Annotated in this window: 169 protein-coding genes, 5 tRNA genes, 3 rRNA genes, 4 pseudogenes and 1 riboswitch (2 of these 182 running past the window's edge); of the genes and pseudogenes, 116 read left to right on the top strand and 65 right to left on the bottom strand. The window is 67.9% G+C overall.

The window, feature by feature from the left end; all coding sequences use genetic code 11:
* Positions 1–1198, bottom strand: the 5' portion of a protein-coding gene (locus ACNUDN_RS19685) for an ABC transporter substrate-binding protein (RefSeq protein WP_419123454.1). Its footprint begins 413 nt before the window's first position; the window shows 1198 of its 1611 coding nt (coding positions 1–1198); the start codon lies at positions 1196–1198; the stop codon falls past the left edge of the window.
* A gap of 19 nt (positions 1199–1217) precedes the next feature.
* A riboswitch (cobalamin riboswitch) is annotated at positions 1218–1360 on the bottom strand.
* 27 nt (positions 1361–1387) lie between these two features.
* Here ACNUDN_RS19685 and cysD point away from each other — a divergent pair.
* The 5 genes and pseudogenes from cysD to ACNUDN_RS19660 all read left to right on the top strand — a co-directional run bounded on the left by cysD (position 1388) and on the right by ACNUDN_RS19660 (position 6095).
* A pseudogene (gene cysD / locus ACNUDN_RS19680) lies at positions 1388–2360 on the top strand (sulfate adenylyltransferase subunit CysD).
* Positions 2360–4207 (top strand): adenylyl-sulfate kinase, encoded by a 1848-nt coding sequence (gene cysC, locus ACNUDN_RS19675; RefSeq protein ID WP_419123453.1) that lies wholly within the window; start codon positions 2360–2362, stop codon positions 4205–4207. Before cysD ends, cysC begins: the two are co-directional and overlap by 1 nt.
* Positions 4204–4956, top strand: coding sequence for a 3'(2'),5'-bisphosphate nucleotidase CysQ (locus tag ACNUDN_RS19670; protein ID WP_419123452.1), 753 nt, complete (start codon positions 4204–4206; stop codon positions 4954–4956). Before cysC ends, ACNUDN_RS19670 begins: the two co-directional genes overlap by 4 nt.
* Before the next feature lie 35 nt (positions 4957–4991).
* A complete protein-coding gene (locus tag ACNUDN_RS19665; RefSeq protein ID WP_419123451.1) occupies positions 4992–5591 on the top strand; it encodes a cysteine hydrolase family protein in 600 nt (199 codons plus the stop codon).
* A 27-nt stretch (positions 5592–5618) separates the two neighbouring features.
* On the top strand, positions 5619–6095 hold the full coding sequence (locus ACNUDN_RS19660) for an Rrf2 family transcriptional regulator (protein ID WP_419123450.1): 477 nt from the start codon (positions 5619–5621) through the stop codon (positions 6093–6095).
* 47 nt (positions 6096–6142) lie between these two features.
* Here ACNUDN_RS19660 and ACNUDN_RS19655 read toward each other — a convergent pair.
* Positions 6143–6394: pseudogene (locus ACNUDN_RS19655) on the bottom strand (VOC family protein); the annotation flags it as partial.
* A gap of 73 nt (positions 6395–6467) precedes the next feature.
* On the opposite strand from ACNUDN_RS19655, the gene ACNUDN_RS19650 reads away from it, so the two are divergent.
* Together ACNUDN_RS19650 and ACNUDN_RS19645 are read left to right on the top strand one after the other, a co-directional pair.
* Positions 6468–7490, top strand: a complete 1023-nt coding sequence (locus tag ACNUDN_RS19650) for a nitronate monooxygenase (RefSeq protein ID WP_419123449.1) — start codon at positions 6468–6470, stop codon at positions 7488–7490.
* Positions 7490–8863 (top strand): flavin monoamine oxidase family protein, encoded by a 1374-nt coding sequence (locus ACNUDN_RS19645; protein WP_419123448.1) that lies wholly within the window; start codon positions 7490–7492, stop codon positions 8861–8863. The genes ACNUDN_RS19650 and ACNUDN_RS19645 overlap by 1 nt, the downstream gene beginning before the upstream one ends.
* Before the next feature lie 23 nt (positions 8864–8886).
* Here ACNUDN_RS19645 and ACNUDN_RS19640 read toward each other — a convergent pair whose 3' ends face one another.
* From ACNUDN_RS19640 to ACNUDN_RS19630, 3 genes are read right to left on the bottom strand one after another with little or no spacing between them, the layout of a single operon-like run.
* Positions 8887–9771: a DUF4097 family beta strand repeat-containing protein gene (locus tag ACNUDN_RS19640; RefSeq protein WP_419123447.1), complete on the bottom strand. Its 885-nt coding sequence runs from the start codon at positions 9769–9771 to the stop codon at positions 8887–8889.
* A gap of 18 nt (positions 9772–9789) precedes the next feature.
* Complete coding sequence (locus tag ACNUDN_RS19635; RefSeq protein WP_419123446.1) at positions 9790–10428, bottom strand: response regulator; 639 nt, start codon at positions 10426–10428, stop codon at positions 9790–9792.
* Positions 10416–11750, bottom strand: coding sequence for a sensor histidine kinase (locus ACNUDN_RS19630; protein ID WP_419123445.1), 1335 nt, complete (start codon positions 11748–11750; stop codon positions 10416–10418). The genes ACNUDN_RS19635 and ACNUDN_RS19630 overlap by 13 nt, the downstream gene beginning before the upstream one ends.
* Before the next feature lie 168 nt (positions 11751–11918).
* Here ACNUDN_RS19630 and ACNUDN_RS19625 point away from each other — a divergent pair, with 168 nt between their 5' ends.
* The 5 genes from ACNUDN_RS19625 to ACNUDN_RS19605 all read left to right on the top strand — a co-directional run bounded on the left by ACNUDN_RS19625 (position 11919) and on the right by ACNUDN_RS19605 (position 16726).
* The gene (locus ACNUDN_RS19625; protein ID WP_419123444.1) at positions 11919–13055 is read left to right on the top strand and encodes a TDT family transporter; all 1137 of its coding nucleotides are present in this window, start codon (positions 11919–11921) and stop codon (positions 13053–13055) included.
* A 78-nt stretch (positions 13056–13133) separates the two neighbouring features.
* Positions 13134–14015: an LLM class flavin-dependent oxidoreductase gene (locus tag ACNUDN_RS19620; protein WP_419125226.1), complete on the top strand. Its 882-nt coding sequence runs from the start codon at positions 13134–13136 to the stop codon at positions 14013–14015.
* 22 nt (positions 14016–14037) lie between these two features.
* Complete coding sequence (locus ACNUDN_RS19615) at positions 14038–14712, top strand: DUF899 domain-containing protein (protein ID WP_419123443.1); 675 nt, start codon at positions 14038–14040, stop codon at positions 14710–14712.
* Between the two features lie 54 nt (positions 14713–14766).
* On the top strand, positions 14767–15381 hold the full coding sequence (locus tag ACNUDN_RS19610) for a TetR/AcrR family transcriptional regulator (protein ID WP_419123442.1): 615 nt from the start codon (positions 14767–14769) through the stop codon (positions 15379–15381).
* Positions 15382–15400: 19 nt separating this feature from the next.
* On the top strand, positions 15401–16726 hold the full coding sequence (locus ACNUDN_RS19605) for a hypothetical protein (protein ID WP_431960450.1): 1326 nt from the start codon (positions 15401–15403) through the stop codon (positions 16724–16726).
* Between the two features lie 21 nt (positions 16727–16747).
* Here ACNUDN_RS19605 and ACNUDN_RS19600 read toward each other — a convergent pair whose 3' ends face one another.
* The 4 genes from ACNUDN_RS19600 to ACNUDN_RS19585 all read right to left on the bottom strand — a co-directional run bounded on the left by ACNUDN_RS19600 (position 16748) and on the right by ACNUDN_RS19585 (position 20242).
* Positions 16748–16975: a hypothetical protein gene (locus tag ACNUDN_RS19600; protein ID WP_419123440.1), complete on the bottom strand. Its 228-nt coding sequence runs from the start codon at positions 16973–16975 to the stop codon at positions 16748–16750.
* A 100-nt stretch (positions 16976–17075) separates the two neighbouring features.
* A complete protein-coding gene (locus ACNUDN_RS19595) occupies positions 17076–18182 on the bottom strand; it encodes an acyl-CoA dehydrogenase family protein (protein WP_419123439.1) in 1107 nt (368 codons plus the stop codon).
* A gap of 15 nt (positions 18183–18197) precedes the next feature.
* Positions 18198–19355: an acyl-CoA dehydrogenase family protein gene (locus ACNUDN_RS19590; RefSeq protein WP_419123438.1), complete on the bottom strand. Its 1158-nt coding sequence runs from the start codon at positions 19353–19355 to the stop codon at positions 18198–18200.
* 80 nt (positions 19356–19435) lie between these two features.
* Positions 19436–20242: a DUF1460 domain-containing protein gene (locus ACNUDN_RS19585; RefSeq protein ID WP_419123437.1), complete on the bottom strand. Its 807-nt coding sequence runs from the start codon at positions 20240–20242 to the stop codon at positions 19436–19438.
* 122 nt (positions 20243–20364) lie between these two features.
* Here ACNUDN_RS19585 and ACNUDN_RS19580 point away from each other — a divergent pair, with 122 nt between their 5' ends.
* Positions 20365–21309: a lytic transglycosylase domain-containing protein gene (locus tag ACNUDN_RS19580; protein WP_419123436.1), complete on the top strand. Its 945-nt coding sequence runs from the start codon at positions 20365–20367 to the stop codon at positions 21307–21309.
* A 48-nt stretch (positions 21310–21357) separates the two neighbouring features.
* On the opposite strand, the gene ACNUDN_RS19575 is transcribed toward ACNUDN_RS19580, so the two are convergent.
* Positions 21358–21702 carry a hypothetical protein gene (locus ACNUDN_RS19575; RefSeq protein ID WP_419123435.1) on the bottom strand — a complete coding sequence of 115 codons (345 nt, stop codon included), beginning with the start codon at positions 21700–21702 and terminating at the stop codon, positions 21358–21360.
* A 168-nt stretch (positions 21703–21870) separates the two neighbouring features.
* On the opposite strand from ACNUDN_RS19575, the gene ACNUDN_RS19570 reads away from it, so the two are divergent.
* The 4 genes from ACNUDN_RS19570 to ACNUDN_RS19555 all read left to right on the top strand — a co-directional run bounded on the left by ACNUDN_RS19570 (position 21871) and on the right by ACNUDN_RS19555 (position 24161).
* Entirely contained in the window at positions 21871–22365 is a 495-nt protein-coding gene (locus tag ACNUDN_RS19570; RefSeq protein ID WP_419123434.1) for a hypothetical protein, read from the top strand.
* Positions 22366–22453: 88 nt separating this feature from the next.
* Positions 22454–22744 (top strand): hypothetical protein, encoded by a 291-nt coding sequence (locus ACNUDN_RS19565; protein WP_419123433.1) that lies wholly within the window; start codon positions 22454–22456, stop codon positions 22742–22744.
* Positions 22745–22803: 59 nt separating this feature from the next.
* On the top strand, positions 22804–23436 hold the full coding sequence (locus ACNUDN_RS19560; RefSeq protein ID WP_419123432.1) for a GIY-YIG nuclease family protein: 633 nt from the start codon (positions 22804–22806) through the stop codon (positions 23434–23436).
* Between the two features lie 62 nt (positions 23437–23498).
* Positions 23499–24161, top strand: a complete 663-nt coding sequence (locus ACNUDN_RS19555; protein WP_419123431.1) for a pyridoxamine 5'-phosphate oxidase family protein — start codon at positions 23499–23501, stop codon at positions 24159–24161.
* Positions 24162–24191: 30 nt separating this feature from the next.
* Here ACNUDN_RS19555 and ACNUDN_RS19550 read toward each other — a convergent pair.
* Positions 24192–24264: transfer RNA gene (locus tag ACNUDN_RS19550), tRNA-Arg, on the bottom strand.
* Between the two features lie 101 nt (positions 24265–24365).
* Between ACNUDN_RS19550 and argS the strand changes: the two genes are divergently transcribed.
* The 6 genes from argS to rho all read left to right on the top strand — a co-directional run bounded on the left by argS (position 24366) and on the right by rho (position 33158).
* Complete coding sequence (gene argS, locus ACNUDN_RS19545; RefSeq protein WP_419123430.1) at positions 24366–26018, top strand: arginine--tRNA ligase; 1653 nt, start codon at positions 24366–24368, stop codon at positions 26016–26018.
* A gap of 89 nt (positions 26019–26107) precedes the next feature.
* Positions 26108–27445 (top strand): diaminopimelate decarboxylase, encoded by a 1338-nt coding sequence (gene lysA, locus ACNUDN_RS19540; protein WP_419125225.1) that lies wholly within the window; start codon positions 26108–26110, stop codon positions 27443–27445.
* Positions 27442–28758: a homoserine dehydrogenase gene (locus ACNUDN_RS19535; protein WP_419123429.1), complete on the top strand. Its 1317-nt coding sequence runs from the start codon at positions 27442–27444 to the stop codon at positions 28756–28758. The genes lysA and ACNUDN_RS19535 overlap by 4 nt, the downstream gene beginning before the upstream one ends.
* Positions 28755–29834 carry a threonine synthase gene (thrC, locus tag ACNUDN_RS19530; RefSeq protein WP_419123428.1) on the top strand — a complete coding sequence of 360 codons (1080 nt, stop codon included), beginning with the start codon at positions 28755–28757 and terminating at the stop codon, positions 29832–29834. The genes ACNUDN_RS19535 and thrC overlap by 4 nt, the downstream gene beginning before the upstream one ends.
* A 10-nt stretch (positions 29835–29844) precedes the next feature.
* Positions 29845–30789, top strand: coding sequence for a homoserine kinase (gene thrB, locus ACNUDN_RS19525; RefSeq protein ID WP_419123427.1), 945 nt, complete (start codon positions 29845–29847; stop codon positions 30787–30789).
* A gap of 296 nt (positions 30790–31085) precedes the next feature.
* The gene (rho, locus tag ACNUDN_RS19520) at positions 31086–33158 is read left to right on the top strand and encodes a transcription termination factor Rho (RefSeq protein ID WP_419123426.1); all 2073 of its coding nucleotides are present in this window, start codon (positions 31086–31088) and stop codon (positions 33156–33158) included.
* 47 nt (positions 33159–33205) lie between these two features.
* Here the strand turns inward: rho and ACNUDN_RS19515 are convergent, their stop codons facing one another.
* On the bottom strand, positions 33206–33640 hold the full coding sequence (locus ACNUDN_RS19515; RefSeq protein ID WP_419123425.1) for a MarR family winged helix-turn-helix transcriptional regulator: 435 nt from the start codon (positions 33638–33640) through the stop codon (positions 33206–33208).
* 68 nt (positions 33641–33708) lie between these two features.
* On the opposite strand from ACNUDN_RS19515, the gene ACNUDN_RS19510 reads away from it, so the two are divergent.
* Positions 33709–34308 carry a maleylpyruvate isomerase family mycothiol-dependent enzyme gene (locus ACNUDN_RS19510; protein WP_419123424.1) on the top strand — a complete coding sequence of 200 codons (600 nt, stop codon included), beginning with the start codon at positions 33709–33711 and terminating at the stop codon, positions 34306–34308.
* A gap of 1 nt (position 34309) precedes the next feature.
* Here the strand turns inward: ACNUDN_RS19510 and ACNUDN_RS19505 are convergent, their stop codons facing one another.
* A complete protein-coding gene (locus tag ACNUDN_RS19505; protein ID WP_419123423.1) occupies positions 34310–34951 on the bottom strand; it encodes a TetR/AcrR family transcriptional regulator in 642 nt (213 codons plus the stop codon).
* 109 nt (positions 34952–35060) lie between these two features.
* Here ACNUDN_RS19505 and fadD1 point away from each other — a divergent pair, with 109 nt between their 5' ends.
* The 16 genes from fadD1 (at position 35061) to ACNUDN_RS19425 (ending at position 49736) form a co-directional block, all read left to right on the top strand.
* Entirely contained in the window at positions 35061–36650 is a 1590-nt protein-coding gene (gene fadD1 / locus ACNUDN_RS19500) for a fatty-acid--CoA ligase FadD1 (RefSeq protein WP_419125224.1), read from the top strand.
* Positions 36651–36811: 161 nt separating this feature from the next.
* Positions 36812–37051, top strand: a complete 240-nt coding sequence (gene rpmE / locus ACNUDN_RS19495; RefSeq protein ID WP_419123422.1) for a 50S ribosomal protein L31 — start codon at positions 36812–36814, stop codon at positions 37049–37051.
* A gap of 87 nt (positions 37052–37138) precedes the next feature.
* A complete protein-coding gene (prfA, locus tag ACNUDN_RS19490; RefSeq protein ID WP_419123421.1) occupies positions 37139–38212 on the top strand; it encodes a peptide chain release factor 1 in 1074 nt (357 codons plus the stop codon).
* Between the two features lie 23 nt (positions 38213–38235).
* The gene (prmC, locus tag ACNUDN_RS19485) at positions 38236–39063 is read left to right on the top strand and encodes a peptide chain release factor N(5)-glutamine methyltransferase (protein WP_419125223.1); all 828 of its coding nucleotides are present in this window, start codon (positions 38236–38238) and stop codon (positions 39061–39063) included.
* Positions 39064–39108: 45 nt separating this feature from the next.
* Positions 39109–39771: an L-threonylcarbamoyladenylate synthase gene (locus ACNUDN_RS19480; protein ID WP_419123420.1), complete on the top strand. Its 663-nt coding sequence runs from the start codon at positions 39109–39111 to the stop codon at positions 39769–39771.
* A gap of 10 nt (positions 39772–39781) precedes the next feature.
* Complete coding sequence (locus ACNUDN_RS19475; RefSeq protein ID WP_419123419.1) at positions 39782–40999, top strand: glycosyltransferase family 4 protein; 1218 nt, start codon at positions 39782–39784, stop codon at positions 40997–40999.
* Between the two features lie 269 nt (positions 41000–41268).
* Positions 41269–41760: an ATP synthase subunit I gene (locus ACNUDN_RS19470; RefSeq protein WP_419123418.1), complete on the top strand. Its 492-nt coding sequence runs from the start codon at positions 41269–41271 to the stop codon at positions 41758–41760.
* Positions 41761–41782: 22 nt separating this feature from the next.
* On the top strand, positions 41783–42535 hold the full coding sequence (gene atpB / locus ACNUDN_RS19465) for a F0F1 ATP synthase subunit A (protein ID WP_419123417.1): 753 nt from the start codon (positions 41783–41785) through the stop codon (positions 42533–42535).
* A 101-nt stretch (positions 42536–42636) separates the two neighbouring features.
* Positions 42637–42882, top strand: a complete 246-nt coding sequence (locus tag ACNUDN_RS19460) for a F0F1 ATP synthase subunit C (RefSeq protein WP_126332965.1) — start codon at positions 42637–42639, stop codon at positions 42880–42882.
* Between the two features lie 9 nt (positions 42883–42891).
* Complete coding sequence (locus ACNUDN_RS19455; protein WP_419123416.1) at positions 42892–43407, top strand: F0F1 ATP synthase subunit B; 516 nt, start codon at positions 42892–42894, stop codon at positions 43405–43407.
* Positions 43407–44744, top strand: a complete 1338-nt coding sequence (locus ACNUDN_RS19450) for a F0F1 ATP synthase subunit B/delta (RefSeq protein ID WP_419123415.1) — start codon at positions 43407–43409, stop codon at positions 44742–44744. The genes ACNUDN_RS19455 and ACNUDN_RS19450 overlap by 1 nt, the downstream gene beginning before the upstream one ends.
* Before the next feature lie 51 nt (positions 44745–44795).
* Positions 44796–46442, top strand: coding sequence for a F0F1 ATP synthase subunit alpha (gene atpA / locus ACNUDN_RS19445; RefSeq protein ID WP_419123414.1), 1647 nt, complete (start codon positions 44796–44798; stop codon positions 46440–46442).
* A gap of 38 nt (positions 46443–46480) precedes the next feature.
* Positions 46481–47410 (top strand): F0F1 ATP synthase subunit gamma, encoded by a 930-nt coding sequence (locus tag ACNUDN_RS19440; protein ID WP_419123413.1) that lies wholly within the window; start codon positions 46481–46483, stop codon positions 47408–47410.
* Between the two features lie 40 nt (positions 47411–47450).
* Positions 47451–48878 (top strand): F0F1 ATP synthase subunit beta, encoded by a 1428-nt coding sequence (gene atpD / locus ACNUDN_RS19435; protein WP_419123412.1) that lies wholly within the window; start codon positions 47451–47453, stop codon positions 48876–48878.
* A gap of 39 nt (positions 48879–48917) precedes the next feature.
* Positions 48918–49283, top strand: coding sequence for a F0F1 ATP synthase subunit epsilon (locus tag ACNUDN_RS19430; RefSeq protein ID WP_419123411.1), 366 nt, complete (start codon positions 48918–48920; stop codon positions 49281–49283).
* A 6-nt stretch (positions 49284–49289) separates the two neighbouring features.
* Positions 49290–49736 carry a DUF2550 domain-containing protein gene (locus ACNUDN_RS19425; RefSeq protein WP_419123410.1) on the top strand — a complete coding sequence of 149 codons (447 nt, stop codon included), beginning with the start codon at positions 49290–49292 and terminating at the stop codon, positions 49734–49736.
* On the opposite strand, the gene ACNUDN_RS19420 is transcribed toward ACNUDN_RS19425, so the two are convergent.
* A complete protein-coding gene (locus tag ACNUDN_RS19420; RefSeq protein ID WP_419123409.1) occupies positions 49730–50305 on the bottom strand; it encodes a cob(I)yrinic acid a,c-diamide adenosyltransferase in 576 nt (191 codons plus the stop codon). The two genes, ACNUDN_RS19425 and ACNUDN_RS19420, sit on opposite strands and share 7 nt — an antisense overlap.
* 82 nt (positions 50306–50387) lie before the next feature.
* Between ACNUDN_RS19420 and murA the strand changes: the two genes are divergently transcribed.
* The 4 genes from murA (at position 50388) to rrf (ending at position 57274) form a co-directional block, all read left to right on the top strand.
* Positions 50388–51641 carry a UDP-N-acetylglucosamine 1-carboxyvinyltransferase gene (gene murA / locus ACNUDN_RS19415; protein ID WP_419123408.1) on the top strand — a complete coding sequence of 418 codons (1254 nt, stop codon included), beginning with the start codon at positions 50388–50390 and terminating at the stop codon, positions 51639–51641.
* A gap of 353 nt (positions 51642–51994) precedes the next feature.
* Positions 51995–53516: ribosomal RNA gene (locus tag ACNUDN_RS19410) — 16S ribosomal RNA — on the top strand.
* Between the two features lie 399 nt (positions 53517–53915).
* Positions 53916–57039: ribosomal RNA gene (locus ACNUDN_RS19405) — 23S ribosomal RNA — on the top strand.
* 121 nt (positions 57040–57160) lie between these two features.
* Positions 57161–57274: ribosomal RNA gene (gene rrf / locus ACNUDN_RS19400) — 5S ribosomal RNA — on the top strand.
* Together the 16S, 23S and 5S rRNA genes form the textbook arrangement of a ribosomal RNA operon.
* Before the next feature lie 112 nt (positions 57275–57386).
* On the opposite strand, the gene ACNUDN_RS19395 is transcribed toward rrf, so the two are convergent.
* Both ACNUDN_RS19395 and ACNUDN_RS19390 read right to left on the bottom strand, forming a co-directional pair.
* Positions 57387–57896: a methylated-DNA--[protein]-cysteine S-methyltransferase gene (locus tag ACNUDN_RS19395; protein ID WP_419123407.1), complete on the bottom strand. Its 510-nt coding sequence runs from the start codon at positions 57894–57896 to the stop codon at positions 57387–57389.
* The gene (locus tag ACNUDN_RS19390) at positions 57896–59386 is read right to left on the bottom strand and encodes an AlkA N-terminal domain-containing protein (protein WP_419123406.1); all 1491 of its coding nucleotides are present in this window, start codon (positions 59384–59386) and stop codon (positions 57896–57898) included. The genes ACNUDN_RS19395 and ACNUDN_RS19390 overlap by 1 nt, the downstream gene beginning before the upstream one ends.
* 200 nt (positions 59387–59586) lie before the next feature.
* Between ACNUDN_RS19390 and glsA the strand changes: the two genes are divergently transcribed.
* The gene (gene glsA / locus ACNUDN_RS19385; protein ID WP_419123405.1) at positions 59587–60882 is read left to right on the top strand and encodes a glutaminase A; all 1296 of its coding nucleotides are present in this window, start codon (positions 59587–59589) and stop codon (positions 60880–60882) included.
* Positions 60883–60888: 6 nt separating this feature from the next.
* Here the strand turns inward: glsA and ACNUDN_RS19380 are convergent, their stop codons facing one another.
* The 5 genes from ACNUDN_RS19380 to ACNUDN_RS19360 all read right to left on the bottom strand — a co-directional run bounded on the left by ACNUDN_RS19380 (position 60889) and on the right by ACNUDN_RS19360 (position 68299).
* A complete protein-coding gene (locus ACNUDN_RS19380) occupies positions 60889–61821 on the bottom strand; it encodes a LysR family transcriptional regulator (RefSeq protein WP_419123404.1) in 933 nt (310 codons plus the stop codon).
* A gap of 33 nt (positions 61822–61854) precedes the next feature.
* A complete protein-coding gene (locus ACNUDN_RS19375) occupies positions 61855–64188 on the bottom strand; it encodes a CaiB/BaiF CoA-transferase family protein (RefSeq protein ID WP_419123403.1) in 2334 nt (777 codons plus the stop codon).
* Between the two features lie 71 nt (positions 64189–64259).
* On the bottom strand, positions 64260–65453 hold the full coding sequence (locus ACNUDN_RS19370) for an acyl-CoA dehydrogenase family protein (RefSeq protein ID WP_419123402.1): 1194 nt from the start codon (positions 65451–65453) through the stop codon (positions 64260–64262).
* A gap of 1 nt (position 65454) precedes the next feature.
* Complete coding sequence (locus ACNUDN_RS19365) at positions 65455–66561, bottom strand: acyl-CoA dehydrogenase family protein (protein ID WP_419123401.1); 1107 nt, start codon at positions 66559–66561, stop codon at positions 65455–65457.
* Positions 66562–66685: 124 nt separating this feature from the next.
* The gene (locus ACNUDN_RS19360) at positions 66686–68299 is read right to left on the bottom strand and encodes an adenylate/guanylate cyclase domain-containing protein (protein ID WP_419123400.1); all 1614 of its coding nucleotides are present in this window, start codon (positions 68297–68299) and stop codon (positions 66686–66688) included.
* A 45-nt stretch (positions 68300–68344) separates the two neighbouring features.
* Here ACNUDN_RS19360 and nucS point away from each other — a divergent pair, with 45 nt between their 5' ends.
* Together nucS and ACNUDN_RS19350 are read left to right on the top strand one after the other, a co-directional pair.
* The gene (nucS, locus tag ACNUDN_RS19355; protein ID WP_419123399.1) at positions 68345–69016 is read left to right on the top strand and encodes an endonuclease NucS; all 672 of its coding nucleotides are present in this window, start codon (positions 68345–68347) and stop codon (positions 69014–69016) included.
* Complete coding sequence (locus ACNUDN_RS19350; protein WP_419123398.1) at positions 69016–69321, top strand: Rv1322 family protein; 306 nt, start codon at positions 69016–69018, stop codon at positions 69319–69321. Before nucS ends, ACNUDN_RS19350 begins: the two co-directional genes overlap by 1 nt.
* Positions 69322–69362: 41 nt before the next feature.
* On the opposite strand, the gene mce is transcribed toward ACNUDN_RS19350, so the two are convergent.
* Entirely contained in the window at positions 69363–69857 is a 495-nt protein-coding gene (mce, locus tag ACNUDN_RS19345; protein WP_419123397.1) for a methylmalonyl-CoA epimerase, read from the bottom strand.
* 92 nt (positions 69858–69949) lie between these two features.
* Here mce and ACNUDN_RS19340 point away from each other — a divergent pair, with 92 nt between their 5' ends.
* From ACNUDN_RS19340 to ACNUDN_RS19330, 3 genes are all read left to right on the top strand, one after another.
* Entirely contained in the window at positions 69950–71143 is a 1194-nt protein-coding gene (locus ACNUDN_RS19340; RefSeq protein ID WP_419123396.1) for an acetyl-CoA C-acetyltransferase, read from the top strand.
* A 62-nt stretch (positions 71144–71205) separates the two neighbouring features.
* Positions 71206–71589 carry a DUF3817 domain-containing protein gene (locus tag ACNUDN_RS19335; protein WP_419123395.1) on the top strand — a complete coding sequence of 128 codons (384 nt, stop codon included), beginning with the start codon at positions 71206–71208 and terminating at the stop codon, positions 71587–71589.
* Positions 71590–71602: 13 nt separating this feature from the next.
* Complete coding sequence (locus ACNUDN_RS19330; protein WP_431960432.1) at positions 71603–72496, top strand: tetratricopeptide repeat protein; 894 nt, start codon at positions 71603–71605, stop codon at positions 72494–72496.
* Here ACNUDN_RS19330 and glgB read toward each other — a convergent pair.
* A complete protein-coding gene (glgB, locus tag ACNUDN_RS19325) occupies positions 72493–74718 on the bottom strand; it encodes a 1,4-alpha-glucan branching protein GlgB (protein WP_419123393.1) in 2226 nt (741 codons plus the stop codon). The two genes, ACNUDN_RS19330 and glgB, sit on opposite strands and share 4 nt — an antisense overlap.
* A gap of 4 nt (positions 74719–74722) precedes the next feature.
* Positions 74723–76813: an alpha-1,4-glucan--maltose-1-phosphate maltosyltransferase gene (locus ACNUDN_RS19320; RefSeq protein WP_419123392.1), complete on the bottom strand. Its 2091-nt coding sequence runs from the start codon at positions 76811–76813 to the stop codon at positions 74723–74725.
* Positions 76814–77035: 222 nt separating this feature from the next.
* Between ACNUDN_RS19320 and ACNUDN_RS19315 the strand changes: the two genes are divergently transcribed.
* Entirely contained in the window at positions 77036–79666 is a 2631-nt protein-coding gene (locus ACNUDN_RS19315) for a glycosyltransferase family 1 protein (protein WP_419123391.1), read from the top strand.
* A gap of 15 nt (positions 79667–79681) precedes the next feature.
* Here the strand turns inward: ACNUDN_RS19315 and ACNUDN_RS19310 are convergent, their stop codons facing one another.
* The 3 genes from ACNUDN_RS19310 to ACNUDN_RS19300 all read right to left on the bottom strand — a co-directional run bounded on the left by ACNUDN_RS19310 (position 79682) and on the right by ACNUDN_RS19300 (position 84625).
* Positions 79682–81139, bottom strand: coding sequence for a neutral zinc metallopeptidase (locus ACNUDN_RS19310; protein WP_419123390.1), 1458 nt, complete (start codon positions 81137–81139; stop codon positions 79682–79684).
* 136 nt (positions 81140–81275) lie between these two features.
* Positions 81276–83273 (bottom strand): ATP-dependent DNA helicase, encoded by a 1998-nt coding sequence (locus tag ACNUDN_RS19305; RefSeq protein ID WP_419123389.1) that lies wholly within the window; start codon positions 83271–83273, stop codon positions 81276–81278.
* Positions 83274–83278: 5 nt separating this feature from the next.
* Positions 83279–84625: a nicotinate phosphoribosyltransferase gene (locus ACNUDN_RS19300; RefSeq protein ID WP_419123388.1), complete on the bottom strand. Its 1347-nt coding sequence runs from the start codon at positions 84623–84625 to the stop codon at positions 83279–83281.
* Between the two features lie 53 nt (positions 84626–84678).
* Between ACNUDN_RS19300 and clpS the strand changes: the two genes are divergently transcribed.
* The 11 genes from clpS (at position 84679) to ACNUDN_RS19245 (ending at position 92250) form a co-directional block, all read left to right on the top strand.
* Complete coding sequence (gene clpS, locus ACNUDN_RS19295) at positions 84679–84981, top strand: ATP-dependent Clp protease adapter ClpS (RefSeq protein ID WP_419123387.1); 303 nt, start codon at positions 84679–84681, stop codon at positions 84979–84981.
* A 7-nt stretch (positions 84982–84988) separates the two neighbouring features.
* Positions 84989–85576 carry an oxidative stress transcriptional regulator AosR gene (gene aosR / locus ACNUDN_RS19290; RefSeq protein WP_419123386.1) on the top strand — a complete coding sequence of 196 codons (588 nt, stop codon included), beginning with the start codon at positions 84989–84991 and terminating at the stop codon, positions 85574–85576.
* Positions 85573–86595 (top strand): P1 family peptidase, encoded by a 1023-nt coding sequence (locus ACNUDN_RS19285; RefSeq protein ID WP_419123385.1) that lies wholly within the window; start codon positions 85573–85575, stop codon positions 86593–86595. The genes aosR and ACNUDN_RS19285 overlap by 4 nt, the downstream gene beginning before the upstream one ends.
* Positions 86567–87022, top strand: coding sequence for a M67 family metallopeptidase (locus ACNUDN_RS19280; protein WP_419123384.1), 456 nt, complete (start codon positions 86567–86569; stop codon positions 87020–87022). Before ACNUDN_RS19285 ends, ACNUDN_RS19280 begins: the two co-directional genes overlap by 29 nt.
* A gap of 128 nt (positions 87023–87150) precedes the next feature.
* Positions 87151–87432, top strand: coding sequence for a MoaD/ThiS family protein (locus ACNUDN_RS19275; protein ID WP_419123383.1), 282 nt, complete (start codon positions 87151–87153; stop codon positions 87430–87432).
* A gap of 10 nt (positions 87433–87442) precedes the next feature.
* Positions 87443–88417, top strand: coding sequence for a cysteine synthase (locus ACNUDN_RS19270; protein WP_419123382.1), 975 nt, complete (start codon positions 87443–87445; stop codon positions 88415–88417).
* Positions 88408–89091, top strand: a complete 684-nt coding sequence (locus ACNUDN_RS19265) for a rhomboid family intramembrane serine protease (RefSeq protein WP_419123381.1) — start codon at positions 88408–88410, stop codon at positions 89089–89091. Before ACNUDN_RS19270 ends, ACNUDN_RS19265 begins: the two co-directional genes overlap by 10 nt.
* Before the next feature lie 30 nt (positions 89092–89121).
* On the top strand, positions 89122–89958 hold the full coding sequence (gene murI, locus ACNUDN_RS19260; protein WP_419123380.1) for a glutamate racemase: 837 nt from the start codon (positions 89122–89124) through the stop codon (positions 89956–89958).
* A 58-nt stretch (positions 89959–90016) separates the two neighbouring features.
* Positions 90017–90790, top strand: coding sequence for a cyclic nucleotide-degrading phosphodiesterase (locus ACNUDN_RS19255; protein WP_419123379.1), 774 nt, complete (start codon positions 90017–90019; stop codon positions 90788–90790).
* 59 nt (positions 90791–90849) lie between these two features.
* Positions 90850–91632, top strand: coding sequence for a ribonuclease PH (gene rph / locus ACNUDN_RS19250; RefSeq protein ID WP_419123378.1), 783 nt, complete (start codon positions 90850–90852; stop codon positions 91630–91632).
* A gap of 3 nt (positions 91633–91635) precedes the next feature.
* The gene (locus ACNUDN_RS19245; protein ID WP_419123377.1) at positions 91636–92250 is read left to right on the top strand and encodes a non-canonical purine NTP pyrophosphatase; all 615 of its coding nucleotides are present in this window, start codon (positions 91636–91638) and stop codon (positions 92248–92250) included.
* On the opposite strand, the gene ACNUDN_RS19240 is transcribed toward ACNUDN_RS19245, so the two are convergent.
* Genes ACNUDN_RS19240 through ACNUDN_RS19230 form a run of 3 tightly spaced genes read right to left on the bottom strand, consistent with a single transcriptional unit; the run spans position 92132 to position 94092 of the window.
* Positions 92132–93343 (bottom strand): acyltransferase family protein, encoded by a 1212-nt coding sequence (locus tag ACNUDN_RS19240; protein ID WP_419123376.1) that lies wholly within the window; start codon positions 93341–93343, stop codon positions 92132–92134. The two genes, ACNUDN_RS19245 and ACNUDN_RS19240, sit on opposite strands and share 119 nt — an antisense overlap.
* Positions 93344–93352: 9 nt before the next feature.
* Positions 93353–93703: a DUF3817 domain-containing protein gene (locus ACNUDN_RS19235; protein WP_419123375.1), complete on the bottom strand. Its 351-nt coding sequence runs from the start codon at positions 93701–93703 to the stop codon at positions 93353–93355.
* Positions 93700–94092 (bottom strand): hypothetical protein, encoded by a 393-nt coding sequence (locus tag ACNUDN_RS19230; RefSeq protein ID WP_419123374.1) that lies wholly within the window; start codon positions 94090–94092, stop codon positions 93700–93702. The genes ACNUDN_RS19235 and ACNUDN_RS19230 overlap by 4 nt, the downstream gene beginning before the upstream one ends.
* A gap of 119 nt (positions 94093–94211) precedes the next feature.
* Between ACNUDN_RS19230 and ACNUDN_RS19225 the strand changes: the two genes are divergently transcribed.
* Positions 94212–94294: transfer RNA gene (locus ACNUDN_RS19225), tRNA-Leu, on the top strand.
* 74 nt (positions 94295–94368) lie between these two features.
* Here the strand turns inward: ACNUDN_RS19225 and ACNUDN_RS19220 are convergent.
* Positions 94369–94620 (bottom strand): hypothetical protein, encoded by a 252-nt coding sequence (locus ACNUDN_RS19220; RefSeq protein WP_419123373.1) that lies wholly within the window; start codon positions 94618–94620, stop codon positions 94369–94371.
* Between the two features lie 214 nt (positions 94621–94834).
* On the opposite strand from ACNUDN_RS19220, the gene ACNUDN_RS19215 reads away from it, so the two are divergent.
* The gene (locus ACNUDN_RS19215; RefSeq protein ID WP_419123372.1) at positions 94835–95707 is read left to right on the top strand and encodes an alpha/beta fold hydrolase; all 873 of its coding nucleotides are present in this window, start codon (positions 94835–94837) and stop codon (positions 95705–95707) included.
* A 92-nt stretch (positions 95708–95799) separates the two neighbouring features.
* Here ACNUDN_RS19215 and ACNUDN_RS19210 read toward each other — a convergent pair whose 3' ends face one another.
* Positions 95800–96072, bottom strand: a complete 273-nt coding sequence (locus ACNUDN_RS19210; RefSeq protein WP_419123371.1) for a WhiB family transcriptional regulator — start codon at positions 96070–96072, stop codon at positions 95800–95802.
* Between the two features lie 229 nt (positions 96073–96301).
* Between ACNUDN_RS19210 and ACNUDN_RS19205 the strand changes: the two genes are divergently transcribed.
* Complete coding sequence (locus tag ACNUDN_RS19205; protein WP_419123370.1) at positions 96302–96934, top strand: TetR/AcrR family transcriptional regulator; 633 nt, start codon at positions 96302–96304, stop codon at positions 96932–96934.
* A gap of 77 nt (positions 96935–97011) precedes the next feature.
* Here the strand turns inward: ACNUDN_RS19205 and ACNUDN_RS19200 are convergent, their stop codons facing one another.
* From ACNUDN_RS19200 to ACNUDN_RS19190, 3 genes are read right to left on the bottom strand one after another with little or no spacing between them, the layout of a single operon-like run.
* Positions 97012–98832 (bottom strand): sulfatase-like hydrolase/transferase, encoded by a 1821-nt coding sequence (locus ACNUDN_RS19200; RefSeq protein ID WP_419123369.1) that lies wholly within the window; start codon positions 98830–98832, stop codon positions 97012–97014.
* Complete coding sequence (locus tag ACNUDN_RS19195) at positions 98829–99317, bottom strand: SRPBCC family protein (protein ID WP_419123368.1); 489 nt, start codon at positions 99315–99317, stop codon at positions 98829–98831. The genes ACNUDN_RS19200 and ACNUDN_RS19195 overlap by 4 nt, the downstream gene beginning before the upstream one ends.
* Positions 99318–99354: 37 nt before the next feature.
* On the bottom strand, positions 99355–99930 hold the full coding sequence (locus ACNUDN_RS19190) for a TetR/AcrR family transcriptional regulator (RefSeq protein ID WP_419123367.1): 576 nt from the start codon (positions 99928–99930) through the stop codon (positions 99355–99357).
* Positions 99931–100038: 108 nt separating this feature from the next.
* Between ACNUDN_RS19190 and ACNUDN_RS19185 the strand changes: the two genes are divergently transcribed.
* Genes ACNUDN_RS19185 through ACNUDN_RS19170 form a run of 4 tightly spaced genes read left to right on the top strand, consistent with a single transcriptional unit; the run spans position 100039 to position 104961 of the window.
* The gene (locus tag ACNUDN_RS19185; protein WP_419123366.1) at positions 100039–101055 is read left to right on the top strand and encodes an NAD-dependent epimerase/dehydratase family protein; all 1017 of its coding nucleotides are present in this window, start codon (positions 100039–100041) and stop codon (positions 101053–101055) included.
* Positions 101052–103274: an acyl-CoA dehydrogenase family protein gene (locus ACNUDN_RS19180; protein WP_419123365.1), complete on the top strand. Its 2223-nt coding sequence runs from the start codon at positions 101052–101054 to the stop codon at positions 103272–103274. Before ACNUDN_RS19185 ends, ACNUDN_RS19180 begins: the two co-directional genes overlap by 4 nt.
* A gap of 33 nt (positions 103275–103307) precedes the next feature.
* Entirely contained in the window at positions 103308–104540 is a 1233-nt protein-coding gene (locus tag ACNUDN_RS19175; protein ID WP_419123364.1) for a thiolase family protein, read from the top strand.
* Between the two features lies 1 nt (position 104541).
* Entirely contained in the window at positions 104542–104961 is a 420-nt protein-coding gene (locus ACNUDN_RS19170; RefSeq protein WP_419123363.1) for a Zn-ribbon domain-containing OB-fold protein, read from the top strand.
* 92 nt (positions 104962–105053) lie between these two features.
* On the opposite strand, the gene ACNUDN_RS19165 is transcribed toward ACNUDN_RS19170, so the two are convergent.
* Positions 105054–106001, bottom strand: coding sequence for a helix-turn-helix transcriptional regulator (locus tag ACNUDN_RS19165; RefSeq protein ID WP_419123362.1), 948 nt, complete (start codon positions 105999–106001; stop codon positions 105054–105056).
* Positions 106002–106030: 29 nt separating this feature from the next.
* Between ACNUDN_RS19165 and ACNUDN_RS19160 the strand changes: the two genes are divergently transcribed.
* Positions 106031–106828: an SDR family NAD(P)-dependent oxidoreductase gene (locus ACNUDN_RS19160; RefSeq protein WP_419123361.1), complete on the top strand. Its 798-nt coding sequence runs from the start codon at positions 106031–106033 to the stop codon at positions 106826–106828.
* Between the two features lie 84 nt (positions 106829–106912).
* Here ACNUDN_RS19160 and ACNUDN_RS19155 read toward each other — a convergent pair whose 3' ends face one another.
* Positions 106913–108391: an adenylate/guanylate cyclase domain-containing protein gene (locus tag ACNUDN_RS19155; RefSeq protein ID WP_419123360.1), complete on the bottom strand. Its 1479-nt coding sequence runs from the start codon at positions 108389–108391 to the stop codon at positions 106913–106915.
* 131 nt (positions 108392–108522) lie between these two features.
* Between ACNUDN_RS19155 and ACNUDN_RS19150 the strand changes: the two genes are divergently transcribed.
* Together ACNUDN_RS19150 and ACNUDN_RS19145 are read left to right on the top strand one after the other, a co-directional pair.
* Complete coding sequence (locus ACNUDN_RS19150) at positions 108523–109329, top strand: lysophospholipid acyltransferase family protein (RefSeq protein WP_419123359.1); 807 nt, start codon at positions 108523–108525, stop codon at positions 109327–109329.
* A 121-nt stretch (positions 109330–109450) separates the two neighbouring features.
* Positions 109451–110623 (top strand): thiolase family protein, encoded by a 1173-nt coding sequence (locus ACNUDN_RS19145; protein WP_419123358.1) that lies wholly within the window; start codon positions 109451–109453, stop codon positions 110621–110623.
* Between the two features lie 30 nt (positions 110624–110653).
* Here the strand turns inward: ACNUDN_RS19145 and ACNUDN_RS19140 are convergent, their stop codons facing one another.
* Positions 110654–111952: an acyl-CoA dehydrogenase family protein gene (locus ACNUDN_RS19140; protein WP_419123357.1), complete on the bottom strand. Its 1299-nt coding sequence runs from the start codon at positions 111950–111952 to the stop codon at positions 110654–110656.
* Positions 111953–112106: 154 nt separating this feature from the next.
* Here ACNUDN_RS19140 and ACNUDN_RS19135 point away from each other — a divergent pair, with 154 nt between their 5' ends.
* The 3 genes from ACNUDN_RS19135 to ACNUDN_RS19125 all read left to right on the top strand — a co-directional run bounded on the left by ACNUDN_RS19135 (position 112107) and on the right by ACNUDN_RS19125 (position 113794).
* Complete coding sequence (locus ACNUDN_RS19135) at positions 112107–112337, top strand: hypothetical protein (protein ID WP_419123356.1); 231 nt, start codon at positions 112107–112109, stop codon at positions 112335–112337.
* Positions 112338–112502: 165 nt separating this feature from the next.
* On the top strand, positions 112503–113105 hold the full coding sequence (locus ACNUDN_RS19130; protein ID WP_419123355.1) for a TetR/AcrR family transcriptional regulator: 603 nt from the start codon (positions 112503–112505) through the stop codon (positions 113103–113105).
* Positions 113106–113116: 11 nt separating this feature from the next.
* Complete coding sequence (locus tag ACNUDN_RS19125; RefSeq protein WP_419123354.1) at positions 113117–113794, top strand: IspD/TarI family cytidylyltransferase; 678 nt, start codon at positions 113117–113119, stop codon at positions 113792–113794.
* Here ACNUDN_RS19125 and ACNUDN_RS19120 read toward each other — a convergent pair.
* Together ACNUDN_RS19120 and ACNUDN_RS19115 are read right to left on the bottom strand one after the other, a co-directional pair.
* Complete coding sequence (locus tag ACNUDN_RS19120) at positions 113763–114479, bottom strand: IspD/TarI family cytidylyltransferase (protein ID WP_419123353.1); 717 nt, start codon at positions 114477–114479, stop codon at positions 113763–113765. The genes ACNUDN_RS19125 and ACNUDN_RS19120 overlap by 32 nt on opposite strands.
* Positions 114480–114542: 63 nt before the next feature.
* Positions 114543–115799 (bottom strand): MFS transporter, encoded by a 1257-nt coding sequence (locus tag ACNUDN_RS19115; protein WP_419123352.1) that lies wholly within the window; start codon positions 115797–115799, stop codon positions 114543–114545.
* A gap of 336 nt (positions 115800–116135) precedes the next feature.
* Between ACNUDN_RS19115 and ACNUDN_RS19110 the strand changes: the two genes are divergently transcribed.
* The 6 genes from ACNUDN_RS19110 (at position 116136) to ACNUDN_RS19085 (ending at position 131004) form a co-directional block, all read left to right on the top strand.
* Entirely contained in the window at positions 116136–116891 is a 756-nt protein-coding gene (locus ACNUDN_RS19110) for a MerR family transcriptional regulator (RefSeq protein ID WP_419123351.1), read from the top strand.
* A gap of 583 nt (positions 116892–117474) precedes the next feature.
* A complete protein-coding gene (locus ACNUDN_RS19105) occupies positions 117475–126753 on the top strand; it encodes a fatty acid synthase subunit beta domain-containing protein (RefSeq protein ID WP_419123350.1) in 9279 nt (3092 codons plus the stop codon).
* Positions 126754–126775: 22 nt separating this feature from the next.
* Positions 126776–127168: a holo-ACP synthase AcpS gene (acpS, locus tag ACNUDN_RS19100; protein ID WP_179964069.1), complete on the top strand. Its 393-nt coding sequence runs from the start codon at positions 126776–126778 to the stop codon at positions 127166–127168.
* A 198-nt stretch (positions 127169–127366) separates the two neighbouring features.
* A complete protein-coding gene (locus ACNUDN_RS19095; protein ID WP_419123349.1) occupies positions 127367–128200 on the top strand; it encodes a formate/nitrite transporter family protein in 834 nt (277 codons plus the stop codon).
* Positions 128201–128209: 9 nt separating this feature from the next.
* The gene (locus ACNUDN_RS19090; protein WP_419123348.1) at positions 128210–129553 is read left to right on the top strand and encodes a dipeptidase; all 1344 of its coding nucleotides are present in this window, start codon (positions 128210–128212) and stop codon (positions 129551–129553) included.
* A 59-nt stretch (positions 129554–129612) separates the two neighbouring features.
* On the top strand, positions 129613–131004 hold the full coding sequence (locus tag ACNUDN_RS19085) for an MBL fold metallo-hydrolase RNA specificity domain-containing protein (protein WP_419123347.1): 1392 nt from the start codon (positions 129613–129615) through the stop codon (positions 131002–131004).
* 6 nt (positions 131005–131010) lie between these two features.
* Here ACNUDN_RS19085 and bcp read toward each other — a convergent pair whose 3' ends face one another.
* A complete protein-coding gene (gene bcp / locus ACNUDN_RS19080) occupies positions 131011–131484 on the bottom strand; it encodes a thioredoxin-dependent thiol peroxidase (RefSeq protein WP_419123346.1) in 474 nt (157 codons plus the stop codon).
* A 144-nt stretch (positions 131485–131628) separates the two neighbouring features.
* Here bcp and ACNUDN_RS19075 point away from each other — a divergent pair, with 144 nt between their 5' ends.
* On the top strand, positions 131629–131856 hold the full coding sequence (locus ACNUDN_RS19075) for a DUF3618 domain-containing protein (protein ID WP_419125222.1): 228 nt from the start codon (positions 131629–131631) through the stop codon (positions 131854–131856).
* Positions 131857–131867: 11 nt separating this feature from the next.
* On the opposite strand, the gene ACNUDN_RS19070 is transcribed toward ACNUDN_RS19075, so the two are convergent.
* Positions 131868–132080, bottom strand: a complete 213-nt coding sequence (locus ACNUDN_RS19070; RefSeq protein ID WP_419123345.1) for a hypothetical protein — start codon at positions 132078–132080, stop codon at positions 131868–131870.
* 315 nt (positions 132081–132395) lie between these two features.
* On the opposite strand from ACNUDN_RS19070, the gene ACNUDN_RS19065 reads away from it, so the two are divergent.
* Positions 132396–132755, top strand: coding sequence for a hypothetical protein (locus ACNUDN_RS19065; protein ID WP_419123344.1), 360 nt, complete (start codon positions 132396–132398; stop codon positions 132753–132755).
* 104 nt (positions 132756–132859) lie between these two features.
* Here ACNUDN_RS19065 and ACNUDN_RS19060 read toward each other — a convergent pair.
* Positions 132860–132932: transfer RNA gene (locus ACNUDN_RS19060), tRNA-Lys, on the bottom strand.
* A gap of 160 nt (positions 132933–133092) precedes the next feature.
* On the opposite strand from ACNUDN_RS19060, the gene ACNUDN_RS19055 reads away from it, so the two are divergent.
* Complete coding sequence (locus ACNUDN_RS19055; RefSeq protein ID WP_419123343.1) at positions 133093–134313, top strand: L,D-transpeptidase; 1221 nt, start codon at positions 133093–133095, stop codon at positions 134311–134313.
* Positions 134314–134535: 222 nt separating this feature from the next.
* Here ACNUDN_RS19055 and ACNUDN_RS19050 read toward each other — a convergent pair.
* Together ACNUDN_RS19050 and orn are read right to left on the bottom strand one after the other, a co-directional pair.
* Positions 134536–134608 (bottom strand) — tRNA-His (locus ACNUDN_RS19050).
* A gap of 27 nt (positions 134609–134635) precedes the next feature.
* Positions 134636–135271 carry an oligoribonuclease gene (orn, locus tag ACNUDN_RS19045; protein WP_419123342.1) on the bottom strand — a complete coding sequence of 212 codons (636 nt, stop codon included), beginning with the start codon at positions 135269–135271 and terminating at the stop codon, positions 134636–134638.
* Positions 135272–135353: 82 nt separating this feature from the next.
* On the opposite strand from orn, the gene ACNUDN_RS19040 reads away from it, so the two are divergent.
* Positions 135354–136958 (top strand): helicase HerA-like domain-containing protein, encoded by a 1605-nt coding sequence (locus tag ACNUDN_RS19040; RefSeq protein WP_419123341.1) that lies wholly within the window; start codon positions 135354–135356, stop codon positions 136956–136958.
* A gap of 7 nt (positions 136959–136965) precedes the next feature.
* On the opposite strand, the gene cmrA is transcribed toward ACNUDN_RS19040, so the two are convergent.
* Positions 136966–137772, bottom strand: coding sequence for a mycolate reductase (cmrA, locus tag ACNUDN_RS19035; protein WP_419123340.1), 807 nt, complete (start codon positions 137770–137772; stop codon positions 136966–136968).
* Between the two features lie 25 nt (positions 137773–137797).
* Here cmrA and ACNUDN_RS19030 point away from each other — a divergent pair, with 25 nt between their 5' ends.
* Positions 137798–139129: an MFS transporter gene (locus ACNUDN_RS19030; protein WP_419123339.1), complete on the top strand. Its 1332-nt coding sequence runs from the start codon at positions 137798–137800 to the stop codon at positions 139127–139129.
* Here the strand turns inward: ACNUDN_RS19030 and ACNUDN_RS19025 are convergent, their stop codons facing one another.
* Positions 139130–139930, bottom strand: coding sequence for an MmpS family transport accessory protein (locus ACNUDN_RS19025; protein ID WP_419123338.1), 801 nt, complete (start codon positions 139928–139930; stop codon positions 139130–139132).
* A 139-nt stretch (positions 139931–140069) separates the two neighbouring features.
* Here ACNUDN_RS19025 and ACNUDN_RS19020 point away from each other — a divergent pair, with 139 nt between their 5' ends.
* The gene (locus tag ACNUDN_RS19020) at positions 140070–141896 is read left to right on the top strand and encodes an alpha/beta hydrolase family protein (protein ID WP_419125221.1); all 1827 of its coding nucleotides are present in this window, start codon (positions 140070–140072) and stop codon (positions 141894–141896) included.
* A gap of 86 nt (positions 141897–141982) precedes the next feature.
* On the opposite strand, the gene ACNUDN_RS19015 is transcribed toward ACNUDN_RS19020, so the two are convergent.
* A protein-coding gene (locus tag ACNUDN_RS19015) for an IS3 family transposase (RefSeq protein WP_419120833.1) occupies positions 141983–143211 on the bottom strand; the annotation gives its coding sequence in 2 pieces (ribosomal slippage) (positions 141983–142899 and positions 142899–143211; 1230 coding nt in all).
* 117 nt (positions 143212–143328) lie between these two features.
* Between ACNUDN_RS19015 and ACNUDN_RS19010 the strand changes: the two genes are divergently transcribed.
* The gene (locus ACNUDN_RS19010) at positions 143329–143532 is read left to right on the top strand and encodes a hypothetical protein (RefSeq protein WP_419123337.1); all 204 of its coding nucleotides are present in this window, start codon (positions 143329–143331) and stop codon (positions 143530–143532) included.
* A gap of 49 nt (positions 143533–143581) precedes the next feature.
* Complete coding sequence (locus ACNUDN_RS19005) at positions 143582–143737, top strand: hypothetical protein (RefSeq protein ID WP_419123336.1); 156 nt, start codon at positions 143582–143584, stop codon at positions 143735–143737.
* A gap of 4 nt (positions 143738–143741) precedes the next feature.
* On the opposite strand, the gene ACNUDN_RS19000 is transcribed toward ACNUDN_RS19005, so the two are convergent.
* A complete protein-coding gene (locus ACNUDN_RS19000) occupies positions 143742–144389 on the bottom strand; it encodes an SACE_7040 family transcriptional regulator (protein ID WP_419123335.1) in 648 nt (215 codons plus the stop codon).
* 92 nt (positions 144390–144481) lie between these two features.
* Between ACNUDN_RS19000 and ACNUDN_RS18995 the strand changes: the two genes are divergently transcribed.
* From ACNUDN_RS18995 to ACNUDN_RS18975, 5 genes are all read left to right on the top strand, one after another.
* Complete coding sequence (locus ACNUDN_RS18995) at positions 144482–146032, top strand: carboxyl transferase domain-containing protein (RefSeq protein ID WP_419123334.1); 1551 nt, start codon at positions 144482–144484, stop codon at positions 146030–146032.
* 126 nt (positions 146033–146158) lie between these two features.
* On the top strand, positions 146159–148144 hold the full coding sequence (locus tag ACNUDN_RS18990; RefSeq protein ID WP_419123333.1) for an acetyl/propionyl/methylcrotonyl-CoA carboxylase subunit alpha: 1986 nt from the start codon (positions 146159–146161) through the stop codon (positions 148142–148144).
* A complete protein-coding gene (locus ACNUDN_RS18985) occupies positions 148141–149301 on the top strand; it encodes an acyl-CoA dehydrogenase family protein (protein WP_419123332.1) in 1161 nt (386 codons plus the stop codon). Before ACNUDN_RS18990 ends, ACNUDN_RS18985 begins: the two co-directional genes overlap by 4 nt.
* Positions 149298–149828 (top strand): MaoC family dehydratase, encoded by a 531-nt coding sequence (locus tag ACNUDN_RS18980; RefSeq protein ID WP_419123331.1) that lies wholly within the window; start codon positions 149298–149300, stop codon positions 149826–149828. The genes ACNUDN_RS18985 and ACNUDN_RS18980 overlap by 4 nt, the downstream gene beginning before the upstream one ends.
* The gene (locus ACNUDN_RS18975; RefSeq protein ID WP_419123330.1) at positions 149825–150652 is read left to right on the top strand and encodes an HpcH/HpaI aldolase/citrate lyase family protein; all 828 of its coding nucleotides are present in this window, start codon (positions 149825–149827) and stop codon (positions 150650–150652) included. Before ACNUDN_RS18980 ends, ACNUDN_RS18975 begins: the two co-directional genes overlap by 4 nt.
* A gap of 45 nt (positions 150653–150697) precedes the next feature.
* On the opposite strand, the gene ACNUDN_RS18970 is transcribed toward ACNUDN_RS18975, so the two are convergent.
* On the bottom strand, positions 150698–151684 hold the full coding sequence (locus ACNUDN_RS18970) for an acyl-CoA dehydrogenase family protein (protein ID WP_419123329.1): 987 nt from the start codon (positions 151682–151684) through the stop codon (positions 150698–150700).
* Between the two features lie 80 nt (positions 151685–151764).
* On the opposite strand from ACNUDN_RS18970, the gene ACNUDN_RS18965 reads away from it, so the two are divergent.
* Positions 151765–152847 carry an acyl-CoA dehydrogenase family protein gene (locus ACNUDN_RS18965; RefSeq protein WP_419125220.1) on the top strand — a complete coding sequence of 361 codons (1083 nt, stop codon included), beginning with the start codon at positions 151765–151767 and terminating at the stop codon, positions 152845–152847.
* Between the two features lie 8 nt (positions 152848–152855).
* On the opposite strand, the gene ACNUDN_RS18960 is transcribed toward ACNUDN_RS18965, so the two are convergent.
* Both ACNUDN_RS18960 and ACNUDN_RS18955 read right to left on the bottom strand, forming a co-directional pair.
* The gene (locus ACNUDN_RS18960; RefSeq protein WP_419123328.1) at positions 152856–153698 is read right to left on the bottom strand and encodes an IclR family transcriptional regulator; all 843 of its coding nucleotides are present in this window, start codon (positions 153696–153698) and stop codon (positions 152856–152858) included.
* A 121-nt stretch (positions 153699–153819) separates the two neighbouring features.
* The gene (locus ACNUDN_RS18955; protein ID WP_419123327.1) at positions 153820–155316 is read right to left on the bottom strand and encodes a histidine phosphatase family protein; all 1497 of its coding nucleotides are present in this window, start codon (positions 155314–155316) and stop codon (positions 153820–153822) included.
* A gap of 328 nt (positions 155317–155644) precedes the next feature.
* Between ACNUDN_RS18955 and pdhA the strand changes: the two genes are divergently transcribed.
* Genes pdhA through ACNUDN_RS18940 form a run of 3 tightly spaced genes read left to right on the top strand, consistent with a single transcriptional unit; the run spans position 155645 to position 158980 of the window.
* A complete protein-coding gene (pdhA, locus tag ACNUDN_RS18950) occupies positions 155645–156730 on the top strand; it encodes a pyruvate dehydrogenase (acetyl-transferring) E1 component subunit alpha (protein ID WP_419123326.1) in 1086 nt (361 codons plus the stop codon).
* A gap of 1 nt (position 156731) precedes the next feature.
* Positions 156732–157778 carry an alpha-ketoacid dehydrogenase subunit beta gene (locus ACNUDN_RS18945; protein ID WP_419123325.1) on the top strand — a complete coding sequence of 349 codons (1047 nt, stop codon included), beginning with the start codon at positions 156732–156734 and terminating at the stop codon, positions 157776–157778.
* Positions 157775–158980 (top strand): dihydrolipoamide acetyltransferase family protein, encoded by a 1206-nt coding sequence (locus tag ACNUDN_RS18940; protein WP_419123324.1) that lies wholly within the window; start codon positions 157775–157777, stop codon positions 158978–158980. Before ACNUDN_RS18945 ends, ACNUDN_RS18940 begins: the two co-directional genes overlap by 4 nt.
* A gap of 2 nt (positions 158981–158982) precedes the next feature.
* Here the strand turns inward: ACNUDN_RS18940 and ACNUDN_RS18935 are convergent, their stop codons facing one another.
* The 3 genes from ACNUDN_RS18935 to ACNUDN_RS18925 all read right to left on the bottom strand — a co-directional run bounded on the left by ACNUDN_RS18935 (position 158983) and on the right by ACNUDN_RS18925 (position 161258).
* Positions 158983–159735, bottom strand: a complete 753-nt coding sequence (locus ACNUDN_RS18935; protein ID WP_419123323.1) for an enoyl-CoA hydratase — start codon at positions 159733–159735, stop codon at positions 158983–158985.
* A gap of 13 nt (positions 159736–159748) precedes the next feature.
* A complete protein-coding gene (locus ACNUDN_RS18930; RefSeq protein ID WP_419123322.1) occupies positions 159749–160501 on the bottom strand; it encodes an acyl-[acyl-carrier-protein] thioesterase in 753 nt (250 codons plus the stop codon).
* A 127-nt stretch (positions 160502–160628) separates the two neighbouring features.
* Positions 160629–161258, bottom strand: coding sequence for a class I SAM-dependent methyltransferase (locus ACNUDN_RS18925; protein ID WP_419125219.1), 630 nt, complete (start codon positions 161256–161258; stop codon positions 160629–160631).
* 103 nt (positions 161259–161361) lie between these two features.
* Here ACNUDN_RS18925 and ACNUDN_RS18920 point away from each other — a divergent pair, with 103 nt between their 5' ends.
* The gene (locus ACNUDN_RS18920; RefSeq protein WP_419123321.1) at positions 161362–163083 is read left to right on the top strand and encodes an AMP-binding protein; all 1722 of its coding nucleotides are present in this window, start codon (positions 161362–161364) and stop codon (positions 163081–163083) included.
* On the opposite strand, the pseudogene ACNUDN_RS18915 reads toward ACNUDN_RS18920, so the two are convergent.
* The 6 genes and pseudogenes from ACNUDN_RS18915 to ACNUDN_RS18890 form a co-directional block, all read right to left on the bottom strand.
* Positions 163065–165284: pseudogene (locus tag ACNUDN_RS18915) on the bottom strand (class I SAM-dependent methyltransferase); the annotation flags it as partial. The gene ACNUDN_RS18920 and the pseudogene ACNUDN_RS18915 sit on opposite strands and share 19 nt — an antisense overlap.
* A 213-nt stretch (positions 165285–165497) precedes the next feature.
* A pseudogene (locus tag ACNUDN_RS18910) lies at positions 165498–194395 on the bottom strand (amino acid adenylation domain-containing protein); the annotation flags it as partial.
* Positions 194392–200685 (bottom strand): sulfolipid-1 biosynthesis phthioceranic/hydroxyphthioceranic acid synthase, encoded by a 6294-nt coding sequence (gene pks2 / locus ACNUDN_RS18905; RefSeq protein ID WP_431960403.1) that lies wholly within the window; start codon positions 200683–200685, stop codon positions 194392–194394. The pseudogene ACNUDN_RS18910 and the gene pks2, both read right to left, overlap by 4 nt.
* 199 nt (positions 200686–200884) lie before the next feature.
* Positions 200885–201106 (bottom strand): MbtH family protein, encoded by a 222-nt coding sequence (locus ACNUDN_RS18900; RefSeq protein ID WP_419123318.1) that lies wholly within the window; start codon positions 201104–201106, stop codon positions 200885–200887.
* 523 nt (positions 201107–201629) lie between these two features.
* Positions 201630–202448, bottom strand: a complete 819-nt coding sequence (locus ACNUDN_RS18895) for a class I SAM-dependent methyltransferase (protein ID WP_419123317.1) — start codon at positions 202446–202448, stop codon at positions 201630–201632.
* Between the two features lie 14 nt (positions 202449–202462).
* Entirely contained in the window at positions 202463–205525 is a 3063-nt protein-coding gene (locus tag ACNUDN_RS18890) for an MMPL/RND family transporter (protein WP_419123316.1), read from the bottom strand.
* Between the two features lie 412 nt (positions 205526–205937).
* Between ACNUDN_RS18890 and ACNUDN_RS18885 the strand changes: the two genes are divergently transcribed.
* Positions 205938–206441: a DUF2505 domain-containing protein gene (locus tag ACNUDN_RS18885; RefSeq protein WP_419123315.1), complete on the top strand. Its 504-nt coding sequence runs from the start codon at positions 205938–205940 to the stop codon at positions 206439–206441.
* A gap of 3 nt (positions 206442–206444) precedes the next feature.
* Here the strand turns inward: ACNUDN_RS18885 and ACNUDN_RS18880 are convergent, their stop codons facing one another.
* The gene (locus ACNUDN_RS18880; RefSeq protein WP_419123314.1) at positions 206445–207956 is read right to left on the bottom strand and encodes a PE-PPE domain-containing protein; all 1512 of its coding nucleotides are present in this window, start codon (positions 207954–207956) and stop codon (positions 206445–206447) included.
* 195 nt (positions 207957–208151) lie between these two features.
* Positions 208152–208565, bottom strand: a complete 414-nt coding sequence (locus tag ACNUDN_RS18875; RefSeq protein ID WP_419123313.1) for a nuclear transport factor 2 family protein — start codon at positions 208563–208565, stop codon at positions 208152–208154.
* An 88-nt stretch (positions 208566–208653) separates the two neighbouring features.
* Between ACNUDN_RS18875 and ACNUDN_RS18870 the strand changes: the two genes are divergently transcribed.
* Entirely contained in the window at positions 208654–209439 is a 786-nt protein-coding gene (locus tag ACNUDN_RS18870) for a TetR/AcrR family transcriptional regulator (protein WP_419123312.1), read from the top strand.
* Positions 209440–209493: 54 nt separating this feature from the next.
* Positions 209494–210330, top strand: coding sequence for an alpha/beta fold hydrolase (locus tag ACNUDN_RS18865; protein WP_419123311.1), 837 nt, complete (start codon positions 209494–209496; stop codon positions 210328–210330).
* A gap of 22 nt (positions 210331–210352) precedes the next feature.
* On the opposite strand, the gene ACNUDN_RS18860 is transcribed toward ACNUDN_RS18865, so the two are convergent.
* A tRNA-Arg gene (locus ACNUDN_RS18860) sits at positions 210353–210429 on the bottom strand.
* A gap of 98 nt (positions 210430–210527) precedes the next feature.
* On the opposite strand from ACNUDN_RS18860, the gene ACNUDN_RS18855 reads away from it, so the two are divergent.
* The 9 genes from ACNUDN_RS18855 to ACNUDN_RS18815 all read left to right on the top strand — a co-directional run bounded on the left by ACNUDN_RS18855 (position 210528) and on the right by ACNUDN_RS18815 (position 226895).
* Positions 210528–212036 carry a wax ester/triacylglycerol synthase family O-acyltransferase gene (locus ACNUDN_RS18855; RefSeq protein WP_419123310.1) on the top strand — a complete coding sequence of 503 codons (1509 nt, stop codon included), beginning with the start codon at positions 210528–210530 and terminating at the stop codon, positions 212034–212036.
* Between the two features lie 26 nt (positions 212037–212062).
* Entirely contained in the window at positions 212063–213688 is a 1626-nt protein-coding gene (locus tag ACNUDN_RS18850) for an HAD-IB family hydrolase (protein WP_419125218.1), read from the top strand.
* Positions 213685–216063: a glycerol-3-phosphate 1-O-acyltransferase gene (locus ACNUDN_RS18845; protein WP_419123309.1), complete on the top strand. Its 2379-nt coding sequence runs from the start codon at positions 213685–213687 to the stop codon at positions 216061–216063. The genes ACNUDN_RS18850 and ACNUDN_RS18845 overlap by 4 nt, the downstream gene beginning before the upstream one ends.
* A gap of 31 nt (positions 216064–216094) precedes the next feature.
* Positions 216095–218113, top strand: a complete 2019-nt coding sequence (locus tag ACNUDN_RS18840) for a bifunctional copper resistance protein CopD/cytochrome c oxidase assembly protein (RefSeq protein WP_419123308.1) — start codon at positions 216095–216097, stop codon at positions 218111–218113.
* 335 nt (positions 218114–218448) lie between these two features.
* Positions 218449–219006, top strand: a complete 558-nt coding sequence (locus ACNUDN_RS18835) for a single-stranded DNA-binding protein (protein ID WP_419123307.1) — start codon at positions 218449–218451, stop codon at positions 219004–219006.
* Between the two features lie 109 nt (positions 219007–219115).
* On the top strand, positions 219116–220789 hold the full coding sequence (gene ettA / locus ACNUDN_RS18830) for an energy-dependent translational throttle protein EttA (protein WP_419123306.1): 1674 nt from the start codon (positions 219116–219118) through the stop codon (positions 220787–220789).
* Between the two features lie 111 nt (positions 220790–220900).
* Positions 220901–225793, top strand: a complete 4893-nt coding sequence (locus ACNUDN_RS18825; protein ID WP_419123305.1) for an NAD-glutamate dehydrogenase — start codon at positions 220901–220903, stop codon at positions 225791–225793.
* Positions 225790–226209 (top strand): acyl-CoA thioesterase, encoded by a 420-nt coding sequence (locus ACNUDN_RS18820; protein WP_419123304.1) that lies wholly within the window; start codon positions 225790–225792, stop codon positions 226207–226209. The genes ACNUDN_RS18825 and ACNUDN_RS18820 overlap by 4 nt, the downstream gene beginning before the upstream one ends.
* The gene (locus ACNUDN_RS18815; protein WP_419123303.1) at positions 226206–226895 is read left to right on the top strand and encodes a DUF8185 domain-containing protein; all 690 of its coding nucleotides are present in this window, start codon (positions 226206–226208) and stop codon (positions 226893–226895) included. The genes ACNUDN_RS18820 and ACNUDN_RS18815 overlap by 4 nt, the downstream gene beginning before the upstream one ends.
* A gap of 45 nt (positions 226896–226940) precedes the next feature.
* On the opposite strand, the gene ACNUDN_RS18810 is transcribed toward ACNUDN_RS18815, so the two are convergent.
* Positions 226941–227342 (bottom strand): globin, encoded by a 402-nt coding sequence (locus tag ACNUDN_RS18810; RefSeq protein WP_419123302.1) that lies wholly within the window; start codon positions 227340–227342, stop codon positions 226941–226943.
* 266 nt (positions 227343–227608) lie between these two features.
* Here ACNUDN_RS18810 and ACNUDN_RS18805 point away from each other — a divergent pair, with 266 nt between their 5' ends.
* The 5 genes from ACNUDN_RS18805 to ACNUDN_RS18785 all read left to right on the top strand — a co-directional run.
* Positions 227609–228286 (top strand): HNH endonuclease, encoded by a 678-nt coding sequence (locus ACNUDN_RS18805; RefSeq protein ID WP_419123301.1) that lies wholly within the window; start codon positions 227609–227611, stop codon positions 228284–228286.
* Positions 228287–228311: 25 nt separating this feature from the next.
* Positions 228312–228545 (top strand): aa3-type cytochrome oxidase subunit CtaJ, encoded by a 234-nt coding sequence (ctaJ, locus tag ACNUDN_RS18800; protein WP_419123300.1) that lies wholly within the window; start codon positions 228312–228314, stop codon positions 228543–228545.
* Entirely contained in the window at positions 228532–229008 is a 477-nt protein-coding gene (locus ACNUDN_RS18795; protein WP_419123299.1) for a DUF5130 domain-containing protein, read from the top strand. Before ctaJ ends, ACNUDN_RS18795 begins: the two co-directional genes overlap by 14 nt.
* A 143-nt stretch (positions 229009–229151) precedes the next feature.
* On the top strand, positions 229152–230279 hold the full coding sequence (locus ACNUDN_RS18790) for an EspA/EspE family type VII secretion system effector (protein WP_419123298.1): 1128 nt from the start codon (positions 229152–229154) through the stop codon (positions 230277–230279).
* Positions 230276–230686 carry the 5' portion of a hypothetical protein gene (locus ACNUDN_RS18785; protein ID WP_419123297.1) on the top strand. The gene runs 57 nt beyond the window's last position, so only the first 411 of its 468 coding nucleotides appear in the window; the start codon lies at positions 230276–230278; the stop codon falls past the right edge of the window. The genes ACNUDN_RS18790 and ACNUDN_RS18785 overlap by 4 nt, the downstream gene beginning before the upstream one ends.

Here is a 230686-nt window from a genome sequence, read left to right as displayed (position 1 = left end):
CGAACAGGGTGGCCGATTCCAGCTGGCCCGGGCTGACGTCTGCGGTGTGCAGGGTGACGGTCAGATTCTCGTGCCCGGCTTCACGTAGCAGGGTGCGCGCCCGGTCCGGATCATAGGAGCGTTGCGGCAGCCCGTCGTGGTAGAACGGAGCCCCCTTGCCGTAGAGGTCGTTGCCCTGTTCGGCGAAACCGTAGAACACCGAATCCACCATCGCCTGGCGGTCGACGGACAACCGCATCGCCTCACGCACCCGGGGGTCATCGAATGGTGGTGTGTCGACCCGCATCTGGAAAGCCGACATCACACCGGCCGGAGGCGTGACGAGATAGACGTCGGGTTGCTCGCGCAGCGCGTTGCCCTGCATCGGCGCCAGTTCGTAGACGACGTCGGCCTCACCGGACAGGAAGGCGTTCAGACGTGGCTCGGTCGCGGCGATCTGCAGGATCTCGACGGCGTCGAGATTCGGTGCACCGTCCCAGTGCCGGTCGTTGCGGACCAGCCGGGTCCGGTCACCCGGTGACCACGACTCCAGGGCGAACGGGCCGGTGCCGACGGGCAGCGTCGTCGCGTCGAAATCGTCGGTGCCTTCCTTGATCACGTAGACGTACCAGCCGGCGAGTACGGATCCGAAGTCGGCGAGCGGCTCGTTCATCGCGACGACCACCGAGTGCTCGCCGTCGGTCCTGGTGGCCGGCAGGTCCACCATGGACAGGTCGCCGGCCGATGGCTTGTCGGCATCGAGCATCCGTTCCAGACTCCACATCACGTCGCGCGCCGTCAGCGGGCTGCCGTCGCTGAACTCCACACCCCGCCGGACATGCAGCCGCCATTCGGTGCCGTCGACGTTCGGTTCCAGCGATTCCGCCAGCCGGTAACGCAGCGTGAGGTCGTTGTTGTACTCGACCAGGTGGTCCCAGACGTTCTTGGACAGTGCGCCGCCCGCCGAGTGGGGCGCGACATGCGGATCGAGGACGTCGGCGCTTGCCGAGGTGCCTGCGAACACCGTGCGCAGGGTGCCGCCGCGCCGCGGCGCGTCCGAGGTCGGGTGCCCGGCGGGTGCGACGGTGCCGCAGCCGGCCGACAGCAGGGGAGCGCCGAGGGCAAGCAGTCCGACACCGCCCGCGCCGAGCAGAAACCGTCGCCGATCGACCCTGCGATGGCCGTGCGAGACAGAATTCGAGCCGGGAAGAATATTCACTTTGTACGTCCATCCTCGTGGGGGTTCGAAAATCCGCGCAGGCGATCTGGCTCCCCGTCGCGCGTGCGCGCATCGGGTCACAGTTGCGGGACAGCCCCGGATTCACACCGGTGTTCCCCTGCGTCGGACGACGGCAATCTAACACCGAACGTTGACAGTTGGGTCAGTCGTCGGGCACCATTTCGGGTTATGACCATAAATATGGTCAAATCTACCAACTTTACGAGGAATGATGACCGCGACCGATGAGCTCACGCAGAATGCGGGGCGATACGAGCTGAGTCACCTCCGTGCGCTGGAGGCCGAGGCGATCCACATCATCAGGGAGGTGGCTGCGGAGTTCGAGCGGCCCGTACTGCTGTTCTCCGGCGGTAAGGACTCCATCGTGATGCTGCACCTGGCCATCAAGGCGTTCCGGCCGGGACGGCTGCCCTTCCCGGTGATGCACGTCGACACCGGCCACAACTTCGAAGAGGTGCTGCAGGCCCGCGATGAACTCGTCGCCGAGTCCGGGGTGCGCCTGGTGGTGGCCAAGGTGCAGGACGACATCGACGCCGGCCGGGTGGTCGAGACCATTCCCTCGCGCAACCCCATGCAGACGTTCACCCTGCTGAGGGCGATCCGGGAGAACAAGTTCGACGCGGCGTTCGGCGGTGCCCGGCGCGACGAGGAGAAGGCCCGGGCCAAGGAGCGGGTGTTCAGCTTCCGCGACGAGTTCGGGCAGTGGGACCCGAAGAACCAGCGGCCCGAATTGTGGAACCTCTACAACGGCAGGCACCGCAAGGGCGAGCACATCCGTGCATTCCCGCTGTCGAACTGGACCGAGTTCGACATCTGGTCCTACATCGGCGCCGAGAAGATCACGCTGCCGTCGATCTATTACGCGCATCAGCGCAAGGTCTTCGAGCGGGACGGCATGTTGTTGGCGGTGCACAAGTTCCTGCAGCCGCGCAAGGAGGAGCCGATCATCGAGAAGACGGTCCGGTTCCGCACCGTGGGCGATGTGACGTGCACCGGTTGTGTGGAGTCCACCGCGGCGACGGTGTCAGAGGTCATCGCCGAGACCGCGATCTCGCGGCTGACCGAGCGTGGCGCCACCCGCGCCGACGATCGGATCTCCGAGGCGGGCATGGAAGACCGCAAACGTGAGGGGTATTTCTGATGACCACATTGCTGCGCATCGCGACCGCGGGCTCGGTCGACGACGGCAAGTCCACGCTGATCGGGCGCCTGCTCTTCGACTCCAAGGCGGTGATGGAAGACCAGCTCGCCGCGGTCGAGCGCACCTCCAAGGAGCGCGGGCACGACTACACCGACCTGGCGTTGGTCACCGACGGTCTGCGGGCCGAACGGGAACAGGGCATCACCATCGACGTGGCCTACCGCTACTTCGCAACCGCCAAGCGGAAATTCATCATCGCCGACACGCCCGGCCACATCCAGTACACGCGCAACATGGTCACCGGCACCTCGACCGCGCAGCTGGCCATCGTGTTGGTCGATGCCCGGCACGGTCTGCTCGAGCAGTCACGGCGTCATGCGTTCCTGGCTTCGCTGCTCGGTATCCAGCACATCGTCCTCGCGGTCAACAAGATGGACCTCATCGACTGGGACCGAGAGCAGTTCGAGAAGATCCGCGACGATTTCCACGATTTCGCCGCGCGCCTGGACGTCCACGACGTCACGACGATCCCGCTGTCGGCCCTCAACGGCGACAACGTGGTGTCCAAGTCCGCCGCCACTCCGTGGTACGAGGGACCCTCGTTGCTCGCCCACCTCGAAGAGGTCTACATCGCCGGCGACCGCAACCTCGTCGACGTCCGGTTCCCGGTGCAGTATGTGATCCGGCCGCAGACCCGCGAACACGCCGACCATCGCAGTTATGCCGGTACGGTCGCCAGCGGCGTGATGCGCCCGGGTGACGAGGTCGTGGTCCTGCCCACCGGCATCACCTCCCGCATCACCGAGATCGAGGGGCCCGGCGGTCCTGTCTCCGAGGCGTTCCCGCCGATGGCGGTGTCGATCAGCCTGGCCGACGACATCGACATCTCGCGCGGTGACATGATCGCCCGGCCGAACAATCAGCCCCGGGTCGACCAGGACTTCGATGCCACCGTCTGCTGGATGGCCGACGGGTCGGCGCTCGAACCCGGCCGCGACTACGTCATCAAGCACACCACCCGGACCACACGGGTGAAGGTCACCGGCCTGGACTACCGCCTCGACGTCAACACCCTGCACCGGGACAAGACCGCGACAGCGCTGAAAATCAATGAGCTGGGCCGGGTTTCGCTGCGCAGTCAGGTGCCGTTGCTGCTCGACGAGTACGGCCGTAACGCGGCGACCGGGTCCTTCATCCTGATCGACCCGAACACCAACGGCACGGTCGCCGCGGGGATGATCCTGCCGTTCGTCTCGGCACGGACCTCCAGCCCGAACACGGTGCGCCACGAATCGCTGTGCAAGTCCGAGGACCGGCTGACCAAGGGGCGGACCGTGTGGTTCACCGGGCTGTCGGGCTCGGGTAAGTCCTCGGTGGCGATGCTGGTCGAGCAGAAGCTGCTCGAAAAGGGAGTTCCCGCTTACGTTCTCGACGGTGACAACTTGAGGCACGGCCTCAACGCCGACCTGGGCTTCTCGATGGCCGACCGGGCCGAGAATCAGCGCAGGCTGGCGCACGTCGCGGCGATCCTCGCCGACTCCGGTCAGGTGGTGCTGGTGCCCGCGATCAGTCCGCTCGCCGAGCACCGGGAGTTGGCCCGCAGGGTGGCCAATGAGCAGGGGCTCGATTTCTTCGAGGTCTTCTGTGACACACCACTGGAGGATTGCGAGCGCCGCGATCCGAAGGGGTTGTACGCCAAGGCGCGTGCCGGCGAGATCACCCATTTCACCGGTATCGACAGCCCCTATCAGCGGCCGAAGAACCCGGACCTGAGGCTGACCCCGGACCGGACGCCCGACGAGCACGCGGACGCGGTGATCGCCCTGATCGAGGGCCGGGCCACGTGAACGACCACGAACTGGCGGCGCGGCTGGCGACCGAGGCGGGCGCGCTGCTGCTCGATGTGCGCGCCGAGTTCGCCGATGCGTCGACAGCGGAACGCAAGTCCGCCGGGGACACCCGCTCGCACGATTTCCTGCTGGCGGCGCTGACCGCCGAGCGGCCCGACGATGTGGTCCTCTCCGAAGAGGGCCCGGCCGAAGACACCGAGCCGGCGCGGCTGTCGGCCTCTCGCGTATGGATCGTCGACCCCCTCGACGGGACCCGGGAGTTCTCCGAAGCGGGCCGCACCGATTGGGCTGTGCACGTTGCGCTGTGGGAGCGCACCGGCAGCGGAGGAGAACTCGTCGCCGGCGCGGTCGCGCTTCCCGCGCAGGGGATCACGCTGGCGACACCGACAGTGGTCGCACCTCCGGCGGGGCCGGACGCGCCACGGGTGGTCGTCTCGCGGACCCGCCCGCCCGCGATCGCGTTGCAGGTCAAGGAGGCGCTCTCGGGCACCCTGGTCGAAATGGGTTCGGCCGGAGCCAAGGTCGCGTCCGTCGTCCAGGGGCTCTCGGACGTCTACGTGCACGCCGGTGGACAGTACGAATGGGATTCGGCGGCACCGGTCGCCGTCGCCCGCGCGGCGGGTCTGCACACCTCACGCATCGACGGCTCACCGCTGGTCTACAACCAGCGGGACTGCCGGTTGCCCGACCTGATCGTGTGCCGGCCTGAGCTGGCGGAGGCGGTGCTGGCGGTCACCGCGGGCTGACCCCGTCCCGGCGGGCGGCACAGTAGGCTGCGGGGATGTCAGAACTTCACACCCTGCGCGGGTTGGCGGGTCTACCGCTGGCACCGGTGAGCCTCGCCGATTCGGCCCTGGTCCTGATCGACTGCCAGAACACCTACACCCGGGGCGTGATGGAACTCGACGGTGTGCAGGCGGCGCTCGACGAGGTGGCGACGCTACTGGACCGGGCGCGCACCGCCGGGGTTGCGGTGATCCACATCCAGCACGACGACGGGGCCGATTCGCTCTACGACATCACCGGGGAGAGCGGTGCGATCGTCGACAGGGTGGCTCCGCGTGACGGCGAGGCCGTCGTCGTCAAGCACTATCCGAACTCGTTCGTGCAGACCGACCTCGACGAGCGGCTCAAGGCGGTCAACGCGTCGAACCTGGTGTTGGCCGGGTTCATGACGCACATGTGCGTGAACTCGACTGCCCGCGGCGCGTTCAACCTCGGCTACGCGCCGACGGTGGTTGCGGCCGCGACGGCGACCCGCGCGCTGCCCGGCGTCGGCGGGCAGGACGTGCCCGCCGCGGCCGTGCAGTCCGCCAGCCTGGCCGCGGTGGCCGACCTGTTCGCCGTGGTGGTGCCGGGCGCTCAGGACATCCCCGACTGACCGGGACGGGCGGGCTAGGGTAGCCCCATGCGGATGTCGGCCAAGGCGGAGTACGCCGTCCGGGCCATGGTCCAACTCGCCACGGCCGAGACCGGAGCACTCGTCAAAACCGACGATCTGGCCAAGGCTCAGGGGATACCGCCGCAGTTCCTCGTCGACATCCTCTCCGATCTGCGCACCGACCGGCTGGTCCGCAGCCACCGCGGCCGCGAGGGGGGCTACGAGCTCGCCCGGCCCGCGGCCGACATCAGCATCGCCGACGTGCTGCGCTGCATCGACGGCCCGCTGGCCAGCGTCCGCGATATCGGGCTCGGTGATCTGCCCTACTCCGGACCGACGGCCGCGCTGACCGACGTGTGGCGGGCGCTGCGGGCCAGCATGCGCTCGGTGCTGGAAGAGACCAGCCTGTCCGATGTCGCTTCCGGTGACCTGCCCGGCCACGTCCGATTGCTGGCCGATGCCTATCGCACACAGGAGGGCGCTCGCGGTCATTCGGTGGGTTGACCACCCTTCCCCCGCGGTCGCCGGAGTCGAGATACTTCGCGGCCGGCTCAGCCACCAGACCCGTACGGGCGGGTGAGGATCTCCAGGTAGTGGCCGCCGGGATCCTGGAAGTAGACACCCCGGCCACCGTCGTTGTGGTTGATCTCACCCGGGTGCGCGCCTCTGGGGTCGGCCCAGTGCTCCAGGCCCCGATCGCGGATGCGGCCGTAGATCGCGTCGAACTCGTCCTCGGAGACCAGGAACGCGTAGTGCTGCGGATGGATCTCCTGGTCTTCGCCGACCTCGGCGTAGTCGAGACTGGTGTCGCCGACGGCCGGGTTCGGGGATCAGGTTCGGGGATCAACGGAGCGCCGATCGTGGTACGAACAGCAGGTGAGCTTCGACGTCCGGGACCTGGCCGCGCCGGTGCTCGTCGCCCCGATGGCAGGTGGGCCCTCGACACCCGAGCTCGCCGCGGCAGCCACGAACGCCGGTGGACTGGGTTTCGTGGCCGCCGGTTACCTGACGGCTGAAGTGTTCGCCGAACGCGTGCAGGCTGCACAGCGCCTCACCGCCGGTCCACTCGGGGTGAATCTCTTTGTGCCGCAGGCCAGTGCCGGCAGGCCCGAAGCGGTGGCGGCCTACGCGGGTGTGCTGGCGGCCGAAGTCGACCGCTATGGGGCCGAGCTCGGCGACCCTCGATTCGACGACGACCACTGGACCGCCAAGCTCGAGGTGGTGCTGGACCTGAGGCCGGCGCTGGCGTCCTTCACGTTCGGGCTGCCCAGCGTCGAGGAGCGGCGCCGCCTCACCGGAGCCGGGATCACCACGGCGGCGACGGTGACCACTGCTGCCGAAGCGCGACTGGCCGCCGAGTGTGGCGTCGACATCCTGGTGGCGCAGGGCCCGGCGGCGGGCGGTCACCGCGGTACTTTCGACCCGACCGCGAGGCCCTCCGAGCAGCCGTTGGACGAACTGTTGGCCGCGGTCACCGCCGAGCACGCGATCCCCGTCGTCGCGGCGGGCGGCTTGATGAGCGCCGCCGACATCCGCGGGGTCCGGCAGGCGGGCGCGGCCGCCGCGCAGCTGGGCACCGCATTCCTGCTTGCCGACGAGGCGGGCAGCAGCCCGGTGCACCGGGCTGCGCTGACTGATCCACAGTTCGTCGAAACGGCGGTCACCAGAGCATTCTCCGGGCGGTACGCGCGGGGACTGCGCAACCGGTTCATCGTCGAGCACGAAGCGGATGCGCCGTTCGGCTACCCCGAGGTGCACTACCTGACCAGCCCGCTGCGCGCCGCGGCGGTACGGGCCGGAGACCCGCAGGCGGTGAACATCTGGGCCGGCACCGGATTCCGGCAGGCGCGGTCCGGATCGGTGGCCGACATCGTCGATATGTTGACCGGCGGCGGCTGATGGCGACGCTGACCCGGCGACGTTTCTCGCTGGGTCTGGGGGTGGGCCTGAGCGTGGGTCTGGGGGTGGGCCTGAGCACTGTAGCGGCGTCGCCCCTGCTCGGTGCGTGCCGCGGCGCCCGAGACTCGCCCGGCGACTACGTGGTGGTGGTCGGGGCGGGCATGGCGGGGCTCGCCGCCGCCCGCCGCCTGGCCGACGCCGGGCTGCCGGTCACCGTGGTCGAGGCCCGCTCCCGCATCGGCGGTCGGACGTGGACCGATATGTCGCTGGGGGTGCCGGTCGACCTCGGCGCAGCGTGGATCCACGGCGCGCAGGGCAACCCGCTGACCGAACTGGCCGAACAGGTGGGCGCGCGTACCGTGGAAACGGACTTCGACGACGTGACGGTGCTCGACGACGGAAGGTCGGCCGACACCGCGGCCGTCGAAGAGATTTCGGTGGCATTCACGGCAATCATGGACGCCGTCGACGGCATGACTTCCGACGCCGCCCCGGACGCCTCAGTGGCCGACGGTCTCGCGGCGGCGGGAGTGCAGCTGCGGCACCCGCTCATGCAGTGGATGGTGGCGAGCGCGATCAGCGCCGAGTACGCGGCCGACCCGCAAGACCTGGCGCTGCGCTGGTTCGGCCACGAAGGACAGTTCGACGGGCCCGACCTGATCCTGCCGGGCGGCTACCGACAGCTGACCGACCACCTCGCAGCGGATCTGGACATTCGGCTGGACACCGAAGTCACCCGGATCGCCCATGATGGTGCCGGTGTCACCGTCGAGACGGAAGAGCAGGTGTTCGACGCCGACCGGGTGATCGTCACGGTGCCGCTGGGTGTGCTCAAGGCCGACACCATCGTGTTCGATCCGCCACTGCCCGACACCAAGAGGGCGGCGGTCGCCCGACTCGGCTTCGGACTGCTCGACAAGGTCGTGTTGCGCTTCGACGAACCGTTCTGGGCGCAGCGCCACGGCATTCGTACGGACATGCTGGGCCTCGCCGGGCGGGACCAGCCCGCCTCCGACCTCGTCAACGGACTGCGGTTCACCGATGTGCCGCTGCTCATCGGTCTGCGTGGTGGGGCGAACGCTGCGGCCCGCGAAGCCGATTCGGACCAAGAGACGATCGACGGGCTGGTGGCCGCGCTGGGTGCTCCCGCCCCTGCGGGCGCCGTCGTCACCCGGTGGGCGGCCGATCGACATGCCCGCGGGTCCTACAGCTACCTGGCTGTCGGCTCCGGTCCTGACGACCAGGACGCGCTGGCCGCTCCGGTGACCGACCGGCTTCTGTTCGCCGGCGAGGCGACCCACCCCGAGTTCTTCGCCACCGTGCACGGCGCCTACCTGAGCGGGTTGCGGGAAGCCGACCGGATTCTGTCCTGATCCCCACCGCGCGATCGCCGGTGTCAGCGCTCGTCGACGACGACCACATCGCCGGTCGTGGCCCGCGCGGTGATCACCGCCGCGGCACTGTCGCGGTCGCGGGTCTGCGGCACTCGCACCACCGTCGTTGCGTGTTCGACTCCGGTCGTCGCGTCCACGAAGTAGGGCCCGGGCGGTGGCAGCGAGATCACCACGTCACCGTCCTGGGTCTCGGCCTCCACGATCGGGGGCACCTCGGCGAAGCCGACGCTGATGTCCCCGGTGTCGGTGGTCGCCCGGAAATCCTGGGACACCGCGATCGGCTCCCGGGTCGTGACGTCACCGTGCTGGTTGATGATCTGGACACGCCGTGCCGAACCGCTGAGGACCACTGCTCCGTCCACGGTGCGCGCGTTGAGCTCGTCTAGGTCAGCCTGGGCGAAGACCACACCCGTCTGCTGCTGCGTGGTCACGCTCAGCCGCCGGGCCACCTCCGGCGGCAACACCAGCGTGATCTCGCCGGCCCGACCCCACTGCAGGAATTCCGAGGGCTCGGCGTTGATGGTGACCTGGGCCGTCGTTCCATCGGCGTTGACAGCCAACGGATCCGCCCCTGCCCGGACCGAGTTGATCATGCGCATGTCCACCCGCGGCTCACGGGACTGGCGGTCGGTGGTGATGCGCACCGCCACCGGGACCGAGCCGGTGTCGATCACCACCGAGGTCAGGGTGCTCGGCAGGGTCGTCGAGTCCTTGACGACCCGGAAGGAGCTGACACCCCATGCCGCGGTCACCGACGCCGCGACGACCGCGACGATGAGCGCGCCGGCGGCAAGAATGAGCAGCACCCGGATCGTGGTGCGTCCGCCCGGTGACAGCGCCGGGGGCGGCGGCTGGTGTGACGGCGGCGGGGCGAGGGTGGTTGTCATGGAAATCCTTCCAGGGCTTCAGGATTCGAGGTACCGCAGGACGGCGAGAACGCGGCGGTTCTCATCGGGGGCGAGGTTCAACTTGGTGAAGATCGACGCGATGTGCTTCTCCGCCGAGCCCACCGACATGTGCAGCGCCGCCGCAATCGCGGAATTGGTCTTACCTTCGGCCATCAGCTGCAGCACCTCGCGTTCGCGAGGTGTCAACGCATCCAGGGCGTTTCGCCGGTGCGAGCGGACCAGGATCTGAGAGACGACCTCGGGGTCGAGCACCGTTCCGCCGGATCCCACCACCTCGACGGCGTCGAGGAATGCGGGCACATCGGCGACCCGGTCCTTGAGCAGATACCCGAACCCACGGGTGTCCGAGGCGATCAGGTCGGCGGCGTAGCGCTCCTCGACGTAGTGGGACAGCACCAGCACCGGAGACTCCGGGTTCTGCCGGCGCAGCAGGGCGGCCGCCCGGATGCCCTCGTCGGTGAACGTGGGCGGCATGCGGACGTCGAGGATGGCCAGGTCCGGCTGCTCGTCGTTGACCAGACGGAGCAGATTGGTCGCATCCGGGACGCCCGCGACCACCTGATGTCCGGCGTCGGTGAGGATCCGCTCGATCCCAGCGCGCAGCAGGGCCGAATCCTCGGCGATCACGATCCGCATGGCAGCACCGCGGAGATGATCGTGGGACCGGTGGCCGGGCTGGACACCGACAGTGTGCCCCGGGCGGCGCGCACCCGTTCGTCGAGTCCGCGTAAGCCGGTGGCTTCGGAAGCGCGGTCGCCGTCGACGATCTGGGCTCCGCCGCACCCGTCGTCGAACACCGTGACATGCAACTGGTCGGTGGTCTCGTCGAGGCGGACGGTGACGGCGGCGTGGGAGGCGGCGGCGTGCCGGCTGACGTTGGTCAGTGCTTCGGCGACGACGAAGTAGGCGCACGCCTCGACTTCGTCGGGCAACCGGCGCGGCAGATGCACGCTGAGCGTGGTCGGGACGCCGGAGTTCACCGCCCGCTGCACCACCGACGACAGCGCGGCATCCAGTCCCCGGTCGGACAGGATGGTCGGGGCGATCCCGCGAACGACGTTGCGTAACTCCACGAGCGCGCTCTTGGCGTCGTCGTGCGCCTCGGCGATCAGCGCTTTGGCGGCCGGCAGATCGCTGTCGAGTTTGGTCTGGGCCAGACCGATCGTCATCGCCAAAGACACCAACCGAGGCTGCACACTGTCGTGCAGATCCCGTTCGATGCGGTGCCGCTCGGTCTGCGCCGAGGTGACCGCACCGGCCCTGGCGTCGGCGAGCGCACTGACCTGGTGCTGCAGTGCGGCGGTCGGGGACGGGGGCAGCAACCAGCGATCGATCATGGCGTCGAGCATGGGGGCGAACACCACCAGCGCCACCGCGGCCGCCAGGGCGAGCACCGCCAGCAACCAGGCCACCGGCGTGGGCAGGAACGACAGTCCGGCCTCGGGGTCGCTGTTGCCGACGGCGGTCGCGGCGGCAGGCGCCAGGAAGGCGAACACGGTAAGCCCCACGGCCAAGCCGGTGACCAGGGCGTCGTAGGTCATCCGGAGGTAGTGGTGGGCCACCGCCTTCCAGAACCGGGCGCCGCTGACGTCCAACCACAGCTGGTGGGCCCACCGCTGGAAGCCGCTGTGGGGCGACAGGCGCCGGGGCGGGACAGGGATACCCATGCCGAACACCGCTTCGCTGCGGACCCGCTCGATGTGGTCCACACCGCGCATCAGGTAGATGAACACCACGCCGGCCACCAGGAAACCGATGATGCTGGGTATCGATGAGATGGCGATCACCAGAATCACCAGCGGGATCCAGAACCACACCACGGCAAGGGCGCCGCCGGTGAGCAGCGATGCGCTGGCGGCGACGCCGAGCGCTCTGTGGCGCGCCGGTGCGGCGGTGGGGTCGTGGCTGTTCACCGGAACGCGGTCGGTGACGGCGTCGGTGTCGGTGACTGCGGTCATGTCTTCAACCTAGGGACCGGCACGCCGCGGCGACACAGCGTTTTCCGGAGAGTCCTCCGGGGGAAAACCACCCCCGGAGTCACCCCACGCGGTGCGTGCCGGGCGGGCAGCGGCTCGACACGCCCGCCGCGCGTGGTCGCAAGCGGTCACGGTGACCATACTGAGCGCATGAGCGACCCGGTGCCCGCGATGCGGCCCACGATGCTGGGCTATCTCGGGCCGAACTGGTTCGCCTCGGTGATGGGTACCGGCATCGTCGCCAACGCCGGAGCATCGCTACCCGTGCACGTCCCGGGGCTGCGTTCGTTCGCATTGGTGGTGTGGGTGATCTCGGCGCTGTGGATGGTGATCCTGATCCTTGCGATGACGGCGCACTGGGCCCGCAACCCCGTGGTCGCGCGCAGTCATGTCCGTAACCCGCAGATGGCCCACTTCTACGGCGCGGCGCCGATGGCCCTGCTGACGGTGGCATCGGGTGCGCTGCTCATCGGGAGGGACCTGATCGGTGACCGGGTCGCGGTGGACCTGGCCTGGGTGCTGTGGACGGCCGGCACCCTCGGCGGGCTGTTCACCGCGATGAGCATCCCGTACCTGATGTTCACCCAGTACCGGGTCGAACCCGATGCGGCCTTCGGTGGCTGGCTGATGCCGGTGGTGCCGCCGATGGTGGCGGCGGCGACCGGCAGCCTGCTCATCCCACACATGGCCGACGGCGCCGGCAGGGCCACCATGCTGTACGGCTGTTACGCGATGTTCGGGCTGTCGCTGGTGGCCTCGTTCATCATCATCACGATGGTGTGGAGCCGGCTGGCGCACTTCGGCACCTCGGGAACCGCGCGGGTGCCGACGCTGTGGATTGTGCTGGGCCCTCTCGGTCAATCGATCACCGTCGCAGGGCTGCTCGGTACCGACGCGGCACTGGCCGTCGACCGGCGGCTGGCCGACGGCATGGCCGTCTTCGCCGTGATCTACGGCGTCCCGGTGTGGGGGTTCGCGGTGCTGTGGATCGCTCTCGCCACCGCCCTGACCGTCCGCACCCTGCGCCGGGGGATGCCGTTCGCGCTGACCTGGTGGAGCCTGACCTTCCCGGTGGGCACGTTCGTCACCGGCACGACGCAACTGGCGCTGCACACCGGTCTCACCGCGTTCCGCTACGCCGCGGCGGTCGCGTTCGTCGGGTTGCTGTGTACGTGGTTGCTGGTGGCGGTGCGCACGGTGCGCGGTGGGCTGCGGGGTGCGCTGTTCACCCCGCCCGGCGCGGACCCGGTCCGGGCCGTCAAGGATCCGCCGGCCACCTCGGGGTGACGCACCACCGACGCCGCCGCCACCTCCCGTGGCGCTGCGCGCTGTGGCGCGTGCCAGAATCGCGACGTGCATATCGGGATGACGATGCCGGTGATGGAACCCGATCTCGACCGTGCGACGTTGAAGTCGTGGGCGCAGCTCGTCGACGGTGGCCCGTTCTCGTCGTTGTGCTGGGGTGAACGGATCGCCTTCGACAACCCGGAGAGCCTGACCCTGCTGGGTGCGTTGGCGGCCTGGACGGATCGGGTGCGGTTGGTGACGACCGTGGTCATCCCACAGCTGCACGACCCGGTGATGCTCGCCAAACAGCTCGCCACCGGCGACATGTTGTGCGGTGGGCGGCTGACCGTCGGTATCGGCGTGGGCGGGCGGCACGAGGACTACCGCGCCGTGGGCGCAGATCCCGCGACGCAGACCATGCGCCAGATGGCCGAGCGGGTCGCGGTGATGCAGCGGGTGTGGGCCGGCGAGAAGATCACCGACTCGACGCTGCCGGTGGGTCCGCCGCCGGTGCAGCCCGGCGGGCCGGTGTTGCAGGTCGGCACCCTGGGGCCCAAGACAGTGCGAAGCGCGGCCGGCTGGGCCGCCGGGGTCGCTGGCACCACGCTGGATCTCGACGCCGTCAAACAGGGTGAGCTGTTCGACGTGGCGCGGGACGCCTGGCAACAGGCCGGCAAGGACGCCCCGCATCTCGCGACATCGTTCTGGTTCGCCATCGGAGAGGGCGAGGAGGCCCGCGCCCAAGTGCACCGGCATCTGCTGCGGTACATGAACTGGATCCCCGCGGAGTTCGTCGACGCGATGGCCCCGACCACCGGATTCGCCGGCACAGTCGACGAATTACGCGCCGTGCTGGCGCGTTTCGCCGACATCGGCACCGATGAAGTGCACCTGATCCCGACCAGTTCGGACATCGACCAGGTGCGCCGGGTGGCCGAGGTGATCGCCGACTTTTCCTGAGGTGCGATGGCAAGCTCGTGGTATGGAGACCGTCGAAGCCTTGCCGCCGATCGTGTCGCGCGCTGAGTGGGAACAGGCGCGCGCCGAACTGCTCGTCCGGGAGAAAGAACTGTTCCGCCTCAAGGATGCGGTCAGCGCGGCGCGCCGTCGACTGCCGATGGTGCTGATCGACACGCCCTACCTGTTCGACACCGAGGCGGGCCCGCTGACGCTGCTGGATCTCTTCGACGGGCGACGCCAGCTCATCATGCAGCACTTCATGTTCGGATCCGACTGGGACGAGGGGTGTTCGGGGTGTTCGATGATGGCCGACCACATCGGCCCGCTGTCGCATCTGCATGCCAAAGACACCTCGCTGGTGCTGGTGTCGCGCGCACCGGTGGGCAGCCTGGTCGCGTTCAAAGACCGGATGGGCTGGGATCTGCCGTGGGTGTCGTCGGGTCGAAGCTCTTTCAACGAGGACTTCCACACCACGGTCGACGGCCAGGAACGCCACTCGATCAGCGTGTTCCTGCGCGACGGAGACCGGGTGTTCCACACCTGGCAGACCTTCGACCGCGGTGAGGAACCGTTCATGATGGTGTTCGACCTGCTCGATCTCACCCCGTACGGGCGCCAGGAGTCCTGGGAGGACTCACCACTGGGGTGGCCGCAACAACCCCCGTACGAGTGGATGCGGCTGCACGACGCGTACTGACGTCACACTCTAGCTACGGTTGCGTAGCTACGAGAGCGTTGCTAGCGTGTCGTGATGCGCAGATCGGCGGATGACCTTCGGGCGGTGTGCCGAGCAGCGGTTCTCGCCGAAGTGGAGCACGCCGGGGTGGCGGGCCTCACCGTCGAAGGGGTCGCACGCCGAGCGAGCGTCGCGAAAACGTCGATCTACCGGCACTGGCGCACGGTCGACGATCTGCTCCTGGAGGCTCTCGCCGAGGTATATCCGGTGGAGGTCCCCACCCCGGGCGGTGGCGACCTGCGCGCCGATCTGCTGCGCTCGCTCGAGCTACTCGCCGACTGGTTGACCGGTCCCACCGCGGTCGTCGTCGCCGCGATCCTGACCGAGCGGGGTCGCCGCCCCGACCTGGTCGACGGCCTCTACCGGCGGGTCTTCGAGACACACGGCGGTCGGTTCACCCGCACCGTGATGGACCACTACGCGGAACTGGGGGAGATCGACGCCCGGTTGGTCACCCCGGTGGTCGCCGACATCGGCGAGGCGCTGGTGATCAAACACCAGATCGACACCGGCACCATCCCCGACGCCGCCGCCCGGGCCGACATCGTCGACCAGGCCATCCTTCCCGCCCTCGGAGCAGGGCCGCCCGTCGATCCCCGAGAGGTCCGTGATGATTCCGGTAAGCGTTGACTGGCAAGCGATCACCGCCGTGTCGAGGACCACGCTGACGACCCATCTGTGGACCGCACCGCCCCTGTCGCGCGGCTCGGTACTGCACGACAGGGTTTTCGATGCGCTGCGGGCCCTCGACGCCGATCTGGTGCGCTTCCTGCCCTGGTTCTCGCATCCGCGGATCTCGGTGCCCGCGCTGTCGCCGCCCGCCGACGGCCGCACCTCATGGAACTTCGAGCGTCTCGATCCGTTCGTCGCCGACTTCATGGCCGCCACCAACGGGCGGCCGGTGGTGGCCAACTTTGCCACCATCCCGGCATGGATGTTCACCACCCCGGTGGCCGTCCCCGACGATCCCGACCAGATCGTCTGGGACTACGAGCAGTGCGGCGAGTTACGTGACCCGACCTGCCAGGAGGTCGCCGACTATTTTTATCGTCTCGCCAGTTGGTACATCGCCGGTGGCTTCACCGACGAGGCGGGGCGCCGACACGAATCGGGTCACCGGTACCGGTTCGCCTACTGGGAAGTGTTGTGCGAACCCGATCTGCGGGGACTGACCCCGCAGATGTACACCCGCCTGTTCGACGCCGTGGTGCAACGGCTCCGGCCGCTCGACCCACAGATGAAGTTCATCGGGCTCTCGCTGACCCATCAGCACCATGACCCGGAGTACTTTTGGCACTTCCTCGATCACGCGCAGCACCGCGACCACCTGGCACCCGACGCGGTGTCCTACCACTTCTACGCCCATCCAGAGATCGTCAATCCGTTCTCACCCGAGGGTAATCCGCCCTTTTCGCATTGGCGGGACACCTTTTTCGCACAGGCCGACGGGTTCGTCGACCGGGTGCGCTACATCGAGTCGATCCGGCGGCGCGTGGCGCCGGACACGAAGACGTTCATCAACGAGGTGGGCACATTCACGCCGGCGCCGATGGATCCGGCACCCGACATCCCCGCCGAATACTGGTCGCTCAGTGCGGCCGTGCAGACCTACCTGTGGTCGGAGCTGGTCACCCTCGGCGTCGACCTCGTGGGGATCGCCGAGTTCATGGACTATCCGGGCATGATTCCCGGCGTCACCCTGGTCGACTGGGACAGTGGCGAACCCAACGCTCGATACCGGGCGCTGCAGCTGTTGCTTCGCCATTTCGGTCCCGGTGACACACTGGTACGGACCGGCGTCGGGCAGCCCCGGCAACCGGATCCGCGCGTGTACGCACAAGGGTTCATCACCCCCGGTGGTATACGAAAGCTGCTGCTGATCAACAAGACCGACGGGTCGGTCGAGGTAGGCCTGCCGCACCGCAGCGAGGCGGTGACCCTACCCGGCTATGACATCGTGGTGGTGGAAAGCTGATCGGCCGCGATCGGTCTGACGTCAGTCGAGCCACTTCCATGGCTTGTCCCAATGGCCGGGCGGAACCCCGACCCACTGCCCGATGTGCCCCGGCGGAACGTTGACGACGTGGCCGATATGTCCTGGTGGGGGTGGCTTGGGGAGCCACGGATCGGGATGGGCTCCGGCGGTGCCGGCGCCCAGAGCCAGCGAGCCTGCAGCGAGACCGCCGGTAGTCACGGCGGTGACGATGAGTTTCTTCAGCCGCATCGTGCACTCCTCACCTGTTCGGTTGCTCGTGTGCGGTGTATACCCAGTATGTCGAACGCGCAGTCGCGGGCGTTAACGCGCCGAGCTGATCGGCGAGGACTCAGACCGAGACGACCCCGTAGTCACCGAGCCGCCCGATCAGCTGATGCAGCTGGTCCTGCGCGGAACCCAGGGTGTGGTCGATCGCGGTCAGCCGCGCGGCGTAATGGCTCACCGGATACTCGGCCGTGACACCGATACCGCCGTGCAGCTGGATGGCCTCCTGGGCGATGTGGCGCCCGGAACGGCCGATCTGCAGCTTGGCGCGCGCGGCGATGCCCGGATCGAGGTTGCCGTCGGCCACCGACATCGCGGCATAGAACGTCATGCTGCGGGCCAGCTCCAGCGAGACATACATGTCGGCGGCGCGCTGCGTCAGCGTCTGGAACTTGCTCAGGGGCACGCCGAATTGCTTGCGCTGCGTGAGGTATTCGCTGGTCAGCCGCAGCGCTTCCTCCATCGCGCCGAGCGCTTCGGCGCACAATCCCGATGAGATCCGCACCAGCGCCCGCGAGATGGCCTCAGAGGCTTCCACCGCCTCGCCCAACGGCTCTGCCGCGGTCGCGTCGAAGTCGATCTGAGCGGCACGCTGACCGTCGAAGGTGCGGTAGGAGTTGCGCTGCGCGGTGGACGCGTCGACCAGGAACAGGCCGGTGCCACCGTCCGGTAATGCCGCGCTGACCACCAGCGTGTCGGCGGCATCCCCGGCCAGCACGGGGTTTTTGCTGCCGCGCAGGGTCCACGAATCTCCGTCGCGGGAGGCCGCCGTGGTGACCTTCGCGGTGGGCAGGCGCATCCCGGACTCCACATGTGCCAGCGCCAGCAGCCGTTCGCCGGCGGCGACCTCGTCGAGTAGTGCGCGCTGCTGCTCGGTTCCGACCTCGGCGATCAGCGCGCCCGGGCCCAGCGCCGCGTGCAGCACCGGTTCGGGCGCCAACCGGCGCCCGATCTCGGTCAGCACCACCAGCACCTCGATCTGACCGCCCGCGTCCTCCTCGAAGCCGAGCCCGAGAACGCCCACCTCGGCCAGTTGCTTCCACACATCGCGGCTCCAACCGGTGTCGGATTCCACCGTCCTGAGCCGGCTTTCCGGATCGTAGGTGCGGGAGAGCATGTCGCGGGTGGTGTCGCGGAGCAGGATCTGCTCTTCGCTGAGTTGAAAGTCCATGAATTCCGCCCTATTTCACAGTCCGAGGATGGTCGACGCGATGATGGTGCGCTGCACCTCGTTGCTGCCGCCGTAGATGGAGGTCTTGCGGTAGTTGAGGTAGCGAGGTGCGGTGTGCTGTGCCCACGATGGCGACGTGACGCCGTCGGCGTCGAACGGCAAGGCGTCGGCGCCGGCGACTTCCACCAACAGCTCGGTGGCGATCTGCTGGAGCTCACTGCCGCGCAGCTTGAGCACCGACGAGGCCGGATTCGGCTTGCCGCCCTTGGACCCAGACGCGACCCGCATCTGGGTGAGTTCGAGCGCCAGCACATCGTTTTCGGCCTCGGCCAGCCGCGCCGCGAACAGCGGATCGTCGATCAGACCGTTTGCCTGGGCGCGCTCCTTGACCTCGGAGAGGCGCAACTTGGTGCGGCCCACCTGAGCGATCCCGTTGCGTTCGTTGCCGAGCAGGAACTTGGCGTAGGACCAGCCCTGGTTCTCCTCGCCGACGAGTTGATCGGCCGGAACCCGGACGTCCTCGAAGAACACCTCGTTGACCTCGAAGCTGCCGTCGATCAGCTTGATCGGTCGCAGCGTGATGCCGGGGGTGTTCATGTCGATGAGCAGGAAGGAGATGCCGGCCTGCTTCTTGGGGGCGTTGGGGTCGGTGCGGACCAGGCAGAAGATCCAGTCCGCGTACTGGCCGAGGGTGGTCCACGTCTTCTGGCCGTTGACCACGTAGCTGTCGCCGTCGCGCAGCGCCGTCGTGCGCAGCGAGGCGAGGTCGGAGCCCGCCTCGGGTTCGGAGAATCCCTGGCACCACCAGATGTCGAGCGCCGCGGTCGGCGGCAGGAAGCGTTGCTTGGTCTCCTGGGAGCCGAACTCCGCGATCACCGGGCCGACCATGCTGGCGTTGAATGTCAGCGGTTCGGGCACGCTGGCGAGCTGCATCTCGTCGAGCCAGATCTGCTGCTGGGTCGGTGTCCAGTCTTTACCGCCCCACTCGACGGGCCAGTTGGGTACGGCGAGTCCGTGGTCGTTGAGGATCTTGTGGGTGGTGACGATGTCGTCGCGGTTGGCCTCGGTGCCGGTGCGGGTGCGTTCGCGGATCTCCGCCGGGATCTTGGTGCGGTAGAAGGTGCGAAGCTCGTCGCGGAAGGCGGCTTCCTCGGGTGTCAGCGCCAGCTGCATGTGCGGACTCCTGGTTCATCGATGGACCACCCGCCAGACTAACCACTTGGTTGGGAAGAAAACACGGCGGGACGGATCCGTCACAGGACCGGACGGAGCACCACGATCCCGGGGACGGTGTCCACGTAGTCGAGCAGCGGCGTGTCGACGACCGCGTGCGCCGAACTCAGCGACGACGCGTTGCGAAAGACCGGTCCGTTCGGCGTCGCGACGAAGATGCCAACGTGGGTGACGTCCAGCCCGCCGTCCTCGGCGTAGGCGCCCAGGTAGTCGCCGGTGCGCAGATTTCCGATGACGTCGCCGGTCACCTGGCTGCCGGGGATGTAGGTGACGGTGCGCGGCATGACCGGCAGGCCGGCCAGATACCGGCCACCTGAATCCCGACTGTTGAGATTCTTGGTCGTGCGTACCGCGTCCGGGCTCACGGCGGCGGTGACATCGGTGGCGATCGCCGGCGCTGCCGCGGCCCAATCGGTGAAGAAATGCTTGCGGTTCTCGAACGCCACGACCCCGTTGTTGTACCGGATGTCGACGAGGTTGGCGACGAACTCGTCGCGGGTGTCGGACCTCTTGAGTGCCTCCACGTAGTCGGCGTAGGTGAAGCAGTCGACGCGCTCGAGGTCGACGACCAGTTGTTCGGGCTCCGTGGCCGAACCGATCAAAGTGTTGGCGCCGTAAGGCGTTCCGAGGAAGCCGGCAGAGATCGTGTCGGCGGTGTGGTCGGTGGCCAGCATCGATTCCAGAATCTGCTCGCTGCCGGCCGACATCACCATAGCCGGGGCTGCCTGCGCTGGACCGGCGGGAGCCAGTAGGCCGAGCATCGCCCCGAGCAGCAGTACCGCCGTGAGCCGAACCGTTCGCCGGGTGTGGTCGGTCGATGTCGACATGGCTCTTCCCTCCCCGCGGCACTGCCGGCCACTGTACGGGTCGGGCCGCGGTGCATTCGGTAAGACTGGAACGGAGGGGTTCAAAAAGCAGCGGAGGATGAGATGCCCGGTGGAGGACGGTCGTGACGACCCGACCTGCGGTGATCCTGGCGGCTGTGGTCGCACTGGTCGGGGCCGGGGTCTTGGTGGCCTCACCGGCCCGCGACGCCGAGCATGGTCCCGAGGCTGCGCAGGCCGTCCCGCGGCACGCCGCGCCCGCGACCCCGGCGCCGTCTGCAGCGCCGCAGCGTGCTCAGCCGGGCCTGGCCCAGGAGCCGGCCCGGCTCGCCGACGACCTCGTCGCCGACGAACTGCTCCTGCGTGACCCGTCGCTGCCGGAGAACGCCCTGCGTGATGCCGCGCGCCGCCAGCAGGCGGCCTACCGCGTCCTGGGGCGGCACCCGGAGTGGGACCCGCTGGTCCGGCCGCGCATTCCGGAGGCGCTGCGCGCGGGCTACGACCGCAACGTCGACGCCCGCAGGCAACTGACCGCGATGAGCACCGGCCGGGGTAAGCCCACGCTGCCGGCGTGGCGTATCGAGGCGCCGGCGCCGACGGGGGAGTTGCTGGCCTATTACCGCGAGTCCGAGGCAGCCTCGGGTGTCGGATGGAACTATCTGGCGGCCATCAACCTGATCGAGACCGCATTCGGCCGGATCTCCGGGGTCAGCACCGCCGGTGCCCAGGGCCCGATGCAGTTTCTGCCGTCGACGTTCGCGATGTACGGCGGTGGAGGCGATATCACCGACGACCGCGACGCCATCTTGGCGGCCGGGCGGTTCCTGGCCGCGCACGGCTTCGCGCGCGACCGCGACCGCGCGCTTTACCGTTACAACAACTCGAACAACTATGTGCGCGCGGTCACGCATTACGCGGCGCTGATCGCCGCGCACCCCGCGGCGCTGGACGGTTACCACCACTGGGACGTGTACTACCGGACGAGCGCCGGCGATGTCGTACTTCCCGTCGGCTACGCCGCGGCCGAGCCGGTCCCGGTCGAGGAATACCTGGCCCACCATCCGCAGTGAAACCCGGTGCACTGATCGGGCCCGCGGACGGGGACCACCACGGGTGTCCTATTCGTCGGGTTGCGCGCCGACGCAGGCCCGGTACTGCTCCATGCACATCTGGACGGCTTCCACCGGCACGTACCTTTCGCCGTAGATGCCCTCCTGCGCACTTCCCGAGAAGCATTCCTGCCGCTGGTCTTCACAGCTCGGTGACGACGTGTCCGGATCCTGCAGCGGCGGTTCGAAGAACCCGCCCTGCGACAGGATCAAAGACAGCGGGTCGGCTGCCAGGCCGCCGCTGAGGCACGGTGCCCCCTGCGGCTGAGCCGCCGCCGGGCCGAGCGAGACACCGGCGAGCGGAAACAACAGCAGCGTTGCCAGCACCAGCCGGGCCAGAGTGTGTGCAGACATCGGATGCTCCTCGCCGAAAACCACCATGAGATCTGGCAGTCAAGCTCGTCGGTGTCAGCCTGCGTGAGGGTCTTAGGGCGCACGCTCTGGGGTAGAAAGTCCCTTCTGTCGAACCACCTCCGGGCCCAATCTGACCTTGTGCTTCGCCGATCATGCATTGCTGCGGCCGTGATCCTGGCCGCCGTCGGCGCGATTCCTCCGGCCGGCGCGGATCCGTCCGCCGAGCTCATGGGCAGGCTGCCCTCGGGGTATGGCAGCGGCTCATGCGCACCTGCCGATCCGGCGGGCGCGCTGGCCGCCGTCACCTGCCGGGACAATGTGCTGCCGGGCGGCCCGACAGATGCGACCTACTGGTTGTTCGGCGACGTCACCGCAATGCAAGAAGCGTTCGCGGCTTACCTCGCACGGCCGGACTGGATGCCAGCACCCTGCCCAGGCAAGGAGTCGGCCGAGGCCACACCGGTTGTGGGCGCGCACGGCAACCCCTCCGGTCTGATCGCCTGCGGGCGGGGAACCGGCACCGACTGGCAGCTCCGGGATTCCGCCGTGGCGTGGACGCGCGACGCTGACCGCTTTCTCGCGGTGGCCTATGCCGAATATCAAGGCCAGGCCTTTGCTGCCGGCCTGTTCGATTGGGTAGCCGCGCAACTGCGGATGAACTGACACACGACGGACCCTTGGGCGCTGGTCCACCGATCGCCTCCGGCCCCGGTTCCGCCCGGACTACCATGGGGCGAGCACGGGGTCGGGGATGAGTAGGGAAGGCCCTCAGATGCTGGACTCAATTCGCCGTCCGGCGGCAGTCGCCGGACTCGCGCTCGCGCCGCTCACCGCCCTGGTGCTCGGGTCGCCGGGGGTCGCCCAGGCCGCCGAGTGCGGGGTGGGCACGGTGTACGACGCGCCCACCGACACCTGCGTGGCCGCCCCCGTCCCACCTCCACCCCCGCCGCCCCCGCCGCCGTGGAACGGGGATCCGACACCGGGGTTCTCGATCGGCATCTGCGCGCCGATCCCGTTCGTGTCGCTGTGCACCGGGATCTGAGCAGGGCCATCGGGGTGCGGTACGGGCCCATCGAACGAGCCGACGGCTAGTCTGAGCCGATGGCTGAGTCGATGTCCGTCCGGCGTAGCGCCGATGCCGTAGCGAAATTCCTTGCCGCGCAGCGCTACACACGAGACGAGGTGTTCGCCGAGCCGAGTCCGGTGCCCGCCGAACCCGGTGTGCACGGCTGGTGGTTCCGCACCATTCCCGGCGGCATCGACAGTTCCGGCTGCGAACAGCGCGACGGTTGGACCCTGCTCTACGTCGGCATCACCTCCGGGCCGCCTCGTCCCGACGGCAAGCCGCGGGTGCCGCAGGATCTGCGCAAACGCATCCGCTATCACTTCGGTGCCGGCAACGCCGATGCCGACGGTTCCACGCTGCGCAAATCACTCGGTGTGCTGCTCGGCGCCGAACTGGGCTTCGCGCTGCGCCGGGTCGGTTCGGGCAAGCGACAGACCTTCGCCGGCGGCGAGAGCGTGCTGACCCGCTGGATGGCCGAGAACGCCGCGGTGTCCTGGGTGCTGCATCCCGAACCCTGGCACCTGGAACGCAAGCTGATCGCAGCGCTCGACCTGCCGTTGAACTTCCAGGACAACGAACGCAACGCGTTCGGCCCCGAGCTTAAGCGGCTACGCCGCGACGCCGCGGTCAAAGCGGGCAAGATGCGGGTGCTCGCGGAATGGGCGTAGCGCCGGGCGCAGACCGGTAAAATGACGCGCGCAGGCACGCCGATGGTGCGAGGCTTGCTGCCGTGTGGCAGCCATCGACCCGTGTCTCCCGTCTCGCCGAGAAACAGAGCGCGTCCCGCGCCGAGTTGAATGCGCTGCTCGACGCCACCCCGCTGGCGACGATCGCCCTGGTGCGCGACGGCCATCCCGCGGTCTTTCCGACCGGATTCGTCCGGATCGAGGACGCGTTGGTGATCCACGGCTCCACCGGATCGCCGTGGATGCGCGCCGTCGCCGGCGGGGCCACGGCGGCGGTGTCGGTGACCACACTGGACGGGGTCGTGGTGGCGCGCAGCGGCTTCGAGTCATCGTTCCACTACCGCAGTGCAGTGCTGTTCGGGGTCTTCGAGGTGGTGGGCGCCGAGGAGAAGGTCGGGTACCTGGAGACGCTGACCGACACCTTCATTCCCGGTCGGGTGGCCGAGCTGCGTCCCAGCAGCCGCCGGGAACTGGCCGCCACCCTGGTGTTGCGGCTGGCGATCGGTGACGACAACTGGTCGCTGAAGGTGAGCGACGGCTGGCCCGATGACCCCGAGGAGGACGTCGCGGCCGGTGCCTGGGCCGGCGTGGTGCCGTTGAGCACCCACTACGGCGAGCCCGAGCGCGCCCCCGATTGCCCCGCCGACGTGCCGACACCGCGGTCGGTGCTGGCGATGACCGGTGAACTGGTCAATCACAAGCGGTAGGTAGCCGGTTGTGACCGGCCGGACGATGGGTGCCCCCGGCAGGATTCGAACCTGCGGCCTTCTGCTCCGGAGGCAGACGCTCTATCCCCTGAGCTACGGGGGCGCGGGCTGAACAGCTGCGCCGTTGGGCCCCGATAGCGTAGCGCATGCCGGAGGCGGAAACGGATTCGGTGGTGAACAGCGCAGACCATAGGATGGTTCCCCGTGACCCCCGCCGATCTGGCCGACCTGCTCAAGGCCACCGCAGCCGCGGTGCTTGCCGAGCACGGCCTCGACCCTGCCGCGCTGCCCGCCACCGTCACCGTCGAGCGCCCCCGCAATCCCGAACACGGCGACTACGCCACCAACCTGGCGCTGCAGCTGGGCAAGAAGGTCGGCGCCAACCCCCGCGAACTGGCCGGCTGGCTGGCGGCCGCGCTGGCCGAGCAGAGCGGCATCGCCGCCGCCGAGGTCGCCGGTCCCGGGTTTGTCAACCTGCGCCTGGAGGCGTCGGCGCAGAACGTCCTCGTCGACAACGTCATCTCCGCCGGTGACCGCTACGGCCACTCGGCCGACCTCGAGGGTCAACAGGTCAACCTGGAGTTCGTCTCGGCCAACCCGACCGGCCCCATCCACATCGGCGGCACCCGGTGGGCCGCGGTGGGGGATGCGCTGGGCCGGCTGCTGAGCACCCAGGGTGCCGAGGTGGTGCGCGAGTACTACTTCAACGACCACGGCGCGCAGATCGACCGGTTCACCAATTCCCTAATCGCGGCCGCCAAGGGCGAGCCGACCCCGGAGGACGGCTACGCCGGCACCTACATCGCCGATATCGCAGCCCAGGTCCTGGCCAAGGAGCCGCAGGCGCTGCGCCTGCCCGACGCCGAGATGCGCGAGACGTTCCGGTCCATCGGGGTGCACCTGATGTTCGACCACATCAAGGAGTCGCTGCACGAGTTCGGTACCGACTTCGACGTCTACACCCACGAAGATTCGATGCACACCTCCGGGCGCGTCGAGCAGGCCATCGCCAAACTCCGCGAGACCGGCAGCATCTACGAGAAGGACGGCGCGGTCTGGTTGCGCACCACCGACTTCGGTGACGACAAGGACCGCGTCGTCATCAAGAGCGACGGTCAGCCCGCCTACATCGCCGGCGACCTGGCCTACTTCCTGGACAAGCGCAAGCGCGGCTTCGACCTGTGCATCTACATGCTGGGCGCCGACCATCACGGGTACATCGCCCGGCTCAAGGCCGCCGCGGCGGCGCTCGGCGACGATCCGGATACCGTCGAGGTGCTGATCGGTCAGATGGTCAACCTGGTGCGCGACGGGCAACCGGTGCGAATGAGCAAGCGGGCCGGAACGGTCATCACGCTTGACGATCTGGTCGACGCGATCGGAGTCGACGCCGCCCGGTACGCGCTGATCCGCAGTTCGGTGGACACCCCTATCGACATCGACCTGGCGCTGTGGTCCTCGGCCTCGGCCGAGAACCCGGTCTACTACGTCCAATACGCCCATGCGCGGCTCTCGGCGCTCGCCCGCAATGCCGCCGAGCTGGGTATCGCCGCGGACACCGCGCATCTGGATCTGCTGACCCATGACAAGGAAGGCACACTGATCCGCAACATCGGCGAGTTCCCGCGGGTGCTCAAGACCGCGGCGAGTTTGCGTGAGCCGCACCGGGTCTCGCGCTACCTCGAGGATCTTGCCGGGGACTACCACCGGTTCTACGACTCCTGCCGGGTGCTGCCGCAGGGTGACGAGTCGCCGGGCGACCTGCACGCGGCGCGGCTGGCGTTGTGCGCAGCGACCCGCCAGGTCATCGCCAACGGGCTGGGTATCCTCGGCGTCAGCGCTCCGGAGCGGATGTGATCGCGCATCCGGCCGGCCCTCGGCACGCCGAAGAGGTCCACCCCGTCGCCACCCCCGACCGTCCCCGGAGCGCCGCCGAGGTTCTCCAGCTGGCCCCGAACGTGTGGCCGCAGAACGCTGTTCGCGGTGACGACGGTGTGGTGTCCATCGCCGGGGTTTCGGTGACCGACATCGCCGCACAGTTCGGCACCCCGGTCTTCGTCATCGACGAGGCGGACTTCCGGGGGCGCTGTCGCGAGATCTCGGCGGCGTTCGGCGGTGGTGACCATGTGCGTTACGCCGCCAAGGCATTTCTGTGCACCGAGGTGGCCCGTTGGATCGACGAGGAACGGCTGTCGCTCGACGTCGCCAGCGGGGGAGAGCTCGCGGTGGCGCTGCACGCCGGCTTTCCGCCAGAGCGGATCGCGTTGCACGGGAACAACAAATCCGTCGACGAACTGACCACCGCGGTCAAGGCGGGCATCGAACATGTGGTCGTCGACTCGATGACCGAGATCGAGCGCCTGGATTGGATCGCCGGCGAGGCCGGGGTGGTGCAGGACGTCCTGATCCGGGTGACGGTCGGTGTCGAGGCACACACCCACGAGTTCATCTCCACCGCGCACGAGGATCAGAAGTTCGGCCTGTCGCTGGCCAACGGCGCGGCGATGGCCGCGGTCCGGCGGGTGTTCGGCACCGACCACCTGCGCCTGGTCGGCCTGCACAGCCACATCGGCTCGCAGATCTTCGATGTCGCCGGTTTCGAGTTGGCCGCCCACCGGGTGATCGGTCTGCTGCGCGACGCGGTCGCCGAGTTCGGGGTCGACAAGTCCTCGCAGATGTCGATCGTCGATCTCGGTGGCGGTCTGGGCATCTCCTATCTGCCGCAGGACAATCCGCCGCCGATGGGTGAACTGGCCGACAAGATCCAGGCCATCGTGCGCAACGAATCCGCCGCCGTCGGACTGCCCACCCCGCGGCTGGTGGTCGAACCCGGTCGAGCCATCGCCGGCCCCGGCACCATCACGCTCTACGAGGTGGGGACGGTCAAGGACGTGGCGGTGGCCGCGGACAAGAGCCGCCGCTATGTCAGCGTCGACGGCGGTATGAGCGACAACATCAGGACCTCGCTCTACGGCGCCGAGTACGACGTCAGGCTGCTGTCGCGGACCGCTGAGGCGGGCCCGGCGCTGTCCCGCGTGGTCGGGAAGCACTGCGAGAGCGGCGACATCGTGGTGCGTGATGCCTGGCTCCCCGAGGATGTGGCGCCGGGGGACTTGCTCGGTGTCGCCGCGACCGGCGCATACTGCTATTCGATGTCGAGCCGTTACAACCTTATCGGCCGCCCGGCCGTGGTGGCTGTGCGCGACGGGCGGGCCCGCCTGATCCTGCGCCGGGAGACGGTCGAGGATCTCTTGAGTCTGGAAGTGAGTGAGGTGAAGCGGTGAGTGACGCGATCGGGGTAGCCGTGCTGGGGCTGGGCAACGTGGGCAGCCAGGTGGTGCGCATCATCGAGGAGAGCGCCGACGATCTGACCGCACGCATCGGAGCACCTCTGGTGATCCGCGGTATCGGTGTCCGCCGTGTCGACGGCGACCGGGGTGTGCCGGCGGAATTGCTGACCGATGACATCGAGGCGCTCGTCTCGCGCGACGATGTCGACATCGTCGTGGAACTCATGGGGCCCGTCGAGCCCGCGCGCAAAGCGATCCTCGCCGCCCTCGAACAGGGCAAGTCCGTGGTCACCGCGAACAAGGCGCTGATGGCGGTATCGGCCGGAGAGCTCGCGCAGGCCGCCGAGAAGGCGCGAGTAGACCTGTATTTCGAGGCCGCCGTGGCCGGTGCCATCCCGGTGATCCGCCCGCTGACACAGTCCTTGGCCGGTGACACGGTGCTGCGGGTCGCCGGAATCGTCAACGGCACAACCAACTACATCCTCTCCGAGATGGACAGCACCGGGGCCGACTACGCCAGCGCGCTTGCCGATGCCGGCGCGCTGGGTTATGCGGAAGCGGACCCGACAGCCGACGTGGAGGGTTATGACGCCGCGGCCAAGGCCGCGATCCTGGCGTCCATCGCGTTCCACACCCGGGTCACCGCCGACGACGTCTACCGCGAGGGTATGACCAAGGTCAGCGCCGCGGACTTCGCCTCAGCGCGGGCCCTCGGGTGCACCATCAAGTTGCTGGCGATCTGCGAGCGGCTCACCACCGCCAAAGGCAAACAAAAGGTTTCGGCGCGGGTCTACCCGGCGCTGGTGCCTCTGGAGCACCCGCTGGCATCGGTCAACGGTGCTTTCAACGCCGTGGTGGTCGAGGCCGAGGCGGCGGGACGGCTGATGTTCTACGGGCAGGGTGCCGGCGGCGCTCCCACCGCGTCGGCAGTGCTCGGTGACCTCGTGATGGCTGCCCGCAACCGGGTGCAGGGGGGCCGTGGACCGCGCGAGTCCAAATATGCCAAGCTCCCGATCGCACCGATCGGCAACATCGCCACCAGGTACTACGTCAACATGAACGTCGCCGACCGGCCCGGGGTGCTTTCCGCGGTGGCTGCGGAGTTCAGCAAGCGTGAGGTCAGCATCGCTGAGGTACGGCAGGAGGGCATGGTCGACCAGGGTGGGCAGCGCTGCGGCGCCCGCATCGTCGTGGTCACCCACCAGGCCGCCGACTCCGCGCTGTCGGAAACCGTAGACGCATTGGCTGATCTGGAGGTCGTGCAGAGCATCAACAGCGTTCTGCGGATGGAAGGGATCACACAGTGAGCACCACCCGAGCCGTGCACCAGCCTTGGCCCGGCCTGATCGCGGCCTACCGCGACCGGCTGCCCGTCGAGGACAGCTGGACGGCGATCACCCTGCGTGAAGGTGGCACCCCGCTGCTGCCGGCTCCCAGGTTGTCCGAATACACCGGCTGCACAGTGCATCTGAAGGTGGAGGGGCTCAACCCGACCGGTTCGTTCAAGGACCGGGGCATGACGATGGCGGTCACCGAGGCGGTGTCGCGTGGGCAGCAGGCGGTGCTGTGCGCTTCGACCGGGAACACCTCGGCGTCGGCGGCCGCCTATGCGGCCCGGGCCGGTATCACCTGTGCGGTGCTGGTCCCGCAGGGCAAGATCGCGATGGGCAAGCTGGCGCAGGCGGTGATGCACGGCGCCAAGATCATTCAGATCGACGGCAACTTCGATGACTGCCTCGAGCTCGCCCGCAAACTCACCGCCGACTTCCCGACGGTGTCTCTTGTGAACTCGGTCAATCCGTTTCGCATCGAGGGGCAGAAGACCGCGGCGTTCGAGATCGTCGATGCGCTCGGTGACGCGCCCGACGTGCATGCGCTGCCGGTCGGCAACGCCGGCAACATCACCGCTTACTGGAAGGGCTACACCGAGTATCACCGCGACGGGTTGGCGGCCAAGCTGCCCCGTATGCTGGGTACCCAGGCCGCCGGCGCCGCTCCGCTGGTGCTCGGCGAACCGGTCAGCGATCCCGAGACCATCGCGACAGCGATCCGCATCGGCTCCCCGGCGTCGTGGAGTTCGGCGGTGGAGGCCCAACAGCAGTCCGAGGGACGCTTCCTGGCCGCCACCGACGAGGAGATCCTGGCCGCCTACCACCTGGTCGCCCGCGCCGAAGGGGTGTTCGTCGAGCCCGCGTCGGCGGCCAGCATCGCCGGACTGCTCAAGGCCATCGAAGACGGCTGGGTCGCCAAGGGGTCCACGGTCGTCTGCACCGTCACCGGGAACGGGCTCAAAGACCCTGACACCGCACTCAAGGGGATGCCCGCGGTCATCCCGGTGCCCGTCGACCCGGTCGCCGTGGTCGCCAAGCTCGGGCTGGTCTAGGACGGCCACCGTGACCCGCGCATTGCCCCCCGGTCTCTCGGCCACCGCCGTGGTGGCGGCTTCCAGCGCCAACCTGGGCCCGGGCTTCGACAGCATGGGACTGGCCCTGAGTCTCTACGACGAGATCGTGGTTGAGACAACGGAATCCGGACTGGTTGTGCAGGTCGAGGGGGAGGGCGCCGGTCAGGTTCCGCTGGATGCTTCGCACCTGGTGGTCCGGGCGATCCAGCGGGGACTGCGTGAAACCGGGGTGTCCGCTGCCGGTCTTCTGGTCCGCTGCCGCAACGACATTCCACATTCCCGCGGTCTCGGCTCCTCGGCGGCTGCGGTCGTCGGTGGACTGGCGGCCGCGAACGGTCTTGCCGCACAAGCGGACTCGGCGACCATGTGCACCGAACAGCTGGTGCAGGTGTCGTCGGAATTCGAAGGACACCCGGACAACGCCGCAGCCGCGGTGCTCGGCGGCGCTGTGGTCTCCTGGACCGAGGGGGAAGCCGATCGCGTGCGTTACGCCGCTGCGCCGATCCGCCTGCACCCGCAGATCACCGTCTTCGCGGCCATCCCGCAGGTGCGTTCCTCGACCGCCGAGACCAGGGTGCTGCTGCCAGAGCGGGTCAGCCACACCGACGCCCGCTTCAACCTCAGCCGTGCCGCACTTCTCGTGGTCGCGCTCACCGATCGCCCGGACCTGCTGATGCCCGCCACCGAGGACGTCCTGCACCAGCCGCAACGCGCTGCCGCCATGCCTGCGTCGGCGGAATACCTCTCCGTGTTGCGGCGTTGCGGGGTGGCGGGAGTGTTGTCCGGTGCGGGCCCGACCGTTCTGGCGTTGAGCACCGAGCCGCAGCTGCCCGCGCAGGTCATGCAGTACGGCGCCGAGAACGGGTTCGCGATCTCGAAGCTGTCGGTCGGACACGGCGTACGGTGGTCCTCAGGCGTGCCGGTGCGGAGTTAGTTTCGACGCTGAGCGGCAGTAACACGCGCACCATGCGAATCGTGGGGTTTCTTGCTTCCATCCAGGAAGCGGGTTATTCTCGCAGTCGTCCGGCAATCGCAGCTTCTTCACCTGCGCCGACACTAGGACGACTCTTCTTTCAGGTGTTCAAACTTGTGGACTGACGGTTCGCCGTATCCCGGCGAAGCCAGGCGATCACCATTGCGGTTGCAAGGGTGTGACCTCGGCGTTCAGCGGATCGGCTGAACGCACCGAACCCTCGCGTGACCTGATCAGCGAGGGAAGAAAGGAAATCCGTGACCGATACGGACCTCATCACGGCCGGCAGTGCCGCCGGCGGCGAACTGCCGAACTCCGTGAGCACAGACGCCTCCCCATCCTCTGAGGCGGGTAAGCCCGCCGCAGGAGATGCTCCGGTGGCGGCAGCCCCCGCCCGCCGCGGCGCTCTGACCAGCCTTGTACTGCCCGAGTTGCGTGCAATGGCCAAGGAGATCGGCGTCGAAGGCGCCTCCGGGATGCGCAAGAGCGAGCTGATCGCCGCCATCCGGGAGCGACGCGGTGAAGGTAAGGGCACCTCCGAGGCTCCCAAGACCGAAGCCCCCAAGACCGAAGCCCCCAAGACCGAAGCTCCCAAGGCCGAAGCTCCCAGGACCGGAGCTCCCAGGACCGAGGCCCCTCAAGCCGAGGCCCCCACCGCCGACGGAGCAGCAGCGACCGCCGCCCCGGAGCAGGCTGCCGAAGCGCCGGCGCAGCCCCGCCGGCGGGAACGTCGCGGGTCCTCGCGTGAACAGGGCGGTCCCAGCGCCGGCGAGCAGGACAAGCCCGCCGACCAGCAGGACAAGGCCAACGACCAGGAGTCCGGTCCGGCTGAAGGTCGCGACAAGAGTGCCCGACCCGATCAGCAGGGCGGCCGGGACAATCGCGACAAGCGCGAGCCCCGCGAATCCAAGGACAACCAGGGTCAGCAGAACGCCGGCCAGGGGTCGAAGAACGACAGGTCCGAGTCGGATTCCGACAACCGTTCCGACGGCGGCCAGCAGGGCGGTCAGAATCGGGGCGGCGGCCGCAACAACAACAACGTCGACGACAACGACGACGACGGCGAAGGTCGCCAGGGCCGTCGCGGTCGGCGATTCCGGGACCGCAGGCGGCGCGAGCGCGGCGGCGAGGGCGGTGGCGGCGGTGCCGACCGCGATACCGAGTTGCGGGACGACGATGTGGTGCAGCCGGTGGCCGGCATCCTCGACGTGCTGGACAACTATGCGTTCGTCCGCACCTCGGGATACCTTGCCGGCCCGAACGACGTGTACGTGTCGATGAACATGGTGCGCAAGAACGGTCTGCGCCGCGGCGACGCGGTGACCGGTGCCGTCCGGGTCCCCAAGGAAGGCGAGTCGGGGAACCAGAACCCGCGCCAGAAGTTCAACCCGCTGGTCCGGCTGGACACCGTCAACGGCAAGCCGGTCGAGGAAGCCAAGAAGCGCCCCGAGTTCACCAAGCTGACTCCGCTGTACCCGAACCAGCGGCTGCGCCTGGAGACCAGTGGCGACAAACTGACCACCCGGGTGATCGACCTGATCATGCCGATCGGCAAGGGGCAGCGCGCGTTGATCGTGTCTCCGCCCAAGGCCGGTAAGACGACGATCATGCAGGACATCGCCAATGCGATCACCCGCAACAATCCTGAATGTCACCTGATGGTCGTGCTGGTCGACGAGCGGCCCGAAGAGGTGACCGATATGCAGCGCTCGGTCAAGGGCGAGGTGATTGCCTCCACCTTCGACCGCCCGCCGTCCGACCACACGCAGGCCGCCGAGCTTGCCATCGAGCGGGCCAAGCGCCTGGTCGAACAGGGCAAGGACGTCGTGGTGCTGCTGGACTCGATCACCCGTCTGGGCCGCGCGTACAACAACGCCTCCCCGGCGTCGGGCCGCATTCTGTCCGGCGGCGTCGACTCCACCGCGCTGTACCCGCCGAAGCGGTTCCTCGGCGCGGCCCGCAACATCGAAGAGGGTGGCTCGCTGACGATCATCGCCACCGCCATGGTCGAGACCGGATCGACCGGTGACACGGTGATCTTCGAGGAGTTCAAGGGCACCGGCAACGCCGAGCTCAAACTGGACCGCAAGATCGCCGAGCGGCGTGTCTTCCCGGCGGTCGACGTCAACCCGTCCGGCACCCGCAAGGACGAGCTGCTGCTCTCACCCGACGAGTTCGCGGTCGTGCACAAGCTGCGCCGTGTGCTCTCGGGTCTCGATCCGCATCAGGCCATCGATCTGTTGATGAGCCAGCTGCGTAAGACCAAGAACAACTACGAGTTCCTGGTCCAGGTCTCCAAGAACACCCCCGGCGGGGCCGACAACGACTGAGCGATCCCGGTGTGTCCGGCTGCGCCGAGCGTGGCCGGACCCCGGGATCACCGGTACGGGTCGGTGATCTCGCGCAGCGTGACGAGGGCGTCCCGCAAGGCGGTGAAGGCTTCATCGCCCAGGTGTCGTCGCCATTCCCGCTCCACCCGGTCGACCTCTTCGGCTGCCCGCCGGCACATGCCCGCACCCCGATCTGTGAGGGTCACCAGGCGGGCGCGCGCATCGGTGGGATCGGGTCCGCGGCTCACGTAACCCGCACGCTCGAGTTGATCGACCAGAGCGCCGGCCGTCTGCTTGGTCACCCGCGCCTGTTCGGCGAGCTCGGTCACTCTCATCCCGGCAGGGTGCAGCCGTTGCAGCAGCCGGGACTGGGCGACCGTCACGTCATCGACGCCCGCTCGCGCGAGTGCGTCCATCACCCGGGCTTCGATGTCACGGTGCGCGATGAACATCAGGACCGAAGTGGCGGGCTGGATGTCCATTCCTTGACTTTAGTACGAACTCCTGACTAAATTAGTCAGCATCACTGACTAAGCACCCAGGGGTAGCCATGGACCGCGACACCGTGTGGCGTCATGTCGAGAACCAGCGCCGCGAACTCGCCGACCTGATCGAGGGCCTCGATACCCGCGGGCCGCAGGTTTGGGGCACGCCGTCGCTGTGTGCGGGATGGACCGTCGGCAACGTCGCGGCCCACCTCACGCATTCGACGATGGGTACGCCGCGCATGCTGTGGGAAGCCGCCCGCAGCGGCTTCCGTTTCAATGCCGTCGTCCATCGGTTGGCCGTCTCCGACCGCAGGTCGCCGGCGCAGATCGCCACCGACCTGCGCGCCGCCGCCGGTTCGCGGCGGCGTCCACCCGGCACGACCGAACTGGAGCCGCTGACCGACGTGCTGGTGCACGCCCAGGACATTTGCATCCCGCTCGGGATAGACCGGCCGATGCCGGTCGACGCGGCGGCCGCCGCCGCGGACAGAGTGTGGACGGCCGGGTTCCCGTTCCACGCGCAGAAGCGCTTCACCGGCACCCGATTGGTGGCCACCGACACCGACTTCGCCGTCGGTGCTGGTCGTGAGTTGGCGGCGCCCATCGCCACATTGCTGATGCTGCTGACCGGGCGCCAGGTCCACGGCACCTCGGTGCGCTAGCTCAGCCAGTCGGATCGCTGCGCAGCGCCGCGACCAGGTAGCGACGCGCGTGGCGCAGCACCGAGTCGTGGTCGTCGGCGTCGCATTGTTCACCCGGCACGGTGGCCAGGCTCAGCGTGACCCGCGCAATCCACTCTGCGGCTTCGGTGCAGTCGGTGAGGGGATGGATCTCACCCCGATCGACCGCGGCCTGCACATACGGCACCCAGAACGCGGCGATGTCGGGGATGAGGCCGCGTACGCCGAGGCCGACGCAGGCGGCGAACGCCTCCGGTTCCTCCTGGCGCAGTTTGAGGACCAGCGCCCCGGGTGTCTCGGACTCCCTGCGCGCCAACTCCACGCCCGCCGCGATCTGCTCGTCGAGGCCGGTGACAGCGTCGAGGCGGGCGCGGGATTCGGTCCAGAATGCGTCGTTGAGCCGGACGATCGCGGCCCCGAGCAGTTCGGCCTTGTCGGGGAAGTGCCGGTAGAGCCAGCCCCGGCTGACGCCGGCGACCTCGGCGACCTCCGACACCGTGGTGGCGCGAATCCCCTTGGCGGTCAAGCACTGTTCGGCCGCGTCGATCAGCCGATCCCGCACCGGCCGGGCTGCCGCTCGGGCCGGAGGTTTCGGCACTGGATTCGCCACCGTACCCACGCTCATCGCCCTATCTTCGCAGATGAACCGTGGGCGGCGGCTGCGGTACGCTGCGCCCGGAGCCACGGTAGACAACTACCGGGATCTGTTCACCGAATCGGGAGGGCGAGCGGCGTTGGCCGAGACAGTCCAGCAACTGCTGCGGGAGCGCGCGGACGGCGCCGGTGTCGCCATGAAGTTCAAGGACCGCACCTGGACCTGGCGGGAACACCTTGGCGATGCGGCCACGCAGGCAGCGGCGCTGATCGACGCCGCCGATCCCGATCGTCCCCTGCACGTCGGGGTGTTGCTCGGCAACACCCCGGATATGCTGACCGCCATGGCCGCCGCCGGCCTCGGCGGATATGTGCTCTGCGGCATCAACACCACCCGCCGCGGCGACGCTCTCGCACGCGACATTCGTCGTGCCGACTGTCAGTTTCTGCTCACCGACGGCGATCACCGGGATCTGCTCGACGGTGTCGACCTGACCGGGGTGCAGGTGCTGGAGGTCGGGACGCCGCAGTGGGCGGAACTGACCAGGAGGGTCGCGGCCCCGGCCACCCTGGCTCCGTACCGGGAGGTCACCGCCGCCGACACCTACATGTTGATCTTCACCTCCGGGACCAGCGGCGACCCCAAAGCCGTCAAGATGATGCACGCGATGGTGCTGCTGGCCGGCGCCGCGCTGGCCGGCCGCTACGAGTTGGGCACCGCCGACGTCTGCTACCTGTCGATGCCGCTGTTCCACAGCAACGCCGTCCTCGCCGGGTGGTCGGTGGCCCTCAACGCCGGCGCCGCGATGGCCCCCGCCCGGTTCACCGCCTCCCGGTTCCTCGAGGACATCCGCCGCTACGGCGCCACGTACATGAACTATGTCGGCAAACCGCTGGCCTACATCCTGGCCCGCCCCGAGCGGCCCGACGACGCCGGCAACCCGTTACGCGTCGCCTTCGGCAACGAGGCAAGCGATCGCGACATCGCCGAGTTCGCCCGGAGATTCGGCTGCGAGGTGTGGGACGGATTCGGATCCACCGAGAACGCGGTGACCGTGACCCGAGAGGACGGGTGCCCGTCGGGTTCCATCGGCAAGGGCTTTCCCGGGGTGGCGATCTACAACTCCGAGACGCTCACCGAGTGCGCCGTCGCCGAGTTCGACGAGCACGGGGCGCTCACCAACGCCGAGGACGCCATCGGGGAGCTGGTGAACACCCAGGGGTCGGGAATGTTCGCCGGCTACTACAACGATCAGGACGCCACCGACGAGCGGATGCGGCACGGCATGTTCTGGTCCGGTGACCTGGCCTACCGGGACGCCGACGGTTGGATCTTCCTGGCCGGCCGCACCGCGGACTGGATGCGGGTGGACGGCGAGAACATGACCTCGGCGCCGATCGAGCGGATCCTGATCCGGCTAACCGCGATCAGCACGGCGGCGGTCTATCCGGTGCCCGACGAGCAGGTGGGGGACCAGGTCATGGCCGCCATCGTGCTGCAGGACGAGGCGACCCTGACCCCCGACGAGTTTTCCGGTTTTCTGGCCGGTCAGCCCGATCTCTCCCCGAAGGCCTGGCCGCGCCACGTGTGGATCGCCGATCGGTTGCCCAGCACCGCGACCAACAAGGTGCTCAAGCGTGAGCTGATCGCGATGGGTGCGCAACCGGCGGGCCGGACCCTGTGGACACGCGAGGGCAAGTCCTACCGCGTGGCCACCGGCCAGGAATAGTGCACCCCTTGTGCGCGTTTAGGCTGCTGGCGGTTGACCTGGCATAATCAGGTCAGTCGTCCGGCCTCCGGCCGGGTGGACCGCCGTCCCCTCGGTTCCGGTTCACGCCGCAGTCTCCCAGATCGGGAGGGCGACCCGGGCCCACGATTGAAGAGGAAACCATGAAATCAGGCATTCATCCTGACTATGTCGAGACGACCGTGCTGTGCGGCTGTGGTGCCAGCTTCACCACCCGCAGCACCAAGAAGAGCGGAAACATCACTGTCGAGGTGTGCTCGCAGTGCCACCCGTTCTACACCGGCAAGCAGAAGATCCTCGACAGCGGCGGCCGCGTGGCCCGCTTCGAGAAGCGCTACGGCAAGCGCACCGGGGCCAACACCAAGGCTGCCGCCGACAAGTAGCCGCCGCAACGGCGCCCGCTCTGTCGCACTTTGCGCAGGCCGGGCGCCGTTTCGTGCATTGAGGTCCGCTCAGACGAAGGAGGCGAGATGGCCGAGGCCGCACCGGCGATCGAGGCGATTCTCGCCGAGTACGGTGAGCTCGAGCAGCGGCTGTCCGACCCCGAGCTGCACTCCGACGCGGCCGCCGCCAAGAAGGTCGGCCGACGATTCGCGCAGATCTCCCCGATCGTGTCGACCTACCGCAAGCTCGAGGCCGCCCGTGGTGACCTGGACGCGGCGCGCGAACTGGCCGCCGACGACGCGTCCTTCGCCGACGAAGTCGACGAGCTCACCACCAGGGTCGCCGACCTGGACACCCAACTGACCGATCTGCTCGCACCGCGCGACCCCCACGATGCCGACGACATCGTCCTGGAGGTCAAGTCCGGCGAAGGTGGGGAGGAATCGGCATTGTTCGCCGCCGACCTGGCGCGGATGTACATCCGGTACGCCGAGCGTCACGGCTGGACGGTCACGATGCTCGGGGAGACCACCTCTGATCTGGGCGGTTACAAGGACGCCACGCTGTCGATCGCGAGTAAGGGCGACTCCGCCGACGGCGTGTGGTCGCGGCTGAAGTTCGAGGGCGGTGTGCACCGCGTGCAGCGGGTGCCGGTCACCGAATCCCAGGGCCGCGTGCACACCTCGGCGGCCGGTGTCCTGGTCTATCCCGAGCCCGACGAGGTCGAGCAGGTCCAGATCGACGAGTCCGACCTGCGCATCGATGTCTACCGCTCCTCGGGCAAGGGCGGCCAGGGCGTCAACACCACCGACTCGGCGGTGCGCATCACGCACCTGCCGACCGGCATCGTGGTCACCTGCCAGAACGAACGCTCGCAGTTGCAGAACAAGGCCCGCGCCATGCAGGTGCTGGCCGCCCGGCTGCAGGCGCTGGCCGAAGAACAGGCGTCGGCGGACGCCTCGGCCGACCGCGCCAGCCAGATCCGCACGGTGGACCGCAGCGAGCGGATCCGCACCTACAACTTTCCGGAGAACCGGATCGCCGACCACCGGATCAACTTCAAGGCGCACAACCTCGACCAGGTGCTCGACGGTGACCTCGACCCGTTGTTCGACGCCCTCGCCGCCGCCGACAAGCACGCCCGGCTGCAGAACACGTGAACGTCGCTGACCGGCCGGCGACGATGCGTCAGATGATCGACGACGCCGCAGCCGCGTTGGCGGCGGCCGGGGTCGGGTCAGCGCGCGTGGACGCCGAGCTGCTGGCGGCACATGCGGCGGGCGCCGAGCGCGGCCGGGTCGCGTTCGTGGCGCCCGACGACGACTTCGCCGCCCGCTACGGCGAGCTGGTCACGGCTCGCGCCGCACGGATTCCGTTGCAGCATCTGACCGGTGTGGCGGCGTTCGGGCCGGTCACCGTCCGGGTCGGCCCGGGCGTGTTCGTCCCACGGCCCGAAACCGAGTCCGTGCTGGAATGGGCACTGGCGCAACCTCTCCCGCCCCGTCCGCGGATCGTCGACCTGTGCACCGGGTCCGGTGCTTTGGCGCTGGCGCTCTCGGTTGGCCTGCCCGCCGCGGAGGTGACCGCCGTCGACGACTCCGAGCCGGCGCTGGACTACGCGCGGGGCAATGTGGTGGGCACACCGGTGCGCGTGGTGCGCGCCGACGTCACCGCCGACGATCTGCTCGCCGATCTGGACGGCACAGTCGACCTGCTGGTCGCCAACCCGCCCTACATCCCTGTCGGCGCGCAGCTCGAACCGGAAGTGGCACAACATGACCCGGGCCACGCACTGTTCGGTGGCGCGGACGGGATGGCGGTGATCGGTCCCATCGTCGTGGCTGCGGCGCGGCTGCTGCGGCCTGGTGGACGGTGTGCCGTCGAGCACGACGACACCACCTCGGAGCAGACGGTGGCGGCGTTCACGCGTACCGGCGGGTTCGTCGACGTGACGGCCCGACACGACCTCGCGGGCCGGCCGCGCTTCGTGACGGCAGTGCGGGCCGGGTGAGAGGCTGGCCACCGTGAACCGGCGAGTAGCGAGGGCGGATCGCACATGAGTGAGATGTTTGACTGCACCGACCCGGCGCAGCGCGAGAGCGGTATCGCATCGGCGATCAGCGCGCTCAAGGGCGGCCGCCTGGTGGTGATGCCGACCGACACCGTCTACGGCCTCGGCGCCGACGCGTTCGACGGCGAGGCGGTGGCCTCGTTGCTGGCCGCCAAAGGTCGCGGGCGTGACATGCCGGTTCCCGTCCTCGTCGGTTCCTGGCACACCATCCAGGGATTGGTGTACACGGTGCCCAACAGCGCCAAGGAACTGATCCGCGCGTTCTGGCCGGGCGCGCTGAGCCTTGTCGTCCGGCAGGCGCCGTCGCTGCAGTGGGACCTCGGTGACGCGAACGGCACCGTGATGCTGCGGATGCCGCTGCACCCGGTCGCCATCGAGCTGTTGCGCGAGGTCGGCCCGATGGCGGTCTCGAGCGCCAACATCTCGGGCAATCCGCCGGCGGTGACCGCGGCGGCCGCGCAGGAACAACTCGGCGACCGCGTGGAGGTCTACCTCGACGGCGGTCCGGCCGAGCAGCAGGCGGCGTCGACGATCGTCGACCTCACCGGCGCCCATCCCCGGGTGCTCCGGCAGGGTCCGGTGACGCTCGACGCGATCGCCGAGGTGCTGGGCGTCGAACCGGTGACCCTGACCGACCGGCCGGATTGATCTGGCTTCCGTGCACCCGGGATCACTGACGACGGCCGTTGCGCAGGCGGGGGAGAGCGTCCTGGCGTTGTCCGACCGCGGCGCCGGTGTCCCGCTGCGTGAGCTCGCCCTTGTCGGCCTGACGGCGGCGATCGTCACCTACCTGGCCACCGGCTGGGTGCGGGTGCTGGCGACCCGCTGGGGTGCGGTGGCCTACCCCCGCGAGCGCGATGTGCACCTGCAGCCCATCCCGAGGATGGGCGGACTGGCGATGTACCTGGGAGTTGCGGCAGCCGTCCTGTTGGCGTCGCAGCTGCCCGCGCTGACGCGGGGCTTCGTGTATTCGTCCGGTATGCCGGCCGTGGTGGTCGCGGGCGGACTCATCATGGTCGTCGGGTTGATCGACGACCGCTGGGGTCTGGACGCGCTGACCAAGTTCGCCGGTCAGATCACCGCGGCAAGCGTGCTGGTGACCATGGGCGTGGCCTGGAGTGTGCTCTACATCCCGATCGGTGGTGTGGGCACCATCGTGCTGGACCAGGTGGCGTCCATCCTGTTGACCCTCGCCTTCACCGTCGCCCTGGTCAACGCGATGAACTTCGTCGACGGCCTCGACGGTCTGGCCGCCGGTCTGGGCCTGATCACGGCATCGGCCATCTGCATCTTCTCCGTCGGGCTGTTGCGCGACCACGGCGGCGACGTGCTGTTCTACCCGCCCGCGGTCATCTCGGTCGTGCTCGCGGGGGTATGTCTGGGCTTCCTTCCGCACAACTTCCACAAGGCCCGGATCTTCATGGGGGACTCCGGCTCGATGCTGATCGGCCTGATGTTGGCCGCCGCGGCGACCACCGCTGCGGGCCCGATCTCGCAGACCGCGTACGGAGCCCGCGACGTCTTCGCGCTGCTGTCACCATTCCTGCTCGTCGTCGCAGTGGTGTTCGTCCCGGCCCTGGACATGCTGCTGGCGATCATCCGCCGCACCCGCAAGGGCCTCAGTCCGTTCAGTCCGGACAAGATGCACCTGCACCATCGGCTGCTCGAAATCGGCCACTCGCACCGGCGCGTGGTCCTGCTGGTCTATCTGTGGGTGGGCATCGCCGCGCTCGGAGCGGCCAGCTCGACCTTCTTCGATCCGCGCCGCACCGCGGCGGTCATGGCGGTGGCCGTCGTGGTCGCCGTCGTGGTCACTTTGATCCCGTTGCTCAGGCGCGGCGACGATGCCCCGGACGAGGTATACGACAAAAAGTAGTAGGCCCTCTTTTGTGGCCCTCACCATGTGTTAGGGTTCGGTGAGAACCCGAAAAGACCTCGCGGGTTGCCGGCCTCCGGGCGGTTCGATGGCAACGTTCAAAGCATCGACCGGAACGGGAAAACGACCGACATTTTGACCGAAACAGGGAGCAACCCCTTGGGTGATTCCAGCGCGTGCGCCGCCCTCCGTTACGCTACGGGCGCCACGCACAGGATCATCGGGACAACCCCCACCATGCTCGACGGACGCGGGATTGAGGTGAAGCAGTGACGACACCAGCGCACGACGCGCCGTTGGTGTTCCCGTCCGTTGCTTTCCGGCCTGTCCGACTGTCCGTCGTCTGCGCACTGGTCGCCGGTGCCGTAGGTGTTCTCGGTGCGATCCTCGGTCACCCGATGTTCGGTGTGTTCTTCGCCGTGGGTCTGGCACTCGGCCTGACGAACGCGCTGCTGGTGCGGCGCAGCGTGCAGGCCATCACCGCCAGCGATCACCCGCTCAAGAGCAAGATGGCGCTCAACTCTGCGACGCGCCTGCTCGCGATCACCGTGATCGGCCTCGCCATCGCGTTCTACTTCCGGCCACAGGGCCTCGGCGTGCTGTTCGGTTTGGCACTATTTCAGGTGATTCTCGTGCTCAGCACCTCGCTGCCGGTCCTCAAGGAGCTACGGGCCGGCGGCGGCGCGGCCGCCGAGACATCGACCGGTTCCGCCGGTACCCCTTCAGACAAGCCCGCTGCTACGACTTCCACCGACGGATAAGCACCGAAGGATCAATCCACAGATGAGCGAACAAATCCTGGCGCTCCAGGTCGGCCACCACACCGAGCAGGAGTGGTTTGGCATGACGGTCAACGTAGACACCGTGTTGTCGACGGCGATTGCGGCCGCGGTGGTGTTGGCGATGGCGTTCTACCTCCGGGCCAAGGTGACCTCCACGGGCGTGCCCGGCGGGGTCCAGTTGTTCTTCGAGACCGTGACGATCCAGTTCCGGAATCAGGTCGAGAGCGCGATCGGCATGAAGATCGCGCCGTTCATCCTGCCGCTGGCGGTGACGCTGTTCACCTTCATCCTCATCGCCAACTGGATCGCGGTTCTGCCGGTGCAGTACACCGGCAGCGACGGCGTCGAGCACGAGCTTCTCAAACCACCGGCGGCGGACGTGAACTTCGTGTTCGCCCTCGCGGCGTTCGTGTTCATCGCCTATCACGCCGCCGGCATCTGGCGCCGCGGTGTGCTGGGCCATCCCAAGCAACTGCTCAAGGGCCACGTCGCGTTCCTGGCCCCGATCAACATCGTCGAAGAAATCGCCAAGCCGATCTCGTTGTCACTCCGACTTTTCGGCAACATCTTCGCCGGCAGCATCATGATCGGTCTGATCGCGATGTTCCCCGCCTGGATCCTGTGGGCCCCCAACGCGATCTGGAAAGCCTTCGACCTTTTCATCGGTCTCATCCAGGCGTTCATCTTCTCGTTGCTGACGATTCTCTACTTCGGCCAGTCGATGGAACTCGAGCATGAGGACGAACACCACTAGCGAAGCGACGGTTCGCGGCAACCGCTGACAGACGACACTGATTCGAAAGAAGCACGAAGACCCTGGCAGGTATCACTGCCAGTTATCAAGGAGGATAAGGAATGGATCCCACAATCGCTGCCGGCGCGCTCATTGGCGGCGGTCTGATCATGGCCGGTGGCGCGATCGGTGCCGGTATCGGTAACGGCGTGGCCGGTAATGCGCTGATCTCCGGTATCGCTCGCCAGCCGGAAGCTCAGGGCCGACTGTTCACTCCGTTCTTCATCACCGTCGGTCTGGTCGAGGCGGCGTACTTCATCAACCTGGCGTTCATGGCGTTGTTCGTCTTCGCCACCCCCGTCGGCTAATACAGCGATATGGGTGACCTGACCGCAACCGTGCTGGCAGCCCCCGCTGCCGACGAGAGCGAGGCGACCAGCAACTTCCTGCTGCCCAACGGAACCTTTTTCGTGGTGCTGCTGATCTTCCTGGTCGTCCTCGCCGTGATCGCCAAGTTTGTCGTGCCGCCGGTGAGCAAGGTGCTGGCCGAACGCGAGGCGATGCTCGCCAAGACGGCTGCCGACAACCGGGAGGCGGCCAAACAGCTCGAGGCCGCTCAGGACGACTACAACAAGGCGATGACGGGTGCGCGCGGTGAGGCGTCCTCGATTCGCGACGAGGCCCGCTCCGAGGGGCGCCAGATCGTCGACCAGGCGAGAGCCGAAGCCGGCGGCGAAGTGGCCGAACAACTGCAATCGGCGAACGCGCAGTTGGAGCAGACGGCGTCGACCACGTCGACTCAGCTCGAGTCGTCGGTCGACGACCTGTCCAACACACTGGCGAGCCGCATCCTGGGTGTCGACGTCAGCGGCACCGCGAGCGAGAGGCGCTGATGTCGACGTTCATCGGGAACCTGGTGGGGTTCTCAATCATCGCATTCCTGCTGTGGAAGTACGTGGTTCCGCTGATCCGTCGGATGATGCACGCCCAGCAGGAGGCGGTGCGGATAGCCCTCGAGGAGAGCAAGACCGCGGCGGAGAAGTTGGCCAACGCCGATGAGATGCACAAGAAGACCCTCCAGGACGCCGAGTCCCAGGCGGCCAAGGTGAAAGAAGAAGCGCGGACCGACTCGGAGCGTATCGCCGAGCAACTTCGCGCCCAGGCCTCCGTCGAGGCCGAACGCATCAAGTCCCAGGGGCAACAGCAGGTCGAACTGCTTCGGCAACAGACGATTCGGGGTCTGCGCCAGCATCTCGGCCTGGAGTCGGTCCAGAAGGCCGAGGAGATCGTCCGCAACTATGTCGCGGATCCGGCCGCGCAATCCTCGACGGTGGACCGTTTCCTCGACGAACTCGACCAGATGGCACCGTCACCGGCGGTGCTGGAAGCCGGGGCGTCGCTGCACCTACGGGCCGCCAGCCGCGAAGCACTGGCCGAGCTGGTGCAGAAGTTCGAGGCCTCCGCCGAGGGCACCGATTCCGCTGCCCTCGCCACGCTGGCCGACGACCTGTCGGGAGTGGCGAAGCTCCTGGTCAAGGAGTCGGCGCTGAACAAGCATCTCGGCGAACCCGCCAACGATGCGTCGGCCAAGGTTCGGATGGTCGAGCGGCTCTTCGACGGCAAGATCGACGCCAGAGCCCTCGACCTCCTCAAATCGGCTGTCGCGCAACGGTGGTCGAGCGAGGGCAACCTGGTCGACGCGCTCGAACATGTCGCTCGCCTGGCGCTTCTGGTGCGCGCGGAGCGGGACGGGCACAGCGAAGAGGTCGAGGATCAGCTCTTCCGGTTCAGCCGCGTGCTCGATTCGGAGTCGCAGCTGAGCCGTCTGCTCGCCGATACCTCGGTGCCTGTCGAGAAGCGGGCCGGACTGCTCAAGAAGGTTCTCGACGCGGGCGGTGGAGTCAACCCTACCGTCGCCGCGCTTCTGACGCAGACGGTCGAACTGCTGCGCGGCGAGCTCGCCGACGCGGCGGTCAACGATCTTGCCGAGCTCGCGGTGGCCCGGCGCGGTGAGGCTGTCGCACAGGTGTCCGCCGCAGCAGACCTCACCGACGAGCAGCGCACCCGCCTGGCAGAGGTCCTGAGCCGGATCTATGGCACCGCGGTGTCGGTCCAGCTCGAAATCGACCCCGACATCCTCGGTGGGCTCCTGATCACGGTCGGCGACGAGGTCATCGACGGTTCCATCTCCTCCCGGTTGGCGGCGGCCCGCGCAGGGCTTCCGGACTGACCGGCCAGCACCAGAGCAGAAACAAACACAAAGGCAGGAAGACGAAAAGCCATGGCAGAGTTGACAATCTCCGCTTCTGACATCGAAGGGGCGATCGAGGACTACGTCTCCTCCTTCACCGCCGATTCCGACCGCGAAGAGATCGGCACGGTCATCGATGCCGGCGACGGCATCGCCCACGTCGAGGGACTGCCCTCGGTGATGACCCAGGAGCTGCTGGAGTTCCCCGGCGGCGTCCTCGGTGTCGCGCTGAACCTCGACGAGCACAGCGTCGGCGCCGTGATCCTGGGTGACTTCGAGAAGATCGAAGAAGGCCAGCAGGTCAAGCGCACCGGCGAGGTGCTGTCGGTGCCGGTCGGTGACGCGTTCCTCGGTCGCGTCATCAACCCGCTCGGTCAGCCGATCGACGGCCAGGGTGACATCGAGGCCGAGGGCCGTCGCGCCCTCGAGCTGCAGGCGCCGTCGGTGGTTCAGCGCCAGGGCGTGTCCGAGCCGCTGCAGACCGGGATCAAGGCCATCGACGCGATGACCCCGATCGGGCGCGGCCAGCGCCAGCTGATCATCGGCGACCGCAAGACCGGCAAGACCGCCGTCTGTGTCGACACCATCCTCAACCAGCGTGAGGCCTGGGCGACCGGCGATCCCAAGCAGCAGGTGCGCTGCGTCTACGTCGCGATCGGCCAGAAGGGCACCACGATCGCTTCGGTGAAGCGAGCCCTCGAAGAGGGTGGCGCGATGGAATACACCACCATCGTCGCGGCCCCGGCCTCCGACGCCGCCGGCTTCAAGTGGCTGGCGCCCTACACCGGTTCGGCCATCGGCCAGCACTGGATGTATGACGGCAAGCACGTCCTCATCGTCTTCGACGACCTGTCCAAGCAGGCCGACGCCTACCGCGCGATCTCGCTGCTGCTGCGTCGCCCGCCGGGCCGCGAGGCGTTCCCGGGCGACGTGTTCTACCTGCACTCCCGGCTGCTGGAGCGTTGCGCGAAGCTGTCCGACGAGCTCGGCGGTGGTTCGATGACGGGTCTGCCGATCATCGAGACCAAGGCCAACGACATCTCGGCGTTCATCCCGACCAACGTCATCTCGATCACCGACGGTCAGTGCTTCCTGGAGTCCGACCTGTTCAACCAGGGTGTGCGCCCGGCGATCAACGTCGGTGTATCGGTGTCCCGAGTCGGCGGCGCCGCGCAGATCAAGGCCATGAAAGAGGTGGCCGGCTCGCTGCGACTGGAGCTCTCGCAGTACCGCGAACTGGAAGCGTTCGCCGCGTTCGCCTCGGATCTGGACGCGGCCTCCAAGGCGCAGCTGGATCGTGGTGCCCGCCTGGTGGAGTTGCTCAAGCAGCCGCAGTACACCCCGTACGCCGTCGAAGACCAGGTGGTCGCCATCTACCTGGGCACCGGTGGTCACCTGGATTCGGTTCCGGTGGAAGACGTATCGCGTTTCGAGACGGAACTGATCGAGCACGTGAAGGCCTCACACGACGACATCCTCGCCGGTATCCGGGAGAGCAAGAAGCTCTCGGAGGAGGCCGAAGAGAAGCTGGCCGGCGTCGTCAACGAGTTCAAGAAGGGCTTCTCGGCCTCCGACGGCAGCTCGGTGGTGGTCAACGAAGCCGAGACCGAGGCGATGGACGAGGCCGACCTGGAGAAGGAATCGGTCAAGGTCCGCAAGCCGGCCCCCAAGAAGTAGGGACGGGAACGGTCGACGGGAAGATCGAGGAGAGCTAGATGGCTGCAACACTGCGCGAGCTTCGTGGGCGCATCCGTTCCGCCGGGTCGATCAAGAAGATCACCAAGGCCCAGGAGCTGATCGCCACGTCGCGAATCGCCAAGGCGCAGGCCCGAGTCGAAGCGGCTCGGCCTTACAGCACCGAGATCACCAGCATGCTCACCGAACTGGCGAGTGCCAGCGCGCTGGATCACCCGCTGCTCGTCGCCCGGGACAATCCGCGGCGGGCCGCGGTGCTGGTGGTGTCGTCGGATCGCGGTCTGTGCGGTGCGTACAACGCCAACGTGCTCCGGCAGGCCGAGGAGCTGTTCTCGCTGCTGCGTGAAGAGGGCAAGGAGCCGGTTCTCTACACCGTCGGCCGGAAAGCGCTCGGGTACTTCAGCTTCCGCCAGCGTGAGGTGGTCGAGTCGTGGGCCGGCTTCTCCGAGCGGCCCACCTACGAGAACGCGCGCGAGATCGCCGACACCTTGGTGACGGCGTTCATGTCGGGCGTCGACGACGAGGGTGAGGACGCGGGAGTCGACGGGATCCTCGGAGTGGACGAACTGCACATCGTGTTCACCGAGTTCAGGTCGATGTTGTCGCAGTCCGCGGCGGCGCGCCGCATCGCGCCCATGGTGGTGGAGTACGTCGGCGACGACGAGCCTTCCGAGGGTCCGCAGACCTTGTTCTCGTTCGAGCCGGACCCGGAGACACTCTTCGACGCTCTGCTTCCGCGCTACGTCGCGACCCGTGTGTACGCCGCGCTGCTGGAAGCCGCGGCCTCGGAGTCGGCTTCGCGCCGCCGTGCCATGAAGTCGGCGACCGACAACGCCGACGATCTGATCAAGGCGCTCACCTTGGCGGCCAACCGCGAACGTCAGGCGCAGATCACCCAGGAAATCAGCGAGATCGTCGGTGGCGCCAACGCGCTGGCCGACGCGCGCTAGCCGACCAACTACACAGGCCCCATCAGGAAGCGAAGAGGAAATGACTGCTACCGCCGAAAAGAGCCCAGGCCGGGTCGTCCGGATCACCGGCCCCGTGGTCGACGTGGAGTTCCCGCGCGGCTCGGTACCCGAGCTGTTCAACGCACTGCACGCTGACATCTCCTACAAGGAGCTGTCCAAGACACTGACCCTCGAGGTCGCCCAGCACCTCGGTGACAACCTGGTGCGTACCATCTCGATGCAGCCCACCGACGGCCTGGTCCGCGGTGTCGAGGTGACCGACACCGGCACCTCGATCTCGGTGCCCGTCGGTGACGGCGTCAAGGGCCACGTGTTCAACGCCCTCGGCGACTGCCTCGACGAGCCCGGCTACGGCAAGGACTTCGACCACTGGTCGATCCACCGCAAGCCGCCGGCCTTCTCCGACCTCGAGCCCCGCACCGAGATGCTGGAGACCGGCCTCAAGGTCGTCGACCTGCTCACCCCGTACGTGCGTGGCGGCAAGATCGCCCTGTTCGGCGGCGCGGGCGTGGGCAAGACCGTGCTGATCCAGGAGATGATCAACCGTATCGCCCGCAACTTCGGTGGTACCTCGGTGTTCGCCGGTGTCGGTGAGCGCACCCGTGAGGGCAACGACCTGTGGGTCGAGCTAGAGGACGCCAACGTCCTCAAGGACACCGCCCTGGTGTTCGGCCAGATGGACGAGCCGCCGGGCACCCGTATGCGTGTCGCGTTGTCGGCGCTGACGATGGCGGAGTACTTCCGCGACGAGCAGGGCCAGGACGTGCTGTTGTTCATCGACAACATCTTCCGGTTCACCCAGGCCGGTTCCGAGGTGTCGACCCTGCTCGGTCGTATGCCGTCCGCGGTGGGTTACCAGCCCACGCTGGCCGACGAGATGGGTGAGCTGCAGGAGCGCATCACCTCGACGCGCGGTAAGTCGATCACCTCGATGCAGGCCGTGTATGTGCCCGCCGACGACTACACCGATCCGGCCCCGGCCACCACGTTCGCGCACCTGGATGCCACCACCGAGCTCTCCCGTACGGTGTTCTCGAAGGGCATCTTCCCGGCGGTGGACCCGCTGGCATCGTCCTCGACGATCCTCGACCCGGCCGTGGTGGGCGACGAGCATTACCGCGTCGCCCAGGAAGTCATCCGAATCCTGCAGCGCTACAAGGATCTTCAGGACATCATCGCGATCCTCGGTATCGACGAGCTCGCCGAAGAGGACAAGCAGCTCGTTCAGCGCGCGCGTCGTATCGAGCGCTTCCTGAGCCAGAACATGATGGCGGCCGAGCAGTTCACCGGCCAGCCGGGTTCGACGGTGCCGCTCAAGGAGACCATCGAGGCCTTCGACAAGCTGACCAAGGGCGATTTCGACCACCTGCCCGAGCAGGCGTTCTTCCTCATCGGTGGTCTCGACGACCTGGCGAAGAAGGCCGAAAGCCTCGGCGCCAAGCTGTGATGAGCGCCGGCGGCATTCAGCTTCGAAAGGTGGTGTGACATGGCCGAACTGCACGTCGAGATCGTCGCCGTGGAGCGCGAGCTGTGGAAGGGTGAGGCGACTTTCGTGTTCACCCGCACCACTGCAGGCGAGATCGGAATCCTGCCGCGGCACATCCCGCTGGTGGCGCAGCTGGTCGACGATGCCATGGTGCGCGTCGAGCGCGAAGGCGAGGACGATCTGCGCATCGCGATCGACGGCGGATTCCTGTCGGTGACCGAGGAGGCGGTACGCATCCTGGTCGAGAACGCGGAGTTCGAATCGGAGATCAACGCCGACTCGGCCAAGCAGGACTCCGAGTCCGACGACGAGCGGACCGCGGCGTGGGGGCGTGCGCGCCTGCGCGCCCTGGGCCAACTGGACTGACCGCCGGTGAGCGCGTCCATGCTGTTCATGGTCGCGCTCGTCGGTGTACTCCTGCTCGCCGTCATCGCGTTGAGCTATCGGCTGTGGAAGCTCCGGCAGGTCGGTGGCACCGCGGCGATCCTGCGTGACGTCCCGGCTGTGGGCGGCCATGGCTGGCGGCACGGGGTGATGCGCTACCGCGGTGGGGATGCGCAGTTCTATCGGCTGTCGAGCCTGCGTTGGTGGCCGGACCGGACGTTGACCCGCCGTGGTGTCGAGGTGGTGTCGCGACGCTCACCGCGCGGCGACGAGTTCGACATCATGACCGACGAGATCGTGGTGCTGGAGTTGCGCGATGCCGGGCCCGAACGCGGCCGCGGATATGAGATCGCCCTGGATCGGGGTGCATTGACGGCGTTCACATCGTGGTTGGAGTCCCGGCCGTCCCCACGGGCGCGGCGCCGCGGCTATTGAACCTTCCCGCCGGGTTGCCACAGCACATCACCGTCGGGGTTGGTGACCCGCGACAGGATGAACAGCAGATCGGACAGCCGGTTCAGATACTTCGCCGGTAGTGCGCTGACCGAGTCCTGGTGGGTATCGACCGCGTGCCACGCCGACCGCTCCGCTCGACGAGCCACGGTGCGCGCGACGTGCAGCAACGCCGACAACGGAGTGCCCCCGGGCAGGATGAACGAGGTCAGCGCCGGTAGCGGCGCGTTGAACTCGTCGCACCACCGCTCCAGCCGGTCGATATAGCTCTGCTGGATCCGCAGCGGGGGATACTCGGGGTTCTCCACCACCGGCGTGGACAGGTCGGCACCCGCGTCGAACAGGTCGTTCTGGATCTGTCGCAGTACCGGCAGCACCCGCTCGTCGGGGTTGCCGAGCGCCACCGCGACGCCGATCGCGGCGTTGGCTTCATCACAGTCGGCGTAGGCCGACAGCCGCACATCGCTCTTGGATACCCGGCTGAAATCACTCAGCCCGGTGGTGCCATCGTCGCCGGTCCGGGTGTATATCCGTGTCAGGTGCACTGCCATGGTCCAAACGGTACCGGGATGCACCCGGTGGTCACGGCTCGGCAGCCTGACACGGCCCATCGCGCTGTTTACACTGACCGGCGTGAGCGAGCGTTTCGTGGTGACCGGCGGTTGCCGGTTATCGGGCGAAGTTGCCGTCGGGGGCGCCAAGAACAGCGTGTTGAAGCTGATGGCAGCGGCACTGCTCGCGGAGGGCACCAGCACGATCAGCAACTGCCCGGACATTCTGGACGTGCCGTTGATGGCCGAGGTGTTACGCGGCCTTGGGGCGACGGTGGAACTGGACGGCGACGTCGTGCGGATCACCTCGCCGGACGAGCTCAAGTACGACGCCGACTTCGCCGCGGTCCGGCAGTTCCGCGCATCGGTCTGCGTGCTCGGGCCGCTGGTCGGTCGATGCAAGAAGGCCAAGGTTGCCCTGCCCGGGGGCGACGCCATCGGGTCACGCCCACTCGATATGCACCAGTCCGGTCTGCGTCAGCTCGGTGCCCGGTGCAACATCGAGCACGGCTGCGTGGTGGCCGAGGCCGACCATCTGCGCGGCGCCGAGATCCAGCTGGAGTTCCCCTCGGTCGGGGCCACGGAGAACATCCTGATGGCCGCGGTGCTGGCGGAGGGGGTCACAACGATCCACAACGCCGCTCGGGAACCCGATGTGGTGGACCTGTGCACGATGCTCAACCAGATGGGCGCCCAGATCAGTGGTGCCGGGTCATCGACGTTGACCATCACCGGCGTCGACCGGCTCTATCCGACCCAGCACCGGGTGATCGGCGACCGGATCGTGGCAGCCACCTGGGGGATCGCGGCGGCCATGACGCGCGGCGACATCTCGGTGACCGGCGTTGATCCCGCCCATCTGCAGTTGGTGCTGCACAAGTTGCACGACGCCGGCGCCACGGTGACCCAGTCCGATGACGGCTTCCGGGTCGTGCAGTACGACCGACCGAAAGCGGTGAACGTCGCCACGCTGCCGTTTCCCGGCTTCCCGACCGACCTTCAGCCGATGGCGATCGGGCTTGCCGCGGTGGCCGACGGCACGTCGATGATCACCGAGAACGTCTTCGAGGCGCGGTTCAGATTCGTCGAGGAGATGATCCGGCTCGGCGCCGACGCCCGGACCGACGGACATCACGCGGTGGTGCGTGGAATCCCGCAGCTGTCCAGTGCGCCGGTGTGGTCGTCGGACATCCGTGCCGGCGCCGGGCTCGTGCTTGCGGGTTTGGTCGCCGATGGTGACACCGAGGTGCACGACGTCTTTCACATCGACCGCGGGTATCCGAAGTTCGTGGAAAATCTCGTCAGTCTGGGCGCGGAGATCGAGCGCATCGCGTAGCGTAGATCTCTCCGAAAACCGCCTCTGTGCTGGCCATTTGGGGCTTTGGCCGACAGCGCGTAGTATTTCCGCCAGAAGCCAAGAGGCACGGATCCGGACGGAGACGATCGGATCGGAAAATCGGGGCTTGACCACCTTGTTCAGAGAGTGTAAGCTGGCAAGGTTGCCTTCAACAGGGCGTGTTGTTTGAGAACTCAATAGTGTGTTTGGTGGTTTTTGTTTGTTGTTTTTTTGGTCTGCCTCTTTTTCCCGTTTTGGGGTGGGCTGTTTTTGGATGCCAGTTTTTGGTGTCTTGGTTTGTTGATCGGATTTCTCTGATTGCGGATTCACCTGACTGTTTGTTGGGTTGTTTTTGTTTGGAGAGTTTGATTCTGGCTCAGGACGAACGCTGGCGGCGTGCTTAACACATGCAAGTCGAACGGAAAGGCCCTTCGGGGTGCTCGAGTGGCGAACGGGTGAGTAACACGTGGGTGATCTGCCCTGCACTTTGGGATAAGCCTGGGAAACTGGGTCTAATACCGAATATACCCTTCTGGTTGCATGGCCTGGGAGGGGAAAGCTTTTGCGGTGTGGGATGGGCCCGCGGCCTATCAGCTTGTTGGTGAGGTTACGGCTCACCAAGGCGACGACGGGTAGCCGGCCTGAGAGGGTGACCGGCCACACTGGGACTGAGATACGGCCCAGACTCCTACGGGAGGCAGCAGTGGGGAATATTGCACAATGGGCGCAAGCCTGATGCAGCGACGCCGCGTGAGGGATGACGGCCTTCGGGTTGTAAACCTCTTTCGCTCACGACGAAGCGCAAGTGACGGTAGTGAGAGAAGAAGGACCGGCCAACTACGTGCCAGCAGCCGCGGTAATACGTAGGGTCCGAGCGTTGTCCGGAATTACTGGGCGTAAAGAGCTCGTAGGTGGTTTGTCGCGTTGTCCGTGAAAACTCACAGCTCAACTGTGGGCGTGCGGGCGATACGGGCAGACTGGAGTACTGCAGGGGAGACTGGAATTCCTGGTGTAGCGGTGGAATGCGCAGATATCAGGAGGAACACCGGTGGCGAAGGCGGGTCTCTGGGCAGTAACTGACGCTGAGGAGCGAAAGCGTGGGGAGCGAACAGGATTAGATACCCTGGTAGTCCACGCCGTAAACGGTGGGTACTAGGTGTGGGTTTCCTTCCTTGGGATCCGTGCCGTAGCTAACGCATTAAGTACCCCGCCTGGGGAGTACGGCCGCAAGGCTAAAACTCAAAGAAATTGACGGGGGCCCGCACAAGCGGCGGAGCATGTGGATTAATTCGATGCAACGCGAAGAACCTTACCTGGGTTTGACATGCACAGGACGCCGGCAGAGATGTCGGTTCCCTTGTGGTCTGTGTGCAGGTGGTGCATGGCTGTCGTCAGCTCGTGTCGTGAGATGTTGGGTTAAGTCCCGCAACGAGCGCAACCCTTGTCTCATGTTGCCAGCACGTTATGGTGGGGACTCGTGAGAGACTGCCGGGGTCAACTCGGAGGAAGGTGGGGATGACGTCAAGTCATCATGCCCCTTATGTCCAGGGCTTCACACATGCTACAATGGCCGGTACAAAGGGCTGCGATGCCGTGAGGTGGAGCGAATCCTTTCAAAGCCGGTCTCAGTTCGGATCGGGGTCTGCAACTCGACCCCGTGAAGTCGGAGTCGCTAGTAATCGCAGATCAGCAACGCTGCGGTGAATACGTTCCCGGGCCTTGTACACACCGCCCGTCACGTCATGAAAGTCGGTAACACCCGAAGCCGGTGGCCTAACCCCTTGTGGGAGGGAGCCGTCGAAGGTGGGATCGGCGATTGGGACGAAGTCGTAACAAGGTAGCCGTACCGGAAGGTGCGGCTGGATCACCTCCTTTCTAAGGAGCACCACGAGACTCGGTCCCGCCCACATCGTGTGGGGGTTCGGTGAGCCGGGCGATTCGTTGGATGGCCTCGCATCTGTAGTGGGTGGGGGTCTGGTGCAACAACAAACGTGAGAAGTGGTGTGGGAACGCTGCTTTGAGGGATCATCAGACACACTATTGGGCTTTGAGACAACAAGCCCGTTTTTCCCTGGCCACTGTGTGTGGTGGGAGGCGTGTTGTTGCCCTGCTTTGGTGGTGGGGTGTGGTGTTTGATTTGTGGATAGTGGTTGCGAGCATCAAAGACGCACAGTTTAGGTTGTGTGTCTTTGTGTAATGCAAATTTTTCTGATGCCCGCATGCTTGCTCTTTTTTTGGGGTTGGTGTGTGGGTGACTCATTTTTTGGTTTTGTGTTGTAAGTGTTTAAGGGCGCATGGTGGATGCCTTGGCACTGGGAGCCGATGAAGGACGTGGGAGGCTGCGATATGCCTCGGGGAGCTGTCAACCGAGCGTGGATCCGAGGATGTCCGAATGGGGAAACCCGGCACGAGTGATGTCGTGTCACCCAACGCTGAATATATAGGCGTTGGGGGGGAACGCGGGGAAGTGAAACATCTCAGTACCCGTAGGAAGAGAAAACAAAAGTGATTCCGTGAGTAGTGGCGAGCGAAAGCGGAGGATGGCTAAACCGTGTGCATGTGATACCCGGCGGGGGTTGTGTGTGCGGTGTTGTGGGGCGTTTCTTCTCTCATCCGCCGATGAGGGCAGGAGTGAGAAATCATGGTGTTAGTTGAAGTGGCCTGGGATGGCCTGCCGTAGACGGTGAGAGCCCGGTAGACGAAAACTCTGTGACTCCTGTGGAGCTGTCCCCGAGTAGCAGCGGGCCCGTGGAATCTGCTGTGAATCTGCCGGGACCACCCGGTAAGCCTGAATACTTCCCAGTGACCGATAGCGGATGAGTACCGTGAGGGAATGGTGAAAAGTACCCCGGGAGGGGAGTGAAATAGTACCTGAAACCGTGCGCTTACAATCCGTCAGAGCCCTCCTTTGTGGTGGGGTGATGGCGTGCCTTTTGAAGAATGAGCCTGCGAGTCAGGGACATGTCGCGAGGTTAACCCGGGTGGGGTAGCCGTAGCGAAAGCGAGTCTGAATAGGGCGTATCCACACAGGAGTGTGTGGTGTAGTGGTGTGTTCTGGACCCGAAGCGGAGTGATCTACCCATGGCCAGGGTGAAGCGCGGGTAAGACCGCGTGGAGGCCCGAACCCACTTAGGTTGAAGACTGAGGGGATGAGTTGTGGGTAGGGGTGAAAGGCCAATCAAACTCCGTGATAGCTGGTTCTCCCCGAAATGCATTTAGGTGCAGCGTCGCAGTGTTCGTGTCGGAGGTAGAGCTACTGGATGGCCGATGGGCCCTACTAGGTTACTGACGTCAGCCAAACTCCGAATGCCGACACGGTGTAATGCGGCAGTGAGACGGCGGGGGATAAGCTCCGTGCGTCGAGAGGGAAACAGCCCAGATCGCCGGCTAAGGCCCCTAAGCGTGTGCTAAGTGGAAAAGGATGTGCAGTCGCGAAGACAACCAGGAGGTTGGCTTAGAAGCAGCCACCCTTGAAAGAGTGCGTAATAGCTCACTGGTCAAGTGATTGTGCGCCGATAATGTAGCGGGGCTCAAGCACACCGCCGAAGCCGCGGCAGCACACCTTGTGTGTGCTGGGTAGGGGAGCGTCCTGCACTCCGGTGAAGCAGCCTGGTAATGGAGCTGTGGAGGGTGTGGGAGTGAGAATGCAGGCATGAGTAGCGATAAGGCAAGTGAGAACCTTGCCCGCCGGAAGACCAAGGGTTCCTGGGCCAGGCCAGTCCGCCCAGGGTGAGTCGGGACCTAAGGCGAGGCCGACAGGCGTAGTCGATGGACAACGGGTTGATATTCCCGTACCCGTGTGTGAGCGTCCCTGATGAATCCGTTCTGCTAACCGCCCAAATGGTGGGCCACCAATCCCTTCGGGGTGCGGGGTTCACCGGCTGCGCGGGACCCGGACGGGTAGTAGTCAAGCGATGGGGTGACGCAGGAAGGTAGCCGTACCAGTCAGTGGTAATACTGGGGTAAACCTGTAGGGAGTTGGATAGGTAAATCCGTCCAGCACATATCCTGAGAGGTGATGCATAGCCGATTGAGGCGAATTCGGTGATCCTATGCTGTCGAGAAAAGCCTCTAGCGAGCGCACACACGGCCCGTACCCCAAACCAACACAGGTGGTCAGGTAGAGAATACCGAGGCGTACGAGTGAACTATGGTTAAGGAACTCGGCAAAATGCCCCCGTAACTTCGGGAGAAGGGGGACCGGAATACCGTCAACACCCTTTGCGGTGGGCAGCGGGATCCGGTGGCACAAACCAGTGAGAAGCGACTGTTTACTAAAAACACAGGTCCGTGCGAAGTCGCAAGACGATGTATACGGACTGACGCCTGCCCGGTGCTGGAAGGTTAAGAGGACCCGTTAACCCTTCGGGGTGAAGCGGAGAATTTAAGCCCCAGTAAACGGCGGTGGTAACTATAACCATCCTAAGGTAGCGAAATTCCTTGTCGGGTAAGTTCCGACCTGCACGAATGGCGTAACGACTTCTCAGCTGTCTCAACCATAGACTCGGCGAAATTGCATTACGAGTAAAGATGCTCGTTACGCGCGGCAGGACGAAAAGACCCCGGGACCTTCACTACAACTTGGTATTGGTGCTCGATACGGTTTGTGTAGGATAGGTGGGAGACTGTGAAACTCACACGCCAGTGTGGGTGGAGTCGTTGTTGAAATACCACTCTGATCGTATTGGGCCTCTAACCTCGAACCGTATATCCGGTTCAGGGACAGTGCCTGGTGGGTAGTTTAACTGGGGCGGTTGCCTCCTAAAATGTAACGGAGGCGCCCAAAGGTTCCCTCAACCTGGACGGCAATCAGGTGTTGAGTGTAAGTGCACAAGGGAGCTTGACTGCGAGACGGACATGTCAAGCAGGGACGAAAGTCGGGACTAGTGATCCGGCACCTCTGAGTGGAAGGGGTGTCGCTCAACGGATAAAAGGTACCCCGGGGATAACAGGCTGATCTTCCCCAAGAGTCCATATCGACGGGATGGTTTGGCACCTCGATGTCGGCTCGTCGCATCCTGGGGCTGGAGCAGGTCCCAAGGGTTGGGCTGTTCGCCCATTAAAGCGGCACGCGAGCTGGGTTTAGAACGTCGTGAGACAGTTCGGTCTCTATCCGCCGCGCGCGTCAGAAGCTTGAGGAAACCTGTCCCTAGTACGAGAGGACCGGGACGGACGAACCTCTGGTCTACCAGTTGTCCCACCAGGGGCACCGCTGGATAGCCACGTTCGGACAGGATAACCGCTGAAAGCATCTAAGCGGGAAACCCCCTCCAAGACCAGGCTTCTCACCCATTAAGTGGGATAAGGCCCCCCGCAGACCACGGGATCGATAGACCAGACCTAGACACCTAGCAATAGGCGCAGGGAACTGGCACTAACCGGCCGAAAACTTACAACAACAACAAACCTCGCAACCACAACCACAAACACAACAACCACACCCCACCACCAAATAACAAGGGGCCCACAAAACTTCCCCCACACCAACGGGGGACACTCAACAACGAGTGACATAAAGTTACGGCGGTACATAGCGGCAGGGAAACGCCCGGACCCATCCCGAACCCGGAAGCTAAGCCTGCCAGCGCCGATGATACTACCCACCCGGGTGGAAAAGTAGGACACCGCCGAACACAACCCAAGAAATCGCCCCCACACACCCGTGGGGGCGATTTCCATTCCCCACACAAATCCTAATTCAGTGGAAATGCCCCCAATTCGATTGGGGGCATTTGCGTTTCTCGCTCACTGGTCGAATAGCGTCGGGACGGCTGCCGGTGCGTGCATTCTCTCCAATCCGAGTAATTGCTTCTTTCGGTGCAGCCCGCCGCCGTATCCGGTCAGGCTGCCATTGGCACCGATAACCCGATGGCACGGAATGATGATTCCGATCGGGTTGTGACCATTGGCCAGGCCGACCGCGCGGGAGGCACCCGGGGCTTTGAGCTGTCTGGCTATCTGCCCGTAGGTAGCTGTCTCGCCGTAAGGAATCGTCAACAACGCCTCCCAGACCCGGCGTTGGAAAATCGTTCCGACCAACTGCAGATCCAGGTCGAATTCTTGGCGCCTGCCGTCGAAATACTCCTCCAACTGGGCGACCGCGTCGCAGAACGCCGAATCATCCCGTATCCAGTCGCGGCGGTCCGGCTCATAGGTCTGGTCCTCCATCCGCAGATGACCCAACCGTCCGTCCACGCCGGCCAGGGTCAGCTGCCCGACTGGACTGTCCATCGTCCGGTAGTGCACGGCGCTCATCATCTCTCCTTGGGGGGCCAGCGGTTCACCGAGTGGTCGAGTGCGGTCCACAGGTGCTGCGTCACGTAAGAGCGCCAGGGGCGCCACCGCTGGCTGTGATCGGCCAGGGCGCCCCGGGCCGACGGCAGTCCGACCTGCCCGGCGGCCGTCAGTACCCCGAGGTCGGTGGCGGGAAAGGCATCCGGATCGCCGAGTCCGCGCATCGCGATCATTTCCGTCGTCCAGGGCCCGATCCCCGGCAGCGCGAGCAACTGCACGCGAGCGGCGATCCGGTCGCATCCGGGATCCAGCACCACCGTGCCCTCGGCCAACGCGGCGACCAGCCCGGTCAGCGAGCGCTGCCGCGCCTTCGGGAAGGCGAGATGGCGGGGATCGATCTCGGAGAGCTCGGCGGCGGAGGGGAACACGTGCGTCAGGCGCCCGGCCGGATCCGCGATGGGTCGACCGTAGGCTGCCGCGAGCCGCCCGGCGTGGGTCCGTGCAGCCGCAACCGACACCTGCTGACCGAGCACCACCCGCATGGCGAGTTCGTGTTCGTCGACCGTCCGCGGTATCCGTTGGCCCGGTGCTTTCGCGACCAGAGCGGCGAGGTGTTCGTCTGCGCCGAGCGCACCGACGATCGCTTCCGGGTCGGCGTCGAGGTCGAGGAGTCGTCGGCACCGGGCGATTGCCGCGGCGAGGTCGCGGAACTCGTCGAGGATCAGACGGCACCGCACGTGGTCGGGATGCGGAGTCAAGCTGACGACGCCGCTGCCGTGCGGGAGTCGCAGCGTCCTGCGATACGCCCCGTCCCGGACCTCCTCCACCCCTGGCACGGCGCTGGCCGCCAGGTGACCGAACAATCCCTCGAAGGCGAACGGAGCCCGCACCGGCAGGCGCAAGGTCATCACCCCGGTTCCACGGCTGTCGCGGTCGTCGCCGAAACGTGTCCGCGCCCGGTGGCGCAGCATGGTGGGGGTCAGATCGCACACCGTCCGCACGGTGTCGTTGAACTGCCGGATGCTGGCGAACCCGGCAGCGAATGCCACGTCGCTGAACGGCATTTCGGTGGTTTCGATGAGCACCCGCGCCATCTGCGTGCGCTGGGCGCGCGCCAACGCAAGGGGGGTGGCACCGACTTCCGCCTGCGTCAGGCGCTCCAGTTGGCGAACCGTGTAACCCAGCCGGGCCGCCAAGCCACCCACCCCGTCACGATCCACGGTTCCGTCGGCGATGAGCCGCATGGCCCGCGCGACGATGTCCCCGCGCACATTCCACTCCGGAGAACCCGGCGAGGCATCCGGCCGGCACCGCTTGCAGGCGCGGAAACCGGCCTGCTGCGCGGCCGCAGCGGTCGGGTAGAACTTCAGATTACGGGCATACGGCGGACGGACCGGACAGCTCGGCCGGCAGTAGATCTTGGTGGTGAGCACCGCGGTGACGAACCAACCGTCGAACCGGGCATCCTTGGACTGCACGGCCCGGTAGCAGCGTTCGAAGTCGGTGTGCACCACCTGACGATGACACGTCGAGGCCGGCAGAACTAGCGGAAAAGCGACATGGCTGTCGGTGGACCTGGTTGTGGGTGGGCACCGTTGTGGGTGGACACCGTGGTCGTGCAGCGCGGCCGGCGACGCCGACCGACCCGGGCCCGCTCTGCCGGCGAACCGAGTGCGCGGTCTGCGGCCGACCAGCGCCTAAACTCCAGCACATGGCCGAACTGGTGCAACGTCACCTGGACCGCATCCGGGCCGAGCACGAGCACATCACCGCCGGCGAAGTGGCGGACTACATCCCCGAATTGGCCGGTGTCGACCCGGACACATTCGGAGTGGCGTTATCGACGTCGGACGGTTTCGTCTACGAATCTGGTGACTCTGCAATGGAATTCACTATTCAATCCATCTCCAAGCCGCTCACCTACGCGTTGGCGCTCGACCGCGCCGGACCGGCTGCAGTCGATGCGAGGGTCGGCGTCGAACCCTCCGGTGAGGCGTTCAACGAAATCAGCGTGGACGATGTCACGAAGATCCCCAAGAACCCGATGATCAACGCGGGAGCCATTGCGGCGGTGTCACTGATCCCGGCGACCTCACCGGACGCACGCTTCGAGGCGATCCGCGACTTCTACTCGGCGTGCATCGGACGCCGGCTCGAGCTCGACCGCGACGTCTACGCCTCGGAGAAGCGGACGGGAAGTCGCAACCGGGCCATCGGCTACATGCTGGAGAGCTTCGGGGTGCTCGACGACGATCCGGACGACGTGCTCGACGTGTACTACCGGCAGTGCTCGCTGCGGGTCACCAGCACCGACCTGGCCCGACTGGGTGCCACGTTGGCCCGCGGTGGCGTCAACCCGCTGACCGGTCGACGGGTGACCAGCGCTGCGGTGGTCAGACGCACGTTGTCGGTGATGGTCACCTGTGGCATGTACGACGCTGCCGGCGATTGGGTCAGCGCGGTGGGTATGCCCGCCAAGAGCGGTGTCGGCGGGGGGATCGTCGCGGTGCTGCCCGGGCAACTCGGCATCGGCGTCCACTCCCCGCGACTGGACAGCAAGGGAAACAGCGTGCGTGGTGTTCGGTTCTGCCGCAGTCTGTCCGAGCAGCTGGGCCTGCACTTCCTGACCGTTCCGCGGGACTCGCGAGCCACCCTGCGGGCGGTGTACGAAGCGCGCCCGGGCGTCCGCGTCTACCAGACACACGGCGATCTGCTGTTCAGCGGAGCCGAACAGGTCATCCGTGTCGCCGACCGGGAGCGGGACCGCTTCCGCGTCGCGATACTCGACGTGTCCCGTGTCGACGACATCGACGACACGGCACGAGCGATGCTCGCCGGGATGAGCGCTCAACTGAGCGCCGAGGGCAGGAAAGGTTACCTCGTCGACCCGGAACGCACGGTGGTCCGCGACGATGCCGACCTCGACGAGATCCGCTTCAGGTCGATCGAGGACGCGCTGGAGGCGGCGCAGACCTGGCTGGACCGTCGCGGGGCCGCCGGATCGTGACCGGGGTCAGGCGCCCCGGTGCACTGGCTCCAGCCGTGCGGCGATCTGATCGACGATCGCCTCGACTTCAGCGATCCGCTCGTGTACCCGGTCGGGCACCCAGGCCAGCGCGATCTCTGCGGGCGCCCAGGTGCTCTCGTCGATCGGGATGAGCGTGAACTCCGGCGGGGAGAAGATCCGCCCGATGAACGACTCGGGTGCGTAGCTGACCACGGCGACCAGATGCCGGTTGAAGACCTGGGTCGCCATCTCCACTTCGCCGCCCCGCTGGTTGGTGGTTCGCACGATGCGCTGCACCCCCTTGCGGTTGAGCCGGCGGGTCAGGCCCGCCAGGACCACCGGGTTGGGCCGCGCGAAGTCGATGGCCACCTCCCGGTCGCGGAGCTCTTCGATGGCGACCAGCTTCCTGGTGGCCAGCGGGTCGTCGAAGCGCACGGCGATACCGCCCTGGTAGCTGGCCACCACCTTGTGCCGGAGCCGACGATCGGTGGCAGGCAGGTGGATAAGACCCAGCTCGGCATGCCCGGCGATCAGCTTCGCGGTCACCTCGGCGGCCGAGCCCGGCACGCTGAACTCGGTCGCAGCGCTCAGCCTGGCCAGGGCCGCCTCCAGCTGACCGAGAAGATCAGACGGCGCATAGGCGGTGGCGTTCACCCGAATCGGTGCATGTCCACGCACCTCTACGCCGGCGGCCGCTTTGAACGCCTCGACCTGCCGCAGGATCTCCCGGGCCGGTCCCACCAGTCGTGCACCGAGCGGGCTGAGCCGCACCTCGTGGTAGCCGCGTTCGAAGAGGGCGCCGCCGAGCTCCTTTTCCAGCAGCCTGATCTGTTTACTCAGCGGCGGCGGGGTGATCATCAGCTTGTCGGCGGCGCGCTTGAAGTGCAGCTCGTCGGCAACGGCGACGAAGTACCGGAGCCTGGTGAAGTCGATGTCCATTCCTACACCGGCATGCTACGAGATGGTGCGAGGTCAGCGCGGCTCGACCGGATCCGGTTGCGGTGTCTCCAGTACTCCCCGCGTGTGCAGGTCCTCGATCTGCCTGGGGTCGAGCCCGAGAAGTTCCGTGGCGATCTGCGCGGTCTGCTCACCCAGCAACGGCGCCTGGCCCAGCGGCGGGTCGGCCACGTGATCACAATGGACCTGCACGTTCTCCAACATGAACGGCGCTGCTCCGTGCGGGTGCATCTCCTCCCGGAACGCCCGGCGCTGCTCGTAGTACCCCCAGCCGGGCAGCTCGTCGGCGTGCAGCACCGCCCCGGCCGGTACGCCCGAGGCCTGCAGTAGTTCCATTGCCTCCAAGTGGGGGTGCTGCGCGGTCCAGGCCCGCAGCGCATCGCCGATCGACCGATCGCCACCTCCGGTGAAACCGATGGCTTCGCCCAGCGCAGCCAGGTCGGCGTCGTCGCGTACGGTGACGACGATCCACCGGTCTTCACCCTGGGCCGGCAGGATCGCCGACCACGGGGACGGGTTCGGCTGCTCGGATCGGTGATGACCTGCGCGCAGCAGGGCATCGGCGGCGATGTCGGCGGCCAGATGGCTGAGCATCACCTCGGCCTGCGAGATGCTGGCGGTCCCCCCGGTGCCGGTGCGTTCGCGGCGCAGCAGCAGCGCCAGCGCGGCCAGGGTGCCGATGCGGGCCGCGACATGGTCCGGATACACGGTGACGGTGTCGCAGAAGGTGTCCGGCTCGCCCGGGTACACCCAGAGATTCGTGAAGCCGACGGCCGCACGCACCAGCGGCCCGTAACCCAGTCTTTGGGCCCAGGGGCCGGTGGGGCCGAAGGCCGAGCTGTCGACCACCACGATCTCGGGGTTGATCTCGCGCAGGGTCGCATAGTCCATACCCAGTGCGCCGGCCACGCCCGGCTTGAAGTTCGTCAGCACGATGTCGCTGTGCTCGACCAGGCGGTGGGCCAGGCTGCGGCCCTCCGGTGATCGCAGGTCGATGCCGATCGACCTCTTGTTGCGATAGCCGGCGGCGAGGGGCTGTGTCATCGACGTCGGTTTGCCGACCCGCAGGCCGTCCGGGTGCGCGGTGTGCTCGACCTTGACCACGTCGGCGCCCAGGTCGCCGAAGAGTCGCCCGGTGTCGGCTCCGACCACGATGACGCCGAGGTCGAGGACCCGGATACCCTCCAGCGGCCGGCCTTCGCCGGCGCGCTCTCGCTGCGCCAGAAGAGTTGCGCTGCGGATCCTTTCGGCCGGGACCGGCGGCACATCGAGCGCACTCGCCCGGCAGCCGTCGATCTCGCAGACGCCGGCCGGAACCGGCGCGACCACGCCCGGCGCCAACTCCACGTTGCGGAAAAAGCCGCGGGCGGTGAAGTGGTCGGCGGTGAGTGCCTCGGAGAGCGTCAGCACCGCGGCCGTCGGGACGCCGTTGGCCTGGCCCCGGGCCACGAGCTCGGCGCGGGTCTTGTCCGCACAGAATTGCGCGATCGCCTCGAGCAGCTGCGGTGACCGGAAGCGTTTACCCAGTTTGTCGTAGGAGGGATCGGCGAACTCGTCGGGGCGACCCATCAGATCGAACATGCCGTGCCATTGCCGTCGGGACAGGATGCAGATCCGCACATGTCCGTCCTTGCACGCGATGATCGGATAGCGTTGCCGCTCGGCGTTCCAGTCGCGCCGCTGAGCGCTGACCGCGACACCTGCCGACCCGATGCCCGCCGTGCCGAACGGCGGGTCGAGCGCCTGCATCGCCCCGTCGAGGACGGCGAAATCGATGAGGTCGCCCTCCCCGGTGCGCAACCGGTCCAGAAACAGGCTCAGCGTCATCACCGCTGCCTGCGCGGCGGCCACCTGGTAGGGCAGCTCGGCCGGTGGTACCAGCGGCTCCCGTCCCGGGATGCCCGATCGGGACAACTCGCTCGACAGTGCGTGCAGCACCGGTCCGCTGGCCTGCCAGTCGCGGTAGGCGTTGTCGCGTCCGAAGTCGCTGATCGACAGGATCACCAAAGCGGGGTGCTGGATGCGCAGATCGCGCACGGCCAGACTCGCCTCGGCGGCCGAACCCGGCACAGTGTTCTCGATGAGGATGTCGACGTCGCCGAGCAACCGGTCGAGCTGCTCACGGCCGTGGGCAGTCAGCGCGTCCACCTCCACCGTCGTCATCAGGTGACGATCGATGGCCGTGCCCACAGCGATCGGGCCGGGCGTCGAGCCACCGATCGAGCCGGGCGCCGGGACGGCGATCGGAACAAGGTGCGGACCGACCGCCTGGTCGCCGGTGATGCCGCGCAGTCGCAGGACCGACACCTCGGCGCCCAGGTCGGCGAACAGCCGTCCGACGGCCGTCATCGGACCGCAGGACGCATCCAGTATCCGGACACCGGCCAGTGGCGGGTCGTAGGTGGGATCGGTGATCTGGATCAGCTCCTGCGCGCCTGGCGGAACGGGATGTCGCGGTCGGTCTCGGGTTCCTTCGGCAGGCCGAGCACGCGTTCGCCGATGATATTGCGTTGAATCTGATCGGTACCGCCGCCGATCGAGGTGAAGAACGCGTTGAGGGTGAGAAAGTTGACGTCATCGGCCACCGGGTTCTCGGGGCCGGCGAGCAACGCCTGGGCGCCGATGATCTGCGTCTTCATCGCGGCCTCGCGGTGCAGGATCCGCGACATCGCGAGCTTGCCCAGTGACATGATCGGACTCGACGTCCCTTGTGCGGTAGCGGCTTTCGCGCGGGCATTGTTGAGCTTGTTGAGTTCCCGCATGGCCAGCGCAGAAGCCAGCTGATGACGCACGGCCGGGTCACCGAGTACCCCGTGCTCGCGTGCCAGGTCGATCAGGCTGTCGGCGCGACGATTTCGTGATCCGCGACCGCTGTCACCCATGATGGATCGCTCGTAGGCCAGTGCCGTCTGCAGTGCGCGCCAGCCGTTACCCGCGCCGCCCAGCAGATAGTCGTCGGACACCGTGGCGTCACTGATGAAGACTTCGTTGAAGTGGGATTCGCCGGTGATCTGCACCAGGGGGCGCACCTCGATACCGGCCTGCTTCATCGGCATGATGAACAGGCTCAGGCCTTGGTGTTTGGGCACATCCCAGTCGGTTCGCGCCAGCAGTAGTGCGTAGTCGGCGGTCTGTGCGCCCGACGTCCACACCTTCTGACCGGTGACCACCCACTGGTCATCCTGTTTGACCGCGGTGGTTCGCACACCGGCCAGGTCCGACCCGGCGCCGGGTTCGCTGTAGAGCAGGCAGGTGCGGGACCGCTCGACCAGGAAATCGCGCAGCAGGTCGTTCCTGAGCACGTCGGTGCCGAGCTTGAGCGTGGTGTTGGCGGGAATGTTGTACTTGTCCTGCCTGGCACCCGGTGCCTTGACCGCGGCGAACTCGTCGGCGATCACGTTGGCCAGGTGGTTGGGGTACCCGCGGCCGAACCACTCCACCGGATAGGTCGGTACGGCGTAGCCGGCGTCGAGAACCTTCTCCAACCAGGCGATCCGCCCGGGCGTGGACACCCACGGATCAGTGCTCTTGGGAAGCGGAGTCCAGTTGTCGCGCAACCAGTCCCGAACTTCACCGCGCAGCTCGTCGGCGTCGGGCAGGGCGGTGGTCGTCATCTCAGGCACCTTTCGAGGCGAGGTAGCGCTCGCGATGGGCACGCGTTCCGCCGAACAGCTGCAAACCGGTGCGGGCCCGCCGCAGAAACAGATGGGCCGGATGCTCCCAGGTGAACCCGATTCCCCCGTGCATCTGGATGGCGGCCATCGTGACGTTCTGGTAGGCCTCCGCGCAGACGAAGCCCGCCAAAGCGATTGCACCGTCGGACTCGTCGCTACGTGCCGCCTCCGGATCTGCAACCGCCGCGGCCGCGTGCTGGGCGGCCGAGGTCGCTGACTCGACGTCCAGGAGCAGATCGGCGGCCATGTGCTTGAGGGCCTGGAAACTGCCGATCGGGCGGCCGAACTGGATTCGGGTCTTCAGGTACTCGACGGTGATGTCGAATATCCGGCGGGCACCGCCGACCTGCTCGCCGGCCGACGCGATGATCGCGAAGTCGAGCGCCTGCTGAACGGCTTCCCAGTCGCCACTGCCGAGACGTCTGGCGGGTGTGTCGGCGAAGGCGAAGGTCGACAGGCGTACGGTGGGGTCGAAAACGGTTGCTGCGCACCGTTCGAACCCGGCGGCTGCGGGCGCCACCTGGTAGATCCCGACACCATCCGCACCGCGGGCCACCACCAGCACCACATCGGCGACCTGCCCCCACGTGACGAAGTGCGCGCTGCCGGTGAGATGGCCGCGGTCGTCCACCCGGACGTCGATACCTTCAGGTGTCCAGGTGCCGGAACTGCCTGTCACAGCCACGGTTCCGACGGAAGTGCCGTCGGCGAGCGCGGGCAGCAGTCGCTGCTTGTCGTCATCGGTGCCCGTCGCGTCGATGAGTGCGACGGTCAACACCGCGCTGGAGATGAACGGTGCGGCAAGCAGCGCCGCCCCGGTTTCTTCGGCGACCGCCTCGAGCTCCATAGCGCCGAAACCCAGCCCGTTGTACCGGTTGTCGACGAGCATTCCGAGCACGCCCTGATCCGCCAGCAGGGCCCACAACTGTCGGTCGAAGCCCTCGTCGGACTCCATTGCGCGGCGTACATCGGCCTCGGTGCACCGGTCGGCCAGCAGGTCGCGGACCGCGGTGCGCAACTGCGCGCGCTCGGCCACACTGATCGTCATCGTCGAACCGCCTCTCCTGGGTGGTCACCCCATGCTCGGTGCCGCCGGCGGCGTTGTACATCACCGATCGCGACATCCGCAGGTTTCCCGTTGCGACATGACCCTGTTCGGGGTCCCCGAGGGTTCAGGGTTCACCCGCCGGAGTCGCCAACCGCGTCGGTTGGTCGTGGCCGCGCAGTGTCACCGTCCGGCCCAGGGTCCAGTGCGCCTGTTCGGCTTCGTCGGCACCGGCGACCGCGTCGGCGGCGGCCACCAGCCGGTGCGGTTCGTTCTTGGCCAGTTCGCACAGCCGGGCGGCTTCGTTGACCGGTTCACCGATGACCGTGTATTCGAACCGTTGCTTGGCTCCGACATTGCCCGCCACCACCTGTCCGGCGGCGACACCGATGCCCGCCTGACATTCGGGTACCTCGGTACGCAACCGTCGCGCCATCGCCCGCGCCGCCGCCAACGCCTCGGCTTCGGCATCGGCCAGCGACACCGGTGCGCCGAACACCGCCAGCACGGCGTCGCCCTCGAACTTGTTCACCAGGCCGTGATGGTTGTCCACCTCGTCGACGACGACGTCGAAGAACCGGTTCAGCAGTTCCACGACCTCGACTGCCGGCCGGCTGGTGACCAGCTGGGTCGAACCGATGATGTCGACGAAGACGACGGCTGCATGGCGCTCCTCGCCGCCGAGTTGGAGACGTTCCTTTTCGGCGAGCGCGGCGACCTCCCGGCCCACGTGGCGGCCGAACAGGTCGCGGACCCGCTCGCGTTCGCGCAGCCCGGCAGCCATCGCATTGAAACCACGCTGCAGCTGCCCCAGCTCGGTGCCGTCGAACACCACCACGTTGGCGTCCAGGTCGCCGCGCTCCACCCGGTTCATCCCCGACCGGACCACCCTGACCGGGGTCACCGTGAGCCAGGACAGGATCCACATCAGGATGAACCCGAAGATCAGTGCGAAGGCTGCCAGGATCATCACGGCGACGGTGAACTGGGTGGGCGACAGATTGCGCTGGACCAGTGTGATCAAGGCGGCCAGAAAGATCCCCAGGACCGGCACGCCCGAACCGAGCGCCCAGACCAGCATCGTGCGTCCCATCAACCCGTCGGCGAACCGTCGCGGGGGCCGGCCGGCCTCCAGCGCCTGGGCGGCGACCGGGCGCAGCGCGAACTCGGTGAACAGGAAACAGCTCGCCGAGACCACGATGCCCGGGAAGCTGACTCCCAGCAGCAACTTGGGGATGAAGGCGCTGTCGTATGACCCGTACATGGCGGTGAGCACGACCGTGCCCAGACCCCACAGTGCCAACAGAACGCGGGTCAGCCGCCACGGCGCCAGAAAGGTGTTGTACTGGTCCTCGGCGGTCGGGCTGCGCTCCTCGATGGCCCACCGCACCTGGTTCATCACCCGGCGGGTGGCCCAGAACACGCCGACCACCAGCGCGGTCACCAGATACACCGGCACCACGATGAAGGAGATCCACGCGACCTCGGGCGCGAAGACGCTGGGGATGGGGAACGCGACGGTGATCACCAACGTCGCGACGCCGATGCCGATCAGGTTCGCGACGACGACGAACGTGGTCAGTATGATCTGGATCCGTATTCGTCGTCGGCGCTGGCTCTCCGAGACCCGGCCCAGGATCCACGACCCGTACTCGGGCGTCGACGATATCCGGCTGCTCTGCCTGGTCACACGTTCCAACACGCGGCCGAGTCGCTGCGCCGCCGTCCTGTTGCCGGTCATCGAGGCGTCAGCCTAGTGATCGCCGGTGGCGTTTAAGGTGGATCGGTGCGTCTCGTGATCGCCCAGTGCACGGTGGACTATGTCGGTCGGCTCACCGCACACCTGCCATCGGCCCGGCGGCTCTTGCTGTTCAAGGCCGACGGTTCGGTCAGTGTGCACGCCGACGACCGTGCCTACAAGCCGTTGAACTGGATGTCCCCGCCCTGTTGGATCGTCGAACAACCCGACGGGCAACCGCCGGTCTGGGTGGTCGAGAACAAGGCGGGCGAGCAGCTGCGCATCACGGTAGAGGCGATCGAGCACGACTCCAGCCACGAACTCGGCGTGGACCCGGGTCTGGTCAAGGACGGCGTGGAAGCTCATCTGCAGGCGCTGCTCGCCGAACACGTCGAGTTGCTCGGCGCCGGGTACACGTTGGTGCGTCGCGAGTACATGACCCCGATCGGTCCGGTGGATCTGCTGTGCCGTGACGAGCAGGGCCGCTCGGTGGCGGTGGAGATCAAGCGGCGTGGCGAGATCGACGGTGTCGAGCAGCTCACCCGATACCTGGAACTGCTCAACCGGGACTCGCTGCTGGCGCCGGTTGCGGGGGTGTTCGCTGCCCAGCAGATCAAACCGCAAGCCCGCACGCTGGCGACTGATCGCGGAATCCGTTGTGTGACACTGGATTACGACAAGATGCGGGGTATGGACAGCGACGAGTTCCGCCTGTTCTGATGGTGAGACGGCGCACGACGGCTAAGCGGACGGGTACGCGAAAGTCCCTCCGCGACCCCCTGCCCGCCGCGCCGCGTATCGAGGTGGGCGCCGACGGCGACGACTACGAAGTGCGCCAGGTGTCCGCGGCACGGGCGACCAAGGTATACCGGTGTCCGGGCTGCGACCACGAAATCAGGCCCGGCACAGCGCATCTGGTGGTTTGGCCGGCGCACGGACCGTCCGGCGTCGACGATCGGCGACACTGGCACACATCCTGCTGGTCCCACCGCGCCACGCGCGGCCCCACCCGGCGCTGGTCCTAGTCTCCGCGGTCGCGCCGCAGCAGGGCGCCCAGGTTGTGCTTCTAGTGTGAGGCGCGCGGCGTATGGGCACCGTCGGAAGCGGGCTCGACGAGCTCGATCAGCACCCCGCCACCATCCTTGGGGTGGATGAAGTTGATGCGGGAACCGGCGGTGCCCCGACGTGGGGCGTCGTAGATGAGCCGCACACCCTGCTCGCGGAGCCGTTCGGTGAGGGCGTCGATATCGCTGACCCGGTAGGCGAACTGCTGCAGACCGGGACCGCGCTTGTCGAGGAACTTGGCGATGGTCGAGCTCTCGTCGATGGGGGCCATCAGCTGGATCTGGGTGCTTCCGACCGGGGCGCCGCGAACGCTCAGCATCGCCTCGCGGATGCCCTGCTCCTCGTTGACCTCTTCGTGCAGCACGATCATGCCCAGATGGTCGTGGTACCACTTGATCGCGACATCGAGGTCTGCCACGGCGATGCCGACATGGTCGATGGCCGTCACCAGCGCGGTGGCCAATACCGGACGGGCGTCAGTCTGCTCGGCGGTCATAACGACGAAGTTACCTAACAAGATCGGTTTCGAATAGCTCGGTGTTGATGTATAGCCTCTTGGCAGCTGCTCGAAACTGCTTGGAGGTTGCCATGACGACGTCGGTGATTGTTGCTGGAGCCCGCACTCCGGTCGGAAAATTGATGGGTTCGCTGAAGGATTTCTCGGGAAGCGACCTCGGTGGGCTGGCGATCAAGGCCGCGCTGGAAAAGGCTCAGGTCCCGGCATCGGCGGTCGAGTACGTGATCATGGGTCAGGTGTTGACGGCGGGGGCCGGGCAGATGCCGGCCCGTCAGGCTGCGGTGGCCGCCGGTATCGGTTGGGATGTTCCCGCACTGACCATCAACAAGATGTGTCTGTCGGGCATCGACGCGATCGCGCTGGCTGATCAACTGATCCGGGCCGGCGAATTCGACGTCGTGGTGGCCGGAGGCCAGGAGTCGATGACCCAGGCGCCGCATCTGCTGATGAACAGCCGGGCGGGCTACAAGTACGGCGATGTCACGGTGCTCGACCACATGGCCTACGACGGGCTGCACGACGTGTTCACCGACCAGCCGATGGGTGCGTTGACCGAGCAGCGCAACGACGAGGACAAGTTCACCCGCGCCCAGCAGGACGAGTACGCGGCGGCTTCGCACCAGAAGGCCGCGCGGGCCTGGAAGGACGGCGTGTACGCCGACGAGGTGGTGGCCGTCGAGATCCCGCAGCGCAAGGGGGACCCGATCGAGTTCGCCGAGGACGAGGGCATCCGGGCCGACACCACCGCGGAGTCGCTCGGTGGCCTGCGGCCGGCATTCCGCAAGGACGGCACCATCACGGCCGGGTCGGCGTCGCAGATCTCCGACGGCGCGTGCGCGGTGGTGGTCATGAACAAGGTGAAGGCCGAGGAGTTGGGTCTGACCTGGTTGTGCGAGATCGGCGCCCACGGGGTGGTGGCCGGACCCGATTCGACGCTGCAGAGCCAACCGGCCAACGCGATCAAGAAGGCCGTGGCCAAGGAGGGCATCTCGGTCGATCAGCTCGACGTCATCGAGATCAACGAGGCATTCGCCGCTGTGGCGCTCGCCTCCAGCAGGGAACTGGGCCTCGATGAGACGGTGGTCGCCGACAAGGTCAACGTCAATGGCGGGGCCATCGCCATCGGTCACCCGATCGGTATGTCCGGCGCCCGCATCACCTTGCACGCCGCGCTGGAACTGGCGCGCAAGGGCAGCGGGTACGCGGTGGCGGCTCTATGCGGGGCGGGTGGCCAGGGCGACGCTCTGATCCTGCGGCGGTCCTGACGGCGCAGGTCGTCAACGACGCTGTGTAGTAGCTGATGGCGGTGTCGGGCACAATGTCGGGCATGACGACCCATACACGTGCACACGATCTCCGCACCGCCGCGGGATGGTTCCGGCTCATCGCATTCGCTGAAGCGCTCAGCTGGGTTGGCCTGCTCCTCGGCATGTACTTCAAGTACCTGGGTTCGCCCCAGACCGAGATCGGGGTCAAGGTGTTCGGTCCGGTGCACGGCGGCATCTTCGTGGCATTCGTGGTCGCTGCCGCCGTGGTCGGCATCGGGTTCCGGTGGCGGCCCGGCACATGGTTGCTGGCGTTGCTGGGCAGCATCGTGCCGCTGGGTAGTGTGATCTTCCTCATATGGGCTGATAGGACCGGTCGGATGAGTCCTCGACCAGCTACTGCCGGTGTGGGTCGGCCGGGGGAGCCGGTACCGGAAACGACGTGACAGACTTGTCGTCGTGACGCGTCCTGGACCCCGTATATCGCCTGCCATGGCGGGCGCTGTCGATCTGTCGGCACTCAAGCAGCGGCCGGCCGCCTCCGGCGAGGGAACACCCTCGGGCGGTCCCGGTGGACTCGAGGTGACCGAGGCCAACCTCGAAGCCGAGGTGCTGGTCCGCTCCACCGAGGTGCCCGTCGTCGTTCTGCTCTGGTCGCCGCGCAGCGACGCCAGCATCCAGCTCGGCGAGGCGCTCAGCGCGCTCGCCGCCTCCGACGGACCGAAATGGGTGTTCGCGACGGTCAACGTCGACACCACGCCCCGGGTGGCCCAGATGTTCGGCGTGCAGGCGGTACCGACAGTGGTGGCGATCGCGGCGGGCCGGCCCCTGTCCAGCTTCGAGGGCATGCAGCCGCCCGAGCAGCTGCGGCGCTGGATCGACTCGTTGTTGAGCGCTGTCGCGGGCAAGCTGGGCGGTGGTGAAGCCGACCAGCCCGACCAGGTGGACCCCGCGGTCGAGCAGGCCCGCGCGCTGCTCGACTCAGGCGATTTCGCCGCGGCTCGCACCGCCTATGAGGCGATTCTGGAGGGAGACCCGAATCATCCCGAAGCCAAGGGCGCGGTCCGCCAGATCGCCTTTCTGCAGCGGGCGACCACGCATCCACGCGACGCGGTGGCCGTGGCCGATGCGTCACCGCAGGACATCGACGCCGCCTTCGCCGCCGCCGACGTCGAGATCATGCAGCAGGACATCGGGGCAGCGTTTGCGCGGTTGACGGGCCTGGTCAAGCGGACCGTCGGCGACGACCGGACCGCGGTGCGAACCCGTCTCATCGAGCTGTTCGAGCTTTTCGACCCGGCCGACCCCGAGGTGGTGGCCGGCCGGCGCAACCTCGCCAACGCGCTGTATTAGTCGGCCGCACCGACCGGTTCGAACCAGAGTGCCGACAGCGGCGGCAGCACCATCACCGCCGAGGCCGGCCTGCCGTGCCACGGCTCGTCGGTGGCTTCCACCGCGCCGTAGTTGCCGATGCCGGCACCGTGATAGCTGTCGGAGTCGGTATTGAGCACCTCGCGCCAGATGCCTGCGTGCGGGAGGCCGAGCCGGTACCGGGTGTGCTCGGAACCGGAGAAGTTGAACACGCAGGCCATCATCGATCCGTCGTCACCGAACCGCAGGAAGCTCAACACGTTGTTGGCCGAATCGTTGGCATCGATCCACGAGTAGCCCTCGGGCTGGGTGTCGCGGGACCACAGCGCGCGCCGGGTGCGATAGATCTCGTTGGCATCGGTCAGCATCCGCAGCACACCGTCGGAGAACCCTTGTTCGTCGAGCTGGAACCAGTCGACGCCGCGCTCTTCGGACCACTCGGCACGCTGGCCGAACTCCTGCCCCATGAACAACAACTGTTTGCCCGGGTGTGCCCACTGGTAGGCCAGCAGGCTGCGGATGCCGGCAGCCTTCATGTGGTCGTTGCCCGGCATCCGGCCCCACAACGTGCCCTTGCCGTGCACCACCTCGTCGTGGCTGATGGGCAACACGAAGTTCTCGCTGAATGCATAGAGCAGCGAGAACGTCAGCTCGTGATGGTGGTAACTGCGGTGGATCGGGTCGCGTTTGATGAACTCCAGCGTGTCGTTCATCCAGCCCATGTTCCACTTCATCGAAAAGCCAAGTCCGCCAAGGCTCGTCGGACGTGTCACGCCCGGCCAGGAGGTGGACTCCTCGGCGATGGTGACGATCCCCGGGTTGATCTTGTGCACGGTGGCGTTCATCTCCTGGAGGAACTGCACCGCTTCGAGATTCTCGCGGCCGCCGTAGATGTTCGGCGACCAGCCGCCGTCGGGACGCGAGTAGTCCAGATAGAGCATGGACGCCACGGCGTCCACCCGGAGCCCGTCGATGTGGTACTCCTGCAGCCAGTACAGTGCGTTGGCCACCAGGAAGTTGCGTACCTCGGCCCGCCCGAAGTCGAAAACGTAGGTTCCCCAGTCCAATTGCTCTCCACGTCGGGGATCTCCGTGCTCGTAGAGCGCAGTACCGTCGAAGCGGCCTAACGCCCACGCATCCTTGGGGAAGTGGGCAGGTACCCAGTCCACGATAACGCCGATACCGGCCCGGTGCAGCGCATCCACCAGATAGCGGAACTCGTCGGGTGAGCCGAACCGCGCAGACGGTGCGTAGTACGAGGTCACCTGATAGCCCCACGAGCCGCCGAAGGGATGCTCGGCCACCGGCAGCATCTCGACGTGGGTGAAGCCGTGAGCGACGACATAGTCGGTGAGTTGGTCGGCCAGTTCGGTGTAGCTCAAACCGGGACGCCACGACCCGAGATGCACCTCATAGGTGCTCATCGGCTCGAACACCGGATTGCGCAACGCCCGGCCGCTCATCCATTCCTCGTCACTCCACGTGTAATCGCTCTCGAACACGCGGGAGGCGGTCTGCGGCGGTACCTCGGTGGCGAAGGCCATCGGGTCGGCGCGGTCGGTCACGCTCCCGTCCGCGCCGTGGATACGGAATTTGTAGAGCCCGCCGCCGGGGAAGTTGGGCCAGAACAGCTCCCACACCCCGGTCGAGCCGAGCACCCGCATCTGGGCTTCGTCGCCCCAGTGGTTGAAATCACCGGTGACACTGACACCTTTGGCGTTGGGCGCCCACACCGCGAACGACACCCCGTCGACCACACCGTCTGGGGTGGTGAAACTGCGCGGGTGCGCACCCAGGGTCTCCCACAGCCGTTCGTGGCGCCCCTCGGCGAACAGGTGCAGATCGACCTCGCCCAGAGTGGGCAGGAAGCGGTACGCGTCGGCCACGGTGTGTACGAACGCCGACTCGTCGTCGGAGTACCTGACCTCGTAGCGGTAGTCGATCAGATCGGTGAACGGCACCGCGACGGCGAACAGCCCGGACTCGATGTGCTGCAGCGGATATCGGGTGCCACCGATGACCGCCACGACCTCGACCGCGTGCGGCCGGTAGGCGCGGATCACTGTGTGGTCGTCGTATTCGTGTGCGCCCAGGATCGAGTGCGGATCGTGGTGCTCACCGGCGATCAGCCGGTTCAGGTCGGCGGTGTGCGGCCGCAAATGCGGACTGTCGATCTGTTTCTTCACATGCGACGCGTTGGTCATGTCGTCACTCCCTACGCAGAAGGTTGGCTCTTTGGTCAGCGGGGACCTGCGGCATGTTCAGCACGTGCGCCACCGCCTTGGCCGGTTCCAGCCGGACGTAGTTGTGTTGTCCCCATTGATATTCCTCGCCCGAGATCTCGTCTCGGACCCAGAACCGGTCCTGTTGTTCCATACCCAGCGCGCCCATGTCCAGCCACAGCGTTCCTTCCTCCGGGCCGAACGGGTTGAGGGTGACCACCACCAGCACCTGGTCGCCGGAGACCGGATCGAACTTGCTGTAGGCCAGCAGCGCGTCATTGTCGATGTGGTGGAACTTCACGGTCCGCATCTGCTGCAGGGCCGGGTGGATGCGGCGGATCTCGTTGAGACGGGTGATGAACGGTTCCAGCGACTCACCGTCGGCCAGTGCGGCGTCGAAATCGCGTGGCCGTAGTTCGTACTTCTCCGAGTTGAGGTATTCCTCGCTTCCCTCCCGCACAGCGCGGTGTTCGAAGAGTTCGTAGCCGGAGTACATGCCCCACGTCGGGCTCATCGTGGATGCCAGGACGGCTCGCAGCGCAAACATCCCCGGTCCGCCGTGCTGCAGGCTTTCGTGCAGGATGTCGGGGGTGTTGACCCACAGGCTCTGCCTGCTGTAGTCGGCATGCTCGGCGATGCTCTCAGCGAACTCGGTGAGTTCCCATTTGGCAGTGCGCCAGGTGAAGTATGTGTAGGACTGCGTGTAACCCAGTTTGGCCAGACCGAACAGGCGCGCCGGCCGGGTGAACGCCTCGGCCAGGAACAGTACGTCGGGATCGGTGTTCTTGACCTCGCCGATCAGCCAGGCCCAGAAGTTGGGTGGCTTGGTGTGCGGATTGTCAACCCGAAAAACCTTGACCCCGTGCGAAACCCAGAACCTGACGACCCGTAGCACTTCCTCGTACAAGCCGGCGGGATCGTTGTCGAAATTCAGCGGGTAGATGTCCTGGTACTTCTTCGGGGGGTTCTCCGCGTAGGCGATCGTGCCGTCGGGCAGCACGGTGAACCACTCGGGGTGGTCGCGGGCCCAAGGATGGTCCGGCGCGCACTGCAGTGCCAGATCCAGTGCCACCTCCAGACCTTCCCGGTGAGCCGCCTCGACGAATTCGTCGAAGTCGTCGATGGTGCCGAGGTCGGGGTGTACGGCGTCGTGCCCGCCCTCGTCGCTGCCGATCGCCCACGGGGAGCCGACATCCCCCGGGGCCGCTGTGACGCTGTTGTTGCGCCCCTTGCGGTGCACCTTGCCTATCGGGTGGATCGGCGGCAGGTAGACGATGTCGAAGTTCATCCTCGCCACCCGCGGCAGCGCTTTGGCCGCCGTGGCGAAGGTTCCGTGCACCGGGTTGCCCGAGCTGTCCCAGCCCCCGGTCGACCTGGGAAACAGCTCGTACCACGAGCTGAAGCGGGCCAGCGGACGGTCCACCCAGATTCCGTACTGCTTGCCCCGGGTGACGAGCTCGCGCAGCGGATACTGGTCGAGCAGCGCGGTGATCTCGGGGGCCAAGGCGGCGCCGGCGCGGTAATACGGATCTCCCGGCTCGCGCAGCCGGGCCGCTGCCTCGGCGAGCGGGTAACGGTCCTGGCGGGGGACGCCGGTCGCGGCGCGGTCCAGCAGGCGCGCCCCGACCAGCAGGTCGTTGTCGAGTTCGCCCTCGCTCTGTCCGGCGTCGAGCTTGGCGGTGACGTTCTTGCGCCACGTGGCGATCGGGTCACCCCAGCCGTCCACGCGGAAGGTCCACAGGCCGACCTCATCCGGACAGAACTGCCCGTGGAACACGTCTGGGGTGCGACCCAGGCCCATCGGCAAGGCCTGCGGACGCACCCGCGCCGCCGGGGTGACGACCTCCTGGATCGGCACCGCTTCGGCAGGCCGGACCCGCCCGGGTGGTTCGTCGGCCAGCGGGGGATAGGTTGCGCCGTGGTATCGGACGACCAGGGTCGCCGACACCGCTTCGTGTCCCTCCCGCCACACGGTCGCCGTCACCGGAACCACTTCTCCGACGACCGCCTTGGCCGGGAACCGGCCCTCAGACACCACGGGCTGGACGTCATCGATCTCGATACGACCGGCGGTCACGCGATCACTCCCTGGCACTCCCTACCACTCTCGAACACCACTGCGCGGCGTTCCGCCGCGCGGCATTCTGCCCGGTTTCGTTCACAGCCTGGTTAAAGCCCTGTCGCGCCTATACCCACCGTAGTGTCCGACTCAACCTTTCGTCGCGCATCGATTCACCACGTCCGGGACGCCGGCCATCCCACCTCCGTGGAGCGGCCGACAGCAGTAAGGTGACCACGCGTGAAAGCTCTCCGTCGGTTCACCGTCCGTGCTCACCTTCCCGTGCAGTTGACTGCCCTCGAGCGGCTTTCTGTCAATCTGCGCTGGTCCTGGGACAAACCGACCCAGGATCTGTTCGCCGAGATCGACCCCGCGCTGTGGGAGCAGGTCGGCGGTGATCCGGTTGCCCTGCTCGGACAGGTCGGACCGGCGAGATTGGAGCAGTTGGCCGCCGACCACTCCTTCGTCCAGCGTCTCGACGGGCTGGCCGCCGAGTTGGACGACTACCTGAGCCGGCCGCTGTGGTACCAGCAACTCGCCGGCGAACAGGACGCCGAACTGCCCAAGGGGATCGCGTACTTCTCGATGGAGTTCGGCGTCGCCGAGGTGCTGCCGAACTACTCGGGCGGCCTGGGGATACTCGCCGGCGACCATCTGAAGTCGGCGTCCGATCTCGGGCTGCCGCTGATCGCGGTGGGTCTGTACTACCGCTCCGGATATTTCCGCCAGTCGTTGACCGCCGACGGATGGCAACACGAGAGCTATCCGTCGCTGGATCCCCAGGGGCTGCCGCTGCGGTTGCTGACCGACGCCGAGGGGGCGACCGTCCTCGTCGAACTGGCCCTGCCCGATGGCGCCCGGTTGTTCGCTCGGGTCTGGATCGCCCAGGTCGGCCGAATTTCGTTGCTGCTGTTGGACTCTGACATCCCGGAGAATGAGCATGAGCTGCGTGCGGTCACCGACCGGCTCTATGGCGGTGATCAGGAGCACCGGATCAGGCAGGAGATCCTCGCCGGTGTCGGCGGTGTGCGTGCGATCCGGGCGTTCACCGAGCTCGAAGGCCTCGCCGCCCCCGAGGTGTTCCACATGAACGAGGGCCATGCCGGCTTCCTGGGCGCTGAACGTATCCGCGAGCTGATGGACGCGGGCTTCGATTTCGACACCGCGTTGGCGGTGGTGCGCGCATCGACGGTGTTCACCACCCACACCCCGGTGGCCGCCGGAATCGACCGTTTTCCGGTGGAGATGGTGCAACGCTATTTCGGTCCGGAACCAGGTGGTCCGGCCCACAACGGGTCGCGGCTGCTGCCGGGGGTGCCGCTGGACCGCATCGTCGCCTTCGGCGCCGAGGACGATCCTTCGAAGTTCAACATGGCGCATATGGGGCTACGCCTGGCGCAGCGTGCGAACGGGGTGTCCCTGCTGCATGGGCGGGTCAGCCGGTCGATGTTCAACGAGCTCTGGAAGGGCTTCGATCCCGCCGAGGTGCCCATCGGTTCAATCACCAACGGTGTGCACGCCCCGACCTGGGCAGCGCCCCAGTGGGTGGAGCTGGGGCGCGAGCTCATTGGGACCACCGATCTGAGCACGTTGAGCGAGCCCGAGACCTGGCACCGTCTCCAGGACGTCGATCCGGGCCATCTGTGGTGGATCCGGTCCCAACTGCGTGCCGAGTTGATCGACGACGTACGTGCCCGGCTGCGCCGATCATGGCTGGAACGAGGCGCCTCCGATGCCGAATTGAGCTGGATCGCCACAGCTTTCGACCCGGCGGTGCTGACCATCGGCTTCGCCCGCCGGGTACCGACGTACAAGCGGCTGACCCTTATGCTGCGCGATCCCGACCGGTTGGCGAAGTTGCTGCTCGACGAGCAACGCCCGATCCAGCTGATCGTGGCCGGCAAGTCCCACCCGGCCGACGAGGGCGGCAAGGCGTTGATCCAGCAGATTGTCCGGTTCGCCGACCGCGAGGACATGCGGCATCGCATCGCCTTCCTGCCCGATTACGACATGTCCATGGCGCGCAAGCTCTACCACGGTTGCGATGTGTGGCTGAACAACCCGTTGCGTCCGCTGGAGGCGTGCGGAACCTCGGGTATGAAGAGCGCGCTCAACGGCGGGCTGAATCTGTCGATCCGAGACGGCTGGTGGGACGAGTGGTACGACGGCGAGAACGGTTGGGAGATTCCGACCGCGGACGGGCTGGCCGACGAAGGCAGACGCGACGACCTTGAGGCCGCGGCCCTCTATGATCTGCTCGAGCGCGCGGTCGCCCCCAAGTTCTACGACCGCGACGACAACGGTATTCCGACCCGCTGGGTGGAGATGGTGCGCCACACCCTGCAGTCGCTCGGGCCGAAGGTGCTGGCGTCACGCATGGTTCGCGACTACACCCAGAAGTACTACCTGCCCGCAGCTCAGGCGTTGCGCGCAATGATCGAGCCCGGACAGTCCGGTGCCGCGGAGTTGGCCGTACCGTTCGGTTCGGCGCTCGAACTCGCGCAGTATCGCCGGCGGGTCGAGAAGTCCTGGCCGCAGATCACGATCACCGACGTGGACGGCTCCGGACTGCCCGACACCCCGCTGCTGGGGTCGGAGCTGACACTGACCGCTCTGGTGCACCTCGACGGCCTGCGTCCGGCCGATGTGGTCGTCCAGGCCGTCCTCGGCCGGGTCGACGCCGGCGACAGCCTGGTCGACCCGGCCACCGTACCGATGGTGCACACCGGCACGGCGGACAACGGCAACGAGATCTTCACGGCGACAACGCCGCTGCCGATCGCAGGTTCGGTCGGCTACACGGTCCGGGTGCTGCCCCACCACCGGCTGCTGGCCGGTGACAACGAACTGGGGTTGGTCACCCTGGCCTGACGGTGGGGACGAGGATCAGGGGAACCGCTTGAAGCAACGCTCGGAGTCGCTGAGGACACCGAGCCGGAAGGCGTCGATCCGGGAGAACCCGGACGGTACGGATTCACCGTTGACGTCGCTGGCGACCAGACCGTTGGTCAGGATGCCCGACACCGCCTCGTCGACATCGCCGGCAGTCAACGCGATGGTGTCACCGTCGGGGGTGCTCACCTCTTTGCTGAGCTTCACCGTCGCGACACCGGTCAGGCAGGCCGTCCGCAACGCCGCTGCGGCCGAGTCGAGCTCGACGCCGCCGTGCTCGTTCTGGATCGCCAGCATGTAGCGCGACACCAGCACCGAGTACGCCACGTTGTCGCCGGTGGCGAGGCTGGCACCGTCTCGCGGGTCGGCCTGGGCGCCCAGTTCCTCCAGACCCGGCAGATCCACCACCACGGTGTTGGTACCCGGGCAGAACGAGGCGGGCGGACTCGGCCGGGCGTCGGGGCAACTGTCCGCATCCTCGGCATCGAAGCTCAGCGCCGGAGGGTCGGCGGGTGCGAACAGGATCTCCATCGCGTCCACGATCGAGCGCGCCGAATCTTCGGACACCGGCAGTTCGCCGGTCTGATCCTCGGGCAGTAGCACCGGTAGGTCGCCCCGGCGCTGACCGATCTCTTCGAGGTCGATCGCCGCGCACGCCGGTGGGCCGTCGGTGAAGCCGAACTGAAACGCCGACAACCGCTCGAACGCCGATCCGTGCTCGTCGAACCCGGCGTCGGGGTCGCCCTCGGTCAGCAGCGGATCGCGGAACGAGATGACGCCGGCGAGCACGCTGTTGAGACCCTCTCCGGTGTTCAGCGTGAAGCGCGGGGAGGAATCCTCGGCGACCCAACGCATGTAGGCGCCGCTGAAGCAGTCCGCCTGCTGCTCGGCGACCAGGGTCGGCGTGTCCTTCTTCGTCAGTCCGGCCAGCCGCGAGACGGCGTGTCCGTACTCGTGGGCGAGGACCATGACCACCCCCATGTCGCCGTAGGCCCGCTGCAGGCTCGGCAGCAGTTCACCGCGGTCCCAGCCGATGGTCCGGTCGGCGTAGCAGAAGCCGGCGTTGACCAGTCCGTAGGTGTCCTCCCCGCAGAACGCGCCGTCGAACCCGTTGGCGTCCCACGAGATCAGCTCGGCCACGGGTCTGAACTTCTCGTCGAACGCCTCCTGATACGCGGTCGTCCAGTAGTCCTCGATGTCGCTGACCGCACTCGCGGCCAGCTCGTCGATCGCACTCCCGTCGGTGCCTTCAACGTCGCGGGCAGGAGCGTCCGCGGTGGGCCGCAGACCCGAGGGCCCGTCGGTCGCGGGCATTCCGGCCACCCGGAAGGGATCGGCGAACACCGAGACCGCACTCCCCTGCAGGGTGGTTGAACACGCGGTCGCGGCCAGCGCCGCGCACACGGCGACGACGAGTGCACGCACAGCGATCGGCTTTCTCGACGGGCTCATGGACGCCGCCTTTCGGTAGTGGCCGCGAGGTGGTGGCTGCGGTGCCGGCGACCGAACTTCCGTCAGGATAATGACCGGTGCGCCGCACGGCGGTCACTCGAGCGGGTCCGTGGTCAGTGGCCTGCTCAGGCCGTCGTCAGTCCCCGGCCCGCAGCCGACGCAGCGCCGCGCGCACCGCCGCACCGTCGGTCGTCGGCCAGAACGGTGGCAGCGACGCGCGCAGGAAGCCGCTGTACCGGGCGGTGGCCATCCGTGAATCGAGCACCGCCACCACACCGCGGTCATCGACACGACGCAACAGTCGGCCGGCGCCCTGTGCCAGCAGCAGCGCGGCATGACTGGCCGCCACCGCCAAGAAACCGTTGCCGCCGCGCGAGGCCACCGCCCGCTGCCGGGCGGTCAGCAGCGGGTCGTCGGGGCGGGGAAACGGGATGCGGTCGATCAGCACCAGCGACAGCGACGGACCGGGAACGTCGACGCCCTGCCACAGCGACAGGGTGCCGAAAAGTGACGTCTGCTCGTCGTCGGCGAACCGCTGCACCAGCGCTGCGGTGCTGTCGTCACCCTGACACAGCACCGGCGTGCCCAGCCGATCGCGCATCACCTCGGCGGTGGCTTTCGCCGCCCGCATCGACGAGAACAGACCCAGGGTGCGACCGTCCGCGGCTTCGATGAGCTCGGCGATCTCGTCGAGCTGCTCGGCCGAACCGGTGCCGTCGCGGCCAGGTGCCGGCAGGTGGGCGGCGACGTAGAGGATGCCCGATCGGGCATGGTCGAACGGCGACCCCACATCCAGACCCCGCCACTTCGTGGCGGTGGCCGCCCCGGGTGCGGTAACGCCGGCCTCGCCGAGGCCCCATGCCGAGGCCATCGCGTCGAAGCTACCGCCGATGGTCAGCGTCGCAGAGGTCAGCACCGTGGTCGACTGCCCGAACAGCCTGCTGCGCAACAGCCCTGCCACCGACAGCGGGGCCACCCGCAACACGGCACGGCTGCCCGCCCGGGCATCGTCGACATGGTCGAGCCAGACGACGTCGGTGCGGTCGGGGATGGCGGGGACGAAGGAATCCAGGATCCGTGCCGCCGTGTCGCTGACGTCGGAAAGTGCGGTCGCTGCCTCGGCCCGCGCCGATGTCGTCTTCGGATCGTTGGGGGCGGTGTCGACAGCGGTGCGCACGGTGTGCGCCGCGTCGCGCAACGCCGTCAGGTAACTGCCGAGCTCGGCATCGAGGACATCGATCCGTCCGGGCCGGGCGTCGAAGATGGCCGAGGAGAACGTCGCCGATGCCGCCTCCAACCGCTCGGCGAGCTCCGGTGACACCACGCGGGCCGCCCGTCGGTGCGCGACGCCCAGCGACGTCGCGGACAGTTCCGCGGTCGCGACGCTGGTGACGCGGTCCACCAGTTCATGTGCCTCGTCGACGACCAGCAGTTGATGTTCGGGCAGCACGTTCGCCTCGCCGATGGCATCGATGGCCAGCAGCGCGTGGTTGGTGACGACGATGTCGGCCTCGCCGGCCCGGCCGCGAGCGCGTTCGGCGAAGCAGTCGGTGCCGAACGGGCAGCGCGACATCCCGATGCACTCCCGCGCCGACACGCTGACCTGTGACCAGGACCGGTCGGCGACCCCGGGTTTGAGTTCGTCGCGATCACCGGTCGAGGTGCTCTCCGACCACTCCGTCAGACGCCGCACGTCGCGGCCCAGCGCGCTGCCGGCCACCGGTGAGAACAGTTGCTCCTGCGGAGCGTCGTCGGGCTCGCCGGTCGCGGATCCGTTGTGAATCTTGTTCAGACACAGATAGTTTCCTCGACCCTTCAACAACGCGAAGGACGGTCGGCGGGGCAGCGCCCCGGTCAGCGAGTCGGCCAGCCGCGGCAGATCGCGGTCCACCAGCTGGCGCTGTAGCGCGATGGTCGCCGTCGACACCACGACGGGGCGGTTCTGCGACACCGAGTGCGCGATCGCGGGCACCAGGTAGGCCAGCGATTTGCCGGTGCCGGTTCCGGCCTGAACGGCCAGATGTTCCCCGCGGGTGAACGCCCGCGCGACCGCCTCGGCCATCGCGATCTGACCGTCGCGGGTGGCCCCGCCCAGCGCCGCGACCGCCGTGGCCAGCAGATCGGTGACCTCCACCGCGGTCACCTGGGGCCGGGCGCCGGTGCGACCATCCGGGTCGGGATCGCGGGGTCACCCTTCGACAGGCTCAATCCGTCCCAGGGCAGGCTGCGCAGACCGTCGGCGACTCGGGTGCGGGCGGCCTCCAGGCCGAGGTCGACGATGGGGGCGCCGTCGCGCATCAGTGGGACAGTCAGCGTGCGGGCGCCGAGATCCGCCGGAGTCGACGGTGGCCGGCCGAGCGGGTGTACCACCTCCTCGACCAGGGTCCCGGATGGTTTCGCCAGCCTGGTGGCCTGCTTGCGGCCCCCGTGGGATTCCTTGTGGCTGCTGCGCTTCTCGACCGGGATGCCGTCCACCTCGACCAGCTTGTAGACCATGCCCGCCGTCGGGGCGCCCGACCCGGTGACCACCGACGTCCCCACGCCGTAGACGTCGACCGGCTCGGCCCGCAACGCCGCGATCGCGAACTCGTCGAGATCACCGGACACGACCACGCGGGTGCCGGACGCTCCGAGGGAATCCAGTTGGTCGCGGACCTGGCGGGCCAGTACGCCGAGATCGCCGGAGTCGATGCGGACCGCACCCAGCCGCGGGCCTGCGACATCCACCGCGTTCGCGACTCCCGACGTGATGTCGTAGGTGTCGACGAGCAGCGTGGTGTCCACGCCCAACGCGTCGACCTGCGCCCGGAACGCCGCCTTCTCCCAGTCCGACGGTGCTGCGTCCGCCGTGGTGTGCAGCAGTGTGAACGCATGGGCGCTAGTGCCGAGCGCGGGCACGCCGTGACGTCGCTGCGCCTCCAGATTCGACGATCCGGTGAAGCCGGCGAGGTAGGCCGCGCGCGCCGCGGCGACGGCGGCCTCCTCGTGGGTGCGTCGCGAGCCCATCTCGATCAACGGCCGGCCGGCCGCGGCACTGACCATGCGCGCGGCCGCCGAGGCGACCGCACTGTCGTGATTGAAGATCGACAGCGCCAGTGTCTCCAGCACGACCGCTTCGGCGAATGTGCCGTGCACCGACAGCACCGGAGAGCCGGGAAAGTAGAGCTCGCCCTCGCCGTAACCGTCGACGTCCCCGCCGAAGTGGTAGCCGGCCAGGTAATCCAGGGTGGCGGTGTCCAGAAACGGCTCCAGGCTGCCGAGGGCCGTGGCGTCGAATCTGAACCCCTGCAACGCTTCCAGGAAGCGGCCGGTGCCCGCGGTGATCCCGTAGCGCCTCCCGTCGGGCAATCGGCGTGCGAAGACCTCGAAGGTGCAGCGCCGGTGCGCTGTGCCGTTGCGCAACGCCGCCGACAGCATGGTCAGTTCGTACTTGTCGGTGAGCAACGCCGTCGATGCGCACGACCGGTCCGGAGCCGAGGGGGTCACCGGCTCACCGTATCGGTTCGAGGCGGGCCGGGGGCCCCGGTATTCTGGGTCCCATGGTGACGCCGGCGAAGGCCCGACCGGGGACTCGTGAAGACCCAGCCGTTGCTGAGGAAGCCGTCGCCGACACTCCGTGGGTGACCATCGTGTGGGATGACCCGGTCAATCTGATGACGTACGTGACCTATGTGTTCCAGAAGCTCTTCGGCTACAGCGAGCCGCATGCCACCAAGTTGATGCTGCAGGTGCACAACGAGGGTAGGGCGGTGGTGTCGTCGGGTACCCGCGAGTCGATGGAGGTCGATGTGTCCAAGCTCCACGCCGCCGGCTTGTGGGCGACGCTGCAACAGGACCGTTGACCGCGCTGTGCGTAAATGGAAGCGGGTCGACGGTGCCGGGGGACCGCGGTTTCGGTCCGCGCTTGCCGCGCACGAAGCCGAGTTGCTGAGCACCCTGGTCACCTCGCTACTGGGCATGCTCGACGATCGCGAAGCCTCCGCCCCGGTCGACGAGCTGGCCGAACTCACCGGGATGCGAACGGGCAATTCCGCTCCGCCGCAAGACGATACGCTCAAACGCCTGCTCCCCGACTTTTACCGCCCGGCCACCGATCACCCGGCCGGCTCGGGCGCGGCGGACAGTCTCAACAGCGCGCTGCGCAGTCTGCACGAGCCCGCCATCCTGGATGCCAAACGCGAAGCAGCGCAACGCCTTCTCGACACAGTGCCGCCCGGTGGGGGGAAGTTCGAGCTGTCCGAGGACGACGCACACGCCTGGGCGTCGGCGGTCAATGACGTGCGGCTGGCGCTGGGCACGATGCTCGATGTCGGCTCCGACATCCCGGACCGTCTGCCCGGTGACCACCCGATGTCCGGTCACCTCGACGTGTATCAGTGGTTGACGGTGTTGCAGGAATACCTGGTCGTCGTCCTGATGGGGAAGTCGCAGCGGTGAGCGGATCCATCACCGACGTCGGAGGCATCCGCGTCGGACATCACCATCGGATCGACGACGACGCCGCATTGGGGTCGGGTTGGGCCACCGGCACCACGGTCGTGCTCACCCCGCCCGGCACGGTCGGCGCTGTCGACGGCCGTGGTGGCGCGCCGGGCACCCGGGAGACCGACCTGTTGGATCCGAGTAACTCGGTGCGCCACGTCGACGCGGTGGTGCTCACCGGGGGCAGCGCCTTCGGGCTGGCCGCCGCCGACGGCGTGATGGCCTGGCTGGAGGAGCAGAGCCGGGGCGTCGCGCTCGACGGTGGCGTGGTGCCGATCGTTCCCTCGGCAGTGATCTTCGACCTTCCGGTCGGCGGCTGGACGTGCCGGCCGAATGCCGAGTTCGGGTATCGCGCCGCCGCCGAGGCGGGTGCGGACGCGGCCATCGGCACGGTTGGCGCCGGAGCGGGGGCGCGCGCCGGGGTGTTGAAGGGCGGCGTCGGGACCGCGTCGGTGACCCTGGACAGCGGGGTCACCGTCGGCGCGCTTGTGGTCGTCAACTCGGCGGGCGACGTCGTGGACCGGGCCACCGGGCTACCGTGGCAGGCTTCGCACGCCGAACAGTTCGGGCTGGTGGCGCCCCCGGCGGACCAGTTGGCCGCCTACGGCGACCGGCACGGCGAACTCAGCCCGCTCAACACCACCATCGCCGTGGTGGCGACCGACGCCGCGCTGAGCAAGTCGGGCTGTCGCCGGGTGGCCGTCGCCGCCCAGGACGGTCTGGCCCGCACCATCAACCCGTGCCACACCCCACTCGACGGTGACACGGTGTTCGCCCTGGCGACCGGAGCGGTCGAGGTGAATCCGGATCCGACCACCCCGGCGTCGATGACGCCGGAACTGCCGCTGGTCACCGCGGTCGGAGCGGCCGCCGCCGAGGTCCTCGCGCGCGCGGTGCTGGTCGGGGTGCTGGCCGCCCGATCGGTCGCCGGAATACCGACCTACCGTGGTCTGTTGCCAGGGGCGTTCGAGTGAAGGGAATTGCGAAGTGCTGACGATCCGTGCCGACTTGGTCGACGCCATGGTCAGTCATGCCCGCGCCGACCATCCCGATGAGGCGTGCGGCGTGATCGCCGGGCCGGAAGGCTCAGACCGGCCGGAGCGGTTCATCGCGATGGTCAACGCGGAGCGGTCACCGACGTTCTACCGTTTCGACTCGGGCGAGCAGCTCACGGTGTGGCGGGCCATGGATGAGGCAGGGGACGCGCCCGTGGTCATCTATCACTCGCACACCGCCACCGAGGCATATCCCAGCCGCACCGACATCTCCTACGCCTCGGAGCCCGACGCCCACTACGTGCTGGTCTCCACGCGGGACCCCGACGAGCACGAGTTGCGCAGTTACCGCATCGTCGACGGCGTGGTGACCGAGGAACCCGTCACCATCGTCGACCAGTACTGAATTACGTGTCGGTGGGAACCGACAGCCATCCCTGCACCGGCCCTGTTCGACAAGACGATTTTGACCACCGAGTTTGACCACCGAGTTTGACCACCGAGTTTGACCACGATGACTAGAGGAGCCCGCCCGTGACCGTCCTGGTGTCGATCCCGACCATCCTGCGCACCCATACCGGCGGCGAGAAACGCGTCTCGGCCGCGGGGGACACCCTGCAGGCGGTGATCGCCGATCTGGAAGCCAACTACTCGGGCATCTCCGAGCGGCTGGTCGACCCCGCCAATCCGGGCAAGCTGCAGCGTTTCGTCAACATCTACGTCAACGACGAGGATGTGCGCTTCTCCGGCGGCCTGGACACGACGATCTCCGACGGCGATTCGGTGACGATCCTGCCCGCCGTCGCAGGGGGATGAGCCGCGCCCGATGACCCGTTACGACTCGCTGCTGGAAGCACTCGGCAACACGCCGCTGGTCGGGCTCCAGCGACTCTCGCCGCGCTGGAACGACGGAGCGGACGGCTCCGCGCACGTGCGGCTGTGGGCCAAACTCGAAGACCGCAACCCGACCGGTTCGATCAAGGACCGCCCGGCGCTGCGGATGATCGAGGAAGCCGAACGTGAGGGGCGGTTGCAGCCCGGAGCCACCATTCTGGAGCCGACGAGTGGCAACACCGGGATCTCGTTGGCGATGGCAGCCCTGCTCAAGGGCTACCAGTTGGTCTGCGTGATGCCGGAGAACACCTCCGTCGAGCGTCGGCAACTGTTGGAGTTGTACGGGGCTCGCATCATCTACTCGCCCGCCGAGGGCGGCTCCAACACCGCGGTGGCACATGCCAAAGAGCTTGCCGCCGAACACCCTTCGTGGGTGATGCTGTACCAGTACGGAAACCCGTCCAACGCGGCCGCGCATTACGACGGCACCGGACCCGAACTGCTGGCCGACCTGCCCGAGATCACCCACTTCGTCGCCGGTCTGGGGACGACGGGGACGTTGATGGGCACCGGGCGGTACCTGCGCGAGCACGTTCCCGGAGTACAGATCGTGGCTGCCGAGCCGCGTTACGGCGAGGGCGTCTATGCGCTGCGCAACATCGACGAGGGTTTCATCCCCGAGCTGTACGACCCGGACGTGCTGACCACGCGATTCGCCGTGGGTTCCTACGACGCGGTCCGGCGCACCCGCGAGCTGGTCCAGACCGAGGGCATCTTCGCCGGCATCTCCACCGGCGCGATCCTGCATGCGGCTTTGGGTATGGCGGATCGGGCCGTCAAGGCCGGTGAACGGGCCGACATCGCGTTCACGGTGTGTGACGCCGGATGGAAGTATCTGTCCACCGGTGCGTACGCCGGTAGCCTGGATGATGCAGAGGACGCATTGGAAGGGCAGCTTTGGGCATGACAGGTTACGGTGGCTACCCCGCTCCGCCCGCCAAGCCGAAGAAGCGGCCGGCGTGGATGGTCGGCGGGATCACCATCGCGTCCTTCGTCGTCCTGCTCTGGCTCATCGAACTCTACGATTCGCTCACCGGACATCGGCTCGACAGCAACGGGATTCGGCCGCTACAGACCGACGGTCTGCCCGGCATCCTGTTCGCCCCGCTGCTGCACTCGAACTGGGAACACCTGATCGCCAACACCGGACCGGCGCTGGTACTCGGGTTCCTGGTGACGCTGGCCGGGCTCTCCAGGTTCGTCTTCGCGACCGCGATCGTGTGGATCGTCGGCGGTCTGGGCACCTGGCTCATCGGAAACCTCGGTGCGCCCACCTACAACGGGATGGTCGTAGAGACCAATCACATCGGCGCGTCCGGCCTGATCTTCGGCTGGTTGACGTTCCTGATCCTGTTCGGCTTCTTCACCAGGAAGATCTGGGAGATCGTCACCGGCGTCGTGGTGCTGTTCGTCTACGGCAGCATCCTGCTCGGCGTACTGCCGGGCACCTTCGGGGTCTCGTGGCAGGGGCACCTCTGCGGTGCACTCGCGGGCATCCTGGCCGCGTATGTGCTGTCCGGGCCGGAGCGTAAGACGCGCGCGTTGCGGCGCCCGGTGCGGCCACCCACCCTGAACCCATGACGGCCCTGAACCCATGACGGCCCTGAACCCATGACGGCCGAAGCGCTGCGCCCGATCGGGATCTTCGACTCCGGGGTGGGCGGGTTGACCGTGGCGCGGGCGGTGATCGACCAGCTGCCCGACGAGGACATCGTCTACATCGGTGACACCGGCAACGGTCCTTACGGCCCGTTGACCATTCCCGAGATCCGGGCCCACGCGTTGGCGATCGGCGACGACCTGGCCGGGCGGGGTGTCAAGGCACTGGTGATCGCGTGTAATTCGGCGTCCGCGGCATGCCTGCGCGATGCCAGGGAACGCTACGCGCCGATCCCCGTGGTCGAGGTGATCCTGCCGGCCGTGCGCAGGGCCGTGGCGACCACCCGTAGCGGGCGGATCGGGGTCATCGGCACCGAGGCAACCATCGCCTCCGGCGCATACCAGGATGCGTTCGCCGCGGCCCGCGACGTCGAGGTTTTCGGGGTGGCGTGCCCGCGTTTCGTCGATTTCGTCGAGCGCGGCGTGACGAGCGGGCGTCAGGTTCTCGGTCTCGCCGAGGGCTACCTGGAGCCGCTGCAACGGGCCGAGGTCGACACGCTGGTGTTGGGATGCACGCACTATCCGATGCTGTCCGGGCTGATCCAGTTGGCGATGGGCGACGGCGTGACCCTGGTGTCCAGCGCCGAGGAGACCGCCAAGGATCTGCTGCGGGTTCTCACCGAAGGTGAGTTGCTGAAACCGCACCCGGCGGACCCGGGGGTGACACCGCGCCACCGGTTCGAAGCCACCGGTGACCCCGAGGCGTTCACCGCGCTCGCGGCCCGGTTCCTGGGCCCCACCGTCGACGGTGTCCGACCTGTTCAGCGTCACGTCGGTACGCCAACATGACGTTCGTCGCCCAAAGCGGCGATGTTTTCGTCATCGCGATCCCGGGCATGGCAAGCTAGTGAGCGTGCGAATCACCGTACTCGGTTGCTCCGGCAGTGTGGTCGGTCCCGATTCGCCCGCGTCCGGTTATCTCGTCACCGCACCCGACACCCCACCCCTGGTTCTCGACTTCGGCGGAGGTGTCCTGGGAGCGTTGCAGCGACACGCGGACCCGAACTCGGTGCATGTGCTGCTGTCGCATCTGCACGCAGACCACTGCCTGGATTTGCCGGGGTTGTTCGTCTGGCGTCGCTACCATCCGACACCGGCCCCGGATCGGGGCGTGGTCTACGGTCCGGCGAACACCTGGGCACGGCTCGGTGCGGCGTCGTCACCCGAGGGCGGCGAGATCGACGATTTCACCGACATCTTCGAGATCCGGCACTGGGTGGACGACGAGCCGGTACAGATCGGTGCGTTGACGGTCCTGCCGCGCCTGGTGTGCCACCCCACCGAGTCCTACGGGATGCGCATCACCGATCCGTCCGGTGCCACCCTGGTCTACAGCGGCGACACCGGTTACTGCGACGCGCTGATCGACCTGGCCCGGGGTGCCGACGTGTTCCTGTGCGAGGCATCGTGGACGCATTCGCCGTCCCGGCCTCCCCGGCTGCACCTGTCGGGCACCGAGGCCGGTCGTGCGGCGGCCCGGGCCGGCGTCGGCGAGTTGTTGCTCACCCACATCCCGCCCTGGACGTCACGCGAGGACATCATCAGCGAGGCCAAGGCCGAGTTCGACGGACCGGTGCACGCGGTGGTCTGCAACGAGGCGTTCGAGGTCGAACACTCCTGAATGCGCCTGACGGCGGCCGGTGCGGCGAACGTGTCCGGGTGACCGGTTAGGGTTGGCCGGTGTCCAGACGAGAAGACGGCCGCCTCGACGACGAACTGCGCCCGGTCACCCTCACCCGCGGTTTCACCACTCATCCCGCGGGTTCGGTGCTGGTGGAATTCGGTGAGACCAGGGTGATGTGCACCGCGAGCGTCACCGAGGGCGTCCCGCGCTGGCGGAAGGGCTCCGGACAGGGCTGGCTGACCGCCGAGTACGCGATGCTGCCCGCCGCCACCCACGACCGCTCCGACCGCGAGTCGGTCAAGGGCCGGGTGGGCGGACGCACCCAGGAGATCAGCCGCCTGGTGGGCAGGTCCTTGCGCGCCTGTATCGACCTGGGCGCGCTGGGGGAGAACACCATTGCGATCGACTGCGATGTGCTGCAGGCCGACGGCGGTACCCGGACAGCGGCCATCACCGGCGCCTATGTGGCACTGTCCGACGCGGTCACCTATCTGTCCGCGGCAGGCAAACTCTCGGATCCGCGTCCGCTGTCCTGCGCGATCGCCGCGGTCAGCGTCGGGGTCGTCGACGGCCGCATCCGGGTGGACCTGCCCTATACCGAGGACTCTCGCGCCGAGGTCGACATGAACGTGGTCGCCACCGACACCGGAACACTGGTGGAGATCCAGGGGACCGGTGAGGGCGCGACGTTCCCGCGGTCGACGCTGGACAAAATGCTCGACGTCGCGATGGTGGCCTGCGATCAGCTGTTCGCGATCCAGCGCACTGCGCTCGAACTGCCCTACCCGGGGGTGCTTCCGGAGTCCGGCGAGCAGGCCAAGAAGGCGTTCGGAAGCTGACTTGTGGCTGAGGTGCTGGTCGCGAGTCGCAACCCGAAGAAGCTGGCCGAACTGCGCCGAGTCCTCGACACCGCCGGGGTGTCCGGCCTGACGCTGCTCTCGCTCGACGATGTGCCGGCCTTCGAGGAGGCACCCGAGACCGGGGCGACCTTCGAAGAGAACGCGCTGGCCAAGGCGCGCGACGCGTTCGCGGCCACCGGTGTGCCCGCGGTCGCCGACGATTCCGGCCTCGAAGTGTCGGCGCTCAACGGTATGCCCGGCGTTCTGAGCGCGCGCTGGTGCGGACGTCACGGCGACGATGACGCGAACACGGCGCTGCTGCTCGGCCAACTCGCAGATGTACCCGACGAACGGCGCGGCGCGGCCTTCGTCTCGGCATGCGCCCTGGTCTGGGGTCCGGCGGAAGCCGAGTCCGTCGTGGTGCGCGGGCAGTGGCCCGGCGCCATCGTCCGCGCACCGCGCGGCGAGGGCGGATTCGGCTACGACCCGGTGTTCCTGCCTACCGGGTCGATCCGGACGGCGGCCCAGCTGAGCCCACCGGAAAAGGACGCGTCGTCGCATCGGGGGCGGGCGCTCGCCGCGCTGCTGCCCGCGCTGCGCGCTCTGTCCGGGGGCTAGTTGTGCGGTGCAGCAGCCAGGCTATCGGGATGGTGATGGCCAGCGTGGCCGCGATCAGCCCGGGCATCGACCCGGTGAACAGCGGCCAGTCCAGCACCAGATCCAGCGTCAATGCCATCACCGCGACGTGCACCAGGAAGATCTCGTAGGAGATCTCGCCGAGCCACACCATCGGCCTGCTGGCCAGCAGGCGCGAGTACCAGTCCCGGCGACCGAGCACCACCGGCGCCACCGCCAGCGTCGCGATGACCGCGAACAGCAACGACTGCACCAGCGGGGTCCACGCCGGGTCCGGTCCGAACACGGTGCCGCCGATCGGTGTCGACACCACCAGATACAGCGCGATCGCGGCGGGGATCGCCACGATCGCCGCACACCGCGCACCGATGGCCTCAAGCACGGCCAAGGCCATACCGCCGGCGAACCAGGCCAGGTGCGCAGGCAGCCACATGCCGGCGGAGTTCGGCAGTGCACCGTTGACGTGTATGTCGGCCAGGTGCATGACGAGAAACCAGACCGGCGTCACCGCCGCGAGCAGCCCGATGCCGATCAGCAGACGGCCCGGGCGCCACTCGCGCCGGCACAGCACCTGCAGCAGCAGGAACGCCAGCACCGGGAGGGCCACATAGAACGATGCCTCGACCGCGAGGCTCCACATCTGGGAGAGGCCGGTGTGCAGCATCGTCCCCAGGTAGTTGTCGGTGTAGATCTGGGTGAAGGTCAGATGCCGCAGCAGGCCGTGCCAGCTCTGGCCGGGATTGGGGCCGGGGGTGAAGACGATGTAGATCTCGTAGACCGCCACCACGGTGATCACATAGGCGGGCACGATGCGCCGCAGGCGTTTGCGCGCGTAACGACGCACCGACGGGGCGGTTCGTCCGCCCTGGACAGCGCGGACCCACGGACGGAACAGCAGGAACCCGGACAGCACGAAGAAGATCGCGACGCCGATCTCCAGCCGCGCGTACACCGAGCCGAGGTAGCCGTGCAGCAGATAGCCGGTCGCAAATGCCGCGTGGGTGCTCACCACGAGCAGGGCTGCGACCGCCCGCAGGCCGGTGAGGGCGGGATCGCGAGATGCGGCAGCGACCACCGAGCCGGCTCAGATGCCGAACTGGGCTTTGATGTTCTGCGTCTGGAAGTGTTCGACGATGATGCCGACCAGCGGGACCGTACCCGCCAGCAGGACGCCGACGGTCTTGGCGATGGGCCAGCGCACCTTCACCGCGAGATTGGCGGTGAACAGCAGGTAGACGAAGTACACCCAGCCGTGGACGACCGCGATCCAGCCCAGCGAATCGTCGTTGAATGCATATTTCATCACCATCTCGTAGCAGAGCGCGATCAACCAGAGGCCGGTCGCCCAGGCCAGGATCCGGTATCCGGTCAGCGCCTTGCGGACCGCCTCTGCGGTGACGATGGGGGTGGGGGACGGGGATTCGGGTGCGGTCACGTACCGGTTCCTCTTGTGTGCGGCTTCTGATCTTCGGCATCGGCTTTGGCCAGCTCGGCCAGATAGGCGTTGTACTCGCGCAGGGTCGGGTCGGCTTCGGCTCCGACGGCCGCCTTGGGGCGCTCCGGGAGCAGATCGGCGGGGATCTCGGTGACGGAGTCGCGCGGGTGTGGCGCGGGCGGGGCCTCTTCGTAGCGGACGAACTTGAAGTAGGCGTAGACGCAGAACCCGGCGAACAGCGGCCACTGCATCGCGTACCCGAGGTTCTGGAAACTGCCCGACGTGGATTCGAAACGTATCCACTGCCACCAGGCCAGCCCGAGGCAGCCGCCGGCGGCGGCGATCATCAACAGGATGAGCGCCGGCCTCCTACGCCTTGTAGTGGACACCTTTCAACGGTACCGCGTCCTGCTCACGATCCGGGTACCGCGACGGCGACGAAGGTCGCCGTCGGCGCGCTCTGCGACCGGCGAGGTCGGTACGCCGAGATTGATACCATCGCCCTGTTGCGGGCGTGGCGAAATGGCAGACGCGCGGTCTTTAGGTGTCCGTGTTCGAAAGAGCGTGGGGGTTCGAATCCCCCCGCCCGCACCCTCGGCGTCCCTGGCCTCGGCGGCATCGTCTGCGTGCTGCCGAGAAGCCGGACCGGGGCCGGGCAGTTCGGATCAGGCAGGGGCCTCGGCGGTGGCCGGGACCGCTTCGGCGGACTGGGTCCGGAAGCACAGGATGCTCGAGGTGAAGCTGACCACCGCCACGGCTGCAGCGAAGGCTGCGATCAGGGTTTCCGACAATCCCCAGCTTGCGACGGCGAAGGCGAGCGAGATGATCGCGGTGATGATCAGAAAGAGGCCTGTGGTGGCGACCGTCTCGTTGAACGGGTCGTCGGAGTGGGCGGTGGCTTCGGCCCTCTCGGCCATGACGTCTCCTTCGGTGATGCGCGGACCTGCGTGCGCTGAGCTGGTGAGGTAGTTACCCCGCCGTCAATCGGTGAAACCTGGTGGGTCCGCCGATCACGGTCGTGACGTCGCTCACGGACCGCTCGCGGCGTTGCAATGCACACCGAACCGCATGCTGCGGGGGATCCTCTGCGACCATGACGAGTAATCCGCACAGGAGAGGGGACACAGGCGTATGAGCGACCTCAAGTACCTGGATCTGCACGGCGACCGAGTTGCCTATCGTGACGTCGGTCGTGGCCAGGAGACCCTGCTGCTGCTCCACGGGATGGCAGGCAGCTCCGAGACCTGGCGTGCGGTGCTGCCGCAGCTGGCCAGACGCTACCGGGTGATCGCACCCGACCTGCTGGGGCACGGGCAGTCGGCCAAGCCCAGAAGCGATTACTCGTTGGGCGCGTTCGCCGTCGGCCTGCGTGACCTACTCGACGAGCTGGGTATCTCGCGGGTGACCGTGGTGGGGCAGTCGTTGGGCGGTGGTGTGGCGATGCAGTTTGTGTACCAACATCCCGATTACTGCCAGCGGCTGGTGTTGATCAGCAGCGGGGGTCTCGGCCAGGACGTCGGGTGGACACTGCGGCTGCTGTCGGCGCCGGGTGCGGAGCTGCTGATGCCCGTCATCGCACCGCGCCCGGTGGTGCAGGTCGGCAACAAGTTGCGCAGCTGGTTCTCGGCGGCGAACATCAGCTCACCGCGCGGCGCCGAGATGTGGAGCGCGTATTCGTCGCTCTCGGATGCCCAGACCCGCCAGGCTTTCCTGCGCACGCTGCGATCCGTCGTCGACTACCGCGGCCAGGCGGTGAGCGCGCTGAATCGGCTGCATCTGACCTCAGATCTGCCGTTGCTCGTGATCTGGGGCGATGCGGATCGCATCATCCCGGTCGAACACGGCCGCGCACTCGACGGGGTGCGGCCGGGCTGCCGGCTGGAAATACTGCCGGGCGTCGGCCACTTCCCGCACGTCGAGAAGCCGAACGACGTGGTGGAACTCCTCGACGACTTCATCTCCACTACCGGGCAGTCCACCGAGATCGTGCGGCCCGGCCCCTGATCAGACCGGTTTCGGATCTTGGCCGGATAGCTGCGATGCCGCGGAGCAGTTCGGCGGTGTCGGTTCGGCGGCGTCGGTTCACCGGCGTCGGTTCACCGGCGTCGGGGTGACAGGCCGTTGCGTTCGGCCAGTGAGCGCAGCTGCTTGAGCGCGAACTGCCGATTGCGGCCGCCCTCGGGCAGCACGATGCCGGCCCACAATCCGACCGCACCGGGTGTCACACACGCGTCGCGCGCACATTGCCAGCGTCGGGGGCAAGCCCGGCACAACGCCTTGGCTCCCTCGTCTGGGGTGAGCATCCATCGGTCGGGATCGAGTGTGCACGGCGCCGTCCACGGCTGCTCTTCGATCCGTAGCGAATTCACTCACGCCCTCCCTTCGTATCGGCCCTGGCCTCTTGGTTGGCCCTGACCTCTTGGTTGGCACTGGGTCGTCGGCACTGGACCTCGTCGTCGGCACTGAACCCTGTGATCGGCACCTGCCTCCGAGCCGACAATACGTTTGTATCGTAGGAGCGATACCGTTGTATTGTCGACTTCGGTCGTCGGCACGTTGTCCACGGGGGTCTCCGGGTTGTCTACGGTGGTCCCTGTGATGGCAGAGGTGGGCCGGCCGGGCGCGGTCGAACCGCGCAACGTGGAGCGGATTCGCGCCGCGGCCCTGCGGAGTTTCGCCGCCCACGGCGCGGCGGCGACCACGATGCGCGGTGTCGCCGCCGCGGCAGGCGTCTCGCTGGGGCTGGTGCAGCATCACTTCGCCACCAAGGCCGGGTTGATCAATGCCGTCGATGAGTACGTCCTGGGACTCGTCACCTCCACCATGTCGCGGCCGTTGTCGGATCCACCCGTCGATTCGGTCGCCGAGATCGGTGACAGGATCAACCGGCTTTTCACCGAGGAGCCTGACGTGGCGGCCTATCTGGGACGTGCCCTGGTGGACGGCAGCCCGGTCGGCGAGCGGATCTTCGACACCTTGTTCGCCGTCGGCGTCGCCCGGTGGCAACAGCGCAAGGAACGGGGCGAACTCCGCCCGGATGTCGATGTCACATGGGCGGCGATCAACGGTCTGGTCCTTGCCCTCGGCGCCATCAGCCTTCGCCAGCACATCGACCGACACCTTGCCGAACCGTTCATATCGCCAGGTCAGTTGCGCCGGTGGCAGATTGCGGTCGACGCGTTGTTGAAGGAAGGCTTCTTCCAGGCGCCGGGTACGAATCAGCGGCCGTGACGTGCTCCTGCGCGTGGCAGCACCGGCTCCCGAGCGCACTCCGGCGCTGTGTCAATCCGCTGGATTCGGCAGTCTTTTCATCGCCACAGGCTGCGCACGGCGCGCACCGCTGACCATCGCGTCGGCTGCGGAGGCCGGCGCCGGGCATAGGGCCAGGGTCGGTTGCGCTCCGGCACCGATTCGGTCCGAACGCATTTCAGTTGCGCCCGCAGATGTGCTCGCAGCTCGTCTAGACCGGGGTCGGCCCAACGATTGTGGATCTCGATCGGGTCTTCGGTGAGGTCGTAGAGTTCCCACTGATCGTCGAGCGGATCGGTACGGTATGTCGGTCCTCCCAGGCCATCCGCGGCGAGGTGGCGTACGCCCGGTTCGGTCCACGTCCCCGGATCGTCGAACGACCGGACCAGTTTCCACAGGTGCCCTTGTCCGCCCGGTATGCCGTCTTCGATCCGGGTGACCAAGCCCTCGAAGTTCGCCGCGGTGTGAGCGGGTATGCGGATCCGCAGCGGCGCAGGGACGTTCGACGACATCTTGAGCATCCGAGCCACTCCGGAGGCGCCGGTGTCTCCTTCGAGAACGTTGTCACGGGTCATCAGGTAGACCGGGCGGTGGTGATCGGCCTCGGCGCCGTCGACCACCGGCATCAGGTCGCGTCCGGGCAGCGGGTGCACCTCGGAGAACGACTCGGCGAGCACGGCAGCGATCGCGTCGGTGTCGACGTGTGCCGCCGAGAGCAGCGTCGGCACCAGATCGACGTGTGACGTCGGCGCCGTGACGGTGCGTGGGGAGGTGCCGTGGCCCCCCACCCGGGCGATGACGAACGGCACCCGGGTGGCCTCGTCGTAGAGGTTGAACCACTTCTGGTGCAGTCCGCCGTGGGCGCCGAGCAGGTCCCCGTGGTCGGCGGTGCGCACCAGCACGGTGTCGTCGGGGCCGTCGGCCGAGCCACCCTCGGTGACGGCGCGACGGACCCGGTCGACCGGAGCGTCGACCTCGGCGTGCAACCGGTAGTACAGGTCCCGGTACTGCTGGGCGTTGCGGCGATAGGTCCGCGCGATCGACCGCGCCGGCCCGTATCCGGAGTAGTACGCCTCCCGAAAGGCGATCTGCGCCGCGGGTTTGCCGGACAGGTCTTCGTCGGCTGTCGGCGCGGCCGCCACCGCAGGCGGGTCCAGCGGTGACGGGGACAGCGGGCTACGGCGCGCCCAGGCCGGAAAGAACACGATGTCGTGCGGATTGACAAAGCTGGCGACGAGCAGGAAGGGACGCAGCGCATCGGGGTCACCCGCCCGGCGTCGGGCGTAGCGGTTCTTCAGCCATGCCACCACCCGGTCGGCGATCAGTGGGTCACGACGGATGCCGGCGTTGGAGAGTTTCGCACCGTGTGGCTCCGGGCCGACCCAGCCCGAGAAGCCGTACGGGGACAGGGGATCGGCCTCCAGATAGCGGCGCACCGCGGCGTGGTCGACGATGCCCTCGTCATCGTTGGTGTCCAGTGCCCGCCCGGTGGACGGGTCGATCAGATCGGCGTGCGAGATGTGCCATTTGCCGTCGTAATGAGTGTCATAACCGGCGGCCCGCAACCAGTTGCCCAGCGTCGGGACCTCACCTCGACGCAACCACCGCAGCCGGGAGTCATCGTGCGCCTTACCCAGCCCGTCGGTCTGCGTCACGCCGTGCAGGTCGGGATACTGGCCGGTGAACATGGTGGGGCGGCTCGGCGCGCAGGCCAGCGATCCGGTGTAGTGCCGCAGGAAACGCACTCCGTGGTCGTCGAACCACTTCCTGCCGCTGAGCGTTCGGTCGCGCCAGGCGCGAAGGTCGTCGGACTCGTAGGGCGGGATCGCCCGCTCTTCGTCGGTCATGACGATGACGATGTCGGGCCGGTGCGCTGTCATGGCTTCCCTTCCACTGCCGTCGCCAACGAATTCAGTAACGAATCCGAGCGGCGTCCCATCATCGCCGCGAGCGCCCGCTCGCCGACCGGTCGCAGCAACGCCGACGACACCCGAACCGTGCTCGTCAGGGACACCCTCGTCGGGGACACCCCCGTCAGGGACACCCCCGTCAGGGACACCGTAGTCGTGCCGCTGCCGGGCTCCAGGTTCCAGCGGTTCACCACCGAGAAGCCTCTGGGCAGTCCGGTGATCTCATAGGCCAGGGCCCGCCGCGGTTCGAACTCCAGCACAGTTTCGAGGAACACGTCCCGGCCGATCTGAATGCGACGGGTCCACCCGATGGGCTGCCGGTGGCGCTCGCCATTGAGCAGGCAGCAGTGGTCGATGCCGTCGGCCCACGTGGCCAGCGCTCCGAAGTCGGCCAACAGGTCCCAGACCGCGGCCGTCTCGGCGGCGACGGTGCGGGTGCGGCGGACGTCGGACACCGCCCCATTCAACACCGGTGGGACGGCCGCCGGCAGCTCAACGAGCGGCCAGGCCGGCGATGACGGTGCGGGTGATGGATTCGGCGCGCGCGGGGTCGAAGGAGCGACCTTCGCTGAGAATCGCGTAGACAATCCCGCCGACGATGGCGTCGGCGGCATCGCGCGCGCAGGCCAGAGTGAAGCCCGCGGCCGCCAGGCGATCTCGCACCGCCTCGTGCAACGGTGAGCTGAAACCGGCGCGCAGGCGGGCAGCGGTGTCCGGGTGCTCCATGCCGGCGGTGGTCAGGATGCGCAGCATGGCGTTTCCGCGCGCCGTCGTCAGCGCAGAGGCCAGCGTGGTGGCCCATGCGCAGAGATCCTCGGCGACTGTGCCGGTCGCTTCGATGGGTCGCAGGATCTTGTCGGCATCTTCGAGAATGACATCGGCGACCAACGCGTGCCGACTCGGCCACCAACGGTAGATGGTCTGTTTTCCGACCCCGGCGCGGCCTGCCACTGCCTCGATCGTCAGCTTGTCGAAGCCGCGTTCCATCAGCAACCTGCGGGTGGCGCCGACGATCGCCACCCGTGACTTCTCACTGCGCCGCCGCGGGGTCGCCACATCGGGGCTCATCGGGGGCGTCGGTCCGGCTTTACACGCTGGGACATCACCCGTAGTCTGCCACAAGACGAGACGTTTCGTCTCGTTTAGGGCGCGGAGGGTGAGCCGGGTGATGCGGTGATGACGGGAACCACGTTGGTGATCGGCGCCAGCGGTTTCCTCGGATCGCACGTCGTCAAGGAATTGGTCGCGCGCGGTACACCTGACGTGCGGGCGATGGTGCGTGCCACCAGTTCGACGCGCGGAATCGACGGCCTACCCGTCGACATCCACTGCGGCGACATCTTCGACACCGACGCGCTGCGGGTGGCAATGTCGGGATGCGACGTCGTCCATTACTGCGTCGTCGACGCCCGGCCCTGGCTGCGCGACCCGCGGCCGATGTGGCGCACCAATGTCGAAGGCCTGCGCAACGTGCTCGACCTCGCCTCCGAAATAGCCGGCCTGCGCCGATTCGTCTTCACCAGCTCGATCGGCACCATCGGTCTGGCGACGAACGGGCCGGCCGACGAAGACACCCCCCACCACTGGTCGGACCGGGGCGGGCATTACATCCGGTCCCGGATCGCCGCCGAGGAGCTGGTGCTGCGGTACGCCCGCGAGCGTGGATTGCCCGCGGTCGCAATGTGTGTCGCCAACACCTACGGGTCCGGCGACTTCCTGCCCACCCCACACGGCGGGATGCTCGCCGCTGCGGTGGCCGGTCGGCTTCCCTTCTACATCGACGGCTACGACGCGGAGGTGGTCGGTGTCGAGGACGCGGCGCGCGCGATGATCCTGGCGGGGGAGCGGGGGCGGATCGGGCAGCGCTACATCGTCGCCGAGCGTTTCATGAGCACCCGCGACATCTACCGAATCGGCTGTGCCGCCGTGGACGTTCGGCCACCCCGGATCGGTGTGCCGATCCGGGCCATGTCGGCGGCCGGATACCTCGGCGCCGCAGTCGGCCGCTTCCGCCAGAAGGACACGATGCTCACCCCGCTCAACGTCCGGCTGATGCACATCATGTCGCCGATGGACCACAGCAAGGCTGTCCGCGAACTCGGCTGGCAACCGCGACCCACCGCGGAATCGATCGTGGCCGCGGCGCATTTCTTCCGTGACCGGGGCCGCCGGGTGTCTAAGGAGGCGCGATGACGATCGGTCTGACACCTGAACAGCAGCAATTGGCTGCGGCCACGGCCCAGTTCGCGGCCCGGCACGCACCGATCGACAAGACCCGCGGATCATTCGACGCACTCGCGCTCGGTGACCTACCCACCTGGTGGGAGCAGTTCGTGGCCAACGGTTTTCACGCCGTACACCTGCCGGAGGACGTGGGTGGCCAGGGCGGCACCCTGGCCGACACCGCGTGCGTGGTGGAGGCGGCCGCGACCGCACTGTTGCCGGGTCCGGTGTTGCCCACGGTCACCGCGAGCGCGGTCGTTTCGACCGCCGACGACACCCCCGCCAGACATGACCTCCTGGCTGCTTTCGCCCAGGGTGCGGCGGGCGCGGTGATCTTCGCCGACGGCAACGAGTTTCGGGCAACCCCCGCCGGAGACGGCTGGCGGGTCAGCGGGATGTCGGCGGTGATCCCGGGCGCGTTGTCGGCTCGCAGGATCGTCGCCGCCGCAGACACCGGCGACCGCATGCTGTGGTTGGTGATCGACCCGACACGCCACGGTGTCGATGTGGAGGGCCGCCGCGGCACCGACAAGACCGTCGACGTCGGGGTGGTCCGGCTCGCGGACTACCACTGCCCCGACGACGCGGTCCTGGCCGGAGTCGACGACGTTCGGGCCCGATGCGTCTCGGTGGCTCTCGCCGCGGCCGCCGCCTCGGGCGTCCTGCGCTGGTGTGTGCGGGCCGTCACCGAGCATCTGCGCACCCGGGAACAATTCGGCAAACCCATCGGCACGTTCCAAGCGCTTCAGCACCAGGCGGCGATGCTGTTGGTCAGTGCCGAGCTGGCGACCTCGGCGGCCTGGGATGCGGTCCGGTCCGTCGACGAGGATGCGACCCAGAACCAGATCGCAGCCTGGGGTGCAGCGTTGATGGCGATCTCGCCGGCCCCCGACCTGGTGCTGGACACCTTGACGATGTTCGGCGCCATCGGCTTCACCTGGGAGCACGATCTGCACCTGTACTGGCGACGGGCGACCGCTCTGGCCGCCGCAGTGGGTCCGGCCGGTGGCTTTGCCGAGTCCCTCGGCGAGCTCACCCGCACCCGCAACCGGGACATCTCGCTCAAACTCGGTGATCTGGACGGTGACTTCCGCCGCCGCGTGGCCGCGGTCCTCGACCAGGCCTGCACTCTGCGCAACGATCGCCCGGGACGCCAAGGCGATTACGAGAACCTCGCCACCGGTGATCAGCGGACCTTGCTCGCCGACGCCGGACTGATCGCGCCGCACTGGCCCGAACCGTGGGGTGTGGCCGCCACCCAGCTGCAGCAGCTGATCATCGACGAGGAGTTCGCCAAGCGGCCCGGGCTGGTCCGGCCGTCGCTGGGCATCTCCGAGTGGATTCTGCCCACCCTGATCAGCTCGGCGTCCGAGGACGTTGCGCAACGCTTCATCCCGCCCACCCAACGCGGCGAGCTCGGCTGGTGCCAGTTGTTCAGCGAGCCCGGTGCCGGTTCGGATCTGGCCTCGCTGACCACGCGGGCCACCAGGGTCGACGGCGGCTGGCGGATCAACGGGCACAAGATCTGGACGTCCTCGGCCCACACCGCCGACTACGGGGCACTACTGGCCCGTACCAATTCCGAGGCGGCCAAGCATCGCGGTATCGGCTACTTCATCATCGATATGCGCTCGGAAGGTGTTGAGCTGCAGCCGATCCGGCAGGCCACCGGCGACGCGCACTTCAACGAGGTGTTCCTGACCGATGTGTTCGTCCCCGACGAACTGCTGTTGGGTGGGCCGACCGACGGCTGGAACCTGGCCATCGCCACCATGGCCCAGGAACGGGTCGCGATCAGCGGCTATGTGAACTTCGACAGGGCCAGCATCCTGCGCCGTATGGCCGCCGATGATCGGCCGGACCGCGGACGGGTGCTGGCAGCACTCGGGGAAGCCGACGCTTACGCCAACGCGATCAAGGTGCTTGCGGTTCGGGAGGTGATGCGCCTGCTCGACGGGCAGGCCGCCGGACCGGCGTCGAGCATTGCCAAGGTGGCGATGAACGTGATGCTGCGGCGCACCTTCAAGGCCACGCTGGAGTTGAGCGCGCCGGCAGCGCTCGTCGAGGACTCCGACCCGCCGATCGTCGAACCCTATTTCCATCTGCCGGCCGAGCTGATCGGCGGCGGCACCAAGGAGATTCAGCTCAACATCATCGCGCAGATGATTCTCGGACTGCCCCGCGGCTGAGCGCGGACGGCCCACGATACGACAGGAGAACCCATGGGATTGCGTGGTGAGGCCGCGATCGTCGGCTATGTCGAGCTGCCCCCGGAGCGGATGACAAAGGCCGGCCCGGCGCCGTTCATGCTCGAGCAGTGGGCAGAGCTCGGCGCGGCGGCCTTGCAGGATGCCGGGCTGTCGGGGGAACTCGTCGACGGGATCGTCACCACCCACCTGAGCGAATCGGAGATCTTCGTCCCGTCGACGGTGACCGAATACCTGGGCGTGCGGGCGAATTTCGCCGAGATGGTCGACCTCGGCGGGGCCAGTGCGGTGGGGATGGTGTGGCGCGCGGCTGCGGCGATCGAGCTGGGCATCTGTGATGTGGTGCTGTGCGCGATCCCGGCGCGGTACCTGACCCCGACGTCACCGAAGAAGCCCCGACCGTTGGTCGACGCGATGTTCTTCGGCGCGTCGAGCAACCAGTACGGCTCTCCTCAGGCCGAATTCGAGATCCCGTACGGCAATCTCGGACAGAACGGCCCCTACGGGCAGGTCGCCCAGCGTTACGCCGCGGCGTACGGATACGACGAACGCGCGATGGCCAAGATCGTGGCGGACCAGCGCGTCAACGCCAACCACACCGAGGGTGCGGTATGGCAGAACACGCCGATCTCCATCGAGGAGGTGCTCGCCAGCCCGGTCATCGCCGATCCGTTGCACATGCTCGAGATCGTGATGCCCTGTCAGGGAGGTGCCGCGGTGGTGGTGGCCGGTGCCGACGTCGCCGCCCGGACCCGGCATCGGCCGGTATGGATCAAGGGGTTCGGTGAGCAGGTGCCCTACAAGACGCCGACCTACGCCGAGGACCTGCTGCAGACCCCGATCGCGCGGGCAGCCGAGACAGCGTTCGCGATGTCGGGGTGCAGCCGCGATCAGATGGACATGGTATCGATCTACGACTGCTACACCATCACGGTGCTGCTCAGTCTGGAAGACGCCGGGTTCTGCGAGAAGGGCAAGGGCATGGAGTTCGTGTCCCAGCACGATCTGACCTTTCGCGGTGACTTCCCGCTCAACACCGCCGGTGGTCAACTCGGCTTCGGGCAGGCCGGCACCGCCGGCGGGATGCATCACGTGTGTGACGCCACCCGCCAGATCATGGGCCGGGCAGGGGCCGCACAGGTGGGCCGCTCCGCACCGGGTACGACGCCGGAGTGCCACCGCGCGTTCGTGTCCGGCAACGGTGGCATCCTGTCCGAACAGACCACCCTCGTCCTGGAAGGGGACTGAGATGAGCACCCCGGCCTTCCAGCGACCGATGCCGGTCAAAACGCCGACCACCGGACCGTTCTGGGATGGTCTGGCCGAGCATCGGGTGCTCATCCAGTACTCGCCGTCGGCGCAGTGTTACGTCTTCTACCCCCGGGTGCGGGCGCCGCGAACGCTGGCCGATGACCTGCAGTGGCGCGAGATCTCGGGGATGGGAACGTTGTACTCCTACACCGTGGCGCGGCGGCCCGTCGGCCCGCACTTCGCCGACGCCGTACCGCAACTACTCGCCATCGTGGAATGGGATGAGGGGCCGCGGTTCTCGACCGAACTCGTCGATGTCGAACCCGATGATGTCGTGATCGGTATGCGGGTCAAGCCGGTGTTCTGCGATTACCCCGATCACGACGTGACCATGCTGCGCTACACCGCGGCCGGCTGAACCTCAACACGATGCCCACCAGGCTTGCGAGGGTGATCGAGAAGAACGCGTGGGTCGGTGTCTCACGTTCGTCAGTTCCGCGGACACAACGTTCACGGGCGCTTGAGCGCAGTGCGACCGGGTGAACGGCTGCCACGGTCATTGCGCGCGGTGACGTCATCGTCGCGGTGGGGCGCGATCGGGATCGACGACGCCGAGCGCGGCTCCACCTGGCTGGTGCGCAACGCCGACAATGCGGACAGTGCCGACTGAGTTCGCGTGCCGGGCTCGGCGGTGAAGAGCACCATCAATGCATCTGAGTCGGGAATCACCAGAAGGTCGCAGTGCATCTCGATCGGACCCACTTCTGCGTGCGTCATCTTCTTGATCTGATGACGCGGCAACACTACGTCGACCTGATGCCACAAGTCCTCGAACTCCCCACTCCGTGAACGCAGCTCGGCGACCAGTGCGCAGATGCCGTCGTCGCGCGGATAGCGCGCCGCGGCCAGGCGCAATTGGCTGACAGCGAAGGGCGCGAAGTCCTCGCTGCCCGTGACCCCGAAATGGCGCTGAGAGACTTCTGGCTGAAGGAAGTAGTCCTTCACCAGGTTTCGCCGTGCAGGCGGTGGGACGGACATGTCCCCGAACAACGCTGTCGCCAATTCGTTCCAACCGACGAGGTCATACTTTGCATCCAGGACGAGCACTGCGGTGCCGGGCATGCGATTGATCAGCTCAGGGACCCCCGGAACTGCGTGCCTGAGCGCGGCTCTGTCGTGCTCGACATCCCGTCCGGAAAGGCTGAACAAGAGCGACCGCTCGTCCTGATCCAGTTGCAGTGCGTGGCTCAGGCCATCGAGCACTCCTCCCGATGGCCGCGGCGCTCGGGCTTGCTCAAGGCGGGTGTAGTACGACGCAGAAATGTGCGCCAATTGTGCAACTTCCTCACGTCGCAGTCCGGCAGTCCGCCTCCGGCCATCATGGGGTAGCCCCACATCGGAAACCATGAGTCGAGCCCGTCGGTCCCTCAGGAACCGCGCCAGTGGCCGTTGATCCATGGCTCCATGATGCCTCTGGCGGACGACGGATGACTGACACAACCTGTGTCTGGTTCGCCGAGCGCCACCTGACAAGAGTGGAGCACATGAACACGACACCGAAAGTTGCGCTCGTCACGGGCGGCAACAAGGGAATCGGCATGCACATCGTCCGACAGCTTGCCGAGCACGGCGCACATGTCTACCTGGCTGCGCGGGACCCAGCCCGCGGGCGAGCCGCAGCGGCGAAGCTTGCCGCACGGGGACTCGGCGTCGAGTTCCTCCACCTCGACGTCACCGATCAGACGATGGTGACTGCGGCGGCTCACAACGTCGGCCAAAGCAGCGGCCATCTCGATATCTTGGTCAACAACGCTGCCATCACCAGTGGGTTCGACCCCGCGTCGAAGGTGACCACGCCTGACCTACGCCGGACCTACGAAACCAATGTGTTCGGAGTCGCTGCTGTCACCAACCAGTTCCTGCCGCTGCTTCGAAAGTCGGGGTCTCCACGGATCGTCAACGTCTCGAGCGCGATGGGATCGATCGCGATGATGGCCAACCCCGAGATCGAGGTCACCAAGTTGAATCAAGCCGCCTACCAGGCTTCCAAGGCAACTTTGAACGCCCTCACAGTTCTGTACGCCAACGAGCTGCGCGCAGAGGGCGTGAAGGTGAACGCGGTGTGTCCGGGTTACCGCGCGACGGAACTCAACGGTGGACAGCCGACTCCAGGTGCTGGCGACCCCGCGGACGGAGCGACAGTAGCCGTCACCATGGCCCTCATCGGCGACGACGGACCGACAGGTCAGTTCGTCGGCCACACCGGTGATGTTTATCCATGGTGAGGCTGGCCGGCCCGCGCACAGCGCTGTCCTGCGGTCCTCGGACCGGTATTCCCACGACGGCCTGTGGTTCAACCCGCGGTTCCATCAATCTTGCGGCGGCGCATGAACGGGTGCGTAGAGCACGGTGGCCCGGGGTCGCCCGCGTAGCAGCGCCTCGCCGCACGGCGCCCACCGCGTTCGTTCGGTGTCGTCGGCGCGGGCGAGCGCCGTCGCCGAGCCCAGGGTGCGGCCGTGGAAATCCTTGGCGTGGTCGGCCAGCCGGGCCGCCTCGTTGACGGGATCGCCGACCACCGTGTACTCGTAGCGGTTGCGGGCGCCGATGTTTCCGGCGAACACCGGGCCGCTCGACACCCCGATGCCGAAGTCGACAGGCAGTCGGCGCAACCGGCGCGCGAGCACCCGTGCGGTCGACAGGGCGGCCGTGGCCGGGTCGTCGATGCGCAGTGGGGCGCCGAAGACCGCCAGCACCGCATCACCCTGGAACTTGTTGACCAGGCCGTCATTGCGGTCCACCTCGGCGACGACGATGCCGAAGAAGTCGTTGAGGACGTCGGCGACTTCGTGCGGGTCGCGTTCGGCCGCCAGCCTGGTCGAGCCGACCAGGTCGATGAACAGGACCGTCACGTCACGTTCGTCGCCGTTCGACCCGTCGGACTGCGGACCCGCCTGCTCGAATGCCCGCCGCGCCACCTCCTCGCCGACGTGGCGTCCGAACAGGTCACGGAGCCGGTCGCGCTCGCGCAGGCCGGTCACCATCCGGTTGAATCCGCTTTGTAGCCGCCCGATCTCGGACCACTCGTAGACGTCGATGGTGCGGTCGATCCTGCCGCGCTCGACGTCGGCCATGGCGTCGACCACTTCGTCGAGCGGATCGGAGATGGTCATCGACACCGCCAGCGTCGAGCGCAGGCCGAGCACCACGGCGACCAGTGCCAACACCAGCAGCGCCAGTTCGATCGGCGTCGACTGGTCGAGCAGCCAATCTCGCGACCGCAGCACCAGCAGGACCGCGATCGCCGATCCGGGCAGAGCGGTACACACCACCCATACGAGCAACAGCCGGGCCCGCACACCCGGTACGGCCGGGCGATCGGCGTCGGCGGGGACACCGGCCAGGATCGGCCGCAGCGTGCGCAGGGTGAACAGGAAGCCGGTGCTGACGGTGGCGATGGCGCCGAACAGCAACGCGGTGGTGAGCACGACGAACACCGACGCCGCGGCGTGCAGGTTCAGCGGCACCAGGATCGCCGCTGTCAGCAGCCAAGGTGCAACGGTGATGGCGGCCTGGCGGCGCATGGTCTTGGCGGTGGTGGCGATCTCGGCGGGGGTGGGACGTTCACCGGCGCTCAGCCAGCGCACCGACGGTCGCAGGATCGCCACCGCGCCTGCGGCGACCGTGGCCGTCCCCACCACACCGATCGCCGCCAGGGTGACGACGTTGCCGGTGGTCATGACACTGCGCCCGGCCAGGGCCGCGACGATCGCGACCACCTCGGCGAGTGTCAACAGATAGGCCGACGTCAGGCCCGTTGCATACCTGGTGATCAGCCGGCGTGGCCCCACCGACCGAAAGTATCAGTCGTGCCCCGCGCTGGTTTCGGCTTCGGTGCCGGCTTCGGTGCCGCACCGCAGTCGGGCGTCCGCACGACAGTCCGGCATCTGCACGACGCGGCACGCCGGCGCCGGGAAGTATCATGGCCGGCACGATGCCCGACGTGTGCGCCGAGACGGCCAGATGGGACCCCGGCTTGACCCGGCAGATCAGCAACTGGGTGGGGCCGGCGGTGCGGCGGTATTTTCGCGCCGAGGTGCGCGGGATGGCGGCGGTGCCGGCCGAGGGCGGAGCTCTGGTGGTATCCAACCATTCCGGCGGATTGCTGGCGCCAGACGTGATGGTCTTCGCCCCGGCGTTCTACGATCACTTCGGGTTCGGGCGGCCTCTGGCGGTACCCGCCCGGGACGGGATGCTTGCCGGACCTCCCGGCGACATTCTGCGCAGGGCCGGTGTGATCCCGGCCGGCGACCGCCACGTTGCCCACGCCCTGTGCTCGGGCGCGGTGGTTCTGGTGTTCCCCGGCGGCGACTACGACTCCTACCGGCCCACTTCGGCGGCCGATACCGTCGAATTCGGTGGCCGCACCGGATATGTCCGCGCCGCGCTGGAGGCTGGGGTGCCGATCGTTCCGGTGGTGTCCATCGGTGCGCAGGAGACGCAGATGTTCCTGGCGCGCGGGGACCGACTGGCTCGCCGGCTGGGGCTGGGCTGCGTCCGCATGGACGTGTTGCCCGTCAGCGTCGGACTACCTTTCGGACTGTCGGTGGTCTTTCCACCCAACCTGCCGCTGCCGTCCAAGATCGTGACGCGGGTTCTGGATCCGGTCGACCTCGCCGAGTTCGGCGCCGACGCCGATGTCGACGAGATCGATCGACACGTCAGGTCGGTGATGCAGGCCGCGCTCGACGAGCTTGCCCGCACCCGTCGCTTCCCGGTGCTGGGTTGACATGAGCGACCACGGGGCGGTGGCGGGCGTGCCGGCGAGATCCGCCGGCCCGTAGCTTCTGAATGCGTGTAGCTCCTGAACGCACGCATGGGGACGATCCGCCGGACAAGGAGTAGAGATCATGCGGGAAACGGTCATCGTGGGCGCCGTGCGCACACCGGTGGGCAAACGCAACGGTGGACTGGCCGAACAGCACGCCGCCGACCTGTCGGCGGTGGTCCTCAACGAACTCGTCGAACGTACCGGGGTGGACCCCGACGTGATCGACGACGTGGTCTGGGGGTGCGTCTCGCAGGTGGGGGACCAGTCGAGCAACATCGGCCGCTACAGCGTGCTGGCGGCCGGCTGGCCCGAACACATTCCCGGTACCACCGTCAATCGCGCCTGCGGGTCCAGTCAGCAGGCGCTCGATTTCGCGGTGCAGGCGGTGATGTCGGGTCAGCAGGACATGGTCGTGGCCGGCGGGGTCGAGGTGATGAGTCGGGTGCCGCTGGGCGCAGCGCGCACCACCGGCATGCCCTATGGGCCGAAAGTGCTGGCCCGCTATGACGATTTCTCGTTCAACCAGGGAATCTGCGCCGAGAAGATCGCCCAACGGTGGGGCTTGTCCCGCACTCGGCTCGACGAGTACTCCGCACGCTCGCACGAGCGGGCCGCCGCCGCGCAGGACGCCGGCGCCTTCCGGGACCAGATCGTTGCGGTCTTCACCGCCGCGGACGGCGGCGGCACGTCGCGCCCGGGTGATGTGGTCACCGACGACGAAGGGATCCGACGCGGCACCACGGTGGACAAGCTCGCGGCCCTCAAACCCGCGTTCACCGACGATGGGGTGATCCATGCCGGTAATTCGTCGCAGATCTCCGACGGCGCCGCCGCGCTGCTCGTCACGACGACGGAGAACGCCGTGAGTTTGGGGCTCACCCCGCTGGTGCGCTACCGCGCCGGCGCTGTCACCGGCGCCGATCCCACGCTCATGCTGACAGCGCCGATCCCGGCGACCGAGAAGGTGTTACACAAGGCGGGCGTCCCGCTCGGCGAGGTCGGGGTGTACGAGGTCAACGAAGCGTTCGCACCGGTGCCGTTGGCATGGTTGGCCGACACCGGGGCCGACGAGGACAGACTGAATCCGCTGGGTGGGGCGATCGCCCTCGGCCACCCGTTGGGGGCCTCCGGTGCGGTGTTGATGACCAGGATGATCCATCACATGCGCGACAACGGTATTCGGTATGGATTGCAGACGATGTGTGAGGGTGGTGGCACAGCGAACGCCACACTGGTCGAACTGGTCGGTTAGCCCACGGGGCCCGGGTTCTCCGCCGGGCGCTCACAGGTTGCCGACCTCGTGTTCGAGGAATCCCGCGTATTTCGCCAGCGCGGCTTCCCGTTTGGCCGGTATCCACTGCGAAGGCCAGTCGCCCTCGGCGGGTCGGTGGTCGCGAAGGACCTGTTTGGCGACGGTCGTCTTGTGCACCTCGGTGGGGCCGTCGGCCAACCCCATCGCGGCAGCGGCGGTGACCATGCCGAGGAACGGCATCTCGTTGCTGACCCCGAGCGCACCGTGTATCTGCATGGCGCGCCAGGCGATGTCGTGGAGGACAGCCGGCATCGCCACCTTGACCGCGGCGATGTCTTTGCGGACCGCCTTGTAGTCGTTGTACTTGTCGATCTCCCATGCGGTGTAGAGCACCATCAGGCGGAACTGCAGCAACTGCGCGTAAGAGTCGGCGATGTGCCCCTGCACGAATTGCTTGTCCGACAACCGGGTGCCCTGCGTCTGGCGGCTCAACGCGCGTTCGCACATCATGTCCAGCGCTTTGCGGGCCATCCCGATGGTCCGCATGGCGTGGTGGATGCGCCCGCCGCCGAGCCGCGTCTGAGCGATGACGAATGCCTGACCCTCACCGCCGAGCAGTGCCTCGGCGGGTACCCGGACGTTGTCGTAGTGGATCAGTGCATGGGACCCTTCGCCGGCGGGTTCGCCGTGCAGTCCGATGTTGCGTACGATCTCAACCCCTGGGGTGTCGGTGGGTACCAGGAACATCGACATGCCTTGATAGGCACTGACATCGGGATTGGTCACCACCATGACGATCAGGAACGACGCGGTTGCGGCGTTGGACGAGAAGAACTTCCAGCCGTTGATCACCCAGTCGTCGCCGTCACGCACCGCCGCGGTGGTGAACATCGTGGGATCTGCGCCGGCATGTGGTTCGGTCATCGAGTAACTGGAGAAGAGCTCGCCCTCGAGCAGCGGCCGCAGGTACCGTTGTTTCTGTTGTTCGGTGCCGTAGTGCGCGATGATCTCGGCATTGCCGGTGTCGGGCGCCTGGCAGCCGAAGATGATCGGCGCCCACTGCGAGCGGCCCAGAATCTCGTTCAGCAGCGCCAGTTTGACCTGACCGTATCCTTGGCCGCCGAGGTCGGCCCCGAGATGGGTGGCCCACAATCCCCGGCTGCGGACCTCGTCCTTGAGCGGCTCGACGGCCTCGCGTCGCCTGCCCTCCAGGGGTGTGTACTGCTGGTGTGGCCACACGAGGTCGAGGGGTTCGACCTCGTCGCGGACGAACTCATCCGCCCAGTCGAGCACCCGCTGATACTCGGGGTCGGTTTCGAAATCCCACATGGCGGCCTCCTTGCCGGCGTCGGGTGTGCGTGCTGGCCGGCGACCGATTCGGCACCTCTGCACGGTAGCCGAGCGCTGCGGCCGATGGGAACGGCGCAGCAGGACCGTTCGGCGCGGGCCCGGGCCAGCGGGGCAGACGGGCACAATGGCCGGTGTGAGTGGATTGCGCGTCGCGGCGCTGGCCTTCGCCGCCTTGGCGTTGACGGCGGGCGTCCTGCAGCTCGCGGCGTTCGCCTCAGCGGGTTGGATCCGTCATCTGGTCCTCGGCATCTTCGCGTGCGCGGTCGGACTGTCGGTGGGCGCCGCTGTCATCGCCGAGGTGCTGCGCTCGCGTTCGTCGTCGCGTCCCCCCACCGACCGGCGCGGTGGCAACGGCACCGAATGACACGGGGGGTGCCGGCGGGTTGCCGTGGCAGCGGCCGCTGCGCGCCTGGCTACCATGGTCGGGCGAGAACGTCCCGGCCGGCGCGTTCGGGGGCGCGCGGATCTGCACCGCGGCGGGGACGTGCCGTGACGCTGTGGTGGGCGGATGACAGGAGCTGGGATCCAGATGGCAACGCCGCGACGGATGGGGGCGCCGGACGCGAAGAACCGTAGCGTTCTGCTCGACGCGGCAGAGGTGCTGCTCATCGAGGAGGGGTACGCTGCGGTGACCTCCCGTCGGGTCGCGGACCGGGCGGGCCTCAAACCGCAGTTGGTGCATTACTACTTCCGCACGATGGAGGACCTGTTCCTGGCGGTCTTTCATCGCCGGGCCGAGGACGGGCTGGCGGTGCTGTCTGCGGCGTTGTCCTCCGCGCAACCGCTGTGGGCACTGTGGCGGTTCTGCACGGCCCCCGAGTCCACCCGGCTGACCGTGGAGTTCATGGCCCTGGCCAATCACCGTAAGGCACTGCGGGCCGAGATCGTCCGCTACGCAGAACGATTCAGGCATGAGCAGAACCGGGCGATCGCCGACGCGCTGCACCGGCACGGTATGGACGTCACCGCGGTGCCACCCCTGGTGTGGACGGTGATCACCACGAGCGTCTCTCAGGCACTGGTGGTGGAACGTGCGCTCGGGATGAGCGCGGGTCACGCCGAGACGTTCGCCTACTGCGAGGAATGGTTGCGACGCCTCGAAGGTGATCCCCATCCGGTGGAACAGGTATAGCCTCGGACGTCGTGACTGTGACGGCGATCCTGCCAGTGCCCGGTAGTTATGAGCAGTGCCGTGAGGCCGTCTTCGCCCCGGTGTTCGGCGCGTCCCCGCTCGCCCGGATAGCCGCTGCGCTCGCGCCGTTCGCCGAGGTGGTGATCGCCGTCGCCGGTCCGCTTGTCGAGGAAGTTCGACGAACCGTTGCCACGCAACACTTCCCGCCGGTCCGCGTGGTGCATGTCGATCCACCTGGCGGCCGGGCACAGTGCATCGATGCCGGATTGCGCGCCGCAGGCCCAGCAGGTGGCTCGGTGCTGCTCCACGACCTGGGCTGGCCGCTGATCACCGCGGCGACAATCGATTCGGTGGTGTGCGCGTTGCGGCACGGCGCCGCCGCGGTGTTGCCCATCCGGCCGGTGACCGACAGTGTGAAGGCTGTCGACGGGCGAGGCGCCGTCACGGCCACCCTGGACCGCGCTCCGCTGCGCACGGTGCAGTATCCGCGCGGTTTCGACACCGCCGTGCTGCACGCGCTGCTTCCCGGCGGTGCCGACGGGGCGTTCGACGAGCTGGAGGCGCTGTTGTCCACGACGACCGCTCCCACCCTGGTCGAGGGCGACACCGGGGCACTGAGATTTGATCTGCCCGCCGACGCCGCCTTGTTGGCCGCACTCATCGCCAGCCGGCAGGACCATCCGGATTGAGCAGCAGGTGCTGCGCCACGGCGACATCCCGGGCGTAGGTGACCTTGAGATTATCGGCACGGCCGGTAAACGTCTGCACCTCGATGTCGGTGTAGCGCTCGATGCACGACGAGGTGTCGGTGCCCTCGAACCCGTCACGTTCGGCGCTGCGATAGGCCCGCAGCAGGTCCATTGCGCGGAACGCCTGCGGCGTCTGGACGCGGACCAGCGTCGACTGGTCGGAAACCGCGCACATGCCGTTGTCGTCATGGCGGGCCAGATCGCGTATCGGCAGTGCCGGGAGCGCACCTCCGAACCGCCGGGCCAGCGTCACCGCCTCGACGAACATATCCGGCCCGGCCAGGGGGCGGGCGGCGTCGTGGATGACGACGACATCGACGGCGCCGGATTCGATGTCGCCGGCCAGATAGCGCAGCACATTCGTCTCCGACGCGTGCCGGGTATCCCCGCCCTCGACGAATTCGACAGCGGCACTGCCCAGTTCGACCTGCAGTGTGTCCCGTGCCAGGGTGAGTTCGCCCGCCCGGTACACCAGGATGGTGCGCGTGATCTCCGGAAGCTGGATCAACGTGTGCAGTGCCCAGGCCAACATGCTGCGTCCGGCCAGCGGCAGGTAGGCCTTGTTCCCGTCGGCACCCACGCGGGTGCCCAGGCCCGCGGCCAACACCACCCCGACGGCCTGCATGGCCGCACCCTATCGCGGGGGCCGGCAATCGCGGAGACCCGATCACCGTGCACCGGCGGGCCGCTAGGTCTTGATCCCGTCCAGCAGAACTGCGTCGTCGGCCGCCCGCAGCAGTCGCCGCGCTTTGCGTCGCGTGACCAGGATCCCGACCACCGCGAGCGCCCACACCGCGTATTGCAGGGCCCAGGCCAGCCGGAACGACTCGAAGGAGATGCCGCCCGCGCTTTCGAGCACCATGCCCATCGCCTGCATCAGCAACAACGAGGCGAGGAAGCCGCCCATGTTGACCATGCCCTGCGCGGTGCCCAGGGTCGCCCCGGGATTGAACGTCCTGGCGAAGTCGAAGCCGACCATGGAGCCCGGTCCGCCCACCGAGATCACCACGATCAAGGCGACGAGCAGCCACAGCGGCGCCGGACCCGACAGTGCCAGCACCACCGTCCAGGCCACCGCGTTGCTGGCGATGATCAGCAGCACCATGCGGGAGCGTCGGTGCGGGTAGCGCCCGGTCAGGACGCCGATCAGCACACCGGAGCCGATCGCGGTGAGGACCGACAGGCTCAACAGCGCACCGGCCAGAGCCGAGGACAGACCCTGCGCCTCGGTCAGATAGGGCACGCCCCACATCAGCGCGAACACGGTGATCGAGAACTGCGTGCCCATATGTGTGAAAAAGCCCAGCCGAGTACCGGGCCGCAACCACACGGTCTTGACGCTGCGCAACGTCTCGCGGACCGACATCGCCTCGGCCGGGGGAGCAGATCCGTCCGGGGTGTTGCGGACGAGGGCCAGCGTGAGCGCGATCGACAGCACTCCGAAGGCCGCGGCCGAGGCGTAGGCGACCGACCACCCGGACGCCGAGAGCAACGCCAGGAACGGCACCGCCGACAACACCTGTCCCAGTTGTCCGCAGATTCCGGTCAGTTGGGTGACGACGGGAATGCGGCGGGGCGCGAACCAGTGCGGCACCAGTCTGAGGACCGAGATGAACGTCACCGCGTCGCCGAGACCGACCACGGCGCGCGCTGCGATTGCCGTCGGCAGCGATTCGGTGAAGGCGAGGATCAGCTGGCCGCAGGCCATCATCGCGGCGCCGGAGACGATCAGCGCCCGCGAACCGTATCGGTCCAGGAGCAGACCCGCAGGCACCTGGGCACCGGCGTAGACCACGACCTGGAGAACGACGAAGGCCGACAGCAGCGTCGGGCCCGCAGTGAATCGGTCCGCGGCTGCCAGCCCCGAGACCCCGAGGGTGGTCCGGTCGAGGACTGCGACGACATATGCGAGGAGACCGGTCGCCCACACGATCCAGGGACGCACGACCCACCCCTCCACGCGAACTCGTCCAGACGTCCTGCCGAAAGGGCGGACCCGGGCGATTGTCTCGCACCGGGGGTGGCCGGGGCGAATCGGATTCGGTCCGGGGTGATCGTCTACGCCAGCATCAGAGTTGGCTAAAACTGCGTTTACACGGACGCAGATCTCGGGGGCGCTTGCCGATTGCGCTGCTGAGCCCGGTTTGCCCCGCCTCTTCGTCGGCCCACGGGCAAGTATGAATACGTTGCTCACCTTTGCTGATTTCGCGCTAAAGTGATGAGATGCACCATCGCGGCCATCGACTGGCCCGCCGTCCGTCACGGAGCGGGGTGCTGGGCAGTGGCTGAGTACCGGCTGGAGGACCTGGCCCGCGAATCGGGGATCAGTGCCAGGAACATCCGGGCCTATCGCGAGCGCGGGTTGCTCGATCCGCCGCGGCGGGTCGGGCGTACGGCGCTCTACGACGACTATCACCTGTCGCAGCTGCATACGATCAGCCAGTTACTCCGGAAGGGCTACAACTCGGCGCACATCGCGGAGTTCTTCGACAGCATGCGGCAGGGCACCGATCTGGCCGACATCCTCGGTCTGCAGCGTGCCGTGCTCGGTCAGCCCGAGGAGCCGCAGAGCCCCAGCGCCGTCATCGCCCTGGACCCCCACAGTGACGAAGCCCGCAAGCTCGCCGCCCACGGGCTGGCCGAGATCGTCGGCGGCAAGGTCATGATGACCGACAGTGCTGCCGCAGACATCCTCGCGCGTTCGCCGGACCGGATGTTGTACGTGCGCGCCCTGCTGCGCTTCGTGGAGGCCGCCGAGGATTCGGTGGACGACCTGGCGGAGGCCTTCGTCACCAGCCTCGTCGAGCTCTACCAGGCCCGTGTCGGCCCTGACTATCTGCCACGGCCCGAGGAAGTCGACGAGATCCGGCAGGTGGTCCAGGACTACCGCGCGTTGGGGGCGAAGGTGATGGCGGCCCGATTCGACCGGGCGACGCGGCGCCACATGGTGTCGTCGGCATCCGGTTACACCGCCGGCATATTGTTGTCCGGGGCCTGGGAGCCCGAACGCAGCGGCCCGATCCCGCACACGTCCTGACGTCTGCGGCGGCCGGTGGGAGCGAGCCGAACTCGGACTTACTCATCAGTAAGATTTCGCAGCAAACTCGTATCCGGCAGGCGAAGCGACGACCAGACAGTACTGACGATCTTGTCGGCTCGGCGCATCCTCGGACGTCATGAGATGCAAATCGAATTTTTCAGATAACGATTGTGTAACAATACTGCTTTGAACTGCACTTCTATCCTACTCAACCGTAACCACCTGCATGCAGGACGTTTGTCCCGGAAGCGTCGAGGCGATTTCCGGGCCCGTGTTATGCAACCCACTGTTACCGATGCGTAGAACTCGCCAGTAACCATTTCAGGGGCCAAACTTGCACAGTCTCTTATGACACTCTTACTACGGCTGGGGTGTCCGCCTGCGGCTCCTCATTGATGCGGCTGAGCGCAGCGGACAAGTACCAGCCGGATTCGACGCCGAATCGCTGGGCCCCACCCGAGTGCGGGCCGGCACCACGACGAGCCCACCCGAACGGGCCCACCAGCCCGAGACGACCGTGAACACGCGATCGCAGCCTGATCGACGGACCTGATTGACGGACTTGAGGAGAACACACGACGTGACGATCAACGACCAGCACCGCGCGACCACCGGATCCGACGGCCCGCAGGACCAGGCTTTCGAACCACTGTCGGGAACGCACGCACTCGTCGATCGGCTGCACGCCGGAGAGCCCTACGCCGTGGCGTTCGGCGGTCAGGGCGGCCCGTGGCTGGAGAACCTCGAGGAACTGGTCAACTCGGCGGGTATCGAATCGGAGATCAGCCAGCTGGTGGCCGAGGCGGAGCTGATGCTCGAGCCGCTGGCACGCGAACTGGTGGTGGTGCGGCCCATCGGCTTCGAACCGATGACGTGGATCCGCGCACTGGCCGCCGACGAGCCGCTGCCGGCCGTCAAGGACCTCACCACCGCGGCCATCTCCGGACCCGGCATCCTGCTCACCCAGATGGCGGCCCAGCGTGCCCTCAAGCGCCAGGGCCTCGACCTCGACGCACATCCGCCGGTGGCGATTGCAGGGCACTCCCAGGGCGTCACCGCCGTGGAATCGCTCAAGGCCGGCGGTGCCCGCGACGTCGAGCTGCTCGCCATCGGTCAACTGATCGGAGCGGCCGGCTCGCTGGTGTCGCGGCGTTGCGGCATGGTCGGCCGCGGTGACAAGGCGCCGATGGTCTCGGTCCTCAACGTCGACCCGGCGCGTATCGCCGAGCTGCTCGACGAGTTCGCCCAGGACGTGCGCACGGTGCTGCCCCCGGCGCTGTCGATCCGTAACGGCCGACGTTCGGTCGTCATCACCGGCACCCCGGAGCAGCTGGCCCGTTTCGAGCTGTACTGCGAGAAGATCACCGAAAAGGAGGAGGCCGAGCGCAAGAACAAGACCCGCGGCGGCGCGATCTTCCGCCCGGTCTTCAACCAGCTCAACGTCGAGGTCGGATTCCACACCCCGCGCCTGGCCGCCGGTGTCGACCTGGTCAACGAGTGGGCGGCGCGCACCGGGCTGGACCGTGAGCTCACCCGCGAGCTCACCGAGACCATCTTCGTGCGGCCCGTCGACTGGGTCAGCGAGGTCGAGGGGCTCGCTGCGGCGGGCGCGAAATGGATCGTCGACCTGGGGCCCAGCGACACCGTGACGCGATTGACCGCGCCGGTGATCCGCGGTCTGGGCATCGGCATCGTCGCCGCGGCGACCCGTGCCGGTCAGCGCAGCCTGTTCACCGTCGGCGCCGAGCCCGCCGTCGCGCCGGCCTGGTCCAGCTACGCACCCAAGCCGATCGAGCTGCCCGACGGCTCGGTCAAGGCGTCCACCAAGTTCACCCGCCTCACCGGCCGTTCGCCCATCCTGCTCGCCGGGATGACGCCGACCACCGTCGACGCCAAGATCGTCGCCGCCGCCGCCAACGCCGGACACTGGGCCGAGCTCGCCGGCGGCGGCCAGGTCACCGAGGAGATCTTCGACGCGCGCATCCAGGAGCTGACGCAGCTGCTGGAGCCGGGCCGAGCCGTCCAGTTCAACTCCCTGTTCCTCGACCCCTACCTGTGGAAGCTCCAGGTCGGCGGCAAGCGTCTGGTGCAGAAAGCCCGCCAGTCCGGCGCACCGATCGACGGTGTGGTCGTCACCGCGGGAATTCCGGACCTCGAAGAGGCCGTCGACCTGATCGAGGAACTCCACACCGTCGGTATCAGCCACGTGGTGTTCAAGCCCGGCACCGTCGACCAGATCAAGTCGGTCATCAAGATCGCCGCCGAGGTGCCCCAACGCGATGTCATCGTCCACATCGAGGGCGGCCGCGCCGGCGGACACCACTCCTGGGAGGACCTCGACGATCTGCTCCTGAGCACCTACGGCGACCTGCGCAAGTACGCCAACGTGACCATCTGCGTGGGCGGCGGCATCGGTACCCCGGAGCGGGCCGCCGAGTACCTGTCCGGCGAGTGGGCCACCGGCTACGGGTTCCCGCAGATGCCGGTGGACGGGATCCTGGTCGGCACCGCAGCGATGGCGACCCTGGAGGCCACCACCTCACCCGCGGTCAAGCGGATGCTGGTCGAAACCAACGGCACCGACACCTGGGTCGGCGCAGGCAAGGCCATCAACGGCATGGCCAGTGGCCGCAGCCAGCTCGGCGCCGACATCCACGAGATCGACAACACCGCATCGCGATGCGGACGGCTGCTCGACGAGGTGGCCGGTGACGCCGACGCCGTGGCCGAACGCCGCGACGAAATCATCGCCGCGATGGCCGACACCGCCAAGCCGTACTTCGGCGACATCGGTGACATGAGCTACCTGCAGTGGCTGCAGCGCTACGTCGAACTGGCCATCGGTGACGGCGACAGCACCGCCGACACCGCGGGCCCCGGCAGCCCGTGGCTGGCCGACACCTGGCGGGACCGCTTCGAGGAGATGCTCAAGCGCGCCGAGGCCCGGCTCAACGAGAAGGACTCCGGACCGATCGAGTCGCTCTTCGATGCCAGCGCCAACGGACAGGCGCTGCTCGACAACCCCGACACCGCGATCGCTGCGCTGTTGGCCCGCTACCCCGACGCCGAGACGGTGAAACTGCACCCGGCCGACGTCCCGTTCTTCGTGACGCTGTGCAAGAAGCCCGGTAAGCCGGTCAACTTCGTGCCGGTCATCGACAAGGACGTGCGGCGCTGGTGGCGCAGCGACTCGCTGTGGCAGGCACACGACGCCCGCTACAGCGCCGACCAGGTGTGCATCATCCCGGGCACCCAGGCCGTGGCGGGCATCACCCGCGTCGACGAGCCCGTGGGTGAACTGCTGGACCGCTTCGAGAAGGAGATCGTCGACCGCGTCCTGGGCTCCGGTGCGCAGCCGGTGCCGGTGGTGTCGCGCCGCCAGGCCCGCGACGATGTCAGCGGCCCGCTGGCGGTGGTACTCGACTCGCCCGATGTGCTGTGGGCCGGGCGTACCGCGATCAACCCGGTGCACCGCATCGGCGCGCCCGGCGAGTGGCAGGTCAACGCCGTGCCCGGCAAACCCAGCGCCACCCATCCCAACACCGGCGCGCGGCTGGAGCAGGCCACCGACGAGTCCGGCAAGGTCTCGGTGACGCTGAGCGTGCCGCTGTCCGACATCTGGATCGACATCCGCTTCACCTTGCCGACGGCCACCGTCGACGGCGGTGCCCCGATCGTCACCGTCGAGGACGCCTCGGCGGCCATGCGCGCGGTGCTCGCCATCGCCGCCGGCGTGGAAGGCCCGGAATCCCTTCCCCCCGTGCAGGACAACACCGCGACGGTGAGCGTCGACTGGGATCCGGAGAAGGTCGCCGACCACACCGGGGTCACCGCGACCTTCGGCGCCCCGTTGGCGCCCGGCCTGACCCTGGTGCCCGACGCGCTGGTCGGACTGTGCTGGCCCGCGGTGTTCTCGGCCATCGGCTCGGCGGTCACCGACGACGGTTTCCCGGTCGTCGAGGGTCTGCTCAGCCTCGTGCACCTCGACCACGCGGCGCATCTGCTGCACTCGATGCCGACGACGAGGTCCGAATTGACCGTCACCGCAACGGCTTCGGCGGCCACCGACACCGAGGTCGGCCGTGTCGTGCCGGTCGAGGTGACGATCGCCGACGACGACGGGACCGTGCTGGCGACGTTGGCGGAGCGCTTCGCGATCCGCGGCCGCACCGGCCCGGTCGAGCTGTCCGAGCCGCCGCGTGCGGGCGGGGCGATCACCGACAACGCCACCGACACCCCGCGCCGCAGGCGCCGTGACGTCGTGGTCAACGCACCGGTCGACATGAGCGCCTTCGCGGTGGTGTCAGGCGATCACAACCCGATCCACACCGACCGTGCCGCGGCGCTGCTGGCCGGCCTGGAGTCCAACATCGTGCACGGCATGTGGCTCTCGGCCGCCGCTCAGCACGCGGTCACCGCCACCGACGGCCGGGCCACCCCGCCGGCCCGGCTGGTGGGTTGGACGTCGCGCTTCCTGGGCATGGTGCTGCCCGGCGATGAGATCGAGTTCCGCGTCGACCGGGTCGGCATCGACCGCGGCGCGGAGATCATCGAGGTGGCCGCGAAAGTCGGCGGTGAGCTGGTGATGGCGGCGACCGCGCAGCTCGCGGCACCCAAGACCGTCTATGCCTTCCCCGGCCAGGGCATCCAGTCCAAGGGAATGGGGATGGATGTGCGGGCCCGCTCGAAGGCCGCCCGCAAGGTGTGGGACAGCGCGGACAAGTTCACCCGCGAGACGCTGGGCTTCTCGGTGTTGCACGTGGTGCGCGACAACCCGACGAGTCTGATCGCCTCCGGCGTGCACTACCACCACCCCGAGGGTGTTCTGTATCTGACGCAGTTCACCCAGGTCGCGATGGCGACCGTGGCGGCCGCGCAGGTCGCCGAGATGCGCGAGCAGGGAGCCTTCGTCGAGGGTGCGATCGCCTGCGGCCACTCCGTCGGCGAGTACACCGCACTGGCGTGCGTCTCCGGGGTGTACGAGCTGCCGGCGCTGCTTGAGGTGGTGTTCCACCGCGGATCGAAGATGCACGACATCGTGCCGCGGGACGCCCAGGGCCGGTCCAACTACCGGCTGGCGGCCATTCGCCCGTCGCAGATCGACCTCGACGACGCCGACGTCAAGGGCTTCGTCGCCGAGATCTCCGAGCGCACCGGGGAGTTCCTGGAGATCGTCAACTTCAACCTGCGCGGCTCGCAGTACGCGATCGCCGGTACCGTCGCCGGCCTGGAAGCGCTGGAGGAGGAAGTCGAGCGACGCCGCGAGATCTCCGGTGGCAAGCGGTCCTTCATCCTGGTGCCGGGTATCGACGTGCCGTTCCACTCCAGTGTGCTGCGGGTCGGCGTCGCCGACTTCCGCCGTGCGCTGGAGCGGGTGATGCCGCGCGACGCCGATCCCGAACTGCTGATCGGCCGGTACATCCCGAACCTGGTGCCGCGCCCGTTCACGCTGGACCGCGACTTCATCGAGGAGATCCGGGATCTGGTGCCGGCCGAGCCGCTCGACGAGATCCTCGCCGACTACGACACGTGGCGTAACGAGCGGCCGCGCGAGCTGTGCCGCAAGATCGTCATCGAGTTGCTGGCCTGGCAGTTCGCCAGCCCGGTGCGCTGGATCGAGACCCAGGACCTGCTGTTCATCGAAGAGGCCGCGGGCGGTCTGGGAATCGAGCGGTTCGTCGAGATCGGCGTGAAGAACGCGCCGACGGTCGCGGGCCTGGCCACCAACACGCTGAAGTTGCCGGAGTACTCGCACAACACCACCGAGGTGCTCAACGCCGAACGCGACGCGGCGGTGTTGTTCGCCACCGACACCGATCCCGAACCGGAGATCGACGACGAGCCGGTCGCCGAGGCCGCACCTGCGGCTGCGGTCCCCGCCGAGGCGGCGTCTGCGGCACCGGCACCCGCGCCTGCGGCCGCGCCGTCGGGCGGTCCCCGCCCCGACGACATCGCCTTCGACGCCGCGGACGCCACCATGGCGCTCATCGCGCTGTCGGCCAAGATCCGCCTCGATCAGATCGAAGCGCTGGACTCCATCGAGTCGATCACCGACGGAGCGTCCTCGCGACGCAACCAGATGCTGGTGGACCTGGGTTCGGAGCTCAACCTCGGCGCCATCGACGGTGCCGCCGAGGCCGACCTCGCCGGACTCAAGGGGCAGGTCACCAAGCTGGCCCGGACTTACAGGCCGTTCGGTCCGGTGCTTTCCGACGCCATCAACGATCAGCTCCGCACGGTGCTCGGCCCGTCCGGCAAGCGCCCGGCCTACATCGCCGAACGGGTCAAGAAGACCTGGGAACTCGGCGAGGGCTGGGCCAGGCACGCGACCGTCGAGGTGGCGCTGGGCACCCGTGAGGGATCCAGCGTCCGCGGGGGAGCGCTGGGCGGTCTGCACGACGGTGCGCTCGCCGACACCGCGGCCGTCGACAAGGCGATCGATGCCGCGGTCGCGGCGGTCGGCGCGCGCAAGGGCGTGCCGGTGTCGCTGCCGTCCGCGGCGGGCGGTGCCGGTGGTGGCGTCGTGGACTCCGCGGCGCTCGGTGAGTTCGCCGAGCAGGTCACCGGACCCGACGGCGTGCTGGCCTCAGCAGCCCGGACCATCCTCGACCAGCTGGGCCTCGGCAACGCCTTCGTGACACCAGAGGCGTCCGCCGACGCCGAGCTGATCGACCTGGTGACAGCCGAACTCGGTTCGGACTGGCCACGTTTGGTGGCCCCGGTGTTCGACGGGCGCAAAGCTGTGCTGCTCGACGACCGGTGGGCCAGCGCGCGTGAAGACCTGGTCCGGATCTGGTTGATGGACGAAGGGGACATCGACGCCGACTGGGCACGGCTTTCGGAGCGGTTCGAGGGCGCCGGCCACGTGGTGGGCACTCAGGCCACCTACTGGCAGGGCAAGGCGCTGGCCGCAGGCCGCACCGTGCACGCCTCGCTGTACGCCCGCGCCGCCGCGGGTGCGGAGAACCCGGGCAAGGGCCGCTACCACGACGAGGTCGCCGTGGTGACCGGGGCGTCGAAGGGTTCGATCGCCGCATCGGTGGTCGCGCAGCTGCTCGATGGTGGCGCCACGGTGATCGCGACCACGTCCAAGCTCGATGACTCCCGGCTGGGCTTCTACCGTCAGCTCTACCGCGACAACGCGCGCTTCGGCGCGAAGCTGTGGGTGCTGCCGGCGAACATGGCCTCCTACAACGACATCGACGCGTTGATCGAGTGGGTGGGCACCGAGCAGACCGAGAGCCTGGGGCCGAAGTCGATCCACGTCAAGGATGCGCTGACCCCGACGCTGCTGTTCCCGTTCGCCGCACCGCGGGTCGGCGGAGATCTGTCCGACGCGGGCTCGCGCTCCGAGATGGAGATGAAGGTCCTGCTGTGGGCGGTGCAGCGACTCATCGGTGGCCTGTCGCACATCAGCGCCGACCGGGACATCGCGGCCCGGCTGCACGTGGTGCTGCCCGGTTCGCCGAACCGGGGCATGTTCGGCGGTGACGGCGCCTACGGCGAGTCGAAGGCTGCACTGGACGCGGTGGTGTCCCGGTGGAAGGCCGAAACCTCGTGGGCCCAGCGCGTCAGTCTGGCGCACGCGCTGATCGGCTGGACCCGGGGAACCGGGCTGATGGGTCACAACGACGTCATCGTCGACGCCGTCGAGGAGGCGGGGGTGACCACCTACTCGACCGAGCAGATGGCCCGCATGCTGCTGGATCTCTGTGACGTGGAGACCAAGGTCGCCGCGGCCCGTGAACCCGTGCTGGCCGACCTGACCGGTGGCCTGGCCGAGGTCGAGCTCGATCTGTCGGCGCTGGCCACCCGGGCTCGCGAGGACGCCACGTCGGCACCGGCCGACGAGGTGGACGGAGACGTGGCCGCCGATCATCTGATCGCCGCGCTGCCGTCGCCGCCTCGGCCGGTTGCCCCGGCGCCCGCGCCGGAGTGGGCCGATCTCGACGTCGATCCGGCCGATCTGGTCGTCATCGTCGGCGGTGCCGAGCTGGGCCCGTACGGTTCGTCGCGCACCCGCTTCGAGATGGAGGTGGACAACGAGCTCTCGGCGGCCGGTGTGCTGGAGCTGGCCTGGACCACCGGCCTGATCACGTGGGAGGACGATCCGCAGCCGGGCTGGTACGACACCTCCTCGGGTGATCTGGTCGACGAGTCCGAGATCGTGGAGCGCTACCACGACGAGGTGGTGAGCCGTTGCGGTATCCGCGAGTTCGTCGACGACGGCGCTATCGACCCCGATCACGCGTCTCCGTTGCTGGTCAGTGTCTTCCTGGACAAGGACTTCCGGTTCGTGGTGTCCAGCGAGGCCGACGCCCGGGCGTTCGTGCAGTTCGATCCCGAGCACACGGTGGCCCGTCCCATCCCGGACTCCGGAGACTGGGAGGTGATCCGCAAGGCGGGCACCGAGATTCGCGTGCCGCGCAAGACCAAGCTGTCGCGGACCGTGGGAGCTCAGATTCCGACCGGCTTCGACCCGACCGTGTGGGGCATCAGCCCGGACATGGCGACGTCGATCGACCGGGTGGCGCTGTGGAACATCGTGGCGACCGTCGATGCGTTCCTGTCCTCGGGCTTCACCCCGAGCGAGCTGATGCGCTGGGTGCACCCGAGTCTGGTGGCGTCCACGCAGGGCACCGGCATGGGCGGTATGACCTCGATGCAGACCATGTACCACGGCAACCTGCTGGGCCGCAGCAAGCCGAACGACATCCTGCAGGAGGTGCTGCCGAATGTCGTTGCCGCGCACGTGATGCAGTCCTACGTCGGCGGCTACGGCGCAATGGTCCATCCGGTCGGCGCATGCGCGACCGCCGCGGTCTCGGTGGAGGAGGGGGTCGACAAGATCCGCCTCGGCAAGGCCGAGCTCGTGGTGGCCGGCGGCTTCGACGACCTGACCCTGGAAGCGGTCATCGGCTTCGGTGACATGGCGGCCACCGCCGACACCGAGGTGATGCGGGCCAAGGGAATCAGCGATTCGAAGTTCTCCCGCGCCAACGACCGGCGCCGGCTGGGCTTCCTGGAGGCCGAGGGCGGTGGCACGGTGCTGCTGGCCCGTGGCGACCTGGCGCTGAAGATGGGTCTGCCGGTACTGGCCGTGGTCGGCTACGCGCAGTCCTTCGCCGACGGTGTGCACACCTCGATCCCGGCTCCCGGGCTCGGCGCGCTGGGCGCCGGCCGCGGCGGGCGGGACTCGGTGCTGGCGCGATCGCTGGCCAAGCTGGGTGTCGGCGCCGACGACATCGCGGTGATCTCCAAGCACGACACCTCGACGCTGGCCAACGACCCCAACGAGACCGAGCTGCACGAGCGGCTGGCGGACTCGCTGGGACGTTCCGAAGGTGCGCCGCTGTTCATCATCAGCCAGAAGAGCCTCACCGGGCACGCCAAGGGCGGCGCGGCGGTCTTCCAGATGATGGGTCTGTGCCAGGTGCTGCGTGACGGCGTCATTCCGCCCAACCGCAGCCTGGACTGTGTCGACGACGAGCTGGCCACCTCGGCGCACTTCGTGTGGCCGCGGGAGACATTGCGGCTGGGCGAGAAGTACCCGTTGAAGGCGGGCCTGGTCACCAGCCTCGGGTTCGGGCACGTGTCGGGTCTGATCGCGCTGGTGCATCCGCAGGCGTTCCTGGCCACCCTGACCGCCGAGCAGCGGGCGGAGTACACCAGCCGGGCCCAGGAGCGGACCCTGGCCGGCCAGCGCAGGCTGGTCTCGGCGATCGCGGGCGGACGCCCGATGTTCGAGCGGCCCGCCGACCGGCGCTTCGACGGCGACCTGCCGGAGAAGCCGCAGGAAGCGGCGATGCTGCTGGACGCGTCGTCGCGGCTGGGCGACAACGGTGTGTATCGGCGCTGACCGGTGAGATAGGTTTCTGCCCGTGGGCATCGTCGGGATAGGCATCGATCTCGTCTCCATACCGGAGTTCGCCGAGCAGGTGGACCGGCCCGGGACGGTGTTCGCCGAGACGTTCACCCCGGGCGAGCGGCGCGACGCCGCCGACAAGAGTTCGTCGGCGGCGCGCCACCTCGCCGCGCGGTGGGCGGCCAAGGAGGCGGTGATCAAGGCCTGGTCCGGTTCGCGGTTCTCCAAGCGGCCGGTGCTGCCCGAGGCGATCCATCGCGATATCGAGGTCATCACCGATATGTGGGGTCGGCCGCGGGTGCGGCTGTCCGGGGCGGTCGCCGAACACCTCAAAGAGGTGACGATCCACCTGTCGCTGACCCACGAGGCCGACACCGCCGCGGCGGTCGCGGTCCTCGAGGAGCGCTAACGTCCCGCCACCCCCTTCCTCCTCCCACCCTCCTCCCACCCTCCTCCCGCCCTCCTCCCGCCCTCCTCCCGCGAGCGTGCGGGTATGCAGGCGACACGCCGCTGTGAAGGCTGACTTCACGCACGCTCGCGGGGGTTGCCCATAGGCGTTCGGGGTATCCGGGCGGAGCATTCAGCCCGCACGGGGAGGACGAACGACGTGGCCGAGACGAGTCAGCGCCAGCTGGGCGAATCCGACAGTCCGATCGAGGACGAGCTCGAATATGCGTTCCGGCGGATGGTCGACGAGGGCACCCAGCGGCTGCACCGCAGCTGGCGGGAGGTACTGGTCACCGGGTTCTTCGGCGGCACCGACATCGCGGTGGGTGTGCTGGCCTACCTGGCGGTCTTGCACGCCACCCAGGATCCGCTGCTGGCAGGGCTGGCGTTCTCGGTGGGCTTTCTGGCGCTGCTGCTCGGCCGCAGTGAGCTGTTCACCGAGGGCTTTCTGGTGCCGGTCACCACCGTCGCCGCCAAACGGGCCAGCGTGGCCCAGCTGTTGAAGCTGTGGAGCGGCACCCTGGTGGCCAACCTGGCCGGCGGCTGGATCCTGATGTGGCTGATCATGACCGCACTGCCGCGCCTGCGCGAGCAGACCATCGAGTCGGCCTCGCATTACGCGACCGCACCGTTGTCCGCCGAGACGGTCGCCCTGTCCCTGCTGGGCGGCATGGTGATCACCCTGATGACCCGCATGCAACACGGCACGGATGCGGTCTTCGGCAAGATCGCCGCAGCTGTCGCCGGCGCGTTCCTGCTGGCCGGTCTGCAGTTGTTCCACTCGGTGCTGGACTCGCTGTTGATCTTCGGGGCGCTCATCGCCGGGGACGCGCCGTTCGGCTATCTCGACTGGCTGGGTTGGTTCGGGTACACAGCTGTGGGCAACGTGGTCGGAGGGCTGCTGCTGGTGACGTTGTTGCGGCTGCTGCGCAGCAAGGACCGGTTGCGTGAGGAACGCCGGGACGCCGAGTCCCCGGCGACGGGCGATGGTTAACCTCGATGCATGAGCGATCTGGTGCAACGCGTCCGTGACGTCATGCCCGCCGTGCGTGCCGATCTCGAAGACCTGGTGCGCATCGAATCGGTCTGGGCCGATCCGGCTCGCCGACCCGAGGTGCACCGTTGCGCCGAAGCGGTGTCGAAGTTGTTGTCCGACGCCGGATTCGGCGATGTGAAGATCGTCGCCGAAGGGGGCGCCCCCGCGGTGATCGCGCGCCACCCGGCGCCCGAGGGGGCGCCGACGGTGTTGCTGTATGCCCACCACGATGTGCAGCCCGAGGGAGATCGGTCCCAGTGGCACTCCCCGCCGTTCGAGCCGAGCGAGCGTGACGGACGTCTCTACGGGCGCGGCACCGCCGATGACAAAGCAGGAATCGCAACGCATCTGGCAGCTTTCCGGGCCCACCACGGCAACCCGCCGGTCGGGGTGACCGTGTTCGTCGAGGGGGAGGAAGAGTCCGGTTCGCCCTCGCTGTCGCGGCTGCTGGCCGCGCACCGTGACGAACTGGCCGCCGACGTCATCGTGATCGCCGACTCCGACAACTGGAGTACCGAGATCCCGTCGCTGACGGTGTCGCTGCGTGGGCTCGCCGACTGCGTGGTCGAGGTCGCCACCCTCGATCACGGCCTGCATTCCGGGATGTGGGGTGGTGTGGTACCCGACGCGCTGTCGGTATTGGTCCGGTTGCTCGCCTCGCTGCACGATGACGACGGCAACGTCGCGGTGGCCGGCCTGCACGAGGCCCACGCCGCCGACGTCGACTACACCCCGGAGCGAGTGCGGTCCGACACCGGGCTGCTGGACGGGGTCAGCGAGATCGGTTCGGGCTCGGTGGCGCAACGACTTTGGGCCAAACCCGCGATCACGGTCATCGGTGTCGACACCACTCCGGTGGCGCAGGCATCGAACACGCTGATCCCGCGGGCCCGGGCCAAGGTGAGCATGCGGGTCGCGCCTGGGGGAAACGCCGCCGTGCACCTTGCGGCGCTGACCCGGCACTTGGAGTCGCATGCCCCGTGGGGTGCCCGGGTGACGGTGACACCCGGCGACCTCGGGGAGCCGTACGCGATCGAGGCCAGCGGTCCGGTCTACGACGCGGCACGCGGCGCCTTTCGCCAGGCGTGGGGGCGGGAAGCGGTCGACACCGGGGTGGGCGGGTCGATCCCCTTCATCGCCGAGTTCGCCGCGGCGTTCCCGGATGCCAAGATCCTCGTCACCGGCGTCGAAGATCCTGACACCCAGGCGCACAGCGTCAACGAGAGCCTGCATCTGGGTGTGCTGGAGCGCGCCGCAGCCACCGAGGCGCTGCTGCTGGCCCGGCTCGGCGGAACCGCAGCGCCGGCCTGACCCTCCGGCTCGGCCGGCATTCCGGCTCTCGGCGGCGCCGGCTCTGCAACACTCTGGACATGTCCTCCACTGAGGGTCGCGCGCGGACGGCCGAGCTCACCGTGCGCTCGTTGGGGGCCGCCGGAACGGTGACCGGATCGAAACACCTGGTCGAAAGTGGTGACAGGCGAATCCTGGTGGATTGCGGGCTGTTCCAGGGTGTGAAGAATCTGCGGGAACTGAACTGGGCGACGTTGGCCGTCGATCCGTCCACCATCGATGCCGTAGTCGTGACCCACGCCCACCTCGACCACACCGGATATCTGCCCCGGTTGGTCCGTGACGGATTCCGGGGCCCGATCATGTCCACCGGTGCGACCGCCGCGGTGGCCGACATCATCCTGCGCGACAGCGCCGCACTGCAGGAGCGGGACGCGGACTTCCTCAACCGGCATCGGGCGACCAAACACCATCCCGCGCTGCCGCTGTATGACAGCGACGACGCCGGGCGGGCCCTGGACCTGTTCGAGACCCACCCGTTCGGCCGGGAGTTCGATGTACCCGGCGACGCGGTGGTGACGTTCCGCCGCGCCGGGCACATCCTGGGGGCGGCGACCGTCGACCTGATGTGGTGCGGGCGCCGGCTCGTGTTCACCGGTGACCTGGGACGTTACGACGACCCGGTGATGCTCGATCCAGAACCGGTGCCTGCCGCGGACTACCTGGTGATGGAGTCGACCTACGGTGACCGCGTGCGCGAACGCATCGATCCCGCCGATGCCCTCGCAGAGATCGTCAGCGCGACGGTGCAGCGCGGCGGCACCGTGGTGATACCGGCGTTTGCCGTGGGGCGGGCGCAGACACTGCTGTACTACCTGTGGCAGCTGCGCTCGGCGGGCAGGCTACCGGACATCCCGGTATACCTGGACAGTCCGATGGCGATCAACGCCAGCGAACTGCTCGGCGCATTTCCGCATGACCACCGCCTGTCCCGGGAGGTCTACGACGGTATGTGCGCCATGGCCACCTATACGCGGGAGGCCGAGGAGTCCATGAAGATCTCGGCCAGCCGTGAGCCCAAGGTCGTGATCTCGGCCAGCGGCATGGCCACCGGCGGCCGAATTCTGCACCACCTGAAGACATTCGCGCCGGATCCGCGTAACACCATCATGGTCACCGGTTACCAGGTGCCGGGGACGCGGGGACGATCCATCGCCGCCGGTGAGCGATTCGTCAAGATCCACGGTGAGTGGATACCGATCAACGCACGCGTCGCGAACTTCCAGATGCTCTCCGCGCATGCCGACGCCGACGAACTGGTCCGATGGGCTTCCGGTTTCCGCAGTCCGCCGGCGCTGGTGTTCGTCGTGCACGGCGAACCGCAGCCGGCGGACACCCTGCGTAGACGCCTTGACCGTGAGTTCGGCTGGCAGGCAACGGTTCCGCGGCCGAATCAGCTGTTCAGCCTGTAAGCCGCGTCAGACCGACAGATCGCGCCGCAGCTTTGCGACGTGTCCGGTGGCGCGAATGTTGTACTGCGCCAGCGCGATTTTGCCCTTCTCGTCGACGACGAAGGTGGAGCGGATGACGCCCTGCACGGTCTTGCCGTACATCGTCTTCTCGCCGTAGGCGCCCCACGCCTCGAGGACCTTGCGGTCCGGGTCCGACAGCAACGGGAAGGTGAGGTTCTGCGCGTCGCGGAACTTGGCGAGCTTCTCCGGTTTGTCGGGGGAGATGCCGATCACGTCCAGACCGGCCTCGCCGAGCTCGGCCAGGTTGTCGCGGAAATCGCACGCCTCCTTGGTGCAGCCCGGGGTGGAGGCTGCCGGGTAGAAGTAGACGATGACCTTGCGGCCCTTGTAGTCGGAGAGCTTGACGGTGTTGCCGTCTGCGTCGGGGAGGCTGAACGCCGGCGCGGTGTCACCGACCGCGAGGCGGGGGGTTTGCGGCATTGCTGTGTGGTCCCTTCGAGCGGTCCGGGTCGGGTGGTGTCGGTTGGGTCGACCGGGCGTTCACGTGCGCCCGGGCTCAACTAGGGTAGTTCGGCAGGAACTGTTGGTCGGGGTACGGCCGGCGCTGTGGCAATGGAGGCAGAAGTGGCGGACCGGGATCCGGACACCATCAAGGCTGAGATCGATCAGGCGCGTGAGCAGCTGGCGATCACGGTCGATTCACTGACGGTTCGCGCCAATCCGCGCCGGATCGCCGACGATCTCAAGGCCGGCATGATCCGATTCGTCACCAAGCCCCAGGTCGCGATCTCGTTGGCCGGGGTCGGTGTCGTGATCGTCGTACTGACCGTGCGCCGGATCCGGCAGCCTTAGCCACCCCCCGGTCAACTGCGGCGACCGGAGCGAAACCACTCGGCGAGCGAGAAGCCCGGCGGGTTGGCGACGCGGCCGATCCGGGAGCAGTTGTGCACTGCGACGGGGAGGCCGGCACCGCTGCCCGACGTGGCGTCCTCGCCCTCGGCGCCGGTGCGGACCGGCTCGCCATGGCTCGGCGTCAGCAAATTTGTCAATTCGGGTTCCTCGGCTTCGCGCGGCACGGTGTTCGTCCGTGCCAGCTAACTGGAACCATAGCATCACCGTGCGCCTTTGCCCAGCACAAGAGGTGTGACGTGTGGATGCTGCGAAAGGTTCGTTACCAATGCGGTCTGGATTGGCGACCTCCAGGACGCCGAAGATCTGTCACAACTAGCACATGATCTTGGTGTTGCGTCGGAAAAGCTGCCGAATTTAGCATGTTCGTAAATAAGGGCGGATGTGGATTCGCCGGCACCGGGCCGGCGGTCCGCGGTGCTGCCGGCTCCGGCGGTCCTCTACGCTGACGCTGATCTGACCACGAGCAAAGGAGACGCCGCATGGCGTGGTTTCTGGCCCTGCAAGGCCCGGCGCAGCCAAGCCATCAATCGTCGGTATACGAACTTCAGGACAGCACCGACGTGGACAAACTCGCTCAGGAGCTGGCCAGCGCCGTGACGCTCGATCGGGTCGTGGCAATTCCGGCGATGCTGCCGCAGAACGCCCGCAAACGGCAGAAGGTGACGTTGTATGTGCGGCCCGCGGCATGGGGGATGTGGACCTTCTACGAGCTCACCGACGAAGACCGTCGGCAGCTGATGAAGGACAACCCACTGTTCCAGGCCATGCAGCAGGCCGGACAGGCCGGTCAGGCCAACCCGCTCATGGGCCAGCCGGGCGCCGGCGGCCCTCGGCGCTGACGCCGACGGACGGGACCACCGGCGCTCTGAAGTCGAGAGGGTTCTGAACCCATAAACTCTGAACCCAAGAACAAAGCCCCGCCGAGGCGGGGCTTTGTGATGGGTGCGCCGTCAGGGTTTCGAACCCCGGACCCGCTGATTAAGAGTCAGCTGCTCTACCAACTGAGCTAACGGCGCGCGTGTGAGACAATAACAGGCCCGTGGCACGGGACGAAATTGCGACGTCACGTGGTAGCAGAAGCCGACGCCGAGGTCGCGCTTCCACTTCGGATCTGCCCGTAGAATCAACTGCGAATCAACTGTGGGCCAATCCCTGTATGTGAGGTGGAGCGAAGTTATGTGGCAGGTCAACACGGCGACCCGGGTGCGGCGCAGGCGGTCCTGGCTGACCGTTGCCGCCCTGATTCCCGCGATCGTGCTGGGCCTCACCGCATGTGGCGGCGGCGCCGATACGGCTCAGCCGCAGGTGATCACCGACAAGGGCACCCCGTTCGGTGATCTGCTGATTCCGAAGCTGACGTCCTCGGTGCGGGACGGCGCCGTCGGGGTCAGCGTCGATTCGCCGGTGACGGTCAGCTCCGACTACGGCGTGCTCGGCTCGGTGACGATGGTCAACGAGGACGGCAAGACGGTGGCGGGGCAACTGTCCGAGGACGGGTTGACCTGGGAGACCGCCGAACCGCTCGGCTACAACAAGCGCTACACCGTGACCGCGCAGTCCCTCGGGCTCGGCGGCGTCACCAGCAGCCAGATGACGTTCGAGACGCATTCGCCGGAGAACCTCACGATGCCGTACGTGCTGCCCAACGACGGCGAGGTCGTCGGCATCGGGCAGCCGGTCGCCATCCGTTTCGACGAGAACATCCCCAACCGACTCGCAGCCCAGCGCGCGATCACGGTCAAGACGAACCCGCCTGTCGAGGGTGCCTTTTACTGGCTGAGCAACCGTGAGGTCCGGTGGCGCCCGGCCGAGTACTGGAAGCCCGGGACCACGGTCGAGGTCGAGGTGAACACCTACGGCGTCGATCTGGGCGACGGTCTGTTCGGCCAGGACAACGTCTCCACCAACTTCAAGATCGGCGATCAGGTGATCACAACCGTCGACGACAACACCAAGACGCTGACCATGCGGCGCAACGGTGAGGTGGTCAAGAGCATGCCGGTGTCGATGGGCAAGAACAGCACCCCGACCAACAACGGTGTCTACATCGTCGGCGACCGGCGGTCACACATGGTCATGGATTCGTCGACCTACGGCGTCCCGGTCAACTCGCCCAACGGTTACCGCACCGAGGTGGACTGGGCCACCCAGATCTCTTACAGCGGCATCTACGTCCACGCCGCGCCCTGGTCGGTGGGTAGCCAAGGGTCGAGCAACGTCAGCCACGGCTGCATCAACGTCAGCACCAGCAACGGCCAGTGGTTCTACGACAACTCCAAGCGCGGTGACATCGTCGAGATCGTCAACACGGTCGGGACCACCCTGCCGGGCACCGACGGGCTGGGCGACTGGAACATCCCGTGGGAGCAGTGGAAAGCCGGTAACGCCAACCTCTGACAGGTCAATCGGCACGCAGATCGACGCGGTGGTGTTCACCGTTGAGGTGAACACCACGTCGTGAAGAATGTCGGCATGAAGAACGTCGGCATGAAGAACGTCGGCATGAAGAACGTCGGCGTGGAGACCCTGCAGACAGCGCCGTGAAATCGGACAGTGTCCCTCAAACCGTCTGAAAACATGGAAACGCCGCCTACTGGAGTAGACGGCGTTCCCCTGCCGGGTGGCTGACGGGACTCGAACCCGCGACAGCCAGGATCACAACCTGGTGCTCTACCAACTGAACTACAGCCACCATCGCCGCGTATGCGGCTTGGCCATACTAGCCGCTGGAGTCCCCTCGAGCCGAATCGCCATGGGCGACGGGCCCCAATTCGGCCGCGACGGTCGCAATATCGCTGGTCGACGGACCGGGAGGCGCGACGAACGCGGTCTGGCGGTAGTAGCGCAGCTCGCGGATCGACTCGTGGATGTCGGCGAGCGCGCGGTGGGCCAGACCCTTCTCCGGTTGACCGAAGTAGATCCGCGGGTACCAGCGGCGGCACAGCTCCTTGATCGAACTGACGTCGATCATGCGGTAGTGCAGGTAGTCGTCCAGTTTGGGCATGTCGCGGGCGATGAACCCGCGGTCGGTGGCGATCGAGTTGCCGGCCAGCGGGGCCGTTTTGGCCTGCTTGACGTGCTCGCGGATGTAGGTGAGCACCATGTCCTCGGCGGTGGCCAGGTCCACGGTCGACGCGCGCACCTCGTTGACCAGGCCGGACTTGGTGTGCATCTGGGCGACGACGTCGATCATCGAGGACAGCGCGGCGTCCTCGGCGTGGATGACCACATCGAGTCCGTCGCCCAGGATGTTGAGCTCAGAATCGGTCACCAATACCGCGATCTCGATGAGCAGGTCCGATTTGAGGTCCAGCCCTGTCATCTCGCAGTCGATCCACACCAGTTCGTCTCGCACAGCGCTCAACAGTAAGCCCCGCGGCAGTCAGGGGCTGACCACACCCGTCCAATCGCCGTCCGGCCCGGTTAAGGTTCCGATCATGACCACCGAGTCGTCCGTCACACCCGCTCAGCAGATCGCTGCCGGCTACCTCTTCGAGGGAGCGGCGCTGGAACTCGGATCGGTCGTCGTCGATGGCATCTGCGACCCCACGGCGCGGGTGCGGATCCCGCTGGCGACGATGAACCGGCACGGTCTGGTCGCCGGTGCCACCGGCACCGGGAAGACGAAATCGCTGCAGGTGCTCGCCGAGCAGCTGTCGTCCGCCGGTGTCCCGGTGGTGATGGCCGACGTCAAAGGTGATCTGTCCGGGTTGTCGCGACCCGGTGCGCCCGGCGACAAGGTGGCGCAACGCTCCGCCGACACCGGTGACGACTGGGTTCCGACGGCGTATCCGGTGGAGTTCCTGTCGCTGGGCACCTCGGGCATCGGGGTGCCGGTACGGGCCACCGTCAGCAGCTTCGGGCCGATTCTGCTGGCGAAGGTGTTGGGGCTCAACCGGACCCAGGAGTCGACCCTGGGGTTGATCTTCCACTGGGCCGACCAGCAGGGCCTGGCGTTGCTGGACCTGAAGGATCTGCGCGCGGTGATCCAGTACCTGACCGGCGAGGAAGGTAAACCGCAGCTCAAGGCGCTCGGCGCGGTGTCCACCACGACCGCCGGAGTGATCCTGCGGGCGCTGGTCAACCTCGAAGCCGAGGGTGCCGACACCTTCTTCGGGGAGCCCGAGCTGGAACCCGCGGATCTGATGCGTGTCGACGACGCCGGCCACGGCGTCATCACGCTGCTGGAGCTGGGCAGCCAGAGCGCTCGTCCGGTGATGTTCTCCACTTTCCTGATGTGGGTGCTGGCCGACCTGTTCACCTCCCTGCCCGAGGTTGGTGATGTCGACAAACCCAAACTCGTCTTCGTCTTCGACGAGGCGCATCTGCTGTTCACCGATGCGTCGAAGGCATTCCTGGAGCAGGTGGAGCAGACCGTGAAGCTGATCCGGTCCAAGGGTGTGGGGGTGCTGTTCTGTACCCAGCTACCCACCGACATCCCCAAGGAGGTGCTCAGCCAACTGGGCGCGCGGATTCAGCACGCGTTGCGGGCGTTCACGCCCGACGATCACAAGGCGCTGACGAAGACCGTGCGCACCTACCCGAAATCGGGCGTCTACGACCTGGAGTCGGCCCTGACGTCGCTGGGTACCGGCGAAGCCGTCGTCACCGTGCTCTCCGACAACGGCGTCCCGACTCCGGTGGCCTGGACCAGGATGCGGGCGCCGCGTTCCTTGATGGACACCATCGGGGCCGATGCGATCGCCGCGGCCGCGATGGCCAGTCCGCTGCAGGCCGAGTACGGGCAGACCATCGATCGCGATTCCGCACACGAACGGCTGGCGGCCAAGCTCGCGCCGCCCCCGCCGGTCAGCCCGCGGCCGGACACTCAGGTCACGACGCCCGAACCGCCGCTGTGGGTGCCGCCGTCGATCGAGGTGCCGCCGATGCCCGTCCCGGCGCAGCCCGCCGAGCCCGGCCTGCTGGACAAGATGATGGAGAATCCGGCGTTCAAGAGTGCGATGCGCTCGGCAGGCACGGTCATCGGGCGCGAGATCACCCGGAGCATCTTCGGGACGGGCCGCCGCAAGCGCCGGCGCTGACCCGGCGCTATTGACCGCCGAGCTTCTTGTACACCGCGCCGACGATCGGGGCGACGATCGAGCGCGGGGCATACCCGCTGGCCGCCGACATCGCCTTGGACGTGACGCCGGGCACCACGCGCATCTTGTTGCGGTCCAACCCATCCAGCGACACCTTGGCGGTGTACTGGGTGTCGATCCAGAGGAAGTCGGGGATCAGCCGCTCGACGAGCGACTGCTCGTCGGGATCGGGTAACTCGGTACGCACCGGACCGGGCGCGAGCACCGTGACATGCACGCCGGCCGATCTCACCTCGCCGCGCAGCGATTCGCCGAAGGTGTTCGCGAACGCCTTGGTGGCGGCGTAGGTGGCGTTGTTGGGGATGGGGGAGTTGCCCGCCGCCGATCCCGAGATCAGGATCCCGCCGGCTCGCCGCCCGACCATGCCGGGCAGCACGGCCAGCACCAGGTCGTGCACTCCGAGCACGTTGAGCTGGACCTGTTTCTGCTCGTCGGCCGGATCCAGGGAACTGACCGGCCCGAAGGTCGCGGTACCGGCGTTGGCGCACAGGATCGAGATGTTGCGGGTGGCCAGTTCGTCGCAGAATGCCCCGCGGGCCGCCGGGTCGGCGAGGTCGACGGCGCGGACCTCGACGGTCACGCCGTAGCTGTCGCGCAGTCGCTGGGCCAGCGAGTTGAGCACTTCCTCGCGGCGAGCCGTGATGATCAGGTGGTGGCCGCGGTGGGCGAGTTCGACGGCGAGCGCCTCACCGATGTTCTGGGACGCACCGGTGACGACGGCACGGGCATCCGCACTGGGAGCGGGGACGGGCATGGGCCGGACTATATCGTGGGCGTCCATGAGCGAGGTGTCGCCCGCGACCGGGCCGTCCGCCGACGCAGCGACACGCTCTCGGGTGCTGGCGTGGGCGATGTGGGATTTCGGCGCAACGGCGATCAACGCCATCGTCATCACCTTCGTCTTCACGGTCTACCTGACCGCCAGCGTGGGAGACGACCTGCCCGGCGATACCAGTCCGGCCAGTTGGCTGGGCCGCACCCTGGCCGTGGCCGGACTGGTGGTGGCGCTGCTGGCGCCGGTGACCGGTGTTTGGGTCGACGCGCCGGCCCGGCGCCGGCGCGCCCTGGCGCTGCTCACCGGCCTGGTGGTGCTGTTGACCGCGTCGATGAGCCTGATTCGCGACGACCATCGTTACCTGTGGCCCGGTCTGGTGCTGCTGGCCTGCACCGCGGCCTGCAGTGAGCTGGCCACGGTTCCGTACAACGCGATGCTGCGTGAGCTGTCGACACCGTCGACCTCCGGACGGATCTCCGGATTCGGTTTGGCCCTCGGCTATTTCGGTAGCGTGCTGGCCCTGCTGGTGGTGTACCTGGGATTCATCGCCGGCGACGGCGACACCCGCGGTCTGTTGGCGCTGCCCATCGCCGACGGCCAGAACGTGCGCGCCGCCATGCTGCTGGTCGCCGCCTGGTTCGCGCTGTTCGCGTTGCCGTTGCTGATCTCGGTACCCAGGATCCCGACACCGGAGCGGTCGCCGCGGGTGGGCATCCTCGGCGCGTACCGACGTCTGTGGAGCGATCTGCGCGACGAATGGCGCCGTGACCGCAACTTCGTCTACTACCTCGGCGCCAGCGCCGTGTTCCGCGACGGCCTGGCCGGGATCTTCACCTTCGGGGCTGTTCTCGGCGTCAACGTCTACGGGGTGTCTTCGGCCGACGTGTTGCTGTTCGGGGTCGCGGCCTGCGTGGTGGCGGCGATCGGGTCGATCGTCGGCGGTCGGGCCGATGACAGGGTGGGCTCCAAGCCGGTGATCATCGGCTCGTTGCTGTCGATGATCGTGGTCGGCCTGGTGCTGATGGTGCTCTCGGGGCAGGTCGCCTTCTGGGTGTGCGGCCTGCTGCTGTGCCTGTTCATCGGTCCGACGCTGTCCTCGGCGCGCACACTGATGCTGCGGATGTGCGCCCACGGCAAGGAGGGTGTCACCTTCGGCCTGTACACCACCGCCGGTCGGGCCGCGACGTTCCTTGCGCCGTGGCTGTTCTCGTTGTTCATCGACATTTTCGGCGCGCAGCGCGCCGGCATGGGCGGATTGGTCCTGGTTCTGGCGCTCGGACTGGTGCTGCTGCTCCCGGTGCGGGCCCCGCGCCGGGTCGACTATCTGAGCGCGTGATCAGCGCCGCGGCGTGCAGATCGTGAGCCCGGCCCCGGTACGCGCATCGAGCTGCACGCCGTTGACCGAGATCGAACAGGACACCTCGCGTCCGACGTTGATGATGCTGATGCTCGCCGAGGCGTCTCCGGGCTGCGGCAACGACACCTCCTTGGTCCAGGGCAGCAGCACGTTGAACTCGGTCTGCAGCAGGCCGCCGGTGTCGACGTAGGTGATGTTGATGGCACGTCCATCGCCTTCGACGGTGTAGACGACCGAGTCGGTGGCCCCCGGCGTGGTCGGCGAGGTGGGCGCCGTCGTCCGCGGTGAGGTGGGCGCCGACGGGACGGGGAACATCGGTGTCGTCGGTCGCGTCGTCGGCGTGCGTGGGGTGGTGGGAGCCGGGGTGGTGAACGACGGTTCCGGCGCTGAGGGCAGCGGGGCGACCACCGTCTGTTGTCGGGAGCTGTTGACGATCACCAGCGCGATCACCAGGCCGATGACCGTCAGTACCGCCAGTCCCGCGACGATCCACAGCCAGCGCGGTGAGCGCGGGCCCTCCGGGGGCGGTTCGGAGCCGAATCCCGGCGGCGGGGTGCCGTACTGGCCGGTCGCGTACGGGTCGTAGCCGTAGGGAGAATAGGCCGGGAGCCGCTCGGTCGGCGGAGGCGCCTGGGGCGGCTGGTAGGGCGATCCGTAGGGCGTCTGACTTGCGTAGGCCGGGTCCGGGTAGCCGGGATATCCCTGGCTGCCGCCGTCCCACTGCTCCTCGCGTCCACCGCCAGGTCGCTGTTCGCGTCCGTCGCGGAACGATCCCGTCATACCCACCTCATGGCTGCAGGGTACCTGTGTGACCGCACAGTGCGCGGCCCCTCGCACCGGCCGCGGCCACATCGGGGGCGCCGAGCGTGCACAATCGACAACCGTGGCAGAACAGGTCCGCCGGCTCTACGGCGCGTCGATGTCCCCCGACGCCACCGCTTTCGCCCATCTCGTCGACGACGGCGGGTACCCACGGGCAGTCCAGCGGTTCCTGCGCGGGTGGCGGGCAAGTTCGTCGCGCGACGTCGAGCTGCCGGTCGAAGGCCCGGTGACCCGGGTGCTGCATTCCGCCGACGGTCACTGGCTGGCCTGCCAGGTCGCGCCGGAAGGCGGCACCCGCAGCCAGATATGGGTGGTGACAACGGATCCCGACGACCGTGATGCGCGCCGGATCGACAGCTGGCCGGCGGGGGCCGAGGGCACCGCCGAGTTGATCGGTTGGGACGGCACCCAGGTTGCGGCGATCCTGACCGGTGAGGACGGGGTCGGCAGCTCATGCCTGATCGACCCGTCGGGTTCGACGATCACCGTCCTGGACCGCCGCTCCGGCGGCCGGTTGGTCGACGCCTGGGCCGGGGCGTCGCTGGTTCGGGTCGGTCCCCGGGGCTACCGCGAGTTGATCATGCTACGAGCCCTGACCGAAACCGCACTGCTGCCTTACGATCCCGGGTCGACCACCGACACCGGGATCATTCTCGACGACCACAGCCCACGGCGGCTGCGCTCCGGGCCCGAGGGGGAACTCACCGAGCTGTACCACCCGGCCAAGGAGTACGGCCCCAACAGCACCGAAGGCTACGTCCGTGCCCTGATACGCAGCGAGAACGGCTCCCAGCATGCACGACTGCTCGAAGTGACCGTGACCGCCGACGGGGTGTCCTACCAGGTATTGGCCGAGCGGCCAGGATACGAACTCGACGAGTTCACGGTCAGCGACGATCTGTCGACCGTCGCGATGTTGTGGAACCTGCACGGCGCCAGTGAATTACAGATCCTGGAGTATGCCGACCGCACGCTCTACGATCCGATTCCGCTACCGGGGCTGGTGGCAGGCGAGTTGAGCATCAGTGCCGGCGGATCGATGCTGGCGCTGACCGTCGAAGGGCCCTCGAAGCCGCCCACCGTCGAGCTGGTCGATCCGCGCACCGGTGAGTGGCAATTGGTGGACCGCGAACCCAGCAGCGGCCCGGTGTCGGCCGAGCCCACCCTCGAGACGATCACCGCCCGGGACGGCCTGACGTTCAGCGGCTGGCTGTTCCGGCCGCCGGCCGGCGTCGAGACCATCGGTGCGATGCTGTTCCTGCACGGCGGGCCCGAGGGGCAGGGCCGGCCCGGCTACAACGAGTTCTTTCCGGCTCTACTGGACGAAGGAATCTGTGTGTTCCTCCCCAACGTGCGCGGATCGGGAGGATTCGGGCGGGCGTTCATGCACGCCGACGACCGCGAGCGCAGATTCGCCGCGATCGACGACGTCGCCGACGCGGCGCGGTTCCTGGTCGGCAACGGGCACGCTCCGGCCGGCCGGGTGGCCTGCTGCGGATGGTCCTACGGCGGTTACCTGACCCAGGCCGCGCTGGCCTTCCACCCCGACGAGTTCGCCGCCGGCATCAGTATCTGCGGCATGAGCGATCTGAACAGCTGGTACCGCAACACCGAACAGTGGATAGCCGCCGCGGCCTACCCGAAGTACGGTCACCCGGTCAGCGACCAGGATCTGCTCGAACGCCTGTCACCGCTGCCGCGTGCCGACCGGGTGACCGCGCCGCTGCTGCTGGTACACGGTCTCAACGACACCAATGTGCCGCCCAGTGAGTCGCAGCAGATGTACGACGCGCTCGTGGCTTTGGATCGGCCGGTTCGGCTGCTGACCTTCGAGGACGACGGACACGAGATCGACAAACGCGAGAACCGCGCCGCGCTGCGGAAGGCCATGACCGCATGGCTGATCGACGCGTTTACCGACTGACCTGCCCTCGCCGCGAGGTTTACCGCAATTTTCTGCCGGGTAAAACCCTGGGCCTTGCCCCCGTGTAGTGGACACGGGATTTGTGGTTACGCGGCTTGTGGCAGCGTAGTGGATGTGTGGGTGTTTTCGTAGCTGGCCGGGCTGGAATAGGCGCAGCGGGAGTGCCTCCGTTTCAGGTTGTAGCGGACCAGCCAGCAGAACACTTCGCGGCGGCAGGTGGGCGCGTCGGGCCAGTTGCTGCGGTCCTGCAGGATCTCGCGTTTGAGGGAGGCGTTGAACGACTCAGCGAGTGCGTTGTCGGCACTTGACCCCACCCCGCCCATAGACTGGACGACGCCCAGATCTGCGCAGAGTTCGGCGAAATCGGTTGAGGTGTACTGACTTCCGTGATCGGAATGGAACACTGCACCGGCCAGCGAGCCGCGCAGCGCCTCGGCGGCTTTGAGTGCATCTTCGACCAGTTCGGTGCGCATATGCTCAGCGATCGCCCACCCGGCGACTCGGCCGGAGAAGCAGTCGATCACCGTCGCCAGATACAGATTCGACCCGGTCGCCAACGGTAGGTAGGTGATGTCTCCGACATACTTTTCATTCGGTGTCGCTGCGGTGAAATCCCGGCCGAGCAGGTCCGGAACCTTCTGGTTCGCCGGATCCGGCGTCGTGGTCTTCACCCGTCGTCGGCGGCGGTAGCCGGCAATCCCGGCGGTGCGCATCACCCGTGCCACCCGCTTGTGGTTGACCCGCTCCTGGTCGGGGACACCGTCGTTGAGCTCAGCGGTGATCCGCGGCGCACCATAGGTGCTATCCGCATCGTGCACAGTGCGGATACGCGCCTCGAGTGCCTCGTCCGCGGCCTGACGCGCAGCACGGCCGCCAGCGCCGGCCAACCAGGCATAAAACGAGGAACGCGCGACCTCGACGACCGCGCACAGCCACTTCACCGGATAGGCGTCGAGGTGGTCGGCGACGAACTGAAAGCGGCTCACCAGTTCGTCTCCCCGGCGAAATATTTGGCCGCCGACCGCAGAATGTCACGCTCGGTCGACAACCGAGTCTGTGTGGCACGCAGCTGCTGCACCTCGGCTCGGAGCCGGGCCAGCTCCTGATCAGGGGTTTCCGCACCCGGCGCCGGCTGTCCTGCCGGAGTCAGGTTGCGGTGCCGGATCGGCACCCCGGCCGCTTTGCACCACGCCGATAACGTCACCCCACTGATACCGAGCTCGGCGGCAATCTCGGTGACCGTCGCGCCCTCGGTATCCCGGTACAGCGCTACCGCGTCTCGTTTGAACTCTTCGGGATAATTTTTCCTTGCCATCGGTGTCGATCATCTCGCTTCCCCCGCCAATCTTGCGGGATTCAGCGTGTCCAACACCTGGGGTCAGGGCCCCCTGCTGCACGCCTCAACACGGTGTGCAGACGGAGGAGGCACGGCATGCGAGGGATTCTCGGCGTCATTGTGCTCGTCTGGTTGTTGATCGGCGTTTTCGCCGCCTATCAGCGCGACTATTTCAGCGGTGGCGAAACCAATTGCGCCACAGCGGGAAGCATCGCGTTGACCGTGGTGGCGGGGCCGCTGAACTATGCGGGCGTCAACCCGAAGGTCACGGAGTGCAACGTCCCGCAGCCCAGTCAGTAACCGCTGACCGGGAAAACTGAATCGGTAGGCAATAGAGAATGGAGTGGCGATGATCGTCCTCGGTGCGATCCTGCTCATCCTGGGGCTCATTTTCGGTATGTCGATCCTCACCTATATCGGTGTGGTTCTGCTGGTGATCGGTGCGGTGTTCGCGGTGCTCGGCGCCGTGGGACGTCCGATCGGCGGGCGCAAAGCCTGGTATTGATCTTTCAACCGCGTCGCCCGGCCGAGGTCAGCGCCGCGACCGTCATCGTGCGTAGGACGGTCCGGGAGCTGGCCTCGGCCGTTTTCGTGAGTCCGGGTTTGACGCTGTGTGATGTCGAGTTGAGCAACCCGAACACTGCATGCGCCATCAGGCGGGCGTCGACCTCGGTTAGTTCGGCGTCGCGCCGGCGCAGCACCTCCACCCAGATTTCGACGTACTGACGCTGCTTGCGGCGAACCTGTCGCTTGGCGGCCGGCGGCAGGTTACCCAGATCCCGGTCCTGAATGCGGATCAGGTCCGGTTCGGCGAACACGAAATCGAGGTGGAAATCGATGAGCGCCGGTAGCGCGGTGTCGGCGTCGTGGGACTGGGCGACCACGTCCGAGGCGCCGGCGAGCAACCGCGTGCTGATGCCCACCAGCAGTTCCACCAGCAGTGCCTCTTTGTTGGGGAAGTGCCGGTAGATCGCCGGCCCGCTGACGCCGGCGGCCGCGCCGATGTCCTCCAACCGGACCGCGAGATAGCCGTGTTGGGCGAAGAGTCGCTCGGCGGCGGCGACCAGCGCCGCACGCCGGTCCGATTTGGCCCTGCTGCGCGGAGACGTCGTGTTCGTCGCGGTCGTGTTCGTCGCGGTGGTGTTCGTCGTGGTCATGACGGGATCCTTGCGCGGTGCTGGACAACTACAGTTAATCGCGCCTAACATACCACTCCGTTAGTCGTCATTAACCGAAGGCAGGTTCTGGCATGGCAGCGCGGACATCTCATCGTGACGATCACGTCGCGCTTGTCGACGAGTTGCGTACCAAGCTGGCCACCGCGGCGCGTGGCGGTTCGGACCGCGCGCGTGAGCGGCACGTCGCGCGTGGGAAGTTGCTGCCCCGCGATCGCGTCGACGGACTGCTCGATCCGGGCAGTCCGTTCCTGGAGTTGGCGGCGCTGGCCGCCGATGGGATGTACGACGACGAATGCCCTGGCGCCGGCATGATCGCCGGTATCGGCCGGGTCTCAGGGCGCGAGTGCATGATCGTGGCCAACGACGCCACGGTGAAAGGCGGAACGTACTACCCGATCACGGTCAAAAAACATCTGCGCGCCCAGGAGATCGCGGTGCAGAACCGGCTGCCCTGTATCTATCTGGTCGATTCCGGCGGCGCCTTCCTGCCACGCCAGGACGAGGTGTTTCCCGACCGCGAGCACTTCGGCCGCATCTTCTACAACCAGGCGACCATGAGCGCCGACGGCATCGCACAGATCGCCGCGGTGTTGGGGTCGTGCACGGCCGGCGGCGCCTATGTTCCCGCGATGAGCGACGAGGCAGTCATCGTGCGCAATCAGGGCACCATCTTCCTGGGCGGTCCACCGTTGGTGAAGGCTGCCACCGGCGAGATCGTGACCGCCGAGGAGCTCGGTGGTGGCGATCTGCATTCGAAGATCTCCGGCGTGACCGATCACCTCGCCCACGATGACCGTGACGCGCTGCGCATCGTGCGCCGTATCGTCGGCACTCTGGCTCCCAAGGCCGCCCCACCGTGGGAGATCACCGACACCGTCGAGCCGGCTGCCGATCAGACCGAGCTCTACGACGTCGTGCCGGTTGATCCGCGGGTTCCCTACGACGTGCACGAGGTGATCTCGCACATCGTCGACGGCAATGAGTTCGCGGAGTTCAAGGCGGAGTACGGAACTACCCTGGTGACGGGATTCGCCAGGATCCACGGCCACCCGGTCGGCATCGTCGCCAACAACGGTGTGCTGTTCGGGGAGTCGGCGGTCAAGGGCGCGCACTTCATCGAGCTCTGTGACAAGCGGGTGATTCCCTTGCTGTTTCTGCAGAACATCTCGGGTTTCATGGTCGGTCGCGATTACGAAGCCGGCGGGATCGCCAAGCACGGCGCCAAGATGGTGACCGCCGTCGCGTGCGCACGGGTGCCGAAGTTGACCGTGGTGATCGGTGGTTCGTACGGAGCCGGCAACTATTCGATGTGCGGACGTGCGTATTCGCCCCGCTTCCTGTGGATGTGGCCCAACGCCCGCATCTCGGTGATGGGTGGCGAGCAGGCCGCCTCGGTGTTGGCCACCGTCCGCGGCGACATGACTGCCGAGCGGCAGGAGGAGTTCAAGGCGCCGATCCGTGCCCAGTACGAGCGCCAGGGCAACCCCTACTATTCGACCGCACGATTGTGGGACGACGGTGTCATCGACCCCGCCGATACCAGAACTGTTGTCGGGTTGGCGCTTTCGGTAACCGCCCAGGCGCCCCTGGAGTCGGTGTCCTACGGCGTGTTCAGGATGTGAGGGTGATGGAGACCGGGCGAGCGGAGCGACGGGATGTTTGAGACCGGGCGAGCGGAGCGACGGGATGTTTGAGACCGGGCGAGCGGAGCGACGGGATGTTTGAGACCGGGCGAGCGGAGCGACGGGATGTTTGAGACCGTATTGGTCGCCAATCGCGGCGAGATCGCGGTGCGCGTCATCCGCACGTTGCGCACCATGGGGATCCGTTCGGTGGCGGTGTTCAGCGACGCCGACGCGGACGCCCGTCACGTCGGGGAGGCCGACGTGGCGGTGCACATCGGCCCCGCCCCGGCGCGGCAGAGCTACCTGTCGATCGAGGCGATCCTCGCGGCGGTGACGCGCACCGGAGCACAGGCCGTGCACCCCGGCTACGGATTCCTCTCGGAGAACGCGCAATTCGCCGAGGCGCTGAGCGCAGCCGGAGTGGTGTTCATCGGGCCGCCGGCCTCGGCGATACAGATCATGGGGGACAAGATCTCGGCCAAGGCCGCGGTCTCGGCCTTCGGGGTTCCCGTGGTGCCGGGCATTTCCCGCCCGAATCTGACCGACGACGATCTGATCGCCGGAGCGGTCGAGGTGGGCTTCCCGGTGCTGGTGAAACCGTCGGCAGGCGGCGGAGGCAAGGGGATGCGTGTCGTGCACGCGGCTGCCGACCTGCCCGCCGCCCTTGCCGGTGCGCGACGCGAGGCGGCCTCGGCGTTCGGCGACGACACCCTGTTCCTGGAGCGGTTCGTGCTCAACCCGCGCCACATCGAGGTGCAGGTACTCGCCGACACGCACGGCGACGTGGTGCATCTCGGTGAGCGGGAGTGCAGCTTGCAGCGCCGGCACCAGAAGGTGATCGAAGAGGCCCCGTCGCCGCTGCTGGACCCTGAGACGCGGGCCCGCATCGGCGCCGCGGCCTGCGACACCGCGCGCAGCGTCGACTACACCGGCGCCGGTACCGTGGAGTTCATCGTCTCCGCTGACCGGCCCGATGAGTTCTTCTTCATGGAGATGAACACCCGGCTGCAGGTCGAGCATCCCGTCACCGAGATGGTCACCGGATTGGACCTGGTCGAGTTGCAGGTCCGCATCGCCGCGGGTGAGAAGTTACCGATGGCGCAGGACGACATCCGGTTGGACGGTCACGCCGTCGAGGCCCGGATCTACGCCGAGGACCCCGCCCGCGGATTCCTGCCCACCGGCGGGAAGGTCATCGCGCTGCGCGAACCGGCCGGGCCCGGCGTGCGGGTCGACTCCGGCCTGACCCGTGGGACGGTGGTCGGCAGCGACTACGACCCGATGTTGGCCAAGGTGATCGTGCATGCCGGGGATCGGCGGTCGGCGTTGCGCGCCCTGGACCTGGCCCTGACCGGCACCGAGGTGCTGGGACTGACCACCAACGTCGAGTTCTTGCGCTTCCTGTTGGCCGACCCCGACGTGGTGGCCGGCAACCTCGATACCGGGTTGCTGGACCGTCGCATGCCGGACTTCGCGCCGGCTCCGACCTCCGATGCGGAGTTGATCGCGGCGGCCGCCTTCCGCTGGCTTCGGTCCTGGCCTACGGCGCCTTCGAGTCCGTGGGAGGTGCCGACGGGATGGCGGATCGCCGGGTGCGCCGCGACGCCGGTGCGACTACGCACGCCCGACCGGACCGATCACGTGTGGTTGGCCGGGACCCCCGAGAGGGCGACGGCCACTGTCGAGGACGGTGGAACGCATACGCTGAGTGCCAGGTTGGCCGCGGACCGGCTGGCGGTCACCGTCGACGACGTGCGCTCCGAGTATCTGGTCGCCGGCACCGATGGTCAGGTCTGGTTGTCCGGCGCTGGTCGCGTGACAATGGTGGAAGAGGTCCGGGAGGCACCTGTCCGGCCCGACGACGCACACAGCGGAGACGCCGAGCTGACCAGCCCGATGCCGGGATCCGTGGTCGCAGTGGGTGTCGAGGACGGCACGGCGGTGTCGGCCGGGACGGTCGTCGTCACGGTCGAGGCGATGAAGATGGAGCACGCGCTGTCCGCCCCGATCGACGGGGTGGTGCAGCTGTCGGTCGGCGCGGGCGAGCAGGTGAAGGTGGGTCAGGTGCTGGCCCGGATAACGGCGATTGAGGAGCCGCAGCAGTCATGACAGATTTCCTGGCGACGGGTTTGTTGCCTGACCATTACGCCCAATTGGCCAAATCGGTGCGCGACTTCGCGCAGAGCGTGGTGGCCCCGGTGGCCGCCAAACACGATGCCGAACACTCGTTTCCGTACGAGGTGGTCGACGGGATGGCCGACATGGGCCTGTTCGGCTTGCCGTTCCCCGAGGAGTACGGCGGCATGGGTGGGGACTATTTCGCACTGTGCCTGGCTCTGGAGGAACTCGGCAAGGTGGACCAGAGTGTGGCGATCACTCTGGAGGCCGGGGTGTCGCTGGGGGCGATGCCGATCTACCGGTTCGGCACCGAAGAGCAGAAGCAGCAGTGGCTGCCGCTGTTGACCAGCGGAAAGGCGCTGGGCGCTTTCGGTTTGACCGAAGCCGGCGGCGGGAGTGACGCCGGCGCGACGAAGACCACCGCGCGTACCGATGGGTCGAGCTGGGTTATCAACGGGTCCAAACAGTTCATCACGAATTCGGGTACCGACATCACCAAGCTGGTCACCGTCACGGCCGTCACCGGCGACAACAACGGTAAGAAGGAGATCTCCTCGATCCTGGTACCGGTGCCGACGCCGGGATTCACCGCCGAACCCGCCTACAACAAGGTGGGCTGGAATGCCTCGGACACCCATCCGCTGAGCTTCGACGATGTGCGGGTGCCGCAGGAGAACCTGCTCGGGGAGCGGGGGCGGGGCTATGCCAACTTCTTGCGGATTCTCGACGAGGGCCGGATCGCGATCGCCGCGTTGTCGGTTGGTGCCGCGCAGGGCTGTGTGGACCAGAGCGTCACCTACGCCAAGGAGCGCCACGCGTTCGGTCGAGCCATCGGCGCCAACCAGGCCATCGCATTCAAGATTGCGCGCATGGAGGCCAGGGCGCACGCGGCGCGGACCGCGTACTACGACGCGGCGGCTCTGATGTTGGCGGGCAAGCCGTTCAAGAAGGCGGCCGCGGTGGCCAAAATGGTGTCCAGTGAGGCGGCGATGGACAACGCCCGCGACGCCACCCAGATCTTCGGCGGCTACGGATTCATGAACGAGTACCCGGTGGCTCGGCACTATCGCGACAGCAAGATTCTCGAAATCGGCGAGGGCACAACCGAAGTGCAGTTGATGCTGATCGGCCGGGAGTTGGGATTGTGAGCGCAGAAAACGACCGGCCCCCGAGTGTTGCCGATGATCGCCATCAGAAGGTCGTCACCCAGCGCGGCCTGTGGTTCGAGGAGTTCGAGACCGGAGTCGTCTATCGGCACCGGCCCGGCCGCACCATCACCGAAGCCGACAACGTGCTGTTCACCACGCTAACGATGAACACCCAGGCGCTGCACCTGGACGCCGCGTTCGCCGATGCGCTGCCGCCCTTTCACCAGCGCTTGGTCAACTCGATGTTCACGCTGTCCACGGTGGTGGGCCTGTCGGTGGCTCAGCTCACCCAGGGCACGATCGTGGGCAATCTGGGGTTCGGCCAGGTCGCGTTCCCTAAACCGTTGTTCCACGGTGACACGCTCTACGCCGAGACCGAGGTCCTCGACAAGCGCGAGTCCAGGAGCCGGCCCGGCGAGGGCATCGTGACGTTCGCGCACACCGGTCGTAACCAGCACGGCGACGTGGTGGCCACAGCGTCGCGCAAGACGATGGTGCGCAAGCGCCCGGCGGGGGAGGGGTCGTGACGTCGGCCGTCGGTCCCGCCTGGTTGTTCTGTCCGGCCGATCGACCGGAGCGCTTCGAGAAGGCCGCGGCGGCAGCCGATGTGGTGATTCTCGATCTGGAGGACGGGGTGGCGGCACCGCACCGCGGAGCGGCTCGACAGGCGTTGGCCGACACGCCGCTGGATCCGGCGCGCACCGTCGTGCGGATCAACCCGGCCGGCACCCCGGATCATGCCGCGGACCTCGAAGCGCTCAGGTCGACGGGCTACACCGTGGTGATGCTGGCGAAAACCGAGACCGCCGAGCAGGTGCGGGCGCTGTCCCCGCTGCAGGTGGTGGTGCTCGTCGAGACCCCGCTGGGTGCGTTGGCCGTCGCCGAGGCGGCCCGGATGGAGAACACCCATGCCGTGATGTGGGGCGCCGAGGACCTTTTTGCGGTCACCGGCGGGACCGCCAACAGATGGCCTGATGGCAGCTATCGCGATGTGGCCCGGCATGTGCGTTCGCAGAGTCTGCTGGCCGCCAAGGCTTTCGGGCGACTGGCACTGGACTCGGTGTACCTGGATATCAAGGACCTCGACGGGTTGCGCGCCGAGAGTGACGACGCGGTGGCGGTCGGATTCGACGCGAAAGTGGCGATTCACCCGAGTCAGGTCGACGTGATCCGATCGGCCTACACGCCGACCGGCGACCAGGTCGACTGGGCGCGTCGGGTACTCGACAAAGCCCGCGGAGAGCGCGGGGTTTTCCAGCACGAGGGTCAGATGGTCGACATGCCGGTGCTGCGGCGCGCCGAACGCATTGTGGCGCTGGCGCCCTGGCGCCCTGACACTTCGGCGCCCTGACACCTGGGCGTCCTGACACCTCGGCGCCTTCACACTTCGGTGCCTTCAGCGTGGGTGCTGCGGCCGGCGCATCAGCGAACCGAGGGCGAGCCGGTAGCCGGCCTGAACATCGCACCAGCGCCTGGTCACCGGGTCGGAGGCATCCAGGGCATGGCGGCTATTGCCGAGCAGCCGGTCGGCGGCGGCGCGGGCCCGCGCGACGGACTGCCGCTGGGCCCGCAGTGCGTCGGTCTCGTCGTAGGGATTCTGCACCGATGTGATGACCTGCAGCTTGGCTGCGTCGATGTCCGAGGCCGACCACGCCACCTGCACGGCGGCGGCGTCGGTCACTTCGTCTTTTCCCTGGGCTGTGGTCAACCGGACCCGGACCTGATCGACGTGGCCCTGCCAGACACCGGCGGCAGATCCGATCACGGCCGCCGCGGTTGCCGCGCCGTCGAGGGGCGCGGTGCGCGCGTGCACACCGCCCACGACGTGCTGCGGCGCCACGCCGGCCCAGGATCCGACGTCGGAGACGATGACACGGCCGACACCCGCCCAGTCCAGCCCGCCCAGGAGAGCTTCCGGCTCCACGTGTGCCGCGGCCCGCGGTATCAGTGCGTGGCAGGGCAGTCCGTCATGCGGGTCGTCGATGCTCAGCAGCAGCCAATCGGCGAGTGTCGCACCGACGACCGCGTCCCACCGTCCGGTCAACCGGCCTGAGAGTGACAGGTTGCCGCGGCCTCCCGCGCACGTGACGATCAGCGCGTCGGGGTGCGCCGACCAGATGTCGTCGCCAATCGAAGGTGCCGACTCGGCGACGCGGTGCACGGCAGAATTGAACGCTGCAGCCAGCCAGCCCAGAGAAGCATCGACCGCGGCGACCTCCAGGACGGACCGGACCACGTCGTCGACGGCGCGGCCGGACCCGCCGTGGCGCGTCGGCTGCGCGAGCCGTCCTCCGATCGTACCGATCAGCGGGGCAACGGAATCGGAGCCCACCGCATCGACGGCAGGACGCAGCGCGGGGGGTAGACCGCTGAGCTCGGACATATCCTCCTCCACCGGACGTGCCGGATGATATGCATGATCCTGGCACGGCGAACGGCCGTGAGGAGGCGCAGTTGCAGTCCGTGCTCGATTCGGTACGGTCGCTGACCGGCGAGATCGCCGCGGCGGCCGCCGACGTCGACCGCGAGGCCGCGGTAGACCCGCAGGTGATCGCCCGGCTGCACGACTGCGGGTACTTCTCGTTGCTGCAGCCCCGGGCGTGGGGTGGGTGCGAGGCCGAGCCCGAGGAGTATCTGAGCGCCACCCGCGAGATCTCGGCGGCTTGTGTGTCGACAGGATGGTTGGCCGGGTGGCTCGCGGTCAACAGCTGGGGACTGTCGCTGCGCGACGAGCGGGTCCAGCAGGAGATCTGGGGCGGAGATCCGCGGACCCTGCTGTGCTCGTCGTACGCCCCGACGGGCCGGCTGGAGCGCGTCGACGGCGGCTTCCGGCTCACCGGCCGATGGACTCGGTGCACCGGCGCCCGGCACGCCTCGTGGCTCAGCGCCGCCGCGTTGCTGGTCGGCCCGGACGGCGCCGCGCAGGACTTCATGGCGGTATTGGTGCCGTGCGCCGAATACACCGTCGAGCCGACGTGGAATGGGCTGGGACTGCGCGGAATCGGCGCCGACGACGTCGTCATCGCCGGTGCGTTCGTGCCCGATTATCGAGCGTTCAGCTGGCTCGACCTTCGCTACGACGTCAGTGTTGCTCCGCTGCAACGGCTTCCGCAGCCCGTGTTGTACACGTTGGCCGGCACGTTGCCGCTGCTCGGCGCGGCGCAACGGGTGCTCGGCGAGCAGCGTCGGGCCGCCGTGGGGGCGTTGAGTGCGCCGGCGATGGCGCAGTCCGCGGTCGAGCTGTCGGTCACCCAGGTCAGCCGCAATGTCGCTGACCTCATGGAATGCGCTCGGCGGGGCGGCTTTCCGGACGCCGAGTTGGCTCTGCGCAACCGCCGCGATCAGGTGATGGCCTCCGAACGTGCCCTGGCGGCCATCCGCACGGTGGTCCAGGATCCACCTGCCGGCTCCGATGAACTTCTGCTGGAACGCATCTGGCGCGACGTGCAGACGGCCCGCATGCACGTGTCGAGCAATGTCGAGCAGGTGCTGGCCCTGGTGGGCCGATTTGAGCTCGGGCAGAACGTCGACGACCGGATCTGGTGAGGGCGGCTTCACACCCAGTCGTCGGAGGACAGGGTGCGCAGCACCCGCGAGAGCATGTCGTCGGTGACGGCGGCGACGTCGGTGTGCGGTGTGGCGGTCGCCGGGGGTCCGACTCGCTCGGCGATGCCGCGGGCCGCGCGGGTGAGAAACGGGGCCATCCGGGTGAGCCAGTGCGCGGGTCCGGGGCCGGTCAGGGACAGACCGGCGAGGTCACCGCCGGCCGTCCGGATCGGTGCCGCGACGCTGGACAGCCCGACGGCGAACTCCTGGTCGTCGTAGGCCAGACCATGACGGGACCTGATGTGCGCCAGCTCGGAGTGCAGGGCCGGCACATCGGCGATGGTCGCCGGCGTGCACCTGCGCAGCGGGCCGCTCAGCGTGGCGTCGACCTCTTCGGCGGACAGCGTCGCGAGCATCGCCTTACCCAGCGCGCTCGCGTGCGCCGGGGTGCGGCCGGCCACGCGGGTCGGCACCGCGACGGTGCTGGTCCCGGTCACCTTGTCCAGATACACGACGTCCGGGCCCATCAGCACGCCCAGGTGGACCACGAGCGCGGTGTCGGCCTGCAGTCGTTTGAGCACCGGGGAGGCCACCCCGCGCAGCTGCGAGTGGTCGATGGTGCTGTTGACCGGAAGCGAGGACGCGGCCAACCCGTAACCGTCCGGCCCGTGCTGGAGCAGTCCGGCCGTGTGCAGCTGGTGGAGGATCCGGTGGGTCGAGGACCGCGGCAGACCGGTGCGGTCGGCGATCTGGTCCAAGCGCAGAGGTTTTCCGGCGCGGTCGAAAGCGTTGATGATCAGCGCAACCCGGCCCACCATCGACGTCGGTGCCTCAATCGCGCTCTTACTCATCGACCGCACTCTAGGAGAGTCGGCGCACTCGCACCGGCGCTTCGGCGGGCCCGGATGCAGGTCGGCCCTCCCGTTCTGGACAGGAGGGCCGACCCGTGGCGCGGTTATTGCCCGGCTGACCTCACGCGGCCGCACGTTCCTGGCTGTCGCCCGCGCCCGAGTCCGAGTCGGTGCCGACCGGACCGGAGCCCGAATCCGACTCCCCGGACACCGTGCCGTCGGACGCGTCAGCGCCGTGGCTGTCGCGATCGTCGGCACTTCCGGCGTCCGTCGAGTCCTCGGCGGCATCCTGGGCCTCGGCATCGGCCTGGGCGTCGGCGGCATCCTGGGCGTCGGCGTAGGCCTGGGCGTCGGCCTCGTCGATTACGCCGCCGGCGTCGCTGTCACCGGTGCTGTCGACCCCGGTGGCCTCGCTGCCGGTGTTGACGCCATCGGTGATCACCGCATCCGAGGTGAGCGGGACCACGGTGAGCTTCGACGGTTGCACTGCCGCGTCGTCGGCGGCTTCCTCGCCACCGCTGCCCGTACCGGCCGTGCGGCCGACGGTCACGGTCTGGGCGGGCTCGGGTGTGCCGCCCGCAGCGGTTTCCTCGACGACCGCAGCACGCGCCCCGGCCGGCATCGCGGCGGGAGCGGGATGGAAGATGCGGTTCAGATCGCTGATGATCTTGGCGTTCATTGCCCTCCCGAACTTCGCGACCGAGAAGGTCGCATCCACCACTGCGCGATTGATCGTGGTCGCGATCGTCGCGAGGTTGCGCGAGGCGAACGACTCGAAGACCGCTGCCAGGCTGGATCCCAGCTGCCTGGTCAGTGTTCGTACTTGACGCTTGAGTTCGTTGAAGAACGTCGGCTCGGGATTGAACAGCTTGCCGTTCCAGTTCATCAGCGTCCAGCCGTCCTCGGGGTTGCCCTCGACCACGACATGGTGCGTGTTGCTCAACGGAGCGGTCCTGAGCAGGTCGATCTTCTGTGCCGCCGTGAGGTTCTGCGCGTTCATCATGGTCCAGAACATGATTGCGCCGCCGTGCGAGAAGACGACGCTGTTGCGGTCCCCGTTCTCCCAGATAGTCGTGAGCGCCGCGTCCATCCGAGCGTCGAACTCGTTGCCGTCGATCGACCCCGGGATTCGCAGGTCGCGGTTACCCTGGATCGCCCACGCCAGCGGGTACAGGCCGTAACCGGACTGCGCCTCGCTCTCCGGGGTGTTCTCGAACACCCCCGCCTCGATCTCCTGCAGACCGCTCAGCACCTGGATCGGCAGCCGCAGATACTGCGACATCGGCGCCGCGGTCAGCTGGGTGCGCACCATCGTCGAGGCGTAGATGCCGTCGAAGTTCTTGTCACCCAGCGCGCCCGCGACCGCCTGCGCCTGCTGCTGGCCGGTCGCAGTGAGTACCGGCCCGGGAGTGGACGTGTCGATCAGACCCGAGGCATTTCCGGCCGACTGACCGTGGCGGATGAAGGTCACCCGCATCAGTTCGGCTGCCGCAGCCGGGAAGGCCGCGCCGACCAACAGGAACACCGCGGTCAGGATGACACCGCTGACCTTCCACACCGCCGCGGTGCCCCGGCGTGAGCCGGGCGCGCTTGGGCGAGGTGTTGACGCATCGTTCATGGAGCACTTCCTCTGACGGTGATAGGGACAGCCCACCGTGACGCTCCCGAACGACCCGAACAAGCCGCAATCTCGCTCAGCGAGACTTTGCTGAGGGTGCCCGGTCGAGGTTGCCCGCCCGACACGGGGCGAACACCGCGGGGTGGCCACCCGGCGCGGGCATAATGGATGGTGCCCCAGGGCTACGGTGCACGGCGCGTCGTCGACCGGGCGCCACACCCCGGCGCCCCAACGGCAACCCCCCACCGGGGTTTGCGCACTCGCCGCCGCTCTGAGCACCTCAGTCGCCTGACGGCGTGACCCGCCGCCAGTGACCCCAGGAGGCGGTATGGCTGGACTGTCGGCGTACTCGGAACTTGCCGAGCCGATTCAACTGGTGGCGCCCGACGGCGCAGCGACCGCCGACACGCGCTACCGAAGAGACCTCCCACCCGAAACCCTGGCCTGGCTTTACGAGTCGATGGTCGTCACCCGCGAACTCGACACCGAGTTCGTCAACCTGCAGCGCCAGGGCGAACTGGCGCTCTACGCGTCCTGCCGCGGGCAGGAGGCCGCCCAGATCGGGGCGGTGGCGTGCCTGATGAAGACGGATTGGCTGTTCCCGCAGTACCGCGAGCTCGGCGCATTCCTGCTGCGCGGCATCTCGCCGGCCCAGGTCGGCGCGCTGTGGCGCGGCAGCTGGCATGGCGGTCTGGGGTTCACCGACCGGTGCTGCGCCCCGGTGTCGATCCCGATCGGCACGCAGGCCCTGCATGCGGTCGGCGCCGCCATGGCCGCGCAACGGCTGGACGAGGGTTCGGTCACCGTCGCCTTCCTCGGTGACGGCGCCACCAGCGAAGGCGACGTGCACGAAGCGTTCAACCTCGCGTCGGTCTACCGCGCACCGTGCGTGTTCTTCGTGCAGAACAACCAGTGGGCGATCTCGGTACCGGTGCAGCGCCAGCTTGCGGCACCGTCGATCGCCCATCGCGCGTCGGGCTACGGCATGCCGGGCGCGCGCGTCGACGGCAACGATGTGTTGGCCTGCTTCGCGGTGATGGCGGAGGCGGCGCAGCGGGCGCGCGAGGGCGCGGGACCGACCCTGATCGAGGCGGTCACCTACCGGATGGGACCGCACACCACCTCCGATGATCCGACCCGGTACCGCCGCGAGGACGAGACCCGACGATGGTTGGCCAGGGATCCGATCACGCGCTACCGCAGCTATCTGCGCGATGGTGACATCTGGACCGAACGTCTGGAGGAACGCATCGGTCACCGCGCACAACGACTGCGCACCGAACTGCGCGACACCCTCATCGGTGCACCCGATGCCGACATCACCGAGGTCTTCGACACCGTCTATCACCGCATCACCCCCGACCTGGCTCGCCAACGTGACGAGCTGACGTCCGAGCTGGCCGAGGAGGCGTGACATGACCCAGTTGATCGAGCGGCCGTTCGGTTTCGACGACGACACACCCGAACCACGTCCGGTTCCGACGTCGAGGACTCCCGTGCCGTGGTCCATGGCGCAGGCGATCAACCGCGCGCTGGCGGATGCGATGGCCGCCGATGACCGAGTCCTGGTGTTCGGCGAGGATGTCGCAAACCTGGGCGGTGTCTTCCGGGTCACCGAGGGTCTGGCCGAAAGGTTCGGCGAGAAGCGATGTTTCGACACCCCGCTGGCCGAGTCGGCGATCATCGGGATCGCGGTTGGTATGGCCATCCGGGGGTTGGTGCCGGTGCCGGAGATCCAGTTCGACGGCTTTGCCGCACCCGCGTTCGACCAGATCGTCAGCCACCTGGCCAAGTACCGGATGCGAACCCGCGGCGACATCGACATGCCGGTGACGATCCGTATCCCGTCCTTCGGCGGAATCGGTGCGGTGGAACACCATTCGGAATCGACGGAAACCTACTGGCTGCACACCGGCGGTCTCAAGGTGGTCGTACCGTCGACACCCACAGATGCCTATTGGTTGCTCAGATATGCGATCGCCGAGCGCGATCCGGTGATCTTCCTCGAACCCAAACGCCGCTACTGGACCAAGGAAGTCGTCGACACCCGAAACCCGGCCGAACCGTTGGGCACTGCGGCGGTCCGCCGTGCCGGTGCTGATGTCACCGTCATCACCTACGGACCGCTGGTGGCGACCGCGTTGAACGCGGCCGAGAACGCGTCGGCCGACCTGGAGGTCATCGACCTGCGCACGCTGAACCCGTTGGACGTCGACACCGTCGCTGCGTCGGTGTGCAGAACCGGCAGGGCGGTGGTGCTGCACGAGGGCCCGCGGACGCTGGGGTTCGGTGCTGAACTGGCCGCCCGTATCCAGGAGGAGTGTTTCTACGAGCTGGAGTCACCGGTGTTGCGGGCCACCGGATTCGATACGCCCTATCCGCCGGCGCGATTGGAGAAGCTCTGGCTGCCCGGTGTGGACCGGCTGCTCGACTGTGTGAACAAGGCGATGAGCCGGCCATGACCACCGACGAGCGCTCGCGCGAGGAGCAATCAAGCACCGCGGATTTCCTGGTGCCCGATCTCGGTGAGGGCCTCGAAGACGCGACGATCACGGCCTGGCTGGTCGGTGTGGGCGATGAGATCGCGCTGAATCAGCCGCTGTGCACGGTCGAGACCAACAAGGCCGAGGTGGAGATTCCCAGCCCGTATGCGGGCCGGGTCGTCGAGCTCGGTGGTGCGGCGGGCCAGACCCTGCCCGTCGGCGCGACGCTGGTGCGCATCGAAACGGAGCACGACGCGCTGCCCAAGGCGGCGCAACAGGTCGCTCCGCGCAGGGCGGTGCTGGTCGGATACGGCGCCGACGACACGATGGACGGCAGCCGCAGGCGGGCGCGCGCCAAACCGCCGGTGCGCAAACTGGCCGCGAATCTCGACGTCGACCTCGCGGGGGTCAACGGTTCGGGACCCGACGGCATCGTGACCCGTGCCGATGTGCTCGCCGCGGCCGACACCCGATCCGGTGTCGCCGCGGGGGCCGATCCGCCGGTCAGCGGGGTGCGGCTGGCGATGGCGCGCCGAATGGCGCTGTCGCGCCGTGAAATCCCGGATGCGAACGCCTCCGTCGATGTCGAGGGCACCGCGCTGCTTCGGCTGCGTGACCGCATGAAAGACGCCGGCGCGGAGTCGGTCACACCTTTCGTGCTGGTGCTTCGGTTGCTGGTCCTGGCGCTACGACGGCATCCGGTGCTCAACGCGACATGGATGGACACCGTCGACGGGCCGCGCATCCACACCCATCCCGCGATCCATCTCGGCGTCGGCGTGGCGACACCGCGTGGGCTGTTGGTTCCGGTGGTCACCGACGCGCAGAACCACACCACGCGTCGGCTCGGCGACGAGGTGGCCCGGCTGGTCGCCGCGGCCCGCAACGGCACCGTGGCCGCTGCCCAGATGCAGGGCTCGACGTTCACCGTCTCGAACTTCGGGGCGCTGGGGCTTGACGACGGGGTCCCGGTGATCAATCACCCGGAAGCGGCGATCCTGGGTGTGGGCGCGTTGAAGCCGCGCCCGGTCGTCGTCGACGGCGAGGTGGTGGCACGTTCGACGATGAGGATCACGTGTGCCTTCGATCACCGGGTGGCCGACGGCGCCGAGGTGGGCGCGTTCCTCGCCGAGTTGCGGTCGCTGATCGAGGCGCCCGAGACGGCACTGCTCGACCTGTAGACCTACCTGCGCTTGGCCTGGGCCAACCGTGCGGCGAATTCGGGTGACTCGATGGAGCGCGCCTGCGGCCCGATCTCGACGTCGACCGCGAGGCGGTGTTGGTGCAGGTCCGAGATCCCCGGGTTCGCGGTGGCCCGCATCGATGCCTTGGTGGCGATGACCACCTCGCGCGGCGCGGACGCCGGCCCGGCCGCCAGTTCGCGGGCGGCGGCGACCGGATCGTCGGCGACGTCGAGGGCCAACCCATGACGGCGGGCCGACTCGGCGTCGAATCGCATACCGAACAGCAGCGCGGCACGGGCGGCCTGCGGTCCGATCGCGCGCTGCAGCATCCACGTCGCACCGCCGCCGGGGTGGATGCCGAGCTTCTGAAACCGAGGATCGAACAGCGCCGCCGGACCTGCGATGCGCACATCGGCGGCCAACGCGAGATTCAATCCGGCGCCCACCGCCGGCCCGTTGACCGCGGCGATGGTCGGCAGGCTGCACTGCGCCACGGCCAGAAAGCCGTCGTAGATGACCCGTAACCCGTCCTCGGTCGCCTCGCCGAGCGCGGTCAGGTCGGCACCCGCGCAGAACGCCTTGCCCGCACCGGTGACGATGACGGCGTGCACGTCCGTGTCCGCCTCGGCGGCTTCCACGGCGGTGCGCAGCGCCGCCGAGCTCTCGGCGGTGACGGCGTTGCGCCGGTCGGGATCGTTGACGGTGATGACTGCGACGCGGTCGGTGACCTGCACCAGCACGGGATCGGACATCTGCTCAGCGTAGCTACAGCGTACGCAGCAGTGCCGCGGCCCGGACGTCGTCGCCGACGGTCAGCGCGATGTGTACCGCGTCGCCGCGCCGGGTCCAGCCGATGGTGACGTCCTCGCCGTACTTGATGGGTTTGCGGTACTCGATCACCGCGCGGTAGGGCGGGGAGCAGACGTCCGGTTCCAGCGCCATGACCTCATGGAGGGCGTGCCAGTAGGCGGTGTTGGTGACGTGTTCGAAGAGGTCGATGTCGGTGCGGCGCAATGCGAACGGCGCATGTCGGTCCACCCTGTCGGGGTTCTGCAGCCAGGGCCGCCACTTGAGCCGGTGCTCGGTGGTGGTGGTGCCGAACCGTTCCAGCAGGGTGTCGGTCGCCCGCTGCGGAGTGAGCGTCTTGGCGTTCATCGCGATCCAGAAACCCTCGGTCTCGATGCGCCCCCCGTCGCTGCCGATCAGGTCGACGCGCATCGTGCACCAGCGCAGCGACAGCGCCGAGCACCACCTGCTGAAGGTCACCTCGTTGGGGAATCCGATCGGTTCGATCACATCGATGACGGTGCGCTGCACCAACCAGTGCGGGTGCTCCTCGGCTTCGCCGGCGTCGACGAGGTTCTCGGCGCCGACTTCCTGGATGTAGCGGGCCACGCTGTCCAGGCGCAGGTCGAGGGCGGCGCCGATGTCTCCGGTGGCCACCCGCCACGCGGTGCGGTACACGTATCCGGACTCGGGCAGCGGGCTCAGCCGATGGTCGACGTCGTGGGTGCTCATCGCGGGTCAGCCTACGGGCCTCGGTCGTCGTCGGGCCGGTGTGGCAAGCGTTCGGTACGGCCGAGATCGCGGGGCTTCGCCGGTGCGCCGATCGCCCACCGCCGGAGTTTCGGACACCGCGACTGATTCAGCGCGTTGGCTTCTGCCAGCGCATCAGGTAGCGGTAGTACATCGCCCGGCGGATCAGCACGCCGGGCAGAACCTCCGCGGCGGTCCGTCTGATCTCGTCCAGCCCCTCGCGCGGCTCTGCCACGGCCACCCCGACGTCGCGGGTCTCACGGTGCAGCCACGACCCGAGGCGTACCGGCGCCAGAGCCAGCCCAGACCAAAGCCAGTCGCGCGCCGTCGTATTCGCGCTCAAACCGACCACGGCGAGCACGCCGCCCGGCCGCAGCAACTCCCGCGCCCTCGCGAGCGACGTTTTCAGATCCGTGTGGTGCAGGCTGGCGACGAAGGTGATCAGGTCGAAGCGCCCGTGTCCGGCGTGGTAGCCGCCGAAGCAGGTCTCGACCACGGTGACGTTGGCCAGAGTCGCCAGCCGGGCGCGCGCTCTACGCACCGCAGCCGGGTCGGGGTCGATGCCGACGACCGAACGCGATACAGGGGCGAGGCGCTGCACGAGCAGGCCGTCACCACAGCCGACATCGAGCACGTCGCCGCGGCGCTGCGCGGCCAGCGAGACCAACCACCGATGGTGGGCGGTGTTGTGGTTCCAGTAGTCGACCAAGTCCGTCCCGAGCCTCGATTCGGCAATCATTCCCAGCGTTGTCACAGCACCGTATCGCGCGACTCCGCCTGCGCGACCGCGCCATTGGCCTAAGCTCGCTACAACGTGCCGGTCTCGGGAAAGGGGCGGTGTCGTGAGCGAGTCCTCCCTGCTGGTCGTGCTGCGCGAGCGGGCCAGCCTGCAGCCCAACCATCCGGCGTTCACGTTTTACGACTACGCCCAGGATGCTGACGGTGCCGCCGAAACGGTGACGTGGGCGCAGCTGCACCGACGGTCCCGCAATGTCGCCCTGGAACTGCAGGCACACACGGCGCCCGGGGACCGGGCGGTGATCCTCGCACCGCAGGGACTGGACTATATCGTCGCCTTCCTCGCCGCCCTGGAGGCGGGCGTCATCGCGGTGCCGCTGTCGGTCCCGGTGACCGGAGCCCACGACGAGCGTGTCACCGCCGTGCTGCGGGATGCGGCCCCGACCGCGCTGCTGACCACCTCGGCGATCGTGGAGACCGTCGCCCCGTACGCGCTGCCGGGTCCGGATGCAGCGGCTCCCGTCGTCGTCGAGATCGACGCCGTCGACCCGGACGCGCGCCGGCCGGGCGGCCTGCGCAGGGGCGGTCGGCCCGAGATCGCCTATCTGCAGTACACGTCGGGTTCGACGCGTGTGCCGGCGGGCGTCGAGATCACCCATGCCAACCTGGCCGCCAACTGGAAACAGGTCGTCGCGGGAGTGCTCCCGGACTACCGGATACCGCAGACGGTGGTGTCGTGGCTGCCCTTCTACCACGACATGGGTTTGATGCTGGGATTGTGCGCCGGGATCCTGGGCGGCTGGCCGACAGCACTGCACAGTCCGGTCTCCTTCCTGGAGCGGCCCGCGCGGTGGATCCAACTGCTGGCACGCAGCCCGCAGCCACTCTCGGCGGCGCCGAACTTCGCGTTCGAACTCGCCGCAGCCCGCACGTCCGACGACGACATGGCCGGTCTCGATCTCGGTGAGGTGCTCTACATCCTCAGCGGTGCAGAGCGGGTCAACGAGGCCACCCTGACGCGCTTCCACCATCGGTTCGCCCGGTTCAACCTGCCCGAATCGGTGGTGCGACCCGCATACGGCCTGGCCGAGGCGACGCTCTACGTCGCCACCCACAAACCCAGCCAGACAACGGAATTCGTTCATTTCGAGCCACGGGGGCTGGCCGCGGGCCGTGCCGAGCGCTGTGCGGACGGCACCCCGCTGGTCAGCTACGGTGTGCCGCGGTCCCCGAGCGTCCGTATCGCCGACCCCGCGACGACCGACGAAACGCCCGCGGACACGGTCGGCGAGATCTGGGTGCGTGGCGAGAACGTCAGCCCGGGTTACTGGCGCCGGCCCGCCGAGACCGCGCAGACATTCGGCGCGACGATCACCCATCCGTCGCCAGGCACCCCCACCGGCGGGTGGCTGCGGACCGGTGACCTCGGGTTCCTCTCCGAGGGCGAGCTTTTCATCGTCGGCCGGATCAAGGATCTTCTGATCGTGCGGGGGCGCAACCACTACCCCGACGACATCGAGGCGACCACCCAGGAGATCTCCGGCGGCCGGGCGGCCGCCATCGCCGTGATCGACCGACACACCGAGAAGCTGGTGGTGATCGTGGAATTCACGAAGCGAGGCCGGTCCGACGCCGAGGTGGCCGAGCGGCTCCGCGACGTGAGATCGGAGGTCACCTCGGCGATCTCCAACGCCCACGGCGTCGGCGTGCAGGACGTGGTGCTGGTGGCGCCCGGATCGATCCCGATCACGACCAGCGGCAAGGTCAGGCGCGCGAGTTGTGTCGAGCTGTACCGCTCGAACGGCTTTCAGCGGTTGACGGGCTGACCGTCCAGTGCCCGCCTCAGCAGGTCCCCGTAGCGCCGCAGCGTCGCGGGGTTGAGCATGTCGTGATGGGTGCCGTCGACCTGATGCACGGTGAGTTCACCGGTGACATGGCGCCGCCACCTGCGGGCGGTGGTGCGCGCCGACACCCGGGTCCATCGATCGAGCAGACGTCCCGTCAGGGATCCCGGTGCCCCGGCCGCGCTGCGGCCTGCGCTGAAGATGACCATGTCACCGTCGAATTCGCCGGGAACGAAATGACGCAACCGTCGCTGGTTGCTGTTGACGCTGCGCACCATCAGCTCCAGCAATTCCCGGGGTGGGAGCGGGAACGCGGCGTCGGCATGCTGGGTCAACAGCTCTTCGGCCCGCTGGTAGGTGAGCGGTCCGGGCAGCGCGGGAAGCTCGATGCGGTTGGTCCGCAGAATGTGCTCAAGGATCGTGTCCTGGTTCAGGGTGACGGTGTTGCCGAGGAGGCCGACGCTGAAGGCGGGGTCCAGCAGGATGAGCCGGTCGACTGCACACCCGCGGCTATGCAACACGATCGCGAGCTCGTGGGCGACCACACCGCCGAAGGACCAGCCCAGCAGTCGGTAAGGGCCACCGGGGTGGATCGCTTGGAGTCGGTCCGCGTAGTTGCGCGCCATGCGCCGGATCGACACCGGTTCCGGCTCGCCGGGTGCCGGCACCTGGTTGATGCCGATGATGGGGCAGTCCAGTTGGTCACCGAGCGTGCGGTAGGACCAGCTGAGCCCCAGACCGTCGTGAATGCAGTACAGCGGCTCGCCGGTTCCGCGCCGGTAGACGTCGACGGGAACCACCTCGGCTTCGGTGTCGCCGCCGTCCAGCTGCTGACTCAGGCTCCTGACCGACGGGGCGTAGAACACGGTCCGGACCGCCAGCCGGGTGTCCAGCGCGGCGTTGATCGCCGCGACCGCGCGCATCGCCGACAGCGAGTCGCCGCCGAGGTCGAAGAACGAGTCGTCCACCCCGACCCGGTCGACGCCGAGCACCTGGGCGTAGATGTCGGCGATGACCTGCTCGGTGGTATTCGCCGGCGCTTCGAAGGCGGTGGCGGTGAACACCGGCGCGGGCAGCGCCGTGCGGTCCAGCTTGCCCGACGAGGTCAGCGGGAACTCGTCGACGGCGATGATGTGCGCGGGCACCATGTAGTCGGGCAACCGCTCGCCGAGGCGTCGGCGCAGTGTGCCGATCGTGCTGTTGGTGTGGGGCGTGTTGGTGTGGCCGGCGCGGTGTCGTCCCTCGGCGCGGGGAAGGTAGACGTCGGTCAGCGCACCGTCGTGGTCGGCGAGAAAGACCGCGTCCAGGGTCCCCGGCTCGCCACCCCAGGTGACGGCCACACCATAGCCGGCGGCCGCGGCGATGTCGTGCAGCTGTTCGGGGGTTGCGCTGTCTGGCGTCTCGTCCATGAGGTCCGGTGACTGCCCGGCGGCCAGCGCCTGTTCCATGACGACGTCGGACATCAGGCCGGTGCGCGGAATCGCGCAGACCCGGACCGTCGACGGCCGTTCCGAGGTCAGCCGGCGCACCAGCCCTTCCGGGCCGCCGCAGGAGGGCCAGGTCCAGGGTGGCGCGTCGGCCACCGAGCGCACCGCGGCGGGCGCCTTGCGCAGCACGACGTCGTAGCGGTAGCGGGTGAGCTCGTTGTCCGCCCGGCCGCGCTTGACCCGGATGTCGACACCACCGACCGCGCTGCGCTCAGCGGCCCAGCAGGTGAAGAACTCCGGCGACAACAGCAATTCGGCTTCGGCGACGATCGCGCGGCGTACCCGCTCACGGATCTCCGCGCTGTCGGCGTAGGCCGCCCTGGCGCGGGCGACACCGGTCTGAAACGCGCTTTGCAGCAGGTGATGACGGACGTCGCCGACAAACAGGCAGCCGCCGGGGGCCAACAGGTCAAGCGCGGTGTCCAGGACATCGGTCAGATAACCCCGATGGGGGAAATACTGGACGATGGAGTTCAGCACGATCACGTCGAAGGAGCCCGGCGCCAATCCGTCGGTGACATGCGCGGGCTGGTTCAGCAGGCGCACCCGGTCGCGCCACGGAGCCTGTGATCGCCGCAGGGCCCGGTCGATGCCGTTGACGGCCACCGCGGACATGTCGGTGGCGACGTAGTGTTCACAGTGCGGGGCGACCTGGGACAGCACCAGTCCGGAGCCGGCGCCGATCTCGAGCACCCGGCGCGGCCGCAGCGACAGGATGTGATCCACTGTTGCCGAACGCCATTCGGCCATCTCGTCGACCGGGAGGGGTGCGCCGGTGTAGCTGCTGTTCCAGCCCCGAAAGTCGTCGCCGAACTCCGGCACATCGGGCCCGTCGTAGAGGTCGTCGTACATGCGCTGCCATTCCTCGACGATCGCGGCGTCGTGGCCGGCGCCGGGTGCGTCGTCGAGGGTGACGTAGGCGACGAGATGCCCGCCGGCACCGGTGTCGTGCACCGTGGCGACGGCCTGGGTGACCTCCGGGCAGGCCAGCAGCGCGTTCTCGACCTCGCCCAGCTCGATGCGATAGCCGCGGACCTTGACCTGCTCATCGGCCCGACCGACGTAGTTCAGCCGACCGTCGGCGCCCCAGCTGACCAGGTCGCCGGTGCGGTACATCCGCGTGCCGGGCGGGCCGAACGGGCAGGCGAGGAACCGCGAGGCCGTCAGAAAAGAACGGCGCCAGTAGCCGACACCCACGCCGGCGCCGGCCACGTACAGATCGCCGACGACCCCCGGGGGCACCGGGTGCAGCGACGCGTCCAGGACGAAGAACGCGAGGGTGGCCAGCGGCACGCCGACGGGGCTGTCGTTGCTGTCGGCGTCGCAGTCGGAGATCTCGCCGAACGACGCGTGCACCGTGGTCTCGGTGGTGCCGTAGAGGTTGATCATCCGTGGCCGACCGCGGTGCCGGGTCAGCCACGCCCGCAGCCGTCGCGGTTCCAGCGCTTCTCCGGCGAACAGCACCGCCTCAAGCGGAAGATCCGCCCCGGGCTGCAGTGCGTCGACGGTCTGCAACGCGTAGAACGCCGACGGGGTTCGGCTCAGGACGGTGACGCGTTCGGCCACCAGCAGGGCGTGAAACTCTTCCGGCGAGCGGGCTGTCGACTCCGACACCACCACGACCCGCCCACCGGTCAGCAGGGCGCCCCACATCTCGCACACCGAGACGTCGAATGCGAGCGAGTGACACTGGGTCCACACGCCGCCGCGAAGTATGTCGGCATCGAGGGATTCCATCAGCTGGGTCACGTTGCGGTGGGTGATCGCAACCCCTTTGGGGACACCGGTCGTGCCCGAGGTGTAGATGAGGTAGGCGACATCGTCGGGTGCCGGTACCGGCAGTTCGGTGCCGGGCCGGGCCGGCACGCGGGCATCGGCCATGTCGATGATGGGGACGTCGAAGCCGTCGAGTAAACAGTGCAGCGGCGCGACCGTGACCGCGGCGACCGGTGCGGCGTCGGCCATCATGAACCCGATCCGGGCCGCGGGCGCCGACGGATCGATCGGCAGATACGCCGCCCCCGTCTTCAGAACGGCCAGGATCGCGATGATGGCGTCGACCGACCGAGTGAACAGCAGTGCGACGGCCACTCCGGGAGCGGCACCGTACTCGGACAGCACGTGCGCGAGCCGATTCGACGCCGCGTCGAGCTCACCGTAGGTCACGGTCCGGCCCTCGAACGTCACTGCGGCCGCGTCCGGTGTGCGGGCCACCTGGGCCGCCCACTCGGTCGGGATCGATCCCGCCGCGGTCGGCGGGCCGGACAACACCGCCCGGTTGCCCCATGCATCGAGCGCAACGCGCTCCTGCACCTCGAGGACATCCACGGCGGACAGCCGGCGGGCCGGATCGTCGGTCAGTGCCGTCAGCACCCGCTGGAACCGCCCGAGCAGGGTGCGGATGGTGTCGGGCTCGAAGACGTCGGTGCGGAACTCGACCACGCCGCAGATGCCGTCGTCGGCACCGGATGCGGTGAAGTGATCGGCCAGGTTGATCAGCAGGTCCATCCGGGCGGTGTGGGTGTCGGCGCCCAGCGGTGAAATCTCCAGGCCGCCCAGCGCTAAAGCGCCGGCGGCGTCGCCACCACCGGCGAAGTTCTGCCAGGCCAGCATGACCTGGATCAGTGGCTGGCGGCTCAGCGACCGGGCGGGATTGAGCCGTTCGACGAGGACCTCGAACGGGACGTCCTGATTCTCATAGGCGGCCAGGCTGCGCCGCCTGACCTGAGCGAGCACGTCCATCAGGGTCGGGTCGCCGGTCAGGTCGACACGCAGTACCAGCGTGTTGACGAAGAAGCCGACCAGCTCCTGGAGGGCGGCATCGTTGCGACCCGCAATCGGGAAGCCCACCGCCACATCGGAACTCGAACTGATCTTGGAAAGCAGGACGGCGAACGCGGCCTGGATGACCATGAATTCGGTGGCGTTGTGGGCGCGGGCCACCGCGCGGACCCGCTGCTGCAGGCTCACCGGCCACGCGATGTCGATCGTCGCGCCGCGGTAGTCGGCGACCGCCGGGTAGGGCCGATCGGTGGGAAGCTGGAGCTGTTCGGGCATACCGGCCAACGCGTCCTGCCAGTACGCCAGCTGCGCGGCGATGAGGCTGTCGCTGTCCGCCAGGTCGCCGAACTGCGCACGCTGCCACAGTGCATAGTCGATGTACTGCACCGGCAGCGCCGGCCAGCCCGGCTCCTGCCCTGCGCACCGACTGGCGTATGCGACGCCGAGATCGCGCACCAGCGGTGCGATCGACCATCCGTCGGACGCGATGTGGTGGACCACGATGCCGACCGCGTGCCGCTGCGGTCCGAGCGCGTAGATCTGTGCGCGGATCGGGGCCTCGGCCGACAGGTCGAATCGGTGACCGGCCAGCGCCGTCAATTCCGCGGCGGCCTGCTGTTCCGACAGTGCGAGCACGGCCTGCGCACCGCGCCGCCACAGGCCCGGTCGGGCGGGCAGCACCTGTTGGTGCGGCACCCCGTCGACGTCGGGGAAGACGGTTCTCAGCGATTCGTGCCGCGCGATGAGGTCGTCGAGTGCGGCACCGAGTGCGTCGACGTCGAGGGGGCCGGTGACCTCGAACGCCGTCGGCATGTTGTAGGTCACGATCCCGCCGGCGAACCGGTCGAGGAACCACAGCCGGCTCTGCGCGAAGGACAGCGGGACGACCTCGGGGCGCTGCGCGGGCACCAGCGGTCGACGCCGGCCGGTGCCGGCGTGTACGCGCGGCGCCAACTGCGCGATTGTGCCGGCGTCGAACAACGTCCGCACCGACAGGTCGGACTCGAGCGCGGTGTTGATCGCGGTGACCAGCCGCATGGCCGAGATACTGTCACCGCCGAGGGCGAAGAAGGAGTCGTCGATCCCGACGCGGTCGAGGCCGAGGACCTCGGCGAAGGCGCCGGCCAACAGCTCCTCGACCGCAGTGGTGGGAGCTCGATACGAGCCGCCCGCTGTCCGGTCGGGCGCCGGCAGGGCACGGACGTCGAGTTTCCCGTTGACGGTGAGCGGCAACGCATCCAGAACGACGATGTCCGGCGGCACCAGATAGGACGGGAGCCGTTCGACGAGTCGGGCGCGGGCCTCGGCGGAGGTGACGGTGCCGGTGATGTAGGCGGCCACCCGGATGCCGCCGGGTTGGTCGCGGCGGGGGATGACGGCCGCACCGGTCACGCCGTCGATTCCGGTCAGCGCCGCCCGGATCTCCCCGAGTTCGACACGGTAGCCGCGAATCTTGACCTGGTCATCGGCGCGGCCGAGAAAGTCGAGTTGCCCGTCGGGGCGCCAGCGGACGAGATCGCCGGTGCGGTACATGCGCCGGCCCGCTCCGCCGAAGGGACACGGCAGAAAACGGGTGGCGGTGAGGGCTGGCCGGCCCAGGTACCCGACGGCGACGCCGGGGCCTGCGACGTACAGCTCGCCCGCCGCGCCTTCGGGGACGGGGCGAAGCCAGTCGTCGAGCACGAACAGCGCCGCCGTGGCCACCGGCGCCCCGATGGGCGCGGCGCCCGATCCGGGGTGAAGCGGTGCGCTCATCGTGGCGTAGACGGTGATCTCGGTGGGGCCGTAGGCGTTGATCAGTGTGCGGCCCGGCGACCAGCGGTCGACGACATCGCGCGGGCAGGCTTCGCCGCCGAGCAGCACCGCAACCGACCCGAGTCGCTCCGGGTCGAGCGCATCGACGGCGGAGGGGGTTTGGGTCAGGACGTTGACGTGCTCGGCGGTGAGCAGGTCGTGGAAGTCGTCCGGGGAGGCGGCAGTGTCCTCGTCGACGATGACGAGTCGCCCACCGGAGAGCAGAGCCGCCCAGATCTCCCAGACCGAGAAGTCGAAGGCGTAGGAGTGACACTGGGTCCACACCGGGTCCTCGGGCAGCGAATCCGGCGTGGACGCCGCCAGGTGCGCCACGTTGGCATGGGTCACCGCAACACCTTTCGGGGTTCCGGTGGTTCCGGAGGTGTAGATCAGGTACGCGACGCTCCCGGGATGCGGAGCTGGCAGCGTCGTGGTGGCCGCGTCCCGGGCGGGGTCGCCGAGATGGCGCACCGGCACGCGGTGGCCGCTGAGCCGGTCGCGCAGCTCATCGGTGGTCAGGACGACGACGGGTGCGGCGTCGGCGAGCAGAAAGTCCAGTCGCTGGTCGGGCAGCGCGGGATCGATGGCGAGGTAGGCCGCTCCGGCCTTGAGGACGGCCAGCATCGCGATGACGGCGTCGGCGCTGCGGCCGGTCAGCAGCGCCACACACGATCCGGGTCTGACGCCGTCACCGACAAGTCTGTGCGCCAACCGGTTCGAGGTGTCGTCGAGCTCACGGTAGGTCAGCGACCGTCCGGCGCATCGGAGCGCGACCCCGTCGGGGTTACGGGCGACCTGCCGAGCGAACAGCTCCGGCACCGACAGATCCCGGCCGTCGGGAGCCGAGAGCATGCCGCGGTTGCCGAACCGGTCCAGCCGGTCACGCTCGGCAGGGTCGAGCACGTCCAGCGTCGACAGCGGCCGGTCCGGATCGGCGATCATCGCCGACAGCACCCGCCGCAGCCGGCCCACCAACACGTCGATCCCGGTGGCGTCGAAGAGCTCTGCGTCGTATTCCACCCGCAGCCCGAGCTCGTTGCCGGGCATGGCCTGCAGTGTCAGGGGATAGTGGTTGGTTTCGTGCGCGGTGACGTCGGTGATCGACAACCCACCGGCGACGGCCATCGCGGTCGCGTCGATCGGATAGTTCTCGAACACGAACAACGTGTCGAACAGTTGCTCGTGGCCGGTGGCCCGGTGGATCTCGGTGAGCGCCAGATGCTGGTGATCCAGCGTGCGGTTGTGGGCCTCGTGCAACTGGGCGAGCAGGCTCGCGGTCGTGGTGGCCGGCGTCAGACGCGCGCGCACCGGCACGGTGTTGATCATCAGGCCCACCATGGATTCCGCGCCGAGCACCTCGGACGGGCGGCCGGAGACGGCGGTGCCGAAGACGATGTCGTGCTGGCCGGTGTGCCACATCAACGTCTGCGCCCAGGCGGCCTGCAGGGTGATGTTGACGGTGGTGTGGTGCGCGCGGGCCAGGTTCCCCACTGCGCGGGTGGTGTCTTCGGGCACCCGACAGGTGGTGCTACCCCGGGCGCCGAGCCCGACCCGGCCGGGAGCCCCGACCAGGGTCGGCGCGTCGAGGCCGTCGAGCAGCTGCTGCCATGCCGTGTGCGCGGCCGCAGTGTCGCGGTCGGCCAACCATTCGAGGAACCGTCGGAACGAGGCCGGCGCCGACAATCGGTGCCCCAGATAGCCGGCGAACAGTTCGCCCAGCAGGATCGGCAGCGACCAGCCGTCGAGCACGATGTGGTGGTTGGTCAACACGATCCGGTGTTCGTCGGGTGCCGTGCGGATCACCGCCACCCGGAACGGGGTGTTCCCGGTCAGGTCGCAGACCGCCAGGCGTTCGGCGGCGCACGCCTGCCGGACCTGCTCGTCGGAGTCCAGTTGTAGGTAGTTCCAGGGAGCTTCGGGCGTCGCCGGGATGATCTGCACGGGCGGGTCGTCACCGTCGGCGAACCTGGCGACGAGGTTGGGGTGGCGGCGCACCAATGCCTGGACGGCGTCGCGCAGTGTGCGGGGGTCCAGTGGTCCGCTGACGGTGACCACGAGCTGCATCGCGTACACGTCGCTGTCGGCACCGAGTTCGCGCGCAGCTCTGGCGTGGAACAGCAACCCCTGTTGCAGTGGGGTGAGGGGCAGGATGTCGGCGGCGTGGTGACGGTGTTCGAGGCGGTCGATCTGGTCCTGGGTCAGCCTGGTCGGGGCGATGTCGGAGGGGCTGAGGCCACCCCCGCCATCGGCGACGTGGGCGCAGATCCCGGTCAGCGCGTCGAACCAGAGCCGGCTCAGGCGTTGAATCTGGTTGTCGTCCAACACCGACTGCGCCCAGGTCCAGGTGGCGTCGAGCGCCAGGCCCGCCCCGCTGTCGACGGTGGCCGCGGTGAGTTCCACGGTGTGCCCCAACGGCATCGGGATCGCCGCGGCGGCCGAGGCGATCGACATGCCGTCGGTGCTGGGCTGCCACCAGTCCCCGTCGGCGGGTGCGGCGGCACCAGTACGGCCGAGGTAGTTGAAGCCGACGGTGGGCTCGGCTCCGTCGAGACCGGCGCCGGTGACGGGGTGGCGCAGCAGCCCGTAGGTCAGACCGTCGGGTAGGGCACGCAGTTGTTCCTTGGCGCGCTTGATGATCGGACCCAGGGCAGCGTCTCCGGTGGTGACCTGCGACCAGTGCAGACCGTCGACGTCGAGTGCCACGGGGTATCTGGTGGTGAACCATCCCACGGTGCGGGAGAGGTCGAGAGCGGGGGCCAGTTCCTCGGCCCGGCCGTGGCCTTCCACGTCGATCGTGACGGCCCCTCGGGTTTGGGTGAACTCGGCGCAGGCCAGCGCGAAGGCGATCACCAGGATGTCGGTGATGCCGGTGTGGAAGGCCGCGGGGACGTCGCCGAGCAGTCGATGCGTGGTCTGGCGGTCCAGACTGGTGGTGAAACTCCCTGCGCCGGCGTAGGTGTCGGACCTCGGGTCGGGCGGCGACAGGATCGGCGCGGTGGCCAGGACGTCCCGCCACGCTCCGGCGCAGTCGGCGACCGCAGGGGACTTCGCATGTTCGGCCAGCAGCGACGCCCACGACGCAAACGAGGTCCCGGTGATCGGCAGGGCGACCGACTCGCCGTTGCGGTGCTGCGCCCAGGCGATGTTGAGGTCTTCGAGCATGATCCGCCAGGACACCGCGTCGACGACGAGGTGGTGGACGATCAACGCCACCTCTCGGGTCGAGGTCGCGAAAACCGCGCGAAGCATGACTCCTGCGGTCGGATCCAGTTGCGAGCGCGCCGCGACCAGAACCTCTTCGGTCAGTCGGTCGACCGTGCGAAGGCAGTCCCGGGCGTCGACAGTGGCCGGTTCGGGAACGGTCAGAGCCCAGGTCGCGTCGGGGCCGGTGCTTTCCGGGCGGGCGCGCAGCATGCCGTGGCGGTCGATCAACGCCTGCAGCACCGTGGCGACGTCGTCGGCGGTGGCACCGGCGGCGGCCTGCACCACCACCGTCTGGTTGAACTCGCGGGTCGGGCCGTCGACGCTGTGCAGCCACCGCATGATCGGGGTGGGCGTCACACGTCCGATGCCCTCGTCGGCCGGACCGTCCGTGTGCACGGTCGTTCCGACGGTTCGGGCCAGCCGGGCCACGGTCTGTTCGACGAAGACATCGCGGGGTCGCAACGCGAGACCGGCGGCGCGAGCCCGGGCCACCACCTGCATGGACAGGATGCTGTCGCCGCCGAGGTCGAAGAACGAGTCGTCGACACCGACGCGGTCGAGCCCCAACACCTCGGCGTAGATGCCGGTCAGGATCTCCTCGACCGCGTCGGCCGGCGCCCGGTACTTCTCCGCGGCCGTGATCTGCGGCGCGGGAAGGGCTTTGGTGTCGATCTTGCCGTTGACCGTCAGCGGCAGCGCGGCGAGGACCACGATCGCGGCGGGCACCATGTAGACGGGCAGACGTTCCGCGAGCCGGGCGGACACCGTCGCGGGGTCGACGGCGCCCGGGGAGTCCTCGACGAGGTAGGCCACGAGCCTCTGCTCACCCGGGCGGTCTTCCCGCGTGATCACGACCGCCTGCTCGACGTGGTCGAGGTCGGCCACCGCGGTCTGGATCTCGCCGAGTTCGATGCGGTAGCCGCGGATCTTGACCTGGTCGTCGGCGCGGCCGAGGTACTGCAGTTGTCCGTCGGGCCGCCACCGGACCAGGTCGCCGGTGCGGTACATCCGGGTGCCGGGTGGCCCGGCCGGGCACGCGAGGAAACGTGAGGCGGTCAGCGCGCTGCGTCCTGCGTATCCGACACCGACGCCGCGGCCTGCGACGTAGAGTTCGCCGATCACTCCGGGCGGCGCAGGCCGCAGCCACGGGTCGAGGACGAACAGCGCGGCGGTGGGCACCGGCGCTCCGATGGGTGCCGGGCCCAGGCCCGCCGCCAGCGGTCGGCTCATGGATGCGTAGACGGTGATCTCGGTGGGCCCGTACGCGTTGATCAGGACCCGGTCCGGCGCCCACTCGTTCACCACGTCGGCCGAGCACGCCTCGCCGCCGAGCAGCACCGCCACCGGTCCCACGGTGTCGGGGGACAGGGCTCGCACCGCGGACGGTGTCTGGGTGAGCACGGTGATCTGTTCGCGCAGCAGCAGTTCCTGGAAGTCGGGCGGGGAGGCTGCTACCTCTTCGGGCACGATGACCAGCCGTCCGCCGCCGAGCAGCGCGGCCCAGACCTCCCACACCGAGAAGTCGAATCCGTAGGAGTGGCATTGGGTCCAGACCTGTCGGGTCCCCAGTTCGGTCGGGGTGGAGTCGGCGAGATGGGCCAGGTTGCGATGGGTGATCGCGACCCCTTTCGGAATGCCCGTGGTGCCGGAGGTGTAGATCAGGTAGGCGATGTCGGCGGGAGTGGCCATCGAGATGGCGGTGGTCGGGTGGCCGCGGCTTTCGGTGTCCTCGGCATCGATCACCGTGAGGTCCGCGCCGGCCAACCGGGACCGCAGGGCGGCCGTGGTCACCGCGGCGATCGGTGAGCTGTCGTCGATCACGAACCGGATGCGCTCGTCGGGGTGGGCGGGGTCGACGGGAAGGTAGGCCGCGCCGGTCTTGAGGACCGCCAACATGGCCACCACCGCGTGTACCGATCGCTCCAGCATCAGCACCACCAGCTGCCCGGGGCCGGCACCGTGCCGAACCAGCTTGTGTGCCAGCCGGTTCGACGCGTCGTCGAGGTCGCGATAACTCAACGACCGGTCCCCGTCGGTCACCGCCGGTTCGTCGGGCGTTCGCAGCACGTGTGTGGCGAACAGGTCCGGTACCGACGCGGCGGCCGGGGCGGGCCCGGTCAACACCGCGTGGTTGCCGAACTGCGCCAACCGGGTGCGGTCCGCCGCGTCGAGGACGTCGATGTCGGACAGGCGCCGGTCCTGGTCGACGGTGATGGCCGTCAGCACCCGTTCGAAGCGGTCGATGAGCACGCGGATGGTCGCCGCGTCGTACACGTCGGTGCGGAACTCGACTGTCCCGGATATGCCGGCCGGCGTGCCGGATTCGGTGCAGCGCTCGGACAGCGAGAACGACAGGTCCATCCGCGCGGTGTGGGTGTGCAGCGGTAACTGGGTGACCTCGAGGTCGCCGAGTATCGCGCCCGTGCCGGCGTGGCCGGGCATGTTCTGCCATGCCAGCATCACCTGCACGAGCGGGTGATGCGTCAGCGAGCGCAACGGGTTGAGCCGTTCCACGAGCACCTCGAAGGGTAGGTCCTGATGCTCGTAGGCGGCCAGACTGTGCTGCCGGACTCGGCGCAGCACCTCGCTGACCGTGGGATCGCCGGCCAGATCGACCCGCAGTACCAGCGTGTTGACGAAGAAGCCGACAAGCTCGTCGAGCGCCGGGTCGTTGCGCCCGGCGATCGGAAAACCCACCGCCACATCGGTACTCGCGCTCAGCCGGGACAGCAGCGCCGACAGTGCGGCCTGCACCACCATGAACCCGGTGGCATTGTGCTCGCGGGCCACGTCCCGGATCCGCTGCTGCAGTTCGATCGACCACTCGAAGGTGATGTGGTCACCGCGCTGGTCCGCGATCGGGGGGTAGGGCCGATCGGTGGGGAGCTCGAGACGTTCGGGCATACCCGCGAGAGTTTCTCGCCAGAAGTCCAATTGTGATGAGATCGGGCTGTTCTCGTCGTCGAGGTTCCCGAGCTGAGCGCGCTGCCACAGCGCGTAATCGACGTATTGCACCGGCAGCGCCGACCAGCCCGGCGCCCGGCCCGCGCGCCGGCAGCCGTAGGCGGTGCCGAGGTCGCGCAGCAAAGGCGCCGTCGACCAGCCGTCGGCAGCGATGTGGTGCACCAGCCCCACGAGGACATGGTCGCGATCGGATACCCGGAACAGTGTCGCCCGCAGCGGTATGTCGTGTTGCAGCCGGAACGCATACCGTGCGGCTGCGTCGACCGCGGTATCCAGCTCGTCGGCCGACCACCCCCGGGCGTCGGTGACCTCCCATCCGAAGCGGGCGCGCTGCGCGGGAACGATCACCTGTCGGGGGAGGCCGTCGGGCGCGACAATGAGGGTGCGCAGGCTTTCGTGGCGCGCCACGACATCGCCCAGCGCGGCGGCGAGCGCATCGGCATCGAGTTCACCGCGTAACCGCAGTCCGACAGCCATGTTGTAGACCGGCGACGGGCCCTGCAACTGGTCGATGAACCACAGCCGATTCTGCGCGAACGAGAGGGGGATCACTGCGGGACGCTCGGCGGCGGCCAACGGCACGCGACGGCCGGCGCGGGCGGCGATGCGGGGGGCCAGCTCGGCGACGGTGGGCGACTCGAAGAGCACGCGGACCGACAGCTCGACGTCGAGCGCGCTGCTGACGGCGGCGGCGAGCCGCATGGCGAGGATGCTGTCGCCGCCGAGGTCGAAGAAGGAGTCATCGAGCCCGACCTGGTCGATGCCGAGAACTCTGGCGTAGGTGGCGGCCAGGATCTCCTCGGTCACCGTTCGCGCAGCGCGGTGACGGCGGCGGACGCGGTCGGGTGCGGGCAGGGCGCGCACGTCGAGCTTGCCGCCGACGGTGAGCGGTATGGCGTCCAGCGCGACGATGTCGGTCGGCACCAGGTAGGAGGGAAGCCTCTCGGCGAGCCGGGCCCGGGCCAGCGCCGGATCGACGGTGCCGGTGATGTATCCGACGAGATGGGCGGTGTCCGGCTGGTCCCGCCGCACGACCACAGCGGCCTGGGCGACCCCGTCCAGCTGAGCCAGCGCCGCCTGGATCTCACCGAGTTCGATGCGGTGGCCGCGGATCTTGACCTGGTCGTCGGCGCGGCAGAGGAACTGCAACTGCCCGTCGGCGTGCCAGCGGACCAGGTCACCGGTGCGGTACATCCGGCCCCCGGGTCGTCCGAACGGACAGGGAACGAATCTGGAGGCGGTCAGACCCGGACGCCGCAGGTACCCCATTGCGACTCCGAGGCCCGCGACGTACAGCTCGCCGGCCATGCCGGGAGCCACCGGACGCAGTGCCGCGTCGAGCACGAACAGCGCTGCCGTCGCGATCGGTCCGCCGATCGGTGCGTGACCCGACCCGGGCCGCAGCGGTGAACTCATGGACGCGTAGACGGTGACCTCGGTGGGACCGTAGGCGTTGATCACGACGCGGCCGGGTGCCCACCGGTCCACCACATCGGCCGGACACACCTCGCCGCCGAGCAGCACCGCCACCGACTCCAGCCGTTGGGGATCGAGCGCCGTGATGGCCGAGGGAGTCTGGGTCAGCACGGTCACCCGCTCGCGGATGAGCAGGTGCTGGAAGTCGACGGGGGAGCCGACGGTTTCCTCGTCGACGATCACCAGCCGACCCCCGCCCAGCAAGGCGGCCCAGATCTCCCAGACGGAGAAATCGAACGCGTACGAATGGCACTGGGTCCACACCTGCCGTCGCGGAAGAGCAGCCGGAGCGGTGACGGCCAGATGGGACAGGTTGTCATGGGTGATGGCAACACCTTTGGGTGTGCCGCTGGTTCCCGAGGTGTAGATCACGTATGCGAGGTCATCGGGATCGGGAGCCGCCAAGCCGGTGACCGGCTGTCGTCCGGCTGCCGGGCCCCCCATGTCACCGATGTCGCCGAGGTCACCGATGTCACCGACGTCGAGGACGTCACCGAGGTCACCGCTGAACTCGGCGAGGCGGCCTCGCAGCGCCGCGGTCGTCACCGCCACGGCGGGTGCGGTGTCGGAGATCATCAGGGCGATCCGCGGCGCGGGCAACGCCGGATCGATCGCCAGGTAGAAGGCACCGGCTTTCAGGGTGGCCAGCATTGCCGCGACCGCCTCGACCGAGCGGGGCAGCATCAGCGCCACGCATCGGCCCGCCCGCACTCCACGATCGGCCAGCAGGTGCGCCAGACCGGTCGACATCTCGTCGAGTTCCCGGTAGGTCACGTCGTGGCCGCCGGAGCTCACCGCGACCGCGTCAGGCGTGCGGGTGACCTGTGCGGTGAACAACTGGGGGATCGACGCGCCGACCGACACCGGAGCGAGCAGGACGTCGCGGTTGCCCATTGCGTCGAGCAGGGCACGGTCGGCGGCGTCCAGTACGTCGATCGCGCACAGCCGCCTGCCCGGGTCCGCCGCCATCGCCGTCATCGCCCGCTGCAGGCGGCCGGCCAACGCGTCGATGCCGGCGCCGTCGAACACCTCCGTGTCGTACTCAAGACGAAGGTGCAAGCGGTCTCCCGGCATGGCCTGCAGCGTGAGCGGGTAGTGATTGGTCTCTCGGGCGGTGATGTCCGAGATCGCCAGATCACCGGCCTCGGTCAGCGCCGAGGCATCCAGGGGATAGTTCTCGTAGACGAACAGGGTGTCGAACAACTGCTCGTGGCCCGTGACCTTCTGGACGTCGGTGAGGGCGAGGTGCTGGTGATCGATGGTGCGATGGTGGTGGTCGCGCAAGCAGTCGATCAGCTCCGTTGTCGTGGTGGTCGAGGTGATCTGCGCACGCACCGGAACCGTGTTGATCAACAGGCCCACCGTCGAATCCGTGTCCGCAAGCTCGGGCGGGCGCCCCGACACGGCCGTGCCGAACGCCACGTCGTGGTGGCCGGTGAGCCAGGTCAGCGCCTGCACCCACACCGCCTGCAACACCGTGTTCACCGTGGTGTGGTGCGAGCGCGCCAGCCCGTCGACGGCGCGGGAGGTCTCGGCGGTCATGTGCATCGACGTCCAGCCGCGGCGCCCGGACCGCATCCGGCCGGGAGCGGCGACCAGCGTGGGGGAGTCGAAGCCGTCGAGCACCCCGGCCCAGGCGGTGCGGGCCGCGTCCCGGTCGCGGTCGGCCAGCCACTCCACGACGCGGCGGAACGATCCGGCGGGAGGCAACCGGTGCCCGAAGTAGCCGCCGAAGATGTCCCGCAGCAGGATCGGCAGCGACCAGCCGTCGAGCACGATGTGGTGGTTCGTCAGCACCACCCGGTACCGCAGGGGTGCGGTGCGGATCACCGCGGCCCGGAACGCGGGCCCGTGCGCCAGGTCGCAGACGGCCGCGCGTTCATCGGCGCACAGCTGCTCGATCTGCTCCCTGTCCTCCAAGTTCATCAGCTGCCAAGGTATTTCGGGGTCAGCGGGAATGACCTGGATCGGCGGGTCGGATTCGACGACAAAGCGTGCAGCCAGGTTGGGATGGCGGGCGATGACAGTCTGCACGGCGGCGTGCAGTGCGTCGGGGTCCAACGGACCGCTGACCGTGACGTCGAGTTGCATCGCGTAAAGATCGGCGGGTTCGCCGGGGCCACGCGTCGTCACGGTGTGGAAGAGCAGACCCTGCTGCAGAGGTGTCAGCGGAAGGATGTCGACGGCGCGGTGCCGCAGGGTGAGGTCGTCGATCTGTTGCTGCGACAGGCGCGCGGGCAGGACGTCTGACGGGGTGAGCCCGCCGCCGCCCCGCTGCACATGGGCGCAGATGCCGCTGAGCGCGTCGAAGAACAGCAGGCCCAGCCGACGGATCTCCGCGTCGTGCAGGACAGACGTCGCCCACAGCCAGGTGGTCTGCAGTTGCGGTCCTGCGCCGGTGTCGACGGTGGCCGCGGTGAGTTCGACGCTGTGGCTCAATGGCATCGGCACCGCTGCGGCGGATTCGGCCAGCCAGGAGTCCTCGACGCTGGGCCGCCACACGGCGTCGGAGTAGGTGCCACCGCCCACCTGGCCGAGATAGTTGAACCCGATGGTCGGGTCGGGTCCGACGACACCGCTGTCGGGATGCAGGTATCTCAACAAGCCGTAGGTCAGGCCGCCGGGAAGGCCGCACAGTTGTTCCTTGGTGCGCTTGATGACCGCGCCCAGTGCGGGATCGCCCGATGTCACCTGCTCCCAGGGCAGTCGGTCGATGGCCGGCGCGGCGGGATACTTGGTGGTGAACCAGCCGACGGTGCGGGACAGGTCGACGTCTCCGAACAGCTCTTCGTGGCGGCCGTGGCCCTCGATGTCGACGCCGAACGGGGATCCGCTCGCAATGTCGAACAGCTCGGCGCATGCCAGCGCGAAGGCGATCACCAGGACTTCGGTGATCCCGGTGTGAAATGCGGCGGGCACCGCACCGAGGAGGGTTCGTGTGGTCACGGGATCCAGCGCCGCGCTGTGACGTCCGGCGCCGGCGTAGGTGTCGGTCGTGCGGTCGGGTGCGGGGACGCCCGCCGGGGCGGCCTCGACCCGCCGCCATTCTCGGGCGTCGTCGAGAACCGTCTGTGCATGGCCGGCCAGCAGGGCTGACCATCGCTGAAACGACGTGCCCGTCGCCGCCAGGGCGATCGTCTGGCCGGCACGGAGTTGACCCCACGCGATGTTGAGGTCCTCAAGCAGAATTCGCCACGACACCGCGTCGACGCTCAGATGGTGTGCGATCAGCGCCAGCCGCCTCGTGGTGTGCGCCCAGACCGCGACGAGCATCACGCCGGCGGCCGGGTTCAGCGTCGTCCTGGCCGCCGCAAGCGCCTGGGTGTCGAGGGTGTCGACCACCCGCAGCCAGTCGGCGGCCCTCACCGCGCCCGGATCGGGTACCTGCAGTCCGGTGTCCGCTACGCGTAACCGGAGCATGGCGTGGTGGTCCAGCAGGGCCTGCAGCAGAACCACCACGTCGGCGTGGGCAGCGTCGGCGGGGGCCTGGACAACCACGGTCTGGTTGAACTCGCCGGTCGGCCCTTCGACGTGCCGCAACCACTCCATGATCGGAGTGGGCGCCACCGCGCCGAGCCCTTCATCGGCAGGATCTGTTGGTGTGTACCCTGTTTGGACCACCCGTGCCAGCCGCGCCACGGTCTGTTCGACGAAGACATCGCGGGGCCGGCACATCAGGCCCGCGGCCCGCGCCTGGGCGACCACCTGCATCGACAGGATGCTGTCGCCGCCGAGGTCGAAGAACGAGTCGTCGACGCCGACACTCTCGCGACCCAGGATCCGGGCGTAGATCCCGGCCAGGATCTCCTCCACGGCGTCGGTCGGCGCCCGATACGCCTCGCCGTCCACGGGCTCCGGCGGGGGCAAAGCACGAACATCGAGCTTGCCGCCGACGGTGAGCGGTAGCTCGTCGACCACGACGACCGCGGCGGGAACCAGGTAGGCGGGCAACGTCTCGGACAACACGCGCCGAGCGGCGACGGGATCGGCTGTCCCGGTGACATATCCGATGAGACGGGTGGCGCCGGGATGATCGTTCCGGGCGACGACGGCGGCGGAGCGGACACCGTCGAGCGCGGCCAGCGCGGTCTGGATCTCGCCGAGCTCGATACGGTGGCCGCGGATCTTGACCTGGTCGTCGGCGCGGCCCAGGTACTGCAACGCTCCGTCGCGGCGCCACCGCACGAGGTCACCGGTGCGGTACATGCGAGCACCGGACCCGCCGAACGGGCACGGCAGGAAGCGTGACGCCGTCAGCGCCGGGCGGCCCAGGTATCCCACGGCGACCCCGAGGCCTGCCACGTACAACTCGCCGATGGTCCCTTCAGGGACCGGAACCAGCCGGTCGTCGAGGACGAACAACGCCGTCGTCGGCACCGGACCCCCGATCGGTGCCGGGCCCGACCCGCTCGACAGCGGTGCACTCATCGACGCGTAGACGGTGGTCTCGGTGGGTCCGTATGCGTTGATCAGGACGCGGCCCGGGGCCCAGCGGTCGACGACGTCGGCCGGGCAGGCTTCCCCACCGAGCAGCACGGCCACCGAGCTCAGCACCTGCGGGTCCAGCGCGGTTACCGCCGAGGGGGTTTGGGTGAGCACGTTGACCTGTTCACGCCCCAGCAGATCCTGGAAGTCGTTCGGGGAGATGGACACATCCTCGGGAACGACGACCAGGGTGCCGCCGCCGAGCAGGGCGGCCCAGATCTCCCACACCGAGAAGTCGAAGGCGTAGGAATGGCACTGCGTCCACACCTGATGGGCCGGTAGCGAATCCGGTGTGGACGCGGCGATGTGGTTCAGGTTGGCGTGGGTGACGGCGACGCCTTTCGGTGTGCCGGTGGTGCCCGAGGTGTAGATCAGGTACGCGATGTCGTCGGCGTGCGGGGAGGGCGGGGCGGTGGCCGGGCGGTTCTGGATGTCCGGGTCGTCGGCGTCGAGGACGGGATGGTCGACGAGGCGGTGACGCAGGGCGGCGGTGGACAGGACGGCCACCGGGGTGGCGTCGGTGAGCAGGAAAGCGATACGGGCGTCGGGCAGCGCCGGGTCGATCGCAAGATAGGCCGCGCCGGTCTTGAGTATCGCGAGCATCGTGGTCACCGCGTGCGCGGAGCGGGGCATCAGCAGAGCCACACAGGTTCCCGGTGCCGCGCCGTGTTCGGTCAGCAGGTGCGCCAGGCGATTCGACGTCTCGTCGACGTCACGGTAGGTCAGCGACCGTCCCCCGAATCTGAGCGCCACAACGTCGGGGATGCCGGCGGCCCGGGCGGTGAACAGCGCGGGAATCGACCTCGCCGCCGCTGCGGGTGCCTGCAGCAGTGCTCGGTTGCCGAGCTGGTCGAGTCGGTCGCGGTCGGCGGCGTCGAGGACGTCGATGGCGGATATGCGCCGCGCCGGATCGGCGACCATGGCCGCCACCACCCGCTGCAGCCGGGTCGCCATCACCTCGACGGTCGACGCGTCGAAGACGTCGGTGCGGAACTCGACCGTGCCGACGATTCCCGCGGGTTCGCCGGATCCGGTGAAGCGCTCCGACAACGCGAAGGACAGGTCCGCGCGCGCGGTGTGGGTGTCGATCGGAAGCTCAGTGACCAGCAGGTCGCCGAGGCGCAGCTGTGCGGCGAGGTCGTCGTTCTGCCAGGCCAGCAGGACCTGGACGAGAGGATGCCTGGTGAGCGAGCGGGCGGGGCGCAATCGTTCGACGAGCACCTCGAACGGCACGTCCTGGTGGTCGTATGCGGCAAGGCTTCTGTTCCGGACCTGCGCGAGCACCTCCGCGACGGTGGGGTCGCCGTTCAGATCGACCCGCAGCACGAGCGTGTTGACGAAGAAGCCGATCAGGTCGTCGAGGGCGGGGTCGGCGCGCCCTGCGATCGGAAACCCCACTGCCACATCTGAACTGCCGCTGAGCTTGGCCAACAACACCGCGAGTGCGGCCTGAACCACCATGAATCCGGTGACCTGATGGGTGTTCGCGGTGTCCCGGATCCGTTGCTGCAGTTCGATCGGCCAGTCCACCGGGACGCCGGCGCCGCGGTGATCGGCCACCAGCGGGTAGGGTCGGTCGGTCGGTAGCTGCAGCTGTTCGGGCAGTCCCGCCAACGCGTCGCGCCAGTAGTCCAGCTGTGCCGAGATCAGGCTGCCACCGTCGTCGAGGTCGCCGAGGCGTTCCCGCTGCCACAGCGTGTAATCGGCGTACTGGACCGGCAGCTCGGTCCAGCCGGGTGGGGTTCCGGCGCACCGGCCGGCGTAGGCGACACCGAGGTCGCGCACCAGGGGAGCGACCGACGAACCATCGGCGGCGATGTGGTTCACCACCCCGACGAGGACGTGCCGATCGCGCGAGACCTCGAAGAGACGGGCCCGCAACGGGATGTCTGCGGCGAGGTCGAAGGTCTGCTGCGCGACGGCCTCGACGGCCCGGTGCAGATCGGCTTCCGACCAGTCGGCGGCGTCGACGACCTGCCAGTGGTCGCTTCGTGCGGCGGTGGTTGCCAGTATCTGCTGCCGCGGCACGCCGCCGTCGTCGGGGAATACCGTGCGCAGCGACTCGTGCCGAGCGATCACGTCGTCGAACGCGGCGCCCAGCGCGGCGGCGTCGATGCGCCCGCGTAGTTCGAGCGCCACGGCCATGTTGTAGACCGGTGAAGGACCCTGCAATTGGTCGATGATCCACATACGCTGCTGGGCGAACGACAACGGGATCACAGCCGGCCGGTCGGCGGCTGCCAGCGGCGCCCGCCGTCCTGCCGTGTGGGTCAGCAACGGCGCCAGCCGGGCCACCGTGGGGGTGTCGAACAGCGCGCGCACCGAAAGGTCGGCGCGCAACGAGTTGTTGATCGCGGCGATCAGGCGCATCGCGAGGATGCTGTCGCCGCCGAGGTCGAAGAACGAGTCGTCGACCCCCACCCGCTCGACCTCCAGGAGGTGGGCGAACAAACCGGCCAGGACCTCTTCGGCGGGGTTGCCGGGGGCGCGGTAGCGCTCGCTGTCGCCGAGTTCGGGGGCGGGCAGGGCGCCGGTGTCGAGCTTACCGTTGACCGTCAGCGGCAGCGTCTCCATCACCACCACCGCGGCGGGAACCATGTACGGCGGCAACCGGTCTGCCAGGACAGCCCGGGCATCGGCGGGATCGACTGCGCCGGTTGCCGATTCCGTGACGTAGCCGACCAGCCGTTTGACTCCGGGCTGGTCCTCGCGGGCGATGACGGCCGCATGCTCGACGCCGTCGAGCAGGGTGAGTGCCGCGCGCACCTCGCCGAGTTCGATCCGATATCCGCGGATCTTGACCTGCTCGTCGGCGCGGCCGAGGTACTGGAGCTGACCGTCGGGACCCCACCGCACCAGGTCACCGGTGCGGTACATCCGTGCTCCGGACGCGCCGAAGGGGCACGCCACGAACCGCGATGCGGTCAACCCGGGCCGGCGCACGTAGCCCACACCGACCCCGCGACCGGCGACGTAGAGTTCCCCGACGACGTCGGCGGGCACCGGCCGCATCCACCTGTCGAGGACGAACAGCGCCGCGCCGGGCACCGGGGCGCCGATCGGAACGGCGGCCGCCCCCGCCCTCAGCGGCGCGCTGATGGTGGCGTACACGGTGGTCTCGGTCGGACCGTAGCCGTTGATCATCACCCGCCCCGGCGCCCACCGCTGCACCACCTCCGGCGGGCAGGCCTCCCCGGCGACCATCAGCGAGATCGGGCCCAACCCGTCCGGTGACAGCGCGGTCAACGCCGTCGGTGTCTGGCTCAGGACCGTGACACGTTGATCGACCAGCAACGCATGGAATTCGTCCGGGGCGGCGGCCACCGCCGGCGGGACCACGACGAGGCGTCCTCCGTGCAGCAACGCACCCCAGATCTCCCACACCGAGTAGTCGAATGCGTACGAATGACACTGCGTCCACACCTGCTGCGGTGACATGTCGACGCCGACGTCCAGCGCGTCGAACAAGCGGGTGACGTTGTGATGACTGACCGCAACGCCTTTGGGTGTTCCGGTGGTGCCCGATGTGTAGATGATGTGGGCGATGTCGTCGGGTTCGGGAAACGCAGGCAGAGCTGTTGCGGGTGGGTCGGATACGGCGGCGTCTGCGACCAGGATGGTCAGCTTGCAGCCGGTGAACCGGTCGGCGAGATCTGGCGTGGTGACCGCGGCGACCGGAGCGGAATCGGCCACCATGAACTCGATCCGAGACCTCGGATGTGCGGGGTCGATCGGTAGATAGGCCGCTCCGGCTTTGAGCACTGCCAGGATCGCGATGACCGCCTGTGCCGAGCGCTCCATCAGCAGCGCCACACATCCACCCGGCCCTGCACCGCGCCCGGCCAACAGGTGCGACATCCGGTTCGACGCCTCGTCGAGTTCGCGGTAGGTCCATACCCGATCGCCGTACACCAGCGCCGCGGCGTCCGGGCGTCGAGCGACCTGGATGGCGAACAACTCCGGTATGGAGACCGCCGCACCGGGTTGGCTCAGCGCCGACCGATTTCCCCACTCGTCAAGGTCGGCGTGCTCGTCCTCGTCGAGGAGATCGATCGACAGCAGGCGTCGGGTGGGATCGGCCGTCACGATGACCGCCCCGACACCGCGGTGAGCCCGTTGAGCACCCGCTTGAACCGCCTCGTCAGTGCCTCGATGCTGTGGGGTTCGAACATGCCGGTGTCGAATTCGATTCGCAGACCCAGTTCCTCGCCGGGTTGGGCGATCATTGCCAGTGGGTAGTGGTTGAACTCGCGGGTGGCGATCTCGGTCACGGCCAGTTTCCCGCCGAACAACGCCGCGGTGTCGAGCGGATAGTTTTCATAGACGAAGATCGTGTCGAACAGCCATCGGTGACCGGTGGCACGGTGAATCTCGCTGAGCGCCAGGTGCTGGTGATCGAGGGTGCGGGTGTGCGCGTCTTGCAGCTGTGCCAGCAGATCGGCGATCGTGGTGTCGGCGGTGATGCGCGCACGCACCGGAACGGTGTTGATCAACAGGCCGACCATCGATTCCGCGCCGGGTACGTCGGTGGGGCGGCCGGAGACGGCGGTGCCGAACACGACGTCGTGCTGGCCCGTCAACCACATCAGCAGCTGAGCCCAGGCCGCCTGCAAAACGGTGTTCACCGTGGTATGGCACGAGCGTGCCAGTTCGCTGAGGGCGCCGGTGGTGCGCCGGGACACCCGGAAGGACGTCGTCGCGCGCGGGCCGAGCCCGAGCCGGTCGGGGGCGCCGACCAGGGTCGGCGTGTCGAATCCGTCGAGCACGTCCCGCCATGCCGCCCGTGCCGCCGTGTCGTCGCGATCGGCGAGCCATTCGACGAATCGTCGGAACGAGCCGGCAGCGGGCAACCGGTGCCCGTAGTAGCTGGCGAACAGGTCACGGGCCAGGATGGGCAGGGACCAACCGTCGACCACGATGTGGTGGTTGGTCAGCACGACCCGGTGTTGGTCGGGCGCGGTACGGATCACGGCGACACGGAATGACGGACCCTCGGCGAGGTCACAGACCGCGGCGCGTTCGGCGGCGCACAACTGCCGAATCTGCGCCTCGACGGTATCCGGGTCAGCCGCGACGGCACGAGCCGAGGTACCCGAGATGGTCTGACGCGCTGGCTGTTCCGTTCCGTACGTCGAACCGTGCCGCCCACGGTCCGAGTGGTCCTCGTAGAGGTCGACGTACCGGTAGGGCACCGTGGGGTCGGCCGGAATCAGCTGGACGGGTTGATCGAAGTGAGTGCGGAACCGTGCGGCCAGGTTGGGGTGGCGGGTGACCACCGCGTTCACCGCATCGCCGAGCAGGGGTGGTTCGAGCGGACCCTTCACGGTGAGCTCGAGTTGCATGGCATACACGTCGTCGTCGTCGCTGCCGGCCGTGGCGCTGTTGGCGTGAAAGAGCAGTCCCTGTTGCATGGGGGTGAGCGGGAGGATGTCGGCGAGACGAAGTTCGCGGTGGAGGGTGTCTATTTCGGGTTGGGTGAGTGTGGTGGGGGTGATGTCGGAGGGTGTCAGGCCGCCGCCGCCGTCGGCGACGTGGGTGACGATGCCGGCGAGTGCGTGGTGCCAGAGGTGGGTGAGGTGGCCGATTTCGTCATCGGTCAGGATGGATCGAGCCCAGGTCCAGGTGGCGCTGAGTTGTGCACCGGCGCCGGTGTCGAGGGTGGCTACGGTGAGCTCGAGGCTGTGCCCCAACGGCATCGGGATCGCGGCCGCCGCGGCGGCGAGGGTGATGCTGTCGGCGCTGGGGTGCCAGAGGTCCTCGAGATTGCCGGTGGCAGTGATGGCATCGAGACGGCCGAGATAGTTGAAGCCGATGGTCGGTTCGGCGGCGGTGAGGCCGCTGTCGGTGGTGAGATGGCGCAGCAGACCGTAGGTCAGGCCGTCGGGCAGGCTGCGTATTTGCTCTTTGGCGTGTTTGGTGATTCGGCCCAGTGCGGGGTCTCCGGTGGCGACCTGGGTCCAGTCGAGACCGTGGGTGCTCAGAGCGACGGGGTGTTTGGTGGTGAACCAGCCGACCGTGCGGGACAGGTCGAGACCGGGGGTGAGGTGTTCGGCTCGGCCGTGGCCTTCGACGTCGATGCCGATGGTCTGTGTGGTGCCGGTGAATTCGGTGCAGACCAGGGCCAGCGCGATGAGCAGGATGTCGGCGGTGCCGGTGTGGAAGGCTGTGGGGACGTCGGTGAGCAGTCGTGCTGTGGCGTGTGGATCGAGGGTGGTGGTCAGGCTTCCCGCGCCGGCGTAGGTGTCGACCTCCGGGTCGGGTGGCGGCAAAGCCGGTGCAGCGGCGAGGATCTCGCGCCAGATCTCGATACTCTCGGTGAGTGCCGGGGATTCGGCGTGTGGGGTCAGCAGCCCCGCCCAGGTCGCGAAAGATGTTCCGGTGACGGGCAGGACGACGGACCGGCCGTCGCGGTGACGGGCCCAGGCGGTGTTGAGGTCTTCGAGCAGGATCCGCCACGACACCGCATCCACGGCCAGGTGGTGCACGATCAACGCGAGCCGACCGGCCGCGGCGTCCCACAGCGCGGTGAGGACCGCCCCGGTGCCGGGGTCCAGACGTGACCGCGCCTCTGCCAGTGCAGCTTCGGAGATTTCGTCGACCGTGTGCACGCAACGCGCGGCGTGAACGGAGCCGACCTCACCGGTGGTGACCGTGCCGTCCCCGGCGACGGACAGCCGCAACATCGCATGCCGGTCGAGCAGGCCCTGCAGCAGTACCTCCACATCGTCTTCGGTGGCGGATACCGGGGCTTGGACGACCATCGTCTGATTGAACTCGTCGGTCGGTCCGTCGACGCTGCGCAGCCAGTGCATGATCGGGGTCGGGGGAAACGATCCGACGCCGAGGTCGGGCGGATTCGCCGGGCGGTGCGTCGTCTCGACCACGCGGGCCAGTCGCGCCGCGGTCTGTTCGGTGAAGACGTCGCGCGGTCGGCAGTGCAGTCCGGCCACTCGGGCGCGGGCGACGACCTGCATGGACAGGATGCTGTCGCCGCCGAGGTCGAAAAAGGAGTCGTCGGCGCCGACGCGGTCGAGGCCCAGGACGTCGGCGAAGATGCGCGTCAGCGCTTGTTCGGTCGCATCGACGGGGGCCCGGTAGTCCTGCCCCGACGGGGACCGTGGTGGTGGCAGCGCTTTCACGTCGAGTTTGCCGTTGACGGTGCGCGGGATGGCGTCGAGGGCAACGATCGCGGCCGGCACCATGTAGGACGGCAATCGGTCGGCCAGCGCGGTGCGTACCGCGGCGGGTTCGGCGGTGCCGGTGATGTAGGCGACCAGTTGCGGGCCGATGGGGCCGTCCTCGCGGACGATCACCGCGGCTTGCTCGATGTCTTCGAGGGCGCCTATGGCGGTGTGGATTTCGGCGAGTTCGATACGGTGGCCGCGCACCTTGACCTGTTGGTCGGTGCGGCCCTGGTAGTGGAGTTGGTCGTCGGGTCCCCAGCGGGCCAGGTCTCCGGTGCGGTACATGCGGCCGCCGGGTGGGCCGAAGGGGCAGGCCAGGAACCGTGTCGCGGTCAGGGGGCCGCGGTCGTGGTAGCCGGTGCCCACCCCGCGGCCGGCGATGTACAGTTCCCCGGTCACACCGGGGGCGACGGGGTGCAGGTGGTCGTCGAGGACGAACAGCGCCGCTGTGGGCACCGGTGTGCCGATGGGGGCCGGACCGCGACCGGGACTCAGGGGTGGGCTCATGGAGGCGTACACGGTCGTCTCGGTGGGGCCGTAGGCGTTGATCAGTACGCGACCCGCAGACCAGCGGTCGACGATCTCGGCGGGGCAGGTCTCACCGCCCAGCAGCACCGCGACGTGGTCGAGTCCGTCCGCCGACAGCGCGGTGATCGCCGACGGGGTCTGGGTCAGGACGGTGACGTTCTCCCGGAGCAGAAGCGCACGGAAATCCGGCGGGGACGCGGCAATCTGTTCGTCGACGATGACCAGGCGTGCGCCGGTGAGCAGGGCCGCCCAGATCTCCCATACCGAAAAGTCGAATCCGTAGGAGTGGCACTGGGTCCAGACCTGGGGCCCCGCCAGCTGCGGTGGTGTGGAGTGCGCGAGGTGCGCGAGGTTGTGATGGGTGATCGCCACGCCCTTGGGGATTCCGGTGGTCCCGGAGGTGAAGATCAGATAGGCGGTGTCATCCGGGCGGGCCACCGATACGGCGGCGCCGGGCCGGCTGGTGAGGTCGGTGTCGTCGACGGCGATCACGGCCAGGCCGGTGCCGGCGAGTCGGGAGCGCAGCGCGGCGGAGGTGATCGCGGCGATCGGCGCACTGTCGTCGATCATGAACCGGATGCGGTGATCGGGTTGGGCGGGATCGATGGGCAGGTAGGCCGCCCCGGTCCTGAGGACCGCCAGCATCGCGACGATGGCATCGGCGCAGCGGTCGAACAATACGGCAACGTACCGCCCGGGTGCGGCGCCGTGGGACATCAAACGATGCGCGAGCCGGTGCGAGGCGTCGTCGAGTCCCCGGTAGGTCAGCGAACGCTCACCGTCGGTGACGGCCACCGCGTCGGGGCTACGCCGCACGTGGACCGCGAACAACTCCGGAACCGAGGCCCCGTCAGGAGGTGGGCCGGTGAGCGCCGCGCGGTTGCCGACGGTGTCGAGGCGGGCCCGTTCGGCGGGGTCGAGTACCTCGATGGCGGACACGCGGGTGCTGGGCTCAGCGGTCATCGCCGTGAGCACCCTGCCGAATCGCTCGATGAGCCCCGCGACCGTGGCGGCATCGTAGACATCGGTGCGGTACTCCACCGTGCCCGAAATTCCGTCCGGTTCACCGGCGTCGGTGAAACGTTCCGACAACGAGATGGACAGGTCCATCCGTGCGGTGTGGGTGTCGACGGGCAGCGGGGTGACCTCGAGATCACCGAGGTGCAGTCCCACGGTGGGACCGCCGGAGGTACCGTGGAGGTTGTCCCACGACACCGCGACCTGGACCACTGGGTGATGACTCAACGTGCGGGCCGGGTTGAGCCGCTCGACGAGCACCTCGAACGGAACGTCCTGGTGCTCGTAGGCGGCCAGGCAGCGTCGGCGGACCTGGTCGAGCAGCTCGGTGACGGTGGGCTCACCGGTCAGGTCGACGCGCAGCACCAGTGTGTTGACGAAGAAGCCGACCAGCTCATCGAGCGCGGGATCGTTGCGCCCGGCGATCGGGAACCCCACCGCCACATCGGTGCCGGCACCGAGCCGAGACAGCAACACCGCCAAGGCCGCCTGCACCACCATGAACGCGGTGGCATTGTGGTCGGCGGCCGTCGCCCGGATCCGCTGCTGTAACTCCGCCGGCCAGCCCAAAGGCAGTGTGGCGCCGCGACCGTCGGCGACCGCCGGATAGGGCCGGTCGGTGGGCAACTGGACCCGTTCGGGCATCCCGGCAAGCGCGTCCAGCCAATACGCCATCTGTGTGCCGATGGCGCTGTTCGCATCCCCGAGGTCCCCGAACAGCTCGCGCTGCCACAAGGTGTAATCGACATACTGCACCGGTAACGGGGACCACTGCGGCGCTCGACCGGCGCACCGGCCCGCATACGCACACCCCAGATCGGCCATCAACGGCCCGAGGGACCACCCGTCGGCGGCAACGTGGTGGACCACGCCCACCACCACATGTTCGATATCGGTCATGCGGAAAACCGTTGCCCGCAGCGGAAGCTCGCAGGTGAGGTCGAAGCGATGGTGCGCCACTGCGTGCAGTTCCGCGTCGAGGCGGGCCGGTGGCCATCCGACGGTATCGACGACGGCCCAGGGAACTTCGGCTTCGCCGGCGGGGATCACCTGCTGGCGCGGCACACCGTCGGTGTCGGGGAACACCGTGCGCAACGGTTCGTGCCGGGCCACCACGTCGCCCAGCGCGCAACGCAGCGCATCGACGTCGAGCGGGCCGCGAATGCGCAGCGCGATCGGCATGTTGTAGGTCGCGTCGCCGCCGTCGAACCGATTGAGGAACCACAACCGGCCCTGGGCGAACGACAGCGGGATGGTCGCGGGGCGGTCCACCCTGACCAGCCCTGCGGGACCGCCGGTGCCGCGGTGGATCCGCGGCGCGAGCAGCGCCACGGTGGGAGCGTCGAACAGGTCGCGGACCGCGAGCGCGGCGCCGAGGGCATCGTTGATCGTCGCGACGAGGCGCATCGCCAGGATGCTGTCGCCGCCGAGATCGAAGAACGAGTCGTCGGCCCCGACCCGGTTGACACCGAGCACCCGGGAGAAGATTCCGCCGAGGATCTCCTCGACCGCGGTGCCGGGCGCGCGGTACTCGCCGTCGGCGTACTGCGGGGCCGGCAGGGCCCGGGTGTCGAGTTTGCCGTTCACCGTCAGCGGCAGCGCGTCGAGCACCACTACCGTGACCGGCACCATGTACGGCGGGAGGCGATCGGCGAGCGCGGTCCGCAGCTCGTTCGGATCGACTGCACCGGGCGATGATTCGGTGACATAGCCGACCAGACGCCTGTCGCCGGCGCGGTCCTCCCGCACGATCACCGCGGCCTGCTGCACCGGCTGCTGCGACATCAGGGCCGCCTGGATGTCGCCGAGTTCGATCCGGTATCCGCGGATCTTCACCTGTTGATCGACACGACCGAGATACTCCAACTGGCCGTCGGCAGCCCAGCGCACCATATCGCCGGTGCGGTACATCCTGTCTCCGGGCCGGCCGAAGGGGCACGGGAGGAATCGGGTTGCCGTCAGGCCGGGTCTGCGTACATAGCCGATACCGACACCGCGACCCGCGACGTAAAGCTCGCCGACCGCCCCGGCCGGGACCGGTTGCAGCCAACCATCGAGGACGAACAGGGCCGCAGTCGACACCGGGCCACCTATCGGCGGTACGCCCGAGCCTGGGATCAGGGGTCGGCTGGCCGAGGCGAACATCGTCGTCTCGGTGGGCCCGTAGACATTGGTGAGCATCCGTGACTGCGCCCACCGGTCGACGATGTCGGCCGGGCAGGCCTCGCCGCCCACCAGCACCGACACCGACTCCAACCCGTCCGGCTCGAGGGCGCCGAGCGCCGACGGCGTCTGTGCGAGCATCGTGACCTGTTGTTCGACGATCAGCGCATGGAGTTCGGCCGCAGATCGGGCCGCCGATTCGGGAACCACGACCAGGCGGCCGCCGTGCAGCAGGGCGCCCCAGATCTCCCAGACCGAGAAGTCGAAGGCGTAGGAGAAGAACTGCGTCCACACCTGGTCGGGTGACAGGTCGGCGCCGACGTCGATCCCGTCGTACAACCGTGTGACGTTGTGGTGAGTGACCGCAACACCTTTGGGGACGCCGGTGGTGCCCGATGTGTAGATGATGTGGGCGACGTCGTCGGGCCACGGTACCGCCACCGGAGTGGCCGGCAGGGTCGTGATCGTCGGGTCTTCGACGTCGATGACGGGCAAGTCGCAGCCGCTGAAACGGTGCGCCATCGCCGAGGTGGTGACCGCCGTGACCGGGGTCGAGTCACCCACCATGAAGTCGATCCGCGACTTCGGATGTGCCGGGTCGATGGGCAGATACGCCGCCCCGGTCTTGAGGATCGCCAGGATCGCGATCACCGCCCCCGGGGAACGCTCCATCAGCAGCGCCACGCATTCGCCGGGCCGCGCGCCGTGCGCGGTGAGCAGGTGTGCGAAACGATTCGCGGCGTCGTCGAGTTCGCGATATGTCCATGATCGGTTGTCACCGGTCAGCGCGGTCGCCGCGGGCGTCCGGGCGACCTGCGCGGCGAACGCATCCGGGATCGACACCGGTGTCGCGGGTTCGCCGAGGATCGCGCGGTTACCCCAGCGGTCGAGGTCTGCGGTCTTGGACCACCCCGTGGGGTCGATCGAGCAGAGGCGGCGTAAGGGGTTGTCGGTCATCGCGGTCAACAACCGCTGCAGCCTGCGGGCCAGGTCCGGGACTTCGAGCGTCGCCAGCGGATGTCCCGCGCCGGCTGTGCTGAGGAAGAGGTCGTCGCCTGCCGCGGAGAAGAACATCCCGAAACCGCTCACCTGACCCGAGCTGGTGTACGACGCTGACGCCGGCACGCCACCGAAGTCCAGCGCGAACACCGACGGGATGAAGTTCACATCCAGCCGATCGGAGGGTCGGCCCGGGTCGCGGCCGCCGGCTCGGCGCTCCAGTTCCTTGACGGGGAAGCGTTGATGGGCCAACGCATCCCGGATGCGTGCGTCGACCAGGTCGCAGAAGTCGGCCACCGTGGTACCCGGTGACACCGGCAGCACCAGCGGCACCACGCCGGACATCATCACCGGTAGCGTCCTGGCTTCCTCGTGGACCCGCCTGCTGACGGGGAAGTCGAGCACCACCTCGGCGTCCCCGCCAGACCAGCTGCGCACCAGTAGAGCGCAGGCCGCGGTGATGATCGAGGATCGTGGCAGATTCCGCGCCCGGGCCAGTTCGTGAACCCCGCGAAGCACCCCGGGGTCCAGTCGGACCGGGGCGCAGGGACGGGTCTCGCGCCCAGCGCGCGGCGTCGTCGGCGGCAGTGCGAGGCCACCGTCGGAGGGCAGCTGATCGGCCCAGTAGGTGCGGTCTTCCCGATAGTCCGGCGATGCCTCGTACTCGGCCTCGGCGTCGATGAGATCCCGCAACGACCCGAAGAAGGCGGGCGGTATCGGCGATCCGGAAACCAGCGCCGAATACACGGCGGCGATCCGATGGCCGAGAAGCGCGACGCCGAATCCGTCGGCGACGATGTGGTGACAGCAGGAGAACCAGTAGTACTCACAGGGGCCGGTTTTGAACAAGGCGAACGCGTACAGCGGCCCACTCCACGGCATCGGCGTGCGTTGAATCGACGAGGCGATCTCGAAGGCCTGTTGGGCGGGGTCGAGCGCGGAGGTGAGGTCATGGAAGACGAGCTGCGCGGGTGGACGGTCGACGACCTGCTGGACGACCCGACCGTCGCGCTCGAAGAACGCCGCCCTGATCGGTCCGGCTTCCTTGACGACCCGGCGGATCGCCCATTCGAGCGGACCGCGCTGCACCGGGCCGTCGATCTTGACGAAGAGACCGAGTTGCCATTCCGTGCCGAAGCGTCCCGTTTCCTGCGCGAGCCAGATGTCGAGTTGTCCGCGGGTGAGCGGAAGAGTCCGGTCGTCGTCGGTCATCGGACACGCTGCACATCGGTGGCGTGCGGGGCAAGCTTCTCGCACAGCAGGTTCGCCAAACCCCGGATGGTGATGGTGGTGATGTCGGCGGACGAGATGCGGATGCCGGTCTCGGTCTCGATCCGGGTGCGAAGTTCCAGCGCGCCCAGCGAATCCAGGCCGTAGCCGGTAAGCGCTCGGTCGGGGTCGACGCTGCGCCGCAGGATCAGGTTGACCTGTTCGGAGATCAGGCGGCGCAGCCGGGCCGGCCACTCGTCGCGCGGCAGCTGCTCCAGCTGGGCGAGCAACTCGCTGGAACCCGTCGTCGCGGCGCCGGCACGGAACGCCTCGGCGAACGGACTCCGCTCGGCGAACATCGTCAGCCATGGGCTGCCCGAGATCGGCGTATAGCCGGTGTGGGCGCGGTCGTGGCGCAGCAGCGCCTCGAGCGCGTAGGCGCCCTCTTCGGGATCGATTGCAGCGTCGGCATTCTCGGCGAATTCCACTGCGCGGCCGATCTGCGCCCACGCACCCCAGGCAATCGCGGTGGCCGGCCGGCCGGCCGAGCGGCGCCAGTGGGTGAAGGCGTCCAGCCAGCTGTTGGCCGCAGCGTAGGCGCCCTGACCCGGGGCGCCGACCAGGGCGGCGGCCGACGAGAACGAGCAGAACCAGTCCAGTGGCTGGTCGGCGGTGGCCTCGTGCAGCTGCCATGCGCCGTGAACCTTCGGTGTCCAATCGTGGTCGATGATCTCGCCGGTGATGTTCGTCAGCGTGGCGTCCTCGACCACCGCGGCCGCGTGCAGCACGCCCCGCACGGGCAGACCGGTGGCGGTCGCTGCGGCCACCAGTCGCTGTGCGGTCCCGGGCGCGGCGATGTCGCCGCACTCGACCACGACCTGGGTCCCCGTTGCGCGGACTCGATCGATGTGCGCCTGCGTGACGGGCGTCGGGTGTGAGCGCGAGGACAACACCAGACGGCCGCAGCCCGCCGCCGCCAGCTTCTCCGCCAGGAACAGCCCGAGGCCGCCCAGTCCGCCGGTGATCACGTAGGCGCCGTCGCTGCGGAACACCCGGGCCTGGCCGGGCGGCACGGCCACCCGATATCGATCTGCCCCTCGGACATCGATCACGAGCTTGCCGGTGTGCTGTGCACCGCTCATCATGCGGACGGCCGCGGCCACCTCGGTGAGCGGTAGCACGGTGCTCTGCGGCAGCGGCAAGGTCGCGTCCGCGACGAGCCGGTACACCGTGCGCAGCAGGGCCTGGAACCGGTCGGGACGGCTGTACGCCAGCAGACCGAGGTCGAGGGCATGAAACGCCAGATTGCGCCGGAACGGGAACAGTCCCAACCGGGTGTCACCGTAGACGTCGCGCTTACCGATCTCGACGAACCGCCCGCCGAGCGCGAGCAGTTCCAGTCCTGCGCGCTGAGCGGCGCCGGACACCGAGTTCAGTACGATGTCGACACCGTGGCCGCCGGTGTCCCGCCGGATCTGATCGGCGAACTCCACACTGCGGGAGTCGTAGACGTGTGCGAGGCCTTGGTCGCGCAGAAGTTGGCGACGCGCCACACTGCCTGCGGTCGCGTAGATCTCGGCTCCCGCCGCCCGGGCAATCGCGATGGCGGCCTGTCCCACACCCCCGGTGCCGGAGTGGATCAACACCTTGTCCCCGGCGCGGACCGCGGCCAGGTCGTGCAGGCCGTACCAGGCGGTGGCATGCGCGGTGGTCACTGCCGCGGCCTGCGGCTCGGCCAGACCCTCCGGGAGGGCGACGACGCGGCAGGCGTCGGTGGTGACGAACGTCGACCAGCAGCCGTCCGCGCACAGGCCGCCGACGCGATCGCCGACCGCGAAGTCGGTCACACCGGGACCGACCGCGGATACGACGCCGGCGAAGTCGGTCCCCAACGCTGGGAGTTGGCCGTCGAAGGCCGGGTAACGACCGAACGCCACCAGGACGTCGGCGAAGTTGATGCTGGACGCGGTGACGGAGACCTCGATCTGGCCCGGTCCTGGTGGAATCCGCTGGCCGGCAACGAGTTCGAGCGTCTCGAGATCACCTGGAGTGCGGATCGTCAGGCGGACCTTGTCGCGGTCCGGGTCAGCGTCCGCGGTGCGACGATCATCCGGGCGCAGCGGTGCGGAAGTCAGTCTCGCCGCGTACCACACACCGGCCCGCCACGCGGTCTCGTCCTCATCGGACCCGCTGAGCAGTTGCCTGGCGAGTTGCCGGGAGTCGGTGTCCCCGTCGGCGTCGATCTGTGTGACCCGCAGGTGGGGATGCTCGGTGCCGATCACCCTGAGCAGACCTCGCAAGCCGCCCTGCTCCAGGTTCGCGACGTCATCGCTGTTGACGGTCTGGGCGTTGCGGGTGACCACGAACAGGCGCAGGGTGTCATCTCCGACTGCCGGGATCTCCCGGGTGATACGCACCAGGTGCTCGACGTATTCGCCGCCCTGGCGCGGGATTCGGTCTCCGGAGCCGCCGTCGGGGGGCCCGGTGAGGATGACCACCCCGCAGATCCCGCCACCCCGCAGCTGGCCGGCGAGCTGGTCAGCGTTCGCGCCGTGATCGGCGTGGCGCGGCCAGCACATCGTCTCGCACTGCGCACCCTCGGCTTTGAGCGCGTCCGTCAACGATGCGGCGACGGCGTCGGTGGGGGCGATGCTGATCAGCAGCCAGCTCCCGGCGATGCCGGGGGGCTGCTCGGGCAGCTCCCGTGGCCGCCATTCGATGGTCAGCAGTCGGTCGGCAAGCCTCCGCTCGGCATGATCGGTCTCCGACATTCCTGTGCCCAATCGGAGCCCCCGCACGGTGAGCAGGACGGCGCCGTGCTCGTCGAGCACGTCGAGATCGGTCTCGACGCCCGTGCTGTCCACTGTGGTGACGCGGGTGTGGCAATAGCGGGCGGTGCGCACCGGTCCGTAGGCCCGCAGGAGGCCGATGCCCAGCGGCAGTGCGAGCACGTCTTCACCGAGTGCTCGGATCTCCGGATGTGCCGCCACCGACTGGAAACAGGCGTCCAACAGGGCAGGGTGGACACCGTAGGCATCCTGCTGCGAACGGATCTGGGCGGGCAGGGCAACCTCGACGAGGACCGTCGCGGACTGCTGCTCGCTGCTGTGGACCGCGATGAGCCCGGCGAAGGCCGGACCGTAGCGGACGCCGCGACGCTCCAGCCGTCTGCGCACCGACGTGCCGTCTTCGGCATCAGGGTGCGCGGCGCGCAGCGCGCAGAGATCCTGGGGCGGCGGCCGTTCGGCGTCGGTGACCGCGAGCGTCGCCGTCGCCTGCCGTGCCTGCTCGCCGGCGTGGTGGGTTTCGACGCAGAATTCGGCCACTCCGGGAGAGGACAGCGCAGCACAGGCGGCGACGCAGGTCTGATCGTCGAGCAGCAGCGCCTGCTCGAAGCGAAGGTCACGTACCTCGACGGTGTCGCCCAGCACTGCGCCGGCGGCCGCGAGCGCCATCTCGCAATACGCGGCGCCGGGAAGGACCACCACATCGCGGATATGGTGATCGGAAAGCCATGGCTGTGCGGCAATGCCGACGTCACCCTGCCAGACGTGACGCTCAGGCTCTTCGGGCAACCGGACGTGGGCGCCGAGCAGCGGATGTACCGAGATGGTGCGGCCACCATGGGTCGGTGACTCCTGGGCACCGCGGGTGAACATCAGCGCGCGATGTGTCCAGGTCGGCAGCGGTGCATCCACCAGCCGTCCGTCCGGGCAGACGGCCGTGAAATCGATCGCGGTGCCGGCGCTGTACAGCAGTGTCAGCAGGTCGCGCATTCCGTGCGGCAGAGGCTGTTCGCGGCGCAGACCGGCCAACGCCGCCGGGGCCATGTCCAGGCTGCCGGCGGTCTGCTGCACCGCGTGCATCAGCAGCGGGTGGGGTGTGAGCTCGGCGAACACCCGGTAACCGTCCTCGAGCGCGGCCTGCACGGCGGGTGCGAAGCGAACCATGTTGCGCAGGTTGTCCACCCAGTAGGAGGCATCGCAGACGGGTTGTTCCCGCGGGTCGTATTGGGTGGCCGAGTAGTAGGGGATCTCGGGCTCCCGCGGGCGCACATCGGCGAGCGTCTCGGCGAGTTCATCGAGGATCGGATCGACCTGGGGGGAGTGCGAGGCGACGTCGACAGCGATCTCGCGAGCCATCACCTCCCGCGCCTGCCATGCCGCGACCAGGTCGCGCACCGTCTCGGTGGCGCCACCGATCACGGTGGACAGCGGAGACGCCACGACCGCGACCACGGCGTCGTCGATCCCCTGGGTGATCAGCTCCGAGAGCACCTGTTGCGCGGGCAGTTCCACCGCGGCCATCGCGCCCGCACCGGCGATGCGCGACATCAACCGCGAGCGCCGGCAGATCACGCGTACCCCGTCGGAGAGCTCGAGAGCCCCGGACACGACGGCCGCGGCGACCTCGCCGAGGGAATGTCCGATGACCGCGCCCGGGCGGACACCGTGCGAGCGCATGGTGGCGGCCAGGGCCACCTGCATGGTGAACAGGGCGGGCTGGATCCGGTCGATACCCGTCACGGTCTGCTGCCCGGTGATCGCCTCGGTCACCGAGAACCCGGCCTCACTGGCGATCAACGGCTCGGCGGCGGCCACGGCGGCGGCGAACTCCGGTTCGGTGGACAGCAGTTGCGAGCCCATGCCGGCCCACTGTGATCCCTGCCCGGAGAACACCCACACCGGTCCGCGATCGTCCTGTCCGACCGCAGCCTGGTACGGGATGTCGTCGTCGGCCGCCTCCCGAAGTGCTCGGATCAGGTCGTCGCGATCGCCGGCGGTCACCGCTGTGCGGAACGGGCGGTGCGTGCGTCGCCGCGTCAACGTATAGGAGAGATCGCCGAGGTCCACATCCTCGTGCACCGACATCCAATCGGCCAACCGTCCCAAGCTGCGTCGCAGTTCAGCGGCGGACGTCGACGACAGGGGAAACAGTCGCTCGGTGTGGCCGCCTCCAAACGACGTGACCGGTTGGTGCGGCGCCGGCTCCGGCGCCTGTTCGATGATCGCGTGCACATTGGTTCCCGACAGTCCGTAGGACGACGCGGCCGCCCGGCGCGGGTGGTCATCGGCGACGGTCCACGGCGTGACCTCCTGCGGGACGAACAGTTTGGTGTCGATGCCGGCCATGGCATCGGGTAACCGGGTGAAGTGCAGATTCGGGGGGACCACGCCGTGCTGCACGCAGAGCACCGCCTTCATCAAACCCAAAGCGCCGGCGGCAGATTGCGCATGTCCGAAGTTCGTCTTCAGCGAACCCAGGGCACATCGGTCCGCGACGCCGTAGACGCCGGCCAGGCTGGCGAACTCGATCGGGTCCCCGACCGGCGTGCCGGGTCCGTGTGCCTCCACCATGCCGATGGTGCGTGCGTCGACGCCTGCGGCGGTCAAGGCCCTGCGGTACACCGCTGTCTGCGCCGCGACCGACGGTGTGGCGATGTTGACGGTGTGACCGTCCTGATTGGCCGCCGTGCCGCGGATGACTGCCAGGACGCGGTCGCCGTCGCCCAACGCGTCGGGCAGGCGCTTGAGCAACAGCACCGCACAACCTTCCGAGGACACGAACCCGTCCGCGCCGACGTCGAACGCGCGGCACCGTCCGGTCGGTGAGAGCATGCCCTCGGCGCTGCCTGCGACGAACTTGCGTGGGTCCAGCGTCACGGCGGCGCCGCCGGCCAGAGCCAGGTCGCTCTCACCGTCGACGAGGCTGTGGCAGGCCAGATGCACCGCCGTCAACCCCGAGGAACAGGCGGTGTCCACCGTCATCGCCGGGCCGCGCAGCCCGAGGGCGTAGGCGATCCGTCCGGACGCCAGGCTGAAGCTGCTGCCGGTGAAACCGTAGGGCGCCTCGACAGCGTCGGCGTCGGCGGCCAGCAACTGGTAGTCGCCGTGGGTGAGACCGACGAATACCCCTGTCAACGAGTCGGTCATCGCGGCCCGGGTGATCCCGGCGTGCTCCATCGCCTCCCACGAAGTCTCCAGAAGCAACCGGTGCTGTGGGTCGATCGCAGTGGCCTCGCGCTCGTTGATGCCGAAGAACTCGGGATCGAAGCCGGCGACGTCGTCGAGGAATCCACCCCATTTCGTCACCGACCGACCGGGGATTCCCGGTTGGGGGTCGTAGTACTCCTCGGCATCCCAACGGTCGGCCGGGATCACGGTGACGTGATCGTCACCGCGCAGCAGTGATTCCCAGAGCCGCTCCGGCGAGTCGATGCCGCCGGGCAGCCGGCACGCCATACCGATGACCGCGACCGACGCCCCGTTCGACACCCCGCCCGACTCGGTCACCGCCGGTCACCTCCGTGTCGCCGGGCTGGCTGACATCGGGCTGGCTGACATCAAGGGGCCGTGGAGCTTCGAACAACTCTCCGGCCTCGGTGCGGCTGGGTCCCGGCGTGGGTGTGTATGGCGGTGTCGCCGTGTCGGCGCCAGTGCGCGATGGCGGAGTCCCATCCGGCAGCCCCCCTGTTCCGGTCGGTGGAATCGTTCAGCCCTGGTTTCGCGCCAGCCTTTCGCGCAGACTCCGCGGCCGGATGTCTGTCCAGTGCTGTTCGACGTACTCCAGGCACTCCGCACGGCGGGCTTCCCCGAACACCACGCGCCAGCCGTCGGGCACCTTGGCGAACACGGGCCACAGACTGTGCTGCTCTTCGTCATTGATCAGGACGACGAAATCGGCGTTGTCGTCGTCGAACGGGTTGCTGCTCATCGATTCACCCGACCCTCCGGTGAGGTATTAATCGACGGGAACGTTACTGCAGTCCACAGCACGGTTGCGACGTTTCGGAAAACGGATCTGAAGTTCGCTGAAACCTACCGGCGAGTTCTTTGAAAGGTCAACATTCGCACTCCGCACGATCTTGTTATGGCCAGGTGAACAGCGGTAACTCGGGCATGTTCGGGCGCCCGTGCCGGGTGCGCTGGTGGCCCGGGATCCAGTTTGCGGAATCCGTCGTGTGATGTGGATTTCCTGACCCGCCGCGGCTGTCCAGCGACCTCCGGCGGGTTGGCTCGCGCAGGCGTGAACGCGCGAGTGCGGAGCGCCTTTGAGCACTGTCGGCAGCCGGGCACACCTGGGCCCAGCTACCCAGATCTCGCGAGGTCTTGCACGACGCTTGGCGGAATGTGTGTGAAAACTACTGTCCGACAGGCACCCTGACGCGGGTCGGCCGCCTGCACCGGGATCGACGGCGAGCGCCGCAATCAGATGATACGCATGTGGAGAGTGGTTTCTAGAACGTGTACCGATAGATCCGGTCGTAGTCGCGAAGCGGCCGGAGGGCATACTGCGTGCGGTACAGCAACCGTTGGCAAGACAGCGGAATCCTTTGGTGGCCGGCCATGATCGGACTGCTTTCACAGAGTTTCAACCGCGGCTCCCAGTCGACGATCTCCTCGCCGTCCCGGGTGCCCCATGTGATGAGTCCGGCTGTGAAGATCCTGGACAGCCTTGGGCCCCAGGGTGACAGGAGATCGGCGATCAGCTCGCCGGTGTCGAACCGGTCGAGCAGACGATTCAACAGCTCGCCCACCTCGTCGGGGTTCACGTACATCAGGAGACCTTCGGCGACGATGAGAACCGGGCCACCGGTCGGTAGATCCTCGATCCAGCGAGGGTTGGTCACCGACGAACCGATCATCCGGTAGTTCGCCGTCTCGGAATGAAGCTGACGCCGTAGCGCAATGACGCCGGGAAGATCGACGTCGAACCACGGTCCTCCATCCGGGCGTGCCATCCGAAGGCCACGGCTGTGCAGACCGCAACCCAGATGCAGGACGGCGGCATCGCGGTGGCGGTCCAGATACCGGTCGATCAGCGCGTCGAATTGGGCGCTGCGCAGCGCCACCATGAACTGATTGGTGTCCGGGTGCAGGACCCGGTGCATGCGCTCGAAGTCGTATTCGATGCGATCGACGTCCCGGGCGGCGAGGTGGTCGCCCAGGACGGGTTGGGCCAGCCTGCTCTCGTGCGCTCGCAGATAGAGCAGGCACAGATTCGTCCACTCCACGGACTTCCATTGCACGCCAGTGAAATCCACTTTGTCCGCCATGTCGCTCTCCTCGCTCAGGCCGGGTCGGGGACAGGCTGGGGTCGCGGCCTCGGCGGTGACCGGTGCGGTCCGGGCTGCCACCGCGACGGCCACCAGTTCGCCCGTCCGACCAGGACGGCCATTGCCGGCACCGTGACCGTGCGAACCAGGAAGGTGTCCAGCAGGATCCCGGTGCCGACGACGAAGCCGGCCTGGATGATGGTGCTGATGCTGGCGAACAACAGGCCGAACATCGATGCCGCGAAGATCAGGCCGGCGGCGGTGATCACGCCCCCGGTGGCGCCTACGGTCCGGATTATGCCCGACCGCATCCCGCGCGGGGACTCGTCGCGGATTCGCGAGATCAGCAGCATGTTGTAGTCCGCGCCCATGGCGACCAGGATGATGAACGTCAGTCCCGGCACGCTCCAGTGCAGCTGCTCGCCGAGCAGGAACTGGAAGGTCAGCACGCCGAGGCCGAGGGCTGCCAGATACGACAGGATCACCGACGCAATCAGATAGATCGGTGCGACGACCGCGCGCAGCAACGCGATGAGGATGAGCAGCACCACCACGACGGTCACGACGATGATGAACCGCATGTCGTGGTCGTAGTAGTCACGGGCGTCGCGCAGGGTGGCCGGATAGCCGGTCATCGAGATCGACGCGTCGGCCAGTTCGGTGTTCGGTTGCGCTTCGCGTGCGGTGTCGGTGACGGCGATCACCTGGTCCATCGCCGCGGTGCCGAACGGATTGAGGTCGGTCTGGATCAGATACCGCGCTGCGTCGCCGTCGGGCGAGATGAAGAACGTGGCGGCCTTCCTGAAGTCCTCCGATCCCAGCACCTCGGACGGGATGAAGAACCCCGCCATCGAGGGCGTTGTCGCGCTGTTCTTCATGGTGAGAAGGAAGTCCGAGGCGTCTCCGAGGTCGGTGCCCATCCTCTTCGTCTGGTCGACGAGCAGGGCGACGCCGTCGGCGACCTGGCGGCCCCCGTCGGCCAGGGAGTCCAGGCCCTCCTCCATGCCGCCCAGCGGAGACTGTGTGCCGCCACCCGTACCGCCCAGACCCAGCGAACCCAGCGGACCGGTCAGCGCGTTCATCGACCGGCTCAGCGTGGCGACGGTCTGCGCGAGGTCCGACATCGGTCCGGTCGACCGCAGTTGGCCCGCAATCTTTTCCAGGCTGCCGTCGGCCCGTGCGGCCTGCAGCGCGCGGAACTGGTCGCGGGCGGCGACACAGGTCGGAGTGTCGTTGCAGTACGGGCTGCCGTCGAGCGCGACGACGACGGGGTCGACCCATTCGAAGGTCTTCGTCAGGTCGCCGAAGACCGCCTGGATCGAATCGCCCAGGGTGCGCATGCCGCTGACGAGCCGCTCGGAATCCCCCATCTGCCCGAATGTCGTGGCACCACCGAATTGATTTTGGATGGCCTGCAGCGTGGTGACGATCCCGCTCAGCCCGGACATCAGCGTGGTGATCTGCTCACGCAACGTATCGAGGCCGTCGGCCAACTGGTCGGCTCCCGAGGCGAGTCTGTCCAGTTCACCGGCCTTGTCCCGGATCAGGGTCGACGCGTCGTTCAACTTCGAGCCGACTTCGCCGGCTTGAAACGTCGTGCTGGCAGCCTCCAGGGGATCTCCACTCGGCCGGGTGATCCCGCGCACGGCCGCGATATCGGGTAGCTGACTGATCCGTTGCGCCATCTGCTCGAGGTCGGCGAGCGCCTCCGGAGTGCGCAGGTCCCGCGATGACTGGACGAGCAGGTATTGGGGGATGGTGGTGTTGACGGGGAAATGCCGGTCCAACGCCAGATATCCGAGAGAGCTCTCGACGTTGTCGGGCAGCGCCTTGCGGTCGTCGTAGTTGAACTGAACGGCGAGCACACATCCGGCGAGCAACACCAGGATGATCAGGCTGGCGACCAGGTTGGTCACCGGACGCCGGACGATGCGGATTCCCGCGCGACGCCAGAAGCGCGACGTGAGATCGCGGCGCGGCGCGACCCAGCCGCGGCGTCCGGTGAGCACGATGATCGCGGGGAGCAGCGTCACCGACGCCAGGAACGCGACGGCGATCCCGATGGCGAGCGCGGGTCCGATGGTCGCGAAGAGTTCCAGACGGGCGAAGGTCATCCCGAGAAAGGTGACACCGACGGTCGCCGCGGAGGCGGCGATCACCTTGCCGATCGACCCCAGGGCGTTTCGCACCGCGTCGGCAGAGAGCTGTCCGGCGCGCACGAAGTCGTGATAGCGACTGATCAGAAAGACGGCGTAATCGGTTCCTGCACCCGCGATCATGCCGCTGAGCAGGGTGATGGTCTGGGGTGACACCCCCAGTCCCAGTTCGGCGGCGCCGGCCACCGCGGACTGGGCAACGGTCAGGGAGACGCCGATGGTGATCAGCGGCAGCATGATCGTCGCCGGTTTCCGGTAGATGATCAGCAGGATCGCAAGCAGCAAGGCCACGATCGCGGCCTCGATCTTGATCTGGTCTCTGGTGCCGACATCGAGAGAATCTGCGAATGTGGCTGCGGGACCGGTCAGATGTGCGGTCAGGGTCGATCCGTCGACGGCGCGCCTGACCATGCCGGCGACACGGGTGTACGCCGCGTAGGACTCCGGCGATCCCAACTCGCCGGCCAGCCCCACCGGCATCAACCACGCCTTGCCGTCCGCACTGCTGAGCGCCTCGCGCAGCTGCGGAGTGGTGACGAAATCCTCCAACATCACCACGTGCTGGTCGTCACGCCGCAAGCGGTCGACCAGCGTGCCGTAAACCTGTTCGTCGGATTCGTCGAGACCACGCTCGTCGGTCAACAGCACGAGAAGAACGTTCTCGGACCCGGCTTCGTCGAAGGCCGCACCCATCTGTTGGGTCGCGACGATCGACGGCGCGTCGGCCGGCAGCGGCGAGACCGGTTGCTTCTGGGTGGCTTCGACCAGCGTCGGGAGCAGTGGGGGCAGCACGACCGCGAGCGCGATCCAGATACCGATGACGAGCCAAGGCCATCGCACGACGATGTCGCCCAACCGTTGGAAGAACCCGCCGGCCCGGGCCGTGGTCGGCACATTCGGGTCGAGCGTCGCGACCTTCATCTGCGAGCCGGGCGGCGTCCCGTGACCCCGCACCCGCGTGCGGTGTCAGCACCAACACGATCATGGCCCGCTTCACCCACCGCCGGCGCCTCTCGTCACGGTTCGGGGCGTGAGTCTGGTTTGAATACTATTGCGAGGGAATAGCTTCCCGCTTCCCTGCCCCGCTCTCCAATTGTGGGCCACGTTCAGCGCAGTTGTGCTCACGTGTGGCAGCGAGCGTAGTCGCTTTTGCTGACGCAGGTGTCAGGAATCTTGGTTTTGGAGTACCGTTTTTTCGCGCCCAGACGGCGGGTGTGGGCACCGAAATTGCGGGGTGCATGATGGGCGATTCTCTCGGTGGTCCTGTGGCCCGAGCCGCTGGAACCGATTTTGTTGCAACCGAAATCACTTCTCCGGTGCGGGCGGTGTCGATGTGACCCGAGTCGTCGACTTCTCCGTCGACTCCACGGCCCGCGTCGACCAGATCTTCTGGGCCTTCGCGCAGGAGAGCTACTGGCGGGACAGGATGAAGGCGTTCGGCGGGATGGGCGTCGTGGATTCGCTCGACGTCGCGACCGACGGATCGGTGACGGTCGTGATTCTGCACGACCTCCATCCCGAAGGTCTGCCCAAGGCCTTGGCGAAGTTCTTCCCGCGCACCTGGCATGTGGTGCAGGACGAGCAATGGAGCCCTGCCGAAGACGGTTTCGTCCACGGTGAGGTCGGTGTCACGACCTACGGCGCTCCGGGCTCCGGCCGCGGCACCGCGGTGTTGACCCCCGTCGACCGCGGCTCGCGACTGAAATGCACTGCGACCGTGGACTTCAAGGTGCCATTGGTCGGTGGCAAGATCGAGGGGATGATCGGACGGTTGATGGTTCCACAATTCGCGGTGATCCAACGGTTCACCGCCAGGTGGATCACCGAGAACGCCTGATTCTCAGTCCCGACCGGAGGGCGAGGGGTCCGGGCCGGAGCCCGCCCCGGCACTGCCCCCGCCCTGAGCCGCCGAACCGCTGTTGTCGCCCGGGTCCGCGGCATCGGATCCGCTTCGAGGACCGGTCTCGTTGGGGTCCTGGCCGCCACGGTCAACCGAGGCGGGCTGCCGCTCGACAGGCGCTGTGGCGTACAGGGTGGGCTGGTCCGAATCGGCCCTGTCCCTGTGGCTGTCCCCGTCCGGGTCCCTGTCCCCGTCACCGTCGACTTCATCGGTGTCCGGGTGGGTGCTGTCGACCTCTTCGGCCGGCGCCGCATCGGGCAGCCCGTCGGGGGCACCGACTGTGATGGCGTCGAGGTTTGCGCCATTCTCCGCGGCCTGCTGCGTGCCCCCGGGTGCCGGCGGGTTCGGCACCCCGTCGACGACCTGGTGAACGTCAGATGTTCTGTCGGCCACCGTGTCCCAACCCTCCCGGATCGCACCGGGCGCCTTGGCGGCGGCGCTGATCAGCTCGCCCAGCGACGGCATGAGTCGCGCGGGGCGGTACCGACTCGGGTCGGAGGGAATGGGATTACCGCCGTAATACGCCGAGTCGACGATGAGTCTCAGCAACGGCTCGGTCAGGTCGGCAATGGTGTTGCCGAAGGGGAGCACCTCGCGCATCAACCGGGCCAGCGGGAGCTGCTCGGTGGTGTAGGTGACGTACGTCGTGTTGCCCCGGGTGGTGACGTAGGCGGTGACACGGTCGTCGACCGGGGTTTGGCAGCGCGCGTCCTGGCATGGCTGCACCTGGCCGCTGGCGAGCACCGCGCAGGTGTTGGCGGTTCCGCAGGAGACCGACGGGCGACCGTCCGGCCCCACAGGCAGGTCGATCTCGGACTGGTTGCGGTACCCGTACAGATAGGCCACCAGCGAGTTGACGTGCGCGACCAGGTTGAACAGGTCGGCCGGGGCGTTCGAGTTGTAGTTGTACTGGTAGGCGATGTCGATCACGGCGGCCGCGGTGGAGGCGGTCGGGGACGGGAACGGGTTTACCCCGATCAACGCGAACAGCGGGTACCGCGTGCCGAAACCGCCATCAGGGCGCGACACGTTGTTGTCGAGGACGAATACGGTCTTCGGCAGCGCCGGGTCGGCTCGCCGGTCGAGTCGGGTCAGCAGCAGGCTCGTGTTGGCGGCCCCCCAGCCCGACGCCAGGACGGCGTTGTCCGCTCCCGAATTGGCCTGCAGCGCCGCGTTGATCGCGGGGAGGCCGTCGAGGAAGTTGACGCCGATGAGCTCGGGGCCGGCCTGTCCGCCCGGGTTGTACGGTGCCTGGTTGAACTTTCCGCCGAAGAAACCCTCGTTCCCGGTGCCGTCCGGGTGGGTGGAACTGCCCACGACGATGAGCGCGGTGAGGTCCACCGGCGGCGCGGCGATGGACGCCGGCCGGGTGGCCGCGACCCCGCCGACGGCCGCCGCGATACCCACCGCCGCGACGCTGACCGCCGCCTGACGAACTTTGCTCTTTCTCAACGTGGCCCCCCGTCACCTTTCCAGCAGGGTAACGCGAAACGCCGCGCGCCGTGCGTCGCGGGCCCGGTGTGCTGCGGTGTCGGTGCCAGGGCCGTCCAGGGGCACGGTCGCGATCATTTCTGGCGCGCCCATGCGACGGGTTCGCTGTAGGCGCAGCCCGGGGTCGCTGTCGGCCCCGACGGGCGAGAATGGCAGCTACGGGTGTCCCCACCCGCCCTGCACCATTGTCTGGAATCGCCACCGCCCGCGGGATTTCACCAGCAGGTCCCCGTACCGCACCTGCTGGGTATGTGCACCCGCGGTGATCGTCGCGTCGGTGATCACGAAGACCAGGTTCGCGTTGATGAAGTGCGGGGTGCGCTCTGAGGTCATCGAGATGTCCATCGAGGTCTCGCCGGTCCCGCCGAGTTCACGGGTCATCTGCGCGATGAACCGGGCGCGGTCACACGACTCGGCCTGACCGTCGGTGACCTCGTTGATCGGGAACATCGCCTGATCGGCCATGCCGTCGATGTCCTTGGCCACGGCCAACTCGTCGTAGTGCGCGAACCACGTCATCACCTCCTCGATATCGGCGGGCGACGGAGCATAGCCACCGTGATCGGGCATCGAACCACCTTTCCTCGATTCGTACACAGTACACCGTACATCGTACGGAGGTAATTCGCGACGGCGACGTGCGGATACCATCGGCCGGATGGAGAGGCGTGGAAAGGGACTCGAGCGGACGGGTGCGGGCGATCCGGCGCGGACGCTGGGGCTGCTGTGGCGCGCACCCGGCGCGGGTCGAAACCTCCGTGGTCCGCGGCAGCGCACCACGGTCGACGCGGTGGTCGACGCCGCGACGGCGATCGCCGACACCGATGGGCTCGGTGCCGTGACCATGCGCGCGGTGGCGACCCGGCTGGGCATCGCCACCATGGCCACCTATACCTATGTGCCGGGGAAGTCGGAGCTGCTCGACTTGATGGTCGATACCGTGCACTCCCGGATGTCTCGTCCCGATCTGCGCGGGATGCCCTGGCGTGAAAGGGTTTCGGTCGTCGCCGACGAGAATCTGCAGATGTTGCGACGGCATCCCTGGGTTGCGCAGTTGTCGGCCACCCGCCCCCCGCTGGGGCCGGGGACGATCGCGAAGTACGACCACGAACTCAGCGCCTTCGACGGGCTGGGCCTCAGCGACCTCGACATGGATTCGGCACTGACGTATGTGCTGGGGTTCGTGATGGCGGTGGCCCGCATCGACATCGATACTCTCGACGCTCACTCAGACAGTGGCATCGACGATCAGAACTGGTGGCAGCGCGCCGAACCGCTGCTGGAAAAGGTGCTCGACGCCGAGAAGTTCCCGTTGGCGGTGCGGGTCGGCGCGGTCGCCGGACGAGCACACCAGAGCGCGTACAGCGCCCGGCACGCCTACGAGTTCGGCCTGGCACGGGTACTGGACGGCTTGGCGCCGGTGATCGAGGCCACAGGCCGGTAGCGGCCGTCCCCGGCGGGTACCAGAGGGGCACCCGAGTCGAAAGGATCCAACGTCATGACCGCGATCGCCGCCTACCGTGGACCGCTGCGCACCACGAACCTGCACGTCGACGACACCGGCGGCGACGGTCGGCCGGTCGTCCTGATCCACGGCTGGCCGTGGAACTCCGAATCGTGGGCTCCGCAGCTACCCGCCCTGCGCGCCGCGGGCTATCGGGTGGTGACCTACGACCGACGGGGCTTCGGGCGCAGCGACCGGCCCCTGATCGGCTACACCTACGAGAGCCTGTCCGACGATCTTTCGGCAGTGATGGAGGAACTCGACCTGCGCGACGCCACGCTGGTCGGCTTCTCCATGGGCGGGGGAGAAGTGGCGAGCTACTGTGCGCGCAAAGGCGTCGAGCGTCTGCGCAGCGTGGTGTTCGCGGCGTCGGTCACGCCGTTCATGTCGCAGCGCAAGGACAACCCCGAAGGTCCGCTGGGCGTGACGCAGGCGGCCAAGATGGCGGCTTCGCTGGTGGCCGACCAGGACACGTTCTACGACGAGATGATGACCCAGGTCTTCACGGCCGACGGCCGGCCGGCGGTGTCCGAAGAGCAGCGGCAGCATGCCCTGTCGATGTGTCGACAGGCCGGTAAGGCCGCCGCGTTGGCATGCATGGCCGCCTTCGGTGGAACGGACTTCCGGGAGGACCTACCCAAGGTCACGGTGCCGAGCCTGGTGATCCACGGCGACCGCGACGCCACCGTCCCGTTCGAAGGTTCCGGTCAGCGCACCCACGAGGCGCTGCCCGACAGCCGACTCCACGTGATCGCGGGCGGGCCGCACGCCATCCCCGTCAGCCACCCCGAGGAGTTCAACGCGCAGCTGCTGAACTTCCTCCTCGAATGACTGACTGACCTGACGGCCGACCTGGCGCCCCCGGCAGGAATCGAACCTGCGACCTAGAGATTAGAAGGCTCTTGCTCTATCCAACTGAGCTACGGAGGCAACGTCGAGCAGTGTATCTCGCGGGTCGCGTGTGACTGCCCTGCCCAGGGGGACTAAAGCCGCCTCGTGTGGCTGTGCCGCCGACTAGTTTGGTGCGCATGAGTAAAGCGCCGGAACTGGACGCAGCCGGGCTCCCGGAGGAACTCAGCCCACTCGACCAGATCCTGCACCGCGGTGAGGCCAACCCGCGCACCCGGTCGGGCATCATGACCGTCGAACTCCTCGACACCACACCCGACTGGGACACCTTCCGGAACAGATTCGAAAATGCGTCCCGCAAGGTGCTCCGGCTACGGCAGAAGGTCGTCACGCCCACTCTGCCCACCGCCCCACCGCGCTGGGTCGTCGATCCCGACTTCAACCTGGACTTCCACCTGCGACGGGTACGGGTTCCGCAACCGGGCACCTTCCGGCAGGTGATGGATCTGGCCGAGATCGCCGCGCAGTCGCCGCTGGACATCTCCAGGCCGTTGTGGACGGCCACCCTCATCGAGGGGGTACAGAACGGGCAGGCCGCGTTGATGGTCCACCTCAGCCACGCCGTCACCGACGGTGTCGGCGGTGTGGAGATGTTCGCCAACCTCTACGACCTGGAGCGTGACCCGCCCGCACAGCGGGCCGCACCGCTGCCGATCCCATCGGACCTCTCGCCGAACGACCTGATGCGGGCCGGTCTCAACCGGCTGCCGGGCAGCATCGTCGGAGGAGTGCGCGACGCGGTGTTCGGTGCCGCCCAGGCCGTCGGCCACGTGGTGCGCGACCCGGTCTCGCGGCTGGGCAGTGCGATCGACTACGCGATGTCGGGAGCGCGCGTCCTGGGCCCGGTCGCCGATCCGTCGCCGATCCTTCGCCGCCGCAGCCTCTCGTCACGCACCGAGGCGATCGACATCGAGTTCGGGGATCTGCACCGCGCCGCGAAAGCCGCAAGCGGCTCGATCAACGACGCCTATCTGGCCGGATTGTGCGGCGCCCTGCGGCTCTACCACGAAGCCCTGGGAGTGCCGGTCGACACGCTGCCGATGGCGGTACCGGTCAACCTCCGCTCGGAGGCGGACCCGGCGGGCGGCAACCGGTTTGCCGGTGTCAATCTCGCAGCCCCGATCGGTCTGTCCGACCCGGCGGTGCGCATCAAGGACATCCGCTCGCAGATGACGCGCAAGCGCGACGAGCGCGCCATCGACATGGTCGGAGCGATCGCCCCGGTGGTCAGCCTGCTACCCGACAGCGTCCTGGAGGCGATGGCAGGGTCGGTGGTGAACTCCGACGTTCAGGCCAGCAACGTGCCCGTCTACGCCGGGGACACTTTCATCGCCGGCGCGAAAGTGCTGCGCCAGTACGGTCTCGGACCGCTGCCCGGTGTCGCGATGATGGTGGTGTTGGTCTCGAGATCGGGCTACTGCACCATCACCGCCCGCTACGACCGGGCGTCGATCACCGATCCGGAACTGTTCGCCCAGTGCCTGCTGGCCGGCTTCGACGAAGTGCTCACCCTCGGCGGCGACGGCCGCGCCGTCCCCGCCACCTTTACCGCACCGACCGCACCGCCGGCCGCCCAGGCGAGGCCGAGAGCGCAGTCCGCCCAACCGAATGGAAGTGGCCCGCAGTGACATCGGAGACACCGAACAGCCGTCAGATGCGTCTCCCCGGTTCCGTCGCCGAGATCCAGGCCAGTCCGGAGGGACCCCATATCGGCGCCTTCTTCGATCTCGACGGCACGCTCGTCGCCGGGTTCACCGGCGTGGTGATGACGCAGGACCGGTTGCGCCGCAGGCAGATGTCGGTCGGGGAGTTCATCGGCATGGTGCAGGCCGGTCTCAACCATCAACTCGGCCGCTCCGAGTTCGAAGATCTGATCGGCAAGGGCGCGCGCATGCTGCGCGGCAACTCGGTCGACGACATCGATGAGCTCGCCGAGCGCCTCTTTATCCAGAAGATCGTCGGGAGAATTTATCCAGAGATGCGCGAGATCGTGCGTGCGCACATGGCTCGCGGGCACACCGTGGTGCTGTCCTCGTCGGCGTTGACGGTGCAGGTCGAGCCGGTGGCCCGGTTCTTGGGCATCGACAATGTGCTGAGCAACAAGTTCGAGACCGACGACGACGGTCTGATCACCGGAGAGGTTCAGCGGCCGATCATCTGGGGTCCGGGCAAGGCCAGGGCGGTCCAGGAATTCGCCTCCGCCAACGGCATCGACCTGGCCAAGAGCTACTTCTACGCCGACGGCGACGAAGACGTCGCACTCATGTATCTGGTCGGCAACCCGCGCCCGACCAACCCGGAGGGCAAGATGGCCGCCGTCGCCGCCAAGCGGGGTTGGCCGATCCTGCGGTTCAGCAGCCGCAGCGGCGCCAGCCCCATCTCTCAGGTCCGCACCGCCGCCGGCATCGCGTCGATGGTGCCGATCGCCTGGGGCGCCCTCGGCATCGGGCTGTTGACGCGCAACCGGCGCACCGGGGTCAACTTCTTCACCTCGATGTTCGGCCGGACGCTGCTCACCACCGTCGGAATCAACCTGCAGGTGCTGGGGCAGGAGAACCTGACCGCGCAGCGCCCCGCGGTGTTCATCTTCAACCACCGCAACCAGGCCGACCCGCTGATCGCGGGCCGGCTTGTCAGCGACAACTTCACCTCGGTCGGAAAGAAGGAGCTGGAGAACGACCCCATCGTCGGGACGATGGGCAAGATCATGGACGCTGCGTTCATCGACCGCGACGATCCGAAGAAGGCGGTAGAGGGGCTCAAGAAGGTCGAAGAACTTGCGCGCAAAGGCCTTTCGATTCTCATTGCACCGGAGGGGACCCGGCTGGACACCACCGAGGTGGGCCCGTTCAAAAAAGGTCCGTTCCGTATCGCCATGTCGGCTGGTATCCCCATCGTGCCGATCGTCATCCGCAACGCCGAGGTGATCGCTGCCCGCGATTCCAGCACCTTCAACCCCGGCACCGTCGATGTTGTGGTCTACCCGCCCATCCCGGTGGACGACTGGACGCACGAGAACCTCTCGGAGCGCATCGAAGAGGTGCGCCAACTCTATCTGGACACCCTCAAAGACTGGCCGCACGACGAACTGCCCCTCCCGGACCTGTACCGGCGCACCGTCTCGGAGAAGGAACCCGCAGCCCGCAAAGCGTCGGCCAAGAAGCCGCCGGCCGGGAAGACGCCAGCCGGGAAGGCGCCGGCCAAGGCGACGCCGGCCGAGAAGCCGCCGGCCAAGACGTCGCCGGCCAAGAAGACCGGCGCTCCCAAGGGCCGGCCGTGAAGGCTCGGGCCGACGACTTCGCGGCCTACACCGCCGTCGACGACACCCTGGTGCTGGCGTCGGTGTCCTCGCCCGCCGAGGAGGCACTGCTCAGCGACTGGCTGGAGGGTCAGCGACGAGAACATCCCGACTCCAAGATCGAGGTGCTCAAACTCCCGGCCGACGATGACCCGCCGCCGCCGGTGTTGGCCCAACTCGTGGAGTTGCTAAAGGCCGACGAGGATCGTTCGGTGGTGCCGGTGCGGGTGTTCTGGGTGCCCGGTGGTCTTCCGACGCGATCCAAGGTGGTCGCGCTGCTCTCGGGCCGCGACACCTACTGCCCGCCCCGGGTGCTCCAGCACGCCATTCTGCGGCGCGACCCTTCCCGTGCCCGCGTCGTCGCGGGTGAACCCGCCAAGGTCTCTGAGCTTCGGCAGCGGTGGAGCGAGGCCACTGTGGCCGAGAACCCCAGGGAATTCGCGCGTTTCGTGCTCAGGAGGGCGATCCTCGCGATCGAGCGCGTCGAATTGCGGCTGCTCGGCCCGGAGTACAAGTCGCCGCGCCTGATCAAGCCCGAGGTGCTGGCCTCGGCGCGCTTTCGCGAGGGCCTGGCGAAGATCCCCGGGGCCACCGTGGAGCAGGCCGGCGAGATGCTCGACGAACTCGGCACCGGCTGGAGTCGTTTCTCCGTCGACCTGATCCCGTCGCTGGGGCGCGCGATCTTCAGCCGAGGCTTCGACCCCAACATCGACTACGACCGCGCCGAGGTCGAAGCGATGCGGCAGGCGCTCGAAGCGCACCCGGCAGTGCTGCTGTTCTCGCACCGGTCCTACCTCGACGGGGCGATCGTGCCGGTCGCCATGCAGGAGAACCGGTTGCCGCCGGTGCACACCTTCGCCGGTATCAATCTGTCGTTCGGTTTCATGGGCCCACTGCTGCGGCGCTCCGGGGTGATCTTCCTGCGGCGCAAGCTCGACGACCCGCTCTACAAGTTCGTGCTGCGCCAGTTCGTCGGCTACATCGTCGAGAAGCGGTTCAACCTGTCGTGGGCAATCGAAGGCACCCGGTCGCGCACCGGCAAGATGCTGCCGCCCAAGCTCGGGCTGCTCGCCTACGTGGCCGATGCCTATCTCGACGGCCGAAGCGACGACATCCTGCTGCAGCCCGTCTCGATCAGCTTCGATCAGCTCCACGAGACCGCCGAGTACGCGTCGTACGCCCGCGGCGGGGAGAAAACCCCCGAGGGTCTGTCGTGGCTGGTCAACTACATCCGGGCGCAGGGGGAGCGCAACTACGGCAAGATCTACGTCCGTTTCCCCGAGGCGGTGTCGATGCGGGAGTACCTGGGCGAACCGCACCGCCCGATGACCACCGACGAATCCGCCAAACGGCTGGCGATGCAGAAGATGGCCTTCGAGGTGGCGTGGCGCATCCTGCAGGTCACCCCGGTCAACGCGACGGCCCTGGTGTCGGCGCTGCTGCTGAGCACCCGCGGGTTCGCGTTGACCCTCGACCAGCTGCACCACACCCTGCAGGACTCACTGGACTACCTCGAGCGCAAGCAGACGCCGATGACCAACAGCGCGCTGCGGCTGCGAACCCCCGACGGGGTGCGTGCCGCCCTCGACGCGCTCTCGGGTGGGCATCCGGTGACGCGCATCGACGGCGGGCGGGTCACCGTGTGGAACATCGCCCCACAGGACGAACTGGAGGCCGCGTTCTACCGCAATTCGCTCATCGACGCGTTCCTGGAGACGTCGTTGGTGGAGTTGGCGCTCGCCTTCGCCGCCCGCGCCGATTCGGATCGGCTGGACGCGTTCTGGAGTCAAGTCATGCGGCTGCGGGACCTGCTCAAGTTCGAGTTCTACTTCGCCGACTCGGCGGGCTTCCGCGAACACGTCGCCCAGGAGATGGGGTGGCATCGTCCTACGCAGGCCGCAGGCGAGGTCGGCGGTTGGGAGGCGGAGGTCGAAGCGGGCGGGGACCGGATCGACGCACTGCTACGGGAGAAGCGGCCCGCGATCGCCGGTCCGCTGTTACGTCCGTTCTTCGAGGCCTATCAGATCGTTGCGGACGCACTCATTGATGCGCCGGCGGAGATCTCCGAGAAGGATCTGACCGCCAAGGCGCTGGGTCTGGGGCAGCAGTACGTCGCGCAAGGGCGGGTGCAGAGCACCGAATCGGTGTCGGCACTGCTGTTCGCGACGGCCCGGCAGGTGGCCGTCGACCAGCATCTCCTGGAGCCGGCCGCCGATCTGGCGGACCGCAGGAAGGCTTTTCGCGCCGAGCTGCGCGGCATCCTCAGGGACATGAACACCGTCGACCGCTGCGCGCGTCGGCAGTTCTTCGCCCGTGAGCGCAGCCGTCGCGAGCTGCGCAACGACCCTGTGTCGTAGATCGCGCTCCCCTTGGTCATACGCTGGGCGCATGACCTCAGCCGCTCAGATCGCACCGGTCGGCGTGCGCCGGGCGCCGGTGTGGTCGGTGCTGGTCGGCGTCGCCGTGCTGGCCGGGATCACCGCCACGGCGTTGTCGGCGTTGTCGCTGGCCGAGGCGCTGACCGCCACCGGGTTGCCGGACCCGGGGCCGGTGACCAGCTATGGCCTGCCGTTCGTCCGGGCCGCTGGCGAGATCGCAGCGGTGACCGCGACCGGGTCGTTCCTGTTCGCGGCGTTCCTGGTGCCTCCGCAGCAGAGTCAGGTGCTCGACGTCGCCGGCTACCGTGCGCTACGGATGGGTACCGCGGCCTCGGGCCTCTGGGCGGTGTGCGCAGCGTTGATGGTGCCGCTGACGGTCTCCGACGTCAGCGGGCAGCCGCTGGGCACCCGATTGAGTCCGGCCGATATCTGGGCGGTGGCCGACCTGATCGACATCGCCGGAGCGTGGCGGTGGACCGCATTGGTGGCCGCGCTGGTCACCGCAATCAGCATCCCGGTGCTGCGCTGGTCCTGGACGCCGGTGTTGTTCGCCGGATCGCTGCTCACGCTGCTGCCCCTGGGGCTGTCGGGACATTCCTCGTCCGGCGGCGCCCATGACGTCGCGACCAACAGCCTCATCGTGCACCTCGTCGCCGGCGCGATATGGGCCGGCGGGCTGCTCGCCCTGCTGGTGCACGCGCTGCGGGGCGGCGATCACGGCCCGTTGGCGGCCCGTCGCTTCTCCGCGGTAGCACTGTGGTGTTTTGTGGCGATGGCGCTCAGCGGGGTGATCAACGCCCTGGTCCGGGTCCGACCCGGCGATCTGGTGACCACCGAGTACGGGCTGCTGCTGGTGGCCAAGGCCGCCGCGCTGGTGGTGCTCGGGGTGCTCGGCTGGCAGCAGCGCCGCAAAGGTCTGGCCGCACTGCGGGACGACCCGGGTGCCCGGGCACCGCTGATCCGGCTCGCCCTGGTCGAGGCCGTCATCTTCGGTCTCACCTTCGGGGTGGCCGTGGCGCTGGGTCGCACCCCGCCCCCGCCGCCGCTGAACCTGAACCTGTCGATACCGGCTGTTGAGATCGGCTACGACCTGGCCGGACCGCCGACTGCGGCGCGCCTGCTGTTCGACTGGCGGTTCGACCTGATCCTCGGTACCGCGGCGATCGTGTTCGCCGGGGTGTACCTCGCCGGAGTGCTTCGGTTGCGTCGGCGTGGGGATGCGTGGCCCGCGGGGCGGGTGGTGGCCTGGCTGCTGGGCTGTCTGGTGCTGCTGCTGGCGACGTCGTCGGGCATCGGGCGCTACATGCCCGCGATGTTCAGCATGCACATGATCGCGCACATGCTGCTGTCGATGCTGGCGCCGATCCTGTTGGTGCTGGGTGCACCCGTCACGCTCGCCCTGCGAGCCCTTCCGGCCGCGGGGCGAAATGCCCCACCCGGTCCGCGGGAATGGCTGCTGGCAGCGCTGCACTCCAGGGTTTCGCAGGTGCTGACCAACCCGTTCGTCGCGACCGCACTGTTCATCGTCGGCTTCTACGGCCTGTACTTCGGCGGCATCTTCGGGGCAGTGGCAGGTAGTCACGCCGCCCATATCGCGATGAACGTGCACTTTCTGCTCAGCGGTTACCTGTTCTACTGGGTCGTCATCGGGGTGGACCCGACGCCGCGGCCGATTCCGCACCTGGCCAAGTTGGGCATGGTGTTCGCCTCGTTGCCATTGCATGCGTTCTTCGGTGTGGTGCTGATGGGCACGCAGACGGTTCTGGCCGAGGGCTTCTATCGCTCGTTGCAGTTGAGCTGGCACACCGACCTGCTCGGCGATCAGCGCCTGGGCGGCGGGATCGCGTGGGCCGCTGGCGAAGTCCCGCTGGTCGTGGTGCTGCTGGCGTTGTTCGTGCAGTGGCGCCGGACCGACGATCGCACCGCCCGGCGGCTCGACCGTGCCGCCGACCGCGACGACGACGCCGACCTGGCCGCCTACAACGCGATGCTGTCCGAACTCGCCCGGCGCGAGCGGGAGAGAGGCTGAACGCCCCCGCACCAGCCGCTTATATTTTCAGCTGTTCACATATTCAGGTGTTGTGCTAGCGTCGGGTTGCGGGCCGGCCTGGTGGCACCGATGCAGCACATCGACGTTATGGCCGGCCCGCACCAGGCGGGTGGCGACCTCGATGTCCCGATCCGACCCCCCGATCCGCAGTCCCCGGTCTGTCTTCCCCAATCCGGGATTCATCCACAACGCTCGCGCCCTGAGCCGGTCCTCGGTCCCGCGGTGTCGGCGGCGCAGCGCTCAATGGCGGTGTCACCGACGGGTCGGGCACAGTGCCCGCTCCGCAGCCGAGAGAAACCGAGGAAGGCACCATCATGTTCGAGACACCTATCACCATCGTCGGCACCATCGTCACCAGCCCGGATCGCCGCTGGGTCGGCGACCAGGAGCTGTTCAAATTCCGGGTGGCCAGCAACTCGCGCCGGCGCACGGCCGACGGCACGTGGGAACCGGGCAACTCGCTGTACGCGACTGTCAACTGCTGGGGACGCCTGGTCACCGGTGTCGGTGCCGGCCTGGGTAAGGGGGACCCGGTCATCGTCGTCGGCTACCTCTACACCAGCGAATACGAAGATCGGGACGGAAACCGGCGATCGTCGTCGGAGATCCGGGCCACCTCGGTCGGGCCGGACCTGGCGCGGTGCATCGCCCGCATCGAGAGTCGCAGACACCCCGAACCGACATCGGCCACCACCTCGACCGACACCGCAACCACCACCACGACCACCACCTCGACCGACACCGCGACCCACACCGCGACCGACACCGACCCGGCCGGCACGGACTCGCACGAGTCCGACCCGACCGACGACGACAGCGTGGACCAGGACGCGACGGACCACGTCGCGGGGGCGATGCGGTTGAGCGCCTAGCGGCCAGCACCGTCGGTTCGGCCGCGCCTAGGATGGGGCGCGACTATCGCGCAGTCCGACATGATCCCGCCGAACGAGCAGCGGGATCGAGAAAGGCACATCGAAGGCAATGGCCGAATTCATCTACACGATGCGGAAGGTCCGCAAGGCGCACGGCGACAAGGTCATCCTTGACGACGTCACGCTGAACTTCCTTCCGGGCGCGAAGATCGGCGTGGTCGGTCCCAACGGGGCCGGTAAGTCGAGCGTCTTGCGGATCATGGCCGGCTTGGACCAGCCCAACAACGGCGACGCATTCCTGCAGCCGGGTGCCACGGTGGGCATCCTGCTCCAGGAACCCGAGCTCGACGAGACCAAGACGGTCCGCGAGAACGTCGAAGCGGGGGTGGCGATCAAAGCCAAGCTCAACCGCTACAACGAGGTCGCCGAGCTGATGGCGACCGACTACTCCGACGAGCTGATGGAGGAGATGGGCAAGCTCCAGGAGGAGCTCGACGCCGCCGATGCGTGGGATATCGACTCCCAGCTGGAGCAGGCGATGGATGCCCTGCGTTGCCCACCGCCCGACGAGCCCGTCACCCACCTCTCCGGTGGTGAGAAGCGTCGCGTCGCGCTGTGCAGGCTGCTGCTGTCCAAGCCTGACCTGCTGTTGCTCGACGAACCCACCAACCACCTCGACGCCGAGAGCGTGCTGTGGCTGGAGCAGCACCTCGCCGAGTACAAGGGCGCCATCCTCGCCGTCACCCACGACCGGTACTTCCTGGACAACGTCGCCGAGTGGATCCTTGAGCTCGACCGCGGGCGCGCCTACCCCTATGAGGGCAACTACTCCACCTACCTGGAGAAGAAGGCCGAGCGCATCGCCGTCCAGGGCCGCAAGGACGCCAAACTGCAGAAGCGCCTCAAAGACGAACTGGACTGGGTCCGCTCGGGCGCCAAGGCGCGACAGGCCAAGAGCAAGGCCCGTCTGCAGCGCTACGAGGAGATGGCCGCCGAGGCGGAGAAGACCCGCAAGCTCGACTTCGAGGAGATCCAGATCCCCACAGGCCCGCGCCTGGGCAGCGTCGTGGTGGAGGTCGAACACCTCGACAAAGGTTTCGACGGTCGCCAGCTGATCAAGGATCTGTCGTTCACACTGCCGCGCAACGGCATCGTCGGCGTGATCGGCCCCAACGGTGTCGGCAAGACCACACTGTTCAAAACCATCGTCGGCCTCGAGCAGCCCGACAGCGGCACGGTCAAGGTGGGCGAGACGGTCAAGTTGAGCTACGTCGACCAGAGCCGTGCGGGCATCGATCCGAAGAAGACGGTGTGGCAGGTCGTCTCCGACGGATTGGACTACATCGAGGTCGGTCAGAACGAGATACCGTCGCGCGCCTACGTCTCGGCATTCGGGTTCAAGGGCCCGGATCAGCAGAAGCCGGCCGGTGTGCTCTCCGGTGGTGAGCGGAACCGGCTCAACCTGGCTCTGACCCTCAAGGAGGGCGGCAATCTGCTGCTGCTCGACGAGCCCACCAACGACCTCGACGTCGAGACGCTGGGCTCGCTGGAGAACGCGCTGGAGAACTTCCCCGGCTGCGCGGTGGTGATCAGCCACGACCGGTGGTTCCTCGACCGCACCTGCACCCACATCCTGGCCTGGGAGGGTGACGCCGACAACGAGGCCAAATGGTTCTGGTTCGAGGGGAACTTCGCGGCCTATGAGGAGAACAAGATCGAGCGAATGGGTGCCGAGGCAGCGCGTCCGCACCGGGTGACCCACCGGAAGCTGACGCGGGGATAGGCTCTCCGTGCGGACCAGGTAACCGGCGCGGACGCGAGACCGAAGCAACCGAAGCAGGGCGCCCGGTTACGGCCAACGGCGGCCGGTGCGCGCGTGAGTCAGGAGCGGCGAATGTCGTTGAACCCAGGTGCGATAAACAGCTCGGTCGGCCCGGCGGCCTCCGCGGAAGTCATCGATCGACTACTGCCCGCCTACCTGGCGACCTACCGGGGTCCGCACGCCGGTGCGCCCGGGGCCGAGGGCGCCGTCACGGGTCCGCTGCGGCGCGGCAGCGCCGACACCGTGAACGGTCCGGCGTTGGTGGAGGCGCAGTACCGCCTCGGCAGCCAACGGTCGCCGGGAGCCACCCGCGTCGCGGTCTACCCCGCCGATGTCGAGGGTGGGTTCGGACCGGCCCTGCAGGTGGTCACCGACAACGCGACGATGCTGATGGACTCGGTGACGGTGCTGCTGCACCGGATCGGGGTCGCCTACACCGCGATCATGAATCCGGTCTTCCGGGTGCGTCGTGGGGCAGGTGGCGAGCTACTCGACATCGTGTCCGCCTCGGAGGCCACGTTCGGCGATGGGATCGACGAGACGTGGGTCCATGTTCAGCTGGCCGAGACCGTCGATCGGCGGGCACTCGCCGAGGTCGAGGGGTTGTTGCCGCGGGTGCTGGCAGACGCCCGGCAGGTGGCGCTGGACTCCACCGACATGGCCGCGGCGTTGCGGATCCTCGCCGCCGAACTCGACGCTGACTCCGGGCGACGATTCCCGAGCCCCGACCGCAAAGACGTCGCAGCCCTGCTGCGGTGGCTGGCCGACGGTCACTTCGTGCTGCTGGGCTATCAGCGTTGCCCCGTGCGGGACGGGCACGCGACCGTCGACACCTCCAGCCGCCTCGGGGTTCTGCGCCTGCGCACCGACGTGCTGCCGCAGTTGACCAACAAGGACGAGCTGCTGACCCTGGCGCAGGCCACCATTCCCAGTTTCCTGCGCTACGGGGCGTATCCGCAGATCGTGGTCGTGCGCGAGCAGCCCGCCGAGCCCGGAGCCGACGACACCACGGCGATCGAACACCGCTTCGTCGGGCTGTTCACCGTCGCGGCGATGAACGCCAACGTCCTGGAGATCCCGCTGGTCTCGCGGCGCGTCAACGATGCCCTCGCGATGGCGCACAAGGATCCCAGCCATCCCGGGCAGCTGCTGCTCGACATCATCCAGACCATTCCCCGCTCGGAGCTGTTCGCTTTGAGCGCGCGGGGCCTGCTCGACATGGCGATGGCGGTGGTCGACCTGGGGTCGCGCCGCCGCACCCTGCTGTTCATGCGGGCCGACCCGCTCGCGCACTTCGTGTCGTGCCTGGTGTATCTGCCGCGTGACCGCTACACCACGGTGGTGCGGCTGGCCATGCAGGACATCCTGGTCCGCGAGCTCGGCGGCGTCAGTATCGACTACGCCGCCAGGGTCAGCGAATCGCCCTGGGCTGTCGTTCATTTCACGGTCCGTCTGGCAGAGGGCTCCCGCCAGCAGGATGTGGACGTCTCGGAGGCCAACGAGTCGCGCATCCAGGATCTGCTGACCGAGGCGGCACGCACCTGGGGGGACCGGCTGCTCGGTGCGGTCGGCTCCGGTGGCCCGATCGACCACGGCACCGCCGAGCATTACGCGTCGGCGTTCTCCGAGGTCTACAAGCAGGCCATCGATCCGGCACATGCACTCAACGACATCGCGGTCATCGAAGAGCTGCGGGACGATTCGGTCACGTTGGTGCTCACCGACGTCGATGACACCGCCAACGCCGAATCGGGAGTGTCCCATCTCATCTGGTATCTCGGCGGACGGTCGGCCTCGCTGAGTCAGCTGCTCCCGATGTTGCAGTCGATGGGCGTCACGGTTCTCGAAGAGCGACCGTTCACCGTGACTCGGCCCGACGGGCTGCCGGTGTGGATCTACCAGTTCAAGGTGTCCCCGCACCGTGGCATCCCGGACCCCCCGCCGGGGCCGGAGCGCGAGGCGAACGCCGAGCGCTTCGCCGACGCCGTCACCGCGATCTGGCACGGTAACGCCGAGATCGACCGGTTCAACGAGCTGGTGCTGCGTGCCGGTCTGACCTGGCGCCAGGTGGCCGTGCTACGCGCCTACGCCAGATACCTCAAACAGGCCGGTTTCTCCTACAGCCAGTCCCACATCGAGTCGGTCCTCACCGACAACGCCGCCACCGCCCGCTCGCTCGTCGAGCTGTTCGAGGCGTTGTTCCGTCCGGTCGAGCAGAGTGCAGGCGGGGCCAACCGCGACGCGCAGGCCGCCGCGGCCGCTGTCGCCGCTGACATCGATGCGCTGGTCAGCCTCGACACCGACCGCGTGTTGCGGGCGTTCGCGTCGATGATCCAGGCCACCCTGCGCACCAATTTCTTCATCACCCGACCCGAGTCCGCTCGGGCCCGCAACGTGTTGTCGTTCAAGCTGAATCCGGAGTTGATCGACGAACTCCCGTTGCCCCGGCCGAAGTTCGAGATCTTCGTCTACTCGCCACGGGTGGAGGGCGTGCACCTGAGGTTCGGTTTCGTCGCCCGTGGCGGCCTGCGCTGGTCGGACCGCCGTGAGGATTTCCGCACCGAGATCCTGGGATTGGTCAAGGCGCAGGCGGTCAAGAACGCCGTGATCGTCCCGGTCGGCGCCAAGGGCGGCTTCGTGGTGAAGAACCCGCCCACACCCACCGGTGACGCCGCCGTAGACCGCGACGCCACCCGTGCGGAGGGCGTCGCCTGTTACCGGCTGTTCATCGCCGGTCTGCTCGACATCACCGACAACGTCGACAAGGTCAGCGGCGCGGTCGTCACGCCGGCCGGCGTCGTCCGGCGCGACGGCGACGACGCCTATCTGGTGGTGGCCGCCGACAAGGGCACCGCGACGTTCTCCGACATCGCCAACGACGTCGCGAAGTCCTACGGCTTCTGGCTGGGTGACGCGTTCGCCTCGGGCGGGTCGGTCGGCTACGACCACAAGGCCATGGGCATCACCGCCAAGGGTGCCTGGGAGTCGGTGAAGCGACACTTCCGGGAAATGGGTGTCGACACCCAGTCCGAGGACTTCACCGTGGTCGGCGTCGGCGACATGAGCGGTGACGTGTTCGGCAACGGGATGCTGCTGTCCCAGCACATCCGCCTGCTCGCCGCCTTCGATCATCGGCACATCTTCATCGATCCGAACCCCGACGCCGCGTCCTCGTGGCGGGAGCGTAAGCGACTGTTCGATCTGCCCCGTTCCAGCTGGGATGACTACGACAAGTCGCTGATCAGTGCCGGCGGCGGGGTCTACAGCCGCCAGCAGAAATCCATCGCCGTCAGCCCGGAGGCGCGGGCGGCGCTGGGCCTCGACGACGACGCTGTCGAGCTCACGCCGCCGGCGCTGATGAAGGCGATCCTCAAGGCGCCGGCGGATCTGCTGTGGAACGGCGGTATCGGCACCTACATCAAAGCCGAGTCCGAAGCCGACGCCGATGTCGGTGACCGTGCCAACGACGCGGTTCGGGTCAACGGGAACCAGGTGCGCGCCAAGGTGATCGGTGAGGGCGGCAACCTCGGCGTGACGTCACTGGGCCGCACCGAGTTCGACCTGTGCGGCGGACGGATCAACACCGACGCGCTGGACAACTCCGCCGGTGTGGACTGCTCCGACCACGAGGTCAACATCAAGATCCTGATCGACTCGCTGGTCACGGCGGGCAAGGTGGCCGCCGAGGACCGCACCGATCTGCTGCTGTCGATGACCGACGAGGTCGGTCGCCTGGTGTTGGCCGACAACGAGAGCCAGAACGACCTGATGGGAACCAGCAGGGCGAATGCGGCCAGCCTGCTGTCGGTGCATGCCCGCATGATCAAAGACCTCGTCACCCAGCGTGGTCTGAACCGGGAGCTCGAAGCTCTGCCGTCGGAGAAGGAGATCAATCGCCGCACCGATGCCGGAATCGGCCTGACCTCACCGGAACTGGCGACGCTGATGGCCCACGTGAAGCTGGCGCTGAAGGCTGATCTGCTCGACGGGGACCTACCTGACCAGGAGGTGTTCGCCAGTCGGCTGCCAGGCTACTTCCCGGCCACGCTGAGCGAGCGGTTCGGTCCCGACATCCGGGCCCATCAGTTGCGCCGCGAGATCGTCACCACCATGTTGGTGAACGACGTGGTCGACACCTCGGGCATCTCGTACGCCTACCGGGTCACCGAAGACGTCGGCGTCGCCCCGGTCGACGCGATTCGCAGCTTCGCCGCCGCCGACGCCATCTTCGGTCTCGGGCGGGTGCGTCAGCAGATCCGGCAGGCCGGTGCAAACGGCGTGTCGGTGGCGACCACCGATCGGATGACGCTGGATCTGCGCCGCCTCATCGACCGGGCGGCCCGCTGGCTGCTGAACTACCGGCCGCAGCCGCTGGCGGTGGGCGCCGAGATCAACCGCTTCGCCGATAAGGTCGCGATGCTGACCCCACGCATGCCCGAGTGGTTGCGCGGTGACGACAAGGCGATCGTCGCCAAGGAGGCGGGTGAGTTCAGTGCCCAGGGGGTGCCCGCCGACGTCGCGTACATGGTCGCGTCCGGGTTGTACCAGTTCAGCCTGCTCGACGTGATCGACATCGCCGACATCGTCGACCGGGACCCGGCCGAGGTCGCCGACACCTACTTCGCGCTGATGGATCACCTGGGCACCGACGGACTGCTCACCGCGGTGTCCCGGCTGTCCCGGGTCGACCGCTGGCATTCGTTGGCTCGGTTGGCCATCCGCGATGACATCTACGGCTCGCTGCGGGCGCTGTGTTTCGACGTGCTGGCCGTGGGTGAGCCCGACGAGGACGGTCTGGAGAAGATCGCCGAGTGGGAGATGACCAACAGTTCGCGAGTCAGCCGGGCGCGCCGCACGCTCACCGAACTCTACGAAAGCGGTGAACACGATCTGGCGACGTTGTCGGTTGCTGCCCGGCAGATCCGGAGCATGACCAGGACGAGCGGGACGGGGTCGAGCGGGTGACCGATGGGCAGGGCTTCACCGCTGCGGTGCATGTGCGGTGGTCGGACATCGACATGTATCAGCACATCAACCACGCCACCATGGTCACCCTTCTCGAGGAAGCCCGGATCCCGTTCCTGCGCGAACCTTTCGGCGACGAGATCACCACTATCGGCCTGCTCATCGCCGAGGTCAACATCTCTTACAAGGCCCAGTTGCGGCTGATCGATTCTCCACTGCAGGTGACCATGTTCGCCGAGCGGGTCCGCGCGGTTGACTTCACCATCGGCTATGAGGTGCGCTCGGTCGGGGCGCCACCCGACTCCAGGCCGGCCGTGGTCGCCGACACGCAGCTCGCCGCGGTGCACATCGAAGAACAACGGCTGCAACGGCTTTCGGGAGCGCAGCGGGAGTACCTGAAACGTTGGGCACGGTGATCGGCGCTGAGCGTGGGTTGTGGCTCGACACGCCTTCGCAGGCTGCCCAGCGGGAGAACCTGGGCACCTTCATCGAGCGGGCGATGCGACTCGACGAGGCCGCGGTGGTGCGCTTACGGCAACGGGACCGCAGCATGGTGGTCGCCTGGGTGGCGACCGGGTTCGACGTGCTGGCCAGCCGGGTGGTGGCCGGCCGGGTGGCCCCCGACGATCTGTGCGCCGGCGCGGACGCGCTGCTGACCGGCCTGCGCGCGGTCACCGCCGACGGGTTCGTCGCCCCCGGGTTCGGCATGGACTCGGCGTGGCGTGGCGCGCTGCCGCCGGACACCGGATTCGTCCACCTCGACGACGTCCCGGTTCGGGTCGTACTGGATCTGGCACAGCGGGGGACGGACCTGGCCAAGGAGCACTCCGGCGCGCACGGCCCACCGGCGTCCCTGCTGGATCAGGAGGTGGTGGCCGTCTCGACACCCGCGGACCGCGTCGGCATCCCGATGCGGTGTGTGTTCGCACTGACGGCGATGGGTTTTCTGCCGCAGTCACCGACCGGCGACCGGTTCGCCCCGGAGTCGGTCAGCGCCGACGAGGTGGTGCGGGTACGTGCCACGGCAGCCTGGCTGCGCATCGACGCCCGGTTCGGCAGCGTGTACCGCCGCCGCGGTGACCCCGCCGTGGTACTGCGCTGAGGCGCCTCGCGCGCTGTGCCCGCCCGGTCACGAGTCCGGCCGCGATCAGAACGCGGAGTTGACCATCGACTGGGCCGCCATCTCCAGGTAGGCGATCAGTTCGCGGCGGTGCGTGTCGTCGAGCGTCGCCGAGTCGATCTCGGCGACCGCGGTGTGCATGCACCGCAGCCAGGCGTCGCGCTCCAGGTATCCGATCCGGAACGGGGCGTGGCGCATCCGAAGCCGTGGATGGCCGCGTAGATCCGAGTACGTACGCGGACCGCCCCAGTACTGCTCGAGGAACATGCGCAGACGTTCTTCGGCTCCGTCGAGATCGTCCTCGGGGTAGAGCGGCCGAAGGATCTCGTCCTCGCGGACGAGTTGATAGAACCTGGACACGATGCTGCGGAAGGTGTCATGCCCGCCGACCGCGTCGTAGAACGACTGTTGGCTGTGCTGCGCGTCCATCGCCTCCATTGTGAGGCATTCCTCGTGGGCACGGGCTGTGGGGCAGCGGTTGTGGGGCCCGGTCCGGCGGCGTCACGGTTTCTTCCGCAGCGGGGCCGGCCGCAACCGAACCGGCGGCGACGGTTCGGCGATCCCGCGCTCTCGTGGCCTCGGCGGCCGCGGACGAGAGTCCGGTCACGAGATGTTCATCGGACTGACCAGCGAACACGTGCGGAATTGCCGTGCGATCGGCCCGGATCCGTGGTGGACTGTCGGACGGAGGACGTATGGCGCAGCGTAAGAACGGACGCGGCCACCGGCATCACCGGACCGCGGCGGGCTCAACCGGGTCGACATCTGCCACTGCCTCGCGCGCATTGCACAGCGTTGCCTCGGGAATCGGCTCGGCAGTGGACACCGTCTCCCCGATGGCACACGACGCGTCGGTCTGGGGTCGCCGACGGGTGCTGTTGCTGAACTCGACCTACGAGCCGCTGACCGCCCTGCCGATGCGTCGCGCGGTGATCATGCTGATGTGCGGAAAAGCCGACGTCGTCCACGACGACCCCGTGGGTCCGGTGATCCACTCGGCGACGCGGTCGATCGTCGTCCCGACGGTGATCCGGCTGCGCACCTTCGTGCGGGTCCCCTACCGGGCACGGATACCGATGACCCGCGCGGCGCTGATGCACCGGGACCGGTTCCGCTGTGCCTACTGCGGCGCGAAGGCCGACACTGTCGACCACGTGATTCCGCGCAGTCGTGGTGGCGCCCACTCGTGGGAGAACTGCGTCGCGGCGTGCTCGGCGTGTAATCACCGCAAGGCCGACCGACTGCTGTCCGAGCTGGGGTGGGCGTTGCACACCACGCCGTTGCCGCCCAAGGGTCAGCATTGGCGGTTGCTGTCCAGCGTCAAGGAACTCGACCCGGCCTGGGTGAGATATCTGGGTGAGGGAGCGGCCTGACCCGGCCGTGGGATACGGTTTCGTCGTGACCTCAACAGCTTTAGTGCACGCAAGCTTCGTCGTCATCCCGTTGGCGCTGGCCGGGCTCCTGTCGCTGTTCATCTTCACCAAGAAGGGCCCGCACCCCGCGACGTTCGACATGTCCGAGAAATGGACACACGAGCCGATACTGTGGGCGGCCGAGGAACCTGCGGACCACGGCCACGGCGGCCACGGCTCGCACCTGACGATCGGAGGTGGCGCAAGTGGCAAGTGGTGAGCTGACCAAGGCGGGCGCGCTCGACCTGGCCGAACTGCCGTACGGATCGGCGATCACGGCCAGTGGGCGGATCTCGGCGGTCACCGAGCCCGGCGTGCTCTCGGTGCAGTATCCGTTCCCGACCAAAGACCTGGTGATCCTCGACAACGCGCTGAAGTTCGGATCGCGGGCGGCCAAGGCGCGCTTCGCCGTCTACATCGGTGATCTCGGCGCGGACCCCGCAGCCACTGCGCGGGAGATCCTCGGCAAGGTGCCCACCCCCGACAACGCCGTGCTGCTGGCGGTGTCGCCCGACCAGCGGGCCATCGAGGTCGTCTACGGTTCGCAGGTCAAGGGCCGCGGAATCGAGGAAGCTGCCCCGCTCGGGGTCTCCGCCGCCGCCGCATCGTTCAAAGAAGGCAACCTCATCGACGGCCTGATCAGCGGCATCCGGGTGTTGTCGGCCGGCGTCTCACCGCGCTGACCCGCCGGTCCCGCGCAGTCCGCGTGGACCGGTCGGCCCCGCGGGACCTCCGCGGTCGAGTCGGCCCTGCCGATCCCGGGGAGAAAGTGCGCGGGAAGGTCACCGCTACGCCCTACCCTTGAAGCGTGGAGGGACTCTGACCGGTGGCTGCGCTCGATGCTTTCATGGCGATCTGGTCCAAGGCACGCGGGACGTTCGGCGACGGGGTACCCCAGGACGGGTCGGCCTACGACGCGAGCACTGCAGTGACCCGGCTTCAGGGGGATGTGCGCGCTGCCGCGCCCGGCGCCGGTTGGGCCGGTACCGCTGCTGAGGCCTATGGCTCGGCGAATGAGCGCCAGGCCGCGGTGCTGGGCGAGACCGCGCGGCTGGATCAGCGCCTGCGTGCCGAGATCGACCGCTCGGCCGAGGTTGTCCAGGCAGGTCGTCGCGATCTGGACGCGGTTCGCGAACGTGTCCACTCCGCCGCCGCCGGTGTTCCCCCGACGTCGCTGGGGGAGAGCATGCTCTACCCGGTGATCAGCCAGGGCAGCGGCGAGGTCGCCGATATCCTGCAGCGCTCCAATGCCGATCTGAACGTCATCGCCGGTCGCATCGGCACGATCGCCTCGGAGTACCAGGCCCTCGGTGTGGGCACCGTCCCGGAGAACGGCCCGACAGCCGGGCAGGGTGAGGACGACCAGGACGGGCCGTCCTTCGTCCGTGGTGAGGACCAGCAGGGCTGGCGCTACCCGTTCGATCCGCCCCCGCCGTCGGACTCGGCACCCGGTGGTGGCCGGTGGGAGTACGGCAAGGGATACCCGCCCGGTCCCGGCGGCGGCCCGCCGGTCGGACCATTCCCGACACCGCAGCCCTGGGAGAAGCCCGTGGTCCCGCCGGTGGTGGGGGGAACGACCGGGCTGCAGGACGTCGTGCCGCCGCCGCCGAACGGCTGGGGCGAGAAACCTCCGGTGGTGTTGCAGGAGGCGTACCGGATCCGGGTGGTCGGCGAATCTTTCAGCAATGTCGACGGGCACGTGCAGTGGGTGCAGCGGGATGGCATGTGGCATCAGGCGCAGTGGATCGACTATCAGTTCGAGGCCGAACACGTGCGGCAGGCCACCGGCAAGATCTCGGTACCCTGGGGTTTCAACGACTGGAACCCGATCGACATCAAGGACGTCTACCGAATCCAGGTGGAGAACCCACGGCTGACGATGTATCTACCCACCCCCGCGGGCGGGGTGTTTGAGCTGGATCCGATGCGCCCGGGTGCGTCGGTGACGCGATGAGCGGACGGCACCGGCGGTGGCGGTGGGCCGCCCTGACCCTCGCGGTGATCGTCATCGCCGCCGGCGGGCTCGCCTGGTGGGCGATCGACGGCGACGGCTCCGCATCGAGCGCCGACTGCGATGTCGCGGCGGACACCGTCATCCGGTGGCAGGCCGCAGTGGCGGACTTGGCCCCGGTTCAGGGAGCCACCGGGCCGAGCGACGAGGTCGTCGACGAGCAGTATCTGCAGATGGCGACGATGGTGCAGGCCGCGGCTGATTCTGTGACGACGCCCGACATCAAGCAGCGCCTGACCGATTGGGCCGCGGCGGCCGATCGGCTCGCGACGTCTCATCGAGACGTCCCCGGTGGCGCCGAGCCTGCTCAGACGCCCGAGCAGATGGACGAGGTCTTCACTCCGATCAAC

The organism is Mycobacterium sp. smrl_JER01 (genome assembly GCF_048513595.2).
Lineage (GTDB): Bacteria > Actinomycetota > Actinomycetes > Mycobacteriales > Mycobacteriaceae > Mycobacterium.
The sequence above is the reverse complement of the archived record's forward strand: the minus strand, read 5'-3'. Positions and strand labels throughout refer to the sequence as shown.

What these genes read in the sequence shown, in the direction of transcription:
- cysC (WP_419123453.1), top strand. Translation starts at nt 2,360, where the DNA reads ATGACCACATTGCTGCGCATCGCGACCGCGGGCTCGGTCGACGACGGC.
- ACNUDN_RS19665 (WP_419123451.1), top strand. Translation starts at nt 4,992, where the DNA reads ATGTCAGAACTTCACACCCTGCGCGGGTTGGCGGGTCTACCGCTGGCA.
- ACNUDN_RS19660 (WP_419123450.1), top strand. Translation starts at nt 5,619, where the DNA reads ATGCGGATGTCGGCCAAGGCGGAGTACGCCGTCCGGGCCATGGTCCAA.
- ACNUDN_RS19645 (WP_419123448.1), top strand. Translation starts at nt 7,490, where the DNA reads ATGGCGACGCTGACCCGGCGACGTTTCTCGCTGGGTCTGGGGGTGGGC.
- ACNUDN_RS19640 (WP_419123447.1), bottom strand. Translation starts at nt 9,771, where the DNA reads ATGACAACCACCCTCGCCCCGCCGCCGTCACACCAGCCGCCGCCCCCG.
- ACNUDN_RS19635 (WP_419123446.1), bottom strand. Translation starts at nt 10,428, where the DNA reads ATGCGGATCGTGATCGCCGAGGATTCGGCCCTGCTGCGCGCTGGGATC.
- ACNUDN_RS19630 (WP_419123445.1), bottom strand. Translation starts at nt 11,750, where the DNA reads ATGACCGCAGTCACCGACACCGACGCCGTCACCGACCGCGTTCCGGTG.
- ACNUDN_RS19625 (WP_419123444.1), top strand. Translation starts at nt 11,919, where the DNA reads ATGAGCGACCCGGTGCCCGCGATGCGGCCCACGATGCTGGGCTATCTC.
- ACNUDN_RS19620 (WP_419125226.1), top strand. Translation starts at nt 13,134, where the DNA reads ATGACGATGCCGGTGATGGAACCCGATCTCGACCGTGCGACGTTGAAG.
- ACNUDN_RS19615 (WP_419123443.1), top strand. Translation starts at nt 14,038, where the DNA reads ATGGAGACCGTCGAAGCCTTGCCGCCGATCGTGTCGCGCGCTGAGTGG.
- ACNUDN_RS19610 (WP_419123442.1), top strand. Translation starts at nt 14,767, where the DNA reads ATGCGCAGATCGGCGGATGACCTTCGGGCGGTGTGCCGAGCAGCGGTT.
- ACNUDN_RS19600 (WP_419123440.1), bottom strand. Translation starts at nt 16,975, where the DNA reads ATGCGGCTGAAGAAACTCATCGTCACCGCCGTGACTACCGGCGGTCTC.
- ACNUDN_RS19595 (WP_419123439.1), bottom strand. Translation starts at nt 18,182, where the DNA reads ATGGACTTTCAACTCAGCGAAGAGCAGATCCTGCTCCGCGACACCACC.
- ACNUDN_RS19590 (WP_419123438.1), bottom strand. Translation starts at nt 19,355, where the DNA reads ATGCAGCTGGCGCTGACACCCGAGGAAGCCGCCTTCCGCGACGAGCTT.
- ACNUDN_RS19585 (WP_419123437.1), bottom strand. Translation starts at nt 20,242, where the DNA reads ATGTCGACATCGACCGACCACACCCGGCGAACGGTTCGGCTCACGGCG.
- ACNUDN_RS19575 (WP_419123435.1), bottom strand. Translation starts at nt 21,702, where the DNA reads ATGTCTGCACACACTCTGGCCCGGCTGGTGCTGGCAACGCTGCTGTTG.
- ACNUDN_RS19565 (WP_419123433.1), top strand. Translation starts at nt 22,454, where the DNA reads ATGAGTAGGGAAGGCCCTCAGATGCTGGACTCAATTCGCCGTCCGGCG.
- ACNUDN_RS19560 (WP_419123432.1), top strand. Translation starts at nt 22,804, where the DNA reads ATGGCTGAGTCGATGTCCGTCCGGCGTAGCGCCGATGCCGTAGCGAAA.
- ACNUDN_RS19515 (WP_419123425.1), bottom strand. Translation starts at nt 33,640, where the DNA reads ATGGACATCCAGCCCGCCACTTCGGTCCTGATGTTCATCGCGCACCGT.
- ACNUDN_RS19510 (WP_419123424.1), top strand. Translation starts at nt 33,709, where the DNA reads ATGGACCGCGACACCGTGTGGCGTCATGTCGAGAACCAGCGCCGCGAA.
- ACNUDN_RS19505 (WP_419123423.1), bottom strand. Translation starts at nt 34,951, where the DNA reads ATGAGCGTGGGTACGGTGGCGAATCCAGTGCCGAAACCTCCGGCCCGA.
- rpmE (WP_419123422.1), top strand. Translation starts at nt 36,812, where the DNA reads ATGAAATCAGGCATTCATCCTGACTATGTCGAGACGACCGTGCTGTGC.
- prfA (WP_419123421.1), top strand. Translation starts at nt 37,139, where the DNA reads ATGGCCGAGGCCGCACCGGCGATCGAGGCGATTCTCGCCGAGTACGGT.
- prmC (WP_419125223.1), top strand. Translation starts at nt 38,236, where the DNA reads ATGCGTCAGATGATCGACGACGCCGCAGCCGCGTTGGCGGCGGCCGGG.
- ACNUDN_RS19480 (WP_419123420.1), top strand. Translation starts at nt 39,109, where the DNA reads ATGAGTGAGATGTTTGACTGCACCGACCCGGCGCAGCGCGAGAGCGGT.
- atpB (WP_419123417.1), top strand. Translation starts at nt 41,783, where the DNA reads ATGAGCGAACAAATCCTGGCGCTCCAGGTCGGCCACCACACCGAGCAG.
- ACNUDN_RS19460 (WP_126332965.1), top strand. Translation starts at nt 42,637, where the DNA reads ATGGATCCCACAATCGCTGCCGGCGCGCTCATTGGCGGCGGTCTGATC.
- ACNUDN_RS19455 (WP_419123416.1), top strand. Translation starts at nt 42,892, where the DNA reads ATGGGTGACCTGACCGCAACCGTGCTGGCAGCCCCCGCTGCCGACGAG.
- ACNUDN_RS19450 (WP_419123415.1), top strand. Translation starts at nt 43,407, where the DNA reads ATGTCGACGTTCATCGGGAACCTGGTGGGGTTCTCAATCATCGCATTC.
- atpA (WP_419123414.1), top strand. Translation starts at nt 44,796, where the DNA reads ATGGCAGAGTTGACAATCTCCGCTTCTGACATCGAAGGGGCGATCGAG.
- ACNUDN_RS19440 (WP_419123413.1), top strand. Translation starts at nt 46,481, where the DNA reads ATGGCTGCAACACTGCGCGAGCTTCGTGGGCGCATCCGTTCCGCCGGG.
- atpD (WP_419123412.1), top strand. Translation starts at nt 47,451, where the DNA reads ATGACTGCTACCGCCGAAAAGAGCCCAGGCCGGGTCGTCCGGATCACC.
- ACNUDN_RS19430 (WP_419123411.1), top strand. Translation starts at nt 48,918, where the DNA reads ATGGCCGAACTGCACGTCGAGATCGTCGCCGTGGAGCGCGAGCTGTGG.
- ACNUDN_RS19420 (WP_419123409.1), bottom strand. Translation starts at nt 50,305, where the DNA reads ATGGCAGTGCACCTGACACGGATATACACCCGGACCGGCGACGATGGC.
- ACNUDN_RS19395 (WP_419123407.1), bottom strand. Translation starts at nt 57,896, where the DNA reads ATGAGCGCCGTGCACTACCGGACGATGGACAGTCCAGTCGGGCAGCTG.
- glsA (WP_419123405.1), top strand. Translation starts at nt 59,587, where the DNA reads ATGGCCGAACTGGTGCAACGTCACCTGGACCGCATCCGGGCCGAGCAC.
- ACNUDN_RS19380 (WP_419123404.1), bottom strand. Translation starts at nt 61,821, where the DNA reads ATGGACATCGACTTCACCAGGCTCCGGTACTTCGTCGCCGTTGCCGAC.
- ACNUDN_RS19375 (WP_419123403.1), bottom strand. Translation starts at nt 64,188, where the DNA reads ATGACGGCCGTCGGACGGCTGTTCGCCGACCTGGGCGCCGAGGTGTCG.
- ACNUDN_RS19370 (WP_419123402.1), bottom strand. Translation starts at nt 65,453, where the DNA reads ATGACGACCACCGCCCTGCCCGACGCCGACGAGCTGCGCGGTGAAGTT.
- ACNUDN_RS19365 (WP_419123401.1), bottom strand. Translation starts at nt 66,561, where the DNA reads ATGACGATCAGTGTGGCCGAGCGCGCGCAGTTGCGCACCGCGGTCCGC.
- ACNUDN_RS19360 (WP_419123400.1), bottom strand. Translation starts at nt 68,299, where the DNA reads ATGACCGGCAACAGGACGGCGGCGCAGCGACTCGGCCGCGTGTTGGAA.
- ACNUDN_RS19350 (WP_419123398.1), top strand. Translation starts at nt 69,016, where the DNA reads ATGGTGAGACGGCGCACGACGGCTAAGCGGACGGGTACGCGAAAGTCC.
- mce (WP_419123397.1), bottom strand. Translation starts at nt 69,857, where the DNA reads ATGACCGCCGAGCAGACTGACGCCCGTCCGGTATTGGCCACCGCGCTG.
- ACNUDN_RS19340 (WP_419123396.1), top strand. Translation starts at nt 69,950, where the DNA reads ATGACGACGTCGGTGATTGTTGCTGGAGCCCGCACTCCGGTCGGAAAA.
- ACNUDN_RS19335 (WP_419123395.1), top strand. Translation starts at nt 71,206, where the DNA reads ATGACGACCCATACACGTGCACACGATCTCCGCACCGCCGCGGGATGG.
- glgB (WP_419123393.1), bottom strand. Translation starts at nt 74,718, where the DNA reads ATGACCAACGCGTCGCATGTGAAGAAACAGATCGACAGTCCGCATTTG.
- ACNUDN_RS19310 (WP_419123390.1), bottom strand. Translation starts at nt 81,139, where the DNA reads ATGAGCCCGTCGAGAAAGCCGATCGCTGTGCGTGCACTCGTCGTCGCC.
- clpS (WP_419123387.1), top strand. Translation starts at nt 84,679, where the DNA reads ATGGTGACGCCGGCGAAGGCCCGACCGGGGACTCGTGAAGACCCAGCC.
- ACNUDN_RS19270 (WP_419123382.1), top strand. Translation starts at nt 87,443, where the DNA reads ATGACCCGTTACGACTCGCTGCTGGAAGCACTCGGCAACACGCCGCTG.
- murI (WP_419123380.1), top strand. Translation starts at nt 89,122, where the DNA reads ATGACGGCCGAAGCGCTGCGCCCGATCGGGATCTTCGACTCCGGGGTG.
- ACNUDN_RS19220 (WP_419123373.1), bottom strand. Translation starts at nt 94,620, where the DNA reads ATGGCCGAGAGGGCCGAAGCCACCGCCCACTCCGACGACCCGTTCAAC.
- ACNUDN_RS19215 (WP_419123372.1), top strand. Translation starts at nt 94,835, where the DNA reads ATGAGCGACCTCAAGTACCTGGATCTGCACGGCGACCGAGTTGCCTAT.
- ACNUDN_RS19205 (WP_419123370.1), top strand. Translation starts at nt 96,302, where the DNA reads ATGGCAGAGGTGGGCCGGCCGGGCGCGGTCGAACCGCGCAACGTGGAG.
- ACNUDN_RS19200 (WP_419123369.1), bottom strand. Translation starts at nt 98,832, where the DNA reads ATGACAGCGCACCGGCCCGACATCGTCATCGTCATGACCGACGAAGAG.
- ACNUDN_RS19190 (WP_419123367.1), bottom strand. Translation starts at nt 99,930, where the DNA reads ATGAGCCCCGATGTGGCGACCCCGCGGCGGCGCAGTGAGAAGTCACGG.
- ACNUDN_RS19185 (WP_419123366.1), top strand. Translation starts at nt 100,039, where the DNA reads ATGACGGGAACCACGTTGGTGATCGGCGCCAGCGGTTTCCTCGGATCG.
- ACNUDN_RS19180 (WP_419123365.1), top strand. Translation starts at nt 101,052, where the DNA reads ATGACGATCGGTCTGACACCTGAACAGCAGCAATTGGCTGCGGCCACG.
- ACNUDN_RS19175 (WP_419123364.1), top strand. Translation starts at nt 103,308, where the DNA reads ATGGGATTGCGTGGTGAGGCCGCGATCGTCGGCTATGTCGAGCTGCCC.
- ACNUDN_RS19170 (WP_419123363.1), top strand. Translation starts at nt 104,542, where the DNA reads ATGAGCACCCCGGCCTTCCAGCGACCGATGCCGGTCAAAACGCCGACC.
- ACNUDN_RS19165 (WP_419123362.1), bottom strand. Translation starts at nt 106,001, where the DNA reads ATGGATCAACGGCCACTGGCGCGGTTCCTGAGGGACCGACGGGCTCGA.
- ACNUDN_RS19160 (WP_419123361.1), top strand. Translation starts at nt 106,031, where the DNA reads ATGACTGACACAACCTGTGTCTGGTTCGCCGAGCGCCACCTGACAAGA.
- ACNUDN_RS19150 (WP_419123359.1), top strand. Translation starts at nt 108,523, where the DNA reads ATGGCCGGCACGATGCCCGACGTGTGCGCCGAGACGGCCAGATGGGAC.
- ACNUDN_RS19145 (WP_419123358.1), top strand. Translation starts at nt 109,451, where the DNA reads ATGCGGGAAACGGTCATCGTGGGCGCCGTGCGCACACCGGTGGGCAAA.
- ACNUDN_RS19140 (WP_419123357.1), bottom strand. Translation starts at nt 111,952, where the DNA reads ATGTGGGATTTCGAAACCGACCCCGAGTATCAGCGGGTGCTCGACTGG.
- ACNUDN_RS19130 (WP_419123355.1), top strand. Translation starts at nt 112,503, where the DNA reads ATGGCAACGCCGCGACGGATGGGGGCGCCGGACGCGAAGAACCGTAGC.
- ACNUDN_RS19120 (WP_419123353.1), bottom strand. Translation starts at nt 114,479, where the DNA reads ATGCAGGCCGTCGGGGTGGTGTTGGCCGCGGGCCTGGGCACCCGCGTG.
- ACNUDN_RS19090 (WP_419123348.1), top strand. Translation starts at nt 128,210, where the DNA reads ATGAGCGATCTGGTGCAACGCGTCCGTGACGTCATGCCCGCCGTGCGT.
- ACNUDN_RS19085 (WP_419123347.1), top strand. Translation starts at nt 129,613, where the DNA reads ATGTCCTCCACTGAGGGTCGCGCGCGGACGGCCGAGCTCACCGTGCGC.
- bcp (WP_419123346.1), bottom strand. Translation starts at nt 131,484, where the DNA reads ATGCCGCAAACCCCCCGCCTCGCGGTCGGTGACACCGCGCCGGCGTTC.
- ACNUDN_RS19065 (WP_419123344.1), top strand. Translation starts at nt 132,396, where the DNA reads ATGGCGTGGTTTCTGGCCCTGCAAGGCCCGGCGCAGCCAAGCCATCAA.
- ACNUDN_RS19055 (WP_419123343.1), top strand. Translation starts at nt 133,093, where the DNA reads ATGTGGCAGGTCAACACGGCGACCCGGGTGCGGCGCAGGCGGTCCTGG.
- ACNUDN_RS19040 (WP_419123341.1), top strand. Translation starts at nt 135,354, where the DNA reads ATGACCACCGAGTCGTCCGTCACACCCGCTCAGCAGATCGCTGCCGGC.
- cmrA (WP_419123340.1), bottom strand. Translation starts at nt 137,772, where the DNA reads ATGCCCGTCCCCGCTCCCAGTGCGGATGCCCGTGCCGTCGTCACCGGT.
- ACNUDN_RS19030 (WP_419123339.1), top strand. Translation starts at nt 137,798, where the DNA reads ATGAGCGAGGTGTCGCCCGCGACCGGGCCGTCCGCCGACGCAGCGACA.
- ACNUDN_RS19025 (WP_419123338.1), bottom strand. Translation starts at nt 139,930, where the DNA reads ATGACGGGATCGTTCCGCGACGGACGCGAACAGCGACCTGGCGGTGGA.
- ACNUDN_RS19020 (WP_419125221.1), top strand. Translation starts at nt 140,070, where the DNA reads ATGTCCCCCGACGCCACCGCTTTCGCCCATCTCGTCGACGACGGCGGG.
- ACNUDN_RS19010 (WP_419123337.1), top strand. Translation starts at nt 143,329, where the DNA reads ATGCGAGGGATTCTCGGCGTCATTGTGCTCGTCTGGTTGTTGATCGGC.
- ACNUDN_RS19005 (WP_419123336.1), top strand. Translation starts at nt 143,582, where the DNA reads ATGATCGTCCTCGGTGCGATCCTGCTCATCCTGGGGCTCATTTTCGGT.
- ACNUDN_RS19000 (WP_419123335.1), bottom strand. Translation starts at nt 144,389, where the DNA reads ATGACCACGACGAACACCACCGCGACGAACACGACCGCGACGAACACG.
- ACNUDN_RS18995 (WP_419123334.1), top strand. Translation starts at nt 144,482, where the DNA reads ATGGCAGCGCGGACATCTCATCGTGACGATCACGTCGCGCTTGTCGAC.
- ACNUDN_RS18990 (WP_419123333.1), top strand. Translation starts at nt 146,159, where the DNA reads ATGTTTGAGACCGTATTGGTCGCCAATCGCGGCGAGATCGCGGTGCGC.
- ACNUDN_RS18985 (WP_419123332.1), top strand. Translation starts at nt 148,141, where the DNA reads ATGACAGATTTCCTGGCGACGGGTTTGTTGCCTGACCATTACGCCCAA.
- ACNUDN_RS18970 (WP_419123329.1), bottom strand. Translation starts at nt 151,684, where the DNA reads ATGTCCGAGCTCAGCGGTCTACCCCCCGCGCTGCGTCCTGCCGTCGAT.
- ACNUDN_RS18960 (WP_419123328.1), bottom strand. Translation starts at nt 153,698, where the DNA reads ATGAGTAAGAGCGCGATTGAGGCACCGACGTCGATGGTGGGCCGGGTT.
- ACNUDN_RS18955 (WP_419123327.1), bottom strand. Translation starts at nt 155,316, where the DNA reads ATGAACGATGCGTCAACACCTCGCCCAAGCGCGCCCGGCTCACGCCGG.
- pdhA (WP_419123326.1), top strand. Translation starts at nt 155,645, where the DNA reads ATGGCTGGACTGTCGGCGTACTCGGAACTTGCCGAGCCGATTCAACTG.
- ACNUDN_RS18945 (WP_419123325.1), top strand. Translation starts at nt 156,732, where the DNA reads ATGACCCAGTTGATCGAGCGGCCGTTCGGTTTCGACGACGACACACCC.
- ACNUDN_RS18940 (WP_419123324.1), top strand. Translation starts at nt 157,775, where the DNA reads ATGACCACCGACGAGCGCTCGCGCGAGGAGCAATCAAGCACCGCGGAT.
- ACNUDN_RS18935 (WP_419123323.1), bottom strand. Translation starts at nt 159,735, where the DNA reads ATGTCCGATCCCGTGCTGGTGCAGGTCACCGACCGCGTCGCAGTCATC.
- ACNUDN_RS18930 (WP_419123322.1), bottom strand. Translation starts at nt 160,501, where the DNA reads ATGAGCACCCACGACGTCGACCATCGGCTGAGCCCGCTGCCCGAGTCC.
- ACNUDN_RS18925 (WP_419125219.1), bottom strand. Translation starts at nt 161,258, where the DNA reads ATGATTGCCGAATCGAGGCTCGGGACGGACTTGGTCGACTACTGGAAC.
- ACNUDN_RS18900 (WP_419123318.1), bottom strand. Translation starts at nt 201,106, where the DNA reads ATGAGCAGCAACCCGTTCGACGACGACAACGCCGATTTCGTCGTCCTG.
- ACNUDN_RS18895 (WP_419123317.1), bottom strand. Translation starts at nt 202,448, where the DNA reads ATGGCGGACAAAGTGGATTTCACTGGCGTGCAATGGAAGTCCGTGGAG.
- ACNUDN_RS18890 (WP_419123316.1), bottom strand. Translation starts at nt 205,525, where the DNA reads ATGAAGGTCGCGACGCTCGACCCGAATGTGCCGACCACGGCCCGGGCC.
- ACNUDN_RS18875 (WP_419123313.1), bottom strand. Translation starts at nt 208,565, where the DNA reads ATGCCCGATCACGGTGGCTATGCTCCGTCGCCCGCCGATATCGAGGAG.
- ACNUDN_RS18870 (WP_419123312.1), top strand. Translation starts at nt 208,654, where the DNA reads ATGGAGAGGCGTGGAAAGGGACTCGAGCGGACGGGTGCGGGCGATCCG.
- ACNUDN_RS18865 (WP_419123311.1), top strand. Translation starts at nt 209,494, where the DNA reads ATGACCGCGATCGCCGCCTACCGTGGACCGCTGCGCACCACGAACCTG.
- ACNUDN_RS18855 (WP_419123310.1), top strand. Translation starts at nt 210,528, where the DNA reads ATGAGTAAAGCGCCGGAACTGGACGCAGCCGGGCTCCCGGAGGAACTC.
- ACNUDN_RS18850 (WP_419125218.1), top strand. Translation starts at nt 212,063, where the DNA reads ATGCGTCTCCCCGGTTCCGTCGCCGAGATCCAGGCCAGTCCGGAGGGA.
- ACNUDN_RS18840 (WP_419123308.1), top strand. Translation starts at nt 216,095, where the DNA reads ATGACCTCAGCCGCTCAGATCGCACCGGTCGGCGTGCGCCGGGCGCCG.
- ACNUDN_RS18835 (WP_419123307.1), top strand. Translation starts at nt 218,449, where the DNA reads ATGTTCGAGACACCTATCACCATCGTCGGCACCATCGTCACCAGCCCG.
- ettA (WP_419123306.1), top strand. Translation starts at nt 219,116, where the DNA reads ATGGCCGAATTCATCTACACGATGCGGAAGGTCCGCAAGGCGCACGGC.
- ACNUDN_RS18825 (WP_419123305.1), top strand. Translation starts at nt 220,901, where the DNA reads ATGTCGTTGAACCCAGGTGCGATAAACAGCTCGGTCGGCCCGGCGGCC.
- ACNUDN_RS18810 (WP_419123302.1), bottom strand. Translation starts at nt 227,342, where the DNA reads ATGGACGCGCAGCACAGCCAACAGTCGTTCTACGACGCGGTCGGCGGG.
- ACNUDN_RS18805 (WP_419123301.1), top strand. Translation starts at nt 227,609, where the DNA reads ATGGCGCAGCGTAAGAACGGACGCGGCCACCGGCATCACCGGACCGCG.